The 223,912-nt window shown below is 64.9% G+C and carries 213 protein-coding genes, 2 tRNA genes, 1 other RNA gene and 2 pseudogenes (2 of these 218 running past the window's edge); 103 read left to right on the plus strand and 115 right to left on the minus strand.

Going from position 1 to position 223,912, the window contains the following annotated elements; translation table 11 throughout:
• From I6F12_RS22165 to soxX, 9 genes are all read right to left on the minus strand, one after another.
• Positions 1-627 carry the 5' portion of an MFS transporter gene (locus tag I6F12_RS22165; protein WP_036014610.1) on the minus strand. It extends 582 nt beyond the left edge of the window, so 627 of the gene's 1,209 nt are visible here — the first part of the coding sequence; the start codon lies at positions 625-627; its stop codon lies beyond the left edge, outside the window.
• Between the two features lie 166 nt (positions 628-793).
• The gene (locus tag I6F12_RS22170) at positions 794-967 is read right to left on the minus strand and encodes a hypothetical protein (RefSeq protein WP_036014608.1); all 174 of its coding nucleotides are present in this window, start codon (positions 965-967) and stop codon (positions 794-796) included.
• A gap of 87 nt (positions 968-1,054) precedes the next feature.
• Positions 1,055-2,092 carry an MBL fold metallo-hydrolase gene (locus tag I6F12_RS22175; protein WP_036042512.1) on the minus strand — a complete coding sequence of 346 codons (1,038 nt, stop codon included), beginning with the start codon at positions 2,090-2,092 and terminating at the stop codon, positions 1,055-1,057.
• Between the two features lie 131 nt (positions 2,093-2,223).
• Positions 2,224-3,975 carry a thiosulfohydrolase SoxB gene (gene soxB / locus I6F12_RS22180; protein WP_225157214.1) on the minus strand — a complete coding sequence of 584 codons (1,752 nt, stop codon included), beginning with the start codon at positions 3,973-3,975 and terminating at the stop codon, positions 2,224-2,226.
• A gap of 50 nt (positions 3,976-4,025) precedes the next feature.
• Positions 4,026-4,331, minus strand: a complete 306-nt coding sequence (locus I6F12_RS22185) for a hypothetical protein (protein WP_036014604.1) — start codon at positions 4,329-4,331, stop codon at positions 4,026-4,028.
• Positions 4,328-5,191 (minus strand): sulfur oxidation c-type cytochrome SoxA, encoded by an 864-nt coding sequence (gene soxA, locus I6F12_RS22190; RefSeq protein WP_036014603.1) that lies wholly within the window; start codon positions 5,189-5,191, stop codon positions 4,328-4,330. Before soxA ends, I6F12_RS22185 begins: the two co-directional genes overlap by 4 nt.
• Entirely contained in the window at positions 5,191-5,502 is a 312-nt protein-coding gene (gene soxZ, locus I6F12_RS22195; protein WP_225137686.1) for a thiosulfate oxidation carrier complex protein SoxZ, read from the minus strand. The genes soxA and soxZ overlap by 1 nt, the downstream gene beginning before the upstream one ends.
• Positions 5,503-5,517: 15 nt before the next feature.
• A complete protein-coding gene (soxY, locus tag I6F12_RS22200) occupies positions 5,518-6,015 on the minus strand; it encodes a thiosulfate oxidation carrier protein SoxY (protein ID WP_036014597.1) in 498 nt (165 codons plus the stop codon).
• A 27-nt stretch (positions 6,016-6,042) separates the two neighbouring features.
• Positions 6,043-6,336: a sulfur oxidation c-type cytochrome SoxX gene (gene soxX / locus I6F12_RS22205; protein ID WP_225113698.1), complete on the minus strand. Its 294-nt coding sequence runs from the start codon at positions 6,334-6,336 to the stop codon at positions 6,043-6,045.
• Positions 6,337-6,620: 284 nt separating this feature from the next.
• Here soxX and I6F12_RS22210 point away from each other — a divergent pair, with 284 nt between their 5' ends.
• Positions 6,621-7,295, plus strand: a complete 675-nt coding sequence (locus tag I6F12_RS22210) for a DUF938 domain-containing protein (protein WP_225157215.1) — start codon at positions 6,621-6,623, stop codon at positions 7,293-7,295.
• Positions 7,296-7,412: 117 nt separating this feature from the next.
• Here I6F12_RS22210 and I6F12_RS22215 read toward each other — a convergent pair whose 3' ends face one another.
• A complete protein-coding gene (locus I6F12_RS22215) occupies positions 7,413-9,479 on the minus strand; it encodes a prolyl oligopeptidase family serine peptidase (RefSeq protein WP_225157216.1) in 2,067 nt (688 codons plus the stop codon).
• A 187-nt stretch (positions 9,480-9,666) separates the two neighbouring features.
• On the opposite strand from I6F12_RS22215, the gene I6F12_RS22220 reads away from it, so the two are divergent.
• Both I6F12_RS22220 and I6F12_RS22225 read left to right on the plus strand, forming a co-directional pair.
• Positions 9,667-10,914, plus strand: coding sequence for an MFS transporter (locus I6F12_RS22220; protein ID WP_225157217.1), 1,248 nt, complete (start codon positions 9,667-9,669; stop codon positions 10,912-10,914).
• 186 nt (positions 10,915-11,100) lie between these two features.
• Positions 11,101-12,345 (plus strand): MFS transporter, encoded by a 1,245-nt coding sequence (locus I6F12_RS22225; RefSeq protein ID WP_036014586.1) that lies wholly within the window; start codon positions 11,101-11,103, stop codon positions 12,343-12,345.
• Between the two features lie 105 nt (positions 12,346-12,450).
• Here I6F12_RS22225 and I6F12_RS22230 read toward each other — a convergent pair whose 3' ends face one another.
• Positions 12,451-13,842 carry a M48 family metalloprotease gene (locus tag I6F12_RS22230; protein ID WP_074448070.1) on the minus strand — a complete coding sequence of 464 codons (1,392 nt, stop codon included), beginning with the start codon at positions 13,840-13,842 and terminating at the stop codon, positions 12,451-12,453.
• Between the two features lie 134 nt (positions 13,843-13,976).
• Positions 13,977-14,747 carry a thermonuclease family protein gene (locus tag I6F12_RS22235; RefSeq protein WP_225113658.1) on the minus strand — a complete coding sequence of 257 codons (771 nt, stop codon included), beginning with the start codon at positions 14,745-14,747 and terminating at the stop codon, positions 13,977-13,979.
• Between the two features lie 399 nt (positions 14,748-15,146).
• Between I6F12_RS22235 and I6F12_RS22240 the strand changes: the two genes are divergently transcribed.
• The 3 genes from I6F12_RS22240 (at position 15,147) to I6F12_RS22250 (ending at position 18,084) form a co-directional block, all read left to right on the plus strand.
• Positions 15,147-16,352 (plus strand): ABC transporter substrate-binding protein, encoded by a 1,206-nt coding sequence (locus tag I6F12_RS22240; RefSeq protein WP_225157218.1) that lies wholly within the window; start codon positions 15,147-15,149, stop codon positions 16,350-16,352.
• Between the two features lie 194 nt (positions 16,353-16,546).
• Positions 16,547-17,335 carry an enoyl-CoA hydratase gene (locus tag I6F12_RS22245; protein ID WP_225157219.1) on the plus strand — a complete coding sequence of 263 codons (789 nt, stop codon included), beginning with the start codon at positions 16,547-16,549 and terminating at the stop codon, positions 17,333-17,335.
• A gap of 2 nt (positions 17,336-17,337) precedes the next feature.
• Positions 17,338-18,084, plus strand: a complete 747-nt coding sequence (locus I6F12_RS22250) for a hypothetical protein (protein ID WP_225157220.1) — start codon at positions 17,338-17,340, stop codon at positions 18,082-18,084.
• 186 nt (positions 18,085-18,270) lie between these two features.
• Here the strand turns inward: I6F12_RS22250 and I6F12_RS22255 are convergent, their stop codons facing one another.
• From I6F12_RS22255 to I6F12_RS22265, 3 genes are read right to left on the minus strand one after another with little or no spacing between them, the layout of a single operon-like run.
• Complete coding sequence (locus I6F12_RS22255; protein ID WP_036026314.1) at positions 18,271-19,083, minus strand: enoyl-CoA hydratase/isomerase family protein; 813 nt, start codon at positions 19,081-19,083, stop codon at positions 18,271-18,273.
• A 17-nt stretch (positions 19,084-19,100) separates the two neighbouring features.
• Entirely contained in the window at positions 19,101-20,261 is a 1,161-nt protein-coding gene (locus I6F12_RS22260; RefSeq protein WP_057027444.1) for an acyl-CoA dehydrogenase family protein, read from the minus strand.
• Between the two features lie 17 nt (positions 20,262-20,278).
• Complete coding sequence (locus tag I6F12_RS22265) at positions 20,279-21,343, minus strand: acyl-CoA dehydrogenase family protein (protein WP_225113660.1); 1,065 nt, start codon at positions 21,341-21,343, stop codon at positions 20,279-20,281.
• 246 nt (positions 21,344-21,589) lie between these two features.
• Here I6F12_RS22265 and I6F12_RS22270 point away from each other — a divergent pair, with 246 nt between their 5' ends.
• Positions 21,590-22,375, plus strand: coding sequence for an SDR family oxidoreductase (locus I6F12_RS22270; RefSeq protein WP_036026320.1), 786 nt, complete (start codon positions 21,590-21,592; stop codon positions 22,373-22,375).
• Between the two features lie 147 nt (positions 22,376-22,522).
• On the opposite strand, the gene I6F12_RS22275 is transcribed toward I6F12_RS22270, so the two are convergent.
• Together I6F12_RS22275 and I6F12_RS22280 are read right to left on the minus strand one after the other, a co-directional pair.
• Positions 22,523-22,789 carry a GlsB/YeaQ/YmgE family stress response membrane protein gene (locus tag I6F12_RS22275; protein WP_036014563.1) on the minus strand — a complete coding sequence of 89 codons (267 nt, stop codon included), beginning with the start codon at positions 22,787-22,789 and terminating at the stop codon, positions 22,523-22,525.
• A gap of 33 nt (positions 22,790-22,822) precedes the next feature.
• Positions 22,823-23,389, minus strand: coding sequence for a YidB family protein (locus I6F12_RS22280; protein WP_036026322.1), 567 nt, complete (start codon positions 23,387-23,389; stop codon positions 22,823-22,825).
• 161 nt (positions 23,390-23,550) lie between these two features.
• On the opposite strand from I6F12_RS22280, the gene I6F12_RS22285 reads away from it, so the two are divergent.
• The gene (locus I6F12_RS22285) at positions 23,551-24,552 is read left to right on the plus strand and encodes a 2-dehydropantoate 2-reductase (protein ID WP_225113662.1); all 1,002 of its coding nucleotides are present in this window, start codon (positions 23,551-23,553) and stop codon (positions 24,550-24,552) included.
• A gap of 20 nt (positions 24,553-24,572) precedes the next feature.
• Positions 24,573-24,788, plus strand: a complete 216-nt coding sequence (locus I6F12_RS22290; RefSeq protein ID WP_225113663.1) for a hypothetical protein — start codon at positions 24,573-24,575, stop codon at positions 24,786-24,788.
• Positions 24,789-24,951: 163 nt separating this feature from the next.
• On the opposite strand, the gene I6F12_RS22295 is transcribed toward I6F12_RS22290, so the two are convergent.
• The gene (locus I6F12_RS22295) at positions 24,952-25,575 is read right to left on the minus strand and encodes a hypothetical protein (protein ID WP_057027447.1); all 624 of its coding nucleotides are present in this window, start codon (positions 25,573-25,575) and stop codon (positions 24,952-24,954) included.
• A 231-nt stretch (positions 25,576-25,806) separates the two neighbouring features.
• Between I6F12_RS22295 and I6F12_RS22300 the strand changes: the two genes are divergently transcribed.
• The 4 genes from I6F12_RS22300 to I6F12_RS22315 are packed head-to-tail and all read left to right on the plus strand — an operon-like array spanning position 25,807 to position 29,386.
• Entirely contained in the window at positions 25,807-27,324 is a 1,518-nt protein-coding gene (locus tag I6F12_RS22300; protein ID WP_225157221.1) for an AMP-binding protein, read from the plus strand.
• 21 nt (positions 27,325-27,345) lie between these two features.
• Entirely contained in the window at positions 27,346-27,984 is a 639-nt protein-coding gene (locus I6F12_RS22305) for an RraA family protein (protein ID WP_036026331.1), read from the plus strand.
• A 26-nt stretch (positions 27,985-28,010) separates the two neighbouring features.
• On the plus strand, positions 28,011-28,382 hold the full coding sequence (locus I6F12_RS22310; RefSeq protein WP_036014542.1) for a dimethylsulfonioproprionate lyase family protein: 372 nt from the start codon (positions 28,011-28,013) through the stop codon (positions 28,380-28,382).
• Positions 28,383-28,429: 47 nt separating this feature from the next.
• A complete protein-coding gene (locus I6F12_RS22315) occupies positions 28,430-29,386 on the plus strand; it encodes a tripartite tricarboxylate transporter substrate-binding protein (RefSeq protein WP_074448067.1) in 957 nt (318 codons plus the stop codon).
• Positions 29,387-29,393: 7 nt separating this feature from the next.
• On the opposite strand, the gene I6F12_RS22320 is transcribed toward I6F12_RS22315, so the two are convergent.
• A complete protein-coding gene (locus tag I6F12_RS22320; protein ID WP_036014526.1) occupies positions 29,394-29,753 on the minus strand; it encodes a VOC family protein in 360 nt (119 codons plus the stop codon).
• A 135-nt stretch (positions 29,754-29,888) separates the two neighbouring features.
• Here I6F12_RS22320 and I6F12_RS22325 point away from each other — a divergent pair.
• The 3 genes from I6F12_RS22325 to I6F12_RS22335 all read left to right on the plus strand — a co-directional run bounded on the left by I6F12_RS22325 (position 29,889) and on the right by I6F12_RS22335 (position 32,099).
• Positions 29,889-29,965 (plus strand) — tRNA-Arg (locus I6F12_RS22325).
• A gap of 118 nt (positions 29,966-30,083) precedes the next feature.
• The gene (locus I6F12_RS22330) at positions 30,084-30,806 is read left to right on the plus strand and encodes a DUF2569 family protein (protein ID WP_225157222.1); all 723 of its coding nucleotides are present in this window, start codon (positions 30,084-30,086) and stop codon (positions 30,804-30,806) included.
• A 153-nt stretch (positions 30,807-30,959) separates the two neighbouring features.
• Positions 30,960-32,099 carry an amidohydrolase/deacetylase family metallohydrolase gene (locus I6F12_RS22335; RefSeq protein ID WP_225157369.1) on the plus strand — a complete coding sequence of 380 codons (1,140 nt, stop codon included), beginning with the start codon at positions 30,960-30,962 and terminating at the stop codon, positions 32,097-32,099.
• A 44-nt stretch (positions 32,100-32,143) separates the two neighbouring features.
• Here the strand turns inward: I6F12_RS22335 and I6F12_RS22340 are convergent, their stop codons facing one another.
• Positions 32,144-32,869, minus strand: a complete 726-nt coding sequence (locus I6F12_RS22340; protein WP_109141713.1) for an alpha/beta hydrolase — start codon at positions 32,867-32,869, stop codon at positions 32,144-32,146.
• A 120-nt stretch (positions 32,870-32,989) separates the two neighbouring features.
• Here I6F12_RS22340 and I6F12_RS22345 point away from each other — a divergent pair, with 120 nt between their 5' ends.
• The gene (locus I6F12_RS22345; protein ID WP_225157223.1) at positions 32,990-33,970 is read left to right on the plus strand and encodes a helix-turn-helix domain-containing protein; all 981 of its coding nucleotides are present in this window, start codon (positions 32,990-32,992) and stop codon (positions 33,968-33,970) included.
• Positions 33,971-33,986: 16 nt separating this feature from the next.
• On the opposite strand, the gene I6F12_RS22350 is transcribed toward I6F12_RS22345, so the two are convergent.
• The 5 genes from I6F12_RS22350 to I6F12_RS22370 are packed head-to-tail and all read right to left on the minus strand — an operon-like array spanning position 33,987 to position 38,046.
• Positions 33,987-35,132 carry an acyl-CoA dehydrogenase family protein gene (locus tag I6F12_RS22350; protein WP_036014520.1) on the minus strand — a complete coding sequence of 382 codons (1,146 nt, stop codon included), beginning with the start codon at positions 35,130-35,132 and terminating at the stop codon, positions 33,987-33,989.
• A 13-nt stretch (positions 35,133-35,145) separates the two neighbouring features.
• Positions 35,146-35,973: an SDR family oxidoreductase gene (locus I6F12_RS22355; protein ID WP_036014518.1), complete on the minus strand. Its 828-nt coding sequence runs from the start codon at positions 35,971-35,973 to the stop codon at positions 35,146-35,148.
• Positions 35,974-35,993: 20 nt separating this feature from the next.
• Positions 35,994-36,404 carry a MaoC family dehydratase gene (locus I6F12_RS22360; protein ID WP_036042459.1) on the minus strand — a complete coding sequence of 137 codons (411 nt, stop codon included), beginning with the start codon at positions 36,402-36,404 and terminating at the stop codon, positions 35,994-35,996.
• Positions 36,401-36,856 carry a MaoC family dehydratase N-terminal domain-containing protein gene (locus I6F12_RS22365; RefSeq protein ID WP_225157224.1) on the minus strand — a complete coding sequence of 152 codons (456 nt, stop codon included), beginning with the start codon at positions 36,854-36,856 and terminating at the stop codon, positions 36,401-36,403. The genes I6F12_RS22360 and I6F12_RS22365 overlap by 4 nt, the downstream gene beginning before the upstream one ends.
• An 8-nt stretch (positions 36,857-36,864) precedes the next feature.
• Positions 36,865-38,046: a lipid-transfer protein gene (locus I6F12_RS22370; protein WP_225157225.1), complete on the minus strand. Its 1,182-nt coding sequence runs from the start codon at positions 38,044-38,046 to the stop codon at positions 36,865-36,867.
• Between the two features lie 88 nt (positions 38,047-38,134).
• On the opposite strand from I6F12_RS22370, the gene I6F12_RS22375 reads away from it, so the two are divergent.
• Positions 38,135-38,872 (plus strand): TetR/AcrR family transcriptional regulator, encoded by a 738-nt coding sequence (locus I6F12_RS22375; RefSeq protein WP_225157226.1) that lies wholly within the window; start codon positions 38,135-38,137, stop codon positions 38,870-38,872.
• A complete protein-coding gene (locus tag I6F12_RS22380; protein ID WP_225157227.1) occupies positions 38,869-40,425 on the plus strand; it encodes a long-chain fatty acid--CoA ligase in 1,557 nt (518 codons plus the stop codon). Before I6F12_RS22375 ends, I6F12_RS22380 begins: the two co-directional genes overlap by 4 nt.
• Positions 40,426-40,547: 122 nt before the next feature.
• Here I6F12_RS22380 and I6F12_RS22385 read toward each other — a convergent pair whose 3' ends face one another.
• On the minus strand, positions 40,548-41,489 hold the full coding sequence (locus I6F12_RS22385) for an SDR family oxidoreductase (RefSeq protein WP_225157228.1): 942 nt from the start codon (positions 41,487-41,489) through the stop codon (positions 40,548-40,550).
• 72 nt (positions 41,490-41,561) lie between these two features.
• On the opposite strand from I6F12_RS22385, the gene I6F12_RS22390 reads away from it, so the two are divergent.
• Both I6F12_RS22390 and I6F12_RS22395 read left to right on the plus strand, forming a co-directional pair.
• The gene (locus I6F12_RS22390) at positions 41,562-42,218 is read left to right on the plus strand and encodes a TetR/AcrR family transcriptional regulator (RefSeq protein ID WP_225157229.1); all 657 of its coding nucleotides are present in this window, start codon (positions 41,562-41,564) and stop codon (positions 42,216-42,218) included.
• A gap of 126 nt (positions 42,219-42,344) precedes the next feature.
• The gene (locus I6F12_RS22395; RefSeq protein WP_225113679.1) at positions 42,345-43,022 is read left to right on the plus strand and encodes an alpha/beta family hydrolase; all 678 of its coding nucleotides are present in this window, start codon (positions 42,345-42,347) and stop codon (positions 43,020-43,022) included.
• A 3-nt stretch (positions 43,023-43,025) separates the two neighbouring features.
• On the opposite strand, the gene I6F12_RS22400 is transcribed toward I6F12_RS22395, so the two are convergent.
• Complete coding sequence (locus tag I6F12_RS22400) at positions 43,026-44,000, minus strand: ketopantoate reductase family protein (RefSeq protein WP_225141035.1); 975 nt, start codon at positions 43,998-44,000, stop codon at positions 43,026-43,028.
• Positions 44,001-44,151: 151 nt separating this feature from the next.
• On the opposite strand from I6F12_RS22400, the gene I6F12_RS22405 reads away from it, so the two are divergent.
• A complete protein-coding gene (locus I6F12_RS22405; protein WP_225157230.1) occupies positions 44,152-44,955 on the plus strand; it encodes an enoyl-CoA hydratase-related protein in 804 nt (267 codons plus the stop codon).
• Between the two features lie 3 nt (positions 44,956-44,958).
• On the opposite strand, the gene I6F12_RS22410 is transcribed toward I6F12_RS22405, so the two are convergent.
• Positions 44,959-45,231, minus strand: a complete 273-nt coding sequence (locus I6F12_RS22410) for a hypothetical protein (RefSeq protein WP_225113683.1) — start codon at positions 45,229-45,231, stop codon at positions 44,959-44,961.
• Between the two features lie 112 nt (positions 45,232-45,343).
• Here I6F12_RS22410 and I6F12_RS22415 point away from each other — a divergent pair, with 112 nt between their 5' ends.
• The 4 genes from I6F12_RS22415 (at position 45,344) to I6F12_RS22430 (ending at position 49,692) form a co-directional block, all read left to right on the plus strand.
• Positions 45,344-46,711 (plus strand): FAD-dependent oxidoreductase, encoded by a 1,368-nt coding sequence (locus I6F12_RS22415; protein ID WP_225141031.1) that lies wholly within the window; start codon positions 45,344-45,346, stop codon positions 46,709-46,711.
• A 30-nt stretch (positions 46,712-46,741) separates the two neighbouring features.
• Entirely contained in the window at positions 46,742-47,746 is a 1,005-nt protein-coding gene (locus I6F12_RS22420) for an ABC transporter substrate-binding protein (RefSeq protein ID WP_225141029.1), read from the plus strand.
• A gap of 358 nt (positions 47,747-48,104) precedes the next feature.
• Positions 48,105-48,878, plus strand: a complete 774-nt coding sequence (locus I6F12_RS22425) for an ABC transporter ATP-binding protein (RefSeq protein WP_225141027.1) — start codon at positions 48,105-48,107, stop codon at positions 48,876-48,878.
• Entirely contained in the window at positions 48,871-49,692 is an 822-nt protein-coding gene (locus I6F12_RS22430) for an ABC transporter permease (protein WP_225141025.1), read from the plus strand. The genes I6F12_RS22425 and I6F12_RS22430 overlap by 8 nt, the downstream gene beginning before the upstream one ends.
• A gap of 120 nt (positions 49,693-49,812) precedes the next feature.
• Here the strand turns inward: I6F12_RS22430 and gtdA are convergent, their stop codons facing one another.
• Entirely contained in the window at positions 49,813-50,853 is a 1,041-nt protein-coding gene (gene gtdA, locus I6F12_RS22435) for a gentisate 1,2-dioxygenase (RefSeq protein ID WP_225157231.1), read from the minus strand.
• Between the two features lie 213 nt (positions 50,854-51,066).
• On the opposite strand from gtdA, the gene maiA reads away from it, so the two are divergent.
• Both maiA and I6F12_RS22445 read left to right on the plus strand, forming a co-directional pair.
• A complete protein-coding gene (gene maiA, locus I6F12_RS22440; protein ID WP_225141023.1) occupies positions 51,067-51,699 on the plus strand; it encodes a maleylacetoacetate isomerase in 633 nt (210 codons plus the stop codon).
• On the plus strand, positions 51,689-52,201 hold the full coding sequence (locus tag I6F12_RS22445; RefSeq protein ID WP_225141022.1) for a MarR family transcriptional regulator: 513 nt from the start codon (positions 51,689-51,691) through the stop codon (positions 52,199-52,201). The genes maiA and I6F12_RS22445 overlap by 11 nt, the downstream gene beginning before the upstream one ends.
• Before the next feature lie 153 nt (positions 52,202-52,354).
• Here the strand turns inward: I6F12_RS22445 and I6F12_RS22450 are convergent, their stop codons facing one another.
• From I6F12_RS22450 to I6F12_RS22470, 5 genes are all read right to left on the minus strand, one after another.
• Positions 52,355-53,968 carry a benzoate-CoA ligase family protein gene (locus I6F12_RS22450; protein WP_225157232.1) on the minus strand — a complete coding sequence of 538 codons (1,614 nt, stop codon included), beginning with the start codon at positions 53,966-53,968 and terminating at the stop codon, positions 52,355-52,357.
• Positions 53,965-55,128: an FAD-dependent monooxygenase gene (locus tag I6F12_RS22455; protein ID WP_225157233.1), complete on the minus strand. Its 1,164-nt coding sequence runs from the start codon at positions 55,126-55,128 to the stop codon at positions 53,965-53,967. Before I6F12_RS22455 ends, I6F12_RS22450 begins: the two co-directional genes overlap by 4 nt.
• 188 nt (positions 55,129-55,316) lie before the next feature.
• A complete protein-coding gene (locus tag I6F12_RS22460) occupies positions 55,317-55,532 on the minus strand; it encodes a hypothetical protein (RefSeq protein WP_036026389.1) in 216 nt (71 codons plus the stop codon).
• Positions 55,533-55,665: 133 nt separating this feature from the next.
• A complete protein-coding gene (locus I6F12_RS22465) occupies positions 55,666-56,499 on the minus strand; it encodes a cysteine rich repeat-containing protein (RefSeq protein ID WP_225131045.1) in 834 nt (277 codons plus the stop codon).
• Positions 56,500-56,649: 150 nt separating this feature from the next.
• Entirely contained in the window at positions 56,650-57,657 is a 1,008-nt protein-coding gene (locus I6F12_RS22470; protein WP_225157234.1) for an NADP-dependent oxidoreductase, read from the minus strand.
• Positions 57,658-57,834: 177 nt separating this feature from the next.
• Between I6F12_RS22470 and I6F12_RS22475 the strand changes: the two are divergent.
• A pseudogene (locus I6F12_RS22475) lies at positions 57,835-57,949 on the plus strand (amino acid ABC transporter substrate-binding protein); the annotation flags it as partial.
• Between the two features lie 177 nt (positions 57,950-58,126).
• Here I6F12_RS22475 and I6F12_RS22480 read toward each other — a convergent pair.
• On the minus strand, positions 58,127-58,927 hold the full coding sequence (locus tag I6F12_RS22480) for a RimK-like protein (protein WP_225157235.1): 801 nt from the start codon (positions 58,925-58,927) through the stop codon (positions 58,127-58,129).
• Between the two features lie 373 nt (positions 58,928-59,300).
• On the opposite strand from I6F12_RS22480, the gene I6F12_RS22485 reads away from it, so the two are divergent.
• The 3 genes from I6F12_RS22485 (at position 59,301) to I6F12_RS22495 (ending at position 62,473) form a co-directional block, all read left to right on the plus strand.
• On the plus strand, positions 59,301-60,074 hold the full coding sequence (locus tag I6F12_RS22485; protein WP_036014229.1) for a ferredoxin--NADP reductase: 774 nt from the start codon (positions 59,301-59,303) through the stop codon (positions 60,072-60,074).
• 435 nt (positions 60,075-60,509) lie between these two features.
• Positions 60,510-62,135: an FMN-binding glutamate synthase family protein gene (locus I6F12_RS22490; RefSeq protein ID WP_225157370.1), complete on the plus strand. Its 1,626-nt coding sequence runs from the start codon at positions 60,510-60,512 to the stop codon at positions 62,133-62,135.
• A 98-nt stretch (positions 62,136-62,233) separates the two neighbouring features.
• Positions 62,234-62,473, plus strand: a complete 240-nt coding sequence (locus I6F12_RS22495) for a PilZ domain-containing protein (protein ID WP_225157236.1) — start codon at positions 62,234-62,236, stop codon at positions 62,471-62,473.
• 178 nt (positions 62,474-62,651) lie between these two features.
• Here the strand turns inward: I6F12_RS22495 and I6F12_RS22500 are convergent, their stop codons facing one another.
• On the minus strand, positions 62,652-63,947 hold the full coding sequence (locus I6F12_RS22500) for a hemolysin family protein (protein WP_225157237.1): 1,296 nt from the start codon (positions 63,945-63,947) through the stop codon (positions 62,652-62,654).
• Positions 63,948-64,189: 242 nt separating this feature from the next.
• On the opposite strand from I6F12_RS22500, the gene I6F12_RS22505 reads away from it, so the two are divergent.
• Both I6F12_RS22505 and I6F12_RS22510 read left to right on the plus strand, forming a co-directional pair.
• Positions 64,190-66,265, plus strand: a complete 2,076-nt coding sequence (locus I6F12_RS22505; RefSeq protein ID WP_225148523.1) for a HAMP domain-containing methyl-accepting chemotaxis protein — start codon at positions 64,190-64,192, stop codon at positions 66,263-66,265.
• Positions 66,266-66,381: 116 nt separating this feature from the next.
• Positions 66,382-67,113 carry a sulfite exporter TauE/SafE family protein gene (locus tag I6F12_RS22510; RefSeq protein ID WP_225148524.1) on the plus strand — a complete coding sequence of 244 codons (732 nt, stop codon included), beginning with the start codon at positions 66,382-66,384 and terminating at the stop codon, positions 67,111-67,113.
• 8 nt (positions 67,114-67,121) lie between these two features.
• On the opposite strand, the gene I6F12_RS22515 is transcribed toward I6F12_RS22510, so the two are convergent.
• The 4 genes and pseudogenes from I6F12_RS22515 to I6F12_RS22530 form a co-directional block, all read right to left on the minus strand.
• Positions 67,122-69,092, minus strand: a complete 1,971-nt coding sequence (locus tag I6F12_RS22515; protein ID WP_109141692.1) for a carbohydrate porin — start codon at positions 69,090-69,092, stop codon at positions 67,122-67,124.
• Between the two features lie 502 nt (positions 69,093-69,594).
• Positions 69,595-70,431: pseudogene (locus tag I6F12_RS22520) on the minus strand (DUF1194 domain-containing protein); the annotation flags it as partial.
• A gap of 207 nt (positions 70,432-70,638) precedes the next feature.
• Positions 70,639-70,902 (minus strand): hypothetical protein, encoded by a 264-nt coding sequence (locus tag I6F12_RS22525; RefSeq protein WP_036014244.1) that lies wholly within the window; start codon positions 70,900-70,902, stop codon positions 70,639-70,641.
• Positions 70,903-71,042: 140 nt separating this feature from the next.
• Positions 71,043-71,849: a creatininase family protein gene (locus tag I6F12_RS22530; RefSeq protein WP_225114611.1), complete on the minus strand. Its 807-nt coding sequence runs from the start codon at positions 71,847-71,849 to the stop codon at positions 71,043-71,045.
• Between the two features lie 153 nt (positions 71,850-72,002).
• Here I6F12_RS22530 and I6F12_RS22535 point away from each other — a divergent pair, with 153 nt between their 5' ends.
• The 6 genes from I6F12_RS22535 to I6F12_RS22560 all read left to right on the plus strand — a co-directional run bounded on the left by I6F12_RS22535 (position 72,003) and on the right by I6F12_RS22560 (position 77,430).
• On the plus strand, positions 72,003-73,025 hold the full coding sequence (locus tag I6F12_RS22535; protein ID WP_225157238.1) for an ABC transporter substrate-binding protein: 1,023 nt from the start codon (positions 72,003-72,005) through the stop codon (positions 73,023-73,025).
• Between the two features lie 191 nt (positions 73,026-73,216).
• Positions 73,217-74,032, plus strand: coding sequence for an ABC transporter ATP-binding protein (locus I6F12_RS22540; protein WP_225157371.1), 816 nt, complete (start codon positions 73,217-73,219; stop codon positions 74,030-74,032).
• Positions 74,029-74,847 (plus strand): ABC transporter permease, encoded by an 819-nt coding sequence (locus I6F12_RS22545; RefSeq protein WP_057027478.1) that lies wholly within the window; start codon positions 74,029-74,031, stop codon positions 74,845-74,847. The genes I6F12_RS22540 and I6F12_RS22545 overlap by 4 nt, the downstream gene beginning before the upstream one ends.
• Positions 74,847-75,836 (plus strand): 2-hydroxyacid dehydrogenase, encoded by a 990-nt coding sequence (locus tag I6F12_RS22550; RefSeq protein ID WP_036014221.1) that lies wholly within the window; start codon positions 74,847-74,849, stop codon positions 75,834-75,836. The genes I6F12_RS22545 and I6F12_RS22550 overlap by 1 nt, the downstream gene beginning before the upstream one ends.
• Positions 75,836-76,558 (plus strand): AprI/Inh family metalloprotease inhibitor, encoded by a 723-nt coding sequence (locus I6F12_RS22555; protein ID WP_036014220.1) that lies wholly within the window; start codon positions 75,836-75,838, stop codon positions 76,556-76,558. Before I6F12_RS22550 ends, I6F12_RS22555 begins: the two co-directional genes overlap by 1 nt.
• Positions 76,559-76,638: 80 nt before the next feature.
• The gene (locus I6F12_RS22560; protein WP_225157239.1) at positions 76,639-77,430 is read left to right on the plus strand and encodes a tetratricopeptide repeat protein; all 792 of its coding nucleotides are present in this window, start codon (positions 76,639-76,641) and stop codon (positions 77,428-77,430) included.
• 5 nt (positions 77,431-77,435) lie between these two features.
• Here I6F12_RS22560 and radC read toward each other — a convergent pair whose 3' ends face one another.
• The 4 genes from radC to I6F12_RS22580 form a co-directional block, all read right to left on the minus strand.
• Complete coding sequence (gene radC / locus I6F12_RS22565) at positions 77,436-78,149, minus strand: DNA repair protein RadC (RefSeq protein ID WP_036026412.1); 714 nt, start codon at positions 78,147-78,149, stop codon at positions 77,436-77,438.
• Positions 78,150-78,277: 128 nt separating this feature from the next.
• Complete coding sequence (locus I6F12_RS22570) at positions 78,278-79,540, minus strand: adenylate/guanylate cyclase domain-containing protein (protein ID WP_051057161.1); 1,263 nt, start codon at positions 79,538-79,540, stop codon at positions 78,278-78,280.
• A 373-nt stretch (positions 79,541-79,913) separates the two neighbouring features.
• Complete coding sequence (map, locus tag I6F12_RS22575) at positions 79,914-80,732, minus strand: type I methionyl aminopeptidase (protein ID WP_036014218.1); 819 nt, start codon at positions 80,730-80,732, stop codon at positions 79,914-79,916.
• Between the two features lie 120 nt (positions 80,733-80,852).
• Entirely contained in the window at positions 80,853-82,169 is a 1,317-nt protein-coding gene (locus I6F12_RS22580; protein ID WP_225114606.1) for a mechanosensitive ion channel domain-containing protein, read from the minus strand.
• Between the two features lie 207 nt (positions 82,170-82,376).
• On the opposite strand from I6F12_RS22580, the gene I6F12_RS22585 reads away from it, so the two are divergent.
• Both I6F12_RS22585 and I6F12_RS22590 read left to right on the plus strand, forming a co-directional pair.
• Complete coding sequence (locus I6F12_RS22585; protein ID WP_225157240.1) at positions 82,377-84,170, plus strand: potassium/proton antiporter; 1,794 nt, start codon at positions 82,377-82,379, stop codon at positions 84,168-84,170.
• Positions 84,171-84,306: 136 nt separating this feature from the next.
• On the plus strand, positions 84,307-84,567 hold the full coding sequence (locus I6F12_RS22590; protein ID WP_036014215.1) for a PepSY domain-containing protein: 261 nt from the start codon (positions 84,307-84,309) through the stop codon (positions 84,565-84,567).
• Between the two features lie 15 nt (positions 84,568-84,582).
• Here the strand turns inward: I6F12_RS22590 and modC are convergent, their stop codons facing one another.
• From modC to mepA, 4 genes are all read right to left on the minus strand, one after another.
• Positions 84,583-85,245: a molybdenum ABC transporter ATP-binding protein gene (gene modC, locus I6F12_RS22595; RefSeq protein WP_225157241.1), complete on the minus strand. Its 663-nt coding sequence runs from the start codon at positions 85,243-85,245 to the stop codon at positions 84,583-84,585.
• A 2-nt stretch (positions 85,246-85,247) separates the two neighbouring features.
• Positions 85,248-85,943 (minus strand): molybdate ABC transporter permease subunit, encoded by a 696-nt coding sequence (gene modB, locus I6F12_RS22600; RefSeq protein ID WP_225114603.1) that lies wholly within the window; start codon positions 85,941-85,943, stop codon positions 85,248-85,250.
• 67 nt (positions 85,944-86,010) lie between these two features.
• On the minus strand, positions 86,011-86,796 hold the full coding sequence (modA, locus tag I6F12_RS22605) for a molybdate ABC transporter substrate-binding protein (protein WP_225157242.1): 786 nt from the start codon (positions 86,794-86,796) through the stop codon (positions 86,011-86,013).
• Between the two features lie 367 nt (positions 86,797-87,163).
• Positions 87,164-88,108, minus strand: a complete 945-nt coding sequence (gene mepA / locus I6F12_RS22610) for a penicillin-insensitive murein endopeptidase (RefSeq protein WP_225157243.1) — start codon at positions 88,106-88,108, stop codon at positions 87,164-87,166.
• A 452-nt stretch (positions 88,109-88,560) separates the two neighbouring features.
• On the opposite strand from mepA, the gene I6F12_RS22615 reads away from it, so the two are divergent.
• Positions 88,561-90,726 carry an EAL domain-containing protein gene (locus I6F12_RS22615; RefSeq protein ID WP_225157244.1) on the plus strand — a complete coding sequence of 722 codons (2,166 nt, stop codon included), beginning with the start codon at positions 88,561-88,563 and terminating at the stop codon, positions 90,724-90,726.
• Between the two features lie 246 nt (positions 90,727-90,972).
• Positions 90,973-91,137, plus strand: coding sequence for a helix-turn-helix domain-containing protein (locus I6F12_RS22620; RefSeq protein ID WP_162130849.1), 165 nt, complete (start codon positions 90,973-90,975; stop codon positions 91,135-91,137).
• An 889-nt stretch (positions 91,138-92,026) separates the two neighbouring features.
• Here the strand turns inward: I6F12_RS22620 and I6F12_RS22625 are convergent.
• The 3 genes from I6F12_RS22625 to I6F12_RS22635 form a co-directional block, all read right to left on the minus strand.
• Positions 92,027-92,488 carry a GNAT family N-acetyltransferase gene (locus I6F12_RS22625; RefSeq protein ID WP_225157372.1) on the minus strand — a complete coding sequence of 154 codons (462 nt, stop codon included), beginning with the start codon at positions 92,486-92,488 and terminating at the stop codon, positions 92,027-92,029.
• A gap of 82 nt (positions 92,489-92,570) precedes the next feature.
• The gene (locus I6F12_RS22630; protein ID WP_225157245.1) at positions 92,571-93,518 is read right to left on the minus strand and encodes an ABC transporter substrate-binding protein; all 948 of its coding nucleotides are present in this window, start codon (positions 93,516-93,518) and stop codon (positions 92,571-92,573) included.
• 190 nt (positions 93,519-93,708) lie between these two features.
• Complete coding sequence (locus I6F12_RS22635; protein ID WP_225157246.1) at positions 93,709-94,929, minus strand: MFS transporter; 1,221 nt, start codon at positions 94,927-94,929, stop codon at positions 93,709-93,711.
• A gap of 305 nt (positions 94,930-95,234) precedes the next feature.
• Here I6F12_RS22635 and I6F12_RS22640 point away from each other — a divergent pair, with 305 nt between their 5' ends.
• The 3 genes from I6F12_RS22640 (at position 95,235) to I6F12_RS22650 (ending at position 98,364) form a co-directional block, all read left to right on the plus strand.
• On the plus strand, positions 95,235-96,425 hold the full coding sequence (locus tag I6F12_RS22640; RefSeq protein WP_225157247.1) for a serine hydrolase: 1,191 nt from the start codon (positions 95,235-95,237) through the stop codon (positions 96,423-96,425).
• A gap of 144 nt (positions 96,426-96,569) precedes the next feature.
• Entirely contained in the window at positions 96,570-97,523 is a 954-nt protein-coding gene (locus I6F12_RS22645) for a tetratricopeptide repeat protein (RefSeq protein ID WP_225157248.1), read from the plus strand.
• A 427-nt stretch (positions 97,524-97,950) separates the two neighbouring features.
• On the plus strand, positions 97,951-98,364 hold the full coding sequence (locus I6F12_RS22650; RefSeq protein ID WP_109146002.1) for an SRPBCC family protein: 414 nt from the start codon (positions 97,951-97,953) through the stop codon (positions 98,362-98,364).
• A gap of 147 nt (positions 98,365-98,511) precedes the next feature.
• On the opposite strand, the gene I6F12_RS22655 is transcribed toward I6F12_RS22650, so the two are convergent.
• A complete protein-coding gene (locus tag I6F12_RS22655; RefSeq protein ID WP_109145480.1) occupies positions 98,512-98,757 on the minus strand; it encodes a hypothetical protein in 246 nt (81 codons plus the stop codon).
• A gap of 181 nt (positions 98,758-98,938) precedes the next feature.
• Here I6F12_RS22655 and I6F12_RS22660 point away from each other — a divergent pair, with 181 nt between their 5' ends.
• From I6F12_RS22660 to I6F12_RS22680, 5 genes are read left to right on the plus strand one after another with little or no spacing between them, the layout of a single operon-like run.
• On the plus strand, positions 98,939-99,193 hold the full coding sequence (locus I6F12_RS22660; protein WP_036026429.1) for a DUF2933 domain-containing protein: 255 nt from the start codon (positions 98,939-98,941) through the stop codon (positions 99,191-99,193).
• Entirely contained in the window at positions 99,193-99,867 is a 675-nt protein-coding gene (locus I6F12_RS22665; RefSeq protein WP_225157249.1) for an isoprenylcysteine carboxylmethyltransferase family protein, read from the plus strand. Before I6F12_RS22660 ends, I6F12_RS22665 begins: the two co-directional genes overlap by 1 nt.
• A gap of 48 nt (positions 99,868-99,915) precedes the next feature.
• A complete protein-coding gene (locus I6F12_RS22670) occupies positions 99,916-100,623 on the plus strand; it encodes an ABC transporter ATP-binding protein (protein WP_225157250.1) in 708 nt (235 codons plus the stop codon).
• 4 nt (positions 100,624-100,627) lie between these two features.
• Positions 100,628-102,991: an FtsX-like permease family protein gene (locus I6F12_RS22675; RefSeq protein WP_036026435.1), complete on the plus strand. Its 2,364-nt coding sequence runs from the start codon at positions 100,628-100,630 to the stop codon at positions 102,989-102,991.
• A 2-nt stretch (positions 102,992-102,993) separates the two neighbouring features.
• Positions 102,994-104,229, plus strand: a complete 1,236-nt coding sequence (locus I6F12_RS22680) for an HlyD family efflux transporter periplasmic adaptor subunit (protein WP_036026436.1) — start codon at positions 102,994-102,996, stop codon at positions 104,227-104,229.
• A gap of 210 nt (positions 104,230-104,439) precedes the next feature.
• On the opposite strand, the gene lepA is transcribed toward I6F12_RS22680, so the two are convergent.
• Positions 104,440-106,251, minus strand: coding sequence for a translation elongation factor 4 (lepA, locus tag I6F12_RS22685; RefSeq protein ID WP_225147229.1), 1,812 nt, complete (start codon positions 106,249-106,251; stop codon positions 104,440-104,442).
• Positions 106,252-106,363: 112 nt separating this feature from the next.
• Between lepA and I6F12_RS22690 the strand changes: the two genes are divergently transcribed.
• On the plus strand, positions 106,364-107,989 hold the full coding sequence (locus I6F12_RS22690) for a glycosyltransferase family 39 protein (protein ID WP_225157251.1): 1,626 nt from the start codon (positions 106,364-106,366) through the stop codon (positions 107,987-107,989).
• A gap of 65 nt (positions 107,990-108,054) precedes the next feature.
• On the opposite strand, the gene I6F12_RS22695 is transcribed toward I6F12_RS22690, so the two are convergent.
• The 5 genes from I6F12_RS22695 to I6F12_RS22715 all read right to left on the minus strand — a co-directional run bounded on the left by I6F12_RS22695 (position 108,055) and on the right by I6F12_RS22715 (position 112,036).
• Complete coding sequence (locus I6F12_RS22695) at positions 108,055-108,372, minus strand: HPr family phosphocarrier protein (protein WP_036014186.1); 318 nt, start codon at positions 108,370-108,372, stop codon at positions 108,055-108,057.
• Positions 108,369-108,770, minus strand: a complete 402-nt coding sequence (locus I6F12_RS22700; protein WP_007597752.1) for a PTS sugar transporter subunit IIA — start codon at positions 108,768-108,770, stop codon at positions 108,369-108,371. The genes I6F12_RS22695 and I6F12_RS22700 overlap by 4 nt, the downstream gene beginning before the upstream one ends.
• A gap of 133 nt (positions 108,771-108,903) precedes the next feature.
• The gene (locus tag I6F12_RS22705; RefSeq protein WP_225157252.1) at positions 108,904-109,428 is read right to left on the minus strand and encodes an HPr kinase/phosphatase C-terminal domain-containing protein; all 525 of its coding nucleotides are present in this window, start codon (positions 109,426-109,428) and stop codon (positions 108,904-108,906) included.
• On the minus strand, positions 109,425-111,221 hold the full coding sequence (locus I6F12_RS22710) for a sensor histidine kinase (protein WP_275970684.1): 1,797 nt from the start codon (positions 111,219-111,221) through the stop codon (positions 109,425-109,427). Before I6F12_RS22710 ends, I6F12_RS22705 begins: the two co-directional genes overlap by 4 nt.
• A gap of 113 nt (positions 111,222-111,334) precedes the next feature.
• On the minus strand, positions 111,335-112,036 hold the full coding sequence (locus tag I6F12_RS22715) for a response regulator transcription factor (RefSeq protein ID WP_008542552.1): 702 nt from the start codon (positions 112,034-112,036) through the stop codon (positions 111,335-111,337).
• Positions 112,037-112,277: 241 nt separating this feature from the next.
• Here I6F12_RS22715 and I6F12_RS22720 point away from each other — a divergent pair, with 241 nt between their 5' ends.
• The 3 genes from I6F12_RS22720 (at position 112,278) to I6F12_RS22730 (ending at position 117,583) form a co-directional block, all read left to right on the plus strand.
• Positions 112,278-113,027: a DUF2470 domain-containing protein gene (locus tag I6F12_RS22720; RefSeq protein WP_036026441.1), complete on the plus strand. Its 750-nt coding sequence runs from the start codon at positions 112,278-112,280 to the stop codon at positions 113,025-113,027.
• Between the two features lie 64 nt (positions 113,028-113,091).
• The gene (locus I6F12_RS22725) at positions 113,092-115,680 is read left to right on the plus strand and encodes a CHAT domain-containing tetratricopeptide repeat protein (protein WP_225157253.1); all 2,589 of its coding nucleotides are present in this window, start codon (positions 113,092-113,094) and stop codon (positions 115,678-115,680) included.
• Between the two features lie 286 nt (positions 115,681-115,966).
• Positions 115,967-117,583 (plus strand): phosphoenolpyruvate carboxykinase, encoded by a 1,617-nt coding sequence (locus tag I6F12_RS22730; RefSeq protein WP_109145474.1) that lies wholly within the window; start codon positions 115,967-115,969, stop codon positions 117,581-117,583.
• Between the two features lie 175 nt (positions 117,584-117,758).
• Here I6F12_RS22730 and I6F12_RS22735 read toward each other — a convergent pair whose 3' ends face one another.
• Together I6F12_RS22735 and I6F12_RS22740 are read right to left on the minus strand one after the other, a co-directional pair.
• A complete protein-coding gene (locus tag I6F12_RS22735) occupies positions 117,759-118,574 on the minus strand; it encodes a thioesterase family protein (protein WP_225157254.1) in 816 nt (271 codons plus the stop codon).
• A gap of 225 nt (positions 118,575-118,799) precedes the next feature.
• Positions 118,800-121,316, minus strand: a complete 2,517-nt coding sequence (locus I6F12_RS22740; protein WP_225127025.1) for a glycogen/starch/alpha-glucan phosphorylase — start codon at positions 121,314-121,316, stop codon at positions 118,800-118,802.
• 203 nt (positions 121,317-121,519) lie between these two features.
• On the opposite strand from I6F12_RS22740, the gene I6F12_RS22745 reads away from it, so the two are divergent.
• Entirely contained in the window at positions 121,520-121,753 is a 234-nt protein-coding gene (locus I6F12_RS22745; RefSeq protein WP_057027807.1) for a hypothetical protein, read from the plus strand.
• A 23-nt stretch (positions 121,754-121,776) separates the two neighbouring features.
• Here I6F12_RS22745 and I6F12_RS22750 read toward each other — a convergent pair whose 3' ends face one another.
• Positions 121,777-122,640, minus strand: coding sequence for a LysR substrate-binding domain-containing protein (locus I6F12_RS22750; RefSeq protein ID WP_225127163.1), 864 nt, complete (start codon positions 122,638-122,640; stop codon positions 121,777-121,779).
• A gap of 108 nt (positions 122,641-122,748) precedes the next feature.
• On the opposite strand from I6F12_RS22750, the gene I6F12_RS22755 reads away from it, so the two are divergent.
• Complete coding sequence (locus I6F12_RS22755) at positions 122,749-123,660, plus strand: DMT family transporter (RefSeq protein WP_036014164.1); 912 nt, start codon at positions 122,749-122,751, stop codon at positions 123,658-123,660.
• A gap of 115 nt (positions 123,661-123,775) precedes the next feature.
• Here I6F12_RS22755 and I6F12_RS22760 read toward each other — a convergent pair whose 3' ends face one another.
• The 6 genes from I6F12_RS22760 to I6F12_RS22785 form a co-directional block, all read right to left on the minus strand.
• Positions 123,776-124,546, minus strand: a complete 771-nt coding sequence (locus tag I6F12_RS22760; RefSeq protein ID WP_036014162.1) for a TIGR02186 family protein — start codon at positions 124,544-124,546, stop codon at positions 123,776-123,778.
• Positions 124,543-125,460, minus strand: a complete 918-nt coding sequence (locus tag I6F12_RS22765; RefSeq protein ID WP_225157255.1) for a sulfite exporter TauE/SafE family protein — start codon at positions 125,458-125,460, stop codon at positions 124,543-124,545. The genes I6F12_RS22760 and I6F12_RS22765 overlap by 4 nt, the downstream gene beginning before the upstream one ends.
• Before the next feature lie 196 nt (positions 125,461-125,656).
• Complete coding sequence (locus I6F12_RS22770) at positions 125,657-126,592, minus strand: transporter substrate-binding domain-containing protein (protein ID WP_225147234.1); 936 nt, start codon at positions 126,590-126,592, stop codon at positions 125,657-125,659.
• 89 nt (positions 126,593-126,681) lie between these two features.
• Entirely contained in the window at positions 126,682-127,272 is a 591-nt protein-coding gene (locus tag I6F12_RS22775; RefSeq protein ID WP_225157256.1) for an SCO family protein, read from the minus strand.
• 24 nt (positions 127,273-127,296) lie between these two features.
• On the minus strand, positions 127,297-127,491 hold the full coding sequence (locus I6F12_RS22780) for a hypothetical protein (RefSeq protein WP_036014155.1): 195 nt from the start codon (positions 127,489-127,491) through the stop codon (positions 127,297-127,299).
• A 145-nt stretch (positions 127,492-127,636) separates the two neighbouring features.
• Positions 127,637-128,158, minus strand: coding sequence for a hypothetical protein (locus I6F12_RS22785; protein WP_036014153.1), 522 nt, complete (start codon positions 128,156-128,158; stop codon positions 127,637-127,639).
• A gap of 281 nt (positions 128,159-128,439) precedes the next feature.
• Here I6F12_RS22785 and I6F12_RS22790 point away from each other — a divergent pair, with 281 nt between their 5' ends.
• The 7 genes from I6F12_RS22790 to I6F12_RS22820 all read left to right on the plus strand — a co-directional run bounded on the left by I6F12_RS22790 (position 128,440) and on the right by I6F12_RS22820 (position 136,229).
• Positions 128,440-130,098: an FAD-binding dehydrogenase gene (locus I6F12_RS22790; protein WP_225152063.1), complete on the plus strand. Its 1,659-nt coding sequence runs from the start codon at positions 128,440-128,442 to the stop codon at positions 130,096-130,098.
• A 3-nt stretch (positions 130,099-130,101) separates the two neighbouring features.
• On the plus strand, positions 130,102-131,019 hold the full coding sequence (locus I6F12_RS22795) for a PHB depolymerase family esterase (RefSeq protein ID WP_036014144.1): 918 nt from the start codon (positions 130,102-130,104) through the stop codon (positions 131,017-131,019).
• A 128-nt stretch (positions 131,020-131,147) separates the two neighbouring features.
• Positions 131,148-131,498, plus strand: coding sequence for a RidA family protein (locus tag I6F12_RS22800; protein WP_036014142.1), 351 nt, complete (start codon positions 131,148-131,150; stop codon positions 131,496-131,498).
• A gap of 113 nt (positions 131,499-131,611) precedes the next feature.
• Positions 131,612-131,977: a nuclear transport factor 2 family protein gene (locus I6F12_RS22805; protein WP_036014140.1), complete on the plus strand. Its 366-nt coding sequence runs from the start codon at positions 131,612-131,614 to the stop codon at positions 131,975-131,977.
• 250 nt (positions 131,978-132,227) lie between these two features.
• The gene (locus I6F12_RS22810; protein ID WP_225157257.1) at positions 132,228-134,813 is read left to right on the plus strand and encodes a ligase-associated DNA damage response DEXH box helicase; all 2,586 of its coding nucleotides are present in this window, start codon (positions 132,228-132,230) and stop codon (positions 134,811-134,813) included.
• Between the two features lie 42 nt (positions 134,814-134,855).
• The gene (gene pdeM / locus I6F12_RS22815) at positions 134,856-135,527 is read left to right on the plus strand and encodes a ligase-associated DNA damage response endonuclease PdeM (protein WP_050995974.1); all 672 of its coding nucleotides are present in this window, start codon (positions 134,856-134,858) and stop codon (positions 135,525-135,527) included.
• Positions 135,528-135,797: 270 nt separating this feature from the next.
• A complete protein-coding gene (locus I6F12_RS22820) occupies positions 135,798-136,229 on the plus strand; it encodes a hypothetical protein (RefSeq protein ID WP_036026470.1) in 432 nt (143 codons plus the stop codon).
• Positions 136,230-136,290: 61 nt separating this feature from the next.
• Here I6F12_RS22820 and I6F12_RS22825 read toward each other — a convergent pair whose 3' ends face one another.
• Both I6F12_RS22825 and pyrE read right to left on the minus strand, forming a co-directional pair.
• Positions 136,291-137,094, minus strand: coding sequence for a DUF2865 domain-containing protein (locus I6F12_RS22825; protein WP_036026471.1), 804 nt, complete (start codon positions 137,092-137,094; stop codon positions 136,291-136,293).
• Positions 137,095-137,311: 217 nt separating this feature from the next.
• The gene (gene pyrE / locus I6F12_RS22830) at positions 137,312-137,875 is read right to left on the minus strand and encodes an orotate phosphoribosyltransferase (RefSeq protein ID WP_036014130.1); all 564 of its coding nucleotides are present in this window, start codon (positions 137,873-137,875) and stop codon (positions 137,312-137,314) included.
• 184 nt (positions 137,876-138,059) lie between these two features.
• On the opposite strand from pyrE, the gene I6F12_RS22835 reads away from it, so the two are divergent.
• The gene (locus I6F12_RS22835; RefSeq protein ID WP_036014128.1) at positions 138,060-138,686 is read left to right on the plus strand and encodes a glutathione binding-like protein; all 627 of its coding nucleotides are present in this window, start codon (positions 138,060-138,062) and stop codon (positions 138,684-138,686) included.
• Between the two features lie 159 nt (positions 138,687-138,845).
• Here I6F12_RS22835 and I6F12_RS22840 read toward each other — a convergent pair whose 3' ends face one another.
• The 3 genes from I6F12_RS22840 to I6F12_RS22850 form a co-directional block, all read right to left on the minus strand.
• Positions 138,846-139,481: a LysE family translocator gene (locus I6F12_RS22840; protein ID WP_057027515.1), complete on the minus strand. Its 636-nt coding sequence runs from the start codon at positions 139,479-139,481 to the stop codon at positions 138,846-138,848.
• Positions 139,482-139,751: 270 nt separating this feature from the next.
• Positions 139,752-142,832, minus strand: a complete 3,081-nt coding sequence (gene polA / locus I6F12_RS22845) for a DNA polymerase I (protein ID WP_225157258.1) — start codon at positions 142,830-142,832, stop codon at positions 139,752-139,754.
• A gap of 259 nt (positions 142,833-143,091) precedes the next feature.
• On the minus strand, positions 143,092-144,159 hold the full coding sequence (locus tag I6F12_RS22850; RefSeq protein WP_225157259.1) for an acyltransferase family protein: 1,068 nt from the start codon (positions 144,157-144,159) through the stop codon (positions 143,092-143,094).
• A gap of 203 nt (positions 144,160-144,362) precedes the next feature.
• Here I6F12_RS22850 and I6F12_RS22855 point away from each other — a divergent pair, with 203 nt between their 5' ends.
• The 4 genes from I6F12_RS22855 to I6F12_RS22870 all read left to right on the plus strand — a co-directional run bounded on the left by I6F12_RS22855 (position 144,363) and on the right by I6F12_RS22870 (position 150,606).
• Positions 144,363-145,679, plus strand: a complete 1,317-nt coding sequence (locus tag I6F12_RS22855) for a UDP-glucose/GDP-mannose dehydrogenase family protein (RefSeq protein WP_225157260.1) — start codon at positions 144,363-144,365, stop codon at positions 145,677-145,679.
• Between the two features lie 118 nt (positions 145,680-145,797).
• Positions 145,798-148,272, plus strand: coding sequence for an ATP-dependent helicase HrpB (hrpB, locus tag I6F12_RS22860; protein ID WP_225157261.1), 2,475 nt, complete (start codon positions 145,798-145,800; stop codon positions 148,270-148,272).
• Positions 148,273-148,399: 127 nt separating this feature from the next.
• On the plus strand, positions 148,400-148,912 hold the full coding sequence (locus I6F12_RS22865; RefSeq protein ID WP_192893366.1) for a TIGR02281 family clan AA aspartic protease: 513 nt from the start codon (positions 148,400-148,402) through the stop codon (positions 148,910-148,912).
• A gap of 194 nt (positions 148,913-149,106) precedes the next feature.
• The gene (locus I6F12_RS22870; protein ID WP_109145461.1) at positions 149,107-150,606 is read left to right on the plus strand and encodes a phosphomannomutase/phosphoglucomutase; all 1,500 of its coding nucleotides are present in this window, start codon (positions 149,107-149,109) and stop codon (positions 150,604-150,606) included.
• A gap of 162 nt (positions 150,607-150,768) precedes the next feature.
• On the opposite strand, the gene I6F12_RS22875 is transcribed toward I6F12_RS22870, so the two are convergent.
• The 4 genes from I6F12_RS22875 to I6F12_RS22890 form a co-directional block, all read right to left on the minus strand.
• Positions 150,769-151,278, minus strand: coding sequence for an Lrp/AsnC family transcriptional regulator (locus I6F12_RS22875; RefSeq protein WP_225157262.1), 510 nt, complete (start codon positions 151,276-151,278; stop codon positions 150,769-150,771).
• Between the two features lie 97 nt (positions 151,279-151,375).
• Complete coding sequence (locus I6F12_RS22880) at positions 151,376-152,293, minus strand: sugar kinase (protein ID WP_225157263.1); 918 nt, start codon at positions 152,291-152,293, stop codon at positions 151,376-151,378.
• A 12-nt stretch (positions 152,294-152,305) separates the two neighbouring features.
• Positions 152,306-153,250, minus strand: coding sequence for an NAD(+) diphosphatase (gene nudC, locus I6F12_RS22885; RefSeq protein WP_036026487.1), 945 nt, complete (start codon positions 153,248-153,250; stop codon positions 152,306-152,308).
• A 10-nt stretch (positions 153,251-153,260) separates the two neighbouring features.
• Positions 153,261-153,680 carry an HIT family protein gene (locus I6F12_RS22890; RefSeq protein WP_036041788.1) on the minus strand — a complete coding sequence of 140 codons (420 nt, stop codon included), beginning with the start codon at positions 153,678-153,680 and terminating at the stop codon, positions 153,261-153,263.
• Between the two features lie 199 nt (positions 153,681-153,879).
• Here I6F12_RS22890 and ffs point away from each other — a divergent pair.
• From ffs to I6F12_RS22915, 5 genes are all read left to right on the plus strand, one after another.
• Positions 153,880-153,976, plus strand: an RNA gene (gene ffs / locus I6F12_RS22895) — signal recognition particle sRNA small type.
• Positions 153,977-154,071: 95 nt separating this feature from the next.
• A complete protein-coding gene (locus I6F12_RS22900; RefSeq protein ID WP_225157264.1) occupies positions 154,072-155,907 on the plus strand; it encodes a DNA polymerase III subunit gamma/tau in 1,836 nt (611 codons plus the stop codon).
• Positions 155,908-155,933: 26 nt separating this feature from the next.
• Positions 155,934-156,254: a YbaB/EbfC family nucleoid-associated protein gene (locus I6F12_RS22905; protein WP_036014105.1), complete on the plus strand. Its 321-nt coding sequence runs from the start codon at positions 155,934-155,936 to the stop codon at positions 156,252-156,254.
• A 1-nt stretch (position 156,255) separates the two neighbouring features.
• Positions 156,256-156,858, plus strand: coding sequence for a recombination mediator RecR (gene recR / locus I6F12_RS22910; RefSeq protein WP_036026497.1), 603 nt, complete (start codon positions 156,256-156,258; stop codon positions 156,856-156,858).
• 88 nt (positions 156,859-156,946) lie between these two features.
• Entirely contained in the window at positions 156,947-157,381 is a 435-nt protein-coding gene (locus I6F12_RS22915) for a hypothetical protein (protein ID WP_036014102.1), read from the plus strand.
• Between the two features lie 134 nt (positions 157,382-157,515).
• Here I6F12_RS22915 and I6F12_RS22920 read toward each other — a convergent pair whose 3' ends face one another.
• Positions 157,516-158,877: an MFS transporter gene (locus I6F12_RS22920; protein WP_036026499.1), complete on the minus strand. Its 1,362-nt coding sequence runs from the start codon at positions 158,875-158,877 to the stop codon at positions 157,516-157,518.
• Positions 158,878-159,070: 193 nt separating this feature from the next.
• The gene (rmuC, locus tag I6F12_RS22925) at positions 159,071-160,270 is read right to left on the minus strand and encodes a DNA recombination protein RmuC (RefSeq protein ID WP_225157265.1); all 1,200 of its coding nucleotides are present in this window, start codon (positions 160,268-160,270) and stop codon (positions 159,071-159,073) included.
• 169 nt (positions 160,271-160,439) lie between these two features.
• On the opposite strand from rmuC, the gene def reads away from it, so the two are divergent.
• The 3 genes from def to truA all read left to right on the plus strand — a co-directional run bounded on the left by def (position 160,440) and on the right by truA (position 162,903).
• The gene (gene def / locus I6F12_RS22930) at positions 160,440-160,967 is read left to right on the plus strand and encodes a peptide deformylase (protein ID WP_036041776.1); all 528 of its coding nucleotides are present in this window, start codon (positions 160,440-160,442) and stop codon (positions 160,965-160,967) included.
• Positions 160,968-161,103: 136 nt separating this feature from the next.
• Complete coding sequence (fmt, locus tag I6F12_RS22935; RefSeq protein ID WP_225157266.1) at positions 161,104-162,027, plus strand: methionyl-tRNA formyltransferase; 924 nt, start codon at positions 161,104-161,106, stop codon at positions 162,025-162,027.
• Positions 162,028-162,165: 138 nt separating this feature from the next.
• Positions 162,166-162,903 carry a tRNA pseudouridine(38-40) synthase TruA gene (gene truA / locus I6F12_RS22940; RefSeq protein WP_057027809.1) on the plus strand — a complete coding sequence of 246 codons (738 nt, stop codon included), beginning with the start codon at positions 162,166-162,168 and terminating at the stop codon, positions 162,901-162,903.
• Between the two features lie 173 nt (positions 162,904-163,076).
• Here the strand turns inward: truA and dapE are convergent, their stop codons facing one another.
• The 11 genes from dapE to rpmH form a co-directional block, all read right to left on the minus strand.
• Positions 163,077-164,243, minus strand: coding sequence for a succinyl-diaminopimelate desuccinylase (gene dapE / locus I6F12_RS22945; RefSeq protein ID WP_109145454.1), 1,167 nt, complete (start codon positions 164,241-164,243; stop codon positions 163,077-163,079).
• Entirely contained in the window at positions 164,240-164,884 is a 645-nt protein-coding gene (locus I6F12_RS22950; RefSeq protein WP_225157267.1) for a DUF805 domain-containing protein, read from the minus strand. Before I6F12_RS22950 ends, dapE begins: the two co-directional genes overlap by 4 nt.
• Before the next feature lie 146 nt (positions 164,885-165,030).
• A complete protein-coding gene (gene dapD / locus I6F12_RS22955; protein WP_128264986.1) occupies positions 165,031-165,876 on the minus strand; it encodes a 2,3,4,5-tetrahydropyridine-2,6-dicarboxylate N-succinyltransferase in 846 nt (281 codons plus the stop codon).
• Positions 165,877-166,074: 198 nt separating this feature from the next.
• The gene (locus I6F12_RS22960) at positions 166,075-166,764 is read right to left on the minus strand and encodes a pyrimidine 5'-nucleotidase (protein ID WP_057027530.1); all 690 of its coding nucleotides are present in this window, start codon (positions 166,762-166,764) and stop codon (positions 166,075-166,077) included.
• Between the two features lie 194 nt (positions 166,765-166,958).
• Positions 166,959-167,945: a DUF1036 domain-containing protein gene (locus tag I6F12_RS22965; RefSeq protein ID WP_036026517.1), complete on the minus strand. Its 987-nt coding sequence runs from the start codon at positions 167,943-167,945 to the stop codon at positions 166,959-166,961.
• A gap of 161 nt (positions 167,946-168,106) precedes the next feature.
• Positions 168,107-168,994, minus strand: coding sequence for an acetylglutamate kinase (gene argB, locus I6F12_RS22970; RefSeq protein WP_036014067.1), 888 nt, complete (start codon positions 168,992-168,994; stop codon positions 168,107-168,109).
• Positions 168,995-169,160: 166 nt separating this feature from the next.
• On the minus strand, positions 169,161-169,526 hold the full coding sequence (locus I6F12_RS22975) for a DUF423 domain-containing protein (RefSeq protein WP_225151140.1): 366 nt from the start codon (positions 169,524-169,526) through the stop codon (positions 169,161-169,163).
• Positions 169,526-170,179: a ribosome biogenesis GTP-binding protein YihA/YsxC gene (gene yihA, locus I6F12_RS22980; RefSeq protein ID WP_036026511.1), complete on the minus strand. Its 654-nt coding sequence runs from the start codon at positions 170,177-170,179 to the stop codon at positions 169,526-169,528. Before yihA ends, I6F12_RS22975 begins: the two co-directional genes overlap by 1 nt.
• Positions 170,180-170,293: 114 nt before the next feature.
• Complete coding sequence (gene yidC / locus I6F12_RS22985; RefSeq protein ID WP_036014059.1) at positions 170,294-172,144, minus strand: membrane protein insertase YidC; 1,851 nt, start codon at positions 172,142-172,144, stop codon at positions 170,294-170,296.
• 16 nt (positions 172,145-172,160) lie between these two features.
• Positions 172,161-172,547, minus strand: a complete 387-nt coding sequence (rnpA, locus tag I6F12_RS22990) for a ribonuclease P protein component (protein WP_225134005.1) — start codon at positions 172,545-172,547, stop codon at positions 172,161-172,163.
• Positions 172,548-172,574: 27 nt separating this feature from the next.
• A complete protein-coding gene (rpmH, locus tag I6F12_RS22995) occupies positions 172,575-172,709 on the minus strand; it encodes a 50S ribosomal protein L34 (protein ID WP_008542748.1) in 135 nt (44 codons plus the stop codon).
• Positions 172,710-173,059: 350 nt separating this feature from the next.
• On the opposite strand from rpmH, the gene I6F12_RS23000 reads away from it, so the two are divergent.
• The 6 genes from I6F12_RS23000 (at position 173,060) to I6F12_RS23025 (ending at position 179,182) form a co-directional block, all read left to right on the plus strand.
• On the plus strand, positions 173,060-174,559 hold the full coding sequence (locus I6F12_RS23000; protein ID WP_036014057.1) for a HAMP domain-containing sensor histidine kinase: 1,500 nt from the start codon (positions 173,060-173,062) through the stop codon (positions 174,557-174,559).
• A gap of 296 nt (positions 174,560-174,855) precedes the next feature.
• A tRNA-Arg gene (locus I6F12_RS23005) sits at positions 174,856-174,932 on the plus strand.
• Positions 174,933-175,016: 84 nt separating this feature from the next.
• Positions 175,017-175,373, plus strand: coding sequence for a 6-carboxytetrahydropterin synthase QueD (gene queD / locus I6F12_RS23010; protein ID WP_225157268.1), 357 nt, complete (start codon positions 175,017-175,019; stop codon positions 175,371-175,373).
• 238 nt (positions 175,374-175,611) lie between these two features.
• Positions 175,612-177,477, plus strand: coding sequence for an adenylate/guanylate cyclase domain-containing protein (locus tag I6F12_RS23015; RefSeq protein WP_225157269.1), 1,866 nt, complete (start codon positions 175,612-175,614; stop codon positions 177,475-177,477).
• A 59-nt stretch (positions 177,478-177,536) separates the two neighbouring features.
• Positions 177,537-178,439: a hypothetical protein gene (locus tag I6F12_RS23020; RefSeq protein ID WP_225157270.1), complete on the plus strand. Its 903-nt coding sequence runs from the start codon at positions 177,537-177,539 to the stop codon at positions 178,437-178,439.
• Positions 178,440-178,540: 101 nt separating this feature from the next.
• Positions 178,541-179,182 (plus strand): hypothetical protein, encoded by a 642-nt coding sequence (locus I6F12_RS23025; protein ID WP_225157271.1) that lies wholly within the window; start codon positions 178,541-178,543, stop codon positions 179,180-179,182.
• A 90-nt stretch (positions 179,183-179,272) separates the two neighbouring features.
• On the opposite strand, the gene I6F12_RS23030 is transcribed toward I6F12_RS23025, so the two are convergent.
• Positions 179,273-180,064, minus strand: a complete 792-nt coding sequence (locus I6F12_RS23030; RefSeq protein WP_036014040.1) for a phytanoyl-CoA dioxygenase family protein — start codon at positions 180,062-180,064, stop codon at positions 179,273-179,275.
• Positions 180,065-180,248: 184 nt separating this feature from the next.
• The gene (locus tag I6F12_RS23035; protein ID WP_036014049.1) at positions 180,249-180,575 is read right to left on the minus strand and encodes a hypothetical protein; all 327 of its coding nucleotides are present in this window, start codon (positions 180,573-180,575) and stop codon (positions 180,249-180,251) included.
• A gap of 276 nt (positions 180,576-180,851) precedes the next feature.
• On the opposite strand from I6F12_RS23035, the gene I6F12_RS23040 reads away from it, so the two are divergent.
• Both I6F12_RS23040 and I6F12_RS23045 read left to right on the plus strand, forming a co-directional pair.
• Positions 180,852-181,517 (plus strand): class I SAM-dependent methyltransferase, encoded by a 666-nt coding sequence (locus tag I6F12_RS23040; RefSeq protein ID WP_036014038.1) that lies wholly within the window; start codon positions 180,852-180,854, stop codon positions 181,515-181,517.
• A 15-nt stretch (positions 181,518-181,532) separates the two neighbouring features.
• Positions 181,533-182,576 (plus strand): zinc-binding dehydrogenase, encoded by a 1,044-nt coding sequence (locus tag I6F12_RS23045; RefSeq protein WP_036026523.1) that lies wholly within the window; start codon positions 181,533-181,535, stop codon positions 182,574-182,576.
• A 30-nt stretch (positions 182,577-182,606) separates the two neighbouring features.
• On the opposite strand, the gene I6F12_RS23050 is transcribed toward I6F12_RS23045, so the two are convergent.
• Positions 182,607-183,470 (minus strand): LysR family transcriptional regulator, encoded by an 864-nt coding sequence (locus tag I6F12_RS23050; protein ID WP_225134047.1) that lies wholly within the window; start codon positions 183,468-183,470, stop codon positions 182,607-182,609.
• A gap of 101 nt (positions 183,471-183,571) precedes the next feature.
• Between I6F12_RS23050 and I6F12_RS23055 the strand changes: the two genes are divergently transcribed.
• Both I6F12_RS23055 and I6F12_RS23060 read left to right on the plus strand, forming a co-directional pair.
• Positions 183,572-184,882 (plus strand): aspartate aminotransferase family protein, encoded by a 1,311-nt coding sequence (locus I6F12_RS23055; RefSeq protein WP_050995977.1) that lies wholly within the window; start codon positions 183,572-183,574, stop codon positions 184,880-184,882.
• A 20-nt stretch (positions 184,883-184,902) separates the two neighbouring features.
• Complete coding sequence (locus I6F12_RS23060; RefSeq protein ID WP_225157272.1) at positions 184,903-186,513, plus strand: gamma-glutamyltransferase; 1,611 nt, start codon at positions 184,903-184,905, stop codon at positions 186,511-186,513.
• Between the two features lie 62 nt (positions 186,514-186,575).
• Here I6F12_RS23060 and I6F12_RS23065 read toward each other — a convergent pair whose 3' ends face one another.
• Positions 186,576-187,514 (minus strand): cobalamin biosynthesis protein CobT, encoded by a 939-nt coding sequence (locus tag I6F12_RS23065; protein WP_225157273.1) that lies wholly within the window; start codon positions 187,512-187,514, stop codon positions 186,576-186,578.
• A gap of 182 nt (positions 187,515-187,696) precedes the next feature.
• Here I6F12_RS23065 and I6F12_RS23070 point away from each other — a divergent pair, with 182 nt between their 5' ends.
• The 5 genes from I6F12_RS23070 to I6F12_RS23090 all read left to right on the plus strand — a co-directional run bounded on the left by I6F12_RS23070 (position 187,697) and on the right by I6F12_RS23090 (position 193,412).
• Positions 187,697-189,841 carry a GumC family protein gene (locus tag I6F12_RS23070; RefSeq protein WP_225157274.1) on the plus strand — a complete coding sequence of 715 codons (2,145 nt, stop codon included), beginning with the start codon at positions 187,697-187,699 and terminating at the stop codon, positions 189,839-189,841.
• A 2-nt stretch (positions 189,842-189,843) separates the two neighbouring features.
• Positions 189,844-191,007, plus strand: a complete 1,164-nt coding sequence (locus I6F12_RS23075; RefSeq protein ID WP_225157275.1) for a cellulase family glycosylhydrolase — start codon at positions 189,844-189,846, stop codon at positions 191,005-191,007.
• Between the two features lie 56 nt (positions 191,008-191,063).
• Complete coding sequence (locus I6F12_RS23080; RefSeq protein ID WP_225157276.1) at positions 191,064-192,623, plus strand: hypothetical protein; 1,560 nt, start codon at positions 191,064-191,066, stop codon at positions 192,621-192,623.
• A 101-nt stretch (positions 192,624-192,724) separates the two neighbouring features.
• Entirely contained in the window at positions 192,725-192,943 is a 219-nt protein-coding gene (locus I6F12_RS23085) for a hypothetical protein (RefSeq protein ID WP_036026528.1), read from the plus strand.
• A 10-nt stretch (positions 192,944-192,953) separates the two neighbouring features.
• Positions 192,954-193,412: a hypothetical protein gene (locus I6F12_RS23090; protein WP_225114321.1), complete on the plus strand. Its 459-nt coding sequence runs from the start codon at positions 192,954-192,956 to the stop codon at positions 193,410-193,412.
• Between the two features lie 87 nt (positions 193,413-193,499).
• Here the strand turns inward: I6F12_RS23090 and I6F12_RS23095 are convergent, their stop codons facing one another.
• The 5 genes from I6F12_RS23095 to I6F12_RS23115 form a co-directional block, all read right to left on the minus strand.
• Positions 193,500-193,928 (minus strand): hypothetical protein, encoded by a 429-nt coding sequence (locus tag I6F12_RS23095; protein ID WP_036026530.1) that lies wholly within the window; start codon positions 193,926-193,928, stop codon positions 193,500-193,502.
• 21 nt (positions 193,929-193,949) lie between these two features.
• Positions 193,950-194,303, minus strand: a complete 354-nt coding sequence (locus I6F12_RS23100) for a hypothetical protein (protein WP_074448055.1) — start codon at positions 194,301-194,303, stop codon at positions 193,950-193,952.
• Between the two features lie 59 nt (positions 194,304-194,362).
• Positions 194,363-194,863, minus strand: coding sequence for a hypothetical protein (locus I6F12_RS23105; protein WP_057027814.1), 501 nt, complete (start codon positions 194,861-194,863; stop codon positions 194,363-194,365).
• 206 nt (positions 194,864-195,069) lie between these two features.
• On the minus strand, positions 195,070-195,462 hold the full coding sequence (locus I6F12_RS23110) for a hypothetical protein (RefSeq protein WP_225152010.1): 393 nt from the start codon (positions 195,460-195,462) through the stop codon (positions 195,070-195,072).
• 72 nt (positions 195,463-195,534) lie between these two features.
• Positions 195,535-195,879 carry a DUF1236 domain-containing protein gene (locus tag I6F12_RS23115; RefSeq protein WP_036014486.1) on the minus strand — a complete coding sequence of 115 codons (345 nt, stop codon included), beginning with the start codon at positions 195,877-195,879 and terminating at the stop codon, positions 195,535-195,537.
• A gap of 21 nt (positions 195,880-195,900) precedes the next feature.
• Between I6F12_RS23115 and I6F12_RS23120 the strand changes: the two genes are divergently transcribed.
• Positions 195,901-196,092, plus strand: coding sequence for a hypothetical protein (locus I6F12_RS23120; RefSeq protein WP_036014485.1), 192 nt, complete (start codon positions 195,901-195,903; stop codon positions 196,090-196,092).
• A 278-nt stretch (positions 196,093-196,370) separates the two neighbouring features.
• Complete coding sequence (locus I6F12_RS23125; protein ID WP_225157277.1) at positions 196,371-197,690, plus strand: aminotransferase class V-fold PLP-dependent enzyme; 1,320 nt, start codon at positions 196,371-196,373, stop codon at positions 197,688-197,690.
• 27 nt (positions 197,691-197,717) lie between these two features.
• Here I6F12_RS23125 and I6F12_RS23130 read toward each other — a convergent pair whose 3' ends face one another.
• The 7 genes from I6F12_RS23130 to I6F12_RS23160 form a co-directional block, all read right to left on the minus strand.
• Positions 197,718-198,116, minus strand: coding sequence for a VOC family protein (locus tag I6F12_RS23130; RefSeq protein WP_225126981.1), 399 nt, complete (start codon positions 198,114-198,116; stop codon positions 197,718-197,720).
• Positions 198,117-198,269: 153 nt separating this feature from the next.
• Entirely contained in the window at positions 198,270-199,343 is a 1,074-nt protein-coding gene (locus I6F12_RS23135; RefSeq protein ID WP_050995992.1) for a M48 family metallopeptidase, read from the minus strand.
• A gap of 28 nt (positions 199,344-199,371) precedes the next feature.
• Positions 199,372-199,770 carry a DUF2846 domain-containing protein gene (locus tag I6F12_RS23140; RefSeq protein ID WP_225114314.1) on the minus strand — a complete coding sequence of 133 codons (399 nt, stop codon included), beginning with the start codon at positions 199,768-199,770 and terminating at the stop codon, positions 199,372-199,374.
• A gap of 159 nt (positions 199,771-199,929) precedes the next feature.
• Positions 199,930-200,952, minus strand: a complete 1,023-nt coding sequence (locus I6F12_RS23145; protein ID WP_225114313.1) for an LLM class flavin-dependent oxidoreductase — start codon at positions 200,950-200,952, stop codon at positions 199,930-199,932.
• A 54-nt stretch (positions 200,953-201,006) separates the two neighbouring features.
• A complete protein-coding gene (locus I6F12_RS23150; RefSeq protein ID WP_109145435.1) occupies positions 201,007-201,471 on the minus strand; it encodes a hypothetical protein in 465 nt (154 codons plus the stop codon).
• A gap of 238 nt (positions 201,472-201,709) precedes the next feature.
• Positions 201,710-202,570: a L,D-transpeptidase gene (locus tag I6F12_RS23155; RefSeq protein ID WP_225157278.1), complete on the minus strand. Its 861-nt coding sequence runs from the start codon at positions 202,568-202,570 to the stop codon at positions 201,710-201,712.
• 188 nt (positions 202,571-202,758) lie between these two features.
• On the minus strand, positions 202,759-205,113 hold the full coding sequence (locus I6F12_RS23160; RefSeq protein ID WP_225157279.1) for a LuxR C-terminal-related transcriptional regulator: 2,355 nt from the start codon (positions 205,111-205,113) through the stop codon (positions 202,759-202,761).
• 207 nt (positions 205,114-205,320) lie between these two features.
• Between I6F12_RS23160 and I6F12_RS23165 the strand changes: the two genes are divergently transcribed.
• On the plus strand, positions 205,321-205,614 hold the full coding sequence (locus I6F12_RS23165) for an antibiotic biosynthesis monooxygenase (RefSeq protein WP_225150875.1): 294 nt from the start codon (positions 205,321-205,323) through the stop codon (positions 205,612-205,614).
• 145 nt (positions 205,615-205,759) lie between these two features.
• Here the strand turns inward: I6F12_RS23165 and I6F12_RS23170 are convergent, their stop codons facing one another.
• The 6 genes from I6F12_RS23170 to I6F12_RS23195 all read right to left on the minus strand — a co-directional run bounded on the left by I6F12_RS23170 (position 205,760) and on the right by I6F12_RS23195 (position 212,459).
• Entirely contained in the window at positions 205,760-207,112 is a 1,353-nt protein-coding gene (locus I6F12_RS23170) for a serine hydrolase (RefSeq protein WP_225157280.1), read from the minus strand.
• A gap of 378 nt (positions 207,113-207,490) precedes the next feature.
• Entirely contained in the window at positions 207,491-208,537 is a 1,047-nt protein-coding gene (locus tag I6F12_RS23175) for a lytic transglycosylase domain-containing protein (protein WP_225157281.1), read from the minus strand.
• 353 nt (positions 208,538-208,890) lie between these two features.
• Positions 208,891-209,886 carry a glycosyltransferase gene (locus I6F12_RS23180; RefSeq protein WP_225157282.1) on the minus strand — a complete coding sequence of 332 codons (996 nt, stop codon included), beginning with the start codon at positions 209,884-209,886 and terminating at the stop codon, positions 208,891-208,893.
• Between the two features lie 321 nt (positions 209,887-210,207).
• Positions 210,208-211,233: an acetylserotonin O-methyltransferase gene (locus tag I6F12_RS23185; protein ID WP_225157283.1), complete on the minus strand. Its 1,026-nt coding sequence runs from the start codon at positions 211,231-211,233 to the stop codon at positions 210,208-210,210.
• 681 nt (positions 211,234-211,914) lie between these two features.
• On the minus strand, positions 211,915-212,247 hold the full coding sequence (locus tag I6F12_RS23190; protein ID WP_225157284.1) for a DUF3325 family protein: 333 nt from the start codon (positions 212,245-212,247) through the stop codon (positions 211,915-211,917).
• A complete protein-coding gene (locus I6F12_RS23195; RefSeq protein WP_225157285.1) occupies positions 212,244-212,459 on the minus strand; it encodes a hypothetical protein in 216 nt (71 codons plus the stop codon). Before I6F12_RS23195 ends, I6F12_RS23190 begins: the two co-directional genes overlap by 4 nt.
• A 10-nt stretch (positions 212,460-212,469) precedes the next feature.
• Between I6F12_RS23195 and I6F12_RS23200 the strand changes: the two genes are divergently transcribed.
• The gene (locus tag I6F12_RS23200) at positions 212,470-212,712 is read left to right on the plus strand and encodes a hypothetical protein (RefSeq protein WP_141697657.1); all 243 of its coding nucleotides are present in this window, start codon (positions 212,470-212,472) and stop codon (positions 212,710-212,712) included.
• Between the two features lie 101 nt (positions 212,713-212,813).
• On the opposite strand, the gene I6F12_RS23205 is transcribed toward I6F12_RS23200, so the two are convergent.
• The 3 genes from I6F12_RS23205 to I6F12_RS23215 all read right to left on the minus strand — a co-directional run bounded on the left by I6F12_RS23205 (position 212,814) and on the right by I6F12_RS23215 (position 217,369).
• Complete coding sequence (locus I6F12_RS23205) at positions 212,814-214,835, minus strand: YgiQ family radical SAM protein (protein ID WP_225157286.1); 2,022 nt, start codon at positions 214,833-214,835, stop codon at positions 212,814-212,816.
• Positions 214,836-214,919: 84 nt separating this feature from the next.
• The gene (locus tag I6F12_RS23210) at positions 214,920-216,332 is read right to left on the minus strand and encodes an amidase family protein (RefSeq protein ID WP_225157287.1); all 1,413 of its coding nucleotides are present in this window, start codon (positions 216,330-216,332) and stop codon (positions 214,920-214,922) included.
• Between the two features lie 2 nt (positions 216,333-216,334).
• Positions 216,335-217,369 carry a LacI family DNA-binding transcriptional regulator gene (locus I6F12_RS23215; protein WP_225157288.1) on the minus strand — a complete coding sequence of 345 codons (1,035 nt, stop codon included), beginning with the start codon at positions 217,367-217,369 and terminating at the stop codon, positions 216,335-216,337.
• Between the two features lie 201 nt (positions 217,370-217,570).
• Between I6F12_RS23215 and I6F12_RS23220 the strand changes: the two genes are divergently transcribed.
• The 6 genes from I6F12_RS23220 to I6F12_RS23245 all read left to right on the plus strand — a co-directional run bounded on the left by I6F12_RS23220 (position 217,571) and on the right by I6F12_RS23245 (position 223,320).
• A complete protein-coding gene (locus I6F12_RS23220) occupies positions 217,571-218,512 on the plus strand; it encodes an ABC transporter permease (RefSeq protein ID WP_225157289.1) in 942 nt (313 codons plus the stop codon).
• Complete coding sequence (locus tag I6F12_RS23225) at positions 218,512-219,420, plus strand: ABC transporter permease (RefSeq protein WP_225157290.1); 909 nt, start codon at positions 218,512-218,514, stop codon at positions 219,418-219,420. The genes I6F12_RS23220 and I6F12_RS23225 overlap by 1 nt, the downstream gene beginning before the upstream one ends.
• A complete protein-coding gene (locus I6F12_RS23230; RefSeq protein WP_225157291.1) occupies positions 219,417-220,406 on the plus strand; it encodes an ABC transporter ATP-binding protein in 990 nt (329 codons plus the stop codon). Before I6F12_RS23225 ends, I6F12_RS23230 begins: the two co-directional genes overlap by 4 nt.
• Positions 220,403-221,431, plus strand: a complete 1,029-nt coding sequence (locus tag I6F12_RS23235) for an oligopeptide/dipeptide ABC transporter ATP-binding protein (protein ID WP_225126955.1) — start codon at positions 220,403-220,405, stop codon at positions 221,429-221,431. Before I6F12_RS23230 ends, I6F12_RS23235 begins: the two co-directional genes overlap by 4 nt.
• A 25-nt stretch (positions 221,432-221,456) precedes the next feature.
• Positions 221,457-223,022: an ABC transporter substrate-binding protein gene (locus I6F12_RS23240; protein WP_225157292.1), complete on the plus strand. Its 1,566-nt coding sequence runs from the start codon at positions 221,457-221,459 to the stop codon at positions 223,020-223,022.
• A gap of 160 nt (positions 223,023-223,182) precedes the next feature.
• Entirely contained in the window at positions 223,183-223,320 is a 138-nt protein-coding gene (locus I6F12_RS23245) for a hypothetical protein (protein ID WP_162130853.1), read from the plus strand.
• 6 nt (positions 223,321-223,326) lie between these two features.
• Here the strand turns inward: I6F12_RS23245 and I6F12_RS23250 are convergent, their stop codons facing one another.
• Positions 223,327-223,912, minus strand: partial view of a GntR family transcriptional regulator gene (locus tag I6F12_RS23250; protein WP_225157293.1) — the 3' portion only. It continues 80 nt past the right edge of the window; only the last 586 of its 666 coding nucleotides appear in the window; the start codon falls outside the window, past its right edge — the gene reads right to left on this strand; the stop codon is at positions 223,327-223,329.

A 223,912-nucleotide genomic window follows, 5' to 3' on the forward strand; every position in this document is an offset into this window, starting at 1 on the left:
CGCGCTCTCGCTGCCGGGCTTCTTCTTGTGCGCACCGGCATCGGGTATGTCCATGATGATCAGCAGCAGCGCCACCGCAATGCCGATCGCGCCCGAGGCGATCAGCGCGCCGGTGCCGCCGGACAGCGTTACGAGCGCGGCCACGATCGCCGGTGCGACGGCGCCGCCGAGAAAGCCGGCAAAGGTATGGATCGAGAAGGCGCGGCCCATCCGCCCCTCGTCCATGTGCTCCGCAAGAATCGCGTAATCGGCGGGATGATAGACGCTGTTGGCAAGACCCAGCAGCACTGCGCAGGCGATCAGCGAGGCGTAGCTGAGATGCAGACCGAGCAGGATCAGCGCGGCGCCGCCGAGCGCGAGCCCGGCCAAGAGAATGCGCCGCGCGCCAAAATGGTCGACGAGGTAGCCGGTCGGCGCCTGGGTTAACCCCGATACCGCCGCGAACACGGTGAGGGCGAAGCCGAGCTCGACATAGCCGACGCCGAGCTTCTCCTTCAGGAACGGAAACAGCATCGGCAGGACCAGCAGATGGAAATGGCTGACCCAATGCGCGATCGAGATCCCCGTCAGCGTGCGCAGCGCACTGTCCGTCTTGCCTTGTTGCGGTGCGGCGAGAACGTCGACCATTGCAGTTCCGTTTCACTCCCGATGGACCGGCAAACTATCGGGGCTGGCGGTTATTTGTCCATGAACGCAGGCGCATGGCAGGTAGTGCGGGCGGGGCCGTGCGGGGTCAGGTGTGCTTCACGCCGTTGTCCCCGGCGAGCGCAGGAACGACAGCGGAGCTGCATCCTCAGAACGGCTCGTCGTCCGGGCCATAGCGGTCGCGCTTCGGCGTTGCGATGTCGCCGTCTTCGTAGTCGTCGTCATCGGTCTCGCGCCGGCGCGGGGCCCTCTTCGCCTTGTCGTCCGCGGGCTTCTTCTCGGTGATCTTGGGCGGCTCGCTCGACTTGCCGGTCTTGGCCATGGCTGGTCCCGGATGGGTGATGCTGCATCCGAATCTACCTGCCAAATATGTGCGGCGCCTGATTTATCTCAAGGGGCGACGAGGCCGTCAGTGCACCACCGGCCCGCCTGCCTTCTTCCAGGCATCGAGGCCGCCGGCGATATGCGCGGTGTTCGGAAGCCCCGCCTCCTTTGCAGCAGCAACGGCCATCGCCGAGCGTTCGCCGAAGGCGCAGAAGAACACCACGCGCCGCCCGGTTGCGGCCGCGACCTCGCGCAGCATGCCGCCGGGCTTGAGGCTCTCCTCGACGGAGGGATACGGCGTGTGCAGCGCGCCTTCGAGCATGCCGTGCTTCATCCGCTCATTGGTCTCGCGCAAGTCCACCAGCAGGATGTCGGGCCGGCCGAGGCTGCGGATCGCCTCGATCGCGCTGAGCGCGCGGCCTTCCTTCTCCAGCTCTTCCTGGTGCAGGCCGACATGCATGTTGGCGGGAATCGCCACGTCCATCATCTTCGGATTGGGCAGCTTCAGATTGGCCATCAGCTCGACATATTCGTCGACCGAGCGCACCTGGAGCCGTGGATTGTAGCGTTTTTCCTCGCCGATGGTGGAGACGGTGTCGCCCTTGTAGTCGTGGGCCGGAAACACCATCGTCTCGTCCGGCAGCTTCAAGAGGCGGTTGAAGATCGAATCGTATTGCGCGCGCGCCGAGCCGTTCTGGAAATCGGTGCGGCCGGTGCCGCGGATCAGCAGCGTGTCACCGGTGAAGACGCGGTCGCCCATCAAATAAGAATAGGAATCGTCGGTGTGGCCCGGCGTGTACATCACGTCGAGCGACAGGCCCTCGATCGTCACCTTGTCGCCGTCGGCCACCCGCATGGCGACGACGTCGGCCTTGGTCTGGTCGCCCATCACGGTCATGCAATGGGTGCGATCGCGCAGCTCGCCGAGGCCGGTGACGTGGTCGGCATGCAGATGCGTGTCCACCGCCTTGACCAGCTTGAGGTCGAGCTCGCGCAGCAATTGGCAGTAGCGGTCGACCTTCTCCAGCACGGGGTCGAGAATCAGCGCCTCGCCGCCGGGGCGGCTGGCGAGGACGTAGCTGTAGGTGCCCGAAACGCTGTCGAAGAGCTGTCGGAAGATCATGGCAGGACCCGGCTTGGAACTGACTTCCAAGATTCTACTACAATACGGGTCGGAAAGAGAAGTAATTCACTGCGTGAGCAGAAAAATTTAGAAGATTATTATTATGGTCGCATGATCGCGGACAAAACACATCATCCCAGTCCTGCAATGCCTGGATTGCCTTCGACGCCTTTCAGCGTCACGCCGGAGCCGAGCCGTTCGGGCATCATCCGGCCCGAGCGCAGATATTTGCCGACCACGTCCCACACCGGCGCGCCCTGCTGGCCGTTGACTGAGGCCCAGCCCGCGACCTTGTAGCGGTGGCTGGCGCTGAGCGCCTTGCCGCTGCCGAGCTTCAGCTCCGAGATGCGGCTGCCGATCGCAGCGTCCGGCGTGCAGGTGTAGCTGAGCCCGCCGGCACGGACCATGTCGCCGCCCTGCTGGTAGTAGGGATCGGCGTTGAAGAGGTTGTCGCAGACGTCCTCGAGCAGGTCCTTGATCTGGGCCCCCGTCATCTCCTGCACATAGGTCTCGGGATAGGTGATCGCGGTTTCCGCCAGCAGATCCTCCATGGTCATGGCCTGGCCGGACAGCACGGTGACGCCCCAGCGGAAGCCCGGCGACAGCGCGATTTCGGCATCGAGCTCGGTGCGCAGCGCGGTGCAGATCAGCTCGTCCATGGGGCCGGAGAAATTGCCGCGGCGATAAAGCAGCCGGTCGGGCGTCGCGATCTTTTCCGACCAGTCGGCCACGTGCGGTGCACGGACCCGGCCGATCAGCTCGGCCATCGCGGGATCGGGCTTCAGCAGCTCCGAATAGACCGGCAGCAGACGATATCTGGCATCGCTGACTTTGCCGCTGTCGAGCGCGAGATCGAGCACACCCAGAAATTTCCCGTTGGAGCCGGCATTGGTGACGAGGGTCGTACCACCTGCGTTCTTCACCGGCATGGGCTGCGGCACGGCATCATGGGAGTGGCCGCCGAGAATGACGTCGATGCCGGTGATCCGGCTGGCGAGCTTGAGATCCACGTCCATGCCGTTGTGCGACAGCAGCACGACGGCGTCGACCTTGTCGGTGCCGCGCAAGGCGTCGACATGCTTCTGCAACTCCTCCTCGCGGATGCCGAAGCTCCAGTCCGGTGTGAACCTCCTGGGATGCGCGATCGGAGTGTAGGGGAAGGCCTGGCCGACGATCGCGATGCGATGCCCGCCGAGCTCCTTGATGACGGAAGGCTTGAACACGCGCCCAGTGGCCTTGTCGAAGGCCGGCGCGTCGTTGAACGCGGCCTCTTCGGTCAGGAACACGTTCTGCGCCAGGAACTCGCCCTTGAAACGCTCGAGATTGTCGCGCAGCGCCTGCTCGCCATAGGTGAATTCCCAATGGCCCGTCATCGCCTCGATGCCGAGCAGATTGGCGACCTCGACCATGTCGCGGCCCTGCATCAGGTTGGCCAGCCCCGTGCCCTGCCAGAGATCGCCGCCGTCGACGAGCAGCGAACGCCGCTCGCCGAAATCGGCGCGCAGGCGATCGACCAGCGTCTTCAGATGGGCAAAGCCCCCGAGCTTGCCGAAGCGGCCTGCGGACTTCTCGAACTCGAAGCAGGTGAAGGCATAGGCATCGGCGCTGTCGGAGCGGATGCCGAAGCGCTCGAGAAAGGCCCGGCCGACCAGATGCGGCGGCCGTCCCGCCATCTCGCCGATGCCGATATTGACGCTGGGCTCGCGGAAATAGACCGGATTGAGCTGCGCATGCGTGTCGGTGATGTGCAGGATGCGCGCATTGCCGAACCGTTCGAGGTCGTAGATGCTGGCGGCGTCAGCGCCGCGGGCGAGCCGCGGCAGGCCAATCGTTGCCGCGGCAAGGCCTGCACCTTTCAGGAAATCGCGGCGGCGGATCGCCATTCAAGAATTCTCCGCGCCTCTCGTGGGGGCTGCGTTCACCGCGGGGCAGTCTAGCGGATTTCCATCGCCTTCCAGGCTTCTTTTTCGGAAACAGCCTGGAAGATCGACGCCCTCGCCAGCGCTTCGGCTTCCCTGGCCGCGGCCACCGCACGGCCGAAATCGCCGCCATCGGCAGCCCTTTTCGCGGCCGCCAGCGCAGATACGGTCACCGTCCACTGGTTGCGCATGCCCGCCGCCTCCTTGGAGGCGGCTTCGGCGGCCGCATAGGCCGCCTTGTAGTCCGCCTCACTCGCCGCGCGCGCGGATGGCGCAAGGCTCAAGGCGAGCAGCATGGCCAAGCCAAGTGACAGCTTCATGGCCGTGCTCCCGGTCCCGAGATCGGCAGGCCGTTGGCGACGTAGGACAGGAAATATTCGACGTCGCGATATTCATCCGACTGCGGCTCCAGCGGAACCGCGCGGGTCTGGCTGTTGCAGGTGACGAAGCGGCGGCTGGTCGTGCCCATGCCGCTCCATTCGGAGCGGTAGATCGGCATCGCGTTGAGGATGCCGAGCGCTGGGGCGAGGGTCTCGGCGCGGATGCGCTCGCCTGGGCTCTGCACGTGGCAGCTCGCGCAGGAGAAATTCATCTGGCCGCGCCGCGTGTAGAAATAGCGCTTGCCGTTCTCGTACGCCGCCAGCGCGCGGGGATCGTCGGGGATCTTGATGTCCATCAGCTTGCCGCGCGAGGTGTAGGCCATGTAGGCGGTGAGCGAGGCCATCTCGTCCTTGACGTAGGAATAGGGCGCCTCGCCATTGGCCTCGCGGCAGCGGTTGAGCGCGAGCTCCAGCGTGATGACCTTGCCTTCGCCGCTGTCGAAGTACGGATAGTTCTGGCGGATGCCGATGCCGCCGTTCGGGAAGCAGTCGGCATAGGTCTTGCCGTTCTTGAACGGGGTCGAGAACATCTCCTTGCCGGCCTCGAGCGCGAACTCGTAAGGCGGGAATTCCTCCTTCTCCTGCCACTGCCGCTTCATGTCCTCGTTCATGGAATACGGACCGTTGACGAAATCCTCGTGCTTCACGTTCGGAAATTTCTGGAAGAAGAAGTTCTGGAACGCCTTGGCGTCGGCGACGGGATCGACCTTGTCGGCAGCGATCACGCGCGGCGCGGCAAGCGCGAACGCGACGAGCGCAGCGCTGAGCGAGCCAAGCAGGAGGTGGATGCGGGCCTTCATCACGCGATCTTCGCGGTGGTCGTATCCGAGCCGCCCTTGTTGTCGGTCCAGGAGATCTTGAGCTCGTCGCCCTTCTTGGCGCCCTTGAAGCTGAACTTGACGTAGGGGTCCTTGGAGACCGCTGTGCCCCAATCGGCGACGAACACGTCCTTGCCGTTACATTCGAACTTCAGCCGCTGGATGAAATGCGCCGGGATCAACTCGCCCTTGGAGTCCTTGACGAGGCCGGTGTCCATGGGGTGCTGGATCAGCGTCTGCACCTCGGTGATGTCGCCGGTCGATGTTGCGCGCACGCGAATGCTGGATGCCATGTCGAACTGCCTCGCTTAGCCGCCGCAACCGCCGACGGTGACCTTGACCTCCTTGGTCGCGCTGTAGAGCTTGCCGTCGGCCTCCACGATCGCGGTCAATTTGGTGGTCCTGGCCATCTTGAGCCGGTTGGCGACGGCAGGGATCGTGCCATCGGGAATCCTGTAGCTGGCCGCCAGCGCGCTCGGGTTCTCCGCCACGAAGAACGAGATCGAGGTGACCTTGTCCAGCGTCGTCGTCACCGAGATCGGCACGACGCCGCCGTTCTCGGCGATCTCCGGTGCATCCAGCTTGACCTTGTCCGACGGCTCGGCGGCCTTGCCGTAGAGCGCCTTGATCGCATCCGCCTCGCTCTTCTGCCTGAAGGCCTCTTCCGGATATTTGTCGTTCGCCGCGGCGCGCGCGGGCGCGAACGGCAGATTGCCGAGGCCGAGCAGCGCCACGGAGGCAGCGCCCTGAAGGATCAGGCGCCGCGTCGGATGAGGCCTCCAATGAGGCTTGGGGGTCGTGGTCATCTCAAGTCTCCTAGGGGCCGCCGGCGGTTACAGGGTCTGCAGGAAATCAACAATCGCGTTGATCTCCTGCTCGGTCAAAATCCGGTTCCGGCCGAACGGCGGCATCATGGTTTGCGGATTGCGCTTGGTCTCGTCGAAGATGATCGCGGTGAGCTCGTTGCGATCGGGGTATTTGGCCTTGATGTCCTTCAGCTCCGGTCCGATCGTCCCCGGCAGGTCGCCGCCTTTGATGACGTGGCAGGTGAGGCAATTGCCCTTGCCGCGGTCGAAGGCGAGCTTCTGGCCCTCCGTCACGGTGGATTGCGCCCCCGCCGGGGCCATTGCCGCGCCGGCGAGGAGGGCCAGCGCAGCAAGCAGAGCGGGCTTGCGAGGAAAGGCGGTCAAGGCATCGTCCCGGCGTTATCTCGATGATCTCGTTTGCGGAATTGTTCAAAAGCACAAAGGCCATCGCCTGACAATCAAGACTATGCACGCGGTGAAATGGAGTTAATATCCTGCGCATTGCAACTGACGAGATAGTTCGTTCATTCGGATGGGCGTGAACTAGCAGATTATTCTCGGACGTTTGGCCGCCTTTTCTGGTTCGCATTTTTTGGGGACGTCACTTGGCTGAATATGTGGTCGAATTTGGCAGGGATGGCGGACGGGTCGAGCCGGATGGCCGGCTCGATGCGCCTGCCTTCCATCGCAATCACGAACCGATCTGGGCAGCGCTGGAAAAGCATCTCGCGGATGCGACCGGCAACGTCGTGGAACTCGGCAGTGGAACCGGGCAGCACGTGGTGCATTTCGCCCGCCACACGCCGGGCCTGATCTGGTGGCCGAGCGATCTCAACCAGCGCCACCTCAAGAGCATCGAAGCCTGGCGCGTGCATGCCGGCCTGCCGAACATCCGTTCACCCCTGCGCATCGACCTCACCGATCCCGACTGGTGCCCGGAAATGAAAAGCGGGCAGGGGCCGACCAGCCTCGCGGCCGTGTTCTGCGCCAATGTCATTCACATCGCGCCCTGGGCCGTGGCCGAAGGCCTGTTCGCCGGCGCGGGCCGTTATCTGCGCCGCGACGGCAAGCTGTTCCTCTACGGCCCCTTCAAGCGCGACGGCAAGCATACCGCGCTCAGCAATGCGGTGTTCGACACCTCCTTGCGCGAGGGCAATCCCGAATGGGGCGTGCGCGACGTCGTCGACGTCGAGAAGCTGGCGAAGGCGGCAGGCCTCGGCCTCATCGACACGATCGAGATGCCCGCGAACAATCTGACGCTGGTGTTTGCAAGAGGCTAGGAGGTCATCATGCCCGGGCTTGTCCCGGGCATCCACGTTCTTCGGGCGGTAAGGCAAGGCGTGGATGGCGGGGCCAAGCCCGGCCATGACGATGTGGAGACGTCAGCGCACCCAACTCTAGCCTTCATCCCGCCACCCGATCTTCTCCTTCAAGAACCGATAGCCCAGCACCTCGAAACCGGCGCGCTCCTTGTTGTCCCTGCCGTAGCCGTGGCCGCCTGCGGGCGGCTCGTAGAACCAGGCCTCATAGCCCATGGCCTGCAGCTTTGCCGCCATCTTGCGGGCATGGCCGGGATGGACGCGGTCGTCGCGCCGCGTCGTTGCAATCAGGATCGGCGGATAGGACCGGCCGGCTTTCACATTGTGATAGGCCGAGTATGTCTGCAGCCATTCCCATTCCTCCGGCTTGTCGGGATCGCCATATTCCGCGATCCAGCTCGCGCCGGCGAGCAGCTTGGTGTAGCGGCGCATGTCGATCAGCGGGATGGTACAGAACAATGCGCCGAAACGCTCGGGATAGCGCACCAGCATGTTGGTGATGAGGATGCCGCCGTTCGATCCGCCCTGCGCGGCGATGCGTTTTGCGCTCGTCACACCGCGGCGGACGAGATCGGCCGCGACCGCGGCGAAATCGTCGTGTGAAAGCTTCTTGCCGGCAAGCCGTCCGGCATCGTGCCAGCGCGTGCCGAACTCGCCGCCGCCGCGCAGATTCGCCTGCACAATCGTGCCGCCGCGCTCCAGCCACAACTTGCCGAGCGAGGAATTGTAGTACGGCTTCACCGAGTGACCAAAGCCGCCATAGGCGCTCAGATAGACCGGCGCATCGCCGGTCTCGCCGGCAGGGCCCGTCTGCACATAGGGGATACGCTCGCCGTCAACGGAGATCGCCTCGTGCTGCGTCACCACGAGGCCATCGGCGGTGAACGTCTTCGGCGCCTGCTTCAGCACGATCGGGCTTGCGACGCCGCGCTCGATCAGCAGCAGCGCCGGCGGCGTCAGCGGGTCCTGCACATTGGCGAGCAGATCGCCATTGCTCTCCGATGCATGGCGGTCGAGCGGCCAGACATCGACGACGCCGATCTGCGGCAGGCCGCCAAGTGTCTCGCGGCTCCAGCTAGTGGCAGACGGTGTGCAGATCTCGAAGCGAGGTTTGAGCTCGTCGAGAATCGACATCACCAGCTTTCCTTCCGCCCAGAACAACCCTTGCAGCGCGCGCCGCGGTGCGGGCTCGAACAGGACGACAAAATCGCGGCTGCCGGCGAGGAAGGCCGAGAGCGAGATGCCGAGCACGGTGTCGGTGGCATAGGTCCGGCCATCGACCTGCCAGTCCTTGCGTAGCTTCATCGCGAACCAGTCGCCATGCGCCTGCATCCAAATCCCGGTCGGCAGATCGAGCTTCGTCGTCGTGCCGGCCGCATCGCGCAGCCAGATGGCGTGGTTGAAGAAGTCGATCTGGTCGACGATCCAGACCCGGGGCGCCGCTCCGGTGTCGTCGGCCATGCCATAGATCACCATGTGATCGGCGGTGGTCTCGATGACCATCTGTGCCTGATCGACCGGTTGGCCGCGCCGCCACAGGCGGACGGTGCGCGCATAGCCCGAGCTCGTCGCCATGTCCTCGCCATGCGCGCTTGACAGCAGCAGCGTGTCGGCATCGAGCCAGTCGACGCCGCCTTTCGCTTCCGGCAGCGCAAAGCCGTTCGCCACGAAACTTTTCGTGGCGAGGTCGAATTCCCGCAAGGTGACGGCATCGCTGCCGCCGCGCGACAGGCTCAAGATCGCCCGCGAGCTTCCCGGCATCGTGGCGATACCGCTAAGCAACCAGTCCTCGTCTTCGCTTCTCGCGAGCTGGTCGATGTCCAGCATGGTCTCCCATGCCGGATCGGCTTTGCGAAATTCCGCAAGCGAAGTCCGCCGCCACAGGCCGCGCGGGTTGGCGGCGTCTTTCCAGAGATTGTGCAGGTCGTTGCCGCGCCGGCTGACATAGGGAATGTTGTCAGGTCGGTCATAGATCGCCGCGAGGATGTCGCGATCGTGCTCGAAGGCCTTGCCGCCGAACGCGGCGAGCGTCAGGCTGTTCTGCCGCTCGACAAAATCGAGCGCCTGCCGGCCCTCGATCTCCTCCAGCCACAGCCAGGGATCGTCGTCGGGCGCTTGAAGCGTGGGCCTGTCGTCGACGGACATGAAGGTAACTCCCGGAAGATCGCGGCGGATAGGATTTGATCGAGCGCAAGCCGTCAAGGGTGCGCAGCGTTATCATTCCAGCGATTGCGTCAGGGGCATGGCCCGCGCCCGTTTGCGCCGGTTGCCGGCCCTCTCTCACCCCTCCATAGTGCCGCGAATCAACAGAGCCCTTTGGGCGGAAATGCCGATGCTGGACGTGACTGCAGCCCATGAGATCGCCGACGATGCCCGTGCGCGCGCCAACGTGGTGCGCCTCGCCGCCGCGCAGGCGCTGACCGGCGCCAACTCGGCCGTGATCTTCGCCACCGGAGCGATCGTCGGCGCCACGCTCGCGCCCGACATGTCGTTCGCGACCGTGCCGATCTCGATGTATGTGGTCGGGCTCGCCGCCGGGACGCTGCCGACCGGCGCGATCTCGCGCCGCTTCGGCCGCCGCGCCGCCTTCGTCATCGGCACGGGTCTCGGCACGCTCACCGGCCTGCTCGGCTCGCTCGCAATTCTGCGCGGCTCGTTCGCGCTGTTCTGCTTTGCTACCTTCCTCGGCGGTCTCTACGGCGCGGTGGCGCAATCCTATCGCTTCGCCGCCGCGGATGGCGCCAGTGCGGCCTACCGGCCGAAGGCCGTGTCCTGGGTGATGGCGGGCGGCGTGTTCGCCGGCGTGCTCGGTCCGCAGCTCGTGCAATGGACCATGGATGTCTGGCAGCCTTATCTGTTCGCCTTCAGCTTCCTGGTGCAGGCCGCCGTCGCGCTGATCGCGATGGGCATCGTCGCCGGCGTCGATATGCCGAAGCCCGCGCCGGCCGATCTGCACGGCGGCCGGCCGCTGCTCACGATCGTGTCCCAGCCGCGCTTCATCGCGGCAGCGCTGTGCGGCGTCATCTCCTATCCCATGATGAACCTGGTCATGACCTCGGCGCCGCTTGCGATGAAGCTGTGCGGCCTGTCCGTGTCCGATTCCAATTTCGGCCTGCAATGGCACATCGTTGCGATGTACGGGCCGAGCTTCTTCACGGGCACGCTGATCGCGCGCTTCGGCGCTCCGAAGATCGTCGCCGCCGGCCTGCTGCTGGAAGCGGGCGCCGCCATCATCGGTCTCTCCGGCCTTACGGCGATGCATTTCTGGGCGACGCTGATCGTGCTCGGCGTAGGCTGGAATTTCTCCTTCATCGGCGCCTCCGCGCTGGTGCTGGAGACGCATCGCCCGCAGGAGCGCAACAAGGTGCAGGCCTTCAACGATTTCCTAGTGTTCGGCATGATGGCGATCGGCTCGTTCTCATCGGGCCAGCTGCTCGCCAATTACGGCTGGTCCGCGGTGAACCTCGTGGTGTTCCCGCCGGTGGTGCTGGGCCTTGCGGTGCTCTCGCTGGTCTCCTGGGCGAAGCGCCGCAAGGCGCGGCTGGAGGCGGCCATGTGCGAATTCCCCGACGCCGTGTGAGTGGCGGGAGGTTGTCAGCAGCGTTGACACTTCGATCCAGGTCGAAGTGATTTTCTGAGGAAGGTTATTTAGATGTCGTCATGGCCGGGCTTGTCCCGGCCATCCACGTCTTTGCGAGGTCGGAAGAAGAACGTGGATGCCCGGAACAAGTCCGGGCATGACGGAGCAAAACAAACGGCAGATGAAATGCTCGACAATCCTCAGACCCCAGCGGCCCACGAATCCTCGCTCCGCTATGAAGGCTGGCGCATCGTCGCGGTCTGCTTCCTGCTCGCCACCTTCGGCTGGGGGCTCGGCTTCTACGGCCAGAGCGTCTATGTCGCCGAGCTGCAGCGCGCACGGGGCTGGCCGGCCTCGCTGATCTCCTCCGGCACCACGTTCTTCTATTTGTTCGGCGCGCTGCTGGTCGTCTTCGTCGGCGAGGCCGTGCGGAAATACGGTCCACGGCTCAGCCTGATCGCCGGGACGCTGGCGATGGCGTCCGCCGCGGTCGCGATCGGCGCGGTGCGCGAGCCCTGGCAGCTCTATCTCGCCAATGCCGTGCTCGCCTTCGGCTGGGCCGGCACCAGTCTCGGCATGATCACCAACACGATCAGCCTGTGGTTCGACCAGAAGCGCGGCATGGCGATCAGTCTCGCGCTCAACGGCGCCAGCTTCGGCGGCATCGCCGGCGTGCCGCTGCTGGTAGCATTGATTGGCCATATCGGCTTCGCCGGTGCGATGTACGCCGCCGCCGGCGCCATGCTGATCCTGCTCGTGCCGGTCATCCTCCTTCTCGTCGGCCGCCCGCCCGATCGCCACGGGTGGCAGGCGGCGGCGAAGGCGAAGCCGCAATCATCGACTGAGATCCGCGCCTGGGCGCTGCGGGACGCCGGCTTCCTCACGGTGACGATCGCCTTCGCCCTGGTGCTGTTCGCCCAGGTCGGCTTCATCGTGCATCTGATCTCGTTCCTCGATCCCGTGATCGGACGCGAGCGCGCCGCCGTGGCCGTAGCGGTGCTCACCGCGATGGCGGTGGTCGGCCGCGTGCTGTTCTCGCTGGTGATCGACCGCATCAATCAGCGCCTCGCGTCCGCGCTGTCGTTCCTCAGCCAGGCCGCCGCGCTTCTCGTCGTCGTCAACCTGCACAACGATTACGTGCTGATCGCGGCCTGCGCCGTGTTCGGCTTTTCGGTCGGCAACCTCATCACGCTGCCCTCGCTCATCGTGCAGCAGGAGTTCGACTCCGCCGCCTTCGGCGTGCTGATCAGCCTCAACACGGCGATCAACCAGGTCACCTACGCGTTCGGTCCCGGCGTGGTCGGTTTCCTGCGCGATCTCTCCGGCGGCTATACGCTGCCCTTCTATCTCTGCATCGTGCTGGAGGTGATGGCGGCGGCGCTGATCATGGTGCGGGGGAGGCCGCGTCTCTCTGGGATGACATCCGCTTAGCGCGGCGTCGGAGCATGGTCCGGAAAAGTGTGTAGCGGTTTTCCGAAAAGATCATGCTCAAAAGAATAACCTAAAGCGCGATGACGATCCCAATCGCATCGCGCTTTAGTCCGCCACGATCTTGACGCGGTCGCGCACCTTCACCTGCGCGGTGCGATCGAGGCCGTTCAGTACGCGGAAGCGCTCGGCGGGATGGTCGACGCCGGCCATGCGGTGGGAGAGCGACTCCACGGTATCGCCGGGCTGCACAGTGATGACCTTGATGCGCAGCGGGCGCGCGGCCTGGATTTCCTCCAGCGTCAGCCGCCGGAACGAGTTGACGGTCTCGCGCGCATTCCGCTCGCTCTCGGTTGATTTCTGCCGTGCCGCGAAGATGAAGCGATAGACGTCGCTGCCGAAGCGCAGCGCATAGACCTTGAACTGCCACTGGTCGCCCTTGGCGGTGGCGGACGCCGCTGGAAAACCGTTGACGGTGAGATCCTCGGTCGAAGCCTTCTCGACGCCTTCCATCCAGCCGGAATTGAGGTAGTCGCCGAGCGACTGTTCGGCCGGCACGCGCACGACGTCGAAGCGCATCGCCTGCGCGCCGCCCTCGCGGACGCCGATCACGGCCTGCGCGGTGTTGTCGAGCGTGAAATTGTCCGGCGCCTGGAAGGTGAAGCCGAGCTTCGGATGCAGGAAGCGCCGGCCGCGGACAAAACCTTCGCTCGGGTCTTCGCCATAGACGAGATTGTCGATCGCGGCGAGATAGCTTTCGCGATCGCGCTCGGCGCCTTCAGGCGCGGTGTATTGGCGGGCAATGTTCTGCGCGTTCTGGACGCGTTCCGGAGTTGCCGGATGCGACGAGGTGAAATCCTGCGCGCGCGGATCGAGCGAGCTCTTGCCGGCCTTCAGCTCGGCATTTCGCTCCATCGCGGACAGGAAGCGCGCCGCGCCGTACGGGTCGAAATGCGCCTTGGCGGAGATGCCGACGCCGATGCCGTCGGCCTCGAACTCCTGCTTGCGCGAGAAGCTCGCCATGGTGAGCTTGGTCTTGGCCAGCGCCAGCGCGGTGAGGTCGGGATCGTTGCTCATGTCGGTGACAACGCGGGTGACGATCGCGGCCTGGCGGGCCTGGTCCTCGCGCATCGCCGCGTGCTTGGACAGCACATGCGCCATCTCGTGGCTGAGCACGGAGGACAATTCGGAGGTGTCGCTGGCGAGCGCGAGCAGGCCGCGCGTGACATAGAGCTGGCCGTTGGGCAGCGCGAAGGCGTTCACCGCCCCGGAATTGAGGATGGTGACCTTGTAGCCCTGGTCGGGCCGCTCGGAGGCCGCGACCAGCCGGTCGACGGTCTTGCTGACGAGCGCCTCGAGCTTGGGATCGTCATAGGTCCCGCCATAGCTCGCCAGGATGCGCTCGTGCTCCTTCTCGGTGGCCGGGGTTTGGGCGACGGCGGGCTTCGGCTTCGGCATCGCGACGGCTGCCGGGGTCGCCGCAGTCTGGAACCGGCCCATATCGCCGCAGCCAGCGAGAAGTCCGCCCAGCGCAAGGCAAAGCGCGGCCGGCGCAGCCCGCAGGCGGCGGCAATCGCCCAGTCCGTGCCGTTCTAGCACCCCATTCACGTCGTTTAACCCGTGCCCGGCCTGTCTTAAGGCCTTACCCCTGTCGGCTCGTTTGCGCCCAGCAACTCGATCTGCCCCACGAGGCGTACATCGATGCGTGGCCCCGTATTCCCCTCAACCCAGCCCCGAACGCGAATACGCCGATTCTCCAGGGACTTAAGGGCCATACCAGCGCTTTCGAACGCCGCTAGCGTGCGCTTTGAAATAGTCACGGCAAAGCCGCGTGTCCAGTTTCGTCCGAAGTTGAGGTAGGTCGTTGCCCCAGCTTGCCGGACCGACAGGACTTTGCCTTCGACCACCGTAAAGCGCCCGATCTCCGCCAAAATATCGTCCGGACTTTCCGCGTTTTTTATGGCCGACGGGTCAGCCCAGCTGCCCATTTTTTGGCGCCGCGCCGCAGCTTCGGACGCCATCAGGGCGGCCGCGCAGTCCTTGTCCAGGATCTCGGCGGAGGCGATGGCATCGCCCCGAGCGAGCAGCATGGCCTGCACCGAGATGTCGCCTTCGCCGATGAAGACAAGCGCACTCTGGCGGCCGTAGCGATCAGGCGTGTCGTCAGCGCTCCGCAGCATCACGTCGTGGCCGGCGAGCAGCGAGGTCAGCGCCTGCTTCGTGGTCGCGGTCGGCGCGATGCCGCTGAGGCGGATCTCGCGCCCGTCATCGAGCCGCACGCTGCGCGCATCGACGATGGCAGCGACGCGGCCTTCGCCTTGGGACTCGAACTGGCAGGGGCCCGCGAATGCCGAGCTACTTGCGACGAGAAGACATGCGACGATGAAGCGAAGCCGTTGCGTCACGTGATCCGGAGAGGTTGCATTGCGGCCGGACCTTAACTCATGCGTGGTGAGACGCGAAGGGGCTTTCTCAAACCCTTCATTGCGAGGAGCTCTTCGCGACGAAGCAATCCAGACTGTTTCCGCGGACGCATTTCTGGATTGCTTCGCGGAGCCTGTCATCCGGCCGCGCTTCGCGCGGACCCGTTGGCTCGCAATGACAATGCGGGGACAGCTTCCGTCCTCGCGGCATTCCGCTTTGCGGAAAGCGCGCATTGATCATTCATCTGCATCGCACCTGCGCTTGCTGCGCTCTTGCGCATGCGGCATGATTGCGGCAACAGCGAATAGCCAAGAGCAATAACCCAAGAGCAATAACCAAGCCGCCATCAGAGCACGGCGCGATAAGGGAGGTCGTTTTCGATGAAGACTATTTTGTCCGGCATTTTTGCCGCCGCGTTTGCCCTCAATGCGAGCGCCGCACAGGCTCAGGACAAGCCGCCGCTGAAGATCGGCGGCATCCTCGACATGTCGAGCCTTTATGCAGATATCACCGGCTCCGGCAGCGAGACTGCGGCGAAGATGGCGGTCGAGGATTTCGGCGGCGAGGTGCTGGGACGCAAGATCCAGGTGCTGGCGGCCGACCATCTCAACAAGGCCGATCTCTCCGCCAACATTGCCCGCGACATGCTCGATAATCAGGGCGTCGAGATGATCTACGACGTCGCGGCCTCCGCGACCGCGCTTGCCGCCGGCGAGATCGCGAAAGCGCGCAACAAGATCATCATGTTCAACGGGCCGGGCTCGATCCGTCTCAGCAACGAGGCCTGCGGTCCCTACACCATCCACTACGTGTTCGACACCTACGGCCAGGCCAACGTGACCGGTCTTGCGGCGGTGAAGTCGGGTCTCGACAGCTGGTTCTTCCTCACTGCCGACTACGCCTTCGGCCAGGATCTGGAGAAGGACACCAGCGCGGTCGTGACCAAGACCGGCGGCAAGGTGCTCGGCGCCGTCCGCCACCCGCTCAACACGTCGGATTTCTCGTCCTTCCTGCTCCAGGCCCAGGCCACCAAGGCCAAGGTGATCGGGCTCGCGAATGCCGGCGGCGACACCATCAACGCCATCAAGCAGGCGGCGGAGTTCGGCATCACCAAGGGCGGCCAGAAGGTCTCGCCGCTGCTCGCGTTCGTCACCGATATCGACTCGATCGGGCTCGAGACCGCGCAGGGGCTGCTGCTCGCGGAAGCGTTCTACTGGGACCTCAACGACGACACGCGTGCCTTCTCGAAGCGCTTCATGGAGCGCACCAAGCGCGTGCCGACCTCGGCACAAGCCGGCGTCTATTCCTCCGTCACCCATTATCTGAAAGCTGTGAAGGCAGCCGGCACGACCGACGCGGCGGCGGTGATCAAGCTGATGAAGGAGACGCCGATCAACGACTTCTTCGCCAAGAACGGCAAGATCCGCGAGGACGGCCGCATGATCCACGACATGTACCTGTTCGAGGTGAAGAAGCCGTCGGAGTCCAAGGGGCGCTGGGACGATTACAAGCTGCTCGCCACCGTCCCCGGCAACGAGGCGTTCCAGTCATTGGAGCTGTCGCGCTGCCCGCTGGTGAAGAAGTGACGGCGTGACGTAAGGCACGCCGTCATCCCGGGGCGCGCCAAACAATAGGTCGTCATCCCGGGGCTCGCGAAAGCGAGAGCCCGGGATCCATTGGGCGGCATTGACGGTTGAGAGATGGATTCCGGGTTCGCGACTTCGTCGCGCCCCGGAATGACAAAGTGAGAGAGTGGCACCACAGAATGAGGCCAACATCCATGAACGACATGGTCTTGCAAAAGCTCGAAGGCGGGCTGCTCATCATCACGATGAATCGGCCCGAGCGGAAGAACGCGCTCAATCCCGAGATGGTCGCCGGGCTGGTCGAGGCGGCACGGCGCGCGGCTGATGATCCCGAGGTGCGGGCGGTGCTGTTCAAGGGCGCCGGCGGCTCGTTCTGCGTCGGCGGCGACGTCAAGTCGATGGCGCAGGGGCGCGCGCCGCTGCCGTTCGAGCAGAAGCTCGCAAATCTGCGCCGCGGCATGGAGGTCTCGCGCATCCTGCATCAGATGCCAAAGCCCGTGGTGGCCCAGCTCGATGGCGCGGCGGCTGGCGCCGGCCTGTCCATGGCGCTGTCCTGCGACCTGCGCATCGCCTCCGAATCCTGCAAGATCACCACCGCCTTCGCCAAGGTCGGGTTCTCCGGTGATTACGGCGGCACCTATTTCCTGACCCAGCTGCTCGGCAGTGCGCGGGCGCGCGAGCTCTATCTGATGTCGCCGGTGCTCACCGCGAAGGAGGCACATGCGATCGGCATGGTGACGAAGGTCGTGCCCGACGCCGAGATCGACGCGGCCGCGCACGAGCTCGCGCTGTCGCTGGCGCAAGGGCCGTCGATCGCGCTCGGCTTCATCAAGCGCAACATCAACAACGCCGAGCACCTGGCGCTGGAGGATTGCTTCGACGGCGAGGCGATCCATCACACCCGTTGCGGCGACACCGAGGATCACAAGGAGGCGGCCAAGGCCTTCGTCGAGAAGCGCAAGCCGACCTTTAGGGGCGCATGACCATGGCGCCCTATATCCGGCTGCGTCAGATCTGCCTGGTCGCGCCGCAGCTCGAGCCCGTCATCACGGATATCGGTCGGATCATGGGCCTCGCCGTCTGCTATCGCGACGGCAATGTCGCCCAATACGGCCTCGAGAACGCGCTGCTCCCGGTCGACACGATCCTGCTGGAGGTGGTCGCGCCGTTCAAGGACGGCACCACGGCCGGTCGCTTCATCGAGAAGACCGGCGGCCGCGGCGGTTACATGGCGATCTTCTGCTGCGACGACCCGGACGAGCGCGGCCGCAACGCCAATGCGCTCGGCGTGCGCACCGCCAATGTCATCGACCACGCGCCGTATCACGGCGTCCAGCTCCACCCCCGCGACTGCCGCGCCGCCTTCATCGAGTTCAATCACACCGAAGGCAGCGACGACATCCTCGGGCCGTATCCTCCGGCGGGACCGGACTGGCAGAAATTCATTCGCAAGGATGTGACCGAGGCGCTGACGGCGGTGGAGATGCAGAGCCCGGATCCGCAAGGGCTGGCCGAGCACTGGGGCAGGATCATCGGAATTGCGCCTGAAGGCGCCGAACTGAAGCTACCCAACGCGACCTTCCGCTTCGTCAAGGGCGCCAGCGAGATCATGAGCGCGCTGGAGTTTCGGGTGGCTGACGTGGCGCAGGTGCTGCATACAGCCAAGGCCAAGGGGCTCGCGGTTGCGGGCAACGAGTTTCTGCTGGGCGGAGTGAAGTTCCGCGTGAGTTGATCGGGCAAACCCTCTCCCCCTGTGGGAGAGGGTGGCTCGCCGCGAGCGGCGAGACGGGTGAGGGGTCTCTCTCCGCGAGCGAATCACTTGCGTTTGAATGCGCTGAAGCAACCCCTCATCCGGCGCTTCGCGCCACCTTCTCCCACAAGGGGAGAAGGAAGAAAGAAGCGATCGCTTTGTAATAAACTACCTTCCCTTGAAATTCGCCACCCGCCGCTCTTCCGTGGCCTTCACGCCTTCCTTGAAATCGTCCGTCGCGCGCAGCCGCGTCTGCTCGGCGAGCTCGTGGTTGGTCGCGGCCATCACGCGGTCGGCAAGGCCATTGCGCATCGTGGCGCGGGTGGAGAGCAGGCCGAGCGGGGAGCATTCGGCGATCTCGCCGGCGAGCTTCATCGCGGCCACCTTGACCTGGTCCTGCGGCACCAGCTCGTTGGCGAGGCCCCATTTGTAGGCTTCCTCGCCCGTGACGCGGCGGCTGGTATAGAACATCAGTTCGGCGTTGTTCTTGCCGATCAGCTCCGGCAGCGTCACGGTCAGGCCGAAGCCGGGGTGGAAGCCGAGCTTGGTGAAGTTTGCGGAGAAGCGCGCTTCGGGACAGGTGACGCGGAAATCGGCCGACACGGCAAGCCCGAGTCCGCCACCGATGGCCGCGCCCTGCACGGCGGCAACGATCGGCTTCTTGGCGCGGAAGATGCGCACGGCCTGGATGTAGAGATGATTGATCGGGCCGAGACTGTCGGCCGGATCGCCCTTTTTCTCGGCCTCGCGCGCCTCCTGGGCCTGCCGCGCCGGATCGCCGAAATTGGCGCCGGCGCAGAACGCCTTGCCCTGCGCGGAGAGCACGGAGGCACGGATCTCGATGTCGCGGTCGAACTCGTCGAGCGCGTCCGCGATCTGGTTGATCAGCGAGATATCGAAGAAGTTGAGCGGCGGACGGCGGATCTCGATGCTGCCGACATGCCCGACCTTCTCGACGCCGATATCTTGATAGGTGCTCATGATGATCCTCGATTGACTTAACGCAAACCCAATCCGCGGGCGATGATACCGCGCAGCACCTCGGTGGTGCCGCCCTGGATGGTGAGTTTCGGCGCGGTCTTGATCGCGAAGTCGAGCTGCCGCTCCAAGGTCTCGCGGTTGCTCGCGGTCTCCTCGACGAAGGCGGCGAGATCGCGCACGCGATGCGGCAGCTGCTGCTCCCAGACCGTGCCGATGTCCTTGACGATGGATGCCTCCACCACCGGCTCCTTGCCGGCTTCGAGCATGCCGGCCACCGAGACCGACATCCGCCGCATGGTGTGGAGCTGCGCGACCAGGCGGCCGATGCCCTCGGCGCTGCGCGTATCGGGATTGGGACCGACAGCGCGGACCAGCTCGGTGAGGACGTAATAGGTCTCGAGGAAACGCTCAGGGCCCGAGCGTTCATAGGCGAGCTCGCTCGTCGCCTGTTTCCAGGCGCCGTCGACCTCGCCGAGCACATGGTCATCGGGAATGAAGTGATCGGTGAAGACCACCTCGTTGAATTCATACTGGCCGGTGATCTGGCCGATTGGGTTCACCTTGATGCCCGGCTGTTTCATCTTGACCAGGAACTGGGTCAGGCCGTGGCGGCGGTTCTCCTTGGTCGGCGGCGAGGTCCGGAAGATCGCGATCATGTAGTCGGCGATATGCGCCGACGAGGTCCAGATCTTGGTGCCGTTGATGAGATAGCCGCCGTCGGTCTTGGTCGCGCGCGTCTTCGCCGCGAACAAATCGGAGCCCGAGTTCGGCTCGCTCATGCCGATGGCAAAGCAGATCTCGCCGCGGCAGATCCTCGGCAGGATCTCCATCTTGATGTGCTCGGGCGCGTATTTCAAAAGCACCGGCCCGCTCTGGCGGTCGGCGACGAAGAAGCGCCGCGTCGGCGCATTGGCGACGCGCATCTCCTCGGTCACCACGTAGCGCTCGAGGAAGGAGCGTTCCTGGCCGCCATACTTTTTCGGCCAGGTCATGCCGAGCCAGCCCTTGGCGCCGACCCGGCGGGAAAATTCCGGCGCGTCGGTGTCCTCGCGATTGGGCTTGTGCGGATCGAAAGTGCCGGCGGCGATCTCCTCGGCGAGAAAGGCGCGGACTTCCTTGCGCAATTGCTCGCATTTCTCCGGCAGGCGGATCGGATCGAAACGGAGGGCAGCAGTCATTGTGTCTCTCTCCCGGATCAGCGCGATGCCACGAGCGGCCACAATTCGTCGGCGCCGCGGTTTGCGACGAGCTTGCCGAGCTCGACGGCCCAGTAGCTTTCCGAGCCAAAATCGTCGCGCCAGGCCAGCGCGCGCAGCGAATAGCGGTGCAGGATGTGCTCCATGGTGAAGCCGATCGCGCCATGGACCTGATGCGCGATGCCGCCGCCCTTCTCGGCAGCTTCCGCGCAGCGGATCTTTGCGGAGGCGGCTTCGAGATAGATCTCGTCGTTGAACGATCTTGCATTGGCGATGGCGTCGGCGGCGGACGTCGCCGCCGCAAGCGCCGCGGCGGATTCGCCGGCGAGGCGCGCGAGATTGTGCTGCACGGCCTGGAATTTCGAGATCTTCTTCTCGAAGGCGACACGCTCGTTGGAATAGCGCACGGAGATGTCGAGCATGGATTCCAGCGCGCCGGCGATCTGGAGGCTGCGCGCGACGCCGCCCATCAGCATCAGATGGGTCTGCTCAAAGCCCTTCGGCGCGGGCTTGATGGCGACGGGCTGGACCTTGTCGAGCGTGACGGTATCGCTGTGGTCGTAGCCGACATTGAGCCCGGCCTCGATCCGCGCCTTGGCCGCGTCGATCAGCGCGATGGAAGCACCATCCTTGCCGTGCGCCAGCACGGCAAAATGCTTCGCCGTCTTGGCAAAGGGCACGCCGCGCGCGCGGCCGGAGAGCGCACCGTCGGCATCGAGGGTGATGCGGTCCTTCGGGGACGCCGGCACGACCGTCATCTCGCCATCGGGTGATGTGATCTTGGCCTGTGCCAGCAGCCATCCCGCCAGCATGGTCTCGGCCAGCGGCACCGCGACTGCGAAACGGCCGGCGGCGTTCATCAGCGCAAAGCCGTCGGCGAGGCTCGCACCCGAGCCGCCGAGATCATCCGGCACCCAGGACAGCGGCAGGCCGGCTTCGCTCAACGCCTGCCACAGCGGCGCCTGCCAGGAATTGTTCTTGTCGTTGTTGATGGTTTGCGGATCGGCGAGATCGGCGAAGATCTTCTCCGCGGTCTCGACGACGATATTGTCACTCTCCGCCACAGCGTTCCCCGTATCTTGCCATTGGCGCGTCCGGTCTGATCGGCCAGTGCGCAGTCTCTTCTTGCGCCCGATGATCGGAAAAAGCCATGGCCCTGACAAGCGTTGATCGCAGGTCCATCTGCGGCGTGGGCATGGGGCCAGGCTTCAGGAAACGCTAATTCCGCTTAGCGGAGTTTGCTCGATTTGCAGGGCGCGGCAAACTCGCTAAACAGGACGCCACACCAGATACAGGGGAAGGAAATCCGGATGGCAAAAGACGGCTTGTGCGCAATCGTGACGGGGTCCGCATCCGGGCTGGGTGCAGCGACTGCGGAGATTCTCGCCCGCAGCGGGGCGCGGCTCGTCATCAACTATTCGTCGAGCCAGAAGGAAGCCGAGGCGACGGCCGAGACCTGCCGCAAGGCCGGCGCCGCGGAGGTTTTGGTCGCACAGGGCGACGTCTCCAAGGATGAGGATTGTCGCAAGATCGTCGCAGCAGCCAGCGGCTGGGGCCGGCTCGACATCCTCGTCAACAATGCCGGCACCACCAAGCATGTGGCTCACGCCGATCTCGACGGTCTGTCGGCGGAAGATTTCCAGCGGGTCTATGGCGTCAACACCATCGGCCCGTTCCAGATGGTGCGCGCGGCGCGCAGCCTGCTCGAAGCCGCCGCCAAGGCTTCGGGGCGGCCATCTGCGGTCGTGAACGTCTCCTCGGTAGCCGGCATCAGCGGCGTCGGCTCGTCGATTGCGTACGCCGCGAGCAAGGGTGCGCTCAACACCATGACGCTGTCGCTGTCGCGCGCGCTGGCGCCGCTGATCCGCGTCAACACGGTCTGCCCTGGCTATATCGACACGCCCTGGTTCACCAAGGGCCGCGGCGAGGCGCAGGCCAAGCAGGTGCGCGACAGCGTCGTGGCGAAAGTGCCGCTGAAGGTCGCATCATCCGCGGAGGACATCGCCCAGCTCGTCTGCTTCCTGGCGACGCCGGCCTCCAGCAACATGACCGGCGAGGTCGTGCGCATGGATGCGGGGATGCATTTGATTGCGTGAGACCCGATACGCCCTCTCCGCGTCATGGCCGGGCTTGACCCGGCCATCCACGTGAGGCCGCTCGGGTCGAAGGACGTGGATGCCCGGGTCAAGCCCGGGCATGACGATGAGGAGGTGGCGTGCTCTCGTCGTTACCGCTTCTAAGCGCTACCCCTTGATCACGCCGCTCGCTACCAGCCGATTCCAGATGAACAGCACCACCACCGCGCCGATGGTCGCGGTGATGAAGCCGGCGCCCTGGTCGGGGCTGTAATGGCCGATGGCCTGGCCGATCCAGGTGGCCAGAAACGCGCCGGCAATGCCGAGGATGGTGGTGAGGATGAAGCCGCTCGGATTGTTCGGCCCCGGCGACAGCCAGCGCGCGATGAGGCCGGCAATGAAGCCGACCAGGATGATCCAAAACAGGCCGCCCATGCTCATGACAGTGCTCCCCTCTCTTTGAACCGATCAGACCCGATCCGAGAGTTCATTCTCGGTCGGCAGCCGTCCGTCCGGCGTCAAATGGTCGACCACCTGCGGCAGATACTGGCTGAGGCCGGAGAGCAGCTCTTCGCGCGACAGGCCGCTCTGGGCGGACAGGCTATCGATCTGGTCGGCGCCGAGCGCGCTGGCGAGATCGCCCGGCGCGATTGGCTTGTTCTCGCCCTTGCCGACCCAGGAATTGGCGGCATCACCGTGTCCGCTCTGCTGGAGCTGGTTGAGGAGATCGCCAAGCCCGCCGCTCAGAATGCTGCCGGCCGCACCGCCGGCGAGCAGGCCGCCGAGGCCGCCCTTGAGCATGTCGTTCAGACCGCCGCCCCGACCTACGTTCACCGGCGGAGGCGCGGGTGTCGGCAACGGTTGGGGCGCTGAGCCGGACTGGTTGCCGGTGAAATGCTTGAATGCCTTCCAGGCGAGCAGGCCGAGCAGCGCCATGGTCATCGGCGACATGCCGCCGGAGGATTTCTCGGAGCTCGGTGTGCTCTGGCCGCGCGGGCCGTTCTGCATGCCGTTGAGGACGTCGAGTAGACCCATGGTGCTCTCCTTTGGCGTCTCGTTCGGCGAGCGCTCGCCGCTGACTGCCCCCGGGGCGAGAAGATATGGGGCACTCATGACCGTTACAAGTCGGATGCGCCGCGATTGGTTGTCGGGCTCGGCTCTGCTATCGAAGGCCGGTCATTCAGGGAGTGAGCTCGGTGATTGCGGATCGACCGATCGTTGTGGCCGGCGCCGGCGCCATCGGCTGTTTCGTCGGCGGCATGCTGGCCGCCAGCGGCCGCCGCGTCGCGCTCCTGGTGCGGCCGCGGGTAAAGACCGAGATCGAGCGGTTCGGCTTGCTTCTGACTGATTTGGACGGCTCCGAGAACAAGCTCGGCGCGGGTCAACTGGCGCTGTCGGAGGATCCCTCGATCTTCCACAACGCCGGCATCGTGCTGGTGACGGTGAAAAGCGCCGATACCGCTGCTGTCGCCGAGCAGATCGCGCAGCATGCGCCTGAGGATGCCGTCATCGTCTCGCTTCAGAACGGCGTCGGCAATGTCGCTGCGCTGCGCGAGCGGCTGGGCGGCCGCCGCGTGCTGGCCGGCATGGTGCCGTTCAACGTGATCGCGATGGGCGAGGGCCGCTTCCACCGCTCGACCTCCGGCGACATTCATGTTGGCGAGGATGCGGAGAACACGGCCGGGAAGCTCTCGGTCGCCGGCCTCACGATGCGCGCGAGCAGCGACATCACGGGCGTGCAATGGGGCAAGCTGATCATCAACCTGAACAACGCGCTCAGCGCGCTGTCGGACATGCCGCTTGCCGCGCAACTGGCCAGCCGCGACTGGCGCAGGCTGTTCGCCGACCAGATGGCCGAAGGGCTGGCCGTGCTGAAGGCCGCCCACATCGTGCCGGTGTCGTCGACGCCGATCCCGATGAGCTGGTCTCCAACCCTGCTGCGGCTGCCGGATGCGATCTTCGGTGCAATCCTGGGCCGGACCATGAAGATCGATCCCGAGGCGCGCTCCTCGATGTGGCAGGATCTGAAGCAGGGCCGCAAGACCGAGATCGACTATCTGCAAGGCGCGGTGATCGCGCTCGCCGAGCGGAACCATGTCGCCGTGCCGCTGATGCGCCGCATTGTTGCGCTGATCAAGGAAGCCGAGGCGGCCGGCAACGGTCCGCTCCGTATGACGCCGCAGCAGATTCGGGGGTAGCGCCCGAAAGGAGGAGCGCGATGAAACGTGGTCTTGTGATCGGGCTCGCGCTGACCGCCTTCTGCGGCACATCGACGCTCGCCTATGCGAGGCCGCCGACGGTGATGAACTCACCTGGATATGACAGGCGATTGCAGGAGAGCCGGTCGCAGTTGGGTGCTTCGCCGATGGTGACGGAGCCGGCGACTGCGCCGTTGGTGAAACCGAAGCAGGGCAAGAAGAAGCGCACGAACTGAGGGTGGGAGCTGATCTCCATCCAACTCGTCCTTGCGAGCCACCGGGTCGGCGCAAAGCGCCGCCCGATGACAGGCTCCGCGAAGCAATCCAGAATCCCACCGCGGAAAGACCCTGGATTGCTTCGTCGCAAGGGCTCCTCGCAATGACGGTTATGGATGCAACTCACCCCTTCTTCGCGGGCTTGCTCGGGGTCGGGTTGAACAGCTTCTTCAGGTCGTTCAAGCTCTCCGACAGCCGCGGCCATTCGCAGGAGAACGAGCCCTTGGCGCAAGGTGCAGCCTTCGGCTTCGCGCCCGCGGCTTGCTGCACCTTCGGCCGCTCGACCGGCACCGGCACGCGCGCGACTTCGGTCCGCAGCGCGACCTGCTGCAGCTGCTGCAACTGCTGCTCCTGCTGTTCGCGCTGCTGCCGGGCGATAGCCTGGGCCGCTTCGTTGCTGCGGCGCTGGTTGGCGAGATAGGCCGTATAGGCTTCGTCGATCTTCTTCTGCTCCTCCGGCGTCGGATTGGGACCGGCGATATCGAAGGTGCGATCCTGGAGGAAATCGTAATAGGAATAGCCGCCGCCCGGCTTGCGGCGGCCGGCGAACTTGGCGTTGCAATCGGCAAGGGCGGCCGTCTTCTCCGCTTTGGTTGCGGCCTTCTCGGCGGCGTCGGCGCATTCCTCGAAATCAACCGGAGCGCGCTTCCACCATTGCGCCTCGGCATGCCCGTGCGTCAGCAGGAACAAACCTGCTGTACCTACGGCGAGCAGCGCCGCACGACGCGATGTAACGACCGACGACATTCTACGAGAGCATTCCTTGCGCAACTCAACCCGAACTGAGTCGAGCCGGATTTTTGCCCCTTTATTGCCGGCTTGTCACCCATGGAACCCAGGAAATTCAGGGCTGCGATGCTGACATTTTGTGCTTGACGTGGCGCGAGAGTCACAGCGCCCTGACCGCAGGCTGGTACACTCGTGCCGCGAGCGCCTCACTCCTGCGGCGACGCCAAGAAGACGAAATGGAAACGCCTGATGTTGCTGCCGCTCTCAGATGTGCCGCGCTGGTACGCGGAACGCAAACCACACGGCACGATTGCGATCCGTCACGGGCAGGACACGCTGACCTGGGACGAGCTCGAGCGCGGCGCCAACCGCCGCGCGCGGGCATTCATGGCCAAGGGCGTCAAGCCCGGGGATTTCGTCGCGATCGGATTGCCGAACGGCAACGCGTTCTTCGAGACCTCCTTTGCGGTGTGGAAATGCGGCGCGACGCCGACCTCGCTGTCGTGGCGGCTGCCGCGCGGCGAAGCCGCCGCCGTGCTCGACATTCTCAAGCCTGCGCTGGTGGTCGGCGGCGAGGCCGACTGGAATGCGCCCAACCGGTTGGCCGCCGACTTCGTGCCGGAAGGATTCTCGGATGGGCCGCTGGCGCCGCCGGTGGCGCGATACTGGAAGGCGATGACCTCAGGCGGCTCGACCGGCCGACCCAAAGTGATCCTCGATCACCAGCCGGCCGTGACCGATACCGCGGCTGCGCCGCCGCTCAATATTCCATTCGGCGTATCGCTGCTCAATCCCGGTCCGCTCTACCACAACGCGCCGTTCATCGTGTCGCATTACGCGCTGTTCGTCGGCGGCAAGCTCACGGGGCTGACCAAGTTCGACGCCGAGGAGACGCTGCGGCAGATCGAACGCGAGCGCGTGCAATGGGTCAATTTCGTGCCGACCATGATGCACCGGATCTGGGCGCTGTCTGCGAGCGTGCGCAACTCTTACGATCTGTCGAGCCTGCAGACGGTCTTCCACATGGCTGCGCCGATGCCGCCGTGGCTAAAGGAGAACTGGATCGGCTGGCTCGGACCCGAGCGGATTTGGGAGCTCTATGGTGGCACCGAGCGGCAGGGCGCCTGCATCATCTCCGGCACTGAATGGCTGACGCACAAGGGCTCGGTTGGCAAGATCGGCGACATGGCGAAGCTTCGCATCGTCGGCGAGGACGGCAAGGACGTTGCGCCCGGCGAGACCGGCGAGATCTATTTCCTCAACAATGACGGCAAGGACGCCACCTACCATTATCTCGGCGCCGAGCCGAAGCGCCGCGCCGACGGCTGGGAATCGCTCGGCGATATCGGCCGGCTGGACGCCGAAGGTTATCTCTATCTCGGCGACCGCCTCGCCGACATGGTGCTGCGCGGCGGCGCCAACATCTATCCGGCCGAGGTCGAGGCCGCGGTGTCCGAGGCTCCCGGTGTGCGCTCCTGCGTCGTGGTGGGCCTGCCCGATCCGGAATTGGGCCAGCGTGTGCATGCCATCATCGAGCCGGAGCCCGATGCGGACGGGCAGGCCATTGCCGACGGCATGGCGGATTTCCTCAAGGACCGGCTCAGCCGCTATAAGCATCCCGAAAGCTTCGAATTCGTCAGCGCCCCGCCGCGCGACGATTCCGGAAAAGTTCGGCGCACCCTGTTGCGCGATGAGCGTGCGACGTGGATGAAGGAGGGGCGCGCGTTCCGGATCTTGCCTTCGAAGGCGCGGGCGCATGTCGAATGAGACAAGCAAGGAAGGACTGACATGACGATCACCATCGTAGCGAGCAGCGTGCCGAAGCCGCCGGCAAATATCATCGAAGGTTTCAGGGACGCGCCGACCTCGGTGATCTCGGACAATCTCGCCCGGCTGCCCGGCGCAGTGGGGCTGAGGCCCTATCACCGCGGCGGCAAGCTGGTGGGCACGGCCTTCACCGTGCGCACCCGTCCCGGCGACAATCTCGCGATCCACCGCGCGCTGGATCTGGTCGGGCCCGGCGACGTCATCGTGGTCGACGGCGGCGGCGACGAGACGCGCGCGCTGATCGGCGAGATCATGAAGAACATCGCGCAATGGCGCAAAGCCGAAGGCTACGTAATCGACGGCGCGATCCGCGACGTCGCAGCATTCGCGGCCGATGACTTCCCCTGCTACGCCCGCGCAGTGATCCATCGCGGTCCCTATAAGAACGGCCCCGGCGAGATCAACGTGCCGGTGACGATCGGCGGCAGCGTGATTGCGCCCGGCGACATCGTCGTCGGCGACGAGGACGGCGTGGTGTCGTTTCCCGCTGCCGGCGCGGCCGCCCTGTTGGAAGCGGTGCGTGTCCAGGTCGCGCGCGAGGAGGAGACGCTGAAGGCGATCCGCGAGGGCCGTTACCAGGGCGCCTACGGCAAGTCCTGATCAGAGGAGCGTGAAGGGAGGATGGCGTGAGCCAGAAGGAAGAATTTCACAATCTCGATGATGCCAGCGACGGACTCTTCCGCGAGCTTGCCGCCGGCGTGACCACGCGCATCTTCTCCGGCGAGCAGGCGATGCTGTCGGTGGTGACGCTGGCCCCGCATGCGCAAGGCACGCTGCATCATCACCCCGAGGAGCAGTGGGGCGTGCTGCTCGACGGCTCCGCCATCCGCGTCCAGGGCGAGGAGGAAATCCCGGTGAAGAAAGGCGATTTCTGGCGCACGCCCGGGAACGTGCCGCACACCATGCGCGCCGGCCCGGACGGCGCCCGCGTGCTGGACATCTTCAGTCCGCCTCGGCCAGAATACAGAAAAGCAGGATCAGGCTTCGGCACGACCTAGCGCTCAAAAGCAAAAAAGCAAAGCGCTACACATAAAGGGAGGGGACCATGACGATCACACGACGGGCGCTGCTGGCCGCGCCGGCTATTCTCGCATTGACGCCGGCGATGGCGCAGGCCGGCAAAATCACGCTGGTGGTGCCGTTCCCGCCGGGCGGATCGACCGACGCCATGGCGCGGCTGCTGCAGACGAACCTGCAGACCAAGCTTGGTCGCATCGTGGTGGTCGAGAACAAGTCGGGCGCGGCCGGTGCGCTCGGCGCTGCGCAGGTCGCCAAGAGTCCGGCCGACGGCTCGACCTTCCTGGTCACCTTCGATTCCCACGCGGTGATCCCGTCGATTCTCGACAAGCCGCCGGTCGATGTCGAGCGCGAGCTGATGCCGGTGCTGCTGATCGGCACCGCGCCTTACGTGATCGCGGCCGGCGCCGGCCGCCCCTACAAGAGCTTCGCCGACGTGGTCGCCGCCTGCAAGGCAAGCCCCGGCGCGGTGAAATACGCCTCGGTCGGCATCGGCACGCTCGGCCATCTCGCCATGACCGTGCTCGGCAGCAAGGCCGGCGTCGAGATCATGCACGTGCCCTATCGCGGCGGCGGGCCGGCCATGAACGACGTGCTCGGCGGCCACGTCGATCTCATCGCGGGATCGGCGGCGCTGGTCGCCGCCCAGCTCGGCACCAATATGCTGCGTCCGATCCTGCAGCTCGGCCGCGAGCGGCTGCCGGCCCTGCCTGATACTCAGACCGCGATCGAGGCCGGCTTCCCGGACTTCGAGACGCTGGCCTGGTGGGGCATCTTCGCGCCCACGGGCACGCCGCCGGACGTCGTCGCGGCCTTCGCGGCGGCGTCCAAGGAGATCCTGAGCGAGCCCGCGACCGCCGCCCAGCTGAAGGAGACGCAACACATGACGCTGCTGCTCCAGGACGGCGCCGCCTTCAAGACCTTCTTCGACAAGCAGGTCGCCACTTGGGGCAAGGTCGTGAAGGACAACAATATCAAGGCGTGAGGCCCCGTCATGCCCGACGAAGGGGACGTGCGAAACTGAGCTCATGGCCATCGGGGTCGGTGAGATGGAAGTAGCGCTCGCCCCATTCGGCGTCGCGCGGCGTGGTTGACGGCTGCCATCCGGCGGCGCGCGCCTGCTCATAGGTTGCGTCGACATCGGCGACATGGAAGATGACGCGGCCCCACCAGGACCAGCGCTTGTCGTCCGGCTGTGCCGTCAGGTTGAGATAACCGGGGCCGACGCGAAAGCTCGTGAATGCGGCGGCTTCGCCACCATACAAGAGCTCGAACCCCAGCGACCGGTAGAAGTGCACGGCGCGCCCCATGTCATGCGTGCCGAGCGTGATGGCGCTGATGCTTTCGATCATGTGAGCTGCTCCGTTGGGAGGGGCCTGGAAGTATAGCCGCCCCGTTCAGGTTGATGAGATCTCGCCCGCTTGACGGCTGGCGAACCGCATTTTGCTCTGCTATGAGGGGGCCGAGCCCGCACCCACGGGTTCCGCGGTCCCGTAGCTCAGCCGGATAGAGCGGCGGTTTCCTAAACCGTAGGTCGGAAGTTCGAGTCTTCCCGGGATCGCCATTTTCCGCGCGTTTGCGCCGCGCCAAGGGCACGCAACGCCGGTATTCCGCCCAAGCGTTATTCCATCGTGACGTGTGCCGACAGCCGGCTAAAATACGGCGGGTGCAGGGGGCCTTGCATGGCGGACTCATGGTACTACGCTGAGGGCGGGCAGCGGCGCGGCCCGTTCTCGATTTCTGAACTCCTTCCGCTCCTCGCTAGTATCGCCGATCCTCGGCGTGTGCTGGTCTGGCGGCACGGCTTCGAGAATTGGAAGCCGGCCGGGGAGGTGCACGAGATCACGCAGCAGCTCCTTCAATCGACGCCGCCAAGCCCAGCATGGCCGCCAGTTGAGGTCATTCGCGAGGCGGCCGCTCCCGCAGAAGACGCCGCTTCATTCAAGGACGTCCAGCCAGAGATGACCGGCATCAGCGGCTGGCTCGGGCTTCTGGCGTTCGGCCAAATGATCGGCATCGTGCGCCTAGTCGTCAATACCGCGCAATATGTGCAGTCGATCTCCAGCGAGACCTGGGTGCAATTCTCAATCGTATTTTGGGGCGAGATTGCGATGAACGTCGCGCTGATCGGTCTCGCAATCTGGACGGCGGTGCTCCTGTTCATGCATTCCCGTAGATTTCCAGCGTTCTTCATTGTGCAGATGATCTGTGCGGTACTGATCCCGTTGATCGATCTGGTTTGGGTTGCATCGATCTTTTCCATCGGCTTGAACCGTCCGTTCGGTGATTTTTTCACTATCGAACCTCTTCAAGTCGCACGAATGGTCGTCGGTGCGATCAGTGCCGCGATTTGGATAACCTATGTCCTTCGCTCCCGTAGAGTCGCGAATACGTTCACGGAGTAAGCCGTCATGCATCTGGCGGCCCGCAAGCCGAGCGGACAGGATGCCCGCTGATTTGCTCGGCTGGTGCAAAAATTGCTAACAGAAGCGGCCGGGCCGGAAGGGGCACCTTCCAGCCCGGTCCATGCCTGTCCGTTGCCATACCCGGAGACCATGATGCCTTTTGACTTGATCCTTCGCGGCGGAAGGGTCATTGACCCCTCGCAGAAGCTCGATGCCGTGACGGATGTCGCATTTTCGAACGGCAAGGTTGCCGCTGTTGGCACTGGGCTCAAGGCGGATCCGGGCACCGATGTCCGCGACATCTCGCAGTTCATCGTGACGCCCGGACTCATCGATCTGCACACCCATGTCTATTGGGGCGGCACCTCGCTCGGCATTGATGCCGAGGAGTTCTGCCGCCTCTCCGGCGTCACCACGGCGGTCGATACCGGCAGCGCTGGCCCCGGCAATTTCGCCGGCTTCCGCAAGCATGTGATCGAGCCGAGCCAGGTCCGCATCCTCGCCTATTTGCACGTCTCGCATGCCGGCATCTTCGGCTTCTCGCACCGGATCATGGTCGGCGAGAGCGAGGAGCTGCGCCTGATGAATCCGATCGAGGCGGCCGAAGTGGCCGATGCCAACCGCGATCTCATCGTCGGCATCAAGGTGCGCGTGGGCCTGCATTCCTCGGGCACCTCGGGCGCGGTGCCGCTCGACATCGCGCTCGAGGTCGCGAACGAGGTCGGCATGCCGCTGATGGCGCACATCGATCATCCGCCCCCGAGCTATGAGGACGTGTTGGCGCGGCTGCGTCCCGGCGACGTGCTGACCCACGCGTTCCGCCCCTTCCCGAACACGCCGGCGACGGCGCAAGGCACCGTGAAGAAAGCGGTGCTGGAGGCGCGCGAGCGCGGCGTGCTGTTCGATATCGGCCACGGCAAGGGCTCGTTCGCGTTCAAGACCGCGCGCGCCATGTTGGCCAATGGTTTCCATCCGGACACGATTTCCTCGGACATCCATCAGCTCTGCATCGACGGACCGGCCTATGACCAGGTGACGACCATGTCGAAGTTCCTGTGCATGGGCATGGAGCTGCCGGATGTGATCGCGGCATCGACGGTGAATGCGGCGATGGCGCTGCGGCGTCCTGAGCTCGGCAGCCTCAAGCCGGGCAACGTCGGCGACGCCACGTTGATCTCGGTGCGGCAGGGCCAGTTCGACTATGAAGACGTCGTCGGCGAGCACCTGATCGGCGATCGCAAGATCGTGTCCGAAGGCGTCGTCATCGGCGGCCGCTGGTGGCATCCGAATTGAGCGGCGCGCGCGGATCGTGACCACGTGCTCGCATGACGCACTGATCAGTCGCGTCCCGCCTCCATGATCGCCTTGGCGAGCCGCGCCGGGTCCGAGAAGCACAGTTCGTGGCTTCCCGGCACCTGCACCAGGCGAAACAGGCCGAGCTTCTCCGACAGGCGCGGATGCCAGCCATGGCTGTGCGGCATCGCGGTATCCTCGGTGCAGTTGATGTAGGATTTGGCCAGCGGCATCTCGGCCGGATTGCTCTTGAGCGCGATCTTGTCGCTGAAGGTCGCCAGCGGATGCGGATTGAGCACGTCATAAGCGCGCTGCGCCGTCTCCAGATCGGCATCGTTGATGAAGGCCTCGCGCCAGATCGGGAAGGGCAGCACCACCGAGCCGTCGCCGCGCTCGGCCGCGATGGCGTCGAATAGTCCGACATAATGCGGCGGCACCATGTCGTTGAGGCATTCGCCGTCATTGGGCACGAAGGCATTCCAGTAGACCAGGCGGCGGATGCGCTCCGGCGCGAGGTCGGCAACGCCAGTGATGACCATGCCGCCATAGGAATGGCCGAGCAGGATGACGTCCTTCAGATTATTCTCGGCCAGGTAGTCCGCGATCGATTGGATCGCTTCCTTCAACCCGGTCGTCTTGGCATCGCCCGGACGGTTGCCCTTGATGGTGGGGGTATGGACCTGATGGCCGGCGGCGCGGATCGGCGCGGCGACCGGCTCGAGCTCGGCGCCTGTATGCCAGGCGCCATGGACGAGAACGTAGGTCGACATATTGTGGCTCCTCCCGAGGGTGTGGTTAGATCGGCGCAGCGTCGCCGCACGGCAAGTGTGGACCGGCGACCGATTTGCCGCTTGGCTGGAAGTGAACCGTATTGGTCTCGGAGTGAACCGATGCAGCAGATCGAACACGCCATGCCGTCGCGCCAATCGACCTGGGATACGGCGGGCGTCCGGTCGGCGGAGCAATTTGCGTATTATCGTGAGGCGATCTGCCAGGCCTTCATGAATCTGACGCCCGAGCCGGCGGCGGCACTCGGCTTTCCTGCCAGCGTCGAACACGTGCGTCTCGGCGGTGCCGCGATCAACCGCGTCAGCTTTCCGGAGCACGTGGTGCGGCGCTCCGCGGCCGACATCGCCGCCTCCGACCGCAGCTGCTTCTACCTCAACCTGAAGCTGGGCGGCCGCTGTCGGATTCAACAGGACGGCCGGGAGATCAGCCTCTCGCCCGGGCAGGTCGGAATCTTCGCCAGCGACCGCCAGTTCGCCCTCCTGCATGATCGTGGTCCGCAGTTGCAGGTCGCCTCGTTCTGGGTACCGTCAGAGGCGTTGCGGGAGCGGTTGCCGGCCTCGCTCGACGTCACCGCCGGCCGCGTCTCGGACGATCCTTTCGTCGGCCACCTCATCGCGGAGACGGCGCGCACGCTGACCGATGGGGCGCTGCGCATGACCGAGGACGCGGGCGAGCGCCTGTTCCGGGTGCTGATCGAGCTCGTTGCCGTCAGCCTGTCGCGGCAGAGCCGGGCAGGTACTGCGGAATCGGAAAGTCTCGTCGATGCAACCACGCTGGCGTTGAAGCGCGCCATTCACCGGCGGCTTCGTGAGCCAGGTCTTTCAGTTGCCAATGTCGCCGCCGCCGTCGGAATCAGCGAGCGCTACGTGCACAAGCTGCTGGCGCGATCGGGCTCCAGCTTCACCGACTACGTCATCGACCAACGCCTCGACGGCGCGGCCAGGGATCTCAGAAATCCCGCGATGGCGGAGCGCGCGATCGGCTTGATCGCCTTTGATTGGGGCTTCTCGGACCTGTCCCACTTCACCCGCCGCTTCAAGCAGCGCTTCGGCTGCCGACCGCGCGACTGGCGCGCGGGGTGATCGACAGCGACCTGATCTATAAGGATCTGGCGATCAACAGCTTCATGATCTCGTTGGTGCCGCCATAGATCTTCTGGATGCGGGAATCGATGAAGATGCGCGAGATCGGGTATTCCTGCATGTAGCCGTAGCCGCCGAATAGCTGCAGGCATTCGTCGGCGGTCTCGACCTGCTTCTCCGAGCACCAATATTTCGCCATCGAGGCCGTCACGGTGTCGAGGTCCTTGGCGATCAGGCGCTCGATGCACCAATCGACGAAGACGCGCGCGATCATCGCCTCGGTCTTGCGCTCGGCCAGCGTAAAGGCGGTGTTCTGGAAATCCATCAGCGGCTTGCCGAACGCCTTCCGCTCCTTGGTGTAGTCGGTGGTGAGCTTGACCGCGCGCTCCATCGAGGCGACGGCGCCGACCGCGAGCGCAAGGCGTTCCTGCGGCAATTGCTGCATCAACTGGACAAAACCCTGGCCCTCCTCCTTGCCGAGCAGGTTTTCCGGCGGCACGGTCACGTTGTCGAAAAACAGCTCCGAGGTGTCGGAGGCGTGCAGGCCGATCTTGTCGAGGTTGCGCCCGCGCTTGTAGCCGTCCGCGCCCGCGGTCTCGACCACGATCAGCGAAATGCCTTTGGCGCCTAGCTCGCCGGTGCGCGCGACCACGATGACGAGGTCGGCGGCCTGGCCGTTGGTGATGAACGTCTTCTGGCCGTTGATGACGTAGGAATTGCCCTGCTTCTTCGCCGTGGTCTTGACAGCTTGCAAGTCCGAGCCGGTGCCGGGCTCGGTCATGGCGATGGCGCCGACCATCTCGCCGGACGCCATCTTCGGCAGCCAGCGTTTCTTCTGCTCCTCCGAACCGTAATTGAGGATGTAATGCGCGACGATGGCGCTGTGCACGGAGACGCCGGTGGTCAGCTCCGGCACCGTACTTTCGAGATCGTCGAGCACGGCGGCGTCATAGGCGAAGGTCGCGCCCAGGCCGCCATATTCCTCCGGCACGCTCGCCAGCAGCGCGCCCATCTCGCCGAGCCCGCGCCAGGCGAAGCGGTCGACCATCTTCTGCTCGCGCCATTTCTCGGCATGCGGCGCCAGGTCCTTGGCGAGATATTTGCGGAACTGGTCGCGGAAGACGTCGAGCTCTTCGGTCATCCAGGACGATCGATAATGCATCAGCGCCTCGCTCTCAGACAATCAGGCCGCCGCCGGCGACGACCACCTGACCACTGATATAATTGGATTCCGGACTGCAGAACAGATAGACAGCGTCGGCCGCCTCTTCCGGCGTACCGCCGCGGCCGAGCGGGATCATGCGCGACATGGCTTCCAGCATGTGCGGCTGCACGCCGACCTTGATGTCCCGGCCGGCGACGTCGATGGTCTTCTGCTGCGCCTCGATCGGCTGGGTCAGGCGGGTGTTGATGAGGCCGAAGGCGACGCAATTGACGTTGACCTTGTAGCGGCCCCATTCCTTGCACATGGTTCGGGTCAATCCGATCAGCGAAGCCTTGGCCGAGGAATAGCTGGCCTGCCCGGCATTGCCGTAGAGACCTGCGATGGAGGAGATGTTCACGATCTTGCGGAACACCTCCCGTCCCTCTTCGGCCTCCTTCTTGGAGAAGACGCGGATCGGCTCGGCGGCCGCGCGCAGGATCCGGAACGGCGCGACGAGGTGGACGTCGAGCATGGCCTGGAACTGCTCGTCGGTCATCTTCTGGATGGTGGAGTCCCAGGTATAGCCGGCATTGTTGACGATGATGTCGAGCCCGCCGAACTTGTCCAGCGCGGCGCCGACGAAGCGATCGGCGAAGCCCGCCTCGGCGACGCTGCCGTTCACGGCAGTGGCATTGCCGCCGAGTGCCTCGATCTCCGCGACCACGGCGTTGCCGGGCTCGGCATCGAGGTCGTTGACGACCACCCTAGCGCCTTCGCGCGCCAGCTTGAGCGCGATCGCGCGTCCGATGCCGCGGCCCGAGCCGGTGACGAGCGCGACCTTTCCCTGCAGTTTTGTCATTTGAATGAGTCCTCTTGCTGTCACAGCGCGACGACGGCGCTGCCTTCGAGCTTGACCTCGCCGCGATCGTCCTTGGTGGTGAGCGCGAGCCTTGCGCGACGCTCGCCGTCCTCGACGAAGAGCTCGGTCACGGTGCCTTCGCAAGTGAGCTTGGCGCCGAGCTGAGTGATCGAGACGAACCGGGTCGCAAAGCTGCGGAGCTTCGACGGCGGCACCACATCCGTCAGCGCCTGCCCAAGACAGGCCATCACCAGCATGCCGTGAGCGAACACATCGGGAAATCCGGCCGCCTTGGCGAAGTCGATGTCGACGTGGATCGGATTATGATCGCCCGATGCACCGCAATAGAGCGCGAGCGTGTGGCGGGTGATCGGCGGAAAGACCTTGTGGACGATGCGGTCGCCGGCCCTTATGTCTCCGGATGCCGTCATGACGCCGCCTCGTTGCGGACGACGATGGTGCGCGTGGTATCGGCGACGTGAACGCCGTCCTGGTTGGTCACCTCGCATCGGATGCCGATCAGCGTCATCGCGCCGCCTTTCTTGTCCACGACGCTGGTCACCTGCGGTCGAAACGTCAGGGTGTCGCCGACCAGAACCGGGGCGTGATAGGCGAAGCTTTGCTCACCATGCAGCACGCGGGACAGATTGATGCCGAGCGCGGCGAACATTTCGAAGGGGTCGTCGACGTCCATCATCTCGAGGCAGAACAGATAGGTCGGCGGCACCGGCATGGCGGTGAACCCGGCCGCCCGGGCAGCATCCGCATTGCGGTAGACCGGATTCTGTTCACCCAGCGTGTTGAGGAAGTAGCGGAGACGGCCGGGCTCCACGCGCGCGGTGACCGGCGTGAAGCTGCGCCCTACGGCGGACTGGTCGACCATGGCCGATATCAGTGCCGCTTGTAGAGCGTGACGACGCAGGCGCCGCCGAGGCCCAGATTGTGCTGGAGCGCGACCTTGGCACCCTCGACCTGCGTCGAGCCTGCGGTGCCGCGCAGCTGCCGCGTCAGCTCGTAGCACTGCGCAAGCCCGGTGGCGCCGAGCGGATGTCCCTTGGACAGCAATCCGCCGGACGGATTGGTCACGATCCGGCCGCCATAGGTATTGTCGCCGTCATTGATGAACTTGCCGGCTTCACCCTCGCCGCAGAGGCCGAGCGCCTCGTAGGTGATGAGCTCGTTATGGGCAAAGCAGTCGTGCAGCTCCACCACGTCGAGATCACCGGGGCCGATGCCGGCGCTCTCATAAACCCGGCTGGCCGCCTCTTTTGCCATGTCGTAGCCGACCAGCTGCATCATGTCGCCGGCCTTGAAGGTCGAGGGCCTATCGGTGGTCATGGCCTGCGCCGCGATGCGTACTTCTTTGCCGATGCCATGCTTGTCCGCAAACCGCTCGGAGACCAGCACGGCGGCGGCGCCGCCGCAGGTCGGCGGGCACGCCATCAGGCGCGTCATGACGCCGGGCCAGATCACCTGGTCGTTCATCACGTCGTCCGCCGTGACTTCCTTGCGGAAAAGCGCGAGCGGATTGTTCTTCGCATGTCGGCTCGCCTTGGCGCGCACCTTGGCGAAGGCGTCGAGCGGCGTGCCGTATTTCTTCATGTGGCTGAGCCCGGCGCCGCCGAAATAGCGCAACGCCAGCGGAATGCCGGGAGCGTCGATCAGCTGGTCCGCAGCCGCGTCGAACTCCTCGAACGCGCTCGGACGATCGGTGTAGACGCTGCCGAGCGCGCCGGGCTTCATCTGCTCGAAGCCGACCGCCAGCACGCAATCCAGCGCCCCGCTTGCGATCATTTGCCGCGCCATGAACAGCGCGGTCGATCCGGTCGAGCAATTGTTGTTGACGTTGACGATGGGGATGCCGGTCATCCCGACGGGGTAGAGCGCGCGCTGCCCGCAGGTGGAATCGCCATAGACGTATCCGACATAGGCCTGCTCGATCTTCTCGTAGCCGAGGCCGGCATCGGCGAGCGCGAGCTTGACGGCTTCCGTTCCCATCTCGTGATAGGGGGCGCTGGCGCCCGGCTTGGCGAACGGAATCATGCCGACCCCGGCGACGACCACGTCAGACATCGCTTCCTCCCAATAAATTACCCATTGGACTTTTTCTTACCCATGGGTAACATATCGTCCGATCGCCACCAGAGTCAACCGACCGACCATGGATTCAGCGCCGCCCGCTCCGCCGTCATCGCCTTCGCCCTGGCTGCCGTTCGAGAGCCGGCGCCGCGCCCGCGACGAGAAGCGCGAGGCGGTGCTGCGCGCCGCGGTGCAGCTGTTCCTCGAGCAGGGCTATCATCGCGCAACGCTGAACGAGGTTGCGGACCGGCTGAACATCACCAAGCCCGCGCTGTACAATTACTTCCGGGGCAAGGACGAGATCCTGTTCGAATGCTGGTCGATGGGCGCCGAACTCGTCGACGGCGTGATCACGGAGATCAACGCCGGCGGCGGTTCGGGTCTCGCCAAGCTGCGCAAGCTGGTGCACGCCTATGCCGAACTGATGGCGACCGATTTCGGCGCGAGCCTGGTGCGTTTCGATTTGCGCGATCTGGCCGAGCGGAACGCCGGTGTCGCACGCGCCGCCAAGAGGCGGATCGACGCCACCTTCCGGCGATACATTACTGCAGGCATTGCTGACGGTTCGATCAGGCCTTGCGATCCAAAGCTTGCAGCCTTCGCGATCGCGGGTTCGCTCAATTGGATCGGCCATTGGTATCGACGGGAGGGCAAGCTGTCGCCGACCGCGATCGCCGACGAGTTCACGGTGCGGCTGACGGACGGCCTGGCGTCCGAGGTTCGGCTGCGAATGACAAAGAAGACGCCGAGGGCGCCGCAAGGGCGCAACTCAGGACGCAAAGCAACAGGGAAGAAACGCACGGGAGGAGAGACGGGATGAACATCACGCACGGCCTGCGCAGGGCGCTGCAGATCAATCCGAATGGGCTGGCGACCGTTTATGGCCAGCGGCGGCGCAGCTGGGGCGAGCTCGGCGAGCGCGTTACAAGGCTGGCCGGCGGCCTGCGCACGCGCGGCGTCAGGGACGGCGACCGTGTTGCGGTGCTGTCCTTCAACTCGGACCGCTATCTCGAGCTCTATCTGGCGACCGGCTGGGCGGGAGGCGTGATCGTGCCGCTCAACATCCGCTGGAGCGCGCTGGAAAACGAGGATGCGCTGCGCGACTGCCGCGCGTCCGTTCTGCTGGTCGACAAGGCCTTTGCGCAGGTCGGCGCGCAGCTCGCCGGCGCCATTCCGCGGCTGAAGCTGATCTATGCCGATGATGGCGAGGCGCCGGCGGGGATGGAGAGCTATGAGGATTTGGTTGCGGGCAGCGCTCGGGTGCCCGACGCCATGCGCAAGAGCGACGATCTCGCCGGCATCTTTTACACCGGCGGCACCACCGGCCGTTCCAAAGGCGTGATGCTCAGTCATCAGAATCTGATGGCCAATGCGCTCAACGCACTCGGCGAAGGCCTGTTTCCGGCAAGTGCGATCTATCTGCATGCGGCTCCGATGTTTCACCTTGCCAACGGGGCGGCGATGTATTCGCTGCTGCTCTCCGGCGGCTCGAACGTGATCGTTCAGGGCTTCACGCCCGAAGGCGTGATGGCTGCGATGCAGAACGAGCGCGTCACAGACGTGCTGCTGGTGCCCACGATGATCCAGATGTTCGTCGATCACCCCGCGATCGGCAAATACGACCTGTCGTCCCTGAAGAACATCATCTACGGGGCCTCGCCGATCAGCGAGGCGGTGCTCGATCGTGCCGCGCGCGCACTGCCGCATGTGCGCTTCACCCAGGCCTATGGCATGACCGAATTGTCGCCGATCGCGACGCTGCTACATGCGAACGAGCATGTCGCGGAGGGGCGCAGAAAGGGACGTCATCGCGGTGCGGGCCGCGCCACGCTCGGTTGCGAGGTGCGGATCGTCGACGAGAACGACCAGCCGCTGCCGGCGGGCGCCGTTGGCGAGATCGTGGTGCGCGGCGACACCGTGATGATGGGCTATTGGGAGCGGCCGGAGGAGACCGCGCGCGCCGTCGTCGACGGCTGGATGCACACGGGCGATGGCGGCTACATGGACGAGGACGGGTTCATCTATGTCGTCGACCGGGTGAAAGACATGATCATCTCGGGCGGGGAGAATGTGTACTCGGTCGAGGTCGAGAACGCGCTGGCGCAGCATCCCTCGGTGCTGCAATGCGCCGTGATCGGAATTCCCAATGAGCAATGGGGAGAGCAGGTCCATGCCGTCGTGGTCAAACGCAGCGGCGTAGAGGTTTCGACCGGAGAGCTGATCGAGTTCACGAAGACGTTGATTGCCGGCTACAAATGTCCGCGCAGCATCGAGATCACCGAGACGCCGTTGCCGCTGTCCGGCGCCGGCAAGGTGCTGAAGCGCGAGCTGCGCAGGCCGTTCTGGGAGGGGCGGGAGCGGCGGGTCAGCTGACGGATTCCGCGCGTTACGGCCTGCGCGCCGAGGACGCGCGAAGATTGATGTTTTCCAGATCGTGGTCGCGCGGATACGCCCACCGGGATCGCCATGAACTGTGTTTTCAGGCTGCGTCCGATCTAGCCATGAGCCGTCTTGCCGCCGTCGATCACGAACTGGCCACCGGTCGTGTAGGGATGATCGTCTGAGGCCAGCACCAGCGCAAAAGCCGCGATCTCCTCAGGCGCTGCCACGCGCTGTAACCCCGGGACGTTGGATTTGGCCCATTGCGCGATGCCGATATGCCACGCCGCATCGGGCAGGCCCTCCATGCCGGCGAGCCGGCGGATCATCGGGGTGTCCGTGGTGCCGGGGATCAAGGTGTTGATGCGGATGCCGTGCTTTGCGTAGTCGAGTGCCGCGGCCTGCACCAGGCCGACCAGTCCGCGCTTGGCCGCCGAATAGGCCGAGCGCTTGGCCGAGGTCGCAATGGCGTTCGACGAGGAGGTGACGACGATCGAGCCGCCCTTCTCCAGCATGTGCGGGATTTGGTATTTCATCGACAGGAACACGCCGCGCAGATCCGTGCCGATCACGTCGTCGAATTCGGCCGCGCTGAATTCATGCAGCGGCTTCTCGATGGAGATGCCGGCATTGTTGAAGGCGACGTCGAGCCGTCCGTAGCGCGCGATGGTCGCGTCGACCAGCGCCTTCACCTCGGATTCATGGCGCAGGTCGGCGCGAATGAAGACGGCCTCGCCGCCGGACTCGCGCACGTCGGTCTCCACTTGCCTGCCACGGTCGGTGTTGCGCCCGCAAAAGGCGACGCGGCCGCCCTCGGCGGCGAACATCAGCGTTGCGGCCCGCCCGATTCCGGAGGTGCCGCCCGTGACGATGACGACCTTGCCCGCGAATCTTTGCTTGCCGCTCGGCTTCTGCTGCGGCAGCGCTGCGCCCTGGCCGAGTGCCACGCCGCCGGCAAGGCCGCCGACGGCACCTGCGAGCATGCCGAGGGCCACGCCCCCAACCAGATGACGCCGCTTTACGGAATTGCTCGCGGTGATATTCTGCATTTCGGTCATTTCGAACTCCGATCCGCTCAATCTGAACAGTGTTAAGATAGATATGCTGCAATCTGAACAGTGTCAAGTTACATGAAGAAACGGGCCCCCGCCGCCAAGCGCAGCACCGCTCCGACCCGGCCAAGGCCGGAGGTCGGATACCATCACGGCGAATTGCAGGAGGCGCTGATCGCCGCGAGCGAAGCCATTCTCGCCGAGCAGGGCGCGGAAGCCTTCACGCTGCGCGAAGCCGCACGCCGCGCCGGCGTTTCGCCGGCCGCGCCATCGCATCATTTCGGCAACGCCCAGGGCCTTCTCACCGAAGTGGCGATCCGCGGCTACGACGCGCTTGCCGGCGCCTTGCGCGAGGCGGCCTCCGGCAAGCAGGGCGTCCGCGACAAGCTCCACGCCCAGGGACTTGCCTATGTCGATTATGCGTTGAGGCATCCCGGCCGTTTCCAGATGATGTTTGCCAACAAGCGGCTGGTTGCCGACGATGCGCGCCTGAAGCAGGCGAGCAGGGCCGCCGGCCATGCGTTCGAGGTCGTCGTCGCCGAGCTGACCGGCGGCACCGCGAAGGAGGCGAAGACGGCGGCTGCGGCAGCCTGGTCCACCGTTCACGGCTTCGCCAAGCTTGCGCTCGAGGAGAAATTCGGCTCTGTGAACAACGAGGCCGGACGCCGCGAGATCATGATGACGCTCGATCAGGTCCTGAACTATCTCTGGCCCGCGAGCGGCACGCGCCGCTAGAGCATGATCCGGAAAAGTGCGAAGCGGTTTTCCGGAAGGATCATGCGCAGACAACAACCCAAAGCGCGATGACGATTCATCCAGATCTCATCGCGCTTTAGATGCAAATCGAGGCTTGCGTAGGTCATGACAGCCAAGACGACAGAGCTCAAGCTCGCCATCGAGCGCATCGGCACGGTCTCGGCGATCCTGACGCAGCCGACCCACGCGCGCGCCTGCTACGTCCTGGCGCACGGCGCCGGCGCAGACATGCGGCATTCCTTCATGGAGAATGTTGCAGCCGGCCTTGCCGAGCGCGGCATTGCGACGTTCCGCTTCAATTTTCCCTACATGGAAGCGAAGAAGGGACGTCCTGACCCGCCCGCAATCGCACACGCGAGCGTGCGCGCAGCGGTCGCGGAGGCGGGGCGGCTCTGCCCCGGGCTGAAGCTCGTTGCCGGTGGAAAATCATTCGGCGGCCGCATGACCTCGCAGGCGCAGTCGAGGTCGCCGCTCCCCGATGTCAAAGGGCTGGCCTTCCTCGGCTTTCCCCTCCATGCCGCCAAGAAGCCGTCGAGCGAGCGCGCCGAGCACCTCGCTGCAATCGCGATTCCCATGCTGTTCCTGCAAGGCACACGCGACGAGCTTGCCGATCTTGCCCATCTCGAGCCGGTCATCGAGCGGCTCGGGCGTAAGGCGACGCTGCATGAGGTCGCAGGCGGCGACCATTCCTTTGCGGTGCTCAAGAAATCCGGCCGTAGCAATGACGAGGCGCTCAACGAGGTGCTGGATACGCTCGCGGCCTGGATCGATGCGCTCGCCTGAGGCTCACGCGGAATAAAGCCCCTTGTCGCGCGCCTTCTGGATCGCGAGCGCGGCGATCAGGTCGAGCGTAGGTGTCGACAGGCCGGCGGTGCGCGCGAAGGCCTGGGGCGCCTTCACCAGCACGTCGATCTCCATGGCGCGGCCGAGCTCGTAATCCTGCAGCAGCGACGGCTTGTGGTTGGGGGCGGGGCCGCTGCGGCTGGCGCGCTTGACCTCGGGAATGAAGTATTGGGCGATCGCGTTGGCTTCGTTCAGCATACGCGGAATCACCTCCGTGAAGGCGGGGTCGTCGCGCACGCCGCGCGCGGTCTGGCCGGTGAGCAGGCACAGCACCGACAGCGACATGTTGGTCAGCAGCTTTGACCAGATCGCCTCGCGGATCTCGGCGACCGGCGGCGATTCCAGCCGCGCATCGTTGAAGACGCCGCGCAGCCTGGTGATGCGCTCGCAATTGCGGTCGTCGCATTCGCCGATCAGGAGGCGGTTGCGGTCCGGCGTCAGGTTCTGCACCACGCCGGGCGCGATCACCTCGTTGGAGGAGAAGATCACGCCGCCGACGATCCGCTCCTTCGGGATGCAGGCGCGCAGGCGTCCGCCGGGGTCGAGGAATGAAATGTCCGGCGGCGTCGGGTGCCGCGGCGGCAGGCCGATGCCGTACCACCAGGGAATGCCGTTTTGGGCGAACACGATCGCAGTATCGTCCTGGAGCAGCGGCTTGATGCTGGAAACCAGTCCCTGAAGCGCCGTCGCCTTCAAGGTCGAGATCACGACGTCCTGCGGGCCGAGCTGGGCCGGGTCGCCTGACGCGTTCACCTTGGCGCCGACCTCGGAATCGCCGACGCGCAGCTTGAGCCCACCCGCGCGGGCCGCCTCCAGATGCGCGCCCCGCATCACGCAGCTGACCTCATGGCCGGCGCGCGCCAGCCGTACCGCAATGTGGCTGCCGACGGCGCCTGCGCCGAAAATGCAGATGCGCATATTGATATCCCGTATCCATCCCGTGGTGTCGCCCGCAGCCAGCATGACACAAGCCGCCATGCGATGGACGCGGCCGCCCTACGCCGGAAAGATATGGATCAGGGCACGCGCGCTCGGCCATAGTGCGCGGCAAACAACCGGAGGACCGCCGATGACTGCCAGCCCCGTCCTGTGGAGCCTCGATGAACGCGGGGTTGCGACCGTCACGTTGAATCGGCCGGAAGTCAACAATGCCTATGACGGCGCGCTGATCTCAGGCGTGCTCGCGGCCATGGACGACCTCGGCAGCAAGCCCAATTTGCGCGTCGTCGTGCTCCGGGGCAAGGGCAAGCACTTCCAGGCCGGCGCCGATCTCAAATGGATCAACAGCGTGCGGCCGCAATCGCGCGAGGCGAACGAGGCAGCCTCGCGGGCGACGTTCGAGGCCGTGCAGCGGCTCAACACTTTGCCGCTTCCGACCGTCGCGCTGGTGCAGGGCGGCTGCTTCGGGGGCGGCACCGGCGTCATCGCGGCCTGCGATGTCGTGATTGCAGCGGACAACGCCCTGTTCTCGATCACCGAGGTGCGCTGGGGCCTGACCGCGGCGATCATCATCCCGCAGCTCTGCGATGCCATTAGTGTACGGCAAGTCCGCCGTTACGCGCTGACCGGCGAGCGCTTCGGCGCCGAAGACGCCCGCCGCATCGGCCTCGTCCACGAGGTGGTGCCGCTCGCCGATCTCGAGGCTGCAGGCGCCAAGGTCGTCGAGCAGCTGCTCGCCAACGGACCGGAGGCCATGGCCGAAACCAAGCGGCTCGCGCTGGAGAGCTCGTTCGGCGGCATGGCCGTGGACGATGCTGCCTACACGCGGCTCGTGGAGCTGCATTCGCTCAAGCGCCAGAGCGCGGAGGCGGCGGAGGGACTGGCCTCCTTCGCCGAGAAGCGGGCGGCGAATTGGGGCAGTGGCAAAGGTTAGGCGTCAGCAGCCGCGGCAGATGTTGTTGATGCTGCGGTAGACGGCGTCGTCGTCCTGCCGCAACTGGCGCAGCGTGTCGAGCGTCGTGCTCTCAGCCGCCGGCGTGGCCGGCTTGCGCTTAGCCGACAGGTCTTCCTCCTGCCGCTTGTAGCAGGCCTCGCGATCGGGCTTGGCGGGGATGAAGCGGCAGTTTTGCTCCACGGCCGAGGCGGGAACGGCCGAGATCGCGAGGGCGATAGAAGCGGCGAAGCAGTATCTGACGATGATCGAATCCATGCCTGCACTTGTCTCAGGTCCACCGTTAGCGAGCAACCGCGATCTTGCGGGCATGAGGACCGCCGGCTAAGCCGTGATCCAGTTCGAACCAGATTCCGGGAAGGAACGCGCCATGTGGGCCACGACGATCGACGAACCAGCGCGCAAAGTACCGCTCTATGGCGAATATGAAGTCGTCGTGCTCGGCGGCGGGCCGGCCGGCATCGTGGCGGCAGCCGCAGCGGCGCGCGCGGGGCGGAAGACGCTGCTGATCGAACGTTACGGCTTTCTCGGCGGCATGGGCACAGCGGCCGGCGTCACCAATTTCTGCGGCCTGCACGGCAATGTCCATGGCGAGCACCGGCGGCTGGTGCAGGGGCTCGCCTCGGAGCTGCTGGCGCGGATCGATCGCTTGAACGGCCTCAACGCGCCGCATCTGATCCTCGGCAAGGTTTTTGCCCAGGCCTATGACACCGCCGCCTACAAGATCGCGGCCGACCAGCTGCTCGCCAGCCATAAGGTGAATATGCTCTTCCACGCCCTCGGCGCCAGCGTCGTGATGGCCGATGAGCGCCGCATCGACGCGATGCTGATCGAGACCAAGGCCGGCCGGCAGGCGGTGCGCGCGGAGATCTTCATCGACTGCTCCGGCGACGGCGATCTCGCCGTGTGGGCCGGCGCGCCGTTCGAGATCGGCGACGAGCATGGCCATCCGCTCTACCCCTCGATGATGCTCCGTCTCAACGGCATCGATCCCGCAAAGGCCGGCGAGGCCTGGCGCACCATTCCGCAATTGATGGAAAAGGCCGTAGCGGCCGGCACGCACAGGTTTCCGCGCAGAAGCGCGATCGTGCGGCCACAGAAATCCGGCATCGAATGGCGGGTGAACTTTACGCAGGTGGCGCGCGAGGACGGTCATGCCATCAACGGCATCGAGCCCGACGATCTCACCCGCGGCGAGATCGAAGGCCGCAAGCAGGCGCTCGCCGCGTACGAATTCCTGCGCAGCACGGTGCCCGGATTTGAGAAGTCCTACATCGTCGACCTGCCGCCACAGCTCGGCATCCGCGAGACCCGCCGCATCAAGGGTGGCTACCAGCTCAGCGGCGAGGACGTGCTCGGCTGCGCCTCGTTCGCGGATTCCATCGGCGTCAACGGCTGGCCGATCGAGGCCCATGTGCCCGGCGACGTCGTCTTCACCTTCCCGCCGATCCCGGAATCGCGCGGCTATAATGAGCTGCCTTACCGGATGCTGGTCCCTGAGGGCGTCGACAATCTCCTGGTCGCCGGCCGCTGCGCCTCGATGACCCACGAGGGCCAGTCGGCCGCCCGGGTCTCCGGTGCCTGCTTCGCGATGGGTGAAGCCGCCGGTTCCGCCGCCGCGCTGGCGCTGTCCGGAAACCGGATTCCACGCGAAATCCCCATTGAAAAGTTGCAGGAAACGTTGAAACAACAGGGCGCCTTCATCGGACGGGATCAGGCGGTGCCCGAAGGCCTGTAACGCACTGCAAGACAAAGCGGAGGAAACGGGATGATCGGGATTGCGCGGCTCGCGGTAGGGGGCCTGATGGCGATCATGGCTATGGGCACGGCACGGGCCGAGGATGTGCCGAAAGCCAGGATCGGCGTGCTCCGCCTGTCTTCGTCGGCCCCGGTCTTCATCGCGCTGGACAAGGGCTATTTCCGTGAGGCCGGGTTGGAGGTCGAGCTGAAGTTCTTCGACGCAGCGCAGCCGATTGCGGTCGCCACCACCTCGGGCGACGTCGATTTCGGCGTCACTGCCTTCACCGCCGGGCTCTACAATCTCGGCGGCAAGGGCACGCTGAAGGTGATCGGCGGCATGAGCCGCGAGAAGCCCGGCTACCCCCTGATCGGCTATTTCGCCAGCAACAATGCCTATGCGAGCGGCCTGAAGACGCCGAAGGACCTCGCCGGCAAGCGTGTGGCGATGACGCAGGTCGGATCGAGCTTCCATTATTCGCTCGGCCTGCTCGCCGACAAATACGGCTTCAAGCTGGCGGACGTAAAGATCGTGCCGCTGCAATCGCTGTCGAATGCCGCCGCCGCGCTCAAGGGCGAGACCGTCGATGCCGCGTTGCTGCCGATCTCGACTGCGCGAAAGCTGATGGACGAGGGCGGCGCGAAATTCCTGGGCTGGGTTGGTGACGAGACGCCGTGGCAGCTGGGCGCGGTATTCGCCGCGCCGAAGACGTTGGCCAACAAGGCGCTGGTGACGAAATTCCTCGGCGTGCTCGCGAAAGCCGACCGCGAATATCACGACGTCATCCTTGCCGCGATGAAGGACGGTGTCGCCCCGATCAACGACAAGACCAGGCCGCTGCTGGAGATCATCGCAAAGTACACCAACCTGCCGGTCGAGCAGGTGGTCGGCAACTGCGCCTATATCGATCCCGACGGCAAGCTCGACGTGAAGAACGTCGACAACCAGATCAAATGGCTGCAGGAGCAGGGCTTCGTCGACAAGGGCTTTGATGCGGAAGCGATCATCGCGAAGGAATTCGTGAAGGTGGATTGATGCTGATTGTGCAAACTCCCGCGGCAGGCGATCTGCCACCCTCCCCTGGAGGGGGAGGGTCGATCGCACCGGCGATGCGCAGCATCGTCCGGAGCGAGCGGGGCGGGGTGAGCCACGGCGGTGGTCTATCTGTCGCTTGCTCCGACCATTCGCGGGAGCTTCGGGGGCAGGAATTGCCAGCATCCGCGCCGATAGACTGTCACCCCGCCCCGGTTCGCATTTCGCTTCGTTCAATACGACATAGCCGAAGCTTGGCTTCGGCGTTCTCAGGGACGGCCGCCATGGGCGGCCTATGCCCTCCCCCTCCAGGGGAGGGTGAAGAGCGCGCACACCAGTCCGAGCAGAAACGGTGCGCCTCATGGACCTGATCGCCAGCCACATCTCCCATCGCTTCGGCGATCTCGCCGTGCTCGACGACGTCTCCTTCACCGTCAGTGCCGGCGAGGTGGTGGCGATCGTCGGGCCGTCCGGCTGCGGCAAGAGCACGCTGCTGTCGATCCTCGGCGGGTTGCTGCAGCCGACCTCCGGCGCGCCCGAGCTGCGCGGCGCGCCGCCGGCGGACAGTCTCAATCCGCTGACCTTCGTGTTCCAGGACTTTGCGCTGCTGCCCTGGGCGACGGTGGAGGAAAACGTCGAATTCCCGCTGCTGCACACCCAGCTCTCGGCCGCGCAGCGCCGCGCGCTGGTCGAGGATGCGCTGCGCCGCACCGGCCTCACCGATTTTCGCCAAACCTATCCAAAGCAGCTCTCCGGCGGCATGCGCCAGCGCGTCGGCATCTCGCGCGCGCTTGCGGTGAGGCCCGCGATCCTCTTGATGGACGAACCGCTCTCGGCGCTGGATTCGCAGACCCGCGAGCTGCTGCTGGAGGATTTCATCCGCCTGCTTGCCGATGGCGGCATGGGCGCGGTCTACGTCACCCACAATCTCGAAGAGGCCGCGCGGCTCGCCGACCGCATCGTGGTGCTGTCGCGCCGTCCTGGCCGCATCCGCGAGGTCGTCACCGTGCCGATGGCGCGGGCGACGCGCGGCGAAGCGGCGGCGCGCGAAAAGCTCCTGGTGCTGCAGAATCAGATCTGGTCGCTGATCCGCAACGAGGCGATCGATGCCGAGCGCGAGGTCCAGCATGCTTGACCGCGCGGCAACGGACACGGCCAAGAACGAAGCGACGCGGCCCGTCCGCTTCCGCGGCGCCGGTTTCGTGCCTGCCTCGAGCCGGTACGGCGGCTGGATCGCGCTCGGCCTCCTCATCGCGATCTGGCAGGCGGCCGGCAGCGTCGGCCTCGTCAACGCGCTGTTTCTGCCGACTCCTTCCGCAATTGTCCGTGCGATCTACCAGCTCGCGGTCTCCGGCGCACTCTGGCAGCATGTTTCGGCCTCGCTGCTGCGGATCGGCGTCGGCTGGCTGTTGGGAACGGCGGCCGGCATCGCCGTCGGTTTCGCCATCGGCCTGTCGCGCCTTGCGCGCAGCGTCGGCATCACCTTCATCTCGGCGCTGTTTCCGATTCCGAAGATCGCGCTGCTGCCGCTGCTCATTCTCTGGCTCGGCATCGGCGAAGAGCCGAAGATCGCGACCATTGCGCTCGGGGTATTCTTCTCGACCGCGATCTCGGTCTATAGCGGCGTCGATGCCGTGCCGCGCAACCTGATCCGCATGGCGCAGAGCTTCAACGTTCCGTTCGCCACCATCGTGCGCAAGGTGATCTGGCCGGGCGCGCTGCCGGCGATCCTTGCCGGCTTCCGCATCACCGCCTCCGTCGCGCTGCTGCTGGTCGTCAGCGCCGAGATGATCGGCGCCCAATACGGCATCGGCGCCTTCGTGCTGCAGGCCGGCAACCTGATGCAGACCGATCAGCTGCTCGCGGGCGTCGTGATCCTGTCGGTGTTTGGGCTGGCGGTCGGGAAGGTGATCGGCTGGCTGGAGATGCGGCTGTTGCACTGGCGCTAGATACGATCACCGGCGCCGTAGGGTGGGCAAAGCGAAGCGTGCCCACCATTCCTTCATGAGTCGCGAAGACGTGGGCACGGCGCAAGGGCGCCTTTGCCCACCCTACGAGACCGGCGACCGTCACGCGTTCCCGCGGTCTTCCCTGAACAGATCCAGCTTCTGCTGCACCGGCCGATCCGAGAAGCTGAACAGCACGGCGTCATCATCCGCCTCGTGCGTCACCCAATGCCAGCTCGGCACCACGAACAGGTCGCGCGGGCCCCATTCGAACATTGTATCGCCGACGTGGCTCCGACCCTTACCCTCGATCGGGCAGAACACCGTCGCATCGGTCGAACGATAGCGCGCGGTGTTGAAACCCTTCGGCAGCAGCTGGATGAAGGTGCCAATCGTCGGCATCGCGAAATCGCCGGTCTCGGGGTTGCTGAACTTCAGCTTGAGGCCGTGGCAGGCGTCCCATTCCTGGCTCGTCCTGGCCTTCTCCAGCGCCTCGCGGGTGTAGGCATAGGGATAGCTGAAGATCGGCGAAGTCTTCGAGCTCCGCTTCACATCAACGGGCAAGAGGTTGTGGCCGTAGCGGGCAAAGCTGTCGCCCGCGGGCTTGGTGATCTTCTGCTGGTCTTCCTTCGCGCCTTCGGCAAAGGAGCAGTCGAAGAATTGCACCAGTGGAATGTCGAGGCCGTCGAGCCAGAACATCGGCTGATCGGTCTCGTTGGAATGATCGTGCCAGGTCATCGACGGCGTGATGATGAAGTCCCCGGGCTCCATCGCAGTGCGCTCGCCGTCCACCGCGGTGTGGGCGCCCCTGCCTTCGAGCACGAAGCGCAGCGCCGACTGGCTATGCCGGTGCGCAGGCGCGACGTCGCCGGGCACCACCATCTGCACGCCGGCATAGAGCGAGGTCGTGATCTTGGATTGCCCGCGCAGCCCCGGGTTCTCCAGCACCAGCACGCGCCGCTCGGCTTCCTTGGCGGTGATCAGCTTGCCGGCCTCCGTCATGTAGTCTCGGATGACGTCGAACTTCCAGAGGTGTGGCCGGCAGGCGCTCTTCGGCTCCGGCGTGATCAGGTCGCTCATCACCGTCCACAGCGCGGTGAGATTCTCGCCGTCGATCTTCCGGTAGAACGCCTCGCGTTCCGGCGTCTTGGTCACGGCTTCCATGGTTGCTGCTCCCGATCGTTTGTTGATTGACAGTATACTGAGGATCTAGGTAGCGTCAACGTGACGGATGACATACAAGGTTGTCATTCCGGGGCGAAGGGCCGCGCAACGCGTGGCCCGGCGAGCCCGGAATCCATAACCACGATCGGGAGTATGGATTCCGGGCTCGACGCTGGCGCGTCGCCCCGGAATGACAAAAGCAGGGAGGTCTCAATGAAGCTGCACGGCTATTTCCGCTCCAGCGCCGCCTATCGCGTGCGGATCGCGCTGAACCTCAAGGGGCTCGGCGCCGAGCATCTGCCGCATCATTTGCGGAAGGGCGAGCAATGCGCCCCCAGCTATCTCGCCATCAACCCGCAGGGCCTGGTGCCGGCGCTGGAGGACGATGCGGGCGGAGTGCTGACGCAATCGGTCGCCATCATCGAATGGCTCGACGAGACCCATCCCAATCCGCCGCTGTTGCCGAAGGATCCGCTGCGCCGCGCCAAGGTGCGGGCGTTTGCGCTGGCGATCGCCTGCGACACCCATCCGGTGCAGAACCTGAAAGTGCTGGCGCGGCTGCGTGAGCTCGGCCTGCCCGAGGAGAAGGTCCAGGATTGGGCCGCCTGGGTCAACCGCGAGGGCCTGTCGGCCTGCGAGACGCTGATCAAGGACGAGAAGGGCCCATTCTGCTTCGGCGATGCGCCGACGCTGGCCGATCTCTGCCTCGTGCCTCAGCTCGGCAATGCCCGTCGCTTCGGCGTCGACGTCTCCGCCTATCCGCGCCTGCTCCAGGCCGAGGCCGCCGCCAAGGCGCTGCCGGCGTTTGCCGATGCGGCGCCGGAGAAGCAGCCCGATGCCGAGTAAGCCGCTTGCTCCGATCACGATGGACGCGGTCTATGCCGCGCCGGGTTATCTGTTCCGGCGCATGCAGCAGATCGCGGTCTCCATCTTCATGGAGGAGTGCAAGGCGTTCGACCTCACGCCGGTGCAATATGCCGCGCTGGTCGCAATCCACACCCATCCCGGCATCGACGCGACGCGGCTGTCGGCGGTGATCGCCTTCGACCGCTCGACGCTCGGCAGTGTGATCGAACGTCTCCAGGCCAAGGCCTATATCGAGCGCAAGCCGGCGCCGGAAGACAAGCGGATCAAGCTCCTGTACTTGACGAAGTCCGGCGCCGCGATCCTGCGCGAGATCATCCCCGCCGTCGAGCGCGCCCAGGCCCGGATGCTGGAGCCGCTCAAGCCCGCCGACCGCAAGGCGCTGATGGGCCTGCTGGCGCAGCTGGTCGATCTCAACAACGAAGCCTCCCGCGTGCCGCTGCGCGCGGAGGACGCGCTGGAGCATCTTGGGAAGGCTGGGTGAGGGGCTCCAGTTGTAGAGCGACACTGTCGCCCTCAATCTCGACTGTCATTCCCCGCGCAGGCGGGGAATCCAGTACCCCGCGGCGTCTCGATTCAACCGCTACCGTCTCGGAGTACTGGATCGCCCGGTCAAGCCGGGCGATGACAGCACGCCTCACATCCGCAGCAACGCCTGCCGATCGATCTTCCCCGTGCCGGTCTTCGGCAGCTCGTCGATGAAGATCACCTCGCGCGGATATTTGTAGGGCAGCAGCCTGCCTTTGACATAGTCCTGCAGCCTGCGCGTCGCCTCGCTCTGGTCGACCGCGCGGTTGTTCATCACCACCACAGCCTTCAGCGTCATGCGACGGTCCGGCAGCTCGGCGGCGAACACCGCGCATTCGCGGATGTCGGGGTGATCGGCGAGGCACAGCTCGACCTCGAGCGGGTAGACCCACTGGCCGGAGATCTTGATGAGATCGTCGGCGCGGCCACGGAAGAAGTGGAAACCGTCGGCATCCCGCACGAAGCGATCACCGGTGTAGATCCAGCCGCCCTCGCGGATGGTCTCGGCGGATTTGTCCGGCCGGTTCCAGTACAGCGGCGTGTTGGAATCACCGCGGACCCACAGAATCCCTTCCTCGTTGTCGCCGACGTCGCGGCCGTCCTTGTCGCGCAGCGCGACCTCGTAGCCGGGAACGCGCAGGCCCGCAGCGCCGAGCTTCTTCTGCTCGGGCCGGTTGGAGAGATAGATGTGCAGCACCTCGGTCGAGCCGAGGCCTTCGACGATTTCGAGCCCCGTGAGCGTCTTCCAGCCGTTGAAGACCTCGGCCGAGAGCACCTCGGCGGCGGAGAGCGCCATGCGCAGCGACGAGAAATCCGTCTTGTCCGCGCCCTCGGCCTTGGTCAGCGCGGTGTACAGCGTCGGCAGGCCGAAGAACACCGTCGGCTTGTACTGCTCGATCGCCGCGAAGATCGACGTAGGCTTCGGCTGGCCCGGCAGCAGCAATGTTGCGGCGCCGGCCGAGAACGGGAAGGTGACGGAATTGCCGAAGCCATAGGCGAAGAAGATCTTCGGCACCGAGAAGCAGATGTCGTCAGGCGTCAGCTTCAGCACGTTCCGCGCAAAGGCAGCATCGCTGTAGGCCATGTCGTGCTGCAGGTGCACGATGCCCTTGGGTCGTCCGGTCGAGCCGGAGGAGTACATCCAGAACGCCATTTCGTCGCGCTGCGTCGGCGCTTCCGCCAGCTCAGCAGAAAATTGCGCGAGCCAGCTCGCCGCCGCGAGCGCCCGCGGCGCCGCGTGCTCGCCGGCCGCGCCGTTGGCCACGATCAGCGTATGCAGCTTGGTCTCCCTGCAAGCCTCGGCATTGAAGCGCGCCGCGAATTCTGCATCCGCCACCGCGACGGTCGCGCCGGAATCGGCGAGGTAGAATTGCAAGAGGTCCGGCGGCGTCAACGTATTGATCAGCAGCGGCACGAAGCCGGCGCGCACGGCGCCGAAGAAGGCGGCGGGGTAGGCCGGCGTGTCGTCGAGAAACAACAGCACGCGATCGCCGCGCTTCAGGCCAAGCGAGGCGAAACCGTTGCCCCAGCGGCAGGCCTCCGCGCAGAGCTCGGCATAAGTGCGCGTGCCTGCTGGCCCCAGGAGCGCGAGCTTGTCGCCGCGGCCCTTGCCGAGATTGTCGAACAGCACGCGGCCGGCATTGTAGATGTCGGGAACGGCAAAGCCGATCTCGCGCGCGCCATCGCTGTCCGCTGGCACCTGGTCACGGATGTCATGGCTCATGCCGCATCTCCGCCCTTGTCTTCGGCGCCGTCTCCGGCGTTCCTGGCCGCCTCGTAGCGGGCCATGAAGGCCGGCGACATCGCACGCAGCCGGGAATCGTCGATGCGGCCGGAGCGGGTGATGTAGCTGTAGGCGAAGTCCATCAGGGGAAGCTTCATGTGCTCGGCAAAGTGCTCGTACCAGTGCGCACTCGTGCGCGCCGCGTTGACGAGCTTCTGCACGATGGGCTTGCGCGCGGCCTGATAGCGATGCAGCGCGGTCGCAAGATGCGCATCCGACTCCAGCGCCTTGACGAGGGCGATGGCGTCCTCGATCGCGAGCCGTGTGCCCGAGCCGATCGAGAAATGCGCCGAATGCAGGGCGTCGCCGAGCAGCACCATGTTCTTGAACGACCAGTGCTCGTTCCAGATCCAAGGAAAATTGCGCCAGACCGATTTGTTGGAGACGAGGCAATGGCCGCCGAGCGTGTCGGCGAACACCTCCTCGCAGACGCCCTTGGACTGCTCGACGTCCTTGTAGGCGAACCCATAGGCCTGCCAGGTGGCGTAATCGCATTCGACCAGGAAGGTGCTCATGGTCGGCGAATAGCGGTAGTGATGGGCGTTGAAGGCGCCGCGTTCGGTCTTCACGAAAGTCTGCGACAGCGTGTCGAAGCGTTTCGAGGTGCCGTACCAGACGAACTTGTTGGATGAGTAGGACAGCGAGGTGCCGAAATCGCCCTCATAGGCGCGGCGCACCAGCGAGTTCAGCCCGTCGGCGGCGACGATCAGATCGTGGCCGTTGAGCTGGTCGATCGCCTGGATCTGCGTGTCGAAGCGCGGGGTCACGCCGACATCGAGCGCGCGCTGCTGCAGGAATCTGAGCAGGTCCAGTCGCCCGATCGATGAGAAGCCGACGCCGTCGATGGCGACGCTGTCGCCATGCAGGTGCAGCGTGATGTTCTCCCAGCTCTCCATGTGCGGGGCGATCGCATCGACCGTATCGGGGTCGTCCGTGCGCAGGAACTCCAGCGCCTGGTCGGAGAACACGACGCCAAAGCCCCAGGTCGCGTCGGCCGGGTTCTGTTCGAACAGGTCGACCTGATCCTCGGGGTGACGCTTCTTCCAGAGATAGGCGAAGTAGAGCCCACCGGGCCCCCCGCCAATCACGGCGATCCGCAACGTCTGCCTCCCTAATTGACAGTATACTTACTATCTAGGGCTAGACTAATGTGCTCCGGTGTCCGGCGCCAGCGGAATTATTGCCAGCGCGCGGCACGCCAAAGCACGTGTCCGGACACGCGTTTTGCGAGTCCGAAACCGTCAGGTGCGAATCATAGCCAAACCGGGGCGGATTGGCCACCGGGGGGTCAGACGCAGCGCTTCACATAGACCCCGTTCACAAGAACCCTGGTGCAGCGGACCGCCGGCACCGGCTTGCGGACGACCACGGCTGCATTCGGGCCGGCGCAGCCGGCGCGAACGACGCCGCGCGCGCATACCACCGCGTTGGCGTCGGTGGTCTCGAAGGTCATGGTGGCGGCGAAAGCCAGAAGCGCAGAAGCAACGAGCAGCAATGAACGCATGTTGTCCTCCCGGGGCTTGTCGTGGTCGTAGCGGCCTTTCAAACAAGGATCGGTTAGTTTACGCCTCAGCACGCGCAAACCTTCGCGTCAGGCACCGCAATTCATGCCGCGGACGAATTAAGCCCGCTCGGTCTCATCGCGCCGCGAAAGGCGCGAGCACCTCCTTGCAGGCCGGCGAGAGCGATGCCGCCCGGTTGGAAATGCATTGGATGATCCGGCCGCCGCCGGGCGCCACGCCGGCGCAGAGGGTGCGGATGTCGGCGCCGCAAGCCGACCGCACGATGAACAGCTCTTCGCGCGGCAGCAATGGCCGCAGCACGATGGCGGCCGGAGCCGCGGCAGGCGCCGCCTCTGCGGCCGGTGCAGCAGCGGAAGCAGGCGCGGCCGCTCCGCCACCGAAAGCCGCATTCACCGCCTTGGCGCAACCGGCCGACACCTTCGCCTTGTTCTTCTCCAGGCATTCGAGCGCGGGCGCGCCGCCGGGCGGCACGCTGGCGCAGACCTTGGGATAATCGCCGCGGCAGGCGCTCTTGATCGCGGAAACCTGCGCGGGGCTCGGCTGCTTTGCTGCTGCTGCCTTCGGCGCCGCCGCCGCTCCCGGCTTGGAAGCTGGCGCGGCAGCCGGCGCCGCTTCCGTTTTTGCCGGTTCAGACTTGGCCGGTTCAGATTTGGCCGGTTCAGATTTGGCGGGCGCTGCTTCGGTCTTCGGCGCGGCGGCCGGTTCGACCGCGCGAACCGCAGCCTGGCAGCCCGACGACAGGCTCGACATGTTCTTGGCGAGGCATTGATACGCCTCCACTCCGCCAGGCGTCACGCTCGAGCAATGCGCCATGAAGTCCGAGCGGCATGCGGACCGGATGGCGCTTTTCTGGGCCTCGGTCTGCGCGAACGCTCCTGTTGCAGTTGCGAAGAGTGCTGTCGCCAGCAACGCCGTGCGCGTCGATGCATGCTTCAACGTTTTGAACATTTGAATGAATTCCTGCCCGATCGGGAACGCCGACCATTCTGAAAAAGATATGCAAGCGCAATCGTCGCGAGGGTCAGCTCGCGAGCGACATCTTTGGCCGCTTCGGCCTCTACCGCAAGTCAATTATGCCGACGCAATTGGGGCGCGCGACTACGTCGTCAGTCTTACCATGCGCTTGCCGCGGTTCTCGCCTGCAAGCAATCCAATCAGCGCTTTCGGCGTGTTCTCAAGTCCATCGAGAATGTCCTCCTGCACCTTGAGCTTGCCGGATTTCACCCAAGCCTGGAGATCGGCGAGCGCGCGCTCGCTGTCCTTCATGTAGTCCATCACGATGAAGCCCTGCATGGTCAGCCGCTTCACCACGACCAGGCCGGGCACGCCGCGCGGGCCATGTGCGGCAGGCGCGCCGTCATATTGCGAGATCGCGCCACAACAGGCGATGCGGCCGTAATTGTTCATCTGCGGCAGGCAGGCTTCGAGGATGTCGCCGCCGACATTGTCGAAATAGACGTCGATGCCATCGGGCGCCGCTGCGCGCAGCGCCTTGAACACCGCGCCATCCTTGTAGTCCACGGCGGCATCGAAGCCGAGCTCGGAGGTCAGCCAGTTGCACTTGTCGGCGCCGCCGGCGATGCCGACGACGCGGCATCCCCTGATCTTGGCGATCTGTCCGACGATCGAGCCGACCGAGCCTGCGGCTGCGGAGACCACGACCGTCTCGCCCTCCCTGGGCTTGCCGATCTCAAGCAGGCCGAAATAAGCGGTGAGGCCGGCGATGCCGAACACGCTGAGCAGGTGCGTCATCGGCTCGAGCTTCGGCATCTTGGTCAGATGCTTCGCCGGCACGGCGGCAAATTCCTGCCAGCCGGTGTCGCCGAATACGATGTCGCCGGGCGCAAGCCCCGCTGCCTTCGAGTTGACGACCTCGGCGATGGCGCCGCCGGCCATGACGCTGTTGGCTTCGACGGCGGAACGATAGGTCGCGCCGTGCATCCAGGCGCGGTTGGCCGCGTCGAGCGAGATGTAGCGTACGCGCAGCAAGGCCTCGCCATCCTTCGGCTCCGGCATCGCGCCCTCGACCATCTTGAAATGTTCGGGACCGAGCTTGCCGCTGGGCTTCTCCACCAGCAGGATCTGGCGATTGATGTTGCCGCTCATGGCGTTTCCCTTTTCATTTGCTTGACGATCATTGATGCAGCCGCCGCAAGGAAAGCGTGCAAGCCGCATGCGTCGTGCGCTGATTGAAGGCTAGATCGCCGCTTTCCATTTCACAACGGGAACATCCCGACAACGCGGCCGCACGCAAGGCGTGTTGCGTCGAGCGCGCCTTCCACAAACAAATGGGTTCACCGCGCGACTGCCCACAGGCGAGCGCCTGAACGTGCCGATCTCGCTGCAGTTGGAGGAGGCGTTCAAGGCGATGGACGATTCCCCGGGCGCGAAGAATTAGCGCTTACTTCCCTTCTCCCCTTGTGGGAGAAGGTGGCGCGAAGCGCCGGATGAGGGGTTGCATCCGCGAGTCCTGTTGCGAGAGGCTCGCGCGCGGAGAGAGACCCCTCACCCGTCTCACCGCTACGCGGTGAGCCACCCTCTCCCACAAGGGGAGAGGGTGCAGTGTGCTTCGCAGCTAATTGTTATCAAACACCCGGTCGAACGCCGCGTCATACGCCGCCTGCACCAGCTCCGGGTGCAGCTTGCCCAGCGCCTCCATCATCACGCCGGAATTGATCTCGAGCACCTTCCATTCGCCGTTCACGCGAACCACGTCGATCGAAGCAAAGACGATGCTGATGGCGCACGCGGCATCGATCGCGAGCTTTGCGCAGGCCGCGCGGACTTCGCCGTCCTCCAGCAACACCGGCTTTGCGCCGGCATCGAGATTGTGCCGCCAATCCGAGCCGCGCTGCTTGCTGTAGACGACGAGCGGCATGTCATCGAGCAGGACCACGCGGACCTCCTCCTCGATCGCGACAAAGGGCGAGATCACGAGCCCGGTACTCATCGAAAAGACCTCGTCGGCCGCGTGGTCGAGCTCCGCCTCCGTCGTCACCTTGAACACCGATCGCCCCGATGTCCCCTCGTTCGGCTTCACCACCACGCCCTGCGGGTTTTGGGCAAGCTGCGCCAGCATCCCCTCGCGCCAATCGGCGCCGGCGACATGCACGCCCAGCTTCGGGTTGAGGAACAGCCGATGCGGAACGCAGGGCACCTCCGCCAGCGTCAGCGCCTCGGCGGTGGCCGATTTGTCATTGGCGAGGCGATGGGCGATGGCGCTGTTGAGGCCGATGTCGTAGCCGAAGGCGAAACGGCGCCGCGGCCCCCGGCGCATTGCGATCAGCCAGCCGTCGGAGCGGACATCGACCGCGATGCCCCTCTCCGCGCAATACCGCCTGATCGCCTGAACGAAGATCCGCTCGCCGCTTGCCATGGTGTTTCGTCATTCCTGTCGCCAAAAGCCGCAAAAATGCGGGCATCGGCGCCAAACCGGCTGAAAATCAGAGCTATTCTTAATGAAATTCTTGCGAGCGCGCCGGAAATTAAGTGCTGCAATGAAGGCCGGGAGGGAAAAGATATTATCCTCCGCGCGCGCCAGGCAGCAGATTCCTTAATGATGTGACCAGTTCTGCCGCAAATGCCGGTTTGACCGGCATCAATTGCATCCGAAACTAGGTTGATTATTGGTCTCAATGGCGTAGATCACACACGCGAAATCCTCCGCCATGGCAAATGGTGCCGCCCCGATTTCAGGGCCGGGCAACGCTTTTGCCCTAAAACCGCAGTTATTCGGAATATCGAAAATCATGAGCGCGTTTTACCGAGAGAAGGTTCTTTCCGTCCACCACTGGACCGACACGCTGTTCAGCTTCCGCGCCACCCGCGATACCGGCTTCCGGTTCCAGAACGGCCAGTTCGCCATGATCGGCCTCGAGGTCGATGGCCGGCCGCTGCTGCGGGCCTACAGCATGGCGAGCGCCAACCACGAGGAAGAACTCGAGTTCTTCTCGATCAAGGTGCAGGACGGTCCGTTGACCTCGCGCCTGCAGAAGATCAAGGAAGGCGACACCATCCTGGTCGGCCGCAAGGCGACGGGCACGCTGATCACCGACAACCTGCTTCCCGGCAAGCGGCTGATGCTGCTCTCGACCGGCACCGGCCTTGCGCCCTTCGCCAGCCTGATCAAGGACCCCGAGGTCTACGACCAGTTCGAGTCCATCGTGCTGGTGCATGGCTGCCGTCAGGTCTCCGAGCTCGCCTATGGCGAGAAGCTGGTCGCGACCCTGCGCGAGGATGAGCTGTTCGGCGAGCTGCTCGCGGATAAGCTCGTCTATTATCCGACCGTGACCCGCGAGCCGTTCCGGAATCGCGGCCGCATCACCGACCTCATCAGCTCCGAGCAGATCTTCAACGACATCGGGCAGGGCCCGCTCGACATCGCAACCGATCGCATTATGATGTGCGGCAGCCCGGCGATGCTGGAAGAGCTGAAGCAGATGTTCGAGAGCCGCGACTTCGTCGAAGGAAGCGGCAACAAGCCCGGCCATTTCGTGATCGAGAAGGCCTTCGTCGAGCGCTGAGTTTTGCTGAGGAAGTGGCGCGATCGCGCGCCACACTCACTCGTCCTCCCGGACAAGCGCGCCCCAAGCGCGCGCCGATCCGGGACCCATAGCCACAGGACGTGGTTATGCGACGGCTCGGAGTGACAGCTTTCTTTCACCACGTAATCCCGTGGTTATGGATCCCGGGTCTGCGCTGACGCTTGCCCGGGACGACAACTGAGTTTCAGTGGCGGCTGTCGCCTCCTCCCTCTGCTGCACCGCAAAATCCGTCCATCCGGCTGATTGATTTGTCTCGGCCGAATTCGCTAGCCTGAAACAAGGGCGGCGTCATATCCGTATGACAGGCGCGGGCGTATCGTGACGCCTTCTGCTGGCGAGAGGATCGGAATCGTGGCCGACGACAACAAGACGCATGCATCCCCGAAACGCCTGCCGCTGGCGGAGGAGGGGATCATGGAAACCCTGCTGCTGCCCTTCTCGCCGCGCTTCATCGTGCTGACGATCTGCGCGGTGGTCACCGCGCTCCTGATCGGCATCGGCATCTCCGACGGCAAGATCTTCGACATCCTGCTGATTCCGATCCTGATCTTCGGCGCGCTGACCCTGCTCGGCGTCCGCGATCTCCTGCAGAAGAGCCACGCGGTGCTGCGCAACTACCCGATTTCGGCGCATATCCGCTTCCTGCTCGAAGAGATCCGCCCCGAGATGCGGCAATATTTCTTCGAGAGCGAGAAGGACGGCATGCCGTTCTCGCGCGACACCCGCGCGGTGGTCTATCAGCGCGCCAAGATGGAGCTCGACAAGCGTCCTTTCGGCACCCAGGAGGACGTCTATCGCGAGGGCTATGAGTGGATGCATCACTCGGTCTCGCCGAAGGCGCATGCGACGGAGAAATTCCGCGTCGTGATCGGCGGGCCGGACTGCGCAAAGCCCTATTCGGCCTCGGTGTTCAACATCTCGGCGATGAGTTTTGGCGCGCTCAGCCCCAACGCCGTGCGCGCGCTGAATGCCGGCGCCAAAAAGGGTGGTTTCGCGCACGACACCGGCGAGGGCGGCGTCAGCCCCTATCACCGCGAGATGGGCGGCGACATCATCTGGGAGATCGGCTCGGGCTATTTCGGCTGCCGTCATCTCGACGGCAGCTTCGATCCCGAAGCGTTCGCGCGCGTCGCCGGCGACGACCAGATCAAGATGGTCGAGCTCAAGGTCAGCCAGGGTGCCAAGCCCGGCCATGGCGGCGTGCTGCCGGCGGCCAAGGTCTCCGAGGAGATCTCCAAGATCCGCGGCGTCGCCATGGGCGAGGACTGCATCTCGCCGGCCTCGCACCGCGCCTTCTCGACGCCCGTGGGCATGATGCAGTTCATCGCCGAGATGCGCCGCCTTTCGGGCGGCAAGCCGGCCGGCTTCAAGCTCTGCATCGGCCATCCCTGGGAGTTCCTGGCGATCTGCAAGGCGATGCTTCAGACCGGAATCTATCCTGATTTCATCGTCGTCGACGGCAATGAGGGCGGCACCGGTGCCGCGCCGCTCGAGTTCATGGATCATCTGGGGATGCCGATGCGCGAGGGCGTCAATTTCGTCCACAACGCGCTGGTCGGCATCAATGCGCGCGGCCGCATCAAGATCGGCGCCTCCGGCAAGATCGCGACCGCCTTCGACATGGCGCGCGCCATGGCGATCGGCGCCGATTGGTGCAATTCGGCGCGCGGCTTCATGTTCTCGCTCGGCTGCATCCAGTCCTTGAGCTGCCATACCGACCGCTGCCCCACCGGGGTGGCGACGCAGGATCCGACGCGGGCGCGCGCGCTCTACGTGCCGCTCAAGATCGACCGCGTGCACAATTATCACCATGCGACGCTGCACTCGCTGACCGAGCTGATTGCCGCGGCCGGGCTCGAACATCCGCAGCAGCTGCGGCCGATCCATTTCAGCCAACGGACGTCGACGACCCAGGTGAAGTCGTTCGCGCAGCTCTATCCGGCGCTGCGTCCGGGGGAGCTGCTCGAAGGCACGGAAGACCCGCGCTTCCGCGACGCCTGGCAGATGGCGCGCGCCGAGACGTTCCAGCCGGCGTTGTAAGATGCGGGCTGCGGCTGCCGTAGGCCAGGGACCTCAAATTGCCGAGAGCGGAGGGTAGGGTTTAACGGCTGGTTCAACTTTGGGTGTAGATTCGCCCCATGGACGAGCGACGCGACAAGGCCCGACATCGCGTGCTGAAGGCCGGAACGATCGAGTTCGGCGGCGGCGCGATCGACTGCACCGTCCGCAATCTCTCCGATACCGGCGCCGCACTCGACGTCACCAGCCCCATCGGCATTCCCGATCATTTCACCCTGTTCGTCCAGGCCGACGGCACGCATCGGACCTGCACGGTGGTCTGGCGCAAGGAAAAGCGGATCGGGGTGAGGTTCGGGTGATGATGTTTCCCTCTCCCCTTGTGGGAGAGGGTGGCTCGCCGCGTAGCGGCGAGACGGGTGAGGGGTTCTATCCGCGAATCCAATTTTCGATTGAATGTGCGGAGACAACCCCTCGTCCGGCGCTTCGCGCCACCTTCTCCCACAAGGGGAGAAGGAAAAGTGGGTGCGCCGTCACCTGCTACCCCGTCTCGACCTCAGTCAATCGGCTCGCCAATATCTTGTCGATCCTTCGCCCGTCGAGATCGACCACCTCGATGTGCCAGCCGCCGAAATCGAAGGCATCGCCGACATTGGGCAGCATGTTGAATTGTTGCAGCACGAGGCCTGCGACCGTGTTGTAGCGATGCGGCGGCAGCTCGATGCCGAGCAGTTCGCCGAACTCGTCGACCGGCATCCAGCCGGAGACCAGCAGCGAATCGTCGTCGCGCCTGATGAAGGCCGGCTCGGGCGGTCCCTCCTCGGAATGAAAGGCGCCGACGATCGAGTAGAGGATATCGGCGGCGGTCACCATGCCCTCGAAGGCGCCGTATTCGTCATAGACGAGCCCGACGTGAACCGGGGCCGCTTTCAGGATGGTCAGCACGTCGCGCGCATCTGCCGACACCGGGATGCCGGGCGCCTCGCGCACGAGCGCGCGCAAGTCCGGGCTGCGTTCGTTCATATAGGCGATCAGCAAATCCTTGGCCTGCAGCACGCCGATCGGCTTGTCGCGGTCGCCGTCAGAGACGGGAAAGCGCGAATGCGGGCTCTTGGCGATGATCTCCCGGATGGCGGCGCGATCGTCGTTCAAATCGATCTCGTCGACCTCGGTGCGCGGCGTCATGACCGCGCCGACCGGCCGGTCGCCCAGCCGCATCACGCCGGCGATCATCTCCTTCTCGCCCGGCTCGAGCACGCCTGCGCTCTCGGCCTCGCTGACGAGGTGATGGATCTCGTCCTCCGAGACTTTTTCCTCGGCCTTGCCGCCGCGGCCGAGCAGCGTGAGGATCAGTTTGCCGGAGACGTCGAGCAGAAACACGAGCGGCAGCGATATTTTCGCAAGCGCGTGCATCGCCGGCGCGACCCGCACCGCGATGCTTTCAGGATCGCGCAGCGCCACCTGCTTCGGCACCAACTCGCCGACGATCAAGGTGCCGTAGGTGATGAGCGTGACCACGATGCCGACGCCGACGATGTCGGCAATGCCCTTGGACAGGCCGAGCTCGAGCAGCCATTGCGTCAGCCGCTGCCCGAGCGTCGCGCCCGAGAACGCGCCGGAGAGCACACCGACCAGCGTGATGCCGATCTGCACCGTCGAGAGGAACTTGCCGGGATCGGCCGCCAGCGTCAGCGCCCGCTCGGCGCCGCGCACGCCCTTGGCCGCGAGCAGCGACAGCCGCGCTGGGCGCGATGACACCACGGCCAGCTCCGACATGGAGAGCAGGCCGTTGATGACGATCAGGACGACGACGATGGCGAGTTCGAGCGAAAGCATTGACGTTCCGGAGGTAAGCAAGTGTGGCCGGGCTGCCGGCAAGCCACTGATATAGGTATTCAGTGCGGAAGTGCTGGCGATTCTGCTTATTCGTCGCCGAAAGGGAACCCGTGCGCGACGGCGTTCCCAAAGGCGTCCGCGACGACTTGACACCCCGCGGAACTACGGATCGTTGCTTAACGAGCCCTTAGTGGCCGCCCGCTAGCTTTTGCCCTTGCAAGAATAGACCCGGGGACCTGAGGATGCGGATCGGAAAGCTTTTCGCGCTGTCGATGCTGACGGTGACGGTGTTTGCAGTCATCCTCGGCGCCGAGGTGCTAATACCGCAGGCGCGCATCTTCACCGATCGCTCCGATGCGATCAAGACGGTGGAGGCATTTGGCGCGACGCTGCTGGCCAACCAGCACGTCGCCAGCCTTCGCGCTCCCTATATCGGACCGATCTTCCAGGAAGGCGCTGCAACGCAGGCGCAGCTCGAAGTTGCCGCGAAGGCCGCGAAAACGGCCGAGGAGGGCTTCGAGGCCGCGAGGCGCGCCGTCATGGTGCTGGACGGCGGCGGCGCCATCGCCGAGAATCTTGACCGTGCCGCGCGGCGGCTGAAGGAAGTCACCACGGCGGCCGATCGCGCGATGAGCGTTCCGCTGGCGGCGCGCGACGGCGCCGCGACCAAGGGATTCCTCCCCGGCGTTGCCGAGGTCATCGGCCACATCGAACCGGTCATGAACAAGCTCGAGGCGAAGGTCATCAACGCCGATTCCTCGCTTGCGGCGCTGTTGAACCTGGCGCGGACGGCGCAGGATCTGCGCGTTTCGGCCGGCAGCCGCGCGGCCACGCTGTCCCCGGCGCTCACTGCGCGCCGTCCGCTCACCGCGGCCGAACTGTCGCTGATGGATCGCATGCAGGGGCGCGTGGAGGTCGATCGCGAGCGCATCGAGGCCGGTCTCGAACAGCTCGAAAATCCCGTCCGCATCGCCACCGCACTGAAGGCGGCTACGGAATCCTATTTTGGAAAAGCCGCGGTTGCCGTGGACAAGGAGATTCCTGCAGCACGGACTGACGGTAAGTACGCCGGCACCGCCGACGAGCTGGCGAAGATCATCGTGCCGGCCATCCAGATGTTCTACGGCGTGCGCGACGCTGCGCTGGCGGAAGCCGCCGAGCGCGCCTCGGCCGCTCGCGACGGCGCGTTGGCGATGCTCGCGCTCGCCGGCGTCGCCGTGCTGGCCCTGCTCGGCACGCTCGGTGGCGTGACCATCATGCTGCGCAGGCGCGTGGTGACGCCGCTCGGCCGGATCGCCGACGTGATCGGAGCGCTCGCCGCCGGGCAGCACGAGGTCGAGATTCCCGCGACGGGCCGCAGCGACGAGATCGGCCAGGTCGCCGGCTCGCTCCAGCATTTCAAGGATTCGCTGCTCGCCAAGAAGTCCGCCGACGAGGCGGCCGCGATCGAGGCGGAAGCGAAGCTGAAGCGCAGCCAGCGCATGGATCAGATCGCGCGCGAGTTCGAAGCCATGATCGGCGACGTCATCAACACCGTCTCGTCGGCATCCTCGGAGCTGGAAGTCTCCGCGGGAACGCTGACGAGCACGGCCGAGCAATCGGAAAAGGTCACGGCGACTGTTGCGGCCGCATCCGAGCAGGCCTCCACCAACGTGCAGACCGTTGCCGCCGCGGCCGAGGAGATGGCCTCGTCGGTCGACGAGATCAGCCGTCAGGTTCAGGATTCCGCGCGCATCGCCGGCGAGGCCGTGCAGCAGGCCGGGCGGACCAACGAGCATGTCGGCGAGCTCGCCAGGGCCGCAGGCCGGATCGGCGACGTCGTCGAGCTCATCAGCCAGATCGCCGGCCAGACCAACCTTCTGGCGCTCAACGCCACCATCGAGGCGGCGCGCGCCGGCGAGGCCGGTCGCGGCTTCGCCGTCGTCGCGTCCGAGGTCAAGGCGCTGGCCGAGCAGACCGCCAAGGCCACCGGCGAGATCAGCCAGCAGATCTCGGGCATCCAGACGGCGACGGAGGACTCCGTCGGCGCCATCAAATCGATCGGCGATACCATCTCCCGCATGTCCGAGATCGCGTCCGCAATCGCCGCGGCGGTCGAGGAGCAGGGCGCAGCGACGCGGGAGATTTCCCGCAACGTGCAGCAGGCCGCGCGCGGCACCCAGCAGGTCTCCGCCAGCATCGTCGACGTGCAGCGCGGCGCGAGCCAAACCGGATCGGCCTCCTCCAACGTGCTCGCATCGGCAAGGTCGCTCTCGGGCGAAAGCAGCCGGCTCAAGACCGAGGTCGGAAAATTCCTCGATGCGATCCGCGCGGCATAACAAGGTCATTGTGCAAGAAGGTCGCTTCACCTAGACTTGCATCCCGGGGATGTCGCAGCCTCCCCGTGAAGTGGTGATCCCACGCAAGCGCTGCTCGCTTATCCGTGGAGCGAGCAATGGACGGGATCGCAATCGAGCTTCCGCTTTTTCTGTTGGCCACCTTCGCCGGCGCGTTCGTCGCCGGCCTCTCCGGCTTCGCCTTCGGCCTGGTCGCGGCATCGTTGTGGCTCTACGTGCTGACACCGCTTCAGAGTGCCAGCCTGATCGTCGGCTTCGGCCTTCTGGTGCAGGGCTATTCGGTCTGGAAGCTGCGCAGCGCCCTCGACTGGCGCCGGCTGTGGCCCTTCATCGTCGGTGCAATCATCGGTGTGCCGGCCGGGGTGTCGCTCCTGACCTGGGCTGATCCCAACAGTGTTCGCATCGCGGTCGGTGCCATCCTGATCGCCTATAGCCTCTATGCATTCTTCCGGCCGCAGCTCAAACTCGCGGCCGTCATGCCGCCGGCCGCCGACATGGCGGTTGGCTTCGTCAACGGCCTGCTTGGCGGGCTCACGGGCCTTGCCGGCATCCTCGTCACCATCTGGTGCAATTTGCGCGGCCTGCCCAAGGACGCGCAGCGCGCCACGTTCCAACCGGTCGCTGTCGTGGTATTCGCCATGGCGGCGTTCTGGCTCGGTGCCAAGGGATCGCTCACATCAGACACCGCGAAGCTGTTCGCGCTCGGCCTGCCGTTTCTGTTCGCCGGAACGTGGCTCGGGCTGAAACTGTTCGGCCGGATCGACGAGGCCACGTTCCGCAAGATCGTGCTGGCGCTGCTGTTCGTCTCGGGTGTGACGCTTCTGTTCTGAGCCGCAGCTCAGAACTCCCCGTGCAGCCGCCCCGAAAACACCGACACCGGTCCGCGGTCGGCATTGTAGGCGGGGTTGACGATGAGCTGGTAGTCGGCGGTGAGGGTGATGTTCTTGTTCACCGCATAGGCGTAATAGGTTTCAAGGATACGTTCCTTGCGGTAGTTCAGCGCGCCGTCGCCGACCAGCACACCAAGGCCGCCGGCGGCGAGGAAGTCGCGATAATCCTGCGAGATCGCATTGATCGCGCCGCCGACGCCGATCACGTCGTCGGGTCGGCCCCAAGTCGTGCCTTTGATCGAAACGCCGCCGGACAGGCTGCGATGAATGTCGGTGAAGGCCAGCGTTTCTGTCTTGCCGTCGTTCCAGCTCCAGCGGCCGAACAGGCCGACATCGTCGGTGATCGCCTGCTCGAGGTTGAGCACGTAGCCGTACTTCAGGCGGCCGCGCCGGGTCTGCGCGATGTCGAGATTGAGCGCGGGATTGTCCAGCGTCTCGCGGAAGCTGCCCATGTTGGCGCTATCGAGCCAGCCGATGGTCCTGAGCTTGCCCGGCCGTCCGAACAGCGAGAAGCGCGTCTCGAGCTCGAGCAAATATTGACCGCGCTCCCCGACCCTGGTGTCGAAGTGATTGGCGTTGGACTCGGAGACCATCAGGAAATAGCCGCCGCGTAGCGCCCATTGCTTCTGGTTGAGCTCGGCGGTGACGCCGTAGGTGAGACCGACCTTGTCGGCGGAATAGTCGAAGGCGCCGGGCGCCCAGATCGACCAGTTCATGAAGTCCCGGCGCGTATCCTTGGCGTAGGCATTGCCGTCGAACACGTCGATCACCGGAAACTTGCCGGCCTGAATCGTGAGGCGTGACACGTCGACCTTCTGCCCCAGCTGCAGCTGACCGCTCGCGAGCTCTTCCTGCTCGCCGCCGAAGCCGAAGGTCTGGCGCACGAACAGGCGCGAGGTGTTGTAGTGCGGATAGGGGAAGTTCGACTTCTGCGCTTCGCCGTTCGGGAAGCCGGCCGCACCGACCGTGTCGTTCAGCCCAAATCCCTGCAGCAGCTCGGGATTGTAATAGACCTCGCCGCCGTCCCACAGCCGCGCGTTCAGGAACAGGCTGTTGCTCCAGGTCGCTTTGGCCTGCCGCGACGGCGACAGCGAGTTCGGCCCGGTATAGAGCGCGGGAAAGGATGGATAGCCTTGCGGAAGATAAGTGGTCTGGCCGTGAATCTCCCAGCGGTCCGATTCGGTGTCGATCAGTGAGCTCTTCGGATCATAGCTAGGCAGGCCCGGCCAATCGACCTTGCGGTTGAGGCCGAGCCTGACCTGCTGGAAGTCGAGCGACGAGGACGTGTATTGCGCGCCCGTGGAGAAGGCGACGTTGGCGCCGTCGAAGCGGCTGTAGAGATACTCGAGCCGCGCGCTCCAATGCGGCGCGAAGGCGTATTCGAGGCCGGCGCCTGCGACCCAGCCGGGCCGCGTGTTCAGGATCTTCGGGATTTCGGCGCCGGAGGCCGGCGCGTCGAAATAGCGCTCGCCCATCCAGGCGAAGCCGCCGGTGGCATAGATGAGCCAGGGACCGCTGGTGTAGCCGACGCGGCCGCGCACGCTCGCGGCGTAGTCCCATTGCTGGGTGACGGTGTTGGCGGGCGTTGCCAGGAACGAGACGATCGAGTTCGAGGTGATGTAGTTGGGAAACGTAAAATCGCCTTCGACGCCGACCAGCCAGCCGGAGTTGAGGCGGTAATTGTAGCCCGCCTGCACGCCGCCGATCATGCCGCTGAAGACGCCGCTGTCGCCGAGTGCGGTGCCGTCGTTCAGCGCGAAGCGCGACGAGCCGCGGCTGTAGCCGGCATGCGCGCCGATATAGAGACCGGTCCAGTCATAGACCGCTCTCAAGGCCGGCTCCTTCAGCGGCAGATCGGCCGCGCGGCCGGCGGTCGGAAAAGCCAGCACGCCCGTGGCAATCGCCGCGGCCGTTCGCAAGCACCGGTGTCTGTGACCTCTCAACGCCAAACGCACGCCCCCAAACGCGAATGTGTCCCACCCGCCGCGATATCCCTGCCGGGTCGCGGCGATTCTGTCACCAGGCCTCCGCGTTCGAGGCGACCGGCCGGGATGGTCTCGATTCGCCTCGACTTCGTCCCAAGCTCCTGAATCTGCGACAAGCCTTATTGCGAATAATTCGCAATAGCAACTGATCCCCATCGCCATAGAGGAGAGTTCGCACCACTATGTGACGCGGCTGCAACATCGCCCCTCTGCTCAGCAACCTGAACAGCCCGAGCGGAGCCCGGCCGCTTGCGGGAGGACCTGTCAGGGATGGGTGGGCCATGGGGGGCGATGGCCGGTTCCCGGCCCGCGGAAGGACCTAGCAGCCGCGGCAGATGCCCTTGATCTTCTTGTCGAGCAGCGCGTCATCCTTGCTGGACTGACTGCTCGCCGCCGGTTTGCTCATGGCCGGACTATTGCTCCCCGGTGTGATCGCGCCCCAGCGCTCCTGCCAGAGTTTCTCGCCGATCGTGCAGAGAACGCGCGGCTCCTTGTCCGTAGAGGGGGCAGGCGATTGATCTGGCGTTTGGCCCGCCACCTCGAGAGTCAGCTTGGTCCGGATCGCCTCCTTGAAATTTTCGCGATCGGTGACCGGTACGACAAAGGAACCCGGGCCGCCGATCACGCAATCCTCGTAGTACCAATCGATATGGTCGATATGCTGAAAGTCTGTCGGAGCAGCGGGTGTTGCGTTGGTCATGACCGGCAGGCCTGTGATGACGAGGCCTTGCTGCAACGCTTTGTCGCGCGCTGAGGTGACCGGATCGCCATTGCTGTTGGGGCCATCGCCCGAGACGTCGATGATACGGCGCGGACCACTGTAGGGGTTCTGCTCGAATAGCGAGGCGGCGAACTTAATTGCACTTGAAATCGAGGTGCGCGAACCGCGGCGGATCGGTGCATTGGTGATTTCAGTTGCGACCGCCTCAGCCGCTCCCGGCCCGTCGATCTGTCGCCAGGGAACGACAATTTTCTGGTCGCTGGTCGATGACCATTCGAAATAGGTCAGCGCGATCTTGCCGGCAGGACCGGCTCGCACCGCCCGGAGAAACTCCTGCGAGACGATGGCCTTGGCATAGCCTTCGCGTTGGGCTGCAAGGTCATCCGGCTCCATTGAGTAAGAAACGTCGACTGCGATGACGAGCTCGAGGTCTACGGCAGGGCGGCTGTCGCCCTGGGTCGCCGTTAGCGGCTGTGAGGCCGGCTCGGGACATGCCTGTGTCGATGTCAGGATCGCAATCAGGATCGATCCAATTGAGATCTGCCAACTCACGCTCGCCCTCCAGCCACCCATTCGTATCCTGACACGCGGAACGTGCAATCGGAAGGGTTGTCCGACTCATCATGGGCTGTTCTGGCCGCAACACGAATGACCCCGCCCGGGGGGACAGCCGGGCGGGGTCGGGGGCACGACACGGGGTGGATGAGGCGCCCGTGTCGGACGCGGGATCCACGTGGAGATCGGCCTCAGATATTCAGATCAGTAGCAGGTGCGAACGCGGCCGACGTACTGGCCGAAGGCGTTGTACTGGGCGACCCAACCGCAGCGGTGATAGCCGTGGTAATAGGGATCGTTGCTGGCGGCGATCGCGGAGCCGACGACGGCGGCGGTGGCGATGCCGGCACCGACACCCCAGACCCAGCCGGGCTGCTTGGCTTCGGCCGAGGTGGTGGTGGATGCGATGCTGCCGGCAACAGTGAGAGCAGCGAGAGCTGCGGCGGCAATCTTGGTCTTGATCGACATGTGAAACTCCATCCGGGGTTGAGGCGGTCCGTTGTGGCCCGCGTGCCCAGTTGGACGGAGGCTGCTCGCGTCCGGTTCGAAGACTGCAAACGTGCTCGCGAAGAATAGATCTTTCCTGAATGAATCCAGGAAGATGCCCCCTAGCCGAGGGGACCCTTGGCAAGCCTGTTCACGTCGAAGTTATCGACCTCACCCAGCAGCTCGCAGAACGCCGTCGCGCCCTGATCGAGCAGCTGCTCGCCCTTCTCTGGCTGCGCCAGCGTCGCGTTGCCGACGGCACCGCTGGTGTTGAGATCCTGCGCCTGCCAGGCGAACGGCGCCGGCCGCTGCGTCGACAGCCAGCGATACTGCTGCTCGATCGCGATGCTGCTCGCGGGAAAATCGGCGATCGCATCCTTGTGCACCTGATCCGGATAGCGCGCCAGCATGATCGAGGTTTCGACCGCGCCGCCGTGAATGCCGTGCCGCACTTCATCGGCCGGGAACAATTTGTCGGCGCCTGAGAGCCGTGACCACGACGTCGTCACCACGAACAGCTTGTGATGCGCGCGCAGGTCCTGCGCGACCAGCATCATCGCCGCGCTGTTGCCGCCATGGCTGGTGACGATGACGAGCTTCCTCACGCCGCGGCGTGCAACGTCCGCGCCGATCGCTGCCCATTTCCTCAGCGCGATTTCAGTCGGCAGCGTCTGCGTGCCCGGATAGTCGATATGTTCGGTCGAAATCCCGACCCGTTCGACCGGGAGGAAGCTCGCCGGAATGCTGGTGGGTAACAGCTGGCGCACACGTGCGAGGTAGGCGTCCGCGATCAGCACGTCCGTCGTCAGCGGCAGATGCGGGCCGTGCTGCTCGGTTGCCGCCAGCGGCAGCACCGCGATCCAGCGCGACGCCTCGTCCGGGCTCGCATCAGCCCAGTCGATGTCGATCCAGTCGCGGGAGGGCGTCATCGAGGTTTCCTTGCCCGAATTTGTCACGTAATTTGCGGTATGAGGGGATGCGGGCCCGGGCGGCTCGCATCCCCTGATGTCATGCGGTTCTATCGCGTTGCCTTCACCCGGACCAGTCGCGATTGGGCCAGCCACGATCGACGGAGTGCCAATATGACCCCCTTTCATCTGCGGCGAGCGTTAGTTGCGGGCTTGTTGGCCGCTCTTGCCTCCTTTGCGCCGGCGCGCGCCCAAACGCTCGACAAGGTCACCTTCGGCACCAACTGGGTCGCCGAGGCCGAGCATGGCGGCTTCTTCCAGGCGGTCGCCGACGGCACCTACAAGAAATACGGCCTCGACGTCACCATCGTCCCTGGCGGCCCGAACGAGAACAACCGGATGCTGCTGATCGCCGGCAAGATCGATTTCTTCATGGCCGCGAACACGCTGATGTCGTTCGATGCCGTCGCCAACAACGTTCCCGTCATCACCATCGCCGCGATTTTCCAGAAGGATCCGCAGGTGATGCTGACGCAGCCCGACGCCAAGGTCGCCAAGATCGAGGACCTCAAGCCGCTGACGCTGTTCGTCTCCAAGGAAGGCATGACCAGCTACTTCCAGTGGCTGAAATCCGAATACGGCTTCAGCGACAAGAACGTCCGCCCCTATAATTTCAATCCGCAGCCCTTCATCGCCAACCCGAAGAGCGCGATGCAGGGTTACGTCACCTCCGAGCCGTTTGCGGTGGAGAAGGCCGCCGGCTTCAAGCCCAATGTGCTGCTGCTCGCTGATTACGGCTTCAACACCTATTCGACGCTGATCGAAACCCGCCGCGAGATCGTCGAGAAGAAGCCTGACCTCGTGCAGCGCTTCGTCGATGTCTCCATGATCGGCTGGTACAATTACCTCTACCGGGACAATTCCGCCGGCAACGCCCTGATCAAGCAGCTCAACCCGGAGATGACCGACGATCTCCTGGCCTATTCCGTCGTCAAGATGAAGGAGCACGGCATCGTCGATTCCGGCGACAGCTTGAAGAACGGCATCGGCGCAATGAGCGACGAGCGCTATGCCTCCTTCTTCAACAAGATGGTCAAGGCCGGGGTCGTGAAGGCGGATCTCGACTACCGCAAATCCTACACGCTGCGCTTCGTCAACAAGGGCGTCGGCGTCGAGCTGCGCCCGAACAAGCCGTAAATGTTGAGATCAGGCACGCCGGTGAGGCTGGCGCCCACCTCTCCCGAAGGGAGAGGTCGCATCGCATCGCCAGATGCGGTGCGGGTGAGGGGTAACGCTCCCTCGTTGGACCTGAGGCCCCTCACCCGGCGCTGCGCGCCGACCTCTCCCCGCTGGGGGGAGGTGACGTGCCCCGCCATGTTCAGCGCGTGATGACAGAGAGCAGAACCGCGCCCGCCGTCGAGGCCAGCCTGACGCATCTCGCCGTCAGCCTGCGTGGCGTGACGAAAACTTACGACAACGGCGTGATGGCGCTCGGCCCGTTCGACCTTGCCGTCCGCAAGGGCGAGTTCATCTCGCTGCTGGGCCCCTCCGGCTGTGGCAAGTCGACAGTGTTGCGGCTGATCGCCGAGCTCAGCGCGCCGTCGTCGGGCACGGTGCGGGTGGCACGGCAAGAGGGCGTGCCGCAGCCGGGCCACGGTATCGGTTTCGTGTTCCAGGAGCCCACCCTGATGCCCTGGGCCAACGTCCGTGAGAACGTGCGACTGCCGCTGAAGCTCGGCGGTGTGCCGAAAGCGGAGGGGCGCGCGCGTGCCGACGCGGCACTGGCGAGCGTCGGCCTTGCCGATTTTGCAGATAGCTTCCCGCGCGAGCTCTCCGGCGGCATGAAGATGCGGGTGTCGCTGGCGCGTGCGCTCGTCACCGATCCCGATATCCTGCTGATGGACGAGCCGTTCGCCGCGCTCGACGAGATCACGCGCTTCCGCCTCAACAACGATCTGCTGGCGCTGTGGCGAGGCTTACGCAAGACCGTCATCTTCGTCACCCATTCGGTGTTCGAATCCGTCTATCTGTCGCAGCGCATCGTCGTCATGACGGCGCGCCCCGGCCGCATCCAGGCCGACATCCGCATCGAGACGGTCGAGCCGCGGGGCGAGGAGTTTCGCACCTCGACGGCCTATTCCGATTATTGCCGACGCGTGTCGGCCGCGCTGGCGCCGTCCTATTCGGGGCAGTCGACGCTATGAACGCTCAAGCTCCCGTGCCCGCAAAATCGTCCGGCGCGCAACGCGCGATGCGCTTCGTGCTGCCCGTCATCGTCTTCGCAGCCGGCCTCTTTGCCTGGGAACTCGTGGTCCGCATCAGGGAGATCCCGCCTTACGTGCTGCCGGCGCCCTCCGTCATCGTGCTGACACTGATCAAGGACTGGGCGGTGCTGTCACAATCGCTGGCGACCACGCTTGTCACCACGCTCGAAGGTTTTGTCGCCGCCAGCATCGGCGGCATCGCACTGGCGCTGCTGTTCAACCAGTCGAAATGGGTGGAATATTCGCTGTTCCCCTATGCAATCGTGCTGCAGGTGACGCCTGTCATCGCGATCGCGCCGCTCTTGCTGATCTATCTGGAGCAGCAGACCGCGGTGGTCGTCTGCGCCTTCATCGTCGCCTTCTTCCCGGTGCTGTCGAACACCACGCTCGGGCTGAACTCGGTGGACCGCAACCTCGCCGGCCTGTTCCAGCTCTATGGCGCATCGAAGCCGCAAACCCTGCGCTTCCTCAAGCTGCCGGCGGCGCTGCCCTACATTCTCGGCGGCCTGCGCATCGCCGGCGGGCTGTCGCTGATCGGCGCGGTCGTGGCCGAGATCGCGGCCGGAACGGCCGGCGCCGGCTCCGGGCTCGCCTACAGGATCGCCGAGTCAGGCTATCGCTTGAACATACCCCGCATGTTTGCCGCGCTGCTTCTGTTGTCGCTGGCCGGGATTGTCATCTATGGGGTGCTGGCGCTAGTTTCCCACCTCGTTTTACGGCGCTGGCATGAGAGCGCGCTTGGAAAGGAAAACTGATGGCTGCCGGTTCGATTTCGTCCGAAAAGATCGACCTTCTGATCTATGGGCCGGTGCGGCCGATCCTCGAGAACGGGTTTTCCGATCATTTCGTCGTACACAAGGCAGAGACGCGCGGCGATCTCGAGCGGCTGACGCCCGCGGTGCGCGACAAGATCCGCGGCGTCGCGGTGACCTACCACACCGTGCGCGCGGACAAGGACTCGCTGTCGCAGCTGCCGAAGCTGGAGATGGTGGCGAGCTTCGGCGTCGGCTACGACCACGTCGACGCCAAATATGCGGCCGAGCACGGCATTATCGTGACCAACACGCCCGACGTCTTGACCGAGGAGGTCGCCGACGTCGCGATGGGCCTTCTGATCTCCACCTTGCGCGAGTTCATCAAGGCCGACCGCTATGTCCGCTCCGGGCTCTGGCAGACCCAGAACTATCCGCTCAGCGTCGGCTCGCTGCGCGACCGCAAGGTCGGCATCGTCGGCATGGGCCGGATCGGCCAGGCCATCGCGCGCCGGTTAGATGCCTCGCTGGTGCCGGTGGTCTACCACTCCCGCAATCCCTCCAAGGACGTCTCGTACAAGCACTATCCTGACCTGATCGAGATGGCGAAAGCGGTCGACACGCTTGTTGTGATCGTGCCCGGCGGTGCCAGCACCAACAAGATGATCAATGAAGAGGTGCTCAAGGCGCTCGGCCCGCGCGGCGTGCTGGTCAACGTCGCCCGCGGCTCGGTGATCGACGAGCCGGCGCTGATCCAGGCGCTGAAATCCGGCACCATTCTCGCCGCCGGGCTCGACGTGTTTGCGGCCGAGCCGAACGTGCCCGACGAGCTCAAGACCATGCAGAACGTCGTGCTGCTGCCGCATATCGGCTCGGCCTCGGTGGTGACGCGCAACGCCATGGACCAGCTCGTGGTCGACAATCTCAAGGCCTGGTTCGCCGGCAAGGCGCCGCTGACGCCGGTTGCGGAAACGCCGGTCAAGGGACGCTGATGATCGCTCGTCGCCTTCTCGCATATGTCGTTGCGGCCTGCCTGGCCGCGATCGGCGCCGTCGCGGCCTCCTTGGCCGCGATCGGCATCGCGCATGCGCAGGATGCGGCGAGCCTGAAGAAGCAGATGCCCGGACAATGGGAGCTCTCGACCACCGAGCGCAGCAAGACCTGCGTCGTCACGCTGAAGGCTGACGCCGCAGGCCAGGGTTTCAAGCTGGAGCTGGAGCCGTCCTGCAAGACCGCGCTGCCCTTCACCAAGGACATCGTGGCCTGGAGCGTGAGGGGCCTCGACATCGTGCGCCTGCAGGATGCGACCGGCGAAGCCGTGATCGACTTCACCGAGGTCGAGGCCGGCATCTTCGAGGGCCTGCGCCAGGGTGAGGGCGTCTACATTCTGCAGGATCTCGCCGCCGCGCGCTCGATGGCGAAGTCAATGGACCAGATGATCGGCGATTGGTCGATGGTGCGCCGCAACGGCCAGCCGGTGTGCGGGCTGACGCTGACCAACACCGAGGCTGATGCGGACAATTTCCAGGTTTTCCTCAAGCCGAGATGCGACGCCACGATCGCGCAGTTCAACCCGACGCAATGGCGCCTCGAGCGCGGCCAGATCATCCTGATGTCGAAATCGGGCGAAGCCTGGCAATTCGAGGCCGACGACAACGCGCAGTGGCGCCGCGTCCCCGACACCGCCGATCCCCTGATCATGCTGCGGCAGTAGGGCGTCGGCCGAGACCGCTAAGGCCGCGCGGCCTTTGGTCGTGCCCTGACGGGACGAACTCGGATGGGCCAAAAATCGCCTTGACCCCGGAATATTGCCGGCTCGAACTTTTCTCGCGTCTGGAGAGACCAAGACAAGGAATCGTTCAAACTCGATCGGGCTTTGACATGAAATTCGTTGCCCTGGCCTTTTCGTGCCTTCTGCTTGTCGCGACGCCCGCCAGCGCGAATGACAGCCGCACCTTCAATGCGATGGTCGCGTTGGCCAATCGCGGAGATGCGGAGGCACAATATCATGTCGGCATGATGCACAATAACGGCATCGGCACACAGCAGGATCGCAGCCAGGCATTCGAGTGGTTTCAAAAATCGGCCGCGGCCAACGATCCGCTCGGAGCCTATAAGCTCGGCTGCTATTATGACGGGCAAGGCGTGGGCGTCGTCGCAACGGATCCGGATCAGGCATTGAAGTACAAGCTTGTGTCCGCCAAGGCCGGCTACGCGCGTGCCCAGCACGATGTCGCTCTCATGTATGACCGGCAAGGGAATAGGGAAGAAGCGCTGAAGTGGTGGAAGATGGCCGGCGACCAGGGTCTCCCTAGCGCCCTCTTCAGCCTGTCCCGCGCATATTCCGCAGGAAAGGGCACGCCGAGGGACGTGTCCCTGTCGTATGCCTATTTCAAGCTGTCGAAGGTGGCGCCGGCCAAGAATGTCAACGAGATGGCTTCGATGTTATCGAAGCCTGAGCTCGAGAAGGCCGAGAAACTGGTTGCGGAATGGAAGCCGCAACCGACCGCTCTGACGCTGAAGGCATTCGCCGGCATCACAGCCGCGGAAAACCACTTGAAAGCCGCCAAGAACCAGGCGTTCTGATTGGCTTAGATCAACCGCATTCCGCGCAGGCTCGCATGCCCGCTCTTGCCCACGATGATGTGGTCGTGCACGGCAATCCCGAGCGGTTTTGCGATGTCGATGATCGCCTTGGTCATCTGGATGTCGGCCTGCGAGGGCGAGGGATCGCCGGAGGGGTGGTTGTGCACTAGGATCAGCGCGGTCGCCGATAGTTCCAGCGCGCGCTTGATAACCTCGCGCGGATAGACCGGGGTGTGGTCGACCGTGCCGGTCTGCTGCACCTCGTCGGCGATCAGCTGGTTGCGCTTGTCCAGGAACAGCAGGCGGAATTGCTCCTTGTCGGCAAACGCCATGCTTGTGCGGCAATAGGCGATCACCTCGTTCCAGGATGACAGCGCGTTGCGGCTGTTGACCTCGCCCTTGGCAACGCGATGCGCGGCCGCGGCGATCAGCTTGAGCTGGTTGATCGCGGACTCGCCGACCCCCTCGACCTCGCGCAAGCGCGCCACTGGCGCATGCACGACCTCGGCGAACGAGCCGAAGGTCTTGATCAGCGTCTTCGCCAGCGGCTTGGTGTCGCGCCGCGGCAGCGCGGCAAACAGCGCCATCTCGAGCAGCTCGTAATCGCTGAGCGCATCCGCGCCCGCGCTATAGAAGCGCTCGCGCAGCCGCTCGCGATGACCGAGATAATGCGGCGTCTCGTCAGGCTTGCTTTTGTCGTGGTCAGGCTTCGCGGGCATCGGCCGCCAGCATTGCCGGGGATGGTGGGTTTTGCAACCGTCAATTGCGCGCGCCTTGCATAGGTGCGCTTCCGGCATGAAGCGGATGATGATCAGCCGTTTTTCCCGCCCTTCGTCACAGCTGGCGATCATGGGCCCTGGTGACGCCAGAAGCTATCGTTGGGCACGACGCCTGCGGGATCGGCGGCCAGGTCCGGCCTGATACGATCGAGGAAGTACATCGGGGTCGGCCCCTTGCCCTTCACCTCGATGCTGCCGCGCGGTTCGCAGGTGAAGCGCGCTTTGACCAGGTTCCAGGTCGCCTCGGCAATGTTGATCCGTCCGGGATCGGCGGCCGCCTGCAGACGCGCGGCGACGTTCACCGCGTTGCCCCAGATATCGTAGCTGAACTTGCGCGTTCCGACGACGCCAGCGATGACCGGGCCGGTGTTGATGCCGATTCGCGCCATCCAGAGCGGCAGCCTCAGCCGTTCGCGCTGACGGTTCGCCTTGGCGAGCAGGTCCTGAATCTCGAGCGCCGCCAGCGCGGCATCGACAGCGTGCGTCCGGTTGATCTCGGGCAGGCCGCCGGCACAGAGATAGGCATCGCCGATGGTCTTTATCTTTTCGAGCCGATGGCGCGCAATGATCTCGTCGAACGTGCTGTAGTACTCGTCGAGCTGGTGCACGACCTGCGCCGGCTCGATCGCCTCGACGTGCCGGGTGAAGTCGGCGAAATCGACGAAGAGGATGCTGACCGACTGGTAGAAGCGCGGCCGCACCTTCGCGTTGGCCTTGAGCTCCTCGGCGATCGCAGGGGGGAGGATGTTGAGCAGGAGCGCATCTGATTTGCTCCGCTCCGCCTCCGCCATTGCGCGCGCCTTGTCGAGCTCGGCCAGCATCTCGTCGCGCTCGCGGAGTCTACGTCTGAGCTCGAGCTGAGCCACGGCCTGACGCGAGATCCGCCGCACTGCTTCTTGCTGCTCGAAGCTGAGCTCGCGCGGCTCGAAATCGATGACGCACAGCGTTCCGAGCGCGTATCCCTCCTCGCTGATCAGCGGCATGCCGCAATAGAAGCGCAGCCCGAACTCGCCGGCGACCAACGGCGAATCGCTGAACCTCGGATCCTTCGTGAGGTCAGGCACATACATGAGATCGTCATGGCAGATCGTCGCCTGGCAGATCGAGATCTCCTTGGGCACGTGCGTAAGGTCAGGCGGCAGGCCGCACTTGGCCTTGAGCCATTGTCGCTTGTCGTCGAGGAAGGTCAGCAGCCCGGCGCTGCAGCCGCAGATCTGCGCCGCCAAGTCCGCCAGTTCATCATAGGCGATCTCCGGCGGCGTATCGAGAATGCGATAGGTTTCGAGGGCTTGCTGCCGCGCCTGCTCGTTGTCCGGCAGGTAGATCTTCATGTCGTCCGCCACCGCTCGACAGAACCCGCCATGACCATATCTCCATGCCCAGTCAAGACGCCTGCATTAGAACACCGGAGGCGGATCATGGAAAGGTGCGACTCCCTGCGCAGTCAGCGAAACCGACGTGATTGTGGTCATGCTTTTCCTATCATGCACGTGCTTTCACCTCGACGTCGGCCGCCTGTTGCCCGTCGCGTGCGTCTCAGCGCTGTTGTGGGGGGCCTTCTGGCGAAGGCAAGATCTGGGACGATCAACCGAGACCCGGACTCGGGCCTAGGTCAGTAAGCGCGTCCTCGACGCGTTGGTGCGCAAAGGCAGAATCGCCACCCGCCAAAGGGGGCCGCCGCTAGCAATAGCTGACGCACCGGGCTCACCCGATCTGCTTCTCGCCGTGCCGCGCCGATAGCGTGAAGATCTCGACGCCGGTCGCCGTCACGCCGACCGAGTGCTCGAACTGCGCCGACAGCGAGCGGTCGCGGGTCACCGCGGTCCAGCCGTCGGACAGGATCTTCACGTGCGGCTTGCCGAGATTGATCATCGGCTCGATGGTGAAGAACATGCCGGGCTTGAGCTGCACGCCCTCGCCGGGCCGGCCGATATGGATGATGTTCGGCTCGTCGTGGAACATGCGCCCCAAACCATGGCCGCAGAAATCGCGCACCACGCTCATGCCCTGCGGCTCGACGAAGCTCTGGATGGCATGGCCGATGTCGCCGGTGGTGGCGCCGGGCTTCACCGCGGCGATGCCGCGCATCATGGCTTCATAGGTCACCTCGATCAGCCGCTCCGCCTTGCGGGCAATTGGGCCGATCGCATACATCCGGCTGGAATCGCCATACCAGCCGTCGACGATGAAGGTGACGTCGATGTTGACGATGTCCCCCTCTTTCAACGGACGGTCGCCTGGCATGCCGTGGCAGACAACATGGTTGAGCGAGGTGCAGGTCGAGTAGCGGTAGCCGCGATACATCAGCGTCGCCGGATAGGCACCATGGCTGAAGGCGAAGTCGCGGACGAATTCGTCGATTCTGGAGGTCGGCACGCCCGGCCCGACGATGTCGGTGAGCTCGTCCAGGCACCTGGCCACCAGCGCGCCCGCCTTGCGCATGCCGGCAAAGGCGGCAGGCCCGTGCAGCTTGATCTGTCCGGTCTTGCGCAGGGAGGTCTCGGTGGCGTCGACATAGCTCATGCGTGTCAGGTCTTCTCGGGCTGATCTCGATGTCGGTGGAAAGGTTTGATTTCAGGCCCCAATCTAATGATTGGCAGGCTTCATGCAAGCCGAAGGGCCTGCTTGGGGGGTGAAAGTGACCTAATTCGGCACTTCCACGGCGGTTTCCACCGGCAGGGCGCCGCCGCGGATGCGGATTTCGCGGACGGGATAGGGAACTCGGATGCCCTCACGCTTGAAGGCGTCCCACAGCTCCAGCATCACGTCGCTCTTGACCTTGTCCATGCCGTCGGGGTCGGCGATCCAGAAGGTCAGCGAGAACTTCATCCCGGCTTCCGCGAACTCGCTCAGGAGACAGGTCGGGGGCTTGCCCTTCTGCGCGCGCGGATGAGCGGCGGCGGTCTCGGCGGCGAGCGTACAAACCAGCTTCGGGTCGGCGTCGTAATTGGTGCCGAAGGCGATCTTCACCAGCGTGTTCTTGTCGGTATAGGTCCAGTTAACGACCTTCTGCGTCACCAGATCCTCGTTCGGGACCAGGAATTCGCGCCCGTCGCCGGCAGCGACGGAAATATAGCGCGTCTTCATCGCGCTGATGCGGCCGGTGTTGTCGCCGATGGTGACGAGATCGCCGGGCTTCACCGATTTGTCGGCGAGCAGGATGATGCCAGAGATGAAATTGGCGACGATCTTCTGCAGGCCGATACCGATGCCGACGCCGACCGCGCCGGAGAACACCGCGAGCGCCGACAGGTCGATTCCGACCGCGCCGAGCGCGATCACGATGGCGACCGTGAGCAGCCCGATGCGGATGATCTTGACCAGCAGCACCTGCACCGACGGCGTCAGGTCGGTGGTCGAATTGATCCGGCTCTCGGCGAAATTGCTGGCGATGTTGGTGAGCCAGAGTGCGATCAGCAGCAGCGCGCCGGCCTTCAGCGCCAGGAGGGGGGTCAGCCTGAGGCCGCCGAGCACGATCGCGAAGGAATCCAATAGGTCGACCGTCGCATCGAGCTGGCCCACGATGGAGAGCGCGGCGATGAACCATGCCGTGATCGACACCAGCTTGACGATGAAGGCGTTGCGCAGCACCGAGGTCACGAGCCGGATCACGAGCCATGCGAAACCAAGCTTGGCTGCGACCATCAGGAGATAGGAACGGCTCGGCCAGGTCGCGTGATACATCACCACGCGCGAGACGATCACGAGCAGCGTGAACACCGCCGTCGAGGCGCTGGCGACCATGACCCGGACGAAATGCCGGAGCGGCAGCGGCCAGCGCATCGCCAGCGAGGTCAGGTCGGCACGGCTGCGAATGGCGGCCTCCGCGGCATAGGCGATGCCGGCGGCGGCCAGGATGAGGCCGAATTGCAGGTAGAACCAGGGTGAGGAGAATTCTGCCCCGACGCTGCGTGCGGTGGTCTGCACGAACTCCATGAAGTCTTTGAGGTCCATGTCCATCGGGTCTCGTCGGCAAGCGGGGAGGAATTGATTCGAGGGCGCCGACAATCCCACAAAGGACGCGGCCGGGCCATCGATACACCGTGAAGTGAAGCGCGTTAAGGCCGTAAAATACGGGCAGATTGCCGCGAAGCGCGAAAATGGGTTGGCGCGCGAGTCCACCGACGATAAGGATGAAATTCCAGCGATTTCTTACCCGGAAGGTGGATGGCTTCCCTCGACTCCGTCAGTCTCGCCATATTGCTCGGCGCCGTCCTCGTCATGGCCGGCATCCTCTCGAGCCTGCTTGCGCTGCGCTTCGGCGCGCCCTTGCTGCTCGTCTTCCTCATCATCGGCATGCTCGCCGGCGATTCCGGCCCAGGTCAGCTCCAGTTCGACGACGTCCGCACCACCTATCTGGTCGGCTCCGTCGCGCTCGCCCTGATCCTGTTCGACGGCGGCCTGCGCACGCGCTTTGCCAGCATCCGCACCGTGCTTGCGCCGTCCGTGGTGCTCGCGACAGTCGGCGTGCTGCTGACCGCGCTGGTCACGGCGCCGTTCGCCAAATATGCGCTCGACCTCAACTGGTCGGAGTCGCTGCTGGTCGGGGCGGTGGTGGCCTCGACCGACGCTGCGGCCGTGTTCCTGCTGGTGCACACCCAGGGCCTGCGTCTGCGCCCGCGCGTCGGCGCGACGCTGGAGGCGGAATCCGGCACCAACGATCCCTTCGCGATCTTCCTCACCTTGATGCTGGTCGAATACATCTCGCTGGGATCGAGCTCGCCCGGCCATGTGCTGATGGAGTTCATCCAGGAGGCGGTGCTGGGTGCTGTCGTCGGCGTGTTCGGCGGCCGCCTCGTCGTCATCGCGCTCAACAAGGTCGCCCTGCCGCAGGGCCTGCATGCGCCCTTCGTGACCACGGCCGCGCTCGTGATCTTCGGCGGCTCGCAGATCATGCACGCCTCCGGCTTCCTCGCGGTCTATCTCGCCGGCATCATCATCGGCAACCGGCCGACCCGCGCGCATAATTCGGTGGTGACATTCCTCGACGCCGCGACCTGGCTGGCGCAGATCGTGATGTTCGTGCTGCTCGGCCTTCTGGTCTCGCCGAGTCGGTTGGGTTCCAGCGTGCTGCCAGCGGTCGCCGTCGCGCTCGTCTTGATGCTGCTGGCGCGCCCGCTCGCGGTGTTCGTGTGCCTGTCGCCGTTCCGCTTCAACTGGCGTGAGAAGATTTTCATCGCCTGGACGGGCCTCCGCGGTGCGGTCGCAATCTTCCTGGCCTCGATCCCGATGCTGGTCGGGCTGCCCAAGGCCTATCTCTATTTCGACGTGGCCTTTGTCGTCGTCATCATCTCGCTTCTGCTGCAAGGCTGGACCCTGGCGCCGGCCGCGCGCAAGCTGCACGTGGCGCTGCCCCGCGCCGACCGCGGCCCCCGCCGCGTCGAGCTCGATCTGCCCGGCCAGCTCGAGCAGCAGCTGGTCGGCTATCCGGTGCGGCCCAAGAGCCTGTATTTCCGTCGCGGCCTGATCCCGTCCTGGTCCAAGCCGACACTGGTGATCCGCAACGAGCACATCCTGACGCCGACGGAGGCCGATCCGATCGCACCGGGCGACTACATCTATCTGCTGGCGCCGCCGGAAAAGGCCGAAGCGCTCGACCGTTTCTTCGTCGACATGCAGCCGAGCACCGCGCCCGATCCGCATCTGCTCGGCGACTTCATGGTCTCCGGCGAGCACACGCTCGCCGAGCTCGCCGCGATCTACGGTGTGAAGGTCGGCGAGGACGACGGCAAGCTGACCCTGGCAGATTATTTCGACGTCCATCTCGACCACGCGCCGAAAGAGGGCGCCGAGCTGCCGCTGGACGAGATCGTGCTGGTCGCACGATCAATCTCCGGCGGCCGCGTCAACGTCGTCGGCCTGCGTCTGCCGGAAGAAGACGAAACGCCGCCGCCGCTGACCCGCGCGCAGGCGGTGAGAAAGAAGCTCGCCGATGTCTGGACTTCGGTCGCTGGAGTTTGACTTGCGAAGAGGAACTGCCACCAAATCGCCGCAACCGCCGAAGTTTTGCGCGGATTCGTGACATCCGGATCCGGAACGCTCCGCATTTCCTCTCGTTCTAAGCTGTATAGAAGTTTGGACTGACAGGAGTACGCCAATGCGAAAGTTCGCCCTTCCGATCGCGACTGTCCTCGTGCTGGGCGCAGCGGCGCCGGCTATGGCCTACGACACCGGCGATCAGATCTCGATGCAGGTTGCGCTTGACGTCGCGACCGATCTTGGCGTTGCGACGGTGTCGCACACGAACTTCCTCGGCGACGAATGGCAGATTGAGGGCCGCGACCGCGCCGGCCGCTGGATCGAGGTCGATGTGGATGCCCGGACCGGCGAAGTGCGAAACGTCGACCGCGGCTGGTAGCGGGGGTTGGCCCGATCACGTCAGCACCTTCACCCCGCCGAACGACGTCACCCGCCCCTGCTTCAGCATCACGATCTGCGTCGCGAGCTGGCGCAGCTCGGCGACGTCGTGGCTGACATAGACCATCGGCACATTGGCCTCGTCGCGCAGCCGCACCAGGTAGGGCAGGATCTCGAGCTTGCGGCCCTCGTCGAGCGCGCCGAGCGGCTCGTCGAGCAGCAGGAGGCGCGGCTTCGACAGCAGCGCGCGGCCGAGCGCGACGCGCTGGCGCTCGCCGCCGGACAGCTTCCCGGGACGGCGATCCCTGAGCGCGCCGATGTCGAGCAGGTCGATGATGCGCTTGTGCTGCGCCGGATCGGGCGCAAGCCTGTTCATCCGCCGTCCGTAGTCGAGGTTCTGCGCCACGCTCAGATGCGGAAACAGCCGCGCATCCTGGAACACGTAGCCGATGCGGCGGCGGTAAGTGGGCACGTGAATGCCGGCCGCGGTGTCGTCGACGATCTCGCCGTCGATCGCGATGGTGCCGCGATCGGGCCGCAGCAGGCCGGCGATCATGTTGACCAGCGAGCTCTTGCCGGCGCCCGAGGCGCCGAACAGGCCGATGACGCGCCCCTCGCTGCTGAAGGAAGCGGACAGCGAGAATTCGCCGAGCTGTTTTTCGACGTCGACGCGCAGCATGGTCAATTCCCGTGCAGGCGCTGCGTGGCGCGGCGGGCGAACCATTCGGCCGCGATCAGCGCGCCGATCGCGAGCACGATCGAGACGATCACGAGCCGGCCCGCCGCGGCGTCGCCGTCGGGGGTCTGGATCAGCGAATAGATCGCGGATGAAATCGTCTGGGTCTCTCCTGGAATGTTGGAGACGAAGGTGATGGTGGCGCCGAACTCGCCGATCGCCTTGGCAAAGCCCAGCACCATGCCGGCGAGCACGCCCGGCAGCGCCAGCGGCAGCGTCACCGTGAAGAACACTTTCCACGGCGCTGCGCCGAGCGTCTCCGCAGCCTGCTCGAGCCGGCGGTCGATCGCCTCGATCGACAGCCGCATCGGCCGCACCAGCAGCGGAAACGCCATCACGCCGCAAGCGAGCGCAGCACCGGTCCAGCGGAATGCGAAGACGATGCCGAGATGGTCGGCGAGAAAGCTGCCAATGAGGCCTTTGCGACCGAAGCTGAGCAGCAGCAGATAACCGGTGACGACGGGCGGTAGCACCAGGGGCAGATGCACGAGTGCGTCGAGCACCGACTTGCCCCAGAAATCACGCCGCGCGAGCAGCCACGCCAGCGCAATGCCGAACGGCGTCGCGACCAGCGTGGCAATGACGGCGACCCTGAGCGAAAGCAGGATCGCCGTCCATTCGGCGGGAGAGATGTCGAACATCAAGCCGTCATATCAGGTCGCAGAAACAGGTTGCAAAATCAGGTTTGCAGGAATCAGGTCGCAACAATCAGGTTGTGGGGCTGATCAGGAACTTGAAGCCGTATTTTTCCAAGATGGCCTTGGCCGCCGCCGAGCGCAGGAAGGCGAGATAGCCGTTCGCCTCCGGCTTGGCAGTGCTGGTCGCCGCGACCGGATAGATGATCGCAGGATGCGAATCCGCCGGGAAGGTGCCGACGATCTTCACGCCCGGCTCGACCTTGGCGTCGGTGGAATAGACGATGCCGAGCACAGCCTCGCCGCGGGCGACCAGCGTCAGCGCGGCGCGCACGCTCTCGGCCATGGCGAATTTCGGCTCCGCGGCCTGCCAGGCCCCGAGCTTTTCCAGCGCTGCCTTGGCGTATTTGCCTGCCGGTACCGACCTGACGTCACCGGTCGCGATCCTGCCGTCGCCGGCGAGCTTGGCGAGATCGAAACCTGGCGCGATCGTCACACTGTCGATCTTGGAATCCTTCGGCGCGATCAGCACGATGCTGTTGCCGAGCAGATTCACTCTGGAAGGCTCGTTGATGGTCTTCTTGGAGATCGCGTAGTCCATCCAGTCGGTGTCGGCTGAGACGAACACGTCGGCCGGCGCACCCTGCTCGATCTGCTTGGCCAGCACCGAGCTAGCGGCGTAGCTGACGCTGAACTTGACCCCGGTCCTGGCGGTGTAGACGGCGTCGATCTCGTCCAGCGCGTTCTTCATCGAGGCGGCGGCGAACACGGTGACGGTCTTGTCCTCGGCCGCGGCGGGCGCGACGGCCGTGCCGGCGAGAATGACGAAGGCGGTGAAAAGTCCTGACAGACGAAACATGGATGCGCTCCGTGCGGGCTCGCGCGCGCAAGGTTGCACGCGCGAAATCTGGCGTTGGCTGGTCAGATGCGACGGGCGGACGCGCTGTTCCACGGTCCCTGGCGACGGCTTACGGCCGGCGAGGATATCGCAGTGCAAACATAGCAGGCCGTGGCCGCAGGTCAAAGCCGGCCGTTTGTCGGCCAGCTTCTATCGGGCCGGCGAGTTCGTCATCCCGGGGCGCGCGTAGCGCGAGCCCGGGATCCATAACCACAGGATTGCGTTGGGCGAAGACTCGGAGTGACCTGCTTCGCGCAAGTATCACTCCCTGTGGTTATGGGTCCCGTGCTCGCCGCGCGCCCCGGGACGACCTCCGTGGCAGCGAACCTTACGGCTTCGCATCCCCTGCATGCAGCACCGCCTTGCAGGTTGCCGGCATCTGCGCGAGCGTCATCGGCGGCTTCGGCTTGGGCGGCTCGGGCGGCGGCTTGGGGTGCAGCACCGCATCGGAGAACCAATAGGCGAGATCGGCGGGCTTGCAGCCTTCGTCCTCGGCCTGTGACGGCTGGCCCTCGCATTCGCCGGCCCCGGCCGGGCAGTGCATGCGGATGTGGAAGTGGTAGTCGTGGCCCCACCAGGGGCGGATCTTCGACAGCCAGGCGCGGTCGCCCTTGGCCTCGCGGCACAGCGCCTTCTTGATCGCGGCGTTAACGAAGATGCGCTGCACGGCGGGCTCTCGCGCCGCGGCGCGCAGCACCAGCACATGGCTTGGTGTGAACACTTTTGGGTCGATGTCGAGCCGGTCCTGGCGCACCATCATCACCGCAGACATTTCCTCGCGCTCCTCGCGCGAGAGCCGGCGGTCCGGCATCGGCGTCAGCCAGATGTCGGCGTCGAGACCGATCTGGTGGCTGGCATGGCCTGACAGCGCCGGCCCGCCGCGCGGCTGGGCGATGTCGCCGACCAGGATGCCGGGCCAGCCGGCGTCCTTGTGCGCCTTGGCTGCGAGCCGCTTGATCAACGCGATCATGTCGGGATGACCGTAGCTGCGATTGCGCGACAGCCGCATCACCTGCCAATTGTCGCCGTTGACCGGCATCTGCGCGGCGCCGCCGATGCAGCCCCTGGTGTAGGAGCCGATGACGTGGGCCGGCCCCTTCGATGGCAGCAGCTTGCGCGCGAACAATTCCTTGGCGGCGAGATCGGGGTCGTTGGGATTGGCGAGCGGCGGCAGCGGCTTCGGGTTGATGCTGCCACGGTCCTGGGCCAGCGCGCCACCGGCGCCCAGGCAGACGAACGAGAGCAGGAGGAGGGTGATGCCGCGGCGACTCATGCTGACGCTCTTATAACCCAATGCTGCACCAGGGTTAAGAACGAGGCGACGAGCCCGCCGCCGGCTCATCGCAGCGCGCCCCGAATCGCGTCTCGACCCGCCGTTTCTTAAGGGTGTAATAACCGTATCCTGCATTGACCAAAATTCGTGCGCAGCGCGCAGAAAATTTTGCGGTTCGCATGCAATCGCGCGCAATTTCGGAACCGATTCAGGCGCGCGCGCAATTTTGCGCCAGATCGCTCATTGATTGCGGCGCCGCACTCAGTCTGATGACGCCTGCCGCCGCTCGCCACGCCGCGCAAACAGGCAGTAAGCGCGCCGCGCGCGGACCGCGGCTGGCTAAGATTACTTTTTTTTCAGACACTTGCCTCAAAACTTGCGGCCGCTGGACGCGACTGGGACGAGTGAAGTTGAGTTTGGGGTCTCGAAGTACAAGAAAGCGAAAGCAAAGCATGCTTGCCCGCGCCGGCCAAAAGGCGCGCAAGCCGCGCTTCGCGCGCGCGCACCGTGCCCTTTCCGAACACGACGAAATCCTGCGCAGCCGTGCCGAGGCGGAAGCCGCGATCGCGGAGGCGCGCAAGTCGCATGAGCGCCTGCGCCAGGCCATCGACATCCTGCCGCAGGGCATCGTGTTTCTCGACGCCGAAGGCCGCTACGTCCTCTGGAACAGGAAATACGCCGAGATCTACAGCAAGACCGCCGATCTGTTCGAGGAGGGCGCGCGGCTCGAGGACACGCTGCGCATCGGCGTCGCCCGCGGCGACTATCCCGAGGCCACCGGCAATGAAGAAGCCTGGATTGCAGAGCGCCTGCAAAAACTCTACAAGCCCGGCGCGCGCCACGAGCAGAAGCTGTCGGACGGCCGCGTCATCCTGATCGACGAGCGCTTGACCGATGACGGCGGCGTCGTCGGCCTGCGCGTCGATATCACCGAGCTCAAGCAGCGCGAGGCCTCGTTCCGCCTGCTGTTCGACGGCAATCCCGTACCCATGATCGTCTGCGCGCTGGACGACGAGCGCATCCTCGGCGTCAACGATGCCGCGGTCGCGCATTATGGCTACAGCCGGGCCGAGTTCGAGCGATTGAAGATCCGGTCCTTGCAGGCATTCGAAAGCGTGCCGCCCTGGACCGTCGATGGGACCGGCGAGGATCAGGCCGGCCGCACCTGGAAGCACGTCAAGGCCGACGGCGCGCTGATCGACCTTGCGATCTATTCCCGCGAACTGACTTACGCCGAGCGGCCCGCGGTGCTGCTCGCGCTGATGGACATCACCGAGCGCAAGCGCGCGGAGGCGCGACTCGCCTTCATGGCCCAGCATGACGGGCTGACCGGTCTGCCCAATCGCAACCTGCTGCGGCAGCAGATGGACGAGATGCTGCTGCACACGCGCCGCGGCTCCGAGAAGGTCGCGCTGCTGATACTAGGGCTCGACAATTTCAAGGCGGTCAACGACACGCTGGGGCACGCGGTCGGCGACAAGCTGCTGCGCGGCGTCGCCAAGCGGCTGCGTTCCACCTTGCGCGACGAGGATGGGCTGGCCCGGCTCAATTCCGATGAGTTCGCGGTTCTGCAGAGCGGATTGGCTCGGCCGGAAGATGCGGTGGGTCTCGCAAAACGCCTCCTTGCGGCCATTGCCGATCCCTATCTGCTCGACGGTCACTCCGTGGTGATCGGTGCCTCGATCGGCATTGCGATGGCGCCGGGCGACGGCGAGGATTCCGAAAAGCTGCTCAAGAGCGCCGACATGGCGCTGTCGCGCGCCAAGCTGGATGCGCGTGGCAGCTTCGCCTTCTTCGAGGCCGCGCTCGATGCGAAGGCGCAGAGCCGCCGCAAGATCGAGGTCGAGCTGCGCGATGCGATCCAGAATGACGTGCTGCGGCCGTACTACCAGCCGCTGATCGACCTCGCGAGCGGCCGCATCACCGGCTTCGAGGCGCTGGTGCGCTGGCTGCATGCCGAGCGCGGCATGGTGTCGCCGGCCGAGTTCATTCCGGTCGCCGAAGACACCGGCCTGATCAATCCGCTCGGCGGGCTGATGCTGCGCCGGGCCTGCCTCGACGCCGCGGCCTGGCCCGACGACGTCCGCGTCGCGGTCAACCTGTCGCCACTCCAGTTCCGCAGCGGCAATCTGCTCTCGATGGTTACTGACGCGCTGAAGCATTCCGGCCTGGCGCCGCGCCGGCTCGAGCTCGAGATCACCGAGACGCTGCTGCTGGAGAAGAGCGCGCAGGTGCTGGCGACGCTGCATGCGCTGCGCGCGCTCGGCGTGCGCATCTCCATGGACGATTTCGGCACCGGCTATTCCAGCCTCAGCTACCTACGCAGCTTCCCGTTCGACAAGATCAAGATCGACCAGTCCTTCGTGCGCGATCTCGCGGCCAACCGCGAGGCCCAGGCGATCATCCGCTCGATCGTCAGCCTCGGCAAGGGCCTTGGCGTCACCATCACCGCCGAAGGCGTCGAGACCGAAGCCGAGCTCAGCTGCCTCCGCGCCGAAGGCTGCCATGAGGGCCAGGGCTTCCTGTTCAGCAAGGCCCGGCCGAATGCGGAGATCGTCAGCCTGCTGGCCGCACAGCGCGGCATCGACGGCGACGAGGATGCCGCGCTGGTGGCGTGACCGCTCGCCTCCACGATATCTAAGAACGTACCGCTTCGCCCATCGGCCTCTCCCGCCTTGCCCGGCGCCAGCAGCCTTGATCTGCCTCAACAACGAGGCCAAAGGCCGGGGCGCATGACAGCGCGGCGTCGGTCAATTTCCGTTTGGAGGTTCGGACGGATAATGGCCCGGGCGCGCCACCCGTAAATTTCCCAAGTGCGGACCGTCAGCTGCCGTCGTTAAGTCGTGCGGTCGTGGGGTCGCACCATGAAGACACCGAAGCCGAAGCAATGGGCCGAGCAGGAGGTTCGACGGCTGGTCACGCTGGCCCGGCAGGGCATTGGGGTATCGAAGATTGCCGCCGAACTGGGCCGCCACGCCGGATCAGTCAGGCGAATGGCGCGAGCGAAAGGAATATTGTTGAAGAAATAGTCGCCGGTAGGGCAGGCGCTGCCTGATCGACGAGGCGCGTGGACGGCGCCCTACAGCCCGAAGCCTCGGCCGATGTCCCGCACAAGGCTGAGCGCAGCCTCAGTATTGCGACCATGGGAGAGCGCTCGATCGAGCCGAGACAAGATGCCTTTTCCGAAGAGCGCTATAGCGATGCTTCTGAGCATGGATCGGGTTTGAACGATGCTGCGAAAGTTCAAAACGGCCCCAGCCGCAGGATGGGGTAACAGCCGGGGCCGGCATTCCCATTCCAATGTGCCGCATCGGCGGTGGGCGGCACTCTTCAGGTTAGGCACACAGAAGCTAACAAATTATTCTGTTTCGCTCTCACCTCGCGTCGGCCGTGGCCGATTGTATCATAGCGTGCTCACGGTGAAGCGGTGAGCGAACCGAGCAATGGTCGACATGCTCGAGCGGCGCATCATTGGCCAAGTGCTCCCAATATTCAGCTTCCGCGAGTAGTTTCCAACCTCGATCCGGATGACGCGCGGCTGTCTGACGGCACAATAATGCCATCGCGCGCAGGCGACCCGCAGTATCCATCTGCTCCTCCCATTATATTCTTGTTGATTGCACCCTATTTTCTTTTTTTGCGTCGGAGTCATTACGATTATGTCGCAAAACTAATTTCCACTTTTCGAAGCGCGACTCGACTTTCGTTGCGGCTACAAATCGCGCATCGAACACAACTGGCGCAATTCAGCTCGTATCGGTAGATCGAGACCGGACCATCAGGCTTCGTGCTTACTAATCAGAACTGGCAAGAACGGCGAGATACTCGCGCCCGTCCGTCGGCGATGGGTTCCGCAAGAGCTCGAACTATCACCACGCGTCGGGCTCTCCGCGGCGATTGCCATGGTGTGGACCAGGTCTAGGTCCGCTCGATGAGCACCCGCTCCATGATGATCGTGCGTTCGTCCCCATAATAGCTGTCGCGCACGGCATTGAACCCCAGTCGCGCATAGAAGGTCTCTGCAGTGACCGATGAAGGGACCGCCAAGGACGGAATGTTCCGCTCGCGCGCCGTGCGCTCGATCTCGGCCATCAGTAGCTTGCCGATCCCGCGAGCCTGAACGTCCGGAGAAACGAAGACTGTGCGGACGACGCTTCCGTCGAGGCTTGCCGTTCCGACCAGGCGGCCGCCGATCGTGGCGACGAAAACGGTGCGCTGCCCGATCAGCCGGCGCACGGCATCCGGGCCGAAGCTGGGCTCGATCCCCGCGATGATCTCCGCCGTATAGTCCCTTGCATTCGTTTCGCGCAGCGCACGCAAGATGACCGCGCTGATGGCCGCGGCGTCATCGTCGAGCGCGGGCCGGATGCTGCATTCCATGAACTGCTCCGCCGAAGCTTCGCGAATGACTGGATTTGAGCCCGCCTCACGGCGCGGTAATCGGCGGATTTTCAACGACCCGTCACTCGATCACGTCGTCCGTCAGCACGAGGATGGTGGGCGGGATCGTCACGCCGAGCGCCCGCGCGGTCTTGAGATTGACGGCCAGCTCGAATTTGGTTGGCAGCTGGATTGGCATATTTGCCGGCTTTTGTCCCTTCAGGATCAGATCGACATAGCCCGCGGCGCGACGAAACAGGTCGCCGATGTCGGCACCATAGCTGATCAGAGCGCCGGCATGGGCGAACTCCCTGTGCTGGCCGATGACGGCGATCTTCATGTCGATGCCGATACGGCAAATGGCGTCCTGCATCGCGGCGGTCATGTAGTCGCGAATGACGATCACGGCGTTGCCGCCGGCGGCCGCGAGCACGTTGAATTGCTCGGCAACCGCCGCCGGCGACGCGCTCGTCAGTCCGAGGCGCACCGGCTCCAGCCCGGCGCGTCGTGCTTCCTCGATGGTTTGCGCGCCCCAGGCGCTGAAGGTCGGGTCCGTCGCATTGTTCAAGACGCCGATCCGCTTCAGCGAGGGCAGGATCTCCCGGATCATCTCGATGCGCTTGGCCGACATCTCCTCGCCGAACGCGGCGAAGCCGGTGAGACTGCCGCCCGGCCGCGCGAGGCTCTGAAACAATTCAGGGTCGCTTTGCACCGCAGGCAGCGCCACGGCGACGACGGGAATATTGGTTTTCCTGATCATCGCGCGTGCTGCGGCCGGGCCGGGCGAAAGCAGCACGTCCACCTGTCTGGCCACGAGGTCGTCGATCAATGCAAGGCCCCGCGACACATCGCCGGCCGTCGAGTGGGCCTCGATGACGATGGTGCGGCCCTCCACGTAACCCAGCTCGGCCAGCGCCTTCCGGAACGGAACGAGCACCGCATTGTCGATTTCCGGCGTGGCAAATCCGACGAATCCCACGACCGGAACGCGCTTTTGGGCCAAGGCTTCGCGCGCCGATATCGCCGTCATTCCCAAGAAGCTCAGAAACGTCCGCCGCCTCATTTGGCCTCTCGCGATGCCAGAACGATCTGATCACAAGGGCAATGGTACACGAAGATAATCGGTGCCAGAAGGCAGGAAGTAGGATGACCGAGGGAGGCGAAATCCATCAAACTTACATTTATGCAAAGTCAGATCCGGTATTCGCCACTGTCCGGTGTCACGCCGTCGCGCGGCTAAGATCGAGCGATGGCCTGCGCCGCGTCGGAAAACTCAGCGCCACCGCGACCGCCGCAAGCCCGATCGCGAAGGAGCCGGCGTGCAGCCAGGTGTATTGCTGGAAAGTATCGAACACGATCCCGCCGGCCCAGGGCCCGAGCGCCATGCCGAGGCTGGCGAAGGCCGACACGGCACCGAACACCGTGCCCATAATGCGCGGGCCGAAGAACTCGCGGACCAGCACCGCATAGAGCGGCATCACCCCGCCATAGGCGAGTCCGAACACGACCGAGAGCGCGTAGAACTCGCCGAGCTGCGCCACCGCGAGATAGGTCGCAATGCACATCGCCTGCACGAACAGCCCGCCGACAAGGACGGGTTTCGCGCCGATGCGATCGGCCAGCGCGCCCAGGAGCAGGCGTCCGCCGAGGCCTGAGACGCCGGCGACGCTATAGACCGTCACCGCCGTGAGCGGAGCAATGCCGCAGACCATCGCATAGGACACCATGTGGAAGATCGGGCCGGAATGCGCCGCGCAGCAGGCGAAATGCGCCGCTGCGAGCGCGATGAATTGCGGCGTGCGCAATGCCTGCGCCGCGTTCATCTCGGCCGCCGGCGCCGCGTCGGTGGTCGCGGAGCCCGCGGCTGCCGGCGCCGGACGCACCAGGAAGCAGGCGGGGATCAACAGTGCCCAGGAAGCGATGCCAATCGTCAGCATTGCGGTGCGCCAATCATAGGCCGTGATCAGCCAGCTCGCGGCCGGCGCGACCGTCACCGGGGACACGCCCATGCCGGCCGAGACCAGCGCCACGGCGAGGCTGCGGTTCTTCTCGATCCAGGCGCTCGCGAGCGCCATCATCGGTGCGTAGAAGCTGCCCACGGCGATCCCGATCAGCACGCCGAAGCAAAGCTGGAATTGCCACAGGCTTGCTGCCTGGCTCGCTGTGACGAGACCTAGTCCCAGCAGAACGCTTCCCGAGAGCACCACGATGCGGGTGCCGAACCGGTCCGACAGCGTGCCCCATAGGAATGCGGCGAATCCCATAAAGAGGAAATCCAGCGTCGCGGCAGCCGACACCCCGGCGCGCGACCAGCCCATCGCCTCCGAGATCGGCTGCAGGAACACCGCCAGCGACAGCATCGTGCCGAACCCGATGCAGGTCATCAGCGCGCCCGCGGCGACAACGACCCAGCCATAGTCGAAACGTGACGGCTTGCTCATGCGTTTCCTTGGCGCTTTTGCTCTTGTTGATGGTGCGCGGCAGGGATGGTGACTGATCCGCGGGGCGAGAGCAAGGCGGGTTGCCACCGCAGGCTGACACGGCCCGCCCGCAATGATAGCATGCCGCGCGTCACCAGCCTGCGATGTTGTTCTCGTGAAGCGCACACCCACCAACGTGCGGGGAGGCAAGTGCAATGAACTGGGGAGCGTCGTTTAGGCCGCGCGGGTGCCGCCGGCTTTTCCTGCCCGTCATTTTTGCTTCCGCGGTCTGGTCGCCCCTGGCGTGCGCGCAGGACGTCCGAAGCGTGCCCGCCGCGCCGGGACCGGTCTTTTCGGATAGCGGTCCCGATGCCGAGCTCTACGGTGCGGCTGAGGGCTATCCGGTCGGCACGCGGGGCGCCGCTCCCCCGCTCGACAAGCTCGTCGGCAGCTACAGCCATTTCGGCGAGATCTATCCCTCGCGCCGGGTCGCTCGCGCGACGACGCTCTGGCAATTCAAGCGCGCGCCGGAGCCACAGGTCACCTACAGTCTTGGCACCGAAAAGCTCGGCATTGCGGACTACCTCAAGCGCAACCCGGCGACGGGCCTCCTGATCGCCAGGGACGACACCATCCTGTACGAGCACTATCAATATGCACGGACCGACCACCACCGCTTTGTTTCGATGTCCATGGCCAAGACTCTGGTAGCCATGCTGGTCGGGATCGCGGTCTCGGAGGGACGGATCAAGTCGATCGACGACCTCGTCGCGACCTATGTCGACGGCCTTGCAGGCACGGAATATGGCAACACGTCCATCCGCGCCTTGTTGAACATGTCGTCGGGCGTCGAATTCTCGGAAGTCTATGACGGGAACGACGACATCGCCCGGCTTGGGCGGGCCTTGTTCGCCGGCCCGCCGAAAGATCCCGCCGCCATCGTCGCGCAGTTCAACACGCGGACCGCGCCGCCAGGCACCAAATTCCACTATGCCAGCGTTGAAACGGAGATACTCGGCTTGGTCCTGCGCGCCGCCACGGGCACGCCGGTCGCCGACTATCTCCGCGACCGGATCTGGGACCCCATCGGCACCGAGGCGGACGCCTCCTGGGTGATCGACGGCAGCGGGCAGGAGATCGCCTATTGCTGCTTCAACGCAACCTTGCGCGATTATGCGCGCCTGGCCCGGTTGCTCGCCCATGACGGCGCCTGGGAAGGCCGGCAGCTGATCCCCCGGCAGTGGCTGCTGGATGCCACGACCGTCAGGCCAGAGGACGGTCATCTCGCTCCGCGCGTGGCCACGCGCTATTTCGGCTACGGCTATCAGGTGTGGCTCCTCCCCGGCGAGCAGCGCCGATTTGCCCTCATCGGCATTCGCGGTCAGCTCATCCTGGTCGATCCCGCCTCCAAGCTCGTCATGGTGCACACGGCCGTTCGCCAGAAGCCGAACGAACCCGGAGCCTTCAGGGAGCCGCTCGCGTTATGGTCTGCTGTGCTGCAGCAGCTCGGGCAATGACGAATTGCTGACGCCTGCCGATGGCATCCAGCCGCGCTGGCGCGGTCGGTCGCGTCGGAAAGCCGCGGTTGCATTGAACCTGTCCGGCTTCCGGGAGCACCAACGGCGCGTAGGTCCCTGATGTCAGCGACGAGGGAAGGCGCGATGAAGGCTCTGAAAGCATCGATCTGTGTTGCAGTCACAGCGCTCGCCTTGAGCCTGTCGTTCGGCGTGCCGTCCCATGCCGAAGAGGACGAGGCGGGCACGCTGGCCCGGCAGATGAAGCAGCTCTATCGGGCCGGGAAGTACATGGAAGCGCTGCCTCTGGCCCAGAAGTCGCTGGCCCTTCGCGAGAAGGAGTTCGGCCCCGATGATGCGCACGTCGCGATGCCGCTGAACGACCTCGGCACGATCCATTACAATCTCGGCCAATACGCCGTTGCCGAACCGCTGTACAAGCGCGCGCTGGCCATTGACGAGAAGACACTCGGTCCGAATCATGCCGAAGTCGCGATGGTGCTGAACAATCTCGGCGATCTCTACCGTGCGGAAGAGCGTTACGCCGAAGCGGAGCCGGTGCTCAAGCGGTCGATCGCCATTCACGAGAAAAGCGGTGATCCATCGATCGTGATGGCGTTGAGCAACCTCGGCGCCGTTTACAGCCATCAGGGCCGGTACGATCAGGCTATACCGCTGTTCAAGCGAGGCCTCGCGGTGCTGCAGAAGGCGCTCGGTCCCGACGACCCCGAAGCCACTGTGCTGATGAACAATTTGGCCGACGCTTATATCAATCGCCATCGCTATGCCGATGCCGAGCGGCTGCTGAAGCGGTCGATGGCGGTGACCGAGAAGGCGTTCGGCCCGGATCATCCCGATATCGCGCAGGCACAGAACAATCTGGCTGCGCTCTATGGGCGTCAGGGCCGTAACGCGGAGGCCGAGCGGCTGTTCAAGCGGTCGGCGGCCACTTTCGAGAAAACCCTCGGCCCTGACCATCCGGATCTCGCCGGCGTTCTGGAAAACCTCGCCGGTCTCTACAAGTATCAAGGCCGCTATGCCGATGCCCAGCAGGCCCTGAAGCGGTCGATGGCCATCCGAGGGAAGACGAGGCCGATCTGACGAGCAGCGCAGGATGGTAGTGCGACTTGTCCGCCGCAGCCCGAAGAGCGAAGCTGGCGGGCAGGGCTATCGCATTAGAGAGTTTTTCCCTGCGGCCATCCTTCGAGACGCCCGCTTGAGCAGGCTCCTCAGGATGAGGGCGGAGTCCGCGGCAGCAGTTTCAACAGGCACCGACGCCCAATGAGCCTCATCCTGAGGAGACGCGTCAGCGTCGTCTCGAAGGACGAGGCGTGCGCGCAGGCACACTTCGCTTGCCCACACCACAACTTCTCCAACTTTTTTTGGCACATTGACGCCGAACCATGTCGGCATGGGCCGGTCTCGATCGTCCTCGGGTCGACACGTCCCGGTCGTGCAGGAAATGGACCCGGCACGCTGGCGAGATTCCGTCAACTCGAGCGTCAAAGTCGCAACTGGAGCAATGCCCATGAGGATCACCGTCGAAACCAGCGTAGCCGCCCCGATCGATCAGGTCTGGCGTGCCTATACGACGCCAGCCGACATCGTGAAGTGGAATGCCGCGTCCGACGACTGGCATACGACCAGTGCGACGGTCGACCTGCGGGACGGCGGCGCCTTCTCGTCGCGGATGGAGGCCAAGGACGGCAGCATCGGCTTCGACTTCGCCGGCACCTACACCAAGATCGTCGAGCACAAGCGGATCGAATACGCGTTCGGCGATCGAAAGGCCGAGGTCGAGTTCGTGCCCGGCCCGAAGAGTGTTGTCGTCCGTGTCGTCTTCGACGCCGAAACCACGCACTCGGTCGAACAGCAGCAGGGCGGCTGGCAGGCGATCCTCGACAATTTTGCGCGATACGTCGAGGCAAAGAGGAAATCGTGATCGATTAGCAGCGAACGTGGATGCCTGCATCGCACACGCTGCGATGCAGGTGCCATGCTTCAGCGCGGCCATGAAGCTTCCTGCGGCATGTCGACCTTGCCGAATTGCCGCATCTTCTTCTTGCCTTCGCGTGCCGCTAAGATCGAACTATTTCTTGTTGCCCATGTGATGAGGCGACGACGTGCCGGGGCCGCCCGTGTAGTGATGACCGCCTGATTGAGCGTTGGCAGAGGTGCCGGTCTTTTCTTTCTTGCCCATGTGGTGCGGAACTTCTGTCTTGGGTCCGCCGCTGTAGTGATGGCCGTTCTTTTCCTTGTCGGTGGATTGAGCCGTGGCGGGTACGGCCAGCAGGGAAACAATGCCGATTGTGGCGAGAAGCGTCTTGGTGGTCATGTTCGGTCCTCCAGGTTGCGAAGGTCCACGATACGCATCGGCGCAACGTCGGTCTTGACGAATCTCAAGGTACGATCGGTTGCTAATTGTCTCGCGCGCTCAGCTCCCGCGAGCCTTTGATCTGCGTCAAAAGCGATGGCGGCGGTGCTCCTATGCTGCGGGGATCGAGAGGAGCGCGCCCATGCCGGTGCAGGATCATTCCGCTTATCGACAGCGGCATGCCGCGGGCATGTCCATGAGAGCCAAGGCTGGCCTGGTCCTGATCGGATTCCTGGCCATCGCCGGCGTGCTGCTGTTCAGCGAGCACAGGGCTCACGTGCTGGGGCTCCTGGTCTGGCTGCCGCTCCTTGCCTGTCCGCTGATGCATTTCTTCATGCATGGCGGCCATGGTCACCGTCACGGTGGCGGCCGGCCAAATGATTCGAGGAGCGCGTGATGCACGACATTCCGCCTGCTTACGGCCTCTGGAGCCTCGTCACCGTCAACTCGGCGGTGTTCATCCTGTTTTCCTACAGCTTCTTCAAGCCGCAGACCTCGCGCGACTGGCGCTCCTTCGGCGCCTTCAGCGCGTTCCTGGTGGCGCTGTTCGCGCAGATGTACGGTTTTCCGCTCACCATCTATTTCCTGTCGGGTTGGCTGCAGTCGCGCTACCCGAACGTCGACTGGTTCTCGCACGACGCCGGTCATCTGCTCGAGATGATGTTCGGCTGGAAGACCAATCCCCACACGGGGCCGTTCCATGTCGTCAGCTTCATCTTCATCGGCGCCGGGTTCATCCTGATCTCCCTCGCCTGGAGGACGCTGTACGAGGCGCAGCAGACCCGGAGCCTCGCCACCACCGGTCCTTACAGCTACGTCCGGCATCCGCAATATGTCGGCTTCGTGCTGGTGATGTTCGGCTTCCTGTTGCAATGGCCGACGATTCTGACCTTGGCGATGTTTCCGGTGTTGACCGTCATGTACGTGAAGCTCGCCAGGGACGAGGAGCGTGAGGCCCGGAGCGAGTTCGGCGAGGCCTATGCCCGGTATGCCGCGCAGGTGCCGGCCTTCATTCCCCATCTCAACCGGCGATCCGGTCATAGCTCTTCTGGCGGCTATCGTCACGGCTGACCTTCGCCAGGAGATGCCTGCAAACGGCGCTAGCTTTAAAGGACGTCAATGAGCGTTCCCGTCTTCACCGCAAAGGCGCTGACTAAGATCTATATCTCCGGCGAAGTGATGGTGCATGCCCTCAACGAGGTCGACCTCGACATTCCCGAGAAGGAAGTGGTCGTGCTGCTCGGCCCCTCCGGCAGCGGCAAGACGACGTTGCTCAACATCATGGGCGGCCTCGACCGTCCGACCAGCGGCCGGCTGTTCTTCCGCGATCTGGACCTAACGGACCTGGAGGACCACGAACTCACGAAGTACCGCCGCGATCACGTCGGCTTCGTCTTCCAGTTCTACAATCTGGTGCCCAGCCTCACGGCCTACGAAAACGTCGCGCTGGTCACCGAAGTCGCCAAGAATCCGATGCGGCCGGCCGACGCCCTCGCGCTGGTCGGACTCGAAGCGAGGATGCATCACTTTCCCGCCCAGCTCTCCGGCGGCGAGCAGCAGCGCGTCGCCATCGCCCGCGCGATCGCGAAGCGGCCGGCGGTGCTGCTCTGCGACGAGCCGACCGGGGCGTTGGATTCGAAGACCGGCATCCGCGTCATCGAGGCGCTGCTTGGCGTCAACCGGCAGCTCGGGACCACTACAGTCATCATCACCCACAACGCCAGCATCCAGGAGGTCGCCGACCGAGTGCTGTTCTTCGCCGACGGTCGCATCTCCCGCATCCGGACCAACGAGGCCCGGCGGGAGGCCGCCGAGCTCACCTGGTGACGACATGAAGGTGCTAGACATCAAGCTGCTTCGTGACGTCAGACGGCTCTGGGCGCAGGTGCTCGCGGTCGCGCTGGTCGTCGGCGGCGGGGTTGCGACGCTGGTGCTCGCGGTGGGCTCGCACCGATCGCTGGAGGAGACCCGGATCGCTTATTACGAGCGTTACGGCTTTGCCGATGTGTTCGCGCAGGCGAAGCGGGCACCGAAGGCGCTCACCGACAGGATCGGCGAGATCCCAGGAGTCGCCGCCATCGACACCCGTATCGCCAAGCCGGCGCTACTCGACATTCCCGGTTTCTCCGCGCCCGCCAGCGCGCAGTTCGTTTCGCTGGCCGACACGGGTGAGCAGCATCTCAACCGGCTCTACATGCGCTCCGGGCGGTTCCCGGCGCCGGGACGGACTGAAGAGGTCGTCGTCAACGAGCCGTTCGCTCGGGCGCACGGTTTCGTCGAGGGGGCGCGGTTCTCCGCCATCCTCAACGGCAGGAAGCGCGAGCTCGTCATCGTCGGCATCGCGCTGTCGCCCGAGTTCGTTTACACGGTCGGACCGGGCGACCTGATGCCGGACGATCGCCGCTATGCCATCGTCTGGATGTCGGAGAAGGTGCTTAGCGCTGCCTACGATCTCGACGGCGCCTTCTCGGCGGTCGCGGTCAAGCTGCAGCCCGGCGCCTCCGAGCGCGATGTGGTCCGGCGACTGGACGCCCTGCTCGATCCTTATGGCGGGCAGGCGGCGCATGGCCGCAAGGACCAGACCTCGCACGCCTGGCTCGATCATGAACTCGACATGCTCAACAACATGAGCCGCACGCTGCCGCCGATCTTCCTGCTGGTCGCGGCCTTCCTCGTCAATCTCACCTTGACCCGGCTGGTCGCGCTCGAGCGCGAGCAGATCGGCCTGCTGAAGGCGCTGGGTTATTCAGACGGCAGCATCGTGCTGCACTATTTCAAGTTCGTTGCCTTCATCGTCGTGGTCGGCATCGTGTTGGGCGGCATCGTGGGCACCTGGCTCGGTTTGCACGTCACCGCGCTGTTCGGCGACTTCTTCCACTTTCCTTTCCTGGTGTTCGCGAAGGCACCGGACGTTTATCTCACGGCAGGTGCGCTTAGCGCGGCGGCTGCGGCGATCGGCGCATTCCGTGCGTTGCGCGAGGTGGTGAAGCTGCCCCCGGCCGTCGCCATGCAGGCGCCGGCTCCGCCGGTCTATCGCCGGCTGCTTTCGGCGCGCATCCAGCTCGACCGGATCGTGTCGCAGCCGACGCTGATGATGATCCGCAACATCGCCCGGCATCCGGTACGGGCCTTCTTCACGGCGCTCGGCATGGCGCTGGCCACCGCGATCCTAGTCGTCTCGCTGTTCACGCGGGACAGCATGGAGCATCTGACCGATGTGACCTACTTCCTCGCCGACCGGCAGGACGCAACCATCGGCTTTGCCGAGAAGCGGATCGCAAATGTCGTGGAGCAGGTGAGCCGGCTTCCGGGCGTTCTCGCCGCCGAGCCGTTCCGCGAGGTGCCGGTCCGGATCCGCCACGGCAACGTCGAACGGCGCATCGTCATCAGCGGCCGACCGGCTGCTGCCCACCTCAGGCGCATCATCGACGTCGAGCTTCGGCCGGTCATCCTGCCGGAGACGGGCCTCGCCATCTCCGGCATGCTCGCGCATATCCTCGGCGTCGGACCAGGCGATAGCGTCGAGGTCGATCTGTTGGAGGGCGCCAGGCGATCCGTGACGGTGCCGGTCGTCGCGACCGTCGAGGACTACTTCGGGATTAGGGGCATGATGGAGATCGAGGCGTTGCACAAGCTGATGCGCGAGGCGCCCGTCGTCACTAGCGTCAATCTCAGCCTCGACGAGAACCGGACGGAGGACTTCTACACGGCGGTGAAGTCCATACCGACGGTCGGCGGCGTGGCGCTGCAGCGCGTTTCGCTGGCGAACTTCCGCAAGACCGTCGCGCTGCTCGTCACCACGATGGCGAGTATCTACACGGGCCTTGCCGGCGTGATCGCGTTCGGCGTCGTCTACAACAATGCGCGCATTTCGCTGTCCGAACGGGCGCGCGAACTGGCCAGCCTGCGCGTGCTCGGCTTCACGCGCGGCGAGGTGCTGCGCATCCTGCTGCTTGAGCTCGCCATCCTCACCCTGATCGCCCAACCGCCCGGTTGGCTGATGGGCTACGGCCTCGCCTGGGTAATGAAAACGAACCTTGCCGGCGAGTTGATGCGCGTCCGCCTCGTCGTCGAGCACTCGACTTACGTGATCGCCACGTCCGTCGTGGTGCTGGCCGCCATCGTTTCCGCCGCCGTGATCCGAGAACGCATCGACAGATTGGACCTTGTTGCGGTCCTCAAGACGCGAGATTAGCCATGCCCGCCAACTGGACCAAACGCATCATCGGCGCCGCGCTCGCTGCTGCGATCCTCGCAGGGCTCGCTTGGTTCGCCTGGCCCCGACCGGTTCTGGTCGATCTCGCGACCGTCGCGAAGGGGCCGATCGAGGTCACGGCGGACGACGACGGCAAGACCCGCGTGCGCCACGTCTACACGGTGTCGGCGCCGATCGCGGGCAAGGTCTTGAGAATCTCGCATCCGCTCGGCGAGCAGGGGCCTTCGCTCCATGTCGGCGACGACGTCGTCGCTAACCAGACCGTCGCCCTGATGCAACCGACGCTGCCCGGCTTCATCGATGCGCGATCGCGCGATCAGCTGCAGGCGGAGGTCCTGGCCGCAGACGCCGCGATCCAGCAGCAGGAAGCTGAAGTGCAGCGGATCGAAGCCGCGCTGGATTTTTCGCGGACCGAGTTCCAGCGGGTGCAGACGCTGTTGCGGACGCAATCCACCTCGGCCCAGGCCTACGACAAGGCGAAATTCGAGGTCGCCACCAACGAGGCCGCCCTGAGAGGTGCCAAGGCCCAGGTCGAGATGCGCCGCGCAGTGCGGACCAGCCTGGCGGCCCGGCTGATGGACCCGGCAAGCGCTATCCCTCCCGCGGAGCCGACCTGCTGCATCCGTGTGCTGGCGCCGACAAGCGGACGGGTATTGAAGATCATCCAGGACAGCGAGACGACGGTTCTGCCCGGGACGCCGCTGGTTGATATCGGCGACCCGTTCGATCTCGAGGTCGTGGCCGACCTGCTCTCGACTGACGCGGTCCAGATCAAGGTCGGCGCGCCGGTCCGGATCGATGGCTGGGGCGGTCAGCCCATCGCGGGAAAGGTGGTCCGGGTCGACCCGGCCGGTTTCCTGAAAGTCTCCGCACTCGGCACCGAGGAGCAGCGGGTCCGCGTGACCATCGATTTCACCGACCCGCCCGAGAAGTGGGGCACGCTCGGGCACGACTATCGTGTTATCGTTCACGTGACGACATGGAGCGCGACCGAGTCGCTGACCGTGCCGGTGAGCGCTTTGTTCCGAAAAGGCGACCAATGGGCGGTTTTCGCCGACGAGAACGGCCGTGCAAGAACCGTCCCGGTCCGCATCGGCCACCGGAATAACCGCGTGGCCGAAGTTCTCTCCGGACTAGCTGCAGGTGATCGCGTCGTGTTGCACCCGAGCGACCGGATCATCGAGGGCATCAGGATCGCGAAGAGGGGCGAGGAATAGATACACGGCTGAGAGGCAAGCGTTCGATGATGCCACCATACCCCTGTTTTGCCCGACGGGTCAAACCGACTTCGTAAAATCGAAAAAGCACAATGCCGCCAAGAGGGCGGCTACTGTGCATGGGGTTGTTTTCGCACTTTTTTGTTTGCCGTCGGGAGAGCGCCTGTTTGCCGGCCCCGGCGACCCGGCTGGCCCGTCCCGAGCCTCGCCTCAGCTGTCGACCTTCAGCGCGGCAATAAAAGCTTCCTGCGGGATGTCGACCTTGCCGAACTGCCGCATCTTCTTCTTGCCTTCCTTCTGCTTCTCCAGAAGCTTGCGCTTACGCGTGATGTCGCCGCCGTAGCATTTCGCGGTGACGTCCTTGCGCAGCGCGCGCACCGTCTCGCGCGCGATCACCTTGCCGCCGATCGCCGCCTGGATCGGGATCTGGAACATATGCGGCGGGATCAGCTCCTTCATCTTCTCGACCATGGCACGGCCGCGCCCCTCCGCGCGGGTACGGTGGACCAGCATCGAGAGCGCATCGACCGGCTCGGCATTGACCAGGATCTGCATCTTGACGAGATCGGCCGGCTTGTAGTCGGTGAGGTGATAGTCGAACGAGGCGTAGCCCTTGGAGACCGATTTGAGGCGGTCGTAGAAGTCGAACACGACCTCGTTGAGCGGCAGGTCGTACTTCACCATGGCGCGGGAGCCGACGTAAGTGAGCTCCTTCTGCGCGCCGCGGCGGTCCTGGCACAGCTTCAAGACGCTGCCGAGATATTCGTCGGGCGTGAGGATCGTCGCCTCGATCCAGGGCTCGTCGATCTCGGCGATCTTGACCACGTCGGGCATGTCGACGGGATTGTGGATCTCGATCTCCTGGCCGTCGGTGAGCTTCATCTTGTAGATGACGCTCGGCGCGGTCGCGATCAGGTTGAGATCGAATTCGCGCGACAGCCGCTCCTGGATGATCTCGAGGTGCAGCAGCCCGAGGAAGCCGCAGCGGAATCCGAAGCCGAGCGCGGCCGACGTCTCCATCTCGAACGAGAAGCTGGCGTCGTTGAGGCGCAGCTTGCCCATCGCGGCGCGCAGCGTCTCAAAATCGTCGGCGTCGACCGGGAACAGGCCGCAGAACACCACCGGGATCGCCGGCTTGAAGCCCGGCAGCATCTCGGCGACCGGCTTCCTGTCGTCGGTGATGGTGTCGCCGACGCGGGTGTCGGCGACTTCCTTGATCGCGGCGGTGATGAAGCCGATCTCGCCGGGGCCGAGCTCCTCGACCTGCTGCATCTTCGGCGTGAAGAAGCCGACGCGCTCGACGTCATAGGCCGCGCCCGTGCCCATCATGCGCACGCGCTGGCCCTTCTTCATCGTGCCATCGACGATGCGCACCAGCACGACGACGCCGAGATAGACGTCGTACCAGCTGTCGACCAAGAGCGCCTTCAGCGTGGCGTCGCGATCGCCCCTCGGCGGCGGCAGGCGGTTGACGATGGCTTCCAGCACGTCGGGGATGCCGAGGCCGGTCTTGGCCGAGATCATCACCGCGTCGGAGGCGTCGATGCCGATGACGTCCTCGATCTGCTGCTTGACCTTCTCGGGCTCCGCCGCGGGCAGGTCGACCTTGTTCAGGACCGGGACGATCTCGTGATTGTTGTCGAGCGCCTGGTAGACGTTGGCGAGCGTCTGCGCCTCGACGCCCTGGCTGGCATCGACCACGAGCAGGGAACCCTCGCAGGCCGCCAGCGACCGCGAGACCTCGTAAGCGAAGTCGACATGGCCGGGCGTGTCCATCAGGTTGAAGATGTAGTCCTTGCCGTCCTTGGCGCGGTAGGCGAGGCGCACCGTCTGCGCCTTGATCGTGATGCCGCGCTCGCGCTCGATGTCCATGGAATCGAGCACCTGCTCCTTCCCCGCCATTTCGCGGTCGGAGAGGCCGCCGGTCATCTGGATCAGGCGGTCGGCCAGCGTCGATTTGCCATGGTCGATATGGGCGACGATGGAGAAATTGCGGATGTTGGAAATGGGGACGGTCGTCATGGGCGCGGGATACCACTCACATCCCCGTGCGGCAACCATATTGCTGTATTTTCAGGGCCTTTGTTCACGCCAAGCTGATTCCATGACGGGCCAAAACGCGCTACGCACGGCCATGTCCACGACCTCTCTTCCCACTGCCGGAGCGCGGGCAAAGACCCGCTTGAGTTACAACCGCTTCCGGGCCTTCCTGGTTGCCTGTGCGGTCCGCCCCGAGGCGCGCCTGTGGCTGCTGATCCAATTTGCCATCCTGCATGCGGTGCTCTGGACCTTCATCCTGATCAATCTGAAGGCGGCGCAGGACGTTCATATGGACGTCGCAGAAGCCTGGGGCTGGGGCCAGAAATTCCTCTGGGGCTATGGCAAGCACCCGCCGTTGTCGGGCTGGGTGGCCGGCCTCTGGTTCAAGGCGCTCCCGGCGGCGGACTGGGCGACCTATGCGCTGGCGATGACGACGGTGAGCGTCGGCATGGTGATCTGCTGGCTGATCGCCTTGCGCGCGGTGGATGCGCGCCGCGCGTTCCTGGTCGTGGTGATGATCGCGCTCTACCCGATCTTCAATTTCAAGGGCTTCAAGTACAACCCGGACCTCTTGCAGCTCGTCACGCTGCCGCTCCTCGTGCTGGCTTATCTCAACGCCTTCGAGAAGCGGAGCTGGCAATCCGGAATCCTGCTCGGGCTTGCCGGCGCGCTGGCGCTGATGACCAAATATTGGGTGCTGACCATGATCGGCGCGATCGGCCTCGCCGCGCTGATCCATCCCGACCGGTTGCGCTTCCTGTCGTCGCCCGCGCCGTGGGTCGCGATTGCCACGATGGTCGCGGCGATGATCCCGCACCTCGTCTGGCTGGCGGATGCGCATTTCGTGCCGCTGACCTATGCCGGCGACACCTACAGCCTTCAGGACAAGGCCCAGGTGCATCAGCTCGTCGCGGGCTATGTGCTGCACAACTTCGCGCTGCTGGCATTGCCGGTGGCGCTCGCGGCGCTGGCCATGGCGCTGGTGCCGCCATGGGGCAGATTGCTGCTGGCTACGCCGTCGCGCATCGTCACGCGCGCCTGGGCGCGTGGCGCCAATGCAGGAGTCAATGTCTCGCAGGCGCTGAATGTCTGGATCGTCCAGGTCATCGTCGCAGTCGGCCCGCCGCTCGGGGCGCTCGCCTTCAGCATCTACATGAAGACGGATTGGGGCATCTCGCTGTTCTTCCTGGTGCCGCTCGCACTGGTCGCGATCCCGACGCTGCGCGTGCAGAGAGCCGCGCTGTTCAACATCGCCGCGATCTGGCTCGTGCTCAGCGCCGCGACGCTCGCCGCTTCGCCCTGGATCGCCGCGCGCGAGATGGCGGCCAATGCCGGCAATGCCCAGATCTATGGCGCGCGCTCGGAGCTCGCGCGCGAATTGACCCAGGCCTGGCACACCCGCTTCGGCTCGCGCTGGGCCGTCGTTGCCGGCACGATGGAGCAGATCCAGCCGCTGGTGTTCTACAGCCCGGATCATCCGTCCGCGCTGCTACCGTTGGAGGCCTGGGATTCCGGACTGACCTCGCGCGACGACGCCAGGAAGTACGGCTTCATCGGCGTGTTCGATCCGACCGACGGCCGCCTGCCCGCGTTCGAGAAATGGGTGTCGGAGGTTGCGCCCAACGCCGAGCGCATCGTGATGACAACGCGCCGCTTCACCAACGGCAAGGCCGGCCCGTCGATGAGCTGGAACATCTACTTCGCGCCGCCGGGGAAGTGATTTCTTCACCTCTCCCGCAAGTACGGGGCGAGGGAGCGCACCTGGCCGCGTGGTGAGAGAAGGGCCTAAACCCCTTCCTCGTTGAACTTGCTTTCAACGAGCTCCGTGATCGCCGCGAGCGCGGCTTCGGCGTCGGTCCCTGCCGCCGCCACCGTGATCGTCGTGCCGGGACCCGCGGCGAGCATCATCAAGCCCATGATCGAGGTGCCGCCGACGGTCTCGCCGCCGCGTGTCACCCACACCTGCGCATCGAAGCGCTCGACCGCCTGGACGAATTTCGCCGAGGCGCGGGCGTGCAGGCCGCGCTTGTTGATGATCAGGAGATCCTTGGAGATCGCGCCCGCGGGCACGCCGGTCGCGGCTTGTGGCGCCTCCTCGCTCATTTGCCGGCGAGCACCCGGCTGGCGATGGTGACGTATTTGCGGCCAGCTTCCTGCGCCATCGCGATCGCGTCGGGCAGCGGTCGCTCCTCGCGCACCTTGGCAAGCTTGACCAGCATGGGCAGGTTGATGCCCGCGAGCACTTCGACCTTGGGCCGGCTCATGCAGGATATTGCCAGGTTCGACGGCGTGCCGCCGAACATGTCGGTGAGGATCGCAACGCCGTCGCCGGAATCGACGCGGTTGACCGCCTCGATGATGTCGCTTCGGCAGAGATCGGAATCATCTTCGGCGCCGATCGTGATCGCTTCGATTTGCTTTTGTGGGCCCATGACATGCTCAAGCGCTGCCTTGAATTCGTCGGCAAGGCGCCCGTGGGTCACAAGTACTAGACCAATCATCGGAAAACTCCTCGCGGGCGCTTTTGGTGCACCGCACGAACGCGCCACTTTGACCATCCAGAGCCCCCGCGCAAGAGGGGATGTTGCGTATCTCCCTGAATCTAGACGGATGGATGAGGGGAGCTGCGCCGGTCTATTCGGTCGCGATAGTGGGGTTCATATGGTTACCATTTCCCTTCAAACAATCGCCTGATGGGTTAACGGAAGATGAACTCCTGGTAGTGGTCAAGGCCGCAACAACCAGGGGAAGGGGCGAATAGTCGCGGGGCACAGGGATCCGCGGTATTTCGACACCAAAAATGCTGGTTTTCAGGGCTTCGGCCCGCGGCAGGCGCTCCGCGTCGGCTGCGGCCAGATCGACCACGAGACCGACGGTCGCATGCTCCACGAAGTCGCAGCGGCGGATTCCGAGGCCCCGGATCTCGATCAGGCCCGCCAGGCGAGGCGCGGGGCGGACCTCAATTTCGTGGCCGAGTGTCGCCAGATGGACACGGTCGTCACCGACCAGAACGGCCCTTTCCACGACGCCTGAGCGCCCCGCCATGATCAGATCGAAGGCAAGCCGCGATTTGCCGGACCCCGAGGGCCCGCGGATCAGCACGGCGTAAGGCCCGACCTTGACGGCAGAGGCGTGAACGCTGGGCCCGCCTTCGTTCATAGCGCCGGCAGCCTCACCACGAAGCGCGCACCGGCAATTGTCGGAGTGCCGTCGGCGTCCGGCGGGCCAGGGCGGTTCTCTGCCCAGATCCGTCCGCCATGGGCGTCGACGATCTGCTTGGAGATCGACAGGCCGAGGCCGGAGTTCTGGCCAAAGCCCTGATGCGGGCGGTCGGTGTAGAAGCGCTCGAAGATGCGCTCCAGCGCGTCCTCGCGAATGCCGGGGCCGTCGTCGTCGACCACGATCTCGATCTCGGAGCGAACGCGGCGGCAGCTGAGGCGCACCTTGCTGCCGCGTTCGGAGAAGGATTGCGCGTTGGAGAGCAGGTTGGAGACGACCTGTCCGAGCCGGGAATCGTGGCCGCTCACGGCGAAGGTGTCGGTCGGGCTGCGGCCCTCGAAGCGCGTTTCGACCGCGACGTCGTGGCCGAGCTTGGTTTCGTTGGCGACGGACACCAGCGTCGTCAGCAGCCGGCGCAAATCGACCGGGATCGCATCCTGGCGCTGCAGCTCGGCATCGAGGCGGCTGGCGTCGGAGATGTCGGAGATCAGCCGGTCGAGCCGCTTGACGTCGTGCTCGATCACCTCGAGCAGGCGGGCGCGGCTGTTCTCGTTGCGCGCCAGCGGCAGCGTCTCGACCGCCGAACGCAGCGAGGTCAGCGGGTTCTTCAATTCATGGGCAACGTCGGCGGCGAACATCTCGATCGCCTCGATGCGGCTGTAGAGCGCGCTGGTCATGTCGCGCAGCGCGCCGGAGAGGTGGCCGATCTCGTCGCGGCGGCGGGTGAAATCGGGAATCTCGATGCGGGCCTTGATGCGGCGGCGGACGCGTTCGGCGCTGTCGGCGAGCCGGCGCACCGGACCTGCGATCGTGCTCGCCAGCAGCAGTGACAGCATGATCATGACGGCGGCGGCGACGCCGCCGACCTTCAGGATGGCGAGGCGCTCGGCGGTGACCATCTGGTCGATGTCGTCGCCTTGCGTCGACAGCATCAAGGCGCCGTGGATCGCGCGCGAGCGCAGCACGGGGACCGCGACCGAGACGATCACCTCGCCGCGTGCGTTGACCCGCACCATCGAGCGTTTCTGGCCCTGGAGGGCGTCGCCCACTTCGGCATAGCCATTGCCGTTCTCGGGCCCGAGCTCGCGATAGAGCGGCAGGTCGCCGCGGTTCAGCCAGGTCCGCACCGCGACCTTGCCGCGCTCGATGATGCCGGGTTGCTCGGCCGGCGGCGGCAGCGGAAAGCGCAGCACGTTTTCCAGGTTGCGGCTGTCGAGCAGCAGGCTGCCGTTCGGATCGTAGATGCGGGCGCGCGTCTTGGTTGGCGAGATCAAGGTGCGCAGCACCGGCGCGACGCGCTCCGGATTGATCGGGAAGTCCAGCGGCGAATACTCGTCCGAGCCGCCATAGGTCTCGCCCGGCTTGAGGTCGAGCAGCCGGTCGGGATCGATGGTGATGGCGTTGGTCTGCACCGTGGCAGAGGCCGCGATCGCGCCGGCGATGATCTCGGCCTGCACCAGCAGGCTCTGGGCGCGGGCGTCGATCAGGCCGGCACGGAATTGCGACAGGTACAGGATGCTCGCCACAAGCGCGACGAGGCCGGCGAGGTTGAGCGAGACGATGCGGCGGGTCAGGCTCGAGAAGGACAGCGCGAAGAAGAACTGCCCGGCGCGTTTCAACCAGTTCAGCGGCCGGAAGCCCTGCGGCTTGTTGTCGGCAACGTGCTCCTGAACGCCGGCGGATGCGATATCCCCGGCGCTCTGGTTAGGGTCAGGCTGCGTTCGGTCAAGCAATGCTTACGCCCGCGTTAGGACGGCCCGTGCGAAGGTCCCCGCATCCTAGAGCGATCCTCGTCCCCATGGAACGAGAACCGGAGATGCTCTCGATCGCCGTGGAGGAGGCGCCCTCAGGCTTCCTTGAAACGGTAGCCGACGCCGTAGAGCGTCTCGATCATCTCGAACTCGTTGTCGACCACCTTGAACTTCTTGCGCAGCCGCTTGATGTGGCTGTCGATGGTGCGGTCGTCGACATAGACCTGGTCGTCATAGGCGGCGTCCATCAGCGCGTTGCGGCTCTTCACCACGCCGGGCCGGGTCGCGAGCGCCTGCAGGATGAGGAATTCGGTCACGGTGAGCGTCACCGGCTCGTTCTTCCAGGTGCAGGTATGGCGCTCGGGGTCCATGCGCAGCAGACCGCGGTCGAGCGCCTTGGCGTCGTTCTCCTTCGGCGCAACGGTCGGATCCTTCGGCGCCGAGCGCCGCAGCACCGCCTTGACGCGCTCGACCAGCAGACGCTGCGAGAACGGTTTGCGGATGAAGTCGTCGGCGCCCATCTTGAGGCCGAACAGCTCGTCGATCTCCTCGTCCTTGGAGGTGAGGAAGATCACCGGCAGGTCGGACTTTTGCCTGAGACGGCGCAGCGTCTCCATGCCGTCCATGCGCGGCATCTTGATGTCGAGGATGGCGAGATCGGGCTGGGTGGTGCGGAAACCGTCGAGCGCGGAAGCGCCGTCGGTGTAGGTCATGATACGGTAGCCTTCGGCTTCCAGCGCGATCGAGACGGATGTGAGAATGTTGCGGTCGTCGTCGACCAAAGCGATTGTGGGCATGAGCCTCTCTGCTTTCTGCTTTCCGTTTGGGTCGTGGCTTGAAACGGCGAGCAATCAGTGATGCGCCGCATACATGGGTGCCGAAGTGGCGTTCGAACCTTGTCACCGAGCAATGCAAGCTGGGCTGAAGTGTGACCAAGTTCCACGAAACACGGCAGATTCGCCGCATCTCGACCCATAACCGGGCCCCCGTTTACCCGAAAAAAGGCCCTCCTTGCAACCACCTGAGCCGAGAAAGCCAATGCAACCGACCCCCAATTTCGACCCCGCAAAGCTCGCCAAATCGCTGCTGAGGCGGTCCCGGCAGGGGGCTCTGGCGACGCTGATGGTCGGCAACGGCGATCCCTATTGTTCCCTGGTCAATCTGGCCAGCCATCCCGACGGCTCGCCGATCCTGCTGATCTCGCGCCTCGCCGTGCACACCAAGAACGTCCTCGCGGACTCCAGGGTCTCGCTGATGCTGGACGAGCGCGCGGCCGGCGATCCCCTGGAAGGCGCCCGGATCATGCTGTCCGGCCGGGCCGAGGAGGCCGATTCCAACAAGGATCTGCTCCAGCGACGGTATCTGAGTGCTCATCCCTCGGCAGAAGGCTTTGTTTCTTTTAAGGATTTCTCCTTCTTCCGGATCCGGCCCACGGGAACACATCTGGTCGCCGGCTTTGGCCGGATCGTCGACCTCAAGCCGGAGCAATTCCTGACGGACCTCACCGGCGCCGAGGACCTGCTGGCGGCGGAGGAGGGCGCCGTCGAGCACATGAACGCCGACCATCGCGACGCCCTCAATCTTTATGCCACGAAGCTGCTCGGCGCCACCGAGGGCGACTGGCGCTGTACCGGCTGTGATCCTGAAGGCCTCGACATGCAGGTCGGCCAGGCAACGCTGCGGCTGGACTTCCCGGAGCGGGTGACGGATGGCACGGCGCTTCGCAAGATGCTGGTCCGTCTCGCTGGCGAAGCGCGCACGAAGGTGGACCAGGGCGCAACCGCTTGAACGCGGCTACCGATCGCCGCGACCCATGACCGTGATGGTTTTCGGGCTCGCAGCGAGAGGGGTCATGACGCGTCAACGTTTGGCATGGACGGCGGCTCTCGCGCTCGCCATCACCACCTTGCTCGCCACGCCAGCCCTTGCGCAGAAAGGTCTCGCCGCCGAGAGCGCGCGGCTCACCGCGCTCATCGGTGCCGGAAAATATTCGGAAGCGCTGCCGTTGGCGCAGGCGATGGTCGCCAGCCTGGAGAAGGACAACGGCCGCGATCTCTCGGGCGCGTTGAACAATCTCGGCCAGGTCCATGCCGGTCAGGGACGGGACGATCTGGCTGAGCCGCTCTACAAGCGCGCGATCGCACTCATGGAAAAATCGCTCGGCTCCGACAACGCCCTGGTTGCGGCCGAGCTGACCAATCTTGCCGCGCTCTATCAGCGGCAGGGTCGCTTCGCAGAGGCCGAGCCGCTGTTCAAGCGTGCACTTGCCGTGCGCGAGAAGGCGCTGCCGCGCGAGCATCCCGACATCGGTCAATCCCTCAACAATATCGCCACGCTCTACGCCAAGCAGCAGCGTCCGGCCGATGCCGAGCCACTGTTCCGCCGTGCGCTCGCGATCTATCAGAAGGCTGCCGGTCCCGAGCATCCCGCGGTCGCCACGGTCCTGAACAACATCGGACAGGTCGAGCGCGACCTCAATCGCGACGCCGGTGCCGAAGCGCCGATCAAGCGCTCGCTCGCGATCCGCGAAAAGGTGCTGGGGCCTGAACACCCCGACGTCGCGCGCTCGCTCAATAATCTCGCCGGGCTCTACCAGCACCAGCAGCGTTTTGCCGATGCCGAGCCGCTGTATCGTCGCGCGCTGGCGATCCGCGAACGCGCGCTCGGGCCGGATCACCCTGATGTTGCGACTTCGACGAGCAATCTTGCCGAATTTCTGCAGGCGACGGGGCGGACGGCGGATGCCTTGCCGTTGGCGCAGAAGACGCTCGCGGCCAATCGTGCGCAGCTGCGCGTCGTGCTGCCGATCCTGTTCGCGGCACGGCAGCAATCGCTGCTGGCGAGCGAGAAGGCGCTCGACGATGCGCTCGCTGCGATCCAGCGCGGCACGCAATCCTCTGCCGCTTCTGCCGTGAACAAGCTCGCGGTGCGGCTCGCCGCCGGCAGCGACCGGCTCGCCGAGCTCGTGCGCAAGGATCAGGATCTCGCGGCCGAGTCCGAAGCGCTCGACAAGGCGATCATCGCTGCGGTGTCGAAGCCATCGGCGCAGCGCGACGTCGCGGCCGAGCAGCGCAGCCGCGTGCGGATCGCGGCGATCGCGGGCGCGCGCAATGGATTGCAGAAGACGCTCGCCGTCGAGTTTCCCGACTATTCCTCGCTATCCAACCCGCTGCCGCTGACCGTCAAGGACATCCAGCCGCTGCTGGCGTCCGACGAGGCGATGGTGGTCTATTCCGTCGTCGACAGGCGGAGCTATGTCGTCGCGATCACGCGCGAGAGCGTCGACTGGAAGGAGATTCCGCTCGGAGCGGACGCGGTCGCACAGAAGGTCACGGCCTTCCGCAGGGGGCTCGATGTCGGCAAGGCGCGCGATGCATCCGGCAAATCGGGATTGTTCGACCTCGGTCTTGCCAACGAGCTCTATGTCGCGCTGCTCGGCCCGGTTGAGGCGCTGACCAAGGACAAGCGCAACCTGCTGGTCGTGCCGTCGGCGGCATTGACCGCATTGCCGTTTCATCTGCTGGTCACAGAGAAGCCACAGGCTGCGATCCCGGACCGGCTCGAGGGCTATCGCAGTGCTGCCTGGCTGCTGCGGCGTCAGGCCGTTTCGGTCCTGCCGTCGGTGATCAGCCTGAAATCGCTGCGCGCTTTTGCCCGCAGGGATCAAAGCGTCAAGCCGATGACCGGTTTCGGCGATCCCGTGTTCAACCCTGCAGCCGAAGGGCCTGCCGACCGGCGTGCCGCGAACGGCAAGGTCGCCGCACGCAGCATCGCGACGATCGCCTATGCCGACTTCTGGCGCGGCGCAGGCGTGGATCGTGCGCGGCTGGCCCAGGCGCTGCCGCAGCTGCCCGATACCGCCGACGAATTGAACGCGGTGGCGAGGGACGTCGGCGCTGCCGAGGCTGACATCCATCTCGGCCGCGACGCCAGCGAAACGACGCTCAAGCGTGCAGCGCTTGCCCAATACGGCATCATCTACTTTGCCACCCACGGCCTCGTCGCCGGCGATGTCAAGGGATTGGGGGAGCCCTCGCTGGCGCTCTCCATCCCCGACCAGCCGACGGAGCTCGACGATGGTCTTCTCACCGCGAGCGAAGTGGCCCAGCTCAAGCTCAATGCCGATTGGGTTGTGCTGTCTGCCTGCAACACCATCGCGGGCGACAAGCCCGGTGCCGAGGCGTTGTCGGGATTGGCGCGCTCGTTCTTCTACGCAGGTGCTCGCGCGCTCCTGGTGTCGCATTGGGCCGTGGATTCGGAGGCTGCGACCCGCTTGACAACGTCGACGTTCGAGCTGCTGAAGAACGAGCCAAAGCTCGGCCGCGCCGAAGCCTTGCGCCGCGCGATGTTAACCTATCTCGACGACGCCTCGTCGCCGCGCAACGCTTATCCCGCGATGTGGGGACCGTTCGCGTTGATCGGAGAGGGCGAGGTAAGATAGGGGTGTTGACGCAGTGATTGTGCGTCGCAATAACCGGACATAACGCGCAGATGTGCATTTGGTTGCGCGATCATCCGCACTTTCTCGATGCGGCCTTACAGAGCTGACATGCGCGGCGTTTGGCGCGGTCCTTGAATAAACCAAATCCTGCGGGATCAGCTTGGCAACGCCTGCGTTCATCATTATTAGGTCGTTCAGCCGAGGCCGAACGGCCCATATTCACGGTGATCGCGACGGCGCCAAACTTGGCCGCGCTTGATGTCGCGGGTTCTAGGAGGGATTTTTCGTGCAAGAGACGGGCGTGCGCAACGGTGCCTTCGGCGCCGACAAATTCGGCTTAAAGAATCTCAAGCAGGTTCACTGGAATCTGGGTGCGCCACAACTCTATCAATACTCGCTGGCAGCGGGTGAGGCGGTGCTCTCCGCCGACGGCGCGCTCTGCGCCGACACCGGCGAGTTCACCGGGCGCAGCCCGAAGGACAAGTTCACGGTGCGCGACGCCACCACCGACAAGAAGATGTGGTGGGCCGGCAACCAGTCGATCACCGCAGAGCAATTCGAGACGCTCTACCAGGACTTCCTCAAGCACGCCGAAGGCAAGCGCCTGTTCGCGCAGGACCTCTATGGCGGCGCCGACCCGGCCTACCGGATCAAGACGCGCGTCTTCACCGAGCTCGCCTGGCACTCGCTGTTCATCCGCACGCTGCTGATCCGCCCCGAGGCGATCGAGCTGCCGACCTTCGTGCCGGAGCTCACCATCATCGACATGCCGAGCTTCCGCGCCGATCCTAAACGCCATGGCTGCCGCTCGGAGAACGTGGTCGCGATCGATTTCGCCCGCAAGATCGTCCTGATCGGCGGGTCTTATTATGCCGGCGAGATGAAGAAGTCGGTCTTCACGACCCTGAATTATTATCTGCCCGAGCGCGGTGTGATGCCGATGCACTGCTCGGCAAATGTCGGCGCCAAGGGCGACACCGCGATCTTCTTCGGCCTGTCGGGCACCGGCAAGACGACGCTGTCGGCCGATCCCAACCGCACCCTGATCGGCGACGACGAGCACGGCTGGGGCCCGAACGGCGTCTTCAATTTCGAAGGCGGCTGCTACGCCAAGTGCATCAAGCTGTCGCAGGAAGCCGAACCTGAGATCTATGCCGCCTCGACCCGCTTCGGCGCGGTGCTCGAGAACTGCGTGCTCGATGAGGACACCCGCGTCGTCGATTTCGACGACGGCTCCAAGACCGAGAACACGCGTTCGGCCTATCCGCTCGACTTCATCCCGAACGCCTCGCGCACCGGCCGCGCGCCGCAGCCGAAGAACGTGGTGATGCTGGCCGCCGACGCCTTCGGCGTGCTGCCGCCGATCGCCAAGCTCTCGCCGGCGCAGGCGATGTATCACTTCCTGTCCGGCTACACCGCCAAGGTCGCCGGCACCGAGCGCGGCCTCGGCAACGAGCCGCAGCCGGAATTCTCGACCTGCTTCGGCTCGCCCTTCCTGCCGCTCGATCCATCCGTCTACGGCAACATGCTGCGCGACCTCATCGCCCAGCACAATGTCGATTGCTGGCTGGTCAACACCGGGTGGACCGGCGGCAAGTATGGTGTCGGCTCGCGCATGCCGATCAAGGTGACGCGCGCGCTGCTCACCGCCGCGCTCGACGGCTCGCTTCGCAACGTCGAATTCCGCACCGACAAGTATTTCGGCTTTGCGGTCCCGACCGCGCTGCCGGGGGTGCCGGCCGAGATCCTCAACCCGGTCAACACCTGGAAGGACAAGGACGAGTTCGACAAGACCGCCCGCGCCCTGGTCGGCATGTTCCAGAAGAATTTTGCCAAGTTCGAAGCACAGGTGGACGCCGAGGTGCGCGCGGCTGCCCCGGACGTGAAGCTGGCCGCGGAGTAAGGTCGCTCGGTCTTGGATGCGAAGAGGGCGGCCTCGCGGCCGCCCTTTTTGCTTGTGGCGAGATCCCTCCACCGTCATTGCGAGGAGCCCTTGCGACGAAGCAATCCAGACCGCCTCCGCGGAAAGATCTCTGGATTGCTTCGCTGCGCTCGCAATGACGAGTTCGCGGAAGCAGCTACGCCTTGAAATACGCGATCTGCGTCGTGGTCGCGAGCAGCCGGCCGTTCGGCGACCACAGCTCGGCGTTCTGGTCGGCGTAGCTCTTGTGCATGATCTTCGAATCGGCCGTCGCCAGCACGCGCGTGATGTCCTCAGCCGCGAGCTCCTTGGCGTCGGTGTGGAAATAGGTCGTCAGCGACACCGTGCCGAACGGCACCAGCTGGCGCCGGGCATGGAAGATGCGGCCGAAGAAGGCGTCTGACATCGACATCAGCGACAGCATGTCGAGCTTGCGCGGCGTGCGGTCGCTGATCCAGATCTTCGAATAGGTGCTGGCGGGCTCGGCCTGCGGCGGGCCGATCCGCATCTCGCCCTCGACGAAGCGAAATTCGTACTGGTTGGCCCAAGATGCCGAGATTTTTGGGAACGGCAGCGTCTCCTCGAACGGCTTGGCATCTGGATATTGTGCCACCCGGTGCTCCCAGGATGGGCGCCGCTCGGCGAACACCGCGGTGGCGAGCGTTGCGACCTCGCCGCCGCCCTGGCTGAGCTCGACGCTCCAGTGCTGGCTGGAGCGGTTGGCCTTCACCAGTCGCACGTCCAGATCGAATGGTCCCTTGGCGATCGGCGCGCAATAATTGACGGTGACGGCGAGCGGATCGCCGGCGGCTTGCGGATGCTCAATCAGCGCCCGCAGGATCGTCGCAGCCGTAGCGCCGCCGAACGGGCCGACGAAGGCCCAGTAATCGTCGCTGGTGTGCCCCTGCCAGCTCGAGTCACCGGCGGTGACGCGCGTGGCCTCGTCGAAGGGGTGCGGGAGCTTGGCGTGCATTGTTGGTCCTCGATGCCTCCACAGCCGTCCTTGCGAGCGCAGCGAAGAATCCAGACTGTCTCCGCGGAAAGATTCTGGATTGCTTCGCTGCGCTCGCAATGACGGCGGTTGAAGTTGCGGCGTCGTGTCACAACGCCGCTTAGGGAATGATGACGATCATATCATCGTCCCTCGCGAAGGATGCAATAACCTCGCAAGTAAGGCCGCTTCCACGCCGCGGAAAAATCAGCCTGCGGCGTCGCGCAGGTTCGGCAGCAGCGGCGTGGTCGGATTGACCGGCACGTTCCAGATCTCCTCGGCATATTCGCGGATGGTGCGGTCCGAGGAGAACCAGGCCATGCGCGCGACATTGAGGATCGAGGCGCGGGTCCAGGCCGGCGCCACCTGCCAGCGCGCATCGACCGCGCGCTGCGCCTCGTAGTAGGAATCGAAATCGGCGCTCACCATGTAATGGTCGAGATAACGCAGCGCGTGCGCGATGGATTCGAAACGGCCGGGGTCGCCGGGCGAGAACTCGCCTGCGCCGATCGCGTTGATGGCACGCTGCAGCTTCGGCGACCGGCGGATCACGTCGGAAGCATCCAACCCCTGCTTGCGGCGGATCATCACGTCGCCGGCTTCCATGCCGAAGATCGCGATATTCTCCGCGCCGACATGGTCGCGGATCTCGATATTGGCGCCGTCGAGCGTGCCGATGGTGATGGCCCCGTTCAGCGCCAGCTTCATGTTGCCGGTGCCGGAGGCTTCCATGCCGGCGGTGGATATCTGCTCGGACAGATCGGCGGCGGGAATGATCACCTCCGCGAGGCTGACATTGTAGTCGGGCAGGAACACGACCTTGAGCTTGCCGCCGATCGCGGGATCGTTATTGACGATTTCGGCGACGTCGTTGATCAGCTTGATGATCAGCTTGGCGTAGCGATAGCTCGCGGCCGCCTTGCCGGCGAAGATCTTCACCCGCGGCACCCAATTGCCGTTGGGCTCGTCCTTGATGGCCTGGTACAGCGCGACCGTTTCGATGACATTGAGCAACTGGCGCTTGTATTCGTGGATGCGCTTGATCTGCACGTCGAACAATGCGCCCGGGTCGACCCTGATGCCGAGCCGTTCGCCGATCAGGCGGGCGAGCTGGGCCTTGTTGTGGTGTTTGACGCTGCGGAACTTCTTCTGGAACTCGACGTCGCTGGCGCGCGCCTCGATCAGCGAGAGCTGGGTCGGATCGTCGAGCACGGCATCGCCGCAGCTCTCGCGCAACAAATCCGTCAGCTTCGGGTTCGCCAGCATCAGCCAGCGTCGGAAGGTGATGCCGTTGGTCTTGTTGGTGATCCGTCCGGGATAGAGATGGTTGAGGTCGTGGAACACGGTCTCGCGCATCAGGTCCGAATGCATCGCCGAGACCCCGTTGATGCGATGCGAGCCGACGAAGGCGAGTTGGCCCATGCGCACGCGGCGGCCGCTCTTCTCGTCGATCAGCGACACCGAGGCGCGGAAGTCGATGTCGCCCGGGCAGCGCGCTTCGGCGAGCGCCAGATGCTGCACGTTGATGCGGTAGATGATCTCCAAATGCCGCGGCAGCAGCCGCTCGAACAGCTCGACCGGCCAGGTCTCCAGCGCCTCCGGCAGCAGCGTGTGGTTGGTGTAGGAGAGGGTGGCGACCGTGATCTTCCAGGCCTCGTCCCAGCGGAAATTGTGGAGGTCGACGAGGATGCGCATCAGCTCGGTGACGGCAAGGCTCGGATGGGTGTCGTTGAGCTGCACCGCGACCTTGCCGGCGAGGTTGCGCAGCTGGCCGTCGGAGGCGAGATGCCGCTTCACCAGGTCCTGGAGCGAGGCGGAGACGAAGAAATATTCCTGGCGCAGCCGCAGCTCGCGGCCCGCCGGGCTCTCGTCGTTCGGATAGAGGAACTTGCAGATCGCCTCCGCGCGCGCCTGCTCGGCGCTGGCGCTGACGTAATCGCCTTTGTTGAAGGCATCTAACTTGAGCGGATCGGGCGAGCGCGCCGACCACAGCCGCAGCGCGTTGACGTGCTGGCCGCGCCAGCCGACGATTGGCGTGTCATAGGCGATTGCCTGCACGGTTTCAGCAGGATGCCAGATCGAGCGGTCGCGGCCCTTGTCGTCGACATGCTCGACGCCGCCGCCGAAATTGACGTCGTAGATCACCTCGGGTCGCTGCAATTCCCAGGGGTTGCCGAAGCTCAGCCATTCGTCAGGATATTCCTGCTGCCAGCCCTGATTGATGATCTGACGGAACAGGCCGTAATCGTAGCGGATGCCGTAGCCGATCGCGGGGATCGACAGCGTCGCCATGCTCTCCATGAAGCAGGCGGCGAGCCGGCCGAGGCCGCCATTGCCGAGCGCCGCATCCGGCTCGCATTTGCGCAGCTCCGGCAGCGAGACGCCGAGATCGCCGAGCGCGACCTCGAAGATCTTGAGCAGGCCCATGTTGTTGAGCGCGTCGGTGAAGAGCCGGCCGATCAGGAATTCGAGCGAGAGATAGTAAACCCGCTTGCGGCCGGCGTCGTAGCTGTGCTTCTCGGCCGTGAGCCAGCGATGCACGATGCGGTCGCGCAGCGCGAGCGCCGCGGCCTGGTACCAATCGTGCCTGGTCGCCATGCCAGCGTCCTTGCCGATGGCAAGGCGCAGCTTCGCCAGGATTGCGCCCTTGATCTCGGCCAGCGCGAGTTCGTCGATGGGCTGCCCGGGGGCCGGATAACTGGGCTGGAACGATGAATCCTGCAAAGCCGTTACTTCCTAGGTCGAAACAACTCTTAACTCTACGCGTCCTGCCCTTGCACCGGAACTGTCGCCCGCGAGGTCGTGCACTGCGCTGGCGCAAATTTATGCAAGGAATGGGCCGAATTGGGAACCCGGAGGAGCACGGAGAAACCCAGATTCGGTGCTAGATTACGAAAGATTCAGCCATCAGTGTGGAGAAGCGGACCGTGAGACTGCTGATCGAAATCGCCACTGCGGCCCTGCTCGTCGTCTGCATCAGCGCCACCAGTGCGGCGTTTGCCGCCGGCACGACCGGTCGCAGCGCCGATGGCCTCAGCTGCGGCTTCACAGCGCCGCAGAAGGCGTCGCCCGCAGCCCGCTGCGCTGCGATCAAGCGCCAATGCGGCGGCAAGTTTTACGCAAGCGCGTGTGGCGACAAGCTGATATCCGCAGCGAATTGAGAGCCGTAGGAGGTTTGGTGAGCTCAAGCCGCCTTGCTCTGCACCGTATCGCAAAACTCCGCGAGACGGTCCGCAAGCCGCAGCGTCGCCGGGCTCGCATCCGGCGAAGCCATCAGTGCAACCTCGGTCTTGTTGATCGGCGCAAAGCCGTCCTTCGCCGTCAGCACGCGGTGGTCGGTCTGGATCGCCATCTCCGACAGGATGCTGAGGCCCATGCCGGCGGCGACCGCGGCCTGAATGCCGGCGAGGCTCGATGAGGTGTAGGCGGTGTGCCAAGCGCGGCCGGCCGTTTCCAGCGCGTGGATGGCGCCGGCGCGGTAGATGCAGCCGAGCGGAAAGCCGATCAGCGGCACCGACGGCACGTTGACGTCGACCGGGTGGCTCTTGCTGGTGACCCAGTGCACCCGCTCCGGCCACACCGCGATCGCGTCCTTCGCGCCAGCCTCGCGCTTGTAGAGCGCAAGGTCGAGCTCGCCGCGTTGGAGATCGCGGGCGAGATGCTTGCTCTGGTCGGCGCGCACGTCCAGCCGCAATCCCGGATGCGAGCGCGAGAACGCGCCCAGCAGTTTTGCCAGCCGGTACGCGGCAAAGTCCTCGGGGATGCCGAGCCGGATCGCGCCATCGCTATCAGGCTGGCGCAGCACGTCGCGCGCCTCCTCGGCCAGCGAGAGCAATCGCCGCGCATAGGACAGCAGCCGCTCGCCGGCCTCGGTCGGGCGCACGTCCTTGCCGTCGCGGTGCAGCAGCACCTGACCGACATCCTCCTCCAGCCGCTTGATCTGCTGACTCACGGTCGATTGCGTGCGGTGGACGCGCTCGCCGGCGCGGGTGAAGCCGCCGGCCTCGACCACCGAGACAAAGCTGCGCAGCAGCTCGAGATCGAGCACGGCCGCCTCCATTAAGAAATCCACTGGGCGCGAGTTAATCATTTAATTTCCAAATGGCAAGCGGCCTCCCTAGATCGAGGGCAGAAAAAACATCCGAGAATGCCCCTCATGTCGCTCGCCAGCTCGCTTCCCGCCCCCCGCAGCCGCTTCAACACATTGCCGCTCGCGATCGGCCTGTTCTGCCTGCTCTGGAGCTACGCCTTCATCGCTGGCAAGATCGGCGTCACCCATTGCCCGCCGCTGATCCTGCTCGCCGCGCGCTTCTCGCTCGCGGGTATCTTGATCCTGGGCGCCACGTTGATCCGCGGCGAAGCCTGGTCGTTGTCGTGGCGCGATGCCGCGATCTTCGCGTTGCTCGGCATCGCCAACAATGCGCTCTATCTCGGCCTCGGCTACACCGGCCTGCAATCGGTCTCCGCCGGCCTCGGCGGCCTGATCGTGTCAGCCAATCCGGTGTTCACCGCGGGCCTTGCCGCGCTGCTGCTCGGCGAAGGCATGACCTGGCGCAAGGCGAGCGGCCTCTTGCTCGGCATCATCGGCGTGACCGCAATCGTCTGGCACCGCCTGTCGGTCGGCACCGATTCGCTGCACGGCATCGTTTTCACGCTGGCCTCGCTCGCTTCGATCGTGGCCGGCACCATCCTGTTCAAGCTGCTGGCGCCGAAGGGATCCCTGTGGATCGGCAATGGCGTGCAGAACCTCGCGGCCGGCATCGTACTGACACCGGTCGCGCTCACCTTCGCCGATGTCGACGCGATCGACTATACGCCGAGCCTGATCGGCGCCTTCGCCTTTCTCGTGCTCGGCGGCTCGATCATCGCTTCTTGGCTCTGGTTTCGTCTCTTGAAGACGTGTGGCGCCACCGCCGCCAGCGCCTATCATTTCCTGATGCCGCCGCTCGGCATGCTGTTCGCATTCCTCGTCCTCGGCGAGCACATCGAGGCGCGCGACCTGCTTGGCATCATTCCGGTCGCGCTCGGCATCTATCTGGTGACGCGGCCGGCGAAGGCGGTGGTGTAGGTGGAGGCCCCGCTGTTCACTATCGTCATTGCGAGGAGCTCTTGCGACGAAGCAATCCAGACTGCCGCAGCGGAGGCAGTCTGGATTGCTTCGCTGCGCTCGCAATGACGGGGGGCTAGTCCTTCCTGAACACGATCGAGGCCATCCACCCCGTCATCAGCGCCATCGCAACGGTGGCGAGGCCGTAGATCAGGCCATTCTGGCGGGCAGTGGTGGCGACGAACTGCTCGAAGCCGACCTTGACGATCTCGAACGCGGTCTCGGTCTTGCCGATGAACGCGCCGTTGGCGAACAACTTGATCTCGATCTCATAGGTGCCGATCGGCACCTCCGCGGGCAGCGGAATGCCGGTGCGGAACAGCGTCGGCGTCAGGAACGTGACCGCGCTTCCGTCTTCGCGATAGAGCCCGCGCTGGGTGCGCAGGCGAATGAAGGCCGAGCGGAACGCATCGTTGGGCACCACGTCGGCAAAGTCGCCGCTGACCCGCTGCGTCAGCAGCACGTTGTTGAGCCCGATCTGCTGCCGCCGCGCGATCTCGGGCGAGGTGATGGCGTCGAGCGGGCGGTTGGCGAACAGCGCGAGATAGCTCGGCACCTGCAGGAACTGGCGGTAGTCGGTGTTGATCCAGATGCCGAAGGTGCGCTCCTTCCGCCGCGTCACCATGTCGGCGCGCGGGCCCATCACGGTGACGACGAGATCGTAGGCGGTGCGGTCGGCGGGCGTCGTCGTATCCTTCTCGACCGATCCGAACAGCACCAGCTCCTCGCCCGAATAGTTCGGCGTCACCGTGACCCGGTGATTCGAGACCGACACAATCAGCCGCTCGGCCCGCGCAGCGCCGCCGAGCAGCAGGACGAGGACGATGGCGAGAAGCATGCGCCTCATCGGCTCACTCCGAGCTCACGGATGGTGAAGAGATCGGAGGGCTGGATCACCAGCTCGATCGCGAAGCGGATTCCGACCGAGAGGATGAGCAAGCCCAGCAGCAGCCGCAGCTGCTCGCCGCGGATCTTCTGGCCGGCACGGGCGCCGAACTGCGCGCCGGTGACGCCGCCGACCATCAGGATCAGCGCCAGCACGGCATCGACGAGGTGATTGGTCGCCGCGTGCAGCATGGTCGCGAACAGCATGGTGACGACGGTGAGAACCATCGAGGTCCCGATCACCGTCGAGGTCGGCACCCTCAAGAGATAGATCATGATCGGCACCAGGATGAAGCCGCCGCCTATACCCATGATGGCGCCGATGAAACCGATCACGATGCCGACGATCACCACGGGGATGACCGAGAGATAGATCTTCGAGCGCTTGAACCGCATCTTCAGCGGCAGGCCGTGGATCCAGTTGTGGGTGCGGCGCGGCGGCAGCGCCCCGCGCCGGGTCCGCATCAAGGCGCGCAATCCTTCCGAGAACATCAGGCTGCCGACCGTGGTGAGCAGCGCGACGTAGGAGAGCGCGATCATCAGGTCGAGCTGGCCGAGCGCCCGCAGCTGGGTGAAGGTCCAGACGCCGAGCGTCGTGCCGGTCACGCCGCCGCATAACAACACGCTCGCCAGCGCCGGATCGATCGCGCGCCGCCGCCAATAGGAGAGGGCGCCGGAAAAGGAGGAGGCCGCGATGTGGCTCGCCACGGAGGCCACCGCGACCGCCGGCGTGATGCCGATGAAGATCAAAAGCGGCGTCATCAAGAAGCCGCCGCCGATGCCGAACATGCCGGAGACGAAGCCGACCGCCGCGCCCATGGCGAGCACCAGGAAGACGTTGACCGGAAGATCGGCGATCGGGAGGTAAAGCTGCATTGAACCTGCGCACAGGCGAGACGGATCGACGAACGCGGAATGCTCGCGGAGAGGACGGAACGATTGCCGCGTCCTTCAATAGCGGAATTCGCGGGCGGGCGGGACCGGGAATTTCAGGCGTGGTGAATGGGTATGACGCGCGCGTGATGATCTCTGCGATCGTCCGCACTCCCGCTGCAGGCGGAGAGGCGAAAGGTCAGAACGGACTGACCGAGAAATACCGTAGCCAGAGATCGGTGTAGCGGCCTTTTTCCCAGATCCGGAACATCGACCAGTTCAGGGCCTGGCGCAGCACGTCGTTGCCCTTGCGCACGGCGATGCCGATGCCCTCGCCGAAGAAACGGCTCTCGACGAACGGACCGCCGGAGAAGGCGCAGCAATCGGCCGAATCCGTGCCGTTGATCCAGAACGCCAGCGAGATGGCGTCGCCGAAGATGAAGTCGACCTCGCCCCTGCGCAGAGCTGCGCGCATCGCATCGTCATTGGGGTAGGCGTGCAGCTCGGCGTCGGTGAACATCGCCTTGAGATACGCCTCGTGCGCCGAGCCGGCGATGGCGCCGACCTTCTTGCCCTCGAGATATTCGGGGCGGATCTCCGGCATCACCGCATCCTTGCGCGAGACGAAGCGCGCCGGCACGCGGTAATAGGGATCGGTGAAGTCGACGCGGGCGCGCAGCTGCGGGCTCACCGCCATGGAGGCGATGATGGCATCGCCCCGGTTGGAGGTGAGCGCATCGACCAGCGTCTCGAAACGCCGCATCTGCACCGTGCAGGTGACCTTGATCTCCTCGCACAGGGCGCGGGCGAAATCGACGTTGAAGCCGGCCGGATTGCCGTCCGCACCGGTGTAGTTGAACGGCGGATAGTCGGTCTCGGTCAGGAAGCGGATCACGGTCAGGCGGGACAGGTCCGGCCGTTCGGGGCGCCGGCGCGGGTCCCAGAACCCGGGCACCGCCTGCGGGGCGGCCTGGGGCGCCGCCTGAGGGGTGGTCTGTGGCGCAGCCGGAGGCCGCTTGGCGGGAGCTTGCGCGTTCGCCTCGGTGAGGCCGCCGAGCAGGCAAAGGCCAGCAGCCAGCCCTGCCAGCAAGCCACGGACAGATTTAAGCGATTTCGCCTGTTGCGATGGAGCCATCGGCCGAAGGAATGAATTTCGTCGGGATCGGAGGGCCTTATAGACCATCCCGCCGGGAACGCGAGCGCCGATTGTGGCCAGCGTGAAGCTCAGAGATAGCGCTTCAAATCAACGGCTGCCTCTTCCGGCGTCCGCTTCAAATTGAACGGCGAGACGAACCTGCCCTCGCGGTCCATCAGGTAGATCAGCGCGGTGTGGTCCATCGTGTAATCGCCGTCCTTAGTCGGGACCTTTTTGGCATAGACCCGGTAGGAGGAGATCACTTTGGCGGTCTCGGCGGGGTCGCCGGACAGGCCCTGGAGGTGCGGATCGAAGCTCGACAGGTAATCCTTCATCGTCGCCGGCGTGTCGCGCTCGGGATCGACCGAAATGAAGATGGCATTGACCTTGTCGGCGTCCTTGCCCAGCGCGCGCAGCACTTCCGAGATCTCGAACAGCGAGGTCGGGCAGACGTCGGGGCAATGGGTGTAGCCGAAGAAGATCAGGGTCGGCTTGCCCTTCAGGCTCTTGTCGGTGACGGCCTTGCCGTTCTGGTCGGTCAGCTGGAACGGGCCGCCGATCGCGGCCGGCTGTGCCACCTTGCCGACCCCGCCCATGGCCCAGAACATGATCAGGAGCCCGACGACGAGGCTTGTAGCGAAGGCGGTCGCGATCACCATCGGACGGGTGGCGGAGCTCATGGGCGGAAAACTTCCTGTCGCAGGTCAGAAGCAGGCGGCAAAGCCGGTCCTGATCATTTCGAAGAACACCTGGCTGCCATAGTGGAACCAGAGCGCCAGCGCGCCGATCACGGCGAGACCGCCGATTGCAGCGCCCGCCCACAGCAGCACGGATGGCATCCGCCCGGCAGTGGGCGAATTGTCCGATAGCCGATGTGCCGGGTGCAGCGGTTGAGCCATGACAACGATCGGGACGAAGGCCCCGGTTCCCTGGCTTTCAGATAGGCTTTGCGCCGGCTGCGGGCAAGGCGCCGCCAGCAGGCAAGGCTCCGCCAGCTGGCAAGACGCCGCGGCGGCGCCAAAGGACGCCGCCAGCCTGTGGATGTCAGTGGAGGAGCTGGCCCCGGGCGGATTCGAGCGGCTCCGCTTGCGGGAGCGACCGGCGCGACGGCCTGGTCGTCGAGGCCTGCGCGTCCAGGTAGCACGGCTTGTACATGGCCTGGAGCTGCTTGCCCCTCAGGAAGAGCATCCGCGGGGTGAGGCCGCCCCGCTGGCCGATCCAGCGCCTGATCTGCGAGGGATACATCGCATAGAGCATCTGGGTCGCTTCGGGATTGGTGATGGCGCGGCCGTTGGCGCCGAAATCCCAGGCGGCATGGAAGCCCAGCGTCGCATGCGAGGTCACGCAGATCCGGTCGTGCGGGATAGCACCGAGAACGATGGTACAGGCCGAGGCGCAGAGGCCATCGATGATGACCGTCTCGCCCGATTGCCTGAGGTCCTGGTACTTGTCGACGTAGGTTCCGATCCGGCCGCCGCGGTCATCCGCGATCCGAACCACCGCGTGAGAAGCCCCCATGCCTGCGATCAAGAGAACCGCCGCAAGCAACCCCGTCAGAAAATTCATTTTCCCCCGCCCCAGTCGAATTCGAATCTGTGTGTCAGGTGATGATGCACGGCTAGCGTCGGTCGTAACCGAGGCTTTGTCTAGGCAGGCCTGCTGGCTCAAAACAAATTAAATCCAGTGTTGCGTCCGCGCTGCACCCGGCCGGTCTCCATCCCAAAGTGGAACAAGTTAACGAGGTCTTGCGCGCCATACCCTTGATCTCAGTTGCAACCGCTGGCTTCAATCCGGGCAACTACAGGGGGGAACCCTTGAGGAGGAGAAGAACTTGGAGGGGGAAGCGCATGGTTGAAGAAACGGATGTCATCGTCGTCGGTGCGGGACTGTCGGGCCTCGTTGCCGCCACTGAGATCGCTGATGCGGGCAAGCGCGTGATGGTTGTCGACCAGGAAGGCGAGCAGTCGCTGGGGGGCCAGGCGTTCTGGTCGTTCGGCGGATTGTTCCTGGTCGATTCGCCGGAGCAGCGCCGGCTCGGCATCAAGGACTCCTACGAGCTTGCCATGCAGGACTGGCTCGGCACCGCCGGCTTCGACCGCGACGAGGATTTCTGGCCGCGCCAATGGGCCGAAGCCTATGTGGCCTTCGCGGCCGGCGAGAAGCGCGGCTGGCTGCGCGCGATGGGCCATCGCTTCTTTCCCGTGGTCGGCTGGGCCGAGCGCGGCGGATATGATGCGATGGGCCACGGCAATTCGGTGCCGCGCTTCCACGTCACCTGGGGCACCGGCCCGGGCATCGTCGAGCCGTTCGAGCGCCGCGCGCGCGAGGCGATGAAGACCGGCCGATTGATCTTCCGATTTCGCCATCGCGTCGATGCGCTCTCGGTCACCAATGGCACGGTGGATGGCGTCAGCGGCGTCGTTCTTGCGCCCGATGATGCAGAGCGCGGCAAGAGCTCCTCGCGCAACGTGGTCGGCGACTTCGCACTGAAGGCGCAGGCCGTGATCGTCGCCTCCGGCGGCATCGGCGGCAACCACGAGCTGGTGCGGCAGAACTGGCCGAAGCGGCTCGGTGAGCCCCCGAAGTTCATGATCTCCGGCGTGCCCGAGCATGTCGATGGGCGCATGATCGGCATCACGGAAAAGACCGGCGCGCGGCTGATCAACCGCGACCGCATGTGGCACTACGTCGAGGGCATCCAGAACTGGAACCCGATCTGGCCGCGTCACGGCATCCGCATCCTGCCGGGTCCTTCCTCAATGTGGTTCGACGCCACAGGCACGCGGCTGCCGGCGCCGCTATTCCCGGGCTCGGACACGCTCGGCCAGCTCAAATACATCACGTCGACCGGCTACGACTATTCCTGGTTCATCCTGACCCAGAGCATCATCAAGAAAGAGTTTGCGCTGTCGGGCTCGGAGCAGAACCCGGACCTGACCGGCAAGAGCTGGCGCATGACGCTTCGCCGCGCCACCAACAAGGGCGCGCCGGCGCCGGTGGAGGCGTTCAAGAGCCATGGTGTCGACTTCATTGTCCGCGACAAGCTCGATGAGCTCGTTGCGGCCATGAACAAGCTCGCCGGCAGCGATCTCCTCAAGCTCGAGCACATCAGGATGCAGATCGAGGCGCGCGACCGCGAGATCGCCAATCCCTACGTCAAGGATGCGCAGGTCATGAACATCCACAATGCGCGCCGCTATATCGGCGACAAGTTGATCCGCACCGCTTCTCCGCACCGCATCCTCGATCCCGCGCATGGGCCGCTGATCGCCGTGAAGCTCAACATTCTCACCCGCAAGACGCTGGGCGGCTTCGAGACCGATCTCGACTCCCGCGTGTTCGGGGAGGAGGGCCGCGTCATTCCCGGCCTTTACGCCGTCGGCGAGGCCGCCGGCTTCGGTGGCGGCGGCGTGCATGGCTATCGCTCGCTGGAAGGCACCTTTCTGGGCGGCTGCCTGTTCTCGGGCCGCAATGCGGGCCGTGCCGCCGCCAAGGCAGTGGGCTAGACCATGCGGCGGCGGATGCGCATCGCCACGCTGATCGCTGCTTTGACGGCAGCTTCGGCTGCGTCCGCCGATACGGTCGATGTCAACGGGGTGAAGCGCTCCTACACCGCGCAACTGCCGGCCAAGCGGCCCGCACCGCTCGTCATCGTGCTGCATGGCAAGACCCAGCGCGGCGCCGACATGGTCACGCGGACGGCCTGGCCGCAGGTTGCCAAGCGCGAGGGCCTTGCCGTTGTGTTTCCGGACGGGCTCAACAACGCATGGGCGGACGCGCGCACCAAGGCGGGGCCGGCCCTGCGCGGACCACCGGTCGGCACCGATGACGTCGCCTTCATCGCAAGGCTGGTCGAGAAGCTGGTGGCCGACGGCACGGCCGATGCGAAGCGCGTCTACGTCGCCGGCGTCTCCAATGGCGGTGCCATGGCGATGACCATGGCCTGCGCGCGGGCCGATCTGTTTGCGGCGGCTGCGAGTGTGATCATGAACCTCAACGACGAAGCCGCCGTCACCTGCCATCCGTCGCGGCCGCTGCCGATGCTGCTCATGAACGGGACGGAAGATCCGCTGGTCCCTTATGAGGGCGGGCGCGGATCGAGCTATTTTGCCGCAGAGGGATTCTGGTCGACGGATGAGACGCTGGCGTTCTGGCGCAGGCTCAATGGCTGCGAGACCGACGACGCCGGGATCACCGACATGCCCGACGCGGCGCCCGCGGACCAGTCCACGGTCACGCGTATCAGCTCGCGCTGTCCGGCTGGGCACGACGTCGTGCTCTATCGCATCAACCACGGCGGCCACCGCATGCCAGGCTTTGCTCCGGATGCCCGATTCCCGAAGGTCGCCAGGAACCTGCTCGGACCGCAGAACGGCGACATCGACGGCGCCGAAACGATCTGGACGTTCTTCAGCCGGTTTCCGTGAACGGCGTTGCTGCCCCACGCATGCGTGCCGGGCAACGCATGCGTGGCAGGCAACGCACGCGTGCCAAGGGGTGGCACAGTGCAAACCGCTGGGCTAGACAGGGCCGCCATTCCAGCCAGGAGATCCAGATGAGCATTCAGCGTTTAGAAACCGGCCCGCGCATGAGCCAGGTCGTCGTGCACGGCAACACCGTCTATCTCGCCGGTGTCGTCGCCAACAAGGCGGCCGGCGAAAGCGTGACGAAGCAGACCCAGGACATCCTGGCGACCATCGACGGTCACCTCGCCAAGGCCGGCACCGACAAGTCGAAGCTGCTCTCGGCCACGATCTACATCACCGACATGAAGACCTTCGCAGAGATGAACGCTGTGTGGGACGCCTGGGTCTCGCCCGGCAATACGCCTGCGCGCGCCACCGTCGAAGCCAAGCTGGCCGCCCCGCAATACACCGTCGAGATCATGGTGACGGCGGCGAAGTAATTTTTGCGAAAACCTCACGCGCGTTGATGACCTCCGAGGTAATCGATCAACGCGCGTGAACCTTCGATAGTCACAGTCAGCCGGACAACACGGCGCCATCGAAGGAGAGAACCATGACCGACCCCGTCACCATCGCCCGCCGCTACATCGAGCTCTGGAACGAGCGCAGTGCCGGCCGCCGCCGCGAGCTGCTGAGCGAAAGCTGGACAACGGATGCGAGCTACGTCGACCCCGTGATGAAGGGCGACGGCCAGGACGGCATCGAGGCGCTGATCGCAGGTGTGCAGCAGCGCTTTCCCGATTTCACATTCAAGCTGATCGGCGAGCCCAACGGCTACGGCGATCACATCCGCTTCTCGTGGGGACTTGGCCCTGACGGCGCCGACAGCCCGATCAAGGGCACCGATTTCGCCGTGCTGAAGGACGGCCGGATCAGAAGCGTGACCGGATTTCTCGATCAGGTCCCGGCCGGGGCGTGAGAGCGCTGGCCCTCGTCGCGCAGGCGAGGAGAGGACCGAAATTTGGACCTCACAAGCGGTCGTCATGCCCGGGCTTGTCCCGGGCATCCACGTTCTTCGTGCCGCGGGTAAGACGTGGATGGCCGGGACAAGCCCGGCCATGACGATGTCGAGTCTATCGTGCCTCAAATGGACAGCGCGTGTGCGATCGCCCTGTCGCAGGCCATAGCCCCCCTCGACGAAGCCATCCCTACGGCTTACCTGTCATGCCGTGCCGCCCCGTCTCCTCCAGACATCGACCGAGCCGGCCGCCCTGCTGCCGGATCGCTTTCGGGCCTGGTTCGCAGCCCGCGGCTGGTCGCCGCGCGCGCATCAATTGGCGCTGCTGGAGAAGGCGCGCGAGGACCGGTCCGCTCTCCTGATTGCGCCGACCGGCGCCGGCAAGACGCTGGCCGGATTTCTGCCCACGCTGGTCGAGCTGTCGACGCAGCCGCTGACACGCGACGCGGGTGCGAAGAAGAACCTCGTCTCCACCGGCCGCAGCGTGCAGCGCAGCGGCGGCCTGCACACCCTCTACATCTCGCCGCTCAAGGCGCTCGCCGTCGACATCGCGCGCAACCTTGAGCGTCCGATCGCCGAGATGGACTTGCCCATCAAGGTCGAGACCCGCACCGGCGATACGCCGGTGTCGCGCCGTCAGCGGCAGCGGCGCTATCCGCCCGACGTGTTGCTGACGACGCCCGAGCAGCTCGCGCTGCTGCTCTCCTCCGACGACGCACCGTTCCTGTTTTCCTCTCTCAAGCGCATCGTGCTCGACGAGCTGCACGCGCTGGTCACGTCCAAGCGGGGCGATCTGCTCTCCCTCGGGCTGGCGCGATTGTGGCGCCTCGCGCCGCAGATGCGCGCGATCGGCTTGTCCGCGACCGTAGCCGAGCCAGAGCAGCTCGCGCGCTTCCTGGTGCCGCAGCCCGACGGCAAGGAGCGGGCAGCCGACATCGTCGTCGCCGGCGGCGCCGCGCCGCCCGTGGTCGAGATGCTCGATACGCGCGAGCGGCTGCCCTGGGCCGGTCACAGCGCGCGTCACGCGCTCCCTGAAATCTACGAGCTGATCAAGGCCAACAAGACCACGCTGGTCTTCGTCAACACCCGCAGCCAGGCCGAGATGCTGTTCCAGAATCTCTGGAGCATGAACGACGATGGCCTTGCCATCGCGCTGCATCACGGCTCGCTCGACGTCGCCCAGCGCCGCAAGGTCGAAGACGCCATGTCGGCGGGCCGGCTGCGCGGCGTGGTCTGCACCTCCTCGCTCGACCTCGGCGTCGACTGGGGTGACGTCGATCTCGTCGTCAATATCGGCGCGCCAAAAGGCTCCTCGCGTCTGATGCAGCGCATCGGCCGCGCCAATCACCGCCTCGACGAGGCTTCCCGCGCGGTGCTGGTGCCCGCCAACCGTTTTGAAGTGCTGGAGTGCCGCGTCGCCATCGACGCCATCGCCGAGAATGCGCAGGATACGCCGCCCTTGCGCACTGGCGCGCTCGACGTGCTGGCTCAGCATGTTCTGGGCTGTGCCTGTGGCGAGCCGTTCTTCAGCGACGAGCTCTATGGCGAGGTTCGCACCGCCGCGCCCTACGCAAGCCTGTCGCGGCAGGATTTCGACGACGTCGTCGATTTCGTCGCCTCCGGCGGCTATGCGCTGAAGACCTATGAGCGCTTTGCTCGCATCAAGCAGGACAAGGAGGGACGCTGGCGCGTCGCCAATCCCAAGGTGCGGCAGAGCTACCGCATGAATGTCGGCACCATCGTCGAGGACGACATGCTGAAGGTGCGGCTGGTGCGTTCGCGCGGCAGCGCTGCAGGATCCACAGGCGTGATCGCACGCGGCGGCCGACTGCTCGGCGAGATCGAGGAAGCCTTCATCGAGGGCCTCTCCCCCGGCGACACATTCGTGTTCTCGGGCGAAGTGGTGCGCTACGAGACCCTGGTCGAGGACCAGGTCTATGTCTCGCGCGCGCATGACAAGGACCCGAAGGTGCCGTCCTACATGGGCGGCAAGTTTCCGCTTTCGACCTATCTCGCCGAGCGCGTGCGCCGCCTGCTCGATGATGGCCGCGCCTGGGGCGGCTTGCCGGAGCAGGTGCGCGACTGGCTGTCGCTGCAGAAGGATGTCAGCAAAGTGCCGGCGGTCCGCGAGCTGCTGGTCGAGAGCTTTCCGCGGGCCAACAAGCATTATCTCGTTTGCTACCCCTTCGAGGGCCGTCTCGCGCATCAGACCTTGGGCATGCTGCTGACGCGCCGGCTGGAGCGCGCTCGCGCGCGTCCGCTCGGCTTCGTCGCCAATGAATATGCCGTGGCGATCTGGGGGCTCGGTGATCTCTCCTTCATGATCCGCGATGGGCGGATCGACCTCAACGCGCTGTTCGATCCTGACATGCTCGGCGATGATCTCGAAGCCTGGCTCGCCGAATCCGCGCTGATGAAGCGAACCTTCCGCAACTGCGCCATCATCTCCGGCCTGATCGCGCGCCGCCACACCGGGGAGGAGAAGAGCCGCCGTCAGGTGCTGTTCTCGACCGATCTCGTCTACGACGTGTTGCGCAAGCACCAGGCCGATCACGTCCTGCTCCGCGCTGCGCGCGCCGATGCCGCCACCGGCCTGCTCGATTTGCGCCGGCTCGGCGACATGCTGATGCGCATCCACGGCCGCATCACGCACCGGGAACTCGACCGCGTCTCCCCGCTCGCCGTGCCCGTGATGCTGGAAATCGGCCGCGAGTCAGTTTATGGCGAAGCTGCAGACGAGCTTTTGGCGGAAGCCGCCGACGAGCTCGTCAAAGAGGCGATGGATAGAAGCGGGTAAGACGTGACGGCAGGCGCGCTGATTTCGGGAGATGTCGAGGACATGCGCGTTTCCAGAGTCACGATCAGCGATGTGACCTTTGCGGCCGATCTCTCCGGCGCGCTGTTCTGGGACGAGCAGCGCCTGCTCGTCGTCTCCGACCTGCATCTCGAGAAAGGCTCGAGCTTCGCCACGCGCGGCGTCCTGCTGCCGCCTTACGATACCATTGCGACGCTCGGCCGGCTCGCTGCTGTCATCTCCCGCCATGATCCGCGAGTGGTCATCGCGCTCGGCGACAGTTTTCACGACCGCAGCGCGCATGAGCGCCTGTCCGCCGAGGACCGCGACGCCTTGGCCGCACTCCAGACCGGCCGCGACTGGATCTGGATTTCCGGCAATCACGACCCCATGCTGCCGCGCGATCTCGGCGGCACCATCGCGGACGAAGTCGCGATCGGCCCGATCACCTTCCGCCACGAGCCCACCGGCGCCCACGGCGAGATCGCCGGTCATCTGCATCCGAAGGCGCGTGTCTCGGCGCGTGGCCGCTCGATGGAGCGCCGCTGCTTCGCCAGCGACGGGATGCGGGCGGTGATGCCGGCATTCGGTGCTTACGCGGGGGGCCTCAGCGTCCGCGATCCAGCCTTCGCAAAGATCTTTCCGGCGAATGGCTTTGTCGCCCATCTCCTCGGCGACCGCCGCGTCCACGCCATTGCGGCCTCGCGCTGCCATTGAGGCGCCGGCTGCATTAGGACAGCACTACGACCGGTATTTTTCCGGAATCGCGCAAAGCCCGCTGTCGGTATTAACGTCCGCGCTTGCCGGGGCTGGATTTCATCCCGAACAAGATTGCAACCGGCAAAGGGGTCGCCTCGGGCGGCCCCTTTCGATTCCATGTGCGCCCAGAACAAATTAAGAACACTTTAGCAAGTCTTTGATATATCATTGTGATTCGGCGCCTCGCCGATACAATATCTAGCGTCTGTCCGACTTTGCGAGGACTACATGTCCACCATTGCCTTCGACCAGTTTGCCCTCACCCGGATCGCCGATTTCGCGCGCTCGCTGTCACGGCTGCATCAGGCCGCGCGGCGCCAGAGGGTCGATGACGACCAGTTCGACCGCGAGTTCAACGCGGTGTGCCAGTCGATCTGGGGCTACACCATCGACGATGTCAGCGACGATCTGTTCTCGTCCGAGGATCATCTGTTTCTCGACACGCTGGACGAAGCGCATGCGCGCATCTTCGCGGCGGAGCAGGGCTATGACCTCGTCGGCGATCAGGGCATGCTGACCGATTGGTGGGGCTTCTGCTGGATGATCCTGGCCGAGAAGCGCGGCCTCCTGACGCCGGAGAACCGCGCCTCCGCGCGCGCCGCGATCGAGGAGAAATATCTGGCGGCGCCGAATGTGATCGGCGTGATCATCGGGAGGTAGTGCCGCAAATTCCGTCATTGCTTCGCTACGCTCGCAATGACGGTGTGGTTACAGGTGAGGCTTAATCCAACCCCGCCCGCTTCGCCGGCTTCGCGGCGGTCTTCGGCACTGTCACGTCCGGCAGCGGCTCGCGCACGATCTCGTTTGACGCTGGCGCATCTGCCGACACCGTCTCGGCGCGCACCGGCGCCACCTTCATCTCGCCGAGCCGCGCTCGAACCTGCGCGGTGAGGCCGGGATAGGAGGCAACCGGGGTGAAATCCGCAGCCTGGTCGTTGCCGACGCGGACACCGGTATAGGCGACGAGGCCGTCGCTGGTGGCGATCACGTCGCCGGCCTTCAGGGAGGAATCCAGCGCAAGGTCGACCGGGGCAAGACCGACGGGTTCACGGCCGTTGCAGGTGCAGTCGGCGCGCAGCGCCTTGCGGTAGGCGAACGCGTTCTCGCTGTCGGCGTAGCGCTCGCCGGTCTGTGAATAGGCACCGTCGATCGACGAGCCGAAATAGACCTTGGTCGCGCTGGCAGGACAGAACGCCTGACACATCTGCGCGGGTGAGACGAGACCGCGCATCAGCGGAAAGTATTTCCCGTCGCAACTGCGTACGCAGAAGGCCGGTCCCGAGCCACCGGCCGCGGCCGAGCGGGTCGGCGGCACATATTGCGGCGTGGCGCCATTCTGCTGGCTGCTGAAGGGATCGACGTGGGAGTTCGCCGGCGGCACCTCGCGCTGCGGCCGCTGCTGCATTCCGCCGAAGAGGAAATCGAACAGGCCTTCGGCTGCAACCGAGGTCGGCGCCGCCAGCAGCGGCGCTGCCAGCATGGCGGCCACAAGCGAAGCGCGACGCCGCCGGCGCGCATGGGACATGACTGTACGCAATGCTTACTCCACCCGACGCTACTGAATCGGCTGGGACCGAGCGATCTCAGCACACGATTCACCATAAAGCGGGATGGTAAATGAGCAGTTGAGCGTAGGCGGTTTCAAGACGAGGCGGTGGCCTCTTTAAGGCCGGGCGCAGCTTTGGACGGGTGGTTGCTACCGGGACACATTGAGGCACGACGGCGGAGAAATTTCCGCCACTTCACCCCTTCAAGAATTCCGACGCCTTGTACAGCGAGCGGAACGGCAGGCCAGCCGCACCGAACGTGTCGGTGGCGCCTTCCTCGCGATCGACCATGGTCAGCACCAGCACGACATTGGCCCCGGCCTCGCGCACCGATTCCACCGCCTTCATCGCCGAGCCGCCCGTGGTGGTGACGTCCTCGACGATCACGACGCGCTTGCCCGCCAGCGTCTCGCCCTTGGGCAGGCCCTCGATCGCGAGCTTCGCGCCGTGCTCCTTCGGCTTCTTGCGCACGAAGAAGGCCGCGATCGGATGCCCCTTGATCCAGGAGATCTGCGCCAGCGCGCCGGCGAGCGGCACCGCGCCCATCTCGAGCCCGCCGATAAAATCGAGCTGGTCGTCTTTGAGCGCCTCGTAAGTCAGCTCGGCGAGCAGCGTTGCGCCCTCGGGGTCGAGCATGGTCGGCTTGAGGTTGAAGTAGAAATCGCTCTTGCGGCCCGACGCGAGCGTCACCTCGCCGCGGCCGAATGAGCGCCGGCGGATGATCTCGAACAGGCGGGCGCGGGAGGCGGATTTCGACACGGCGGTCCCTCAAACAGCGTTTTTGGTGGGGGCGGAATTTATCCGCGACCGACGCGACATTCCAGAGGGGGCGTCTCCCGTCAACAGGGATCGGCCATCCCGGCCCAAAGGTTGTGAGGGCGCAACCTTCTGGAGTAGGTGAGGGGGCAAGCCTTCGGGCACGCCTCTTGGGGAAGGACACGGAATGACCATCGAGCTCTATACCTGGAACACGCCGAACGGCCGCAAGATCTCGGTCGCGCTGGAGGAGATGGGGCTGCCCTATAAGGTGATCCCGGTGAACATCACCAAGGGCGAGCAGATGGCGCCCGAGTTCCTCAAGCTCTCGCCCAACAACAAGATCCCCGCGATCGTCGACCCCGAGGGGCCTGAGGGCAAGCCCGTCAGCATCTTCGAATCCGGCGCGATCCTGCTCTATCTCGGCGAAAAGACCGGCAAATTCCTGCCGAAATCGCTTATCCAACGCATTCCGGTCTACGAATGGCTGATGTGGCAGATGGGCGGCTTCGGCCCGATGCCCGGCCAGGTACACCATTTCATCGCACTCGAGAACGAGCAGGACCGGGCCTACGGCCTGAAGCGCTTCATGGCCGAGACGCGCCGGCTCTATGGTGTGCTCGACCGCCGCCTCGAGGGGCACGACTTCGTCGCCGGCGAGCTCTCGGTTGCCGATTTTGCCATCCTGGGCTGGGCTTGGCGCCATCCTCGCCACAAGGTTGATCTGGCCGACTTCCCCAACGTCAAGCGCTGGTACGAGGCCCTGATGGCGCGCCCGGCCGTGAAGCGGGGGATGGAGGCGAAGCTGGATTAAGCTCTCTTCTCCCTCTCCCCGTTCTTACGGGGAGAGGGTTGGGGTGAGGGGCCTCTCTCCCCATGCGAGATGGTCGAGAGACCTGTACCCCCTCACCCGAATTCGATCTGCGATCGAATTCGACCTCTCCCCGCAGGCGGGGTGAGGTGAAGACCATCCTCACACCCTCTTCGCTTCCACCGCCATCCGCACCGCGAGTCCCGCCAGCACGGTGCCCATCAGCCAGCGTTGCACCAGCATCCAGCTCGGCCGGTTCGCCAGGAACAGCGCGATCGATCCGGCCGCGAGCGCGATCATCGCGTTGACGCTGACGCTGATCGCGATCTGGATCGCGCCCAGCACCACCGACTGCGTGAGCACGCTGCCCGCTGTGGGATCGATGAACTGCGGCAGCAGCGCCAGATACAGCATCGCGATCTTCGGGTTGAGCAGGTTGGTGATGAAGCCCATCACGAACAATTTGCGCGGGCTGTCGACCGCGAGCTTCCTCACCTGGAACGGCGAGCGTCCGCCCGGCTTCACCGCCTGCCAGGCGAGCCACAGCAAATAGCCGGCACCGGCAAAGCGCAGCGCGTCATAGGCGAAAGGAATGGCGAGCAACAGCGCCGTGATACCGAACGCCGCGCACAGCATGTAGAACACGAAGCCGAGCGCCACGCCGCCGAGCGAGACGATGCCGGCCGCGCCGCCTTGCGTGATCGAGCGCGAGATCAGGTAGATCATGTTCGGTCCCGGCGTGAGCACGAGGCCGAGGCTGACGAGGGCGAAGCCGAGCAAGGCGGAGGTGTGGGGCATGGTTGAACCGGTGCGGGAGATGGCACGGTTCTAGTATGCGCGGGATCGCGCGGCCATCGCGCAATTGCTCGGAGGACAATCGAGGTCTTGCGCCGGTGTGCTCCCTCGCCCCGGTTCTTACGGGGCCGGGACGAGCTTCGCTCGCCCTGAGAGGGTTGGGGTGAGGGGCTTTCTCCACACGGGCGGTCGTCGATAGACCTGCACCCCCTCACCCGGATCGGAAGGGCGATCCGACCTCTCCCCGCAAGCGGGGAGAGGTAAGGAAGTGCGCTAATGCGCCTCGTCCCAATTGTTCGCGGCGCGGGCGTCGACATGCAGCGGCACCGAGAGCAGCACGGCCGGGAACGGCGCATCCTGCATCACCTTCTGCACGACGGGGAGCGTTGCCTCGACCTCGTCGTCCGGCACCTCGAAGATCAATTCGTCGTGCACCTGGAGCAGCATCTGCGCCGACAGCTTCCTCGCGGCCAGCGCATCCTCCACGCGCGTCATGGCGCGGCGGATGATGTCGGCGGCGGTGCCCTGAAGCCGCGCGTTGATCGCGGCGCGCTCGTTGAAGGCGCGCACCGAGGCATTCGAAGCCTTGATGTCGGGGTAGTGGCACTTGCGGCCGAACAGCGTGGTGACGTAGCCGTGGTTGCGGCAGAAATCGCGCGTCTCGTCCATATAGGCGCGGATGCCGGGGAACCGCTCGAAATACTTCTTGATGTAGGCGGAGGCTTCCTCGCGCGCGATGCCGAGCTGGTTGGCGAGGCCGAAGGCGGAGATGCCGTAGATGATGCCGAAATTGATCGCTTTCGCGCGGCGGCGGATCTCGCTCGGCATGCCCTTGATCGGCACACCGAACATTTCCGACGCGGTCATGGCGTGAATGTCGAGCCCATCGCGGAACGCCTGCTTCAGCACCGGAATGTCGGCGATCTCGGCCAGCAGCCGCAGCTCGATCTGTGAATAATCGGCCGAGACCAGCTTGTGCCCGGGCGTGGCGATGAAGGCGCGGCGGATCTTGCGGCCGTCCTCGGTACGCACCGGAATGTTCTGCAGGTTCGGCTCGTTCGACGACAAGCGCCCCGTCGTGGTCGCAGCCAGCGCGTAGGTGGTGTGCACGCGGTGGGTCTGCGGGTTGACGTAGGTCGGCAGCGCGTCGGTGTAGGTCGATTTCAGCTTGGAGACCTGGCGCCACTCCAGAATCTTCTTCGGGAAGTCGTGGCCCTGCTCGGCGAGCTCGTCGAGCACCTGTGCGGTGGTCGACCACGCGCCGGTCTTGGTCTTGGTGCCGCCAGGCAATCCCATCTTACCGAACAGGATGTCGCCGATCTGCTTGGGGCTGCCGACATTGACCGGCTCGCCCGCGATCTCCTGGATCTCGGCCTCGACGCGCGCTGCGGTCTGGGCGAAGTCGCCGGACAGACGCGACAGCACCTGGCGGTCGATCGAGATGCCGCGCCGCTCCATACGCGCAAGCACGGAGACCAGCGGCCGCTCCAGCGTCTCGTAGACCGCACTCATGTGCTCGGAAACCAGGCGCGGCTTCAGCACGCGCCACACCCGCAACGCAATGTCGACGCCTTCGGCTGACAGCGGTGCGGCCTTGTCGATCGGCACCTGGTCGAAGGTGATCTTGCCCTTGCCGCTGCCGAGCAGCTCGCTTTCCTTCAGCATGGCATGGCCGAACCAGCGCTCCGACAACGATTCCAGCGCATGCGAGCCGCGGCCGGCATCGAGCACGTAGGAGATCAGCAGCGCATCGTCGATGTTGCGCAGGGTGATGCCGTGCTGTGCCAGCATCACGGCCGTGAACTTGACGTCGAAGCCGATCTTGAGGATGCCCGCCGATTCCAGCACCGGCCGCAGCGCTTGCAGCGCGTCGTCATGCTTGACCTGGTCCGGCGCAAGGCCGGCATCGAACAGGCCGGCGCCGCCGCCGGATTGCTTGTGCGCCAGCGGCACGTAGCAGGCCTCGTTCGGCGCCAGCGCCAGCGCGATGCCGCAGAGATCGGCCTGCATCGGATCGATCGAGCTCGCTCTCGTCTCGATCGCGACATGGCCGGCGTCATGGATGCGCGCGATGAAGGCGTCGAGCTCCTTCAGCGTCTTGATGGTCTGGTATTTGCCGCGATCGACAGGAAGCTTGCGCAGCGCCTCTTCGCGTGCGGCGGCGAGCGAGATCGGCGCCCCCTTCGGGCTCGCAGCCTTGTCCTCCTTGCCTGCCGACTTGTTGGGCTGGTTCGGCCGGGCCGGCGCCGGAGTTCCCGTGCCTGGTGTGGGCACCACGTCCGAGGGCGGCAGCGTCGTGAACACGCTGGCGCCGCTGGCGTAGCCGGGATCGGCATCGACATTGGCGGGATCGATCTGCGCATATTCGGCGACGCGCCGCGTCAGCGTCGTGAATTCCATCGCCTTGAGGAAGGCGATCAGCTTGCGCGCGTCGGGCTCGTGGACGGCGAGGTCGTCCAGCGGCACCTCCAGCTCGACCTTGTCGTCGAGCAGCACGAGTTGCCGCGAGATGCGCGCCTTCTCCGCATTCTCGAGCAGCGCCTCGCGCCGCTTGGGCTGCTTGATCTCGCCGGCGCGGAACAGCAATTGGTCGAGATCGCCATATTCGGTGATCAGCTGCGCCGCGGTCTTGATGCCGATGCCGGGTACGCCCGGCACGTTGTCGGTGGAATCGCCCGCGAGCGCCTGCACCTCGACCACCTTGTTCGGCGGCACGCCGAACTTCTCGATCACCTCTGATATGCCGATGCGGCGGTCCTTCATGGTGTCGTACATCGTGACGCAATCGGTGACGAGCTGCATCAGGTCCTTATCGGACGACACGATGGTGGCGCTGGCGCCGCGCTCGCAGGCTTGGCGCACATAGGTCGCGATGAGATCGTCGGCCTCGAAGCCGATCTGTTCCAGGCAGGGCAGGTCGAAGGCGCGCACGGCTTCGCGGATCAGCGCGAATTGCGGAATGAGATCGTCGGGGGCCGGCGGCCGGTGCGCCTTGTAGTCCGGATAGATCTTGTTGCGGAAGGTGATCTCCGACTTATCGAAGATGATGGCCAGATGCGTCGGCCGATTGTCCTCGGGCATCTCACGGAGCAGCTTCCACAGCATGTTGCAGAAGCCGAGCACGGCGTTGACCTGGAGCCCGTCGGATTTGCGGTTCAGCGGCGGCAGCGCGTGATAGGCGCGGAAGATGTAGGAGGAACCGTCGACCAGGAAGACATGGTCGCCCTTTCCGGCCGCCTTCGCCGCGACCGGTTTGGCAGCAGCCTTGGCAACAGCGGGCTTGGTCTCTGCGGCAGCTTTCGGCGCGGCCTTGGTGTCAGCTTTGGCGGTGGTCTTCGGAGATGTCTTGGGCATGGCCGCAATGTATGAATTTTTGCGGACTTTGACAGCCTTGGGAGGCGGATTTTTGGGCCGGTAGCGCGACTAATCCCCGCTGTCATTCCCCGCGACCCGGCTACGCCAAGGCTTCGCCGAGGTCTCGGTCTTGGGCACGCCGAAGCTCTAGCGTAGGCGGCAAGCGGGGAATCCAGTACGCCGCGGCTTCTCGGCTCAATCAATGCTCTCGGCGTACTGGGTCGCCCGGTCGAGCCGGGCGACGACACCGAGAGGGCAGCTACTCCGCTGCCTGTAACCGCACGCCCGCCTTCCTCGGCGCGATCCAGAACGCATCGGGCCGCTCGAACAGGAAGCGCGCATTGAGGCGGAGCGCGACCTGCCAGATCGCCAGCGCACCGAGCACGCCGGCGATAGTGACGAGCAGCGACACCGTGCCGATATCAGGAATGATGCCCGTGCGCAGCAGCAGCGTCCGCGTCGCCGCCATCGGCAAGAAGAAGGCGAGATAGATCACGATCGAATGCTCGCCGCAGAAGCGGAGGAAGTTGAGCCAGTGCGCCCGCGCGAGCAGCGTGCCCGCGGCGATGATGGCGCAGGCGCCGGCGAAGCCGAGCGCGAGCGAGACGATCGCCCACTCGCTGGCGCCCGCTGCGACGAGGCCGGCATTGATCAGCGCCCAGGCAGCGAGCGCTGCAAGCGCCAGCGCCGGATGCTTCCGCGCCCGGTCCGACAGGGCGAACACGTAGGGCGCGAACAAATAGCCCGAATAGAAATAGATGAAGCGTGCGCAGAACTCGTCGATGGCGGTCCAGCCGGTCGTGATGTGCGCGGTCTCCAGCGCGGCGGCGACGAGCCAGACCGCGAGCGATGGGACCTTGCGTGTCAGTTTCGTGACGACGAAGAAGACCGGCAACAGATAGATGAACCACAGCGTGCCGAACGGCTCGATGAAAGATTCGAGATACAGCAGGCCAACATGCTGCCAGCTGGTCTCGGCCGCAAAGGCCGGGGCCTTGAAACCAAATTGGATTGTCACCCAGACGACATAAAAATAGGCGAAATGCACCACCTTGCGGTCGAGATAGGTTCGCCAGTCCCGATCGATCACCAGGGACAGGAACAAGCCCGAAATCAGAAAGAAATCCGGCATCCGGAACGGCTTTGCGAAGGCTACGAGCACGTGCATGAACCCGGTCTGCCCGGCGGCAAGCTCCACCCCCAGCACCGAATGCATCATCACCACCATGACGATGCAGATGCCCTTGGCGTAGTCGACCCAGTCGATACGCGCGCCCGAAGCGGCCGTGGAGGGGCTGGCCGCCGCGATTGTGCCTGATCGTGCCATGGTGTCCCTTTTCGAGGCGCGTTCCGCCCGTGCCTGTGCGGGCCTGGGGCAGTTTGGAGCCCAGTAGTTTCCGACTTCTTTACCGGTTCAAATCGCGGGCCGGTTTTTGCATGCGGACTGTTCCATGGCCTCGGGAAAATGCTAAACCGCCCCGGATTGGGCTGAGTTGGACGTCCGTTAACCAAGCTGGAACAGGATTTTTCATGCGAATTGCGATGATCGGCACGGGCTATGTGGGATTGGTGTCCGGCGCCTGCTTTGCGGATTTCGGCCACGACGTCACCTGCGTCGACAAGGACGAGAGGAAGATCGCGGCACTCCATCGCGGCGAGATCCCGATCTACGAGCCTGGCCTCGACGAGCTGGTCGCGAACAATGTGAAAGCCAAGCGGCTCGACTTCACCACCGACCTGAAGCAGCCGGTCGCCGATGCCGATGCCGTGTTCATCGCGGTCGGCACGCCCTCGCGCCGCGGCGACGGACACGCCGACCTGTCTTACGTCTACGCCGCCGCGAAAGAGATCGCGCAGTCGCTTTCCGGCTTCACCGTGGTGGTGACGAAATCGACCGTGCCGGTCGGCACCGGCGACGAGGTCGAGCGCATCATCCGCGAGGCCAATCCCAAGGCCGACGTGGTTGTCGCCTCGAACCCTGAGTTCCTGCGCGAGGGTGCGGCGATCCGCGATTTCAAATTCCCGGATCGCATCGTGGTCGGCACCTCCGACGAGCGCGGCCGCAAGGTGATGGGCGACATCTACCGTCCGCTGTCGCTGAACCAGGCGCCGCTGATGTTCACCGCGCGCCGCACCGCCGAGATGATCAAATACGCCGCCAACGCGTTCCTCGCGACCAAGATCACCTTCATCAACGAGATCGCCGATCTGTCCGAGAAGGCCGGCGCCAACGTTCAGGAGGTCGCGCGCGGCATCGGGCTCGACAACCGCATCGGCACGAAATTCCTGCATGCCGGTCCCGGCTTCGGCGGCTCGTGCTTCCCGAAGGACACGAAGGCTCTGATCAAGATCGCGCAGGACTACGACGTCTCCTTGCGCATCGTCGAATCGGTGCTGGCGGTCAACGAGAACCGCAAGCGCGCGATGGCGCGCAAAGTGAGCCAGGCGCTCGGCGGCAATCTGCGCGGCAAGACCGTTGCGGTGCTGGGCCTCACCTTCAAGCCCGACACCGACGACATGCGCGATGCGCCGTCGATCCCGCTGGTAACGGGCCTGATCGACATGGGCGCGAAGGTGAAGGCGTTCGATCCCGTCGGCATGGAGCAGGCCAAGGGCGAATTGCCCGATATCACCTATTGCGAGGACGCCTATGCCTGCGCGCAAGGCGCCGACGCTCTCGTCATCGTCACCGAATGGGTCCAGTTCCGCGCGCTCGATCTCGACCGGTTGAAGGCGACCATGGCGCAGCCGGTCGTCGTCGACCTCCGCAACATCTACCGCCCCGAAGACATGGAAGCCGCCGGCTTCGTCTACGAGAGCGTCGGTCGGCCGGCGGTGCAGGGCTGATCGTTCCCAGCTCCACATAAATTCGTCATGGCCGGGCTTGTCCCGGCCATCCACGTCTGTTTTCTGGTCGAGGACGTGGATGCCCGGGACAAGCCCGGGCATGACGAGTGGATAGATCTTGCCCCGCAGTTTCGACACGCCCCTCCCGATCGATGCCGTGCTCGACGATTTGTCGCGTACGCTGGAGGCCAGCAACGCCGCAGTGCTGGTGGCCTCTCCCGGCGCCGGCAAGACCACGCGCGTGCCGCTGGCCTTGCTCGATGCGCCCTGGGCCAAGGACAAGAAGATCATCGTGCTGGAGCCGCGCCGCATCGCCGCGCGCGCCAGTGCCGACCGCATGGCCAAATCGCTCGGCGAGCGCGCCGGCGAAACCGTCGGCTATCGTGTCCGCTTCGGCTCGAAGATCTCGCGCGCGACGCGCATCGAGGTGGTGACCGAGGGCATCTTCACCCGCCAGATCCTCGACGATCCCGAACTCTCCGGCGTTGCCGCGATCCTGTTCGACGAATTCCACGAGCGCTCGCTCGACGCCGACATGGGCCTCGCGCTGGCGCGTGATGCGCAAACCGGCTTGCGCGAGGATTTGCGCATCCTGGTGATGTCGGCGACGCTCGACGGTGCGCGGGTGGCAAGGCTGCTCGGCGATGCCCCCGTCGTCGAGAGCGAGGGCCGTGCGTTTCCGGTCGAGACACGCTATCTCGGCCGCAAGGCGGACGCGCCGATCGAGCGGCAGATGGCGGATGCGATCGCATCTGCGCTGCGCGCCGATAGCGGCTCGGTGCTGGCCTTCCTGCCAGGCGCCGCCGAGATCCGCCGCACGCAGAATTTCCTCTCCGAGCGCGTGCAGGACGCCTCCGTCGAGATCGTGCCGCTGTTCGGCGCGCTCGATGCCGCCGTGCAGGATCGCGCCATCGCGCCGGCACCCAAGGGCACGCGCAAGGTGGTGCTGGCAACCTCGATCGCGGAGACCTCGCTCACCATCGAGGGCGTGCGTATCGTCGTCGATAGTGGTCTTGCCCGCGTGCCGCGCTATGAGCCCGATATCGGCCTGACGCGACTCGAGACCGTGCGCGCCTCGCGCGCGGCGGTGGACCAGCGCCGCGGCCGTGCCGGCCGCACCGAGCCCGGCGTCTGCTACCGGCTCTGGGACGAGCCGCAGACCGCATCGCTCGCGCCGTACACCCAGCCGGAAATCCTCAGCGCCGACCTGTCCTCGCTGGTGCTCGATCTGGCGCAATGGGGCGTCAGCGATCCCGCGGCTCTATCGTTCCTCGATCCGCCGCCGCAGCCGGCCTGGAAGGAAGCCAAGAGCCTGCTGAGCGAGCTAAACGCGCTCGACGGCGACGGCCGCATCACCGCCGAAGGCAAGAGCTTGCGTGCGTTGGCGCTGCCGCCTCGGCTGGCGCGCATGATCGTGGATTCGCATCGCGCCGGCGAGGGCCAGGCCGCCGCCGAGATCGCGGCCATCATCACCGAGCGCGGCCTTGGCGGCGACAGCGTCGATCTCGAGCACCGCCGCGACCAGTTCCGCCGCGACCGCTCACCACGCGCGGCAAGCGCGCGCGATCTCGCGCACCGCTGGGCTTCGCAGGTCGCGGCGTCGGAGAAGGTGGCGCAGCAGGAGGATCTCTCGACCGGCCTGATGCTCGCCTATGCGTTCCCGGACCGCGTCGCGCGCAATCGCGGCAATGGCAGCTTCGTGCTGGCCAACGGTCGCGGCGCCTCTGTCGAGCAGACCTCCTCACTCGCCCGTGCGCCCTACATTGCGATCGGTGAGATGACGGGGACGGCGGCGAGCGGACGCATCTTGCTCGCCGCGCAAATCGCCGAGGACGAGATCGAGCGGCATTTCGCCGAGCATATCGAGACCGCCGACGAGATCTCCTTTGATCGCGGCGCGATGGCGCTGCGGGCGCGGCGCAGGCGCGTGCTGCACGCAATCACCCTGTCCGAGGCGACGCTTTCAGTGTCGCCCTCGGAGGACACCGCGCGCATCTTTGCCGAAGGACTGATTGCGGCCGGCCTCGACCGGCTGCCCTGGTCGAAGGCCGCCAAGCAATGGCGTGATCGCGTGATGTTCCTGCGCAAGGCCGAGGGCGACAGCTGGCCCGACCTGTCGGAAGACGGCCTGATCGCGCGGCGCGATGATTGGCTGGTGCCGGCGCTCTACGACAAGATCGCGCTCAAGGACATCTCCGCGGGCGATCTCTCCGATGCCCTGATGGCGCTGTTACCGTGGGAGATGCGCGCACGGCTCGATCGCGAGGCGCCGACCCATTTCGAGGCGCCTACGGGGAGCGTGCTCGCGATCGACTACGAGGCCGAGCAGGGACCGACCATCGCGGTGCGGCTGCAGGAATTGTTCGGCCTCAACACCCATCCCTCGATCGCCGCCGGCAAGGTGCCGCTGGTGCTGGAATTGCTGTCGCCGGCCCAGCGTCCGGTGCAGGTGACGCGCGATCTGCCCGGCTTCTGGCGCGGCAGCTACGCCGCCGTCCGCTCCGACCTGCGCGGCCGCTACCCGCGTCACCCCTGGCCCGACGATCCCGCGAGCGCCGTGCCGACAAGGCGGGCGAAGCCGCGCGGGACGTGAGAACTCGCAACCGGCATTAACCCTCCGCTCATCCTTTTCGTCAAAATGACAGGAGCCCCGGCGTGCCTTCGCTCGCCGCCGGCCTCGTCGCGTGATGAAATCGAGCTTTCGGCTCGGAAGTGGTGTGATGCGTAACATTATGATCATCGCGGCCGTCATGATCGGCCTCGGCACCTTCATGGCGCAGATGGCGGACAAGATGAGCTCGGCTTCCGCCACGTCAGTGCCGCGCACGACGGTCGCAGTCGCGGCCACAGCGCCGGCCGGCGGCCGCAGCCTGGCCATTGGCCGTGACGCCCGCGGTCATTTCCAGACCGAGGGCCGGATTGACGGCCAGCGCATCGGCTTCATGATCGATACCGGCGCCTCCGTCGTTGCGCTGAACGAGACCTCGGCCGCCCGGTTTGGTCTCCGTCCCTCGCGCGGCGAGTACAACGCCACCGTCTCCACCGCCAACGGCACCATCAAGGCCGCGCGCACCCGCATCGCCATGCTCGACGTCGGCGGTCTCATCGTGCGCGACGTCGATGCAATGGTCCTGCCGGATGAGGCGCTGTCGGAAAACCTGCTCGGCCTCTCCTTCCTGTCCCGCCTGAAGCGTTTTGAGTACGCCAACGGGCAGATGGTGCTGGAGCAGTAGAGGCGCTGCCCGCGCGACCGCGCAGTCGTCAATTTCAAGAAGTTATTCTTGCTCCGGCCGCCCTTCCGGTAACGTTTCTTCGTTACCAAACTGCCGCAATTATCGGCCATAAGCCTTCATTCCCGCCTTTCGCTGCGGTTTGGCATTCGCTAAGCCTGCAGCAACTCCCGCCCCCCTTTCACGAGACCGACTCAATGTTCCCGAAGCCGAAATCCGTATTATTGCCCAACACCTACGCCTTCGAATCCGAGCCGATGGTGAAGCCGACAGGCTTTCGCGAATACGACGCGCGCTGGTTGTTCCAGAAGGAAATCAACCTGATGGGTGTGCAGGCGCTCGGCATGGGGCTCGGCGCGCTGATCGCCGAGCTCGGCGTCAAACAGGAGATCGTCACCGGCCACGATTTCCGCGGCTACTCGGCCTCGATCAAATACGCGCTGATCTCCGGCCTGATGGCGGCGGGCTGCAAGGTGCACGACATCGGCCTTGCGGTGACGCCGATGGCCTATTTCGCACAGTTCGATCTCGACGTGCCCGCTGTTGCGATGGTCACGGCCTCGCACAACGACAATGGCTGGACCGGCGTGAAGATGGGCGCCAACCGCCCCCTGACCTTCGGCCCCGACGAGATGACGCGGCTGAAGGAAATCGTGCTCAACGCCGAGTTCAAGAACAAGGCCGGCGGCTCCTATCAGTTCCACGAGAATTATCCGGCGCGCTACATCGCCGACCTCACCTCTCGTCCGAAGCTTAAGCGCAAGCTCAAGGTGGTCGCGGCCTGCGGCAACGGCACCGCCGGTGCGTTCGCGCCGCAGGTGCTGGAAGCGATCGGCTGCGAGGTGATCCCGCTCGACACCGAGCTCGACCACACCTTCCCGAAATACAATCCGAATCCGGAAGACATGGAGATGCTGCACGCGATCCGCGACGCGGTGTTGCAGCACAAGGCTGATGTCGGCCTTGGTTTCGACGGTGACGGCGACCGCTGCGGCGTGGTCGACAACACCGGTGAGGAGATCTTTGCCGACAAGGTCGGCGTGATGCTGGCGCGCGACATGTCGGCGATCCACAAGGACGCGCAGTTCATTGTGGACGTGAAATCGACTGGCCTGTTCATCACCGATCCCGTGCTGCAGAAGCAGGGCGCAAAGACCGCCTATTGGAAGACCGGTCATTCCTACATGAAGCGCCGTACCAACGAGACCGGTGCGCTCGCGGGCTTCGAGAAGTCCGGCCACTTCTTCTTCAACAAGCCCTATGGCCGCGGCTATGACGACGGCCTGGTCTCGGCGCTCGCGATCTGCGACATGCTCGACCGCGCGCCCGGCAAGTCGATGGCCGATCTGAAGAACGCGCTGCCGAAGACCTGGTCGTCGCCGACCATGTCGCCGCATTGCGCCGACGAGACCAAATACGGCGTCATCGACAAGGTGGTGAAGCACTTCGAGGACCTGCAAGCAAAGGGTGCGAAGATCGGGGGGCAGGCGATCCGCGATCTCGTCACCGTCAACGGCGTGCGCGTCACGGTCGAGGACGGCAGCTGGGGCCTGGTGCGCGCCTCGTCCAACAAGCCCGAGCTCGTCGTCGTGGTCGAGAGCCCGGTCTCCGAGCAGCGCATGCACGACATGTTCGAGATGGTGAACAGCGTGCTGCGCACGCATCCCGAAGTCGGCGAGTACAATCAGAAGATTTGAGGAGCACCTGAGAGAGGCGCGATCCGTCCCTCTCGCTCCGCTGTCATGCCCCGGCTTGACCGGGGCATCCAGTACCCCGCGGCTTCTCGTTTCTATCACCGGCGTCTGGAATACTGGATCGCCCGATTAAATCGGGCGATGACACTTTCCGCGTGGCGTAAATTAAGCCGCCACCACCGCCGGGATCGGCAGCGCCGTCACCGACTTGATCTTTTCCATCGCGAAGCGCGAGGTGACGTTCTTCAGCGGCACGGCGCTGATCAGCTTCTTGTAGAACACGTCATAGGCCTGCATGTCGGCGACCACGACGCGCAGCATGTAATCGACGTCGCCAGCCATGCGATAGAACTCCATCACCTCCGGCATGGCGCTGACGGCCTCGGCGAACCGTTTCAGCCAGGCATCCGAATGATCGGAGCTCTCGACCGACACGAACACGGAGATGCCGAGCCCGATCTTGTTCTGGTCGACGAGCGCGACGCGCTTGATGATCACGCCGTCGGCCTCCAGGCGCTGGATGCGCTTCCAGCAGGGGGTCGAGGACAGGCCGACTCGGTCGCCGATCTCGGCGACGGAGAGGGAGGCGTCTTCCTGGAGGACCATCAGGATCTTGCGGTCGATGGCGTCGAGGCGGCGGCTGGTCTCGGGAATCTGGACGGCGATATCAGTCATTTGAAGAACTTTGTTTCATTTCAGGGGCAGATTTCCCTGATATAGAGAAAATCTTTCCACGGCAAGCCTATAATCTCGGCGCTTCCATGGCATCGCTCTACGGGCGGTCGCGCAAAAACCTTTCAACTTCAACGCGTTGCGGGGCAGCCAGGCCGCCGCCATGGCGGGTGCATTTCAGCGCTGCGACAGCCGCGGCGAATCGCATCGCTTCCCGCAACCCCTTACCCTCAGCGAGGCCGAGCGCGAACGCGCCATGGAAGACGTCGCCGGCGCCGAGCGTATCGAGCGCCTGGACCGGGAAGGCTGGTGTTTCCTCCAGCGCGCCCGCCTGGTTCAGCCAGATCGTGCCGCGCGGGCCCCTTGTGGCCGCGAGGAAGGCGGGCGTCAGCTCCGCCAGGCGCTTCAAGGCCGCACCGTCGTCAGCGATGCCGGCCGTCTCCTGCAGCTGGGCGCTGGCGAACAGCAGATGCGAGGCGGCCGTGAGCAGGCCGTCCTGCAGCGCCATCGCGCGGTCGACGCCGACGACGACGGGAATGCCGCGCCGGCGTGCCTCGGCGCAAAGCGAGGTCGCGAACGCCGCGCAGCGGCTTTCGACGAGCACCGCCTGACAATCGGCCAGCAAGGCGTCGGCCTCGGGCAGCTTCACGGTCCACAAGGCGGGATCGCGATAGATGGTGAGCGTCCGCTCGCCCGAGGGCTCGATCATGATCGCCGAGACCGGTGTGGTCAGACCCGGCATGCGCACGATGTGTGTGCTATCGACGCCCTCCTGCGCCATCTGCGCGAGGATGAAAGCGCTCGACGTCTCCCGCGCATCGCCCATGGGACCTGCGAACGCGACGCGGCCGCCGAGCCGCGCAACGGCGATAGCGGCATTGAGCGCGTTGCCACCGCAAACCTCGGCGAGATGGCCGGCGTTCGCCTTGCTGCCACGTTCGGGCAAGGCCTCGACGCGCAGGATGAGGTCGCGCACCGGCATGCCGATGCAAAGGATGCGCGGCGCGATCCCGGCCATCGTCGGCTCGGCTCAGGCGCTGCTCTTGTCGTGCACCCAGCGGCCGAGCAGATGATGGGCGATGGCGAAGGGATGCGGACCGGCGAGCCCGTCAGGATGCGTCCGCGTCAGCATCTTCGCCGCCTCCTCGCGCGTGAACCAGCGCGCGTCTTCCAGCTCCATCCGATCGACGACGATGTCCTCGTTCAACGCCCGCGCGCTGCAGCCGATCATCAGCGACGACGGATAGGGCCAGGGCTGGGTCATGTAGTATTGCACGTCGGTGCAGCGGATCCCGGACTCTTCAAAGATTTCGCGGCGCACCGCGTCCTCGATGGTCTCGGCAGCCTCGACGAAGCCGGCGAGGCAGGAATACATCCCTGCCGGAAACTGCTTCTGGCGTCCGAGCAGGCACTTGTCGCCAGACGCCACCAGCATGATCACGACCGGATCGGTGCGCGGAAAATGCTCGGCCTTGCAACTCGGGCAGTCGCGCTTCCAGCCGCCTTCCTTCATGCTGGTGCGTACGCCGCAATTGGCGCAATAGCCGTGGCGCTGATGCCATCCCACCATCGACTTTGCCATCGCGACGGCCGAGAGCTCCTCGGGCGGGATCGCGCCCTGCATCGCCATGCCGCGCAGCTCGGTCACGGTATAATCCTCGCGGCCGACCAGCTTCTCGGCGGCGGCCTGCGACAGGCCCATGCCGAACACGGCCGCACCGTCGCGAAGCCCGAGGAACACCGTGCCGGGATTGGCGCCGCATTTCAGCGCCTCGTCGATTCCGAGCAGCGCCCGCACCTTGTCGCCCTCGCGCTTTACCAGCAGCGAGTCGCGATAGACCACGTAGGCGCGCGAGGATGGCTTCTGCTCCAGCGCGAACAGCTTTTCGTCGTCGCGGCGCAGATGCGCGGCGCGGTCGAGGACGTTGGTGACGAAGGCCGGCTGCCCCAGCGGAAACGCGTTGAATGCTGACATTATTGTTCTTTCAACCCAACCAGATCTTGCGGCGAAGCGCGCTGATGAAATTCTGAACCTCCGCGGCGTCGTGTGCCAGCGGCGGCATCACGCCCCACACCGGCCGTGGCCAGGCGGCGTCACTGGTGCGGCGTGCGATGATGTGGACATGCAGCTGCGGCACGAGGTTGCCGAGCGCGGCGATGTTGAGCTTGTCGCATTTGGTGATCTCCTTCAGCGCGCGCGAGACGCGGGAGATCTCGGTCATCAACTGCGCCTGCTGCACCTCGTCGAGATCGATGATCTCGACCGTATCGGCGCGCCGCGGCACCAGCAGCAGCCAGGGATAATGCGCGTCCTTGATGACCAGCACCTTCGACAGCGGCAGATCGCCGATATCGATGGTGTCCTCTTTCAAGCGGGAGTGCAGCGACCAGGCGGGTTCGGGCATGAAGGCTCTCTGGATTGATTCTTACCGTCGCAGAGACCACGCCCCCAGACAACATCCGTATGCGCCGTGGTCCTTATGCGCCGGACCCGGTGGGACAGGCCGAATGAGGGCGAATTCGGCGCCGGAAGTCCTCAAGCGCCGTCGGAACAGCCCCAGACCCCGCTTGCTTTCCGCTCCCTTTGGCCCCAAATAGGGACCGGGAGATTGGCGGTGGACGAGCCACTCGCCAACCGGGTCAGGTCCGGAAGGAAGCAGCCCTAACGAGGTCCGGATCGGGTCGCTCGTCAGTCTCCTACCTGTTTTTCGAGCGAACCAGCGCCGGCGGCACCAGCCGCCAGCGCGCTCCTTTCCGCAAAAGCCGGCCAAGAGACATTTCATTGCGGATCGACCGATGACCGACGCTGGCGCCCCTCCCGATCCCGACAGCGCCGGCCAGGCCGGCAATGCGCCCTACCGGGTGCTGGCGCGCAAATACCGCCCATCCTCGTTCGACGACCTGATCGGCCAGGAGGCCGTGGTCCGTACCGTCTCCAATGCGTTCGAGACCGGCCGCATTCCGCAGGCCTGGATTCTCACCGGCGTCCGCGGGGTCGGTAAGACCACCACCGCGCGCATTCTCGCCCGCGCACTCAACTATGAGATGCCGGATGGATCGGTGAAGGGGCCGACCATCCACATGCCGACGTTGGGAGTTCATTGCCAGGCGATCATGGAAAGCCGGCACATGGACGTGCTGGAGATGGACGCCGCCTCGCATACCGGCGTCGACGACGTCCGCCAGATCAATGACAGCGTGCGCTATGCCCCGGCCAGCGCCCGCTACAAGGTCTACATCATCGACGAAGTCCACATGCTGTCGACGGCGGCGTTCAACGCCTTCCTGAAGACGCTGGAGGAACCGCCCGAGCACGCCAAGTTCGTGTTCGCGACGACGGAGATCCGCAAGGTTCCGGTCACCGTGCTGTCGCGTTGCCAGCGCTTCGACCTGCGCCGCGTCGAGGCCGACGTGCTGATGAAGCACCTCGCCAGCATTGCGGCGAAGGAAGACGTCGAGATCGAGCCGGAAGCGCTCGGCATCATCGCGCGCGCCGCGGAGGGCTCGGTGCGCGATTCGCTGTCGCTGCTCGACCAGGCGATCGCGCATGCGGCGGGGCAGGTGAAGGCCGATGCCGTCAGGCAGATGCTGGGCCTTGCCGACCGCACCCGGGTCATCGACCTGTTCGAGTCGCTGGCGCGCGGCGACATCGCGTCCGCCTTCAAGGAGTTCCGCGACCAATACGATGTCGGCGCCGATCCCATCGTCGTGCTCTCGGACCTCGCCGAGTTCGTCAATTTCGTCACCCGTGTGAAGGTCATCCCGGCGACCGCCGACAACGTCGCCTATGGCGAGACCGAGCGGGTGCGCGCCAAGGAGTTCGCCTCCAAGATCTCGATGCGCGTGCTGTCGCGGATGTGGCAGATGCTGCTTAAGGGCATCGCCGAGGTGCAGGCCGCAACGCGTCCCGCAGCCGCGGCCGAAATGGTTCTGGTGCGCATCGCCTATGTCGCCGACCTGCCGACGCCCGACGAAGCGATCAGAATGCTCGAGCAGAACGGCGGCGGCTCGCCGGTCGTGAACGGCGGAAGTAGCGCGCGCAACGGCGCGCCGGCCGCGCCGGTTGCCTCCGCAGCGCCGATGTCAGCTGCGCCCGTGCGCATGCCGACAGCCTCGGCTCCAGCGTTTGGCGGTGGCGCCCGGCCGCAGATGGCGGCGCCCGCGCCGGATACGCAAGGGGCGGCGCCCCAGCTGCGCATCGCGAGCTTCACGCAGCTGGTTGCGCTCGCAGGGCAGAAGCGCGACATCATGACCAAGAGCGCGCTCGAAGGCGACATGCGCCTCGTCCGTTTCGAGGAGGGGCGGCTGGAAGTCGCGCTCGAGCCCAACGCTTCCAAGACCATGATCTCGGAACTTGCGAAGAAGTTCGAGCTGTGGACCGGCCGCCGCTGGACCGTGATCGTCTCCAACGAGCAGGGCCAGCCGACTTTGCGCTCGGTGAACCAGGCGGCTAAGCAGGAGCATGCCCGTACCGCGGAAGCCGATCCGCGCGTGCAGGAGGTGCTGTCGCGTTTCCCCGGCGCCAAGGTCGTCGAGGTCCGCAGGCTTGCTCCCGAGACGCCGGAAACCGATATTAACACCGACTATGGCAGCGACGATCCGCCCGACGGTTCCGACGGCGACGATCTCTGAACCATTCTTTCCAAGGACACGCACCCATGGCTGATTTTCTCGGCATGATGAAACAGGCGGCGCAGCTGCAATCCAAGATGCAGGAGATGCAGGACCAGCTCGCCAACGTCGAGGTCGAAGGCATTTCCGGCGGCGGTCTCGTCGCCGTGCGCATGACCGCGAAGATGGACGTCAAGAGCATCAAGATCGATCCTTCGCTGATGAAGGCCGAGGAGCGCGAGGTGCTGGAAGACCTGCTCGTCACCGCCCTCGCTGATGCGCGCCGCAAGGCCGAGACCGCCATGCAGGAGAAGATGCAGGCCCTCACCGGCGGGCTCGGCCTGCCGCCGGGGCTGTTCGGCCAATAAGATGGGCGCTGTTGCAGGTCCCGAGATCGAGCGGCTGGTCCAGCTGCTCGCGCGGCTGCCGGGCCTCGGTCCGCGCTCGGCGCGGCGCGCGGCGCTGCATCTGATCAAGAAGCGCGAAGCGCTGATGATGCCGTTGTCGAGCGCCTTGCAGGTGGCGCTGGACAAGGTCCAGGTCTGCAAGACCTGCGGCAACATCGACACGCAAAACCCCTGCACCGTCTGCACCGATCCGAAGCGCGATCCTGCCATCATCGTCGTCGTCGCCGATGTCGCCGACCTCTGGGCGCTGGAGCGCGCCAATGCCACCCAGGGGCGCTATCACGTGCTGGGCGCGACATTGTCGCCGCTCGACGGCGTCGGCCCGCAGGACCTCACCATCGACGCGCTGGTGGCGCGCGCGCATGATTCGCAAGTGCATGAAATCATCCTAGCGCTGAATGCGACGGTGGACGGTCAGACCACGGCGCATTACATCACCGACCTGCTTCAGGACGCCAATGTGAAGGTGACGCGGCTCGCCCACGGGGTTCCCGTCGGCGGCGAGCTTGATTATCTCGATGAAGGTACGCTATCGGCTGCGATGCGGCAGCGCACCCTGTTCTAGAGCGTTTTCGAGCGAAGTGGATACCGGTTCGCGTGAAGAAAACGCGTCAAAACAGGAATCTCCATCCAGACTTTACGGAACGGACGACATGACGAAACTTTTCGCCACGCGATGGGCTTTGGTCGCGACGATGCTGATGCTGGTGACCCCGGCCATCTCCGCGCAGCAGGGCGACGCGGCGCTGCCGCCGTCCAAGCCCGGCAAGCCGATCAACACTGGCGACGTGCTCTCCGGCGAGCTCAACGCGATGAAGGTGCGCGACGCCAAGAACGGCAAGCGCGTCGCGACCTACCAGATCACGTCCGAGCCGCGCCGCCTGCCGCCGCCGAACGGGCTGTGCAATCTCGAAACCGGCCCTGAGACGTTCCAGCTCGTCACCTCCAGCGAGGCGCAGGCCGCCCAGCTGAAATCCTTCGTCGGCAAGGAGATCTCCGTGAAGGTGGACGAGGTCGCCTGCGCCAGCGATCCCGGCCAGATGAGCGAGGCCGTGATCACGAAGTGGAGCCTGATCAAGAAGCAGTAGGGGTGGAATCGTCTCCCCGATTCCGGTGTCATCGCCCGCGAAGGCGGGCGATCCACTACGCCGCAGCTTCTCGGTCGATCACGACTGTCTCGGAGTACTGGATGCCCCGCCTTCGCGGGGCATGACAGGGGTGCCTACACCCGCACCGGCCCCAGCGCCTCGAAATGCCCGCGCTTCTGCAAATACGCCAGCAGCATCAGGCTCGGGATGGCGACGAGGACGGAGATCGCGAAGAACATCGGCCAGCCCGTCGCCTTCGCCAGATAGCCTGCGCCCGACGACAAATAGGTCCGTCCCACCGCGGCGAGCGCCGTCAGCAGCGCATATTGGGTCGCCGTGTGCAGCGGGTTCTGGCACAGCGCCGAGAGATAGGCGACGAAGATCACGGTGCCGATGGCGTTGCAGAAATTGTCGGAGGTGATCGCGAGGGTCAGCGCCCATTCGTTGACGCCGACAATCGCAAGCCACGAGAACGACAAATTGGACATCGCCTGCACGATGCCGCCGATCCACAGGCTGGTCGCGAGCGAATAGCGTCGGGCCACGAAGCCGCCGGCAAAGCCGCCGGCCAGGGTCGCGATGATGCCGACGCCCTTGACGATCACGGCATAGTCGTTCCGCGTGAAGCCGATGTCGATGACGAACGGCACGGTCATGTTGCCGGAGAACGCGTCGGTGAACTTGAACAGCACGACGAAGGCGAGCACGACCCATGCTTCCTTGCGTCGCAGGAATTCCGAGAACGCGCCCAGCGCCGCATGGAACACCCGCGTGAGCGCGCCCTCGTCCTGCGTGGCGGCCTCGGCGCGCGCGGATTGTGCGGGCTCGGTGGCGGCGAGCGCAGTCGCCGTGCCGATCAGCACCAGAGCCGCCATCACCACATAGCCCCACATCCAGGCGGCCCCACGCGGGACGATCGCCTCGAAGCCGGTGACGATGAACAGGGCGCCTGCAGTCGAGACCAACATGCCGATGCGATAGGCGGCGACATAGGCGGCCATGCCGGCGGCCTGCTCGCTTTCGGGCAGGCTCTCGACGCGGAAAGCATCGACCACGATGTCCTGCGTCGAGGACATCGTCGCGACCAGCAGCGCGCCGAGCGCGACAAGCAGTGGCGAACGTGCCGGATCGGTCAGCGCCAACAGCAGGATCGCGCCGATCAGCAGCAGCTGCGCAAACACCAGCCACCCACGGCGACGTCCGAAGGCATGCGTGAAGAACGGCACATGCAGCGCATCGACCAGCGGCGCCCACAGGAATTTGAGCGTGTATGGCGTTCCAACCAGCGCAAACAGCCCGATCGTTCCAAGATCGACCCCGGCTTCGGCCATCCACACCAGCAGCGTCGATCCCGACAGTGCCAGCGGCAGCCCCGAGGAGAAGCCGAGAAACAGCACGATCAGCACCCGCGGCTGCAGGTAAACAGCAAGGCTGTCGCGCCAGGAGGGCGAGGCGGTGGAAGTCGCGGCGGGGGAGGTCGCGTCGGGTGCGGTCATGGGGGGCGTGTTAGCAGATTCTGGGAGAAAAGACTCTCGCGGTAGCTGGTGAGACGGGAGAGCTTCCAACACGCTCGGTGTCATCGTCCGCGAAGGCGGACGATCCAGTACTCCGCGGCGTCTCGGTTCAACCACTCGGGCTGCGGAATACTGGGTGCCCCGCCTTCGCGGGGCACGACAGTGTGCCCTAGTCTCACTCCCCCGCCTGGAGCTTGCGCGGAAACAGCTCTGCCGCTCCCGTCGCCACCAGGCGCGGCGCCTCCGGCGCATCGCTCTTGCTGAAATCGAGCTCCTCGATTCGCCCTGCGCGCTTTTCGATCTTGTCGGCGGAGATCAGCACCTGGCGGACGTCCTCGTTCACGTCGGCAAAATGCTTTTGCAGCTTAAGCACGCGGTCGCGCAGGCGCCCCAAATCGTCGCCGAGCTTGATCACCTCGGTGCGGATCTGGTCGGCGGCGTCGCGCATGCGCGCGTCTTTCATGATCTGCTGCATCACCTGGATCGCGAGCATCAGCAGCGACGGCGACACCAGCACGACGCGGGCGCGATAGGCCTTCTGGATCACGTCGTCGAAGCTGTCATGGATCTCGGCATAGACCGATTCCGACGGCACGAACATCAGCGCCATCTCCTGGGTCTCGCCGGTGACGAGGTATTTTTCCGCGATGTCGCTGACATGCTTCATCACGTCGCCGCGCAGCCGCTGCGTGGCAACGCGCCGCTCCTCGTCGGTGCGGGCGTCGTGCAGCGCCGTCATCGCCTCCAGCGGAAACTTCGCGTCGATGCACAGCGGGCGCTGATCGGGCAGGAACACGACGCAGTCCGGCCGCTTGCCGGTCGAGAGCGTGAACTGGAACTCGTAGGAGCCCTTGGGCAGACCGTCCTGGACGATTGCCTCCATCCGCGCCTGGCCGAAGGCGCCGCGCGACTGCTTGTTGGCGAGTACGTCGCGCAGAGTGGTCACCTGCGTGGTGAGGTCGGTGAGGTTCTTGTGCGCGTTGTCGATGATGCCGAGCCGTTCATGCAGCGCGCGCAGGCTCTCCATGGTGTTGCGGGTCGAATGTTCCATGGACTGGCCGACTCGATGCGTCACCGAATCAAGCCGCTCGTTGACCGCGCGCGCCATCTCGGCCTGGCGTCCCGCCAGCGCCTGGGTCATGGCGTCGACCCGCCCCGAGGCCTCGCTCTGGGCGTGCAGCACCTGGGCGAGCCGCTCCTCGAGCTCGTCGGCCCGGATCGCGTTCGCCATGGCGAGTTCCGCGCCACGCCGCCCCGAGCGCGCGATCACGACCGCAATCACAACCAGCAGGATGAGGACGAGCGCACCGAAGCCGATCAGCGCATCGACGATGCGCACCGGCCAGTCGCCCAGCATGACAATGATCTCGTTCATGCCGCCTTGTAGCCGATTCGCTGCGCTCTCGCGAACGAAGAGGGAACATTCTGGGTTAACCGGCCCCTAATTTTCATGGTTAATGAAAGGTGAAGTTTTATGGTTAGCGAGGGGTTAACGGGTTCCGGGCCGCATTGACCGCATCCGGCGCGCGGCTTAAATCGCGGCCATGGCCCTCAGAGAAATCATCATCCTGCCCGACAAGCAGCTGCGCCTGGTCTCCAAGCCGATCGAGAAGGTCACGGCGGAGATCCGCAAGCTTGCCGACGACATGTTCGAGACCATGTACGACGCGCCCGGCATCGGGCTGGCGGCGATCCAGGTCGCGCAGCCGCTGCGCCTGATCACCATGGACCTCGCCAAGCGCGATGAGAACGGCGAGACCAAGCCGCTGCCGCGCGTCTTCATCAATCCAGAGATCATCGCCTCGTCCGAGGAACTGTCGGTCTACGAGGAGGGCTGCCTCTCGATCCCCGAATATTACGAGGAGGTCGAGCGTCCCGCGAAAGTGCGCGTGCGCTTCACCGATCTCGACGGTAAGGTGCACGAGGAGGATGCCGAAGGCCTCTACGCCACCTGCATCCAGCACGAGATCGACCATCTCAACGGTGTGCTGTTCGTCGACTATCTGTCCAAGCTCAAGCGCGACCGCGTCATGAAGAAGTTCGAGAAAGCCGCCAAGCGCGCGGCGGAGTGATAATTCCTCCGCCGTCATGCCCGGGCTTGTCCCGGGCATCCACGTTCTTTGCCGCCGCGAGCAGGACGAACGTGGATGGCCGGGACAAGCCCGGCCATGACGAGTACCTTGCTCGTTTCAAGGATTGTCTCGTCAAATGCCCCTTCGCCTCATCTTCATGGGCACGCCCGATTTCTCCGTGCCGACGCTGCTCGAGCTGGTCGCGCATGGGCACGAGATCGCGGCGGTCTACACCCGCGCGCCCAAGCCGGGCGGCCGGCGCGGCCTGCAATTGCAGCCGACGCCGGTCGAGGAGGCCGCGCGAAAGCTCGGCATTCCCGTGCTGACGCCGAAGACGCTGAAGTCCGAGCAGGCGCTGGCGGAGTTCCGCGCGTTCGATGTCGACGCGGCCGTTGTCGTCGCCTACGGCATGATCCTGCCGCAGGCGATCCTCGATGCGCCAAAACTCGGCTGCTACAATCTGCATGCCTCGCTGTTGCCGCGCTGGCGCGGCGCTGCGCCGATCAACCGCGCCATCATGGCAGGTGACGCCGAGAGCGGCGTGATGGTGATGAAGATGGATGTCGGCCTCGATACCGGCGACGTCGCCATGGCCGAGCGCATCGCGATCACCGACGGCATGACCGCGCTCGACCTGCACGATCGCCTGTCCCGGTTGGGGGCCGACCTGATGGTGCGCGCGATGGCCGCGCTCGAACGCGGCGGGCTCCAGCTCAAGGCGCAGAGCGAGGACGGCGCCACCTATGCCGCCAAGATCGAGAAGGCGGAGGCGCGGATCGACTGGACAAAGCCGGCGCGCGCAGTGCTGCGCCACGTCCATGGCCTCTCGCCGTTCCCCGGCGCCTGGAGCGAGCTTGATGATGCCCGCGTCAAAATCCTGCGCTGCGAATTGGCGCAAGGCGCCGGCGCGCCTGGCGACGTGCTCGACGATCAGCTTACCGTCGCCTGCGGCGACGGCGCCATCCGCATCATCGAGCTGCAGCGCGAGGGCAAGGCCCGCATGCAGGCCGCGGACTTCCTGCGCGGCGTGCCGTTAAAGGCGGGATCCAAATTCACCTGACACTGTCATACCCCGCGAAGGCGGGGTATCCAGTACGCCGAGGCTTCTCGGTCAATCGGATAAGCTGCGGAGTACTGGGTTGCCCGCCCCAGTGCGCAACAGCGCACAAGGCGGGCAATGACGACGAAACTGGACACGATGCCCCGCTACAAGCTCACCATCGAATATGACGGCGCGCCGTTCTTCGGCTGGCAGGTGCAGGACACGCTGCCATCGGTGCAGGGCGCGCTGCAAGCCGCGGTGAAGGCGATGACTGGTTCGGATCTGCGCGTGCACGGTGCCGGCCGCACCGACGCCGGCGTGCATGCACGCGGCCAGGTCGCCCATGTCGACGTCGACAAGCAGTTTCCGCCGGGCCGTTTTCGCGACGGGCTCAACGCGCATCTGCGCCCGCATCCGATCGCGGTGCTCGAGGCCGAGATCGTGCCCGACGATTTCGAGGCGCGCTTCTCGGCGGTCAAGCGCCACTACCGCTATCGCATCGTCAACACTCGCGCCAATCTCGCGCTCGATGTCGGCCACGCCTGGCGCGTGCCGCGCAAGCTCGATGCCGACGCAATGCACGCGGCGGCGCAGCGCCTGCTCGGCAAGCACGATTTCACCACCTTTCGCGACACCGAGTGCCAGGCCAAATCGCCGGAGAAGACGCTCGACCAGCTCGACGTGATCCGCGATGGCCGCGAGATCAACGTCATCACCTCGGCGCGCTCGTTCCTGCACAGCCAGGTGCGCTCGATGGTGGGATCCCTGGTCTGGGTCGGCGAGGGCCGCTGGACCGCCGACGATCTCTCCGCCGCACTCAAAGCCCGCAACCGCGCCGCCTGCGGCATCGTCGCCCCGCCCGAGGGGCTGTATTTGATGAAGGTGGATTATTAGGCGAGCGGCGCAGAGAGCGGGCACGCTCTCGCCAAACCTCGGTGTCATGCCCCGGCTTGACCGGGGCATCCAGTACGCCGCGGCCTCTCGGCTCAATCACTGCCGTCTCTGGAATACTGGATCGCCCGGTCAAGCCGGGCGATGACGGTCGTGTTTGTGGAGGCAACACTGCCTCAAGCAAAATACCGCGCCAAAATCCCGCGATACACTTTCGTCAGCCTCTCCAGATCCGCCACCGGCACGCGCTCGTCGATCTGGTGCATGGTCTGCCCGACCAGGCCGAACTCGATCACGGGGCAATAGAAGGAGATGAATCGCGCATCCGACGTGCCGCCTGAGGTCGAGAGCTCGGGCTTGCGCCCCGTCACCTCCTCGATCGCGGAGACCGCGAGATCGGTGAACGGCCCCGGCTTGGTCACGAACACGTTCGAGTTGGAGGGCTCCCAGACGATGCGGGCCTTGATGCGGTTGCCGCAGGCTTTGGCGAGGCGTGTCTCCACCAATTCGCGCAAGCTCGCCTGGGTGTGGTTGTCGTTGTAGCGGATGTTGAATCTTGCGCGGGCCTCGCCGGGGATGACGTTGAAGGCCTTGTTGCCGACGTCGACCGAGACGAATTCGAGATTGGACGCCTGGAATTGCGCGCTGCCATGGTCGAGCGGCTCGTCGGAGATCGCGACGATCAGCCGCGAGATATCAGGCACCGGATTGGAGGCGCGGTGCGGATAGGCGACGTGGCCCTGCACGCCGTCGACGACGAGCGTGCCGGATTGCGAGCCGCGCCGGCCGATCTTGATGGTGTCGCCGAGCGTCTCGACGTTGGAAGGCTCGCCGAGCACGCAATGGTCGAATTTCTCGCCGCGCTCGGCGACCCATTTCAGCAGCTTGATGGTGCCGTTGATCGAGACGTCTTCCTCGTCGCCGGTGATCAGGAACGAGATCGAGCCCTTTCCGTCGCTGCGCGGCTTGCCGCCGTTGGCGGCGAGATGCTCCAGCACCGCGGCGACCGAGCAGGCGATGCCGCCTTTCATGTCGACCGCGCCGCGGCCATGCAGCACGCCGTCCTTCACCTCTCCGGAGAACGCGCCGACGCTCCAGGCGCTCTCGTCGCCGGGCGGTACCACATCGGTGTGGCCTGCGAAGGTGATGTGCGGACCGTCGGTGCCGATCCGAGCGTAGAGATTGTCGACGTCGGCGGTGCCTTCCTCGCTGAAGGTCACGCGGTGACAGGTGAAACCGGCAGCGCCCAGGATTTTTTCGAGCACCCCGAGCGCGCCGGCATCGGCCGGAGTGACTGAGGGGCAACGGATGAGGTCGCGGGCGATCGAGAGGGCATCGGTCATGCGCCCCGCTTAGCATGCATGCCGCCGGGTGGGCTAGCGCTGGGCGGAACAATTTCGATCTCGCGGCCCTGGTCCCAGCTCTTCGCAGGCGGCGAGGCGGGCGTGGACTCATACGCGATCCCGGCCAGCGGATCAGGCCCGAACCGGTTATCGCCGACAGTGCCGGGCACGCAGAGCATCTCGACGAGACCCCACAGCCACAGCATCGAAGCGGCGAGGTTGAAAAGAAGCATCACGCTGGTGTCGGGGAGCAGGTCCGAGAACTGGTTGAACAGGCCGGGCACGAGGAAAAACGGAACGAGCCACCAGCCGCTCCTGTCACGGTCGTGCAGCCGCTTGATCGCCGTTGCCAGATAGACCCACAGGAACAGCGACATGCCGAATGCCCTCAGGATCAGGGGCGCGCGGTCGGTAGACGCGAGTGAAGGGTGTTCCCGGGGATCGGCCAGCTTGAACAGATCGCCAAGGCCGAAATCGAGCTTGAGCGAGAGCTTCAACGATCCGTCGGCATTGGGCAGATGAATGATCTGACCGATCACCTCCAGCAAGCCTGCCAGCAGCGCAACGATCAGCAGCGCCTGCCACAGCAGGGCGCGATTGATGCGGCCGTCGAAGCGGAATAGGTACCAGATCCAGTCCATGCGAGTGGCTCCGGGCGGAATGGCCGCCCGGAAATTGGTCGCGATGGAGGGAGGGTGGGTTCGATCCTGGCAGCGAATGGTGAATGGTGAATGGCAAGTAGGATTGGCGCCCTATTCGCCACTGGCCATTCGCTACTCGCCTTGCATCAATCCCGCAGCAGCTCGTTGATGCTGGTCTTCGACCGCGTGCGCTCGTCGACGCGCTTGACGATCACGGCGCAAGCGGTGCTCGGGCCGATCTGGCCGTTCTTCATCGGCTTGCCGGGCAGCGCGCCGGGCACCACGACGGAATATTCCGGCACCTCGCCCATGAAGACCTCGCCGGTCTCGCGGTCGACGATCTTGGTCGAGGCTCCCAGGAACACGCCCATCGCCAGCACCGCGCCCTTGCGCACGATCACACCTTCGGCGACTTCCGAGCGCGCGCCGATGAAGCAATCGTCCTCGATGATGACCGGCTCGGCCTGCAGCGGCTCGAGCACGCCGCCGATGCCGGCGCCGCCCGAGATGTGCACGCGCTTGCCGATCTGTGCGCAGGAGCCGACGGTGGCCCAGGTGTCGACCATCGTGCTCTCATCGACATAGGCGCCGAGATTGACGAAGGACGGCATCAAGACGACGTTCTTGGCGATGAAGGCCGAGCGGCGGACGATCGCGCCGGGCACCGCGCGAAAACCGGCATCGCGGAAGCGGTTCGGGCCCCAGCCTTCGAACTTCGAGGGCACCTTGTCCCACCAGCTTGCCTTGCCGGGGCCGCCGCCAATGACGTCCATGTCGTTGAGGCGGAACGACAGCAGCACGGCCTTCTTCAGCCATTGATTGACCTTCCACTTGCCGTCGCTGCCGCGCTCGGCAACGCGCGCCTCGCCCTTGTCCAGGATCTCCAGCGACTGGTCGACGGCCTCGCGCACCTCGCCCTTGGTCGTGGTCGAGATGCCGTCACGCGCCTCGAAGGCGCTGTTGATGGTGGATTCGAGGGCTGCAAGGGACATCGTGATTTCCTCTGGGAAGCGCGTGGTTCGCGAGAATTGGAGCGCTTTTTCGGGATTTGGCGGAGCGGAGTCAAGGCTGCGTTCTGGATCACCACCCGGGAAGACCCGTAGCCCGGATGGAGCGAAGCGCAATCCGGGACAGTCTCTCCGCAGCTACGCCAGCCCCGGATTACGCTGCGCTCCATCCAGGCTACGAAATCACCCCGACAACTTTGCCAAAAACCCCGCCAGATCATCCGTGACGTGGTCGACATGGGCGGCGTCGCGGCCTTCCAGCTCCCAGTCCTCGCGCACCACCTCCTTGGTGCCGTCGGGCACCACCAACACGGTGGTCATGCCGAGCCGGTAGGGGACGGTGAGGTTGCGGGCGAGGTCCTCGAACATGGCGGCGCGGGTCGGATCGACCGCATGCTGGCCGAGGAACTTGCGATAGGTCTGCTCCGCCGGCTTCGGTTCGAACTCGGCGGCGATGATGTCGAACACGCCGTCGAAATGGCCGGCGAAGCCGAGCCGCGCCAGCACGGCATCGACATGGTCGACCGAGCCGTTGGTGAGGATCAGCTTGCGGCCCGGCAGCTTTGCGATGGCCGCGCCAAGCGCCGGATTCGGCTCCAGCGGAGAGTGGTCGATCTTGTGGACATAGGCGAGGTAGTCGTCGGCGGAGACGCCGTGCAGGGTCATCATGCCGCGCATCGTGGTGCCGAAGCGGCGATAATAGTCTTTCTGGATCGCCCGCGCTTCCTCCGGGCCGACATTCAGCCAGTTGCAGACGAACTCCCCGATCCGCGCATCGACCTGCTGCCACAGATTGACGTGATGCGGATAGAGCGTGTTGTCGAGGTCGAACACCCAGGTGTCGACATGGTTGAAGCTGCGGGGGAAGGTCATATCGGCATTCTCAACTTGTCGTCCCGGGGCGCGCGAAGCGCGAGCCCGGGACCCATAACCCCAGGGAGGAGTTTTGCGAAGACTCGGGGTGACCAGCTTCCCTCCGCAACCACTCCCTGGGGTTATGGGTCCCCGCCTTCGCGGGGACGACGGCGGAGCTTGTGGATGCTTGCGTGCTGATCATTGCGCCAATCTCACGGCACGGCAAAGCGCAGCGTCTTGCCCCCGCTCGACATGTCTACCGCGCCGAAGCCCGTTGGCGCAAAGCCGCGCGCGCCGCAATCGGTCTGCTCGCTGGTCTCGAACTTGGTCTCGCGTGTGCAGAGCTGCCTGTCGCCGCCCCAATTCAGCGGCTTGTCCTTAAGCTTGACGATTCGGTTGTCGGCGTCGACCGCTTCCGCGAAGCTGAAGATCTGCTTCGGCTGGCCTGATACATCGGGGTGCAGGCAGGTCTTGGGATCGATGCGATACCAGCCGCGGCTGGTCACCGCCTTGCCGTCGTCGGTCGCGATCGCCGCCATCACCTTGTGCGGCGTGTCGTTGCACCAGGTGAGGCCGGTCGCGGACGGCGTCTGCACGGCATCGACCATGGTCTTGAAGAAGTTCTGCGAGCCCACGATGTCGGACGACAAGCCCCGGCTCTTCAGGAATGCGGCCAGCGCGCTCTGCGTCTTCGGCCCGTCGACGCCATCGATCGGCGCGGCGTCGTAGCCTGCGATCACCAGGAGCCGCTGGATGCCGGCGAGGCGCGCCTGCTCGTCGTCATATTCGGAATCCTCGGCGAGATAAGCGACGAGGTTGCCGTCCGGGCTTTGCGTCGGCGTCACCTGTGTGAAGGGAACCTGCGTCTGGCCGCTGCGGCACTGCCTGGCCGCCGCGATGACGAAATTGTCCTGCGCGACGCACAGCATGTCGTTGCCGCTTTGCGGGATCGGGGACGCGCCGTAGACGCCGAGCGCGCGCGCGTTGAGCAGGATGCGGTCGGCGGTCAGCGTGCCCTGGACCACCACGCGGCAGGCGGCGGGATCGATCCTGAACCAGCCGCGCGTCGCGGTGGCCGCCTTGTCGTCGATGCCGATCGCGGCCTCGACCACATAGGACATGCGGTTGCAGATCTTGAGGTCGGCGATCGCCGGCGCCGAGGAGAAGAAGAAGGAGACAGTTGCGGCAGGCAGCGTCATCAGGAAGCGGGTGAGGGGGGAGCGGCGTGGATGACGCTCTCTCAAATCGTCATGGCCGGGCTTGACCCGGCCATCCACGTCTTTGCCGCGAGAAGAAAGGTCGTGGATGCCCGGGACAAGCCCGGGCATGACGACCTTCTTCCGCTGCTCGCGTTCCCGCATCACTTGTGGATCAGCGTGCCCGTGCCCTGGTTGGTGAAGAGCTCGAGCAGCACCGCGTGCTGCATCTTGCCGTCGATGATGACGACGCCCTCGACGCCCTGCTCCAGCGCGTAGATGCAGGTCTCGACCTTCGGGATCATGCCGCCGGAGATGGTTCCGTCGGCGATCAGTTTTCGCGCGTCCTTCACCGACAATTGCGGGATCAGCTTCTTCGACTTGTCGAGCACGCCGGGCACGTCGGTGAGCAGCAGCAGGCGCTTGGCTTTCAGCGCGCCGGCGACGGCCCCTGCAAAGGTGTCGGCGTTGATGTTCAGCGTCTGGCCCTCTTTCGAGGTTGCGAGCGGCGCCAGCACCGGGATCAGCTCGTAGCCGATCAGCTGGTTGAGCAAAGTGAGGTCGACCTTCTCGGGGTCGCCGACGAAGCCGAGATCGATCGCCTTCTCGATGTTCGAGTCGGGATCGACGATGGTGCGCGTCGTCTTGGTCGCCTTCACCATGTTGCCGTCCTTGCCCGACAGGCCCACCGCCTTGCCGCCGGCCTCGTTGATGTAGCCGACGATCTGCTTGTTGACGGAGCCGGCGAGCACCATCTCGACGATCTCGATGGTCGCGGCATCGGTGATGCGCAGGCCCGCGGCGAATTCCGAGACGATCCCAAGACGCTTGAGCATGGTCGCGATCTGCGGCCCGCCGCCATGCACCACCACCGGATTGATCGCGGTCTGCTCCAAGAGCACGATGTCGCGGGCAAAGTTCTTCGCGGTCTCCTCGTCGCCCATGGCATGGCCGCCATATTTGATGACGATGGTTTCCTCGTCATATTGCTGCATGTGCGGCAGCGCTTCGGACAGGATGCGGGCCTGGTCGAGCGGAGAGATGTCGGTCATGTCGCGGGTCTCGCTGGCGGGTCGAATGGTGCGCGTTCTATCCGATTGGCGGGGACAGCGCAAAGGTGTGGCAGCTATGTAGCCCGGATGGAGCGCAGCGTAATCCGGGATTCGTCGCCGCAGACACCGGCCCCGGATTGCGCTTCGCTCCATCCGGGCTACGGATTCAGCGCTTCGCCGCCACCGCCGCCACGCTTACCGCCAGCCAGCTCGCAATCATCACCATCCCGCCCGTCGGCGCCGCCATCGGAAACAGCGCGTGCCCGGCATACTGCCGCAAGGTGAGGTCGCCTGCGAACAGCGCGGCACCGATCGCGAAGCCGAACGTCGCCACGATTCCAATTCCGCCGTGCAGAAGGCCGCGCGTGAGCAAGGCGATGGTCGCAAGTATGGCACTTGCATGAAACAGCAGCATGGCGCTGGCGGAGGCAAGACGGCTCGCGTCGGCACCATGGGCGGACGCGGCGGCCAGCGCGACGCCGGCGGCGCCCATCAAGCCGGCAAGCCCGATCAGCAGGCGGTGCGCTGCCATCACGAGGCCCGCTCTTCCAGGAGCTTCGCCATCGCGGCGCGAAGCTCGGCCATGCCGGTCGCGCTGCGCGACGAGGTCGCGAGCACGGTCGGGAACGCGGCCGGATGCTTGGCGAGCACGGCCTCGGTCTCGGCGATGCGTGCTTGCAGCTCGGCGACTTTCACCTGGTCGGCCTTGGTCAGCACGATCTGGTAGCTGACGGCGGAGCGGTCGAGCGTCTTCAGCACCTCGAGATCGACATCCTTGATCCCGTGCCGCGCATCGATCAGCACGTAGACGCGCGCGAGACTGGCGCGTCCCAGCAGGAATTTGTGGATCAGCTCGGTCCAGGACGCGACCTGGCTCTTCGGCGCCTTGGCATAGCCGTAGCCGGGCATGTCGACGAGGCGCAGGTCGTTCTTGCCGGGGACCTCGAAGAAGATCAGCTCCTGGGTGCGGCCCGGCGTATGCGAGGTGCGCGCCAGCGCGTTGCGGCCCGTGAGCGCGTTGATCAGGCTCGACTTGCCGACATTGGAGCGCCCGGCAAAGGCGATCTCCAGCCCCGCCATCGGCGGCAGCGTTTCGATCGAAGGGGAGGCCCAGATGAACTGCCAGTCACGAGCGAACAGTTTTCGCCCGGCCTCGATCAGCTTCGCATCTTTGTCGTCGGTCATGCGAAGCCTCGCTGTTTCCTTGCGTCATTGCGAGCGAAGCGAAGCAATCCAGAAATGTATCCGCCGAGGGACCCTGGATTGCTTCGTCACAAGGGCTCCTCGCAATGACGACGCTTACGTCGCCTTCCTCGCGAACGTCGCCTTGAGATTGTCGAGTAATTCCACCTTCACGCCGTTGCGGCGCATGATGTAGCCCTGCTGGACCACCGAGAGCAGGTTGTTCCAGGCCCAGTAGATCACGAGGCCCGCCGGGAATCCCGCCAGCATGAAGGTGAAGATCAGCGGCATCCAGTTGAAGATGATCTGCTGGGTCGGATCCGGCGGCGTCGGATTCAGCTTCATCTGGATCCACATCGTGATGCCCATGATGATCGGCCAGATGCCGAGCGCGAGGTAATAGCCGAACACCGGAATCGTGGTCGGATCGAACGGGAGCAGCCCGAACAGGTTGAAGAGATTGGTCGGGTCCGGCGCGGAGAGGTCCTTGATCCAGCCGAAGAACGGCGCGTGCCGCATCTCGATGGTGACGAACAGCACCTTGTAGAGCGCGAAGAACACCGGAATCTGGATCAGCACGGGCAGACAGCCGGCGACCGGATTGATCTTCTCCTTGCGGTAGATCTCCATCATCTCCTGCTGCTGCTTCACCTTGTCGTCGGGATAGCGCTCCTTCAGTGCCAGCAGCTGCGGCTGGATCGACTTCATCTTCGCCATCGAGGCGTAGGACTTGTTCGCCAGCGGGAAGAACAACAGCTTCACGATCACCGTGACGAGCAAGATCGAGACGCCGAAATTGCCGAAGAAGCGGAAGAAGAAGTCGAGGCCGAGGAACATCGGCTTGGTGAGGAAGTAGAACCAGCCCCAGTCGATCAGCAGGTCGAACTGGTTGAGGCCGAGCGCCTTGTTGTAGCCGCCGAGGCCTGCGAGCGGGAAGTTGATGCCGACCACGCCGGCTTCCTTGGCGCCTGCGAACAGCCGCGCGTTGGCCGTCGCGGTGCCGCCGATCGCGACTGTGACGGGGTCGAGCAGATAGTCGGTCTGGTAGGTATGGACCTTGCCGACCGGGTTGGACGAGAAGCGCGCCTGGAGCTGGGCGTTGGTATCCGGCAGCAGCGCGGAGGCCCAGTATTTGTCGGTGATGCCGAGCCAGCCATTGGTGGCCTTGAAGTTCACCTGCTTGGCTTCGTCGATCTTGCTGTAGGCATATTCCTGCAGCCTGTGTTCGCCGAGATAGCCGATCAGGCCCTCATGCAGGATATAGTAGCCGGAGACATGCGGCGCGCCGTGGCGCGAGATCAGCGCGAACGGATAGAGCGTGACGGGCGCGTTGCCGACATTGCTCACCTCGTCCTTGATGGTGAAGAGATAATGGTCGTCGACGGCGATGGTGCGGCGGAAAGTCAGGCCGTCGCCATTGTCCCATTTCAGCACCACGGGCGTCGACGGCGTCAGGCTGCCGCTGCCCTCCTGCTGCCAGACGGTCTGGGCATCCGGCATCTTTGCCGTCACGCCCGTCGCTGCAACCCAGCCGAACTCGGCGTAATAGGGCTCCGCCGTGCCCGACGGCGAATAGAGGACGATCGGCGGCGATTTCGGATCGACCGTCTCGCGATATTGCACCAGCGCGATGTCGTCGATGCGGCCGCCCTTCAGCGAGATGCTGCCGGCGATCCGCGGCGTCTCGATCTTGACGCGCGGGCTCGCTGCAATGGCAGTCTCGCGCGAAACGACCGCTTGGGGCGGGCTCGCGGCCGGCGTCGACGGCTGGGCCGCGCCGGGCTGCGGCGCGCTGCCCGGCGTCGGGGACGCGCCCGGCTGCGGCGTGCTGCCCTTCTGGAGCTCGGACTGCGCCTGCTGCTGGGCGCGCTGCTTCTCCATCTGCGGCACATTGTAGAAGTACTGCCAGGCGATCAGCACCAGGCCGGACAGAATGACGGCGAGGATGGTATTGCGATTGTCGGTCATCTCGATTGTCTCGTCATCAATCCGGTTTGCGGCTGGTCGCTGCGACGTGACCCGGCCTGTGGCCGCGCGCTTTGGCCGTATGCCGCGCGGGCTTCGTGAACGCTATGCGCAGATCGTCGAGCATGGTGGCGAAGTCGCGCGAGAGCGCGTCCTTTCGTCCGACCAGGACATAATCATGGTGGGGCTGCATCGATGTCGGATCGAGCCGCTTCACCAGTTCGCGCAACCGGCGCCGGATGCGATTGCGCTCGGGGGCGTTGCCGTTCTTCTTGGTGACGGTGAAGCCGATCCTGACAGGGCCGGAATCATCGCGGCGGCGGCTTTGCAGGACGAACGCGGGACTATTCACCCGCGCGCCATTGGCAACGGCGAGGAAATCCGCCCGCTGCCTCAGCCGATCCATGATGAAATCCCAAAAAGGGGGTCCGGCTCAGGCGCTCAGACGCTTGCGGCCGCGGGCGCGGCGGGCGGCGAGAACCTTGCGGCCGCCGGCAGTGGCGAGACGGGCGCGGAAGCCGTGACGGCGCTTGCGCACCAGTTTGCTGGGTTGATAAGTCCGCTTCACGGGTTTTTCTCCGCTGACCGGGCAATTTGCCTGTAGAATTGATGGTAAAGTCCGGAAGATGCGGCCCAAAACGGGCCCTTTTTCGGCCCCAAGAGAGCCGCTCCCGGTGTCGCACCGGGTCATCGCGGACAATTCGCGCGGCTTATAAGGGAGCGCCTTGTCTTCGTCAACGCCGCACAAGCGCGCGATTGTGGTGAATATCGCTGTTTGCGCGGCGTTTTTAACCCTTGAGGTGGCGACTCGCGCTATCAGCGCTTACATCACACCTCGGCAGATTAGCGATCCGTAATTTGACCGGACATCGGTCGGGTCGCATCCTCCATCAGCCAAGGCCAACAGGGGCGAGTTTCGTGCCAGCCACAGATCGCCAGCCGATCCAGGATCTGGATCAGCCAGACCAGCCGGCGACGCGGCCCCGCGGCTCGCGCGGGCTCGGGTTGTCCGGCAAGCTGCTGCTGCTCACCATTCCCTTGGTGATGATCGCCGCGGTGCTGCTCTACGTGCCAGCCATCGCGAATTTTTGGGTCAACCGGCTGAATGATCGCGTCGCGGCGGCCAACACCGCGGCGCTGGTGCTGGATGCGGCGCCGCTCGGCATGGTCCCCGATTCGCTGTCGCGGCAGATCCTGAAGAGCATCAATGCCCGCGCCGTCGCAATTAAGATGGGCCAGCAGCGCCGGCTGCTCGCCAGCGACAACATTCCCGCCGCCATCGAGCACGACATCGACCTGCGCGACATGACGGCTTGGGAGGCGATCACCGGCTCGTTCCGGATGATGCTGGAAACCGGCAACCAGGCCATCCGCATCGTCGGCCCCGGGGTCGGCAATGCACAGTTCATCGAGATCGTCACCGATGAGCTGCCGCTGCGGAAGCAGATGTACCGCTTCTCCCGCAACCTCGTCGTGGTCGCGTTGATCATCGCGGTGCTGACCGCGGGCCTCGTCTATCTCGCGCTTCATTATCTCTTCGTGCGCCCGATGCGGCGGCTGACCGCGAGCCTGGTCGGCTTCCACGAGAATCCCGAGAGCTCGGCCGGCATCATCGTGCCGAGCCAGCGCAGCGACGAGATCGGGGTCGCCGAGCGCGAATTGTCCGACATGCAGCGCGACCTGATGTCGATGCTGAATCAGAAGAGCCGGCTCGCTGCCCTCGGCCTCGCGGTCTCCAAGATCAACCACGATCTGCGCAATCTGCTCGCCTCGGCCCAGCTGCTGTCGGATCAGCTCGCCAGCGTGCCGGATCCGCGCGTGCAGCGCTTTGCGCCCAAGCTCGTGCGCTCGCTCGAGCGCGCCATCGCCTTCTGCCAGTCGACATTGTCCTACGGCCGCGCCCAGGAGGCCGCACCCGACCGCCGCATGATCCTGATCGAGCCTGTTGTGATGGAGGTGCGGGAGACCGCGGGGCTCGCCAACGACGCCTCGATCGCCTGGGTCGCCGCGATCGAGCGCGGGCTCGCGGTCGACGCCGATCCCGACCAGCTGTTCCGGGTCTTGCTCAACCTCGTCCGCAACGCCGCCCAGGCGCTCGAAAGCCATGCGGCGGGTGAGGGGCGCGTGCAGCAGATCCGGATCACCGGAAAGCGCGAAGGCGCCGTCGCCATTCTCGAGGTCTCCGACACCGGCCCCGGCGTTCCCCCGAAGACCCGGGAGCGCCTGTTCGAGGCCTTCCAGACCTCGGGCCGCCCCGGCGGCAGCGGCCTTGGCCTCGCCATCGCCGCCGAGCTGGTCCGCGCCCATGGCGGCGAGATCCACTTGGTCGAGGGCACCATCGGCGCCACGTTCCGCATCGTCATCCCCGACCGTCCCGTGGAACTGCTCTCCATCCGCAACGAGCGCCAGAGGGCTTAAGGCTAGGCCAGCGGCCGACTGAAACGAGCTGGGCCATCGCCATTCCTTCCGTCATTCCGGGACGACCCGAAGGGTCGGGCCCGGAATCCATAACCCCGGCTGGTGGTTATGGATTCCGGGCTCGCGACTTCGTCGCGCCCCGGAATGACGAAGAGAAGTGCGGAAATGCCCCAAAATACCGGCGAGCCGGACCTTGCCAATCGGGACAAGAGCGGCTAGTCAGAGCGCTCTTTCGCACCCCCTCCGGCTCTGCCGGGGGCTGCTTGCGGGCCCCGCCCGCGCTGTTTGCGAAACACGCGCCCGTAGCTCAGCTGGATAGAGCATCAGACTACGAATCTGAGGGTCGGACGTTCGAATCGTTCCGGGCGCGCCATTCTTTGCCGAAAGGTCAGGACAGGACAGCATCTGGTCGCCAGACCGGCCCGAGACCGGATGGCCATGCCGTGTGGGGAGCTGGATGAGGATATCGCAGGCGTTCAAGTTTGAGGCGGCGCATCGGCTGCCAAACGTGCCCGAGACTCACCGGTGCAGCCGGCTGCATGGTCATTCCTATCGGGTCGAGGTCCAGCTGGATGGGCCGGTCGACCCGCACACCGGCTTCGTCGCTGATTTCTTCGATATCGAAGCAAGCTTCGCCGGCATCATGGCGGCGCTGGACCACCAGTGCCTGAACGAGGTCGACGGCCTCGCGAATCCGACCGCCGAGAATATCGCGGTCTGGATCTGGGGCCGCTTGAAGCCCAGCCTGCCGCAGCTGTGGGCGGTCCGCGTTTATGAAACGACGGATTGCTGGGCCGAATATCAGGGGCGGTGACGACGGCCCGCTGACCCAGCGCCGGCCTCACCGTTGCCATATGGGAACCCGCAGGGCAACTCAGGATCAGCCATATGAGCGGAGTGGTGCTGCTTGCGCGCCGCCGGACGGATCTCATTACTCACGAATATATGAGCTGTGTTGATAACCGCATGCGGGTTGGAAGGTTTAATTTCAAGCTGGCGTAGAATGTCCGCAATGCCAGTTGTGCCTGGCCCCCTGTACAGGGAAACCGTTGATGGAACGCAAGCTCGCCGCGATCATGGCCGCCGACATCGTCAGCTACAGCCTGATGATGGCCGAAAACGAGGCCTCCACCTATAAAGAGCTGCGCACGGTCTTCGACAATCTGATCGAGCCCACAGTCGCGCAGCATGGTGGACGCATCTTCAAGAAGACCGGGGACGGGTTTCTGGCGATGTTTCCCAGCGTCAACGAAGCCGTTGATGCGGGCTCTGCCATCCAGCAAGGGTTCGACAACGCCCCGTTTGAGCTGCGCATAGGCATCAACCTCGGTGATGTCATCGAGGACAATGGCGATATGTACGGCGACGGCGTCAATGTCGCCACACGGCTCGAGACGATGGCCGATCCCGGCAGCATCTTTGTTAGCGGCGCTGTCGTCATGGCCGCAGACCGCAATCGCGGCGATGTGTTCGCGCGTGTGGGCCGCAGGCGCGCCAAAAACATTCCCGACCGTCTTAACGTCTACCGGGTCCGACGCGCGCAATCCTCGTGGTCTCGCTGGCGAAAAGTCCCGCGCGTTCTACGCGGTACCGCTGCGCGCTGGTCGTATGGCGTCGCCGCCGTAGCCCTTGTCCTCATCGGCACCCAAATCCAACCGCTTTCCCTGGCGGCGATGGTCAGCCGGCTCCCGGCCGCGCTATCTTTCGACCAGACCCGCGCCGACCCGCGCCCGTCAGTTGCGGTCATGCCCTTTGCGACCATGGGCGGGGACCAGTCGTACTTTGCAGACGGGCTGACCGAGGATGTGACCACGGCGCTCGCAAGGAATTCCGAGCTTCAGATCATCGCGCGCGACTCCACCTATGCCGTGCGCGGGCAAGACAGCGATATGCGCAAGCTCGGGGCAAAGCTGGGCGTTTCCTACGTGGTGGAAGGCAGCGCGCGCCGCGAGGGGGACCGGCTTCGCGTCTCGGCGCAGCTGATCGACGTGAAATCGGGCGCGCACCTTTGGTCGCGCAGCTTCGACAGGCAGGTTGCCGACGTCTTCACCGTACAAAGCGAGCTGACCACGGAAATCGTCGCCCAGCTCGCGCCGTATATCGGCCGAAGTGAAGCCATCGCTGCCGCGCAACGTCCGACCGACAACCTTCAGGCTTACGATCTTCTCCTGCGGGCCCGTCATCGATACCGGCATGGCGTCCAGGATGCGGAAGCACTTATGGAGGCACGCGGCCTCTATCAGCGCGCGCTGGAAATGGACCCGGCCTATGCCGTCGCCCGTGCGGGCTTGGCCCTCACTTACATCGCAGATGTGGCCAAGAGGTCGAGTGGTCGGGCGACAGCGCATGAGCTGGAACTAGGTCTTAGCGAAGCGCGCCAGGCTGTGCGCCTCGATCCCAATCTCTCGCTCGGCTATCAGGTGATCAGCTTCGGGCTGGCGGTGCAGGGCGATTATGCGGGCGGCTTGCAGGCCGCCAAGCGCGCCGTCGAACTGAATCCCAATGACCCGGATAGCATGATGGCATTGGCAAAAGCACAAGTCCGTTTCGGGGACTACGCGGACGCCGTTGCCAATGCCGAACGGGCACGTCGCCTTCATCCCATGGCACCGGAATATTACGCCTATGTGCATGGCCAGGCTCTTTACGCCGCTGATCGTCGCGATGAGTCGGCTACCGTGATCTCCGAATGCCTTGTAAGGGCGCCGCGCGATGCCAACTGCCTGCTCATCCAGGCTGCGCTGCAAGGGCGGCGCGGTGATATAGAAGCGGCGCAGCTGACGATGGCAAGCTTGGTAGGGGCCCAACCGACATTTTCGTTGGAGGCAGAGCGCTCTTATCGCCGGTTTGGCAACAAGCCGCTCATGGAGCAGTTCCTGAAGGACCTGACGGTGGCGAAGGCACCGGGGGCTGCGTAATAGGATTTTTGTTCAGTTTCATCTCGTCGGGCGCACCGTTTCGATAGTAAGTTCGTCCGATGCGCACGATCGATCATCTATTCTCCCGCTTCGTTTTATTCCTTGCCATCGCAGCCGCCCCGGTGCTTCCCGCGCGCGCGGCCGAAACCTGCCCGTTCATCAGCGCCCAGGAGCTCGCCCGGGCGATGCCGGCGCTGAAATGGTCGCTGATTTCGAACCAGGACGGCCGCGGCTGCATCTACCAGGCCGGGCGCGGCGACACGATGATGCTCTCCGTGTTCCGCAATCCCGACAAGGACCGCGCCAGGGAATTGTACGCGACCTTCGTCAAGACGCTTGGCGAACGCATGCCGCTGAGCGCAGTGTCCGGAATCGGCGACGAGGGCCAGGGTGGAACGAGCGCGGCGGGCGCGGAACGCCAGGAGGCCTCGGTCGTCGCCCTGTCCGGCGACTACATTCTGCAGATCAGCGTCTATCCGGTCGGCCGGCGTGCCGATGATGCGCTGCTCGCGCCGATCACTGAGGCCGCGCGCGTTGCCGTCGGCAATGTGAGCAGGAGCAGCGAGCGGTTCGGCAATTGCGAGTGGCTCACGGCCGCCGATGCCGACGGCTTTCTCGACAACGGCACGATGACGGTGCAGCGGACCGGGGCAGGCAGCTGCATGATGTTCGATCGTGAGGCCAACACCATGACCGTCGCGGTGATCACGACCTCGCGCGATACCGCCATCGGCATGATGAAGCGTGCAGGGCCATGCACGCACGTGGCGATCCCCGAGCTCGGCCGCGAAGCCTTCGGCGAGCATTCCTGCACCAAGGGCAACGGCAACGCCGTCCACATCCATGTCTGGAAGAACGGCCGCCAGGCTTCGATCCTGTTCGCCCCGGTCAAGCCGCATCCGCAGTCCGGCTCGGTCGAGCGCCTGAAGGCGGTTGCCGCGCGGGTGTATGGGAAACTGTGACGACGGTGGTCGGGGTCACACTTGCGTCGCGCAATTCTGGATTGCGTTTGCCGCGGGCGCAGCTATCGTCCCACACCGCACGGTCTGCTGGAAAGCCCTTGATGTCTAAGCGTCGCACATGGTCCGCAGCCAGTGACTTGATCTGTGTCGCTGCCGCGCTGCTGCTATCAGCCCTCACCGCCGATGCCCAGGAGGCACAGTGGTCTCCGTTGTGGGATGCCTTGACGAAGCGGTCCGACGCAAAGGTGGTCGATGGCGTCAATGACAAGGGCAAGGCGACGCGACGTATAGATCTCTCCTCGGGGGTGTCCTTCTTTCTGGAGCGCGATGGCGACCGGATCATGAGTACCGGGTTCGACAATAGCGGACGCGGAGCCGTGCAATGCAGTTGGGAGATTTATGTCGGGGTTCGAGCCTACACCGAAGCTTGCCAGCCGGGCGAAGATCAAGCCTTTGAAGCCGATCTGGACGATGCGATAGCTCGCATGAACGAGTTCATCGTTGAGAACAGCATCGTTCCCGTGACCAGATCGGAGCTTCAGGATGCCATTCGGCAACGTAAGCAGCACGTCGGGGACGTGGTGCGCGGGCAATCCGACGACGATCGCCGCAAGCTGTGCGAAGCCAACCCTATTCGTCCCATGAGCATTGCATTGCGGTCCGCTTCGCACGACTTGCGAATTTCAACTTTGAACACGCTCTTGTCCGTCAAGCGACCACCGGTGAAAAATCCGTGCCTTTGAGCGTGCCGCTGCCGGCGTGATGCGGTTTCGCAAACGACACAAGGCGACAGCAACATCCGGGACCGCCCAGCGGCCCCGGATGTCATCCCCCTAGACCGTCAGCCCGCACGCCCGCCGGATCGCGATCTGAACCGGCGAAGGTGGCAGCGCCGGATCGAATTCGCGCTTCGGCAGCAGCGGAGGCTGTGCCATGAAGCGCGGCTCTTTCCCGCGGTGGGGTTGCGCGGCATGAACCAGGAACGGGTGGCACAGATAGACGGTGCCTGGCTTGCCGGTCGCAAGTTCAACCTCGCGATCCCTTGTCGACGTCCAGTCGCCGGCAGCAAGTTGCCGGAGCGTTGCGCCCGCCTCGCCATGGGGCAGTAGCTCCCGCGCGATGGCCGCATGCGAGCCTTTCCGGATTCGCGTGGGCGCATCATCGTTTCCGACGTCCGAGAACAGGAAGAGCATCAGCAGCGCACGGCCGCTGCTCTTCACATTGGCACGCCATTCCATGAAGTCGGCATGGGCTGTGCCAAAGCTCATGTCCACATGCCAGCCATCGTCGCCTGGCGATTGCGATGACGGGAAGCGGATCGGAAAGGTTCCGAGGCCCCTGGGCGCAAGCCAGCGTCCTTCGCCGGCGAGCTGATCATAGGCCTTGTGCAGACGCGGCGTGTTCGCGGCTTCAATGAAGGGGGGCGTCGCTTTGGCGCCGACCCGGACAACGGGCTGGGTCCAATGTTCGGGCTCGTCCGGCGACAGGCCGATATCCGCCCACAGCTCGTCCCTGCATTGCTTGGCAAGGTCGGTGCTGAAGGCATTCTCGAGTTTGACGAAACCGTCGTCGATGAAGGTCTGGACCTGACGGGGCGTCAGGCCAACCTGTTCGGTCTTGGGCATTGCACATCTCTCCGTTCGGCTACCGCAGCGCGCGTAGCCGTTTGATCTGAGTGGCGCAGGAGCGCCGGAACGACGTTCGGCCGTTCAGATCAGCGGGAAGAATGTGGAGATGAACATCATGGCGGGAACGTATAGCGCGGCGGAGCGCGGAATCAAGACACGGACAAGCGGATGAGCGAGGCCTTCACCGCAGGCCCTGCTCGTCGATCAGGATGCGGTGGATCTCGATGCGCTCCGGCAGCTCGATCAGGAACTCCGCGTCGCGCGCGAGATGATGGACCTTGGTCGGCTCGCCCTTGGTGAAAGCCGTCATGGCTGCGATGTCCGCCCAATAGGAAATGGTGGTGAACCACGTCTCCTCGTCGCGGTCCTCGCGCAATTGCTGCACGCCGAGCGCGGTCTTTCGCAGCGGCGGGATGCCCTCGGCCTGCAGATAGGCCTGGTAGGCGTCGGCGAGGTCGCGGCGGGTACGGCCGCGCCAGACGCGGGCGATGGTCGGCTTGGTCGGCATGGCAGGATTCTCCTCGCTGCCGAACGCCGTGCGGCGCATCTCGTTCCAGCGTCGCCATGTCACGGCCGCCGGCAGCCGCGGCTGGAACCTGGCGCTTGGTCGGCACTGGCGATTCATGGGCCGGATCTTGACCGACGCCGCGGCAGCATTTCCCCATCATTGATCTGAAACAATGATGGTCTTCGCCACAAATGCTAGGGCCAGTCGCAGGTCACGTGCGAGGCTCCCCAGGCCGGTTCAAGACAATCTCCGCGCGTGATGAAATCCGAGGGCTCAATGGGACGACTGCTGAATATCGTAACGCCGCTGCACACTGCGACCAAGCGCGACTACATGGGCCGCATGAACGACGACAAGATCGGCTGCTCGCTGAAGGCGCGGGAGTACGAGGCCGATTACTGGGACGGCGATCGCCGTTTCGGTTATGGCGGCTACCGCTTCATCGAGGGGCGCTGGGCCCCGGTCGCCAAGGCGCTGATCGAGACCTATGGCCTGAAGGACGGGTCGAGCGTGCTCGACGTCGGCTGCGGCAAGGGTTTTCTGTTGTACGAGATGCAGAAGATCCTGCCGGGTCTGAAGGTCACCGGCTTCGACATTTCCAAGCATGGTCTTGCCAATGCACACGAGCAGGTGAAGCCGTATCTGTTCAACTATCGCGCCCAGGACGTCTATCCCTATGGCGACGACAGCTTCGACCTCGTCATCTCGCTCGGCACCCTGCACAATCTCAGGCTCTACGAGCTCGAGGCCGCGCTCAAGGAGATCGAGCGGGTCGGCAAGAACAAATACGTCATGGTCGAGGGCTACCGGAACGTCACCGAGCTGCACAACCTCGAATGCTGGGCGCTGACGGCAGAATCCATCCTGCACACCTCGGAATGGATCTGGCTCTACGGCAAGCTCGGCTACACCGGCGACTACGAATTCATCTATTTCGAGTGACCGGGCGCGCGATCCATGGACATCAAGACCGCGAAGGCCGCGATACTCGTCGAATCCGGCAAGCCGCTGATCGTCGACGAGTTCAATCTGCCCGACAGGCTCGAGCATGGTCAGGTGCTCGCCCATGTGCACACGTCGAGCATTTGCGGCGCACAGATCAACGAGATCGACGCCGTCAAGGGCGTCGACAAGTTCCTGCCGCACCTGTTGGGGCACGAGGCGCTGGCGACCATCGTCGAAACCGGACCCGGCGTCGTCTCCTGCAAGCAGGGCGATACCGTCGTCATGCATTGGCGGCCGGGGAAGGGCATCCAGTCCAACACGCCGGTCTATTCCTGGCGCGGCAAGCGCCTCAATGCGGGCTGGGTCACCACCTTCAACGAATATGCCGTGGTGTCGGAAAATCGCGTCACGCCCGTTCCTGATACGATCGACCGCACCAGTGCGCCGCTGCTCGGCTGCGCGGTGACGACCGCGCTCGGCGTCGTCAACAACGATGCGCAGATCGCCATCGGCGAAGCCGTCGTCGTATTCGGTGTCGGCGGCGTCGGATTGAACATCGTGCAATTCGCCGCGATGGTCGGCGCATGGCCGGTCATTGCGATCGATCGCCTCGACAACAAGCTGGCCATGGCGAAGGATTTCGGCGCCACCCACATCGTCAATTCCGAGACCGTGAAGGATGTGGCCGCCGAGGTCCGGTCCGTCACGGGGGCCGACGGCCCCGACAAGGTCGTCGAGACCACCGGCGTCAAGAACCTGATCGAGCTCGCCTACGAGATCACGGCTAAGAAAGGCCGCTGCATCCTGGTCGGCGTGCCCCGCGAGAAGGCCGAGATCTATACCCTGCCGTTGCACTTCGAGAAGGTGCTGAAGGGCTCGGAAGGCGGGCAATGCCAGCCCGCGCGCGATATCCCGCGCCTGGTGCGACTCAGCGACGCCGGCAAGGTGAGCTACCGCGGCATCGTCACCCACGAGTTCGCGCTCGACGACATCAACGACGCCCTGGATCTGATGCGCAGCGGCACATCGGGACGGATTCTCCTGAACATCAGCTGAGCGCTGCGCTCGCCGCACACGCGCAGGTCACTAATCGATCTCCGCCTTGGTCTTCAGTCCGGGCAATACGGTGCGGACGTGCTCGGCCAGCGTCGTCGCCAGCAGCGAGGGCCTCGCCTCCGAGAATTCGAGCGCGATGCCGATGGTCGGAAGCAGGGGCAGTCCGGCCGAGACGACGTGTAGATCGAACGGGACGGCGGTTCGTGTCAGGACGCTGATCGCATGACCGGACCGCGCGATCGCGATCAGGCCGGCGAGGCTGTTGCTCGCGTAGGCGACCCTGTAGCGCCGATTGACCGCGTCCATCGCGGCGCAGGCGGCGCGGTAGTCCAGGCTCATCGGCGCCGCCAGCGCCAGCGGCAGCACATCCTGCGTCAGTATTTTCGGTTCGGCCTCGTTCGCGACCCAGACGAAGCGCTCCTCCCGGATCACCTCGCGCGCTCCGGCATCGGACAGCGAGACCAGCGCCATGTCGATCTGGCGCCGCGCCAGCATCGGGCGCAGCTCGGAGGTCGGTGCGCAGACCATGCGCAGCTCGACATTGGGATGCAGCGCGCAGAACCCCTTCAGCAGCGCCGGCAGGAAAGCGATCGAATAGTCCTCCGGGCAGCCGAGGCTCAGCGTCCCCTCGAGACTCTCGCCGCTCATGTCGGCGAGAATCTCGTCGTGCTGCGCCAGCAGCGTCTCGGCGTGGGCGAGCAGTTTCTCGCCGGCCGCGGTCAGCCTCATGCCGGATCCGCTGCGGTGAAACAGCGGCTGCGTGATCGTCTGTTCCAGCCGTTGCATCTGCATGCTGAGCGCGGACTGTGTCCGGCCAATCTGCAAGGCCGCCAGGCTGATCGAGCCGGTGCGGGCCACGACGACGAAATTCCTCAGAAGGTTGAGATCCAGCATCGACATCAAGAAGATTGATATCCAAATTGAATTATATCAATTAGCCTGAAGTCAAATTCTTGACTAGAGGTCGGACGTCCCCCAAGCGAGAGGTGGCTGTCATGACCTTGAATGCCGATCCCGATTTCTGGGCGTCCGCCAACACGCATCTGACCCGCTATGGGCCGAGTTTCGAGCCCGTCATCATCGAGCGTGCGGCCGGCAGTTTCGTCTACGACGCCGACGGACGCGCCATCCTCGACTTCACCTCGGGTCAGATGAGCGCCGTGCTGGGGCACACGCATCCCGACATCGTTGCTACGGTCGCGCGGCAAATGGGAGCGGTCGCTCATCTCTTCAGCGGTATGCTCTCGCGTCCGGTGGTGACGCTGGCCGAGCGTCTCGCTGCGCTTGCGCCCGGTCTCGATCGCGTGCAGTTGCTGACGACAGGCGCGGAAGCCAATGAAGCGGCGATCCGGATGGCCAAGCTCGTCACCGGCCGGCACGAAATCGTCGCCTTCGCGCAAAGCTGGCACGGCATGACCGGCGCGGCGGCGTCGGCAACCTACAGCGCGGGCCGGCGCGGTTATGGGCCGGCCGCGGTCGGATCGTTCGTCATTCCCGCGCCGAACGCCTATCGGCCGCGCTTCAGGAACGTCGACGGCAGCAACGACTGGCAGACCGAGCTCGACGATGCGTTCGCACTGATCGACAGCCAGTCGACCGGTAGTCTGGCGGCCTTCATCGCCGAGCCGATCCTCTCCAGCGGCGGCATTCTGGAACTGCCGCTCGGCTATCTCGCGGCCTTGAAGCAAAAATGCGAGCAGCGCGGCATGCTGCTGATCCTCGACGAAGCTCAGACCGGAATCGGCCGCACCGGGCACATGTTTGCCTTCGAGCGTGACGGCGTGGTGCCTGATATTCTCACGCTGTCGAAGACGCTCGGCGCCGGTCTGCCGCTCGCCGCGGTCATGACGACAAAGGCCATCGAGCAGACTGCGTTCGAGCGCGGCTTCCTGTTCTACACCACGCATGTCTCCGATCCCTTGCCCGCCGCGATCGGCGTCACGGTGCTCGACGTGGTCGCGCGCGACGGGCTGGTCGCGCAGGCAACCGCCAGAGGCAACAGGCTCCGGGATGGATTGCTGTCGCTGCAGCAAAAGTTCGAATGCGTCGGCGACGTCAGGGGCCGCGGGCTTCTACTCGGTCTCGAAATCGTCGTCGACCGGCAGTCCAAGACGCCGGGGTTTGAACTCGGCGCGCGGATCATGGAGGAGACCATGCGTCGCGGTCTCAGCATGAACATCGTCAAGTTGCCCAGCATGGGCGGCGTATTCCGCATCGCGCCGCCGCTCACGGTGTCCGAGGCCGAAATCGATCGCGGTCTCGAGATCATGTCGGAGGCGATCCAGGCTGCTGCGACGACGCACTGATCGGGGAAGGCCTTTTCCGGATGCAACTCGCCAGGACATATGGGCGTCCGACGCTGTTCTCGCGGCACGGCATGGTCGCCGCCGCGCATCCGCTCGCGGCGCAGGCCGGTGCACGAATCCTGATGCAGGGCGGCAATGCGTTCGATGCGGCCGTCGCCACGGCGGCCGCCCTCAACGTGGTCGAGCCGTTCATGTCGGGGCTTGCCGGGTTTGGACTGGCCACGATCTGGGTGGCGATCGAGCAGTGCATTCGCGTGCTCGACTTCGCGCCGCCGATGCCCGCAAGCTTCCCGGTCGGCAGATACACCAGCAGATTCGAGCTCGAGCGCGGTCCGCAGGCGGCCTCGACGCCCGGCAATCTCGCGGGCTGGTGCGAGCTGCTCTCGCGCTATGGACGCAAATCGCTTCCAGACGTCTTTGCGCCGGCGATCACGCTGGCGCAGGGCGGCTTTGCGCTCTCGGACTTCGGTGTTGATGAGATCAACGAGCAGGTGCCGCTGCTCGAACCCTGGCCGGACCTGCACGCCGCACTGGTCAGGAACTATCTCCCGGATGGAATGCCGGTGAAGCTCGGCAGCATCGTCGCGCAGCCTGATCTTGCGCAGACTCTTGCCGAGATCTCCGACTTGGGGCCCGAGCATCTGTATGGCGGCAAGCTCGGCCGGCGGATCGTGGACTATCTCGCCACGCTCGGCGGCAGCCTGACGCTGGACGATGTCATCGCCGTCAAGCCGCATTGGTTCGATCCCCTGACCGTGTCCTATCGGGGGCTCGAGCTTCACGTCCCGGCGCAGCAATGTGGCGGCTTTCAGTTCGCCCTGACCCTCAAGATCCTTGAAGGCTTTGACCTCGGGCGTCTGCCGAAGGACGGTGCCGATCATCTCGACACGGTCTATCGCGCGATCCGTCTCGCCGCCGGCGAGCGCATCGCCCATGGCAATCTGGGACCGGATCAAGCCGCTGCAGCGATGTCCGAGGCGACGATCGCGCGGCTTCGCCAGCGTGTGAGCGACGGCCGCCCGATCACGGGCCCGACAGAGCAATGGATGCCGCAGGATCGTGCCGATCCCGGCCACACCACCTCGTTCTCAATCGCCGACAGCGAAGGCAATCTGGTCTGCATGACGCAAAGTCTCGGCAGCCCGTTCGGCAGCGGCGTCGTGGTGCCGGGGACTGGCGTTTGCCTCAACAATCATCTGCATTGGGCCGACGTGCAGCCGGGAAGCCCGAACCTCGCCAAGCCGGGCGATGCGTTGCCGGTGACGCTGGCACCGTCGATTGCGACGCGCGGCAGCCGTCCGGTGCTCGCGCTGGGGACGCCCGGCAGCTACGGCATCCCGCAAACCCAGGCCCAGGCTTATGTGCAGCACATCGAGTTCGGCCTTCCGCTGCAGCAGGCGATCGAGGCGCCGCGTTCACGGCTGTGGGACGGCCGCTTCATTCAGGCAGAGAACCGCATCGCGCCGGAGACCATCGCCGAACTGAAGCGCCGCGGCCACGAGATCGAGATCTTGGACACCGGATGGACCATGCTCTGCGGCGGCATGCAGGCCGTCGCGCTCGATCCGGTCACCGGCGTGATGACCGGTGCCGCCGATCCGAGACGGGACGGGTATGTCATCGGCTTGTGAGCGGTCGCACATCGAGGCGAGCGCAGGCAGGCGCCGCTGACGCGCGCCGCGCCGGAATGCAACTAGACCGACGGATGCAAGAGCCGGTTGATGAGCTGAACCAGGGCGCTTTCCAGCTCTTCAGGAGAGCTGATCGTGAGGCCCTCCTTGTAGTACTGCTCGACCGGATGGCCGATACCTATTGCGGCAAGCCTGATATCGCCGGCCTGCTCGATCTCGCCGATGACACGGCGCAGATGGCGATCCAGATACAGGTCGCCATTCTCGTGCAACGTGGAATCGTCGACCGGCGCGCCGTCGGACAGCACGATAAGGCATTTCTGTCTTTCGTCGCGCTGGCGCAACCGCGACGCAGCCCATTCGATGGCCTCGCCATCGATGTTTTCCTTGAGGAGATCCCGCCGCAGCATCTCGGCACAATGTCGCGCGCTCAGTGTCTCTGCGGGGCTGCAATAGACGACATGCAGCAGATCGTTCAAGCGACCGGGATAAGCGGGCTTGCGGTCGTTCAGCCATTTCTCCCGGCTCTGTCCACCCTTCCAGCGTGCCGTCGTGAAGCCGAGCACATCGTGGGCGACGCCGAGGCCGTCGAGCAGATCCGAGGCGACCAGTGCAGCCCTTGCTGCGAACAGGATCGGCTTTCCGCGCATGGATCCGGAATGGTCGATGAGCAGTGTCACGATCCTATCCGAAGGGGACCTGTCCTGCTGTTGGGCGGCGGCAAGGTCCGCGCGTCGTCCCGCAAGCTCCGCTTCGAGGTCGTACAGCGGTCCGGGGTCGACTTGCGGAAATCGCTCCGCCGAGCGGCGATCGGGCGACGCGGCCAGGACGGCATCCAGATCGCCGGCCTTGATCTCGAGGTCGTAGTCCCTTGTATAGGCCCGATAGGGCCGGGCGGGATCGAATGGGACCGACGTCTGCCGGGACTTCCGCAGCGATGGCAGAAAGCTCAACGCCATCAGTACAACGAGTGCCGTCAGGAAAGCGTCACGCGAAAGCAAGCCGGCCTCCAGTGATCTCGATGATCAAATACAGCAGCGTGGCTGGCCGCGTCGCGTTAACGAATCGTTCACCGCTCAAGACGATCCCAGCCCAGTCCAGCCGTAACCGGCGGTTAACCATGGATATTTACGGTGTAGCAAGCCTCTGAGCTATGACTGTCAGTTGATTTCGAGTCCAACCCATGGCGTTCGGTAGCCGCGCATCTCCGCGAAGCATCGCCCCGACGGAGCAAGCGGCTTCGTGGGAAGCGCCGCGCGCTGCGAAGGCGAAGCCTGACGGCGCCTCGCCGGGACTGACCAAGGGATCGCTGACCGTCTCCGGGACGCTCTCCTTTCTGCGCGAGAACGGCCGGCGCATTCTGACGCTGGCGCTGGCGCTGTTCGCCCTCGGCGTCGTCGCCCTGATGGTGCTTCCGGTCCGCTATGCCGCGACGGCCCTGGTCGTGCTCGATCCGCGCGAGCTGCGCGTGACCTCGGAGCAGGACGTGCTGCCCGGCATCGGCCAGGATGCCGCGGCGCTGCAGAGCCAGATCGAGATCGCCAAATCCGACGGCTTCCTCCGCCCCCTGATCGAGCAGCTCAAGATCGCGGACGACGAGGACATCGCGGGCGGTTATACCGACATGACGCGCCTGCTCGAAAGATTCCGCAACCGCCTCGAGATCACCCGGCGCGGGCTGACCTACGTCATCGCGATTTCCTTCACCTCCAACCGGCCGGATCGCGCCGCCTACTACGCCAATGCCATCGCCGAGGCCTTCGTTGTCAGCCAGGGCCGCGTCCGCACCGAGGCGACGGACGAGGCGGCCGGCTGGCTCCAGGACCGGCTGAAGACGCTGAGCGAGCGCCTGCGCGCGTCGGAAGACGCAGTCGCCGCCTTCCGGCTCGAGCACAACATCGTCAATGCCGGCAAGGAATCCACCACGCAGCAATTGCGGGTGACCGATCTGACCCAGCAGGTCTCCGCCGCCCGCGCCCGCACCGAGGAGGCCAAGGCGCGCTACGAGCAGGTGCAGCGCGACGTCAAGGCCAATGTCGAAGGGCCGGTGAAGCAGGATCTCCTCAGCATGCTGCGCGCGCAGCGCTCGGCGCTGAACGACCAGATCGCGCAGAAGAAGGCGGTCTATGGCGACCGCCATCCCGACCTTGCGATCTCCTACAGCCAGCTGGCGGATATCAACCGGCAGATCGAGATCGAGCGGAAGAAGAACATCGATACGGCCAAGTCCGAATATGAGGCTCAGCTGGAGCAGCAGAACGCGCTGGAAAAGCAGCTCAAGGCGGTCGAGACCAAGATGCTGCGCGACGGCCAGGCGCTGGTGAAGCTGCAGGAGCTGCAGCGCGACGCCGATGCCAACCGCAACATCTACGAGCAGTTCCTGTCGCGGTTCAAGACCACCAATGAGCAGCGTCAGCTGCAGGCGTCCCAGACCAAGATCGCCTCAATTGCCATTCCGCCGTTGCGCTCGACGCGTCCGCCGCTCGCCTTGCTGCTCGCGGCGCTGGCGATCGGCTCGCTGCTGACGTCGACCGCCGCCGTTGCGGTGACGACGAGCCTGTCCGCCGACAAGCCCGAATCCGTTGAGGCGCCTGTCTCACGTGAAGCGGAGGAGACGCCCAACCGGCAAGTTTCCCCTCCTGCTGCCGCCGCGCGCCCAGCCGAGGCTATGCCCCGCCTTCCTGTCTGGGCCCGCATCCCCGAGCTGGCGCCAGGAGGCGGGATCAACACGGTCTGGCAAAGACCGGTCAGCGCGTCGGCCGAGCTCGATCTCGGCCCCCACTTACGGCCGCTGCTCGAACGCATCGACCGCGTGCCGGTGCGCGGCTGCAAGGTCGCGCTGGTCTTGTCGGTCGGTAAGAGCGCCGGCGGCAACACGGTGGCGCGCTCCCTCAATCGCGCCGCCGTCAACCGCGGCATGATGAGCGTGCTGATCCGGCTCCAGCCGGAATTTGCAGGCTCCCAGCCGCCGGTGACCGAATGGCAGGACGGCTCGACCACGGCGGGACTTCAGTCGATCGACGAGTTGCTGAGTGCCGGGCGGAAGCCCGATGCGCGGCCCGAGGACGATATCCGCTCGGAGTTCGACCTGATCGTGGTCCACGCCGGCAATCTCGCCTTGCAGCCCGACGCCATTGCGCTCGCCGCGCATGCCGACCTGATCGTTCTGGTGGCGCGCGCCGGCGAGCTTGGTTCGTCGGCGATGCGCAGGGTGACCGCGGCGCTGGCAAGATACGCGGCGGTGCCGACCGGCCTCGTCGTCAATCACGTGCCCGCTGATTCAATGGTGGCTCAGCCCGACAGTGGCGCTTTGGGCCTTGCGGTGTGACGATGACAGTCTTGCGCCGCCGTCTGCTGGCTGCGGCGATGCTGTTGTCGATCGCGGTCGGCCGTCCGGTATTCGCCGAGGATTGCGTGCCACTGCCGTCGACGGTTTCGCCCGGGCGGCTTGCCGCCCTCTCGCGCGGCTTCAACGCCGACGGCTGGATCAACGGTGCGCCGCCGAGCCGCGCGCTGCTGCAGCAGCTGCGCAAGGCGGGCATGAGCCATGTCCGCCTGCCGGTGCCGGCGGAGCGCGTGATGCCGCGCTTTGCCGCAAAGGACGAGCGCGAGGCGACGCTGCGCGTGCTAGACGGCGCGTTGAAGCAGCTGACCTCGCTCGGCTATTCCAGCTCCGTCGACCTTCATCCGGGCGAGCGCTTCCATCGCCTGCACAAGGATGATCCGGATGCAGCGATGGGCGAGATGCAGGAGGCCTGGCGCGCGCTTGCTGGGGTCATTCGGTCATATCCAGCCGATCTAGTCTTCGCCGAGTTGCTCAACGAACCCGATATCGAAGCGGACCGATGGCAAAAGGAGGTCGAGGCGCTCGCCGCCTTCGTTCGCGGGTTGCTGCCCGCCACCACGCTCATCGTCGGTCCGGTCAACTGGCAGCGCGCGGACTCGCTGCCGCGGTTTCGCCCGCTGGCGGACCCTGACGTCGTCTACGCCATCCATTTCTACGACCCAATGGTGTTCACCCATCAAGGCCATTGGGACGCGCGCGATCCGCTGCACGACATCAGGGATCTGCCTTATCCGATCAATGCCGGCGATCCCAAGGTTCAGGCGCTTCGGCAGGATTTGCAGGCTAGGGCCGCGGTCAAGGCGCTCGCCATGCTCGATACCGCGATTGCCGCCTCCAGGGACAAGCCGGGGGCCGATCGCTGGCTCGCGCCCGCGCTCGCATGGCAGCAGCAATTTTCGCGGCCGATCGTCGTCAATGAGTTCGGCGTGTTGAAAGCCGGCGCCCCCCGGCAGAGCCGGTTGCGCTGGCTGGCGGAGGTCACTGCCTATGCTCGCGCGCATTGCTGGGGCTGGGCGCATTGGGAACTGGAGCAAGGCTTTGGCCTCGTCGATGCCGCAACCGGCAAGCCCGATCCCGACGTGATGCGGGCGCTGCTCGGCGCGCCCGGCCGGCCTGAACGGGCTCCCGCTGCGCGCCGCGATCGTTAACGGATCCTTACCCCTCGCGCGGCTATCGTGTCCGGCGCGATGGCAAAGGACGATTGATGAGCGCCGGGTACTCACCGCAAGGCCAGAGCGTGCAGGCCGCGCCGTCGCCTCCGGCCTGGCGCGAGCTGGCCGCGACCTTCTGCATCGCCATCGCGGCGATCGGCTCTGCGCCGGTTCTGCACCTCGCCAATCCCGCGCTGGCCATCACCATCGAGGTCCTGATCGGCATCGCCATCGTCGTTGCGGTCCCGACGTCGGCGCCGGCCGTCGCGATCTTCGTCCTGTTTTTCCAGAACCTGTTTGTCTCCGTGCTGTCGCCGCTGGTGCCGCTGCCCTCCGATCTCGACTTCATCAAGGGCTACAATTTCCTGCTCTGCTCCGTGATGTGGCTGGCGACGTTCGGGCTTTACGTGCTCGGCCGGAGGAGTCAGTCGAGGGAAATCAATCAGATCATGCGCTGGGGCGTCGTCACCCTCGCCGTCGTCTCGCTCTATTTCGCGATCGGCTTCGTCCAGGACGGGCAGCCGGCGGCGGTCTATTTGCGCAACATCGTTCTGCCGCTGTTTCTGTTTCAGCTGTCGCTCCTGACCGCGGCAACCTTTGAGGTGCGCATCACGCCGTTCCTGGTCGCGCTCGCGGTCATCCTCATGCTGTGCGGCTATGTCGAGCTCGTCTTGCGCGATGTCTGGCTGGCCGTCACCAACGGCCATACGTTCTGGGGCTTCGACGAGCTCAAGGCGACCCATTCCGGCGTCTGGGAAACCCAGATGCGGCAGACCGGCAACGTGCCCGTCACACTCAAGGATCGCTTCAGCTTCGACTTCCTGAACACGCCTTTGCTCGAAGGCTTCGGCCTGTCGAAGATGCTGCGCATTCACGGCCCGAACATGCACCCGATCAGCTTCGCCTACGGGATCGGCTTTCTCGCCCTGTTCCTGTTCTCGGTCGGGCGACCGCTGCTCGCCCTGGCAGCCCTGCCGCTGCTGGTCTTCTGCAGCGTGAAGGGAGCGCTCATCACCGTGGTCTTCGTGGCTGCGGGCTGGATCGGGACTCGCCTCATCGGTGCCGTAGCGACATTGCTGCTGGGGTTCGCCGGCATGATCGCCTTTGCGATCCTGGCGATCCGCATCGGCCTGCAGATCGGCGACTATCACGTCATCGGCCTGATGGGCGGCCTCGACGGATTCGTGCAGAGACCTTACGGCCGGGGCCTCGGCATCGGCGGCAATTTGTCGGACAGCTATTTTTCGATCGATTGGAGCGCCGCGCAGGCGGCCGGCACGATCGACGGCGCGGTCGAAAGCGCGATCGGCGTCCTCTTGTACCAGATGGGCATTGCGGCCTTCGTGCCGCTGGCCTTCTATTTCGCGATGGCGCTCAAGGCCTGGCGCCTCTACGCGTCGTCGGGATATCTGACGCAGGGCCTCGCCGGCTTCGGCGTGCTCGTCGTTCTGCTCAACGGATTATTTCAGGAAGAGGCCCTGTTCGCGCCGCTCGCGCTGGGCCTGATGCTCTCGCTCGCCGGTCTCGTCATCGGCAGCCATGCGAGGGTGCAGAGCGTTGCAAACGAGGATGCCGAGCCCGCTCGGCTCACCGGCTACCAGCCGGCTGTGTGAGCTGCCGACCTGCCGACGGTCCAGTACTCGGGACCGTGCCCATCCAGGAACTTCCGTTTTTTCCCGGCGTTGAACACGACCCGCACAAGCCGACGCACGCGATGAAGAATTTTTCCAACGCCGAATTTTCTCCCGAGGTGATCGAGATCATGACGACCGCGCTGGAAGCTGCCGTTGCGACCCTGCCGGATCCCGTGCATTCCTCGCATGTCAACGCGCTCGCCGAATCCATCCTGCGCACCGCCGGCGCTGGCGAGCGGGACGTCTCCAACCTGCAAAGGATGGCCTTGATGGAGCTGCAACTGGCGCCGCGCAAATGACGAGGCGGACATGAAGACATTGCTTGCCGCAATCATCGCGCTCTGTGCGACATCCTCGATCGCCTCGGCAAGCGGCTGGAGGACTTACCGCATCCCGGAATCCGGAACGTCGGTCGACATTCCCGCCGCGATCTTCACCGAACCGGCCGGCAAGCCTGACGGATATGGGCAGCATTTCCGCAGCTCCGACGGCAATGCCGACTTCACCGTTCAGGCCGTCGAGAACCGGCAAGGTCTGTCGCCGGCCGAATTCCTCGCCAGCAAGAATCCGCCGACGGGGATCATCTACAAACGGATCAGCTCGAACTTCTTCGTGGTCTCGAGCATCAAGCGCGACAAGATCTGGTACAACCGCTGCAATTTCGCGCGCGGCTACGTGCACTGCGTTCTGATCAACTACCCGGCCGCCCAGAAGCGGCGATGGGATGCCGTCGTCACCCGGATCAGCCACAGCCTGCGTGGTGGCTGAGCCGGCTCGCAAGACGGAAAGTCGAAAACGGAAAAGCTGCCCGGGCCAAGCCGGGCAGCAGGTGGTGAGGAATAGAGCCGCGCGATGCTAGCGGGCCGTCGTCGTCGTCCTCGACATTGTCGGCTTCGAGCCCGGCACATGCGACATCGTCTTGGTGGTCGAGCCGACCTGCTCGCCGGCCTTGACCTTGGTGCGGGTGTGCGAGCGGCTGAACGTGCCGCCATCATGGGCTTGCGCGCGGGCGTTGGAGTTCAGTACCGGACCGTTGCCCTTGTTCATGCTGACGCCGGTCTTGGTCTTGCCGTCGACGGTAGCGGCGCTTCCGCCGGCCGCGATCGAAGAGCCGGTGCGGCCCGTCGCCGAGGTGGACGTTCCGCCGGTGCCGACGGTGGAGGCGGAGGTGCCGCCCGCTGCAGCCGAGCCGCCGCTGCCACCGGTGATGCTGGTCTGCGCCAGCAATGGTGAAGTGGCGGCAAGCAGAAGCGCGACCGCCGAGGTCGTAACGAGTGTTCTCATGTTTTCAATCCTTTCTATGCCTTAAGGCGACGAGGTCGAGATCGTGCAGCCGTTGACGGTGATGGTGCTGGCGCTGGTGGAGCCGGGCCCACCCGCCGTCGACGAGGAGCTCGAGACGTGGCCGCCGCCCGCTTGCACATTGACCGACGATCCGCCGGCAGAGCTCGAGCTCGACAGCGAACCGCTCGATGCGGTCGAGCCCGTCGTGCCCGAACCCGATGCGCCCGCGGCCGTGATGCTGCCGTCCGCATGCTTCACCACCGTCACCTTGCACGTCTCGCCCGACGCCGTCTTGCCGGTCTTTTCCATAGTAGCCGCCTGAGCTGCGCTAAACGTCAGTGCCAACGCTGCGATCGCAATGATTGATCTGTTCATGCGAGTTCTCCTCCAACAAAGACGAAGGAGCGGCATCGCTGCCGCTCCTGGTCAAGGCACTAGTTCTTGTCCTTCTTCCACTCGTCCTTGTTATGGCCCTTGCCCTTTTCGAGGCCCATGTCGCTGGCGTGGCTACCGGACTTGCCGTCGCCCATGCCGGGCGATTTCGACGAACCGGACTGGCCAACGGTCGAGCCGCCCGCAGCCGAGCCGCCAGTGCCGACGCTGGATGAGCTCTTGCCATCGCCCGCCGATGAACCACCGGTGCCGAGCGTCGAGGCCGAGCCGCTGCCCGAGCCACTGCCGGCCGCCGATCCGCCGGTGCCGACGGTCGAAGAGCTGGTGCCGCCGCCGGCCGACGAGCCGCCGGTGCCGAGCGTCGAAGCAGAGCCTGACCCGCTGCCGCCAGCCGAAGAGCCACCGGTGCCCACCGTCGAAGAGCTGGTGCCGCCGCCGGCCGATGAACCGCCGGTGCCGACCGTCGAGCTCGATTGCGCAACGGCGAGCGCCGTGCCGGCCAGCAGCGCGGCCGCAGCCGCAGAGAGCTTCAGGATCCTCATGTGCATTTCCTCCAGGTTTCCAAAAATCAAATCGCCAATCAGGCCCGGGATAAATTGGCAATCGCGGAAACGTTCCTTGTGTCGGACACGTTGACGCTTCGATTCAGCCTGAGACAGTTCCGCGACGCGAAGCGCACAGCTTTTATTCATTCAGCGTTCATCTGGTGCTGCGGCCATGGAGTCGCGTTCGCTACGATCGCCGGCTCTCAGAATGCTCCGGCCGTCACCTGACGCGTGGAGAGGCGAGAGGAAGCCGCGCGGCCATTCCGATTCGAATGCAGACCGGCTGCGCGCGCCGTGTCGCGCCGAGATGCCGCGACGTCCGGCGTTCGCGTTTCAAGCATCGTCAATGCGCCGCTCGTACCGCGATCAGGCGCGTCGGCGGCGAGCAGGGGAGTGGAGACGGTGGCGGCGATCCGAGTGGATGTGTCGAAGATGATTTTGTCAGGCAGCGCCCGTGCGGAGTGGATGCGAATGGTGGCCCGAGCGGCCTCCGGGCCGGCAGCACGCTCCGCGGGCTGCGGCAGAGAGCGATCCAGCAACAAGAGCAGCGCCACCGCGAAAATGCTTGCAAATACGACGTATCGGACGATCGGCATCAGGCGCTACCGCAAACGAGCTGTCGAAAGAATGCACGGGCGGGCCGCCGCGACGACCCGCCGTGCGGCGGTTTAGTCAATCTCCTGAACGACCATGCGGCTGCCGGGATCGACCAACATCACGCGGTTGCCCGAATAGACGTAGCGGTACTTGGTGAGCGAGGGACCCCAGTCACTCGGCACGGCTGCGAGCTCGACGTCGCTCGGCACGGGCGAACCGACGACGATCTTTTCGCGCGTTTCGACCGGACGGATCTTGCGCTCGGTGACGTAGGACCGGATCTTGGTGCGGGACTCCGGTTCGATCTGCACGGCCGCGCCGTGCCCGGCCCCGGTCGTGGTGGTGACGGTGGTTTGTGCCATCGCGCCCGTCGACACGAGCAGAGCGGCGGCCGAAATCAACATGAGCTTCTTCATTGCGTTCTCCCTCGCCGCTGCATGCGGCGCTGCAATGAACTCGCCATCAGCTGCGCCGTTCCGGAGAAACCCGGAACGTTTGCCGTTTTTTCCCGTTCTCTCACCGGGAGCACTCAACTGGAGGAGAGGAAAATGCCTGTGTTGATTCTTTGGGCGGTGCCCGCGCTCATCGTCCTGGGCGGCGGCATCTATCTCATCGGCTACCTGCAATGAATGTGAAGGTTCCGGTTTCCGGACAAAGGAAGAAACCGGACCCCACATCCGCTCGCGCGCGTCGAGGCCGGTGCTCCGGCCGCGCCGTCGCCATCGGCTTCCGATCATCGCATTGTCACGCTCCGGTCATCTCCGCTGCATCGTCCGTTGCTCTTGTCCCGCGCGCCAGAGCCTGCTTCGTCCGGTGACGTCGGAACGGAGCTCTGGATCGTCGTTTGGCGTTTTCGCGATGCGATCCCGACGCCGCTTCGCTCGAAAACGCTCTGGGGAGAGCTGACATGCAACTGATCAGGACGTTTTCAGCGGACCGCCGCGCGATGCTCAAGGGCCTCGCGGCAGCAGCCGTGGCGCCGCTTGCGGGGCCGGCCTTTGCCGCCGAAGGACTTCCGCCGCAGCCGACCGGCTCAGTGGCTGCCATCGCCACCGACAAGTCCTATTGGGCGGCCGTGAAAGGGCTCTATGCCGTGACGCCGGACATCGTCAATTTCGAGAACGGCTATTGGGGCATCATGGCCGAGCCCGTGCGGCGCGAGTTCATCCGCCAGTCCGACATGGTCAATTATCAGAACACCTATTACGCGCGGCTGCGTGCGGGTGCGGATTTCGAGGCGGTGCGCACCAAGGTGGCGGAGGCGGTCGGCGCGCTTCCAGCTGAGATCGCGCTCACCCGCGGCGCCACCGAAGCGCTCCAGCTCCTCATCGGCGGCTACAACAGGCTGAAGCCGGGCGACAGCGTGCTCTATGCCGATCTCGATTATGATTCGATGCAATATGCGATGAACGCGCTGAAGGCGCGCCGTGGCGTCAACGTGGTCAAGTTCGACGTGCCGGAGCCCGCCACCCGCCAGGCTGTGCTCGACGCCTATGCCCGCGCCATCGAGGCGAACCCGAAGACGAGGCTTCTGCTCCTGACCCATGTCAGCCACCGCACCGGCTTCGTCATGCCGGTCGCCGAGATCGCCCGCATGGCCAAGGCCAAAGGCATCGACACGATCGTCGATGCCGCCCATTCCTGGGGACAGCTCGACTTCCGGGTGAGCGAGCTCGAGGCCGATTTCGTCGGCTTCAATCTGCACAAATGGCTGGGCGCGCCGCTCGGCGTCGGCTTCCTCTACATCAGGAAGGATCGCCTCGCCGCCATCGACCGCAACATGTGCGACGAGGATTTTCCGGAAAGCGATATCCGCTCGCGGGTGCATACCGGCACGGTCAATTTCGCCACGATGCTGACGGTGCCCACGGCGCTGGCGCTGCATCAAGAGATCGGCGCGGCGGCGAAGCAAGCGCGCCTGCGCCACTTGCGCGATTATTGGGTGAGCCGCGTCCGCGGCTTCAAGGACATCGAGATCCTGACGCCGGATGAGGCCGGCTCATATGGCGCGATCACGTCGTTCCGCCTCGCCGGCAAGACCGGCAAGACCGACAACGAGGCCATCGTTGCGAAGCTTCGGGACAGCTACCGGATCATGACGGTGCGCCGCGCCGGCGTCGCCAAAGGCCAGTGCATCCGCGTGACTCCGGCGCTCTTCACCGACGAGGCCGATCTCGACCGCCTCGTCGAGGCGCTGGCCGTCATCACGGGGACGAAGACGGGGTGAGCGTCGCGGAAGCGGCGTCGTCGGGCGTCAACTGCGGCTGGAGGGCTGGATGAGGTCCCAACGGTTGCCGCACAGATCCTCGAAAACCGCGACGACGCCATAGGCCTCGTGCCGCGGCGGCCGGACGAAACGCACGCCGGCGGCAACCATGCGCGCATGATCGCGCTCGAAATCATCCGTTTCCAGGAAGAGGAAAACGCGCCCGCCGGTCTGGTCGCCGATGCGCGCCGTCTGCGCCGGCCCGTCTGCTCGCGCCAGGAGCAGGCCAGAACCAGGATTGCCCCGCGGCCGCACCACCACCCAGCGCTTGCCGCCGCCGAGCGGCGTGTCCTCGCAAAGCTCGAAATCCAGAGCGCGCGTGAAGAAGGCGATCGCTTCATCATAGTCGGCGACCACGAGACTGACGAGTGACAGACGCTGATTCATCGCGCGACCCGGCGAATGGCGGCAAGCTCGCTGTGGAGGAGACAGGATAGCATAACACTGTCCAGCTCGCGTGATCCTGCCGCCGGTCCCAAGAGCTAGCACGGACACACGAAGATCGTCGAGCAATTGTTCGCTCGGCCAGAGCCCGCACGTTCATCTGCCGACGCTGACCCACTCCTGGACCTTCTTCCGCCATTCCTCATCGAATCGTAAGGTGAGTTGGTTGGCAGCGTCCGGTGAGAGAAGTTGGTCAACCGCGGACATTTGTATCTCGCCAACGTCAGGTACGTCGATGTATCCGAGGCTGGCCAACCGCTGGCCAAAAGGCGGATGTGTCGAATCGGGATCGTGCTGGCGGCTCAGACTGGCGACGGCGGCGGTCATGAATCCGGGCGCTCTTATAGCTGGAATCTGATCTAAGATTCGCGCGAATGGCGGCGATGGCGCCTTGATTGCGCCGAGCACCTCCTTCTGCAGGGGAGCGAAGACGAGATCGGCCAGACGTGCTCCACAAACCTCCATCATCACCAGCGCGCGTGCCATCTCCTCGCGTCCAACCTGCTCGGCCGCTTCCAGATCGGCGGCAAGCTCGTTCTCCCGTGACAATGCCTTGTATTCCTTCTCCAGCCTTTCGAGCAGGGAATGGAGTAGGATGCGAGCAATGTATCCGGTAATCGTGTGCTCCGGATCGGCGTAGAAGAAAACGTTCTCCGCGGCCGCCATGAAATCGGCGAGGTTGGTGCCTCCCGAAGTGTGCCGAAGCCGGGCGTGCGCCACTTCATGAGCGATAACGGCACGAACCGATCGCTGGTCCAGGATCATCAACAATGGCAGACCAATGGTCATCGTGACATGCTGCCCGAACACGCCCGCATACCGGCTTTCTTCCGAGATCGAAGCGTTGAAATCGGTGTCGACCAGCAGAGTGCGGTTCGATCTGACAAAACTGCGATCGAGCTCCCTCCATGCGGCCCAAAGCCCCGGGGCGGTCTGTTCGTCGGCTTCGAAACCGCCATGCTTGCGCGAAGGCAGGAACAGGAGCCCAATTGCGAGTGCTATGGTGGCCATGGAGCTTGTGAACACAATCGGTGCCGTGGCCAGCGCCGCAATCGTGTAGCGGTCCATGATCATCAGCCAGATGGCGAGAATCGTGCATGCCAGCGCGACGACGGGAAGCACCGCATAGCGACCAAGGCGCAAGACGATTTGCAGAATAAGGCGTTTCATCCGCGTTTCGGCCGCGGAGAGCCTCAGATCACGCCTTGCCACATGAGCTGTTGCTCTGATGCAAGCTGGCGACGTCGGCACGACCCTGGCTTTCCGTGACCTGAACCAACGTGATCGCACCGGGCGTGATGATTCCCACCTGTGGCTGGGCGGAGAGGTAGGTGGTGCTGCCGGCGCGCAGATCGAGGCTCACTTTCTCGCTTCCCTGCCCGAACAGGTTGGTACTCAGTGGAAGATTGTTGACCGCAACCTCGTGGCGGCCCGGAGGCAGCTCGCAGGCGACGAACCCTGCAGCCTGGCTGCCTCCAACGACGTTTCCATCGACCGCATAATTTGGCTGGATCGCAAAACCGAGGGCGGACGATCGATAGATGACAAGCCGCGCAGTGTTGGCCTTGACGTTCTCTGTCAGCGCCGAGCTGCCCATCGGCCCTGACGCACACCCCGCTAGCAAGAATGCTGCAACGAAAATTCCTGGACGCAAGCCCATTCAACCCCCGATCAGTCCAACAATGCCCCGGGGGATCATTGGCGTCGGTGGTGCATGAAGTCAATCACGACTTGCGGTCGTGTCACGCCTTTCAGGTCACCGCCACCCCAGCGCCGGCGCGACATGCATCAGGATCGCCTCGATCGCATGCGCGCAATAATCCACGCCGAGCTGGTTCGGGATCGTCAGCAGCAGCGTATCGGCTTCGGTGATCGCCTCGTCCTGGCGCAGCTGTTCGATCAGAACGTCCGGCTCGGCCGCATAACTCCGCCCGAAGATCGCGCGCGTGCGCGGGTCGATGAAGCCGATCTGGTCTTCGCTGCCGCGCTCGCCGCCGAAATAGGCGCGGTCGCGCTCGTCCATTAGCGCGAAGATGCTGCGGCTGACGGAGACGCGGGGCTCGCGGCTGTGGCCGGCTTCCTTCCACGCCGCGCGATAGGCGCGAATTTGTGCCGCCTGCTGCACGTGAAAGGCCTCGCCGGTCTCATCGTTCTTCAGCGTCGAGCTCTGCAGGTTCATGCCGAGCTGCGCCGCCCACACCGCGGTGGCGTTCGAGCCGGCGCCCCACCAGATCCGCTCGCGCAGGCCCGGCGCATGCGGCTCCAGGCGCAACAGCCCGGGAGGATTGGGAAACATCGGCTGCGGGTTGGGCTCGGCAAAACCTTCGCCGCGCAGGAGATCGAGGAAGACCTCCGCATGGCGCCGCCCCATGTCGGCATCGCTCTGGCCCTCGGCCGGCCGATAGCCGAAATAACGCCAGCCGTCGATCACCTGCTCTGGCGAGCCGCGGCTGATGCCGAGCTGCAGCCGTCCGCCGGCGATGAGATCGGCGCTGCCGGCGTCCTCCACCATGTAGAGCGGGTTCTCGTAGCGCATGTCGATCACGGCCGTGCCGATCTCGATTCGGCTCGTCTTGGCGCCGACGGCCGCGAGCAGCGGAAACGGCGAGGCCAGCTGCCGCGCGAAATGATGCACGCGGAAATAGGCGCCGTCGGCCCCGAGCTGTTCGGCCGCGACCGCCAGCTCGATCGATTGCAGCAGCGTATCCGCCGCCGAGCGCGTCCGGGATTGCGGCGAGGGCGTCCAGTGCCCGAAGGAGAGAAATCCGATCTTTTTCATGCGGGCAACATATGGCTGATCGGAAGAGTTTGCGAGACGTTCCTGGAGGCGGCCTCAGATTTCGCAGCCGGTCAAGTTCAAAGCCTTGAGCAGGCCGCCGAACGCCTTGAGGCGACACTGCTCGGTCTCGTTGGCGGCCTTTGCGCGCTGAACAGTGGCGGCTCGTTTGACGCCAAATGCCTTTGGCTTCGGCTTGGGAGGTTCAGCGGTCGCGATCCGTTTCGGTTTGCTGCGCGGACGGACGATCGGCGTCGGCGCGAATGAACGGACATGCACGTCCTGCGGAGCAACCGGGTTATCCACCGAAGCGGTCTGTGTCGGCATCGCGCGGCTCTCAGCGGCAACCTCGAGGCGGTCGGCCTTCGCCAGCGCATCGTGCGAAGCGGGGATGCTTGCGTTCTGCTCGGCAGGCGGCTGGACCGTGGCGGCGATGCGACGCGGTGGAGCGCTCAGCTCCATGGCCGACAGCATTCCCACACTCAACAGGATGAGGAGGCCCAACAACGCCATTCTCAGCATAACGCGCCTCTGACCCAGGTTAGCGCCGCTGAAAATTCTGCGCGTCAATGAGGCAACTTTGCCGGCGGCCGCCGCCCAACGGCAATCATTTGTCGATAGGGTTAATTCGGTGCCGCATCTTGCCAACGCAGACCGGCTTTGGTCGCGCAAGATGGTCTGTTCGGCCGTGGCTACCGACGTGAAGTGACGACTTGAATTGCTCTTTGTCCTCGGGGCAGAGCCAGGAGGAAGGACCGAACTACTGCACCTCGGCGATCTTCGGTCCGGCTGACGGCAGCTGTGCGCTCGTTGCCGACGGCCGGTTCGACGGCGAGGCCGGGTCCGGCGATCGGGATGCGGCATCGGGCGCGCCCTGGGACGGTCGGCGGGCCGCATTCGTCGGAAGCACGATCACCTTCGCGCCGACTTTCACCCGCTCATAGAGGTCGACGACGTCCTCGTTGGTCAGGCGGATGCAGCCGGACGACACCCGCTTGCCGATCGTCTCGGGCTTGTTGGTGCCGTGAATTCGATATTCGGTCTCGCCGAGATACATCGCGCGGGCGCCGAGCGGATTGCCGGGCCCGCCCGCCATGAACCGCGGCAGATAGGGCTGACGCGAGACCATCTCCGCAGGCGGGCGCCAATCCGGCCATTCTGCCTTGCGCGCCACGGTCTGCTCACCGGACCACGCAAAACCTTCGCGGCCCACACCGATGCCGTAGCGCATCGCCTGCGTGTCGCTCAAGACGAGATAGAGGAACGTGTTGTTGGTATCGATGATCACGGTGCCCGGCGTCTGGCGGCTGGCATAGTCGACCACCTGCCGGACCAAGGCTCCGGGAATTTCGGCGTCGGCTTTGGGCGGTTCGACCAGCGGCGCCGGAGTAGGAACCGGGGGCGGCGCGGGCGCTGCTGCGTGAACCTGCGGTGCCACGTAGACCGGCGTTGACGATGCCATGGCCTGGGGCGCGGACGGCTTCCGCACCGGTTGCACGTTTCCCGGGCGAGCCAGCAGGCCATACCCCAATGCTGCGATGGCCACGGCGCCAATTCCGACTCTCGCTGCCATCGGCAGTGCGATCGTCTCGACCTTCCGGCGTTTGGCCCGCTTGCTCATGTCTTCTCCCAGGTCGCCACGCCCAGGAGGAGTACCCAGCAAGATTTAAGAAACTTCGAAGCGATTTTGCTGGGACCGGAACCGTCGACCATGGTTAACGCCGGCTGAGCCCGCGGCGGCCGCGCGGGAGACCGTCGAGCGAAGCGGCGTCATTCGTCCTCTTGCTTTGGCAGCTTCTGCTTGGTCAGCTACACAAACCAATCATGCACTGGATGATGCTCAACGCCCCTCGCGTGATCAACGGCACTTTGCTCCGCGTGCGAATGGCCAATCAGGTCTGCATCTGGGATCAGCGACAGTTCGGGATGTCCGGCGCGGTGCGGGCCGTGTTCTGCCGTGTCGGTGCCATAGCCACTCTCGCGATGATCCGAACCCTTGGCCGATGGCATATCGTTCCTGAAATGAAAGGAATCTCCGGCCCCGGGCGCGGCAGCCGCTTGTGCTGCACCGGCGCCGTGGTTCGCCGGGTTGTGGCCGTCAGCCTTTTGGCCCGGCTCTGCATGCGGATTTTGAGAAGCGTTTGGATGCGCCTGGTGCAAGTCACGCTGCGATTGGCCGGAATTGGCATGGCTTGCGGGTCCGTCATCGTCGGCAAGCTGCTTGGCAGCTGCGGAACCGGATTCCGAAGCGTGATGCGATTGCCCATGATGGGAGTCGTGCCCGGTCGAGCCCTGCTTGTCCTGATGCTTTCCGGCCGCTGCGCCGTTTTCCGAACCATGCAAATCACGCTGCGATTGTCCACGAGCGGAATCGCCCTCCGGCGGGCCGAGCTCGGCATGCTTGTTGCCGGCTGCTTCATCCTTCTCCGAAGCGTGCGATTTTCCCTGGCTTGATGCGTGGTCGGGTGGCCCGTGCTCGGTCTCCGGCTTGCCGGCTGCTGCGCCGTCTTCCGAAGCGTGCAAATCGCGCTGCGCTTGTCCATGATCGCGTGCGTCGATCGCCGCTGCCTGTGTCGTGGCGCGTTCGGCATTCCTCGCGCCCGTTGCGGCCGCCTGTTCCAAGCCGCCATGATCACTCAGAGCGTCGATGGCGCCGGATCCGATATGAGGGTTGCCGTTGTCGCCGAAGCCGTCCTCGCGCGCGGCCGCATCGATGATCTGAACCTCGTCGGCTCTGGCCATGGCGTCGCCTCGGGCAGCTTCCAACGCGAATGATTCATGGTGTGTGTCGGGATCGAGCCAGGGCAGCTTGTCGAAGCCGTCGAGATCGGGCCTGCCGGGACTATCGAGGGCGACCAACTCCCGGGGGGCGTTCGCGTCAGCCCACGCAAAGATATCGCTCGGTCTTTCCCAAGCAGTGAACGCCTGGGCGTGACTGCTCAGGAGCGAGACTCCGACTGCCGTCATCATGAACGTGCCGGCGCTGCTCAAGCCCGGCCTTGCAGGGTTGAGTGGCGGCACTGTGATCGTGCTGCCAGCAATATCGGCTCGGGATTCGATGAGCTTGGCGGCCCGCGTCGGCATGTCCGTCGGGGAGTTCTCGATACGGACGGCTCTGGCCATCTTGCCCGGAGCAGGAGTCGTTTTTGCGGAGGTGATCTTGATGGTCACGATCGCGCCGGTGCCATCTGCGGTCATGACCGTGACAGTGTCGGCATCCACAGTATCGACTTCGGTCGCGCCGGCGGATCGAACGTCCTCGAGCGCCGCCCAAATCAGAGCTGCAAGCGCGCCGACCCCGCCGTAAAGGCGCGTCAGGGCGAAGCTTGCGAGCTCCGTCCGGCCCTTGATGTCGAGCCGCGCGGATATGTGATCGATCCGCGCCTGAATGGTGCCTGGGGCGACCTTGAGCTCGCGCGCAATCTCCTTGTTCGACATGCCGCTGGCGACCAGACGCATGATCCTGCGCTCCTGGTCCGTCAGCGCTGCCAGGCCATTTTCGCCAGACGCGCCATTGCCTGTCTTGCGGGCCGCCGGGTGCGCGTTCGGCGCCACCAGCCGCAGCGACTGCAACAGGTTTTCGGGCTCCTCGCGCATCGGTATGGCGGTGCAGGCACCCGCTGCGACGGCCGCAGCGAGATCGCCGCGCGCGATCGATGCGGTGTAGAAGACCAGCCGTGTGGGAAGGCGTTCGGTGTTGACGGCGGTCAGCATGGCCGAGGCCGTCAGGTCGGGAAATCGGTCCTCGACGAGCGCGACGTCCGGCGCCAATGTCCGGACGGCTTCGAGGCAATCGGCTCCATTGATGCAGGATGCAACGATCTCGAAGTCACGCTCGGTCGCAAATAGCGTGGCAAAACCCTGCAAGACGATCGGACGGCGATCTGCGATCACGAGTCGGATACGACGCATCTGGTTTGGCTCGCCCGGCTTTCCCGTCTTGATTGGCCCAGAAATGCGACCCGGCTTCAGCCGCGTCACCTTCAAGAGCAGCGCGGCAACGCGTGACACCCTCGTTGGTTCCAGAGGTGTGAAGCCCAGGGATGTCAGTACGGAGCAGCGGATGGGGTCGGCCCATCTTGATTCTTCCGATGCGCCATCCTGTTCCTGTTTTGCCCGACGGTGCAACGCTTTCGTAAAATGAGCAGAGTGCGCTGCGGTCATTCGAAAGATCGTGCTTGCTGAAGCAGCCGGGTCCGCCGCGGAGATCTATCCCGGCTCGCCGCGCTCTAAGTCGCTGATTTTGTTGCCCGCGCCTACCGTGCGTGGGGTTGTTTTCGACTTTTTGTTGCGGGGGTGCAAAGATATCGGTCCGAACCCGATCTGGTACGGCGCTCGCATTTTCATCCAATCATTTTCCGGAGGCGCATCATGCAGGTTTACAACGTCGTCAAGTTCAAGGTGAAGCCGGGCCAGGAGGGCGCCTTTCTCGATGCGCACCGAGACGGCAAGGCCAAATGGCCGGGACTGGAGCACGGCGTCATCATCAGGACCGGCGATCAGACCTTCTGCCTCATCGGCACGTGGTCCAGCCAGGACGCGCTGGTCGCGGCCCGCTCGGCGATGATCAAGACCCTCGACAGTTTCAGGTCCGTGCTCGAGGACCAGGGCAATGGACGCGGCGTGACGGACGCGGTGTCGGGCGAGGTCGTGCTCGCGCTGTAGCGCCGCGATTTCATCCCGCAGGCCCTTGGTCGTGAACTCTGCGTCCTGCCGCAGGGCCGTACTGGACGCTTGGAGCCGGCGGCCTTGCCGCTGCCGGGGAATTGTCATGCGTTTGGACAGGGCCACCAGCGGAAGTCATCGCTCACTAATTCGGTCGGAGCGCTGCGACAATCGCGTACAGCAGTTTCGCGACGCTGTACCCGATATCTTCCCGCGTTAAACCCATGCGCAGGATCACCAGTTTACGCGAGGGGATGATCGCGATCACCTGGCGCAGGTGGCCTTGCAGCATGAACGTGTCGGTAGGAAGCCGGAATCCCTGCCCCGGCCCCAACCAAAGCTGCCCGCGACCGTAGGCCGGGCCATGTCCCTCGTCGGACGCGGGCACAGGCGAGCGCATATAATCAACGAAGCCCGTCGGCAAAAGCTGTTCGCCGTTCCACTCTCCGTTCAGCCGCAGGAATTCGCCAAAGCGCACCCAATCATGCGCATTGGCGAACAGGAAGCCCTCGCCAAGGAATGTGCCTGAAGGATCAGCTTCAAGAACAGCGCTGGTCATGCCCAAAGGCTTGAACAATCGCTCTTGCGGATAAGTTCGCGCGTCGCTTCCAACCGCGTTCTGCCAGAGGCGGGCCAACAGCACGGACGAGCCCCCAGAATAGTTGAACTTCGTTCCGGGCGGAGCGACAAGCGGGCGGTCTCTCGCGAAAGCCGCCGCATCCCTAGCGAGATTCTCCAGCCCGTCAGGATCGGGTGAACCACCCGTTTCGCTCCATTTCAATCCGCTTGTCATGGCCATCAAATCGGCCACCGAGATATCCGCTCGCGCGTCGCCGGCCCATTGCGGAAACAGATTTTTCTGATCCAGCGAGAGCTTTCCGTCCTTGATCGCCATGCCGGCCAAGGCGGCATTCACGGTCTTCGTCATCGACCAGCCCTGCAAAGGCGTCGAAGCGTTGAAGCCTCCGCCGTAGGCTTCACCAATGATGCGCCCGTCCTGGACCACGACGATCGCGCGCATGCCCGGTCCCTGGAGAGCCGGATCGTTCAGCGCCGCCAGCAAATTCTTGTCATCGGACAAGTGTACGCGTTCGCCGATCGGCCAGAGCGCACTAGTCTCTCCCGGCAGTGAAGGCGGCGCGGCACGGACCGCGGTTTCGACCTTAGACACCAGCGTACAACCACGTCCTTCCTCATACTGCGCGTAGCGTTTGGCGAACAGTCCTCGATATGCCGCCTCGACGCGCTGGTTGGCGGTATCGACGTTGATTTTCAGACGTTCGACGATACGTGGAATCGTTAACGCAAGGTCGGTTTTGATCACCGCATCCGCGTCACGTTTGGCAATGAACACATTCGAGCAAACCATTTTTGCCGCATAAGCCGAGGCGGACACCAGTCCATCGGGCGGGCTGAAGATCAGCCAACCGAGGAACCCGAAAGTCCCGAGAAGCAAGATTGCGAGAAGAAATTTGAACATTTTCAGAAGAAAACGCATGCTTTCCCCGCCCTTGGCCGTCCTAAAGCGCGATGCGGTTGGGATGAATCCTCATTGCGCTTCGAGGTGGTTGTTTGAGCATGATCTCTTCGGAAAGCGGCTACGCACTTTTCGGATCATGCCCCTAGGTGAGCGCACAAGATATTGCGCGCAGTCCCTGACATGCACCTGACGATCCCGGTTTTGCCGTGGTTGTTTGGTGGGCAGATGATGTTGGCGGACTTACCCTAGGCGATGAGCGATGCAAATCGCGAAAATGTCCGCTGCGCTACCACGTCAGCAACGCTGTCGTGAGTTGACATGATCTCTGCCGGGGGTCAGCTTCGCCAGGGCAACTAAAGGCAAGTCACGCGTGGCCGCGCGCTGCCGACGACGGAATCATTGGCTCGCCGCCGCAGCGGCCGTCGCTACATATTTGGTGTAGAATTCGGCGACCCGGCCGCGCCACATGCCGACGAACGCTTCTGACGTCACGTTGTCGACCGATTTCCAGGTGCGCTTGAAGGCCGGAAGTGTGTTGCCCCAGATCGCGCGTTTGCACCACCGCTCACCCTTCTCCTTGCCTTCGCTGGTGGCGCACATCGATTTCCACGCGGCGCGAGCGGGCCGGCTGATGTGCTCGGCGGCGCCTTCCCAGCCCTGCTGATGAATCAGGTAGAGATCGCTCATGTCCGGCTTACGGTGGGTGATCCACTCGAACAGGACGCCCTCGGTAATGATCTTGTAGGCGGCGGCGACGGCGTTATCCCGCGGACTGCGAATCTGCCCGAAGCCGAACTTCCCGAACTCATAATAGCTGAGCTGAAACAGCCCGATATAGGACCCGGTGCGTTGATTGGGGTTGAAACCGGATTCGATCTTGGCAACCGCCATCATGAAATTGAAATCGAGACCAAACGCGTCGGCAGCGCGCTTGATTTCTTCGGTCGGCGTTCCCAGCGGAATATCCCTGAACGCACGCAGGACGATCTCCGCCGGTTTCTCGGCGGGCGGCAGTTCGGACCAGACGTAGTAGGCCAGATGACGGAAATCCCGCGTCGACGCCGCTTTCGGAGCTCCGTTGGACGCATCGCGTTCCGGCGGCAGCGATTGGACGACATCCTGTCCCAACGAGGCCAATTTCGGCGCGACGGGTTGATCGACGATCTCGGCTTCGGTGCGTAGCGGTGCCGAACCTGCCGACATCACCGCGCGCGGCTCTGCTCTTTCTTCCCGAAGCGCTGCCGCAAGTCTGGCGGATGCCTCTGCGTAGGCGGCCGGCGTCACCACGTTCGTGGGAGCCGCCATGCTCGCTGCAGCCGGTATGCTCGCTGCCGCTTGCGACATGACATCGGGCACCGTCGCGGCCGGTCTGTTAGCGGCGGCCAGAAAGAGTCCCACGGATGCGAGAACAGCCACGATGCAGCTGGTCTGCCAGGCCTTCATTGCCCGAAGTCCAATGCTGGCTTCCGTACGAGGGCTGTTCGCATGTTCCTGCAGCCTGTGGGTGAGCACTCTTCGTACAATCTTAAGGTTTAAATGTGGTGAACGAGAGCAGGCATTCTGCTTCGCAACCCGATATGTCCCTCTTGGGCCACAAGCGGCTCCTGGCGGAGGACGCTCGTGGGTCGGCCATGGGCGCACATGCTGGCAATGGGATCCGATCTCAGCGGCTTCCGCGCTACACCCCGCAACCGACGCGCCGACAGCCACCGGAACCTTCGGCTACGGGCCAGAAGCGGAAATGATGCGCCAATGGCTCTAGCGGGCAGCCTATGCGTCGCGGCGAGCTCGGCTACTCAGCGCCGCTCGTTCCGGAAGATGGATCTGAACAACTCAACTGAAGGCCGCACCAGCTGCCATCCTCGCAATCCAAGCACCTTCTTGCAGGCAAGAAACCACCAACGACGTGAATGTTGAACGCTTGGGTCAATACTCAACGCAAGTTCGGCAAGGCGTGCTGAGGTGTCTATCGCTCCTTCGTTGAAGGCAATGCTTGCGCGGACGATCGCGTCAAGTGCCAATTGGCGGGTCAACCAGTTCCTGAGATCGTTTGTCAGCATCGCGGCGCCGCCATTCAGGAAATGTTCGATAGCCGCCTTGCGTTGGAGCAGGTTTAGCTCCGGTGAAGGCTCACTCGACATGTTGACTGAGTGGTATCGATACACGGCCTGGTCCGCACCAATGAATCCGACGTCGCCATGTGCGGCGAGCCGCATCCACATTTCCATGTCGGAGGCGTAGGGCAAGTCTGCTAGATACCCGCCGAGTTTTTTCTGCAGGCTCGTGCGAACCACGACGGTCGGTGACACCACAATACATTGTGCACGACTAAGAGTGATGAACTCGAGTCCGGACAAGATGCGCGTTCGGAGATCCACTTCCGTTCCATAATAGCTTCTGTAAAATGGATGATCCCCGCGCTGGTCAAGAACAACCGCGCCTCCGAAGGTGAAAGCGACAGAAGGGTGATTGTCCATCAGATCGACCGATCTCGACAGGGCACCGGGCAGCAGGTAGTCGTCCGCAGACAGCAGAAGCATATAGTCGGCGCTCGCCCAGGCAATGCCTTCGTTGGCGGTCGCGATGAGACCTTGATTCGAGATGTGCCTGCGGTAATCGACGCGGGGATCGGACCCTAACTCTTGCGCAACTTCCGCGGTATTGTCAGGTGACGCATCATCGATGATAAGCACGCGCAATTCGGGACCGGATTGCATCAAAACGCTCTCGACGCACTCTCGCAGGAAGTGCCCATACCTGAAGCAGGGAACAACGACGTCTACGGAGCTCATCTTTGTCGGATTCCACCGACGATCGAGCCTCGATCCATCTGTTCAAGAAAATACTATTGAAAGGGTTCCGGGCCGGCTGGCACCGGCCAGCTCATCCGCTCCAACGCTGCCGATGGCACATCCCCTCCTTGGCAACACGGAGGCCGCAATGGGTCAATCGCGGCGATCCGGCCCGGCTTAGGTTAGGCCCGGTCTACCTCTGACAGCCGACATATCCTCGGTCGTGGAATGCCGCAGCGATGGGCCAAAGGCTGACATGCAGAGGTTTCGACGATCTAAAGGTTCGTTGCGCATGTATGACCCGATGCTTTTTCGAAGACTTCAGGCTCGGCTTGCCTCAACAACTGAGATCGCCCGGGCGGTCGAAATGACCCGCTCAAGCCGCAGACCTGCGGCGGCAAGCAAAGCGGCAAATTCGCTCTCGGTTCGCTCGACGCCCCCCGTAACGACAAGCATGTTCGCATCGATTAGCTTGATCGTATTTCGTTCGTTTCCTGGGGGAATAATAGTCTCCGCAATTAACACTCGTCCGTGGGGTTTCATTACCTCTCGGCAATTGCGCAGGATGCGTACCGCTTGCTCGTCATTCCAATCGTGAATGACCTTTTTCATGATATAGACGTCCGCACCGGCTGGAACGGCGTTGAAGAAATTGCCGGCCACGAACGAGGTCTGTGGCGGGAAACTTGCCGCATCAGCCCGCGCTGCCTCAACCCCGGCCGGTAGGTCAAATAATATGCCGGAAAGGTGAGGGTGTCTCTTTAGGATCTCCGAAAGCAGCTGTCCATGGCCGCCGCCGACATCGACAATCTGAGAAAACGCACCAAAATCACACGCCTCTGCTACAGCTTCATTGGCGCCTTGGCTAAGCGCGATCATCGCCTGCTGGAATAGCGAAGCCGCGTCCGGATGGTCCGCCAGCCAATCGAACCTGGGCTTTCCAAATACGGTTTCGAACGTCGGCAAACCCGTTTGCACTGAATGAGTGAGCTGAGCGAAGGCGAGATAGGGCTCCCTGTTCATCATTCGGATCAGGTCGCGGGGACTTGAGGGCGCGTCGGAAAGCAAGGCTGCGCCCAATTCGGTGAGTTGGAAACGGCGGGCCGAGGTTTCGCTAAAGACCCCCTCGGCGGCGAGAAGCCGCATAATCCTATAGAGCGCATCGCAGTGACAATGCGTTTCCTCCGCCAGATCGTCGACGCTCCGCTCTCCGGCGACCAAGCGATCCGCAACGTTGAGATCTGTCGCAACGCGCAAGGCTTGGGAGACCATGAAGCCAAGGCCCAGGTGAATGAGTTGTTGAGAAGGACTATACATAGCTTTCCTTTCAAACAGCCGCTGCCTCACGGCGCCCGTGGTCTCAATATCACGACCTGAAGTGCCGGTAAGGGATGATAATTTAGCCGAGGGTGCAGTGTTTGTCGTTCGATGTAGACATCCCGCTCAGGTCGATGTCCGGTTCGGGTCAATAATCGACTCGGCTAATCCTCTATCGGGCAGAGATCACCTAGGCTGGATCGTCGTCCTGAGTGCGCGGCGGCTTCTTTTTCGCTACGGGCAATGGGCGCCTGATATGTCCAAATCTGGCGTTAGGATCAGTAAATGTCCCCTGAATCGGCTTCTGGTCGCATTTGCCCAATTTGAACCTGATGCAATTCAGTTGCTGACGAAAAGCGCAGGTGCATGTGCATGGTCAGAACTTCTTCTTACCTTTCGGCATCTGGTCTCGCGCTGCGGATGTGTGACTTATGTGGTTGCGTAAGGTGGTTATCCACCTCTCGACCGAGAGCGCTTTGGGTCAAAGCCTAACGAAGTCGACCACCGTGGCGGACGTTCGGTCCGCCTTTGGCAGGCATTTCCAAGCGGACTGGAGGCGATGATCACGAAGAGTCGGCTTCGGGTCAAAAGCTGACGCTAGGCAGGCAGCGCGGCAAGGTCAGCTTTGGACCAGAAGCAGACAAAGTCACGACCATCTATTTGCCGCATCCACGACCGTTTCTGGCCAGCTTGATCACGAAACGAATACCTTCAACGTCGAGTGATGGAGCGGGCGCGAGCATCATTCTGTCGACGTCGCGCCGTGCCGGCAGCCAGTCTTCCCCACCCGATCAGCGCACAAAACACGATGGCGGCAGCCATCGTGGTGTGACCGCTGAACATCACGAGGCCCACGCTCCAGCTCTTTGCGGCCACGAGGATGCCGAGCGACAGCAGCAGCACCCCTGCACCGGCAGCGCGAAGTCCATAGGTCGTCACCCGCGGCAGCGCCGTGCCGAAAATATCGCGCTGCTGGCGGTGCGTGGCGAAAGCCAGCGCAGCAAAGCCCGCCAGACACAGCCCAAGGGCAAGTAGATGGATCATTCCGCCGCACCGCTGGAAGCAATGGCGACCGGCACCTGCGGCATGCGCTTCGATTGCACAATTGATCGGTTCCGGGCGGTGCGAACAGCCAGAACAACATGGAGCAGTGCGAGTGCCCAGCACGTCACGTCGATGCCGGCGAACACCCAGTCGCCTTGCGTCAGGCTGTGCCACAGCGGCCGCTGCGTCGTCAGCGCGTTGAGGACGGGCAACAGGGCGCTCGTGGCGAACCTGCAAGCCAAGCCGGAGAAATTCGGGCGCGGCGCGGTGAGCTCAAGCTATCGATACGGAGCAGCAGGACGGGTTCGTCTCATCCACGTTCCGCGATGGTGGCATCATACGCCTGTTTTGCCCGACGATCAAGCGAATTTCGCAAAAACGGAAATTGACCGTTTCCCCGGGCCGATCATGCCTCGATTTGCGGTCGATGTTCGCGCCGATCTCATCGCGCTCGTAAGCCGTTGATCTTGCTACCCCCGGCTACTGTGCATGGGGTTGTTTTCGACCTTTCGTTTTGACGACGCGAAGACGCCACACCAAACCGTGCCAGATCCGGCTCACGCCCGCTACTTCATCACCCGCAGGCCCTTGGTCGTGAACCGCTGCGTCTTGCCGCCGGGCCGCATTGGCCGCTTGGTGCCGGCGGCCTTGCCGGTGCCGGGAGGCTGGTGCGCAGGCACGAGCTGGTGCGGCTGCGAGCCGATCAGGTCGCGGCGGCCCATCTCGATCAAGGCTTCGCGCAGCAGCGGCCAATTGTCGGGGTCGTGGTAGCGCAGGAATGCCTTGTGCAGGCGCCGCTGGCGCAGGCCCTTGATCGCCTCGACCTTGTCGCTGCCGCCGTGGCGCACGCCGCGCAAGGGGTTGACGCCGGTGTGGTACATCGCGGTCGCGGTCGCCATCGGCGAGGGCAGGAAGGTCTGCACCTGGTCGGCGCGATAGCGGTTCTTCTTCAGCCACAGCGCGAGGTTCATCATGTCCTCGTCGGTCGTGCCCGGGTGCGCCGCGATGAAATAGGGGATCAGATAATATTTCTTGCCGGCCCGTTCGGCCGCCTCGTCGAACATGCGCTTGAACTTGTTGTAGGCGCCGATGCCCGGCTTCATCATCTTGTCGAGCGGGCCGCGCTCGGTATGTTCGGGCGCGATCTTCAAATAACCGCCGACGTGATGGGTGACGAGCTCCTTGATGTATTCGGGGCTCTCGACGGCGAGGTCGTAGCGCACGCCGGAGGCGACCATCACCTTCTTGATGCCCTTGGTCTCGCGCACCTTGCGATAGAGCCGGATCAGGTCGTCATGCGAGGTGTTGAGGTTCGGGCAGATCTCGGGGAAGACGCAGGAGGGACGGCGGCACGCCGCCTCGACCTTCGGGTCCTTGCACGCCATCCGGTACATGTTGGCGGTGGGGCCGCCGATGTCGGAGATGACGCCGGTGAAGCCGGGCGTCTTGTCGCGGATGCGCTCGATCTCGCGCAGGATCGAGCCCTCCGAGCGGTTCTGGATGATGCGGCCCTCATGCTCGGTAATCGAGCAGAAGGTGCAGCCGCCGAAGCAGCCGCGCATGATCGTCACCGAGAACTTGATCATCTCCCAGGCGGGGATGCGTGCATCGCCATAGGACGGGTGCGGCGCGCGCGCGTAAGGCAGATCGTAGACCGCGTCCATCTCTTCCGTGCTGAGCGGGATCGGCGGCGGGTTGAGCCAGAGGTCGCGGTCGCCGTGACGCTGCACCAGCGGCCGCGCATTGCCGGGATTGCTCTCCCGGTGCAGCACGCGCGAGGCGCGCGCATAGGCTTCCTTGTCCTGCTCGACCTGCTCCAGCGCCGGCAGGCGGATCACTGTGGCGCCCTTCTGGCGCGATGCGCCCTCGTCGGCGGACTCGAGATCGTCAGCGTGCAGCTCGGTGTAATCGTCCGGGACCTTGCGGAACAGCGCCACGCCCCTGATGTCGTCGAGCTCGCGCGGCGCTTCGCCGGCCGCGAGCCGGTGCGCCACTTCGACCACGGCACGCTCGGCGTTGCCGTAGAGCAGCAAGTCCGCCTTGGCGTCCGCCAGCACCGAGCGGCGCACCTTGTCGGACCAGTAATCGTAATGCGCGATCCGGCGCAGCGAAGCCTCGATGCCGCCGAGCACGATCGGGGTGTCCTTGAACGCCTCGCGGCAGCGCTGGGCGTAGACGATGGTGCAGCGGTCCGGCCGCTTGCCGCCTTCGCCGCCCGCCGTATAGGCGTCATCGCTGCGGATGCGCCGGTCGGCGGTGTAGCGGTTCACCATGGAATCCATGTTGCCGCCGGTGACGCCGAAGAACACTCTTGGCTTGCCGAGCGCCTTGAACGGCTCCGCCGAATGCCAGTCCGGCTGCGCGATGATGCCGACGCGGAACCCTTGCGCCTCCAGCAGGCGGCCGATGATCGCCATGCCGAAGCTCGGATGGTCGACATAGGCATCCCCGGTCACCAGCACGATGTCGCAGGCGTCCCAGCCGAGCGCGTTCATCTCGGCGCGGCTCATCGGGAGGAACGGCGCCGGCTTGCGCGGGCGCGCCTGGGCCATCAGCGGCTTTTCGGCGGCAATCATCTGGGTGTCCATGGCGCCTACGCATAGGGCTCCGAGGCCATGAATTCAACCGACGGGCGCGTGAAAGATCAGGTTCCGCGGGACATCGCCTTTCCCTCAGGATGGCGAGGAAAACGCCTGCTCGATCCGCGCCGCGAAGGAGATCAGGCGCTCCTCGCTGTGCGGTGGGCCGACGACCTGCAAGGAGACCGGCATGCCGGCCCCATCGCGGCCGGCGGGCACCGCCAGCGCAGGGCAGCCGAGGATCGACCAGACATAGGTGATCATGATCCAGTCGATGTAGATCTTCGATGCGGTCCCCTCGATCTCGGTCGGCCACATGATCTCGACCGGAAAGGGCGCGACCTGCGCGGTCGGGCAGATCAGGATGTCGAACTCCCTGAAGAAGGTCTGCATGCGTCGATAGATCGCCGCCCGCTGCTCCATCGCGGCCGCGATGTCTCTCGCGGACAGGCTTTCGCCATGGGCGATGTCGCCGGCGACCTCAGGCGTGAAGCGTTCGCGCGATTGCGGCCAAAGCCTGCCCCAGGTGGCGAGATAGGCGAGACCACGCAGCGCGCGGATCACGCGCGGCAGCCCGGCGAGATCAGGGGCGGTCTCGCTCATCCTGCAGCCGGCGGGTTGAAGCCGGTCGATCGCGCCGCGGAAGGCGGAACGGATGTCGTGATCGACCGGCAGCAGGCCGAGATCCTCGGACACCGCTATTCGCTCCGCCCATCCGGGTCGTGCGGCGGCGTTGCGGAACGATGCGGGATGCTTGCGCGACAACAGATCGGGCGGATGGAAGCCGGCCATCGCATCCAGCATCAAGGCAAGATCGGGAATCGTCCGCGCCATCGGTCCCTCGACGAAAACGGTGTCGAATGGATCGGAGAGCGGCTTTCTCGGCACGAGGCCCGGTGTGGGCCTCAGCCCCGCAACACCGCAAAATGCGGCCGGCGTGCGCAGGCTGCCGCCGACATCGTTGCCATGGGCGAGATAGACCTGATGCGCGGCCAGCGCCGCTGCCGATCCGCCGGAGGAGCCGCCCGCGGTCAGCGCAGGAAAGAACGGATTGCGCGTCGCGCCGAACAGCGCGTTGGTGGTGTTGGCGCCGCCGAGCTCCGACAGATTGCTCTTGCCCACGACGATGGCGCCATTGCGCTGGAGACGATCGATCGCGGGATTCGATATCTCGGGGGCGCCGCGGGCCGTCAGCGCGCTGCCGCCGCTGGTCGGCACGCCTGCGACATCGGTGTTGTCCTTGACCGCGAGCGGAAGCCCGCAGAGCAGGGGCCAGTCCTCACCGGCCGCCTTTTTCTCCATAAGCCGCCGTGCTTCACCCCGTGCGGCCTCGAAGCAGCGAACCGGAATCGCGTTGATTCCCGCATCCGTCGCTTCGATCCTGTCGATCGCGGCATCGACCACGTCGAGCGGCGACAGATGGCCTTTGCGAATCTCGGCAATGGCGTCGACGGCGGACAGCGCAAGAATGCCGGTGGAAGGCGCAAGGCCGGGCGCATCACTCATCTCTATGTCCGGATCGCGGCGGTGGACCCGCGCACCACCAGCGCCGGCTGAAGCTGGATCGATCTCGCCTCTCCCTCGACGCCGGAACGTCCCTCCGAAACTCGCGACAGCAGGGTCGAGACCGTGGTTTGGGCAATCGCCTCGGATGGCTGCGTCACGATGGTCATGCCCGGCCGCACCAAGCCGGCCCACGGAGGCTCGTCGACCGCGATGACGGAGAGGTCGTCGGGAATGGTGAGCCCGCTCTCGGCAATGGCACGAAGCAGTCCGAGCGAAAGATGATTGTTGGTGGCGAAGATCGCGGTCGGTCGCTGCGCATGCCGCAGGAGCCGCATTGCGGCGGCATGGCCGGCGACCTCGGAGAAATTGTCCTTCTCGATCAGCCGTTCGTCGAGGGTGGTGCCGCGCGAGGCCAGGCCGCTTCGGAGGCCATCGAGGCGGTGGCGCGCGATCTGATGCTCGGGCGATCCCATGATCACGGCGATGCGGCGATGGCCGAGATCGTCGAGATGTTCGGCCGCGAGCCGTCCCAGCGCAACGTTGTCGGTCGTGACCGAATCGAGGTCGAGCCCCTCGATGCGTCGGTCCACCAGAATGCCCGGCATCGGCAAGTCCGCCAGCGCGGCCTGGCGTCCGCTCCAGCCGCGCCGGGTCGGGATGACGATGACGCCGTCGGCGCGCTGCGACAGCAGCATGGCAAGATGCCGCTCCTCGCGCCCGGGGTCTTCGGCACTGTTGCAGAGAATGACGGAATAGCCCGCGGCGCTCGATAACCGCTCAATGCTCTCGACCAGCTTCAGGAAATAGGGATTGGCGAGATCCGCCACGAGCAGCCCGAGGATGCGCGTGGCGCCGCTGCGCAGGCTGCGGGCGCTGGCATGCGGTGCATAGCCGAGCTTGCGTGCTGCCGCATTGACGCGCGCCTGGAGGAGCTCGCTCACCTTGCCCGACCGGTTGAGCGTCTTCGACACGGTGGCCACGGAGACACCGGCGAGCCGGGCGACCTCGTGGATAGTGGGCAATGGCCCTGCCGGCATAACCATTCTCCTGTTAAACGTTTTTGTATTGGTTGGATTGACTGGAGGCAAGCCAAAAGAGCATGAGAAGTGTACAATACCGTTGCGATAGACCAGCTTCCGTGCTTCATTAGAAAAACGTTTAACTAAGACCAGGGAGGCAATGGTGCGTGGGCTGGATGGCGTCCGGCGATCGCCGGTCCGCATTTGCAGGCGCTCGGCATGACCGGCTATGTGGTCGGTCGGCTGTTCGCGGCCATCCCCGTGCTGCTCGCCGTCGCGGTATTCGTCTTTCTGCTGCTCAGCCTCGTGCCGGGTGATCCCGCCGTGCTGATCGCCGGTGACTTCGCCTCGCCGCCACAGGTGGAGGCGGTGCGCCAGGCGCTCGGACTCAATCTGCCGCTGCTGCCGCGTTTCCTCGCATGGGCCGGCCGCATGCTGAGCGGCGATTTCGGCCTGTCGCTGTTCAGCCGCATCCCGGTCTCGCAGCTCGTCGCGCAGCGGATCGAGCCGACGCTGCTTCTCTCTCTCATGACGATCACGATCGCGGTCGTCGTCGCCGTGCCGCTCGGCCTCGTCGCCGCCTATCGTCCGAGGGGGCTCGTCGCGCGCCTGACCATGGCGGGGGCGGTGCTCGGCTTCTCATTGCCGGTCTTCGTCGTCGCTTTCGCGCTTGTCTATACGCTCGCACTCGGCCTGCACTGGTTTCCGGTGCAGGGCTATAAGCCGCTGTCGCAGGGCGTGCTGGCCTGCCTGCATTCGCTCGTGCTGCCCGCGATCTCGCTGAGCTTCCTCTATATCGCCTTAATCGCGAGGGTGACGCGCGCTGCGGTGCTGGAGGTGCTACGCGAAGATTATGTCCGCACCGCCCATGCCAAGGGGCTCGCGGCCCGCAAAATCATCGTACGGCACGTGCTCAGCAATGCCGCAGTCCCGATCATCACGGTCGTCGGCATCGGATTTGCCGCGCTGCTTGGCGGCGTCGTCGTTACCGAGACCGTGTTTTCCATTCCCGGCCTCGGCCGGCTGACCGCAGACTCCATTCTCCGGCGCGACTATCCGGTGGTGCAAGCCCTGATCCTGCTGTTCGCCTTCGTCTATGTCGTCGTCAATCTCGTGGTCGACATTCTCTACGCCGTCGTCGATCCGCGGATCCGGTACTGATGCAGGACGAGCCGATGGCGATGACCCACGCAGCAGAAGGGCTCGATGCGCCGGACATCGGTGTCAACCGGTTTGCGCAGATCGCGAGCCTGCCGGTTCGCCAGCCCATACTGGCTCTGAGTTGCGTTCTGCTGCTCGCCTTTGGCGTGACGGCCGTCGTGAGCCCGTGGATCACCGCGGATCCCGCTGCGCTGGACCCGCTGAACCGGCTTCAACCGCCGTCGCCGGCGGAGCCCTTCGGCACCGATCAAGTCGGACGTTCCGTGTTTGCCCGCGCGCTGGTGGGAACGCGGGTTTCGCTGTCGGTCGGCATTGCCGTTGCTGTTCTCACCACGCTGATCGGCGTGTGCATCGGTGTCATCGCCGGTTATTTCCGCAGCGTCGACAAGATCGTGATGCGCGCGATGGATGCGGTGATGGCGATCCCCGCGATCCTGCTCGCGATCGCACTGGTGGCGCTGATTGGCGCTTCGCCTATCGTGATCGTCACGGCGATCAGCCTCCCGGAAATTCCCCGGATGGCGCGCGTGGTGCGCGCCAGCGTTCTCAGTTTGCGCGAACGCGTCTATGTCGAGGCCGCTATCACTTGTGGCGGCCGCACGACGAACATCCTGCGGCGTCACATCCTGCCCGGCGCTGCCGGGCCGATCATGGTGCAGTCGACCTACGTCTTTGCCTCCGCGATGATCCTGGAATCGATCCTGTCGTTTCTCGGTGCGGGCACGCCGCCCGACGTGCCGAGCTGGGGCAACATGATGTCGGAGGGCCGGCAAATCCTGCAGATCGCGCCGTGGATCCTCGGCTTCCCCGCCTTGATGTTGGCGATGACGGTGCTCGCCGCCAACCTGCTCGGTGATGCGCTTCGCGATCTGCTCGATCCGAGCTTTGTGGGAGGCGAGATGCGATGAGCGCGCCGCTGCTCTCCGTCGAGAACCTTTCCATCACGCTCAACACGCGGGGCGCCCCGGTCCCGCTCGTCCGCAACGTCTCGTTTGCGATCGATCCGGGTGAAACGCTGTGCCTCGTCGGCGAGAGCGGCTGCGGCAAGAGCCTGACCGCGCTCTCCATCATCGGCCTGCTCGACCAAAGCGTCATGCAGGTCGCTTCCGGCCGCATCCTCTTCGAGGGGCGCGATCTCGTCACGCTCGGCGCCGAGGAACTGCGCAAGCTCCGGGGCGACCGTCTCGCCATGGTGTTTCAGGAGCCGATGACGTCGCTCAATCCGCTGCTGCGGGTCGGCGAGCAGATCGCGGAGGTGATCGTCGAGCATCGTGGCGTGTCCGAGGCGGACGCGCGGCGGCAGGCGGTCGGATTGCTCGATCTCGTCCGCATTCCGGATGCGCGGCGGCGGGCCTCCGAATTTCCGCACCAGCTTTCCGGTGGCATGCGGCAGCGCGTGATGATCGCGATGGCGCTCGCCCTGCGCCCTGCATTGCTGATCGCCGACGAGCCGACCACCGCGCTCGACGTCTCCATCCAGGCCCAGGTCTTGACCCTGATCGACGATCTGCGTCGCGAGTTCGGCACGTCCGTGCTCCTGATCACGCACGATCTCGGGGTGGTCGCGGAAATGGCCGACCGGGTCGTCGTGCTCTACGCCGGCAGCATCGTCGAGCAGGCCGGCGTCAACGGCATCTTCGATGCCGCGGCCCATCCCTATACGCGCGGCCTGCTTGGGGCGATCGACCAGCTCAACAGCGGCACCCGCGATCGTCTCGCCGAGATTCCCGGCAGCGTGCCGAGCCCCGTCTCGCTCGGCATGGGCTGCGCCTTTCGCCAGCGCTGCGGCGCGGCGATGCCGGTGTGTCACTCGGAGCCGCCGTTGTTGTCGGGCGCTGACGAGCACCTGACGGCATGCTGGCTGGGCAAGGCCGGCGCGATGGTGCCGGCATGAGCGCCGTCCTCGAGGTCTCAGGTCTGACCCAGATCTTCACCTCACGGCAGGGGCCGTTCGGATTGTTCGGCCGGCGCGATCTTCGCGCCGTCGACGACGTCAGCTTCGTCGTCGCGCGCGGACGTACCTTCTGCCTCGTTGGTGAAAGCGGCTGCGGCAAGACCACGATCGGCCGCATGGTCGTGCGCCTGTTGCGGCCGACGGCCGGCTCGGTCCACATCAATGGCGAGGACTTCGGCAATCTCTCCGGCGAGACGCTGCGCAGGAAGCGCCAGCAGGTGCAGATGGTGTTCCAGGATCCCTTCGCCTGCCTCAACTCGCGCATGACCGCGGCGGAGATCGTCGAAGAGCCCTTGCAGAATTTCGGCATCGGCGATGCGGTGTCGCGACGGCGGAAGGTCGCGCGTCTGTTCGACCAGGTCGGACTGCCCCAACATTTTCGCGCACGTCTGCCGCATCATCTGTCGGGCGGACAGCGGCAGCGCCTCGGCATCGCGCGGGCGCTCGCGGCGGATCCCGCGCTGATCGTCGCGGACGAGGCGGTCGCGGCGCTGGACGTGTCGATCCGCTCCCAGATCCTGAATCTCCTGAAGGATGTGCAGCGCGAGATCGGGATCTCCTATCTGTTCATCTCGCATGATCTCGCCGTGGTGCGCTATCTCGCGGACGACGTGGCGGTGATGTATCTCGGCGCCATCGTCGAGCAGGGGCCGGCGAAGGCCGTATTCGCTGCACCGGCGCATCCGTATACGCGGGCGTTGATCGATTCCGTCCCTGCGGTCCACCCGCGCAACCGGCGCCGCCGCGCGGCTCTCGAAGGCGAGGTGCCGAGTGCCGCTTCGCTGCCGTCCGGATGCCGCTTTCGCACGCGCTGTCCGTTCGCGACGGACATTTGCGCGCAAGCGGCGCCGGCGATGACTGAAGTCACGCCCGGCCATGCCGTCGCCTGTCATCACGCAGGATCGCTGCCACGCTTCGGCGCGCCGGGTCCGGGCCGGGCCGTAGCCCCCGACGCAGTTGCCTAGAAACAGAAAACGGGAGGAGTACCAAATGAGATCGCCGAACGGAATATTTGCGGTCATGATGGCGGCAGGCTGGCTGGGTGCAATATCGCCTGCCGTTGCGGAGACGGTGCTCAAGATCCGCCCCTTCGGCGATCTCAAGCAGATCGATCCCGTGATCACGTCCGACTATATGGTTCGTAACCATGGCTATATGGTGTACGACACGCTGTTCTCACTGGACGAGAAGCTCGTCGCGCAGCCGCAGATGCTGGAGTCCTTTGCGGTCGGCAGCGATCAACTCACCTACACCTTCACGCTGCGCGGCGGCCTGACCTTCAGCAACGGCCAGCCGGTCACCGCGGAGGATGCGGTCGTATCGCTGAAGCGCTGGTGGCAGCGCGATGGCCTTGGCCAACAGCTTGCCTCCGTCAGCGACAGCCTGACGGTCAAGGACGAAAAATCCTTCGAACTGAAGCTCAAGCGCCCGTGGGGGCTGGTGATCGAGGCGCTCTCCAAGCCGAGCTCCAATGTGCCCTTCATCATGCCGAAGGGGATCGCTGCGACGCCGGCGGACACCGCCATCACGGATGCGACCGGCTCGGGTCCCTTCATCATGAAGAAGGACGAGTGGGTTCCGGGCTCCAAGGTCGTTTACGTCAAGAGCCCGTCCTACAAGTCGCGCGCGGAGCCGGCGAGCGGGCTTGCCGGCGGCAAGCTCGCCAAGGTCGACCGGGTCGAATGGCATTACATCCCGGATGCGCAGACCGCGCTCAATGCACTCCAGGCCGGCGAGATCGACATTTTCGAGGAGGTGCCGCCGGACTTCCTGCCGACGCTTGCCGGCAATCCCGACATCAAGACGATGCCGCAGGACACGCTCGGCATGCAGATGGTGTTCCGCATGAACATTTCGGTCCCGCCGTTCAACAATCCAAAGGTCCGGCAGGCGATCAGCTACATGATCGACCAGGACAAGTTCGCGCGAGCCTATGTCAGCGACCCCAAGCTCTACAAGAGCTGCCCGAGCTTCTACATGTGCTCATCGCCCTATTTCACGGCTGCCGGCTGGACCAAGCCCGATATCGAAAAGGCCAAGAAGCTGATCGCCGAGAGCGGTTATGACGGCACGCCGGTCGTGGTGCTGCATGCCACCGAAAGCGGGCCGACGAATACGTTCAGCCTCGTCGCCGAGCAGATGATGCGCCAGATCGGCCTCAAGGTCGAACCTCAGGCGATGGACTGGGGCACGCTGGTTGGACGGCGCGCGTCCAAGGAAACCGTCGACAAGGGCGGCTGGTCACTGTTCATGTCGGGACCGACGGGCGCCGACATGTTCGAGCCGGTCGGCCACCTTGGGCTGCGCGCAAACTGCGACAAGGCCTGGTTCGGCTGGCCTTGCGACGAGCAGATCGAAAAGCTGCGCAACGAATTCGCGTTGGCGACAGATCCCGAGCAGAAAAAGAAGATCGCAGCCGACCTCCAGCTCCGCGCCGTCGACTATGTGCCGTATTGGCCGGCTGCACAGCTCTATCTGGTGCGGGCGGTACGCAGCAACGTTGACGGCCTCGTAAAGGGAGCGGTCCCGGTCTACTGGAACATCACCAAGAAGTAGTGCGATCCGGCACGGCGCCGGAGGAACCAATCGCTCCCAGCAACATTCAAATGGAGGGTTCGACGCGGGCCCGGGTTGCGCGCGCCTCCATCGTCTCGGCGTCCGTGACGTCGCCTCTGGCGATGGGGGAATCGTGGGTACGGTCATAGAGAACTTGCTGATGCGGAAGCAGAAGCTGGTGGAACAGCTCGAGCAGGCGCCATCGGTGGAGGATCGCGACCGAATCGAGCACCAGCTCGAGCAGATCAACACCGCGCTCGATTTTCTCGATAGGCCGGGATCGAAGGAGGAGCGGTAGACGCGCTCAATCCACCTTCAACGCCCTAGCATAGACCATTCCCGAATTCGTGATGTGCGTCGTCATCAGGCCTTCGAAGGCGGCGAACTCGCCGCGCGCGAACAGATCGAGCAGCTTGCGGTGCTCGTCGAAGGACGTGCGGGTGCGCACGTCGATCGGCGAGGTCAGATTGGTGCGCAGCGCGGCGACGCGGCCGGAGACGAGCTGATAGGATTCGGCGAGATAGCGGTTGCCGCAATGGGCGAACAGCGCCTCGTGAAAAGCGGTGTCGGCGCGGCCATAGGCGATGTTGTCCTTTGCCGCGACGGCCGGCTCCATCGCCGCGATCGCCGCGCTCATGGACGCAATCGCGCCGTCGCGGTCATTGCGGAAGGCGAGCTCGGCGGCCTTGGGCTCGAGCGCAATGCGGAAGGTGCAGAGCGCATGGATGTCGTCCGGACTCGGCGTGAAGACGAAGCTGCCGACCTGGGGTCGGATCACCACGAGTCCCTGCGCCTGCAGCTGGCCCATGGCCTCGCGCACCGGGGTGCGGCTGACGCCGAAGGAATTGGCCACCATCTCCTCGGAGATGGCAGCGCCTAACGCGAACTCG

Origin of the sequence: Bradyrhizobium sp. IC4059, from assembly GCF_020193615.1 — a bacterium.
GTDB classification, from domain to species: Bacteria; Pseudomonadota; Alphaproteobacteria; order Rhizobiales; family Xanthobacteraceae; genus Bradyrhizobium; species Bradyrhizobium yuanmingense.

What these genes read in the sequence shown, in the direction of transcription:
- I6F12_RS22400 (WP_225141035.1), bottom strand. Translation starts at nt 44,000, where the DNA reads ATGCGCATCTGCATTTTCGGCGCAGGCGCCGTCGGCAGCCACATTGCG.
- rmuC (WP_225157265.1), bottom strand. Translation starts at nt 160,270, where the DNA reads ATGAACGAGATCATTGTCATGCTGGGCGACTGGCCGGTGCGCATCGTC.
- I6F12_RS22890 (WP_036041788.1), bottom strand. Translation starts at nt 153,680, where the DNA reads ATGCCCGAACCCGCCTGGTCGCTGCACTCCCGCTTGAAAGAGGACACC.
- I6F12_RS23060 (WP_225157272.1), top strand. Translation starts at nt 184,903, where the DNA reads ATGCAACTCGCCAGGACATATGGGCGTCCGACGCTGTTCTCGCGGCAC.
- I6F12_RS23215 (WP_225157288.1), bottom strand. Translation starts at nt 217,369, where the DNA reads ATGCCGGCAGGGCCATTGCCCACTATCCACGAGGTCGCCCGGCTCGCC.
- I6F12_RS22215 (WP_225157216.1), bottom strand. Translation starts at nt 9,479, where the DNA reads ATGTCCGTCGACGACAGGCCCACGCTTCAAGCGCCCGACGACGATCCC.
- I6F12_RS23045 (WP_036026523.1), top strand. Translation starts at nt 181,533, where the DNA reads ATGGACATCAAGACCGCGAAGGCCGCGATACTCGTCGAATCCGGCAAG.
- I6F12_RS23105 (WP_057027814.1), bottom strand. Translation starts at nt 194,863, where the DNA reads ATGAGGATCCTGAAGCTCTCTGCGGCTGCGGCCGCGCTGCTGGCCGGC.
- truA (WP_057027809.1), top strand. Translation starts at nt 162,166, where the DNA reads ATGCCCCGCTACAAGCTCACCATCGAATATGACGGCGCGCCGTTCTTC.
- I6F12_RS22700 (WP_007597752.1), bottom strand. Translation starts at nt 108,770, where the DNA reads ATGATTGGTCTAGTACTTGTGACCCACGGGCGCCTTGCCGACGAATTC.
- I6F12_RS22360 (WP_036042459.1), bottom strand. Translation starts at nt 36,404, where the DNA reads ATGACGGCATCCGGAGACATAAGGGCCGGCGACCGCATCGTCCACAAG.
- pdeM (WP_050995974.1), top strand. Translation starts at nt 134,856, where the DNA reads ATGCGCGTTTCCAGAGTCACGATCAGCGATGTGACCTTTGCGGCCGAT.
- I6F12_RS22825 (WP_036026471.1), bottom strand. Translation starts at nt 137,094, where the DNA reads ATGTCCCATGCGCGCCGGCGGCGTCGCGCTTCGCTTGTGGCCGCCATG.
- I6F12_RS22820 (WP_036026470.1), top strand. Translation starts at nt 135,798, where the DNA reads ATGTCCACCATTGCCTTCGACCAGTTTGCCCTCACCCGGATCGCCGAT.
- I6F12_RS22620 (WP_162130849.1), top strand. Translation starts at nt 90,973, where the DNA reads ATGAAGACACCGAAGCCGAAGCAATGGGCCGAGCAGGAGGTTCGACGG.
- I6F12_RS22950 (WP_225157267.1), bottom strand. Translation starts at nt 164,884, where the DNA reads ATGGACTGGATCTGGTACCTATTCCGCTTCGACGGCCGCATCAATCGC.
- I6F12_RS22510 (WP_225148524.1), top strand. Translation starts at nt 66,382, where the DNA reads ATGGACGGGATCGCAATCGAGCTTCCGCTTTTTCTGTTGGCCACCTTC.
- I6F12_RS22775 (WP_225157256.1), bottom strand. Translation starts at nt 127,272, where the DNA reads ATGAGCTCCGCCACCCGTCCGATGGTGATCGCGACCGCCTTCGCTACA.
- soxY (WP_036014597.1), bottom strand. Translation starts at nt 6,015, where the DNA reads ATGACCACGACCCCCAAGCCTCATTGGAGGCCTCATCCGACGCGGCGC.
- I6F12_RS22540 (WP_225157371.1), top strand. Translation starts at nt 73,217, where the DNA reads ATGACAGAGAGCAGAACCGCGCCCGCCGTCGAGGCCAGCCTGACGCAT.
- I6F12_RS23155 (WP_225157278.1), bottom strand. Translation starts at nt 202,570, where the DNA reads ATGAGCAAGCGGGCCAAACGCCGGAAGGTCGAGACGATCGCACTGCCG.
- I6F12_RS22725 (WP_225157253.1), top strand. Translation starts at nt 113,092, where the DNA reads ATGACGCGTCAACGTTTGGCATGGACGGCGGCTCTCGCGCTCGCCATC.
- I6F12_RS23115 (WP_036014486.1), bottom strand. Translation starts at nt 195,879, where the DNA reads ATGAAGAAGCTCATGTTGATTTCGGCCGCCGCTCTGCTCGTGTCGACG.
- I6F12_RS23210 (WP_225157287.1), bottom strand. Translation starts at nt 216,332, where the DNA reads ATGAGTGATGCGCCCGGCCTTGCGCCTTCCACCGGCATTCTTGCGCTG.
- nudC (WP_036026487.1), bottom strand. Translation starts at nt 153,250, where the DNA reads ATGTCAGCATTCAACGCGTTTCCGCTGGGGCAGCCGGCCTTCGTCACC.
- I6F12_RS22805 (WP_036014140.1), top strand. Translation starts at nt 131,612, where the DNA reads ATGACCGACCCCGTCACCATCGCCCGCCGCTACATCGAGCTCTGGAAC.
- I6F12_RS22380 (WP_225157227.1), top strand. Translation starts at nt 38,869, where the DNA reads ATGAACATCACGCACGGCCTGCGCAGGGCGCTGCAGATCAATCCGAAT.
- I6F12_RS22760 (WP_036014162.1), bottom strand. Translation starts at nt 124,546, where the DNA reads ATGAGGCGCATGCTTCTCGCCATCGTCCTCGTCCTGCTGCTCGGCGGC.
- I6F12_RS22705 (WP_225157252.1), bottom strand. Translation starts at nt 109,428, where the DNA reads ATGAACGAAGGCGGGCCCAGCGTTCACGCCTCTGCCGTCAAGGTCGGG.
- mepA (WP_225157243.1), bottom strand. Translation starts at nt 88,108, where the DNA reads ATGAGTCGCCGCGGCATCACCCTCCTCCTGCTCTCGTTCGTCTGCCTG.
- lepA (WP_225147229.1), bottom strand. Translation starts at nt 106,251, where the DNA reads ATGACGACCGTCCCCATTTCCAACATCCGCAATTTCTCCATCGTCGCC.
- I6F12_RS22255 (WP_036026314.1), bottom strand. Translation starts at nt 19,083, where the DNA reads ATGAGCACCTATCAAGATATCGGCGTCGAGAAGGTCGGGCATGTCGGC.
- I6F12_RS22385 (WP_225157228.1), bottom strand. Translation starts at nt 41,489, where the DNA reads ATGACCGAAATGCAGAATATCACCGCGAGCAATTCCGTAAAGCGGCGT.
- I6F12_RS23245 (WP_162130853.1), top strand. Translation starts at nt 223,183, where the DNA reads ATGCGGAAGCAGAAGCTGGTGGAACAGCTCGAGCAGGCGCCATCGGTG.
- I6F12_RS23130 (WP_225126981.1), bottom strand. Translation starts at nt 198,116, where the DNA reads ATGAATCAGCGTCTGTCACTCGTCAGTCTCGTGGTCGCCGACTATGAT.
- I6F12_RS22365 (WP_225157224.1), bottom strand. Translation starts at nt 36,856, where the DNA reads ATGGTCGACCAGTCCGCCGTAGGGCGCAGCTTCACGCCGGTCACCGCG.
- I6F12_RS22450 (WP_225157232.1), bottom strand. Translation starts at nt 53,968, where the DNA reads ATGAGCCATGACATCCGTGACCAGGTGCCAGCGGACAGCGATGGCGCG.
- I6F12_RS22240 (WP_225157218.1), top strand. Translation starts at nt 15,147, where the DNA reads ATGAAGACTATTTTGTCCGGCATTTTTGCCGCCGCGTTTGCCCTCAAT.
- I6F12_RS22735 (WP_225157254.1), bottom strand. Translation starts at nt 118,574, where the DNA reads ATGCACGCCAAGCTCCCGCACCCCTTCGACGAGGCCACGCGCGTCACC.
- yihA (WP_036026511.1), bottom strand. Translation starts at nt 170,179, where the DNA reads ATGACCGACGACAAAGATGCGAAGCTGATCGAGGCCGGGCGAAAACTG.
- I6F12_RS22275 (WP_036014563.1), bottom strand. Translation starts at nt 22,789, where the DNA reads ATGGGCGGCCTGTTTTGGATCATCCTGGTCGGCTTCATTGCCGGCCTC.
- I6F12_RS23140 (WP_225114314.1), bottom strand. Translation starts at nt 199,770, where the DNA reads ATGGGCAGCTCGGCGCTGACAGAGAACGTCAAGGCCAACACTGCGCGG.
- I6F12_RS22755 (WP_036014164.1), top strand. Translation starts at nt 122,749, where the DNA reads ATGTCGCTCGCCAGCTCGCTTCCCGCCCCCCGCAGCCGCTTCAACACA.
- I6F12_RS22975 (WP_225151140.1), bottom strand. Translation starts at nt 169,526, where the DNA reads ATGGCAGCGCACCGCCTGCTGATCGGGCTTGCCGGCTTGATGGGCGCC.
- I6F12_RS22270 (WP_036026320.1), top strand. Translation starts at nt 21,590, where the DNA reads ATGGCAAAAGACGGCTTGTGCGCAATCGTGACGGGGTCCGCATCCGGG.
- I6F12_RS22395 (WP_225113679.1), top strand. Translation starts at nt 42,345, where the DNA reads ATGACAGCCAAGACGACAGAGCTCAAGCTCGCCATCGAGCGCATCGGC.
- I6F12_RS22500 (WP_225157237.1), bottom strand. Translation starts at nt 63,947, where the DNA reads ATGCTTTCGCTCGAACTCGCCATCGTCGTCGTCCTGATCGTCATCAAC.
- I6F12_RS22470 (WP_225157234.1), bottom strand. Translation starts at nt 57,657, where the DNA reads ATGAGCGGCAACATCAATCGCCAGATCCTGCTGGTGGAGAAGCCCAGC.
- I6F12_RS22790 (WP_225152063.1), top strand. Translation starts at nt 128,440, where the DNA reads ATGGTTGAAGAAACGGATGTCATCGTCGTCGGTGCGGGACTGTCGGGC.
- I6F12_RS22915 (WP_036014102.1), top strand. Translation starts at nt 156,947, where the DNA reads ATGACGAAACTTTTCGCCACGCGATGGGCTTTGGTCGCGACGATGCTG.
- I6F12_RS22695 (WP_036014186.1), bottom strand. Translation starts at nt 108,372, where the DNA reads ATGAGCGAGGAGGCGCCACAAGCCGCGACCGGCGTGCCCGCGGGCGCG.
- modB (WP_225114603.1), bottom strand. Translation starts at nt 85,943, where the DNA reads ATGTTCGACATCTCTCCCGCCGAATGGACGGCGATCCTGCTTTCGCTC.
- I6F12_RS22350 (WP_036014520.1), bottom strand. Translation starts at nt 35,132, where the DNA reads ATGCATTATCGATCGTCCTGGATGACCGAAGAGCTCGACGTCTTCCGC.
- I6F12_RS22905 (WP_036014105.1), top strand. Translation starts at nt 155,934, where the DNA reads ATGGCTGATTTTCTCGGCATGATGAAACAGGCGGCGCAGCTGCAATCC.
- I6F12_RS22460 (WP_036026389.1), bottom strand. Translation starts at nt 55,532, where the DNA reads ATGCGTTCATTGCTGCTCGTTGCTTCTGCGCTTCTGGCTTTCGCCGCC.
- I6F12_RS22370 (WP_225157225.1), bottom strand. Translation starts at nt 38,046, where the DNA reads ATGTCTGACGTGGTCGTCGCCGGGGTCGGCATGATTCCGTTCGCCAAG.
- I6F12_RS23095 (WP_036026530.1), bottom strand. Translation starts at nt 193,928, where the DNA reads ATGAGAACACTCGTTACGACCTCGGCGGTCGCGCTTCTGCTTGCCGCC.
- I6F12_RS22345 (WP_225157223.1), top strand. Translation starts at nt 32,990, where the DNA reads ATGCAGCAGATCGAACACGCCATGCCGTCGCGCCAATCGACCTGGGAT.
- I6F12_RS22445 (WP_225141022.1), top strand. Translation starts at nt 51,689, where the DNA reads ATGCCGAGTAAGCCGCTTGCTCCGATCACGATGGACGCGGTCTATGCC.
- I6F12_RS22260 (WP_057027444.1), bottom strand. Translation starts at nt 20,261, where the DNA reads ATGACTGCTGCCCTCCGTTTCGATCCGATCCGCCTGCCGGAGAAATGC.
- I6F12_RS22855 (WP_225157260.1), top strand. Translation starts at nt 144,363, where the DNA reads ATGCGAATTGCGATGATCGGCACGGGCTATGTGGGATTGGTGTCCGGC.
- I6F12_RS22335 (WP_225157369.1), top strand. Translation starts at nt 30,960, where the DNA reads ATGCCTTTTGACTTGATCCTTCGCGGCGGAAGGGTCATTGACCCCTCG.
- I6F12_RS22670 (WP_225157250.1), top strand. Translation starts at nt 99,916, where the DNA reads ATGAGCGTTCCCGTCTTCACCGCAAAGGCGCTGACTAAGATCTATATC.
- I6F12_RS22840 (WP_057027515.1), bottom strand. Translation starts at nt 139,481, where the DNA reads ATGCCCCACACCTCCGCCTTGCTCGGCTTCGCCCTCGTCAGCCTCGGC.
- fmt (WP_225157266.1), top strand. Translation starts at nt 161,104, where the DNA reads ATGCCCCTTCGCCTCATCTTCATGGGCACGCCCGATTTCTCCGTGCCG.
- radC (WP_036026412.1), bottom strand. Translation starts at nt 78,149, where the DNA reads ATGCCCGCGAAGCCTGACCACGACAAAAGCAAGCCTGACGAGACGCCG.
- I6F12_RS23040 (WP_036014038.1), top strand. Translation starts at nt 180,852, where the DNA reads ATGGGACGACTGCTGAATATCGTAACGCCGCTGCACACTGCGACCAAG.
- I6F12_RS22800 (WP_036014142.1), top strand. Translation starts at nt 131,148, where the DNA reads ATGAGCATTCAGCGTTTAGAAACCGGCCCGCGCATGAGCCAGGTCGTC.
- I6F12_RS22300 (WP_225157221.1), top strand. Translation starts at nt 25,807, where the DNA reads ATGTTGCTGCCGCTCTCAGATGTGCCGCGCTGGTACGCGGAACGCAAA.
- I6F12_RS23100 (WP_074448055.1), bottom strand. Translation starts at nt 194,303, where the DNA reads ATGAACAGATCAATCATTGCGATCGCAGCGTTGGCACTGACGTTTAGC.
- I6F12_RS22355 (WP_036014518.1), bottom strand. Translation starts at nt 35,973, where the DNA reads ATGACAAAACTGCAGGGAAAGGTCGCGCTCGTCACCGGCTCGGGCCGC.
- I6F12_RS23225 (WP_225157290.1), top strand. Translation starts at nt 218,512, where the DNA reads ATGCAGGACGAGCCGATGGCGATGACCCACGCAGCAGAAGGGCTCGAT.
- I6F12_RS22900 (WP_225157264.1), top strand. Translation starts at nt 154,072, where the DNA reads ATGACCGACGCTGGCGCCCCTCCCGATCCCGACAGCGCCGGCCAGGCC.
- I6F12_RS22645 (WP_225157248.1), top strand. Translation starts at nt 96,570, where the DNA reads ATGAAGGCTCTGAAAGCATCGATCTGTGTTGCAGTCACAGCGCTCGCC.
- soxX (WP_225113698.1), bottom strand. Translation starts at nt 6,336, where the DNA reads ATGGCCCCGGCGGGGGCGCAATCCACCGTGACGGAGGGCCAGAAGCTC.
- I6F12_RS22535 (WP_225157238.1), top strand. Translation starts at nt 72,003, where the DNA reads ATGACCCCCTTTCATCTGCGGCGAGCGTTAGTTGCGGGCTTGTTGGCC.
- I6F12_RS23190 (WP_225157284.1), bottom strand. Translation starts at nt 212,247, where the DNA reads ATGATCCATCTACTTGCCCTTGGGCTGTGTCTGGCGGGCTTTGCTGCG.
- I6F12_RS22525 (WP_036014244.1), bottom strand. Translation starts at nt 70,902, where the DNA reads ATGTCGATCAAGACCAAGATTGCCGCCGCAGCTCTCGCTGCTCTCACT.
- I6F12_RS22675 (WP_036026435.1), top strand. Translation starts at nt 100,628, where the DNA reads ATGAAGGTGCTAGACATCAAGCTGCTTCGTGACGTCAGACGGCTCTGG.
- I6F12_RS23125 (WP_225157277.1), top strand. Translation starts at nt 196,371, where the DNA reads ATGCAACTGATCAGGACGTTTTCAGCGGACCGCCGCGCGATGCTCAAG.
- I6F12_RS22530 (WP_225114611.1), bottom strand. Translation starts at nt 71,849, where the DNA reads ATGACGCCCTCCCGCGACTGGATCGACATCGACTGGGCTGATGCGAGC.
- I6F12_RS22490 (WP_225157370.1), top strand. Translation starts at nt 60,510, where the DNA reads ATGGAAACCCTGCTGCTGCCCTTCTCGCCGCGCTTCATCGTGCTGACG.
- I6F12_RS23205 (WP_225157286.1), bottom strand. Translation starts at nt 214,835, where the DNA reads ATGGACACCCAGATGATTGCCGCCGAAAAGCCGCTGATGGCCCAGGCG.
- I6F12_RS22870 (WP_109145461.1), top strand. Translation starts at nt 149,107, where the DNA reads ATGTTCCCGAAGCCGAAATCCGTATTATTGCCCAACACCTACGCCTTC.
- I6F12_RS23030 (WP_036014040.1), bottom strand. Translation starts at nt 180,064, where the DNA reads ATGCCCAAGACCGAACAGGTTGGCCTGACGCCCCGTCAGGTCCAGACC.
- I6F12_RS22340 (WP_109141713.1), bottom strand. Translation starts at nt 32,869, where the DNA reads ATGTCGACCTACGTTCTCGTCCATGGCGCCTGGCATACAGGCGCCGAG.
- rnpA (WP_225134005.1), bottom strand. Translation starts at nt 172,547, where the DNA reads ATGGATCGGCTGAGGCAGCGGGCGGATTTCCTCGCCGTTGCCAATGGC.
- I6F12_RS22495 (WP_225157236.1), top strand. Translation starts at nt 62,234, where the DNA reads ATGGACGAGCGACGCGACAAGGCCCGACATCGCGTGCTGAAGGCCGGA.
- I6F12_RS22250 (WP_225157220.1), top strand. Translation starts at nt 17,338, where the DNA reads ATGGCGCCCTATATCCGGCTGCGTCAGATCTGCCTGGTCGCGCCGCAG.
- I6F12_RS22485 (WP_036014229.1), top strand. Translation starts at nt 59,301, where the DNA reads ATGAGCGCGTTTTACCGAGAGAAGGTTCTTTCCGTCCACCACTGGACC.
- recR (WP_036026497.1), top strand. Translation starts at nt 156,256, where the DNA reads ATGGGCGCTGTTGCAGGTCCCGAGATCGAGCGGCTGGTCCAGCTGCTC.
- I6F12_RS22715 (WP_008542552.1), bottom strand. Translation starts at nt 112,036, where the DNA reads ATGCCCACAATCGCTTTGGTCGACGACGACCGCAACATTCTCACATCC.
- I6F12_RS23150 (WP_109145435.1), bottom strand. Translation starts at nt 201,471, where the DNA reads ATGCTGAGAATGGCGTTGTTGGGCCTCCTCATCCTGTTGAGTGTGGGA.
- I6F12_RS22480 (WP_225157235.1), bottom strand. Translation starts at nt 58,927, where the DNA reads ATGGCAAGCGGCGAGCGGATCTTCGTTCAGGCGATCAGGCGGTATTGC.
- I6F12_RS22835 (WP_036014128.1), top strand. Translation starts at nt 138,060, where the DNA reads ATGACCATCGAGCTCTATACCTGGAACACGCCGAACGGCCGCAAGATC.
- I6F12_RS22585 (WP_225157240.1), top strand. Translation starts at nt 82,377, where the DNA reads ATGGCTTCCCTCGACTCCGTCAGTCTCGCCATATTGCTCGGCGCCGTC.
- queD (WP_225157268.1), top strand. Translation starts at nt 175,017, where the DNA reads ATGAGGATATCGCAGGCGTTCAAGTTTGAGGCGGCGCATCGGCTGCCA.
- I6F12_RS22665 (WP_225157249.1), top strand. Translation starts at nt 99,193, where the DNA reads ATGCACGACATTCCGCCTGCTTACGGCCTCTGGAGCCTCGTCACCGTC.
- I6F12_RS22410 (WP_225113683.1), bottom strand. Translation starts at nt 45,231, where the DNA reads ATGGATTCGATCATCGTCAGATACTGCTTCGCCGCTTCTATCGCCCTC.
- yidC (WP_036014059.1), bottom strand. Translation starts at nt 172,144, where the DNA reads ATGACCGACAATCGCAATACCATCCTCGCCGTCATTCTGTCCGGCCTG.
- I6F12_RS22650 (WP_109146002.1), top strand. Translation starts at nt 97,951, where the DNA reads ATGAGGATCACCGTCGAAACCAGCGTAGCCGCCCCGATCGATCAGGTC.
- gtdA (WP_225157231.1), bottom strand. Translation starts at nt 50,853, where the DNA reads ATGGAAGCCGTGACCAAGACGCCGGAACGCGAGGCGTTCTACCGGAAG.
- I6F12_RS23120 (WP_036014485.1), top strand. Translation starts at nt 195,901, where the DNA reads ATGCGGCGCTGCAATGAACTCGCCATCAGCTGCGCCGTTCCGGAGAAA.
- I6F12_RS23235 (WP_225126955.1), top strand. Translation starts at nt 220,403, where the DNA reads ATGAGCGCCGTCCTCGAGGTCTCAGGTCTGACCCAGATCTTCACCTCA.
- dapD (WP_128264986.1), bottom strand. Translation starts at nt 165,876, where the DNA reads ATGTCCCTTGCAGCCCTCGAATCCACCATCAACAGCGCCTTCGAGGCG.
- I6F12_RS22405 (WP_225157230.1), top strand. Translation starts at nt 44,152, where the DNA reads ATGACTGCCAGCCCCGTCCTGTGGAGCCTCGATGAACGCGGGGTTGCG.
- I6F12_RS23015 (WP_225157269.1), top strand. Translation starts at nt 175,612, where the DNA reads ATGGAACGCAAGCTCGCCGCGATCATGGCCGCCGACATCGTCAGCTAC.
- I6F12_RS22550 (WP_036014221.1), top strand. Translation starts at nt 74,847, where the DNA reads ATGGCTGCCGGTTCGATTTCGTCCGAAAAGATCGACCTTCTGATCTAT.
- I6F12_RS22660 (WP_036026429.1), top strand. Translation starts at nt 98,939, where the DNA reads ATGCCGGTGCAGGATCATTCCGCTTATCGACAGCGGCATGCCGCGGGC.
- maiA (WP_225141023.1), top strand. Translation starts at nt 51,067, where the DNA reads ATGAAGCTGCACGGCTATTTCCGCTCCAGCGCCGCCTATCGCGTGCGG.
- I6F12_RS23080 (WP_225157276.1), top strand. Translation starts at nt 191,064, where the DNA reads ATGAGCGCCGGGTACTCACCGCAAGGCCAGAGCGTGCAGGCCGCGCCG.
- I6F12_RS23050 (WP_225134047.1), bottom strand. Translation starts at nt 183,470, where the DNA reads ATGCTGGATCTCAACCTTCTGAGGAATTTCGTCGTCGTGGCCCGCACC.
- I6F12_RS22635 (WP_225157246.1), bottom strand. Translation starts at nt 94,929, where the DNA reads ATGAGCAAGCCGTCACGTTTCGACTATGGCTGGGTCGTTGTCGCCGCG.
- I6F12_RS22245 (WP_225157219.1), top strand. Translation starts at nt 16,547, where the DNA reads ATGAACGACATGGTCTTGCAAAAGCTCGAAGGCGGGCTGCTCATCATC.
- polA (WP_225157258.1), bottom strand. Translation starts at nt 142,832, where the DNA reads ATGCCCAAGACATCTCCGAAGACCACCGCCAAAGCTGACACCAAGGCC.
- I6F12_RS22330 (WP_225157222.1), top strand. Translation starts at nt 30,084, where the DNA reads ATGGCGGACTCATGGTACTACGCTGAGGGCGGGCAGCGGCGCGGCCCG.
- I6F12_RS22850 (WP_225157259.1), bottom strand. Translation starts at nt 144,159, where the DNA reads ATGGCACGATCAGGCACAATCGCGGCGGCCAGCCCCTCCACGGCCGCT.
- I6F12_RS22770 (WP_225147234.1), bottom strand. Translation starts at nt 126,592, where the DNA reads ATGGCTCCATCGCAACAGGCGAAATCGCTTAAATCTGTCCGTGGCTTG.
- I6F12_RS23180 (WP_225157282.1), bottom strand. Translation starts at nt 209,886, where the DNA reads ATGAGCTCCGTAGACGTCGTTGTTCCCTGCTTCAGGTATGGGCACTTC.
- I6F12_RS22320 (WP_036014526.1), bottom strand. Translation starts at nt 29,753, where the DNA reads ATGATCGAAAGCATCAGCGCCATCACGCTCGGCACGCATGACATGGGG.
- I6F12_RS22175 (WP_036042512.1), bottom strand. Translation starts at nt 2,092, where the DNA reads ATGATCTTCCGACAGCTCTTCGACAGCGTTTCGGGCACCTACAGCTAC.
- I6F12_RS22880 (WP_225157263.1), bottom strand. Translation starts at nt 152,293, where the DNA reads ATGGCCGGGATCGCGCCGCGCATCCTTTGCATCGGCATGCCGGTGCGC.
- I6F12_RS22590 (WP_036014215.1), top strand. Translation starts at nt 84,307, where the DNA reads ATGCGAAAGTTCGCCCTTCCGATCGCGACTGTCCTCGTGCTGGGCGCA.
- I6F12_RS22960 (WP_057027530.1), bottom strand. Translation starts at nt 166,764, where the DNA reads ATGACCTTCCCCCGCAGCTTCAACCATGTCGACACCTGGGTGTTCGAC.
- I6F12_RS23110 (WP_225152010.1), bottom strand. Translation starts at nt 195,462, where the DNA reads ATGCCGATCGTCCGATACGTCGTATTTGCAAGCATTTTCGCGGTGGCG.
- I6F12_RS23070 (WP_225157274.1), top strand. Translation starts at nt 187,697, where the DNA reads ATGGCGTTCGGTAGCCGCGCATCTCCGCGAAGCATCGCCCCGACGGAG.
- I6F12_RS22690 (WP_225157251.1), top strand. Translation starts at nt 106,364, where the DNA reads ATGTCCACGACCTCTCTTCCCACTGCCGGAGCGCGGGCAAAGACCCGC.
- I6F12_RS23230 (WP_225157291.1), top strand. Translation starts at nt 219,417, where the DNA reads ATGAGCGCGCCGCTGCTCTCCGTCGAGAACCTTTCCATCACGCTCAAC.
- dapE (WP_109145454.1), bottom strand. Translation starts at nt 164,243, where the DNA reads ATGACCGATGCCCTCTCGATCGCCCGCGACCTCATCCGTTGCCCCTCA.
- I6F12_RS22230 (WP_074448070.1), bottom strand. Translation starts at nt 13,842, where the DNA reads ATGGGCCGGTTCCAGACTGCGGCGACCCCGGCAGCCGTCGCGATGCCG.
- I6F12_RS22680 (WP_036026436.1), top strand. Translation starts at nt 102,994, where the DNA reads ATGCCCGCCAACTGGACCAAACGCATCATCGGCGCCGCGCTCGCTGCT.
- I6F12_RS22580 (WP_225114606.1), bottom strand. Translation starts at nt 82,169, where the DNA reads ATGGACATGGACCTCAAAGACTTCATGGAGTTCGTGCAGACCACCGCA.
- I6F12_RS23025 (WP_225157271.1), top strand. Translation starts at nt 178,541, where the DNA reads ATGTCTAAGCGTCGCACATGGTCCGCAGCCAGTGACTTGATCTGTGTC.
- I6F12_RS22875 (WP_225157262.1), bottom strand. Translation starts at nt 151,278, where the DNA reads ATGACTGATATCGCCGTCCAGATTCCCGAGACCAGCCGCCGCCTCGAC.
- I6F12_RS22570 (WP_051057161.1), bottom strand. Translation starts at nt 79,540, where the DNA reads ATGAAGATCTACCTGCCGGACAACGAGCAGGCGCGGCAGCAAGCCCTC.
- I6F12_RS23240 (WP_225157292.1), top strand. Translation starts at nt 221,457, where the DNA reads ATGAGATCGCCGAACGGAATATTTGCGGTCATGATGGCGGCAGGCTGG.
- I6F12_RS23160 (WP_225157279.1), bottom strand. Translation starts at nt 205,113, where the DNA reads ATGACCGCAGCGCACTCTGCTCATTTTACGAAAGCGTTGCACCGTCGG.
- I6F12_RS22615 (WP_225157244.1), top strand. Translation starts at nt 88,561, where the DNA reads ATGCTTGCCCGCGCCGGCCAAAAGGCGCGCAAGCCGCGCTTCGCGCGC.
- I6F12_RS22625 (WP_225157372.1), bottom strand. Translation starts at nt 92,488, where the DNA reads ATGGAATGCAGCATCCGGCCCGCGCTCGACGATGACGCCGCGGCCATC.
- I6F12_RS23075 (WP_225157275.1), top strand. Translation starts at nt 189,844, where the DNA reads ATGACAGTCTTGCGCCGCCGTCTGCTGGCTGCGGCGATGCTGTTGTCG.
- I6F12_RS22225 (WP_036014586.1), top strand. Translation starts at nt 11,101, where the DNA reads ATGCTCGACAATCCTCAGACCCCAGCGGCCCACGAATCCTCGCTCCGC.
- I6F12_RS22785 (WP_036014153.1), bottom strand. Translation starts at nt 128,158, where the DNA reads ATGAATTTTCTGACGGGGTTGCTTGCGGCGGTTCTCTTGATCGCAGGC.
- I6F12_RS23175 (WP_225157281.1), bottom strand. Translation starts at nt 208,537, where the DNA reads ATGAAGGCCTGGCAGACCAGCTGCATCGTGGCTGTTCTCGCATCCGTG.
- I6F12_RS22390 (WP_225157229.1), top strand. Translation starts at nt 41,562, where the DNA reads ATGAAGAAACGGGCCCCCGCCGCCAAGCGCAGCACCGCTCCGACCCGG.
- I6F12_RS22545 (WP_057027478.1), top strand. Translation starts at nt 74,029, where the DNA reads ATGAACGCTCAAGCTCCCGTGCCCGCAAAATCGTCCGGCGCGCAACGC.
- I6F12_RS22765 (WP_225157255.1), bottom strand. Translation starts at nt 125,460, where the DNA reads ATGCAGCTTTACCTCCCGATCGCCGATCTTCCGGTCAACGTCTTCCTG.
- I6F12_RS22420 (WP_225141029.1), top strand. Translation starts at nt 46,742, where the DNA reads ATGATCGGGATTGCGCGGCTCGCGGTAGGGGGCCTGATGGCGATCATG.
- argB (WP_036014067.1), bottom strand. Translation starts at nt 168,994, where the DNA reads ATGACCGACATCTCTCCGCTCGACCAGGCCCGCATCCTGTCCGAAGCG.
- I6F12_RS23135 (WP_050995992.1), bottom strand. Translation starts at nt 199,343, where the DNA reads ATGAAACGCCTTATTCTGCAAATCGTCTTGCGCCTTGGTCGCTATGCG.
- soxZ (WP_225137686.1), bottom strand. Translation starts at nt 5,502, where the DNA reads ATGGCATCCAGCATTCGCGTGCGCGCAACATCGACCGGCGACATCACC.
- modA (WP_225157242.1), bottom strand. Translation starts at nt 86,796, where the DNA reads ATGTTTCGTCTGTCAGGACTTTTCACCGCCTTCGTCATTCTCGCCGGC.
- def (WP_036041776.1), top strand. Translation starts at nt 160,440, where the DNA reads ATGGCCCTCAGAGAAATCATCATCCTGCCCGACAAGCAGCTGCGCCTG.
- I6F12_RS23145 (WP_225114313.1), bottom strand. Translation starts at nt 200,952, where the DNA reads ATGAAAAAGATCGGATTTCTCTCCTTCGGGCACTGGACGCCCTCGCCG.
- I6F12_RS22865 (WP_192893366.1), top strand. Translation starts at nt 148,400, where the DNA reads ATGCGTAACATTATGATCATCGCGGCCGTCATGATCGGCCTCGGCACC.
- I6F12_RS22920 (WP_036026499.1), bottom strand. Translation starts at nt 158,877, where the DNA reads ATGACCGCACCCGACGCGACCTCCCCCGCCGCGACTTCCACCGCCTCG.
- I6F12_RS22220 (WP_225157217.1), top strand. Translation starts at nt 9,667, where the DNA reads ATGCTGGACGTGACTGCAGCCCATGAGATCGCCGACGATGCCCGTGCG.
- I6F12_RS22305 (WP_036026331.1), top strand. Translation starts at nt 27,346, where the DNA reads ATGACGATCACCATCGTAGCGAGCAGCGTGCCGAAGCCGCCGGCAAAT.
- I6F12_RS23085 (WP_036026528.1), top strand. Translation starts at nt 192,725, where the DNA reads ATGAAGAATTTTTCCAACGCCGAATTTTCTCCCGAGGTGATCGAGATC.
- I6F12_RS23220 (WP_225157289.1), top strand. Translation starts at nt 217,571, where the DNA reads ATGACCGGCTATGTGGTCGGTCGGCTGTTCGCGGCCATCCCCGTGCTG.
- I6F12_RS22965 (WP_036026517.1), bottom strand. Translation starts at nt 167,945, where the DNA reads ATGACGCTGCCTGCCGCAACTGTCTCCTTCTTCTTCTCCTCGGCGCCG.
- I6F12_RS23090 (WP_225114321.1), top strand. Translation starts at nt 192,954, where the DNA reads ATGAAGACATTGCTTGCCGCAATCATCGCGCTCTGTGCGACATCCTCG.
- I6F12_RS23055 (WP_050995977.1), top strand. Translation starts at nt 183,572, where the DNA reads ATGACCTTGAATGCCGATCCCGATTTCTGGGCGTCCGCCAACACGCAT.
- I6F12_RS23035 (WP_036014049.1), bottom strand. Translation starts at nt 180,575, where the DNA reads ATGCCGACCAAGCCGACCATCGCCCGCGTCTGGCGCGGCCGTACCCGC.
- I6F12_RS22430 (WP_225141025.1), top strand. Translation starts at nt 48,871, where the DNA reads ATGCTTGACCGCGCGGCAACGGACACGGCCAAGAACGAAGCGACGCGG.
- soxB (WP_225157214.1), bottom strand. Translation starts at nt 3,975, where the DNA reads ATGGCGATCCGCCGCCGCGATTTCCTGAAAGGTGCAGGCCTTGCCGCG.
- I6F12_RS23020 (WP_225157270.1), top strand. Translation starts at nt 177,537, where the DNA reads ATGCGCACGATCGATCATCTATTCTCCCGCTTCGTTTTATTCCTTGCC.
- I6F12_RS22295 (WP_057027447.1), bottom strand. Translation starts at nt 25,575, where the DNA reads ATGTCGTCGGTCGTTACATCGCGTCGTGCGGCGCTGCTCGCCGTAGGT.
- I6F12_RS23170 (WP_225157280.1), bottom strand. Translation starts at nt 207,112, where the DNA reads ATGCGTTTTCTTCTGAAAATGTTCAAATTTCTTCTCGCAATCTTGCTT.
- I6F12_RS22505 (WP_225148523.1), top strand. Translation starts at nt 64,190, where the DNA reads ATGCGGATCGGAAAGCTTTTCGCGCTGTCGATGCTGACGGTGACGGTG.
- I6F12_RS22655 (WP_109145480.1), bottom strand. Translation starts at nt 98,757, where the DNA reads ATGACCACCAAGACGCTTCTCGCCACAATCGGCATTGTTTCCCTGCTG.
- I6F12_RS22315 (WP_074448067.1), top strand. Translation starts at nt 28,430, where the DNA reads ATGACGATCACACGACGGGCGCTGCTGGCCGCGCCGGCTATTCTCGCA.
- modC (WP_225157241.1), bottom strand. Translation starts at nt 85,245, where the DNA reads ATGCTGCGCGTCGACGTCGAAAAACAGCTCGGCGAATTCTCGCTGTCC.
- I6F12_RS22555 (WP_036014220.1), top strand. Translation starts at nt 75,836, where the DNA reads ATGATCGCTCGTCGCCTTCTCGCATATGTCGTTGCGGCCTGCCTGGCC.
- I6F12_RS22375 (WP_225157226.1), top strand. Translation starts at nt 38,135, where the DNA reads ATGGATTCAGCGCCGCCCGCTCCGCCGTCATCGCCTTCGCCCTGGCTG.
- I6F12_RS23165 (WP_225150875.1), top strand. Translation starts at nt 205,321, where the DNA reads ATGCAGGTTTACAACGTCGTCAAGTTCAAGGTGAAGCCGGGCCAGGAG.
- I6F12_RS22290 (WP_225113663.1), top strand. Translation starts at nt 24,573, where the DNA reads ATGAAACGTGGTCTTGTGATCGGGCTCGCGCTGACCGCCTTCTGCGGC.
- I6F12_RS22170 (WP_036014608.1), bottom strand. Translation starts at nt 967, where the DNA reads ATGGCCAAGACCGGCAAGTCGAGCGAGCCGCCCAAGATCACCGAGAAG.
- soxA (WP_036014603.1), bottom strand. Translation starts at nt 5,191, where the DNA reads ATGAAGGCCCGCATCCACCTCCTGCTTGGCTCGCTCAGCGCTGCGCTC.
- I6F12_RS22630 (WP_225157245.1), bottom strand. Translation starts at nt 93,518, where the DNA reads ATGACGGCGATATCGGCGCGCGAAGCCTTGGCCCAAAAGCGCGTTCCG.
- I6F12_RS22795 (WP_036014144.1), top strand. Translation starts at nt 130,102, where the DNA reads ATGCGGCGGCGGATGCGCATCGCCACGCTGATCGCTGCTTTGACGGCA.
- I6F12_RS22415 (WP_225141031.1), top strand. Translation starts at nt 45,344, where the DNA reads ATGTGGGCCACGACGATCGACGAACCAGCGCGCAAAGTACCGCTCTAT.
- I6F12_RS22280 (WP_036026322.1), bottom strand. Translation starts at nt 23,389, where the DNA reads ATGGGTCTACTCGACGTCCTCAACGGCATGCAGAACGGCCCGCGCGGC.
- I6F12_RS22425 (WP_225141027.1), top strand. Translation starts at nt 48,105, where the DNA reads ATGGACCTGATCGCCAGCCACATCTCCCATCGCTTCGGCGATCTCGCC.
- I6F12_RS22465 (WP_225131045.1), bottom strand. Translation starts at nt 56,499, where the DNA reads ATGTTCAAAACGTTGAAGCATGCATCGACGCGCACGGCGTTGCTGGCG.
- I6F12_RS22720 (WP_036026441.1), top strand. Translation starts at nt 112,278, where the DNA reads ATGCAACCGACCCCCAATTTCGACCCCGCAAAGCTCGCCAAATCGCTG.
- I6F12_RS22780 (WP_036014155.1), bottom strand. Translation starts at nt 127,491, where the DNA reads ATGGCTCAACCGCTGCACCCGGCACATCGGCTATCGGACAATTCGCCC.
- map (WP_036014218.1), bottom strand. Translation starts at nt 80,732, where the DNA reads ATGAGCTATGTCGACGCCACCGAGACCTCCCTGCGCAAGACCGGACAG.
- I6F12_RS22185 (WP_036014604.1), bottom strand. Translation starts at nt 4,331, where the DNA reads ATGAAGCTGTCACTTGGCTTGGCCATGCTGCTCGCCTTGAGCCTTGCG.